The organism is Mesorhizobium sp. B2-7-3 (assembly GCF_006440715.1).
Classification (GTDB): Bacteria; Pseudomonadota; Alphaproteobacteria; order Rhizobiales; family Rhizobiaceae; genus Mesorhizobium; species Mesorhizobium australicum.
Map to the genome: position 1 here is coordinate 56557 of NZ_VFTY01000003.1, position 229224 is coordinate 285780.

At 63.6% G+C, this 229224-nt stretch carries 205 protein-coding genes and 2 tRNA genes (2 of these 207 cut by a window edge); 84 read left to right on the forward strand and 123 right to left on the reverse strand.

The features are described from left to right. The 14 genes from FJW04_RS07740 to FJW04_RS07810 form a co-directional block, all read right to left on the reverse strand. On the reverse strand, positions 1 to 222 hold the 5' end (the start) of the coding sequence (locus FJW04_RS07740) for an MFS transporter (protein WP_181172899.1). 996 nt of this gene lie to the left of the window's left edge; 222 of the gene's 1218 nt are visible here — the first part of the coding sequence; it begins with the start codon at positions 220 to 222; the stop codon falls past the left edge of the window. 90 nt (positions 223 to 312) lie between these two features. Further along, positions 313 to 630 (reverse strand): Dabb family protein, encoded by a 318-nt coding sequence (locus tag FJW04_RS07745; RefSeq protein WP_015315817.1) that lies wholly within the window; start codon positions 628 to 630, stop codon positions 313 to 315. An 11-nt stretch (positions 631 to 641) separates the two neighbouring features. Continuing rightward, positions 642 to 2270: a choline dehydrogenase gene (locus tag FJW04_RS07750; RefSeq protein ID WP_140713371.1), complete on the reverse strand. Its 1629-nt coding sequence runs from the start codon at positions 2268 to 2270 to the stop codon at positions 642 to 644. Positions 2271 to 2282: 12 nt separating this feature from the next. Continuing rightward, the gene (locus FJW04_RS07755) at positions 2283 to 3044 is read right to left on the reverse strand and encodes a 3-ketoacyl-ACP reductase (protein WP_140713373.1); all 762 of its coding nucleotides are present in this window, start codon (positions 3042 to 3044) and stop codon (positions 2283 to 2285) included. Positions 3045 to 3249: 205 nt separating this feature from the next. Then, a complete protein-coding gene (locus FJW04_RS07765) occupies positions 3250 to 4767 on the reverse strand; it encodes a GMC family oxidoreductase (RefSeq protein WP_140713377.1) in 1518 nt (505 codons plus the stop codon). A gap of 107 nt (positions 4768 to 4874) precedes the next feature. Next, entirely contained in the window at positions 4875 to 5990 is a 1116-nt protein-coding gene (locus tag FJW04_RS07770; RefSeq protein ID WP_140713379.1) for an ABC transporter ATP-binding protein, read from the reverse strand. Positions 5991 to 5994: 4 nt separating this feature from the next. Then, positions 5995 to 6939, reverse strand: coding sequence for a carbohydrate ABC transporter permease (locus FJW04_RS07775; protein ID WP_140713381.1), 945 nt, complete (start codon positions 6937 to 6939; stop codon positions 5995 to 5997). Beyond that, on the reverse strand, positions 6936 to 7886 hold the full coding sequence (locus FJW04_RS07780) for a sugar ABC transporter permease (protein WP_015315823.1): 951 nt from the start codon (positions 7884 to 7886) through the stop codon (positions 6936 to 6938). Before FJW04_RS07780 ends, FJW04_RS07775 begins: the two co-directional genes overlap by 4 nt. An 88-nt stretch (positions 7887 to 7974) precedes the next feature. After that, a complete protein-coding gene (locus tag FJW04_RS07785) occupies positions 7975 to 9228 on the reverse strand; it encodes an ABC transporter substrate-binding protein (protein WP_140619348.1) in 1254 nt (417 codons plus the stop codon). A 58-nt stretch (positions 9229 to 9286) separates the two neighbouring features. Beyond that, positions 9287 to 10798, reverse strand: a complete 1512-nt coding sequence (locus FJW04_RS07790; protein WP_140713383.1) for an aldehyde dehydrogenase family protein — start codon at positions 10796 to 10798, stop codon at positions 9287 to 9289. 17 nt (positions 10799 to 10815) lie between these two features. Then, positions 10816 to 11592, reverse strand: a complete 777-nt coding sequence (locus FJW04_RS07795; protein WP_140713385.1) for an enoyl-CoA hydratase/isomerase family protein — start codon at positions 11590 to 11592, stop codon at positions 10816 to 10818. After that, the gene (locus tag FJW04_RS07800) at positions 11585 to 13186 is read right to left on the reverse strand and encodes an acyl CoA:acetate/3-ketoacid CoA transferase (RefSeq protein WP_140713387.1); all 1602 of its coding nucleotides are present in this window, start codon (positions 13184 to 13186) and stop codon (positions 11585 to 11587) included. Before FJW04_RS07800 ends, FJW04_RS07795 begins: the two co-directional genes overlap by 8 nt. After that, the gene (locus FJW04_RS07805) at positions 13183 to 14199 is read right to left on the reverse strand and encodes a Gfo/Idh/MocA family oxidoreductase (RefSeq protein WP_140713389.1); all 1017 of its coding nucleotides are present in this window, start codon (positions 14197 to 14199) and stop codon (positions 13183 to 13185) included. Before FJW04_RS07805 ends, FJW04_RS07800 begins: the two co-directional genes overlap by 4 nt. Further along, a complete protein-coding gene (locus tag FJW04_RS07810; protein WP_140713391.1) occupies positions 14196 to 15254 on the reverse strand; it encodes a LacI family DNA-binding transcriptional regulator in 1059 nt (352 codons plus the stop codon). Before FJW04_RS07810 ends, FJW04_RS07805 begins: the two co-directional genes overlap by 4 nt. A 240-nt stretch (positions 15255 to 15494) precedes the next feature. On the opposite strand from FJW04_RS07810, the gene FJW04_RS07815 reads away from it, so the two are divergent. Next, on the forward strand, positions 15495 to 16649 hold the full coding sequence (locus FJW04_RS07815) for a dihydrodipicolinate synthase family protein (RefSeq protein WP_140713393.1): 1155 nt from the start codon (positions 15495 to 15497) through the stop codon (positions 16647 to 16649). A gap of 87 nt (positions 16650 to 16736) precedes the next feature. Here the strand turns inward: FJW04_RS07815 and FJW04_RS07820 are convergent. Together FJW04_RS07820 and FJW04_RS07825 are read right to left on the reverse strand one after the other, a co-directional pair. Next, positions 16737 to 16811, reverse strand: a tRNA-Val gene (locus tag FJW04_RS07820). Between the two features lie 117 nt (positions 16812 to 16928). Further along, complete coding sequence (locus FJW04_RS07825) at positions 16929 to 17291, reverse strand: response regulator (RefSeq protein ID WP_006199474.1); 363 nt, start codon at positions 17289 to 17291, stop codon at positions 16929 to 16931. Positions 17292 to 17453: 162 nt separating this feature from the next. Between FJW04_RS07825 and FJW04_RS07830 the strand changes: the two genes are divergently transcribed. Continuing rightward, positions 17454 to 18395, forward strand: a complete 942-nt coding sequence (locus tag FJW04_RS07830) for an N-formylglutamate amidohydrolase (protein WP_140713395.1) — start codon at positions 17454 to 17456, stop codon at positions 18393 to 18395. 372 nt (positions 18396 to 18767) lie between these two features. Next, on the forward strand, positions 18768 to 19541 hold the full coding sequence (hisN, locus tag FJW04_RS07835) for a histidinol-phosphatase (protein ID WP_140713397.1): 774 nt from the start codon (positions 18768 to 18770) through the stop codon (positions 19539 to 19541). A gap of 137 nt (positions 19542 to 19678) precedes the next feature. Here the strand turns inward: hisN and FJW04_RS07840 are convergent, their stop codons facing one another. Then, positions 19679 to 20656, reverse strand: coding sequence for an alpha/beta hydrolase (locus FJW04_RS07840; RefSeq protein WP_140661780.1), 978 nt, complete (start codon positions 20654 to 20656; stop codon positions 19679 to 19681). A gap of 479 nt (positions 20657 to 21135) precedes the next feature. On the opposite strand from FJW04_RS07840, the gene FJW04_RS07845 reads away from it, so the two are divergent. Next, complete coding sequence (locus FJW04_RS07845) at positions 21136 to 21603, forward strand: Hsp20 family protein (protein WP_013893124.1); 468 nt, start codon at positions 21136 to 21138, stop codon at positions 21601 to 21603. An 80-nt stretch (positions 21604 to 21683) separates the two neighbouring features. Here the strand turns inward: FJW04_RS07845 and FJW04_RS07850 are convergent, their stop codons facing one another. Beyond that, a complete protein-coding gene (locus tag FJW04_RS07850; protein ID WP_140713399.1) occupies positions 21684 to 22736 on the reverse strand; it encodes a low specificity L-threonine aldolase in 1053 nt (350 codons plus the stop codon). A 473-nt stretch (positions 22737 to 23209) separates the two neighbouring features. On the opposite strand from FJW04_RS07850, the gene gltB reads away from it, so the two are divergent. Both gltB and FJW04_RS07860 read left to right on the forward strand, forming a co-directional pair. After that, entirely contained in the window at positions 23210 to 27943 is a 4734-nt protein-coding gene (gltB, locus tag FJW04_RS07855) for a glutamate synthase large subunit (protein ID WP_015315835.1), read from the forward strand. Positions 27944 to 28082: 139 nt separating this feature from the next. Further along, positions 28083 to 29537: a glutamate synthase subunit beta gene (locus tag FJW04_RS07860; protein WP_015315836.1), complete on the forward strand. Its 1455-nt coding sequence runs from the start codon at positions 28083 to 28085 to the stop codon at positions 29535 to 29537. Here FJW04_RS07860 and FJW04_RS07865 read toward each other — a convergent pair. Continuing rightward, positions 29534 to 30724 (reverse strand): DUF459 domain-containing protein, encoded by a 1191-nt coding sequence (locus FJW04_RS07865; RefSeq protein WP_140713886.1) that lies wholly within the window; start codon positions 30722 to 30724, stop codon positions 29534 to 29536. The two genes, FJW04_RS07860 and FJW04_RS07865, sit on opposite strands and share 4 nt — an antisense overlap. Positions 30725 to 30794: 70 nt before the next feature. Continuing rightward, positions 30795 to 32018, reverse strand: coding sequence for a lytic murein transglycosylase (locus FJW04_RS07870; RefSeq protein WP_015315838.1), 1224 nt, complete (start codon positions 32016 to 32018; stop codon positions 30795 to 30797). A 211-nt stretch (positions 32019 to 32229) separates the two neighbouring features. On the opposite strand from FJW04_RS07870, the gene galU reads away from it, so the two are divergent. Beyond that, on the forward strand, positions 32230 to 33135 hold the full coding sequence (gene galU, locus FJW04_RS07875) for a UTP--glucose-1-phosphate uridylyltransferase GalU (RefSeq protein WP_015315839.1): 906 nt from the start codon (positions 32230 to 32232) through the stop codon (positions 33133 to 33135). A gap of 181 nt (positions 33136 to 33316) precedes the next feature. On the opposite strand, the gene FJW04_RS07880 is transcribed toward galU, so the two are convergent. Beyond that, complete coding sequence (locus FJW04_RS07880; RefSeq protein ID WP_181172900.1) at positions 33317 to 35092, reverse strand: outer membrane beta-barrel protein; 1776 nt, start codon at positions 35090 to 35092, stop codon at positions 33317 to 33319. 249 nt (positions 35093 to 35341) lie between these two features. Here FJW04_RS07880 and FJW04_RS07885 point away from each other — a divergent pair, with 249 nt between their 5' ends. After that, positions 35342 to 36343, forward strand: a complete 1002-nt coding sequence (locus FJW04_RS07885) for a KpsF/GutQ family sugar-phosphate isomerase (RefSeq protein WP_140619376.1) — start codon at positions 35342 to 35344, stop codon at positions 36341 to 36343. 180 nt (positions 36344 to 36523) lie between these two features. Here the strand turns inward: FJW04_RS07885 and FJW04_RS07890 are convergent, their stop codons facing one another. From FJW04_RS07890 to FJW04_RS07945, 12 genes are all read right to left on the reverse strand, one after another. After that, complete coding sequence (locus FJW04_RS07890; protein ID WP_015315842.1) at positions 36524 to 36988, reverse strand: NfeD family protein; 465 nt, start codon at positions 36986 to 36988, stop codon at positions 36524 to 36526. A gap of 14 nt (positions 36989 to 37002) precedes the next feature. Further along, positions 37003 to 37953 (reverse strand): SPFH domain-containing protein, encoded by a 951-nt coding sequence (locus tag FJW04_RS07895; RefSeq protein WP_015315843.1) that lies wholly within the window; start codon positions 37951 to 37953, stop codon positions 37003 to 37005. A gap of 121 nt (positions 37954 to 38074) precedes the next feature. Further along, positions 38075 to 39286 carry an FAD-binding oxidoreductase gene (locus tag FJW04_RS07900; protein ID WP_140713401.1) on the reverse strand — a complete coding sequence of 404 codons (1212 nt, stop codon included), beginning with the start codon at positions 39284 to 39286 and terminating at the stop codon, positions 38075 to 38077. A gap of 52 nt (positions 39287 to 39338) precedes the next feature. Then, the gene (gene hemH, locus FJW04_RS07905; RefSeq protein WP_140713403.1) at positions 39339 to 40403 is read right to left on the reverse strand and encodes a ferrochelatase; all 1065 of its coding nucleotides are present in this window, start codon (positions 40401 to 40403) and stop codon (positions 39339 to 39341) included. Between the two features lie 211 nt (positions 40404 to 40614). Then, a complete protein-coding gene (locus FJW04_RS07910; protein ID WP_140713405.1) occupies positions 40615 to 42684 on the reverse strand; it encodes a bifunctional metallophosphatase/5'-nucleotidase in 2070 nt (689 codons plus the stop codon). Between the two features lie 214 nt (positions 42685 to 42898). Continuing rightward, positions 42899 to 43276, reverse strand: coding sequence for a hypothetical protein (locus FJW04_RS07915; protein WP_023770500.1), 378 nt, complete (start codon positions 43274 to 43276; stop codon positions 42899 to 42901). A gap of 185 nt (positions 43277 to 43461) precedes the next feature. Beyond that, complete coding sequence (locus FJW04_RS07920; RefSeq protein WP_140713407.1) at positions 43462 to 44907, reverse strand: homospermidine synthase; 1446 nt, start codon at positions 44905 to 44907, stop codon at positions 43462 to 43464. A 151-nt stretch (positions 44908 to 45058) separates the two neighbouring features. Beyond that, positions 45059 to 45988 carry a DUF3445 domain-containing protein gene (locus tag FJW04_RS07925; protein ID WP_140713409.1) on the reverse strand — a complete coding sequence of 310 codons (930 nt, stop codon included), beginning with the start codon at positions 45986 to 45988 and terminating at the stop codon, positions 45059 to 45061. An 18-nt stretch (positions 45989 to 46006) separates the two neighbouring features. Then, a complete protein-coding gene (locus FJW04_RS07930) occupies positions 46007 to 46669 on the reverse strand; it encodes an aminotransferase class IV family protein (RefSeq protein ID WP_015315850.1) in 663 nt (220 codons plus the stop codon). Continuing rightward, positions 46618 to 47760 (reverse strand): aminodeoxychorismate synthase component I, encoded by a 1143-nt coding sequence (locus FJW04_RS07935; protein WP_140713411.1) that lies wholly within the window; start codon positions 47758 to 47760, stop codon positions 46618 to 46620. The genes FJW04_RS07930 and FJW04_RS07935 overlap by 52 nt, the downstream gene beginning before the upstream one ends. A gap of 174 nt (positions 47761 to 47934) precedes the next feature. Further along, positions 47935 to 48714: a proton-conducting membrane transporter gene (locus tag FJW04_RS07940; protein ID WP_140713413.1), complete on the reverse strand. Its 780-nt coding sequence runs from the start codon at positions 48712 to 48714 to the stop codon at positions 47935 to 47937. Positions 48715 to 49071: 357 nt separating this feature from the next. After that, positions 49072 to 50910, reverse strand: coding sequence for a M3 family oligoendopeptidase (locus tag FJW04_RS07945; protein ID WP_181172901.1), 1839 nt, complete (start codon positions 50908 to 50910; stop codon positions 49072 to 49074). Between the two features lie 191 nt (positions 50911 to 51101). On the opposite strand from FJW04_RS07945, the gene FJW04_RS07950 reads away from it, so the two are divergent. The 3 genes from FJW04_RS07950 (at position 51102) to FJW04_RS07960 (ending at position 55228) form a co-directional block, all read left to right on the forward strand. After that, positions 51102 to 52643, forward strand: coding sequence for a sigma-54 dependent transcriptional regulator (locus FJW04_RS07950; RefSeq protein ID WP_140713415.1), 1542 nt, complete (start codon positions 51102 to 51104; stop codon positions 52641 to 52643). A gap of 398 nt (positions 52644 to 53041) precedes the next feature. Next, positions 53042 to 54856 carry a DUF882 domain-containing protein gene (locus FJW04_RS07955; protein ID WP_246673762.1) on the forward strand — a complete coding sequence of 605 codons (1815 nt, stop codon included), beginning with the start codon at positions 53042 to 53044 and terminating at the stop codon, positions 54854 to 54856. A 177-nt stretch (positions 54857 to 55033) separates the two neighbouring features. Beyond that, entirely contained in the window at positions 55034 to 55228 is a 195-nt protein-coding gene (locus FJW04_RS07960; protein WP_140713419.1) for a hypothetical protein, read from the forward strand. 77 nt (positions 55229 to 55305) lie between these two features. On the opposite strand, the gene FJW04_RS07965 is transcribed toward FJW04_RS07960, so the two are convergent. After that, entirely contained in the window at positions 55306 to 55944 is a 639-nt protein-coding gene (locus FJW04_RS07965) for a 2-dehydro-3-deoxy-phosphogluconate aldolase (RefSeq protein WP_140619401.1), read from the reverse strand. 201 nt (positions 55945 to 56145) lie between these two features. Here FJW04_RS07965 and FJW04_RS07970 point away from each other — a divergent pair, with 201 nt between their 5' ends. The 3 genes from FJW04_RS07970 (at position 56146) to FJW04_RS07980 (ending at position 58988) form a co-directional block, all read left to right on the forward strand. Continuing rightward, on the forward strand, positions 56146 to 57078 hold the full coding sequence (locus tag FJW04_RS07970; RefSeq protein WP_015315859.1) for a rhodanese-related sulfurtransferase: 933 nt from the start codon (positions 56146 to 56148) through the stop codon (positions 57076 to 57078). A gap of 117 nt (positions 57079 to 57195) precedes the next feature. Further along, positions 57196 to 57933 (forward strand): tellurite resistance TerB family protein, encoded by a 738-nt coding sequence (locus FJW04_RS07975; protein WP_140619403.1) that lies wholly within the window; start codon positions 57196 to 57198, stop codon positions 57931 to 57933. 299 nt (positions 57934 to 58232) lie between these two features. Beyond that, positions 58233 to 58988, forward strand: coding sequence for an SDR family oxidoreductase (locus tag FJW04_RS07980; protein ID WP_135881316.1), 756 nt, complete (start codon positions 58233 to 58235; stop codon positions 58986 to 58988). Positions 58989 to 59021: 33 nt separating this feature from the next. Here FJW04_RS07980 and FJW04_RS07985 read toward each other — a convergent pair whose 3' ends face one another. Together FJW04_RS07985 and FJW04_RS07990 are read right to left on the reverse strand one after the other, a co-directional pair. Continuing rightward, a complete protein-coding gene (locus tag FJW04_RS07985; RefSeq protein ID WP_015315862.1) occupies positions 59022 to 59396 on the reverse strand; it encodes a YciI family protein in 375 nt (124 codons plus the stop codon). 147 nt (positions 59397 to 59543) lie between these two features. Further along, positions 59544 to 60728 carry a pyridoxal phosphate-dependent aminotransferase gene (locus tag FJW04_RS07990; RefSeq protein WP_140713421.1) on the reverse strand — a complete coding sequence of 395 codons (1185 nt, stop codon included), beginning with the start codon at positions 60726 to 60728 and terminating at the stop codon, positions 59544 to 59546. A gap of 83 nt (positions 60729 to 60811) precedes the next feature. On the opposite strand from FJW04_RS07990, the gene FJW04_RS07995 reads away from it, so the two are divergent. From FJW04_RS07995 to denD, 4 genes are all read left to right on the forward strand, one after another. Further along, positions 60812 to 61498, forward strand: coding sequence for a GNAT family protein (locus FJW04_RS07995; protein WP_140713423.1), 687 nt, complete (start codon positions 60812 to 60814; stop codon positions 61496 to 61498). A gap of 14 nt (positions 61499 to 61512) precedes the next feature. Continuing rightward, entirely contained in the window at positions 61513 to 62481 is a 969-nt protein-coding gene (locus FJW04_RS08000; RefSeq protein ID WP_140713425.1) for a cation diffusion facilitator family transporter, read from the forward strand. An 89-nt stretch (positions 62482 to 62570) separates the two neighbouring features. Beyond that, positions 62571 to 62780, forward strand: coding sequence for a hypothetical protein (locus FJW04_RS08005; protein WP_015315870.1), 210 nt, complete (start codon positions 62571 to 62573; stop codon positions 62778 to 62780). Positions 62781 to 62792: 12 nt separating this feature from the next. Continuing rightward, complete coding sequence (denD, locus tag FJW04_RS08010; RefSeq protein ID WP_140713427.1) at positions 62793 to 63773, forward strand: D-erythronate dehydrogenase; 981 nt, start codon at positions 62793 to 62795, stop codon at positions 63771 to 63773. A gap of 38 nt (positions 63774 to 63811) precedes the next feature. Here denD and FJW04_RS08015 read toward each other — a convergent pair whose 3' ends face one another. From FJW04_RS08015 to FJW04_RS08030, 4 genes are all read right to left on the reverse strand, one after another. Beyond that, a complete protein-coding gene (locus FJW04_RS08015; protein WP_224622467.1) occupies positions 63812 to 64906 on the reverse strand; it encodes a nickel/cobalt transporter in 1095 nt (364 codons plus the stop codon). Positions 64907 to 64983: 77 nt separating this feature from the next. After that, positions 64984 to 65652, reverse strand: coding sequence for a DUF1007 family protein (locus FJW04_RS08020; RefSeq protein ID WP_140619413.1), 669 nt, complete (start codon positions 65650 to 65652; stop codon positions 64984 to 64986). Positions 65653 to 65819: 167 nt separating this feature from the next. Further along, on the reverse strand, positions 65820 to 66719 hold the full coding sequence (locus FJW04_RS08025) for a LysR family transcriptional regulator (RefSeq protein ID WP_015315874.1): 900 nt from the start codon (positions 66717 to 66719) through the stop codon (positions 65820 to 65822). A gap of 3 nt (positions 66720 to 66722) precedes the next feature. Continuing rightward, complete coding sequence (locus tag FJW04_RS08030) at positions 66723 to 67919, reverse strand: amidase (RefSeq protein ID WP_140713429.1); 1197 nt, start codon at positions 67917 to 67919, stop codon at positions 66723 to 66725. A 541-nt stretch (positions 67920 to 68460) separates the two neighbouring features. On the opposite strand from FJW04_RS08030, the gene odc2 reads away from it, so the two are divergent. Then, positions 68461 to 69594 (forward strand): ornithine/lysine decarboxylase, encoded by a 1134-nt coding sequence (odc2, locus tag FJW04_RS08035; protein WP_015315876.1) that lies wholly within the window; start codon positions 68461 to 68463, stop codon positions 69592 to 69594. A 98-nt stretch (positions 69595 to 69692) separates the two neighbouring features. Beyond that, positions 69693 to 70262: an N-acetyltransferase gene (locus tag FJW04_RS08040; RefSeq protein WP_140713431.1), complete on the forward strand. Its 570-nt coding sequence runs from the start codon at positions 69693 to 69695 to the stop codon at positions 70260 to 70262. A gap of 90 nt (positions 70263 to 70352) precedes the next feature. Here FJW04_RS08040 and FJW04_RS08045 read toward each other — a convergent pair whose 3' ends face one another. The 5 genes from FJW04_RS08045 to FJW04_RS08065 all read right to left on the reverse strand — a co-directional run bounded on the left by FJW04_RS08045 (position 70353) and on the right by FJW04_RS08065 (position 74488). After that, complete coding sequence (locus FJW04_RS08045; protein WP_140661803.1) at positions 70353 to 70637, reverse strand: SCP2 sterol-binding domain-containing protein; 285 nt, start codon at positions 70635 to 70637, stop codon at positions 70353 to 70355. Between the two features lie 186 nt (positions 70638 to 70823). Further along, positions 70824 to 71345 (reverse strand): hypothetical protein, encoded by a 522-nt coding sequence (locus FJW04_RS08050; protein ID WP_015315879.1) that lies wholly within the window; start codon positions 71343 to 71345, stop codon positions 70824 to 70826. Positions 71346 to 71374: 29 nt separating this feature from the next. Further along, positions 71375 to 71800, reverse strand: coding sequence for a hypothetical protein (locus tag FJW04_RS08055; RefSeq protein ID WP_140713433.1), 426 nt, complete (start codon positions 71798 to 71800; stop codon positions 71375 to 71377). A 13-nt stretch (positions 71801 to 71813) separates the two neighbouring features. Then, on the reverse strand, positions 71814 to 72386 hold the full coding sequence (locus FJW04_RS08060; RefSeq protein WP_181172903.1) for a rod-binding protein: 573 nt from the start codon (positions 72384 to 72386) through the stop codon (positions 71814 to 71816). A 122-nt stretch (positions 72387 to 72508) separates the two neighbouring features. Continuing rightward, a complete protein-coding gene (locus FJW04_RS08065; RefSeq protein WP_140713435.1) occupies positions 72509 to 74488 on the reverse strand; it encodes a BTAD domain-containing putative transcriptional regulator in 1980 nt (659 codons plus the stop codon). Between the two features lie 478 nt (positions 74489 to 74966). Between FJW04_RS08065 and FJW04_RS08075 the strand changes: the two genes are divergently transcribed. Continuing rightward, entirely contained in the window at positions 74967 to 75836 is an 870-nt protein-coding gene (locus tag FJW04_RS08075; RefSeq protein ID WP_140619424.1) for a DUF1194 domain-containing protein, read from the forward strand. A gap of 30 nt (positions 75837 to 75866) precedes the next feature. On the opposite strand, the gene FJW04_RS08080 is transcribed toward FJW04_RS08075, so the two are convergent. The 3 genes from FJW04_RS08080 to flhA are packed head-to-tail and all read right to left on the reverse strand — an operon-like array spanning position 75867 to position 79088. Then, on the reverse strand, positions 75867 to 76250 hold the full coding sequence (locus FJW04_RS08080) for a hypothetical protein (RefSeq protein WP_140713437.1): 384 nt from the start codon (positions 76248 to 76250) through the stop codon (positions 75867 to 75869). Between the two features lies 1 nt (position 76251). Beyond that, complete coding sequence (gene fliR / locus FJW04_RS08085; protein ID WP_140713439.1) at positions 76252 to 77004, reverse strand: flagellar biosynthetic protein FliR; 753 nt, start codon at positions 77002 to 77004, stop codon at positions 76252 to 76254. After that, positions 77001 to 79088 carry a flagellar biosynthesis protein FlhA gene (flhA, locus tag FJW04_RS08090; protein WP_015315887.1) on the reverse strand — a complete coding sequence of 696 codons (2088 nt, stop codon included), beginning with the start codon at positions 79086 to 79088 and terminating at the stop codon, positions 77001 to 77003. The genes fliR and flhA overlap by 4 nt, the downstream gene beginning before the upstream one ends. Positions 79089 to 79203: 115 nt before the next feature. Between flhA and FJW04_RS08095 the strand changes: the two genes are divergently transcribed. Continuing rightward, positions 79204 to 79503, forward strand: coding sequence for a putative quinol monooxygenase (locus tag FJW04_RS08095; RefSeq protein WP_140713441.1), 300 nt, complete (start codon positions 79204 to 79206; stop codon positions 79501 to 79503). A 234-nt stretch (positions 79504 to 79737) separates the two neighbouring features. Then, positions 79738 to 81519, forward strand: coding sequence for a chloride channel protein (locus FJW04_RS08100; protein ID WP_140619432.1), 1782 nt, complete (start codon positions 79738 to 79740; stop codon positions 81517 to 81519). A gap of 22 nt (positions 81520 to 81541) precedes the next feature. Here FJW04_RS08100 and FJW04_RS08105 read toward each other — a convergent pair whose 3' ends face one another. The 31 genes from FJW04_RS08105 to FJW04_RS08255 form a co-directional block, all read right to left on the reverse strand. Then, positions 81542 to 83185: an MFS transporter gene (locus FJW04_RS08105; RefSeq protein WP_015315890.1), complete on the reverse strand. Its 1644-nt coding sequence runs from the start codon at positions 83183 to 83185 to the stop codon at positions 81542 to 81544. Positions 83186 to 83561: 376 nt separating this feature from the next. Beyond that, positions 83562 to 83828 (reverse strand): flagellar biosynthesis protein FliQ, encoded by a 267-nt coding sequence (gene fliQ / locus FJW04_RS08110; protein WP_013893193.1) that lies wholly within the window; start codon positions 83826 to 83828, stop codon positions 83562 to 83564. 13 nt (positions 83829 to 83841) lie between these two features. Then, positions 83842 to 84249 (reverse strand): flagellar hook assembly protein FlgD, encoded by a 408-nt coding sequence (gene flgD / locus FJW04_RS08115; RefSeq protein ID WP_015315891.1) that lies wholly within the window; start codon positions 84247 to 84249, stop codon positions 83842 to 83844. After that, positions 84249 to 84692, reverse strand: coding sequence for a flagellar biosynthesis repressor FlbT (flbT, locus tag FJW04_RS08120; RefSeq protein WP_015315892.1), 444 nt, complete (start codon positions 84690 to 84692; stop codon positions 84249 to 84251). The genes flgD and flbT overlap by 1 nt, the downstream gene beginning before the upstream one ends. Further along, positions 84689 to 85036: a flagellar biosynthesis regulator FlaF gene (gene flaF / locus FJW04_RS08125; protein WP_015315893.1), complete on the reverse strand. Its 348-nt coding sequence runs from the start codon at positions 85034 to 85036 to the stop codon at positions 84689 to 84691. The genes flbT and flaF overlap by 4 nt, the downstream gene beginning before the upstream one ends. Positions 85037 to 85064: 28 nt before the next feature. Then, positions 85065 to 86105 carry a flagellar hook-associated family protein gene (locus FJW04_RS08130; protein ID WP_140713443.1) on the reverse strand — a complete coding sequence of 347 codons (1041 nt, stop codon included), beginning with the start codon at positions 86103 to 86105 and terminating at the stop codon, positions 85065 to 85067. A 3-nt stretch (positions 86106 to 86108) separates the two neighbouring features. Continuing rightward, positions 86109 to 87563, reverse strand: a complete 1455-nt coding sequence (gene flgK / locus FJW04_RS08135) for a flagellar hook-associated protein FlgK (RefSeq protein ID WP_140713445.1) — start codon at positions 87561 to 87563, stop codon at positions 86109 to 86111. 27 nt (positions 87564 to 87590) lie between these two features. Then, complete coding sequence (locus FJW04_RS08140; RefSeq protein ID WP_140713447.1) at positions 87591 to 88850, reverse strand: flagellar hook protein FlgE; 1260 nt, start codon at positions 88848 to 88850, stop codon at positions 87591 to 87593. A 79-nt stretch (positions 88851 to 88929) separates the two neighbouring features. Continuing rightward, positions 88930 to 89598, reverse strand: coding sequence for a response regulator transcription factor (locus tag FJW04_RS08145; RefSeq protein ID WP_015315897.1), 669 nt, complete (start codon positions 89596 to 89598; stop codon positions 88930 to 88932). Positions 89599 to 89821: 223 nt separating this feature from the next. Further along, positions 89822 to 90409 carry a transglycosylase SLT domain-containing protein gene (locus tag FJW04_RS08150; RefSeq protein ID WP_181171169.1) on the reverse strand — a complete coding sequence of 196 codons (588 nt, stop codon included), beginning with the start codon at positions 90407 to 90409 and terminating at the stop codon, positions 89822 to 89824. Beyond that, on the reverse strand, positions 90339 to 91718 hold the full coding sequence (locus FJW04_RS08155; protein WP_140713449.1) for a flagellar hook-length control protein FliK: 1380 nt from the start codon (positions 91716 to 91718) through the stop codon (positions 90339 to 90341). Before FJW04_RS08155 ends, FJW04_RS08150 begins: the two co-directional genes overlap by 71 nt. Further along, entirely contained in the window at positions 91715 to 93082 is a 1368-nt protein-coding gene (locus tag FJW04_RS08160; protein ID WP_140713451.1) for a chemotaxis protein MotC, read from the reverse strand. The genes FJW04_RS08155 and FJW04_RS08160 overlap by 4 nt, the downstream gene beginning before the upstream one ends. Beyond that, positions 93079 to 94449 (reverse strand): MotB family protein, encoded by a 1371-nt coding sequence (locus FJW04_RS08165; RefSeq protein ID WP_140713453.1) that lies wholly within the window; start codon positions 94447 to 94449, stop codon positions 93079 to 93081. Before FJW04_RS08165 ends, FJW04_RS08160 begins: the two co-directional genes overlap by 4 nt. Continuing rightward, a complete protein-coding gene (locus FJW04_RS08170) occupies positions 94446 to 95066 on the reverse strand; it encodes a hypothetical protein (RefSeq protein ID WP_140713456.1) in 621 nt (206 codons plus the stop codon). Before FJW04_RS08170 ends, FJW04_RS08165 begins: the two co-directional genes overlap by 4 nt. Before the next feature lie 3 nt (positions 95067 to 95069). Beyond that, entirely contained in the window at positions 95070 to 96719 is a 1650-nt protein-coding gene (fliF, locus tag FJW04_RS08175) for a flagellar basal-body MS-ring/collar protein FliF (RefSeq protein ID WP_140713458.1), read from the reverse strand. A gap of 126 nt (positions 96720 to 96845) precedes the next feature. Then, positions 96846 to 97916, reverse strand: coding sequence for a flagellin (locus tag FJW04_RS08180; RefSeq protein WP_015315904.1), 1071 nt, complete (start codon positions 97914 to 97916; stop codon positions 96846 to 96848). Between the two features lie 275 nt (positions 97917 to 98191). After that, entirely contained in the window at positions 98192 to 99187 is a 996-nt protein-coding gene (locus FJW04_RS08185; RefSeq protein WP_015315905.1) for a flagellin, read from the reverse strand. A 242-nt stretch (positions 99188 to 99429) separates the two neighbouring features. Continuing rightward, positions 99430 to 100161 (reverse strand): flagellar type III secretion system pore protein FliP, encoded by a 732-nt coding sequence (gene fliP, locus FJW04_RS08190; RefSeq protein WP_015315906.1) that lies wholly within the window; start codon positions 100159 to 100161, stop codon positions 99430 to 99432. Further along, complete coding sequence (locus tag FJW04_RS08195) at positions 100158 to 100652, reverse strand: flagellar basal body-associated FliL family protein (protein ID WP_015315907.1); 495 nt, start codon at positions 100650 to 100652, stop codon at positions 100158 to 100160. Before FJW04_RS08195 ends, fliP begins: the two co-directional genes overlap by 4 nt. Before the next feature lie 20 nt (positions 100653 to 100672). Further along, positions 100673 to 101377, reverse strand: coding sequence for a flagellar basal body L-ring protein FlgH (gene flgH, locus FJW04_RS08200; protein WP_140713460.1), 705 nt, complete (start codon positions 101375 to 101377; stop codon positions 100673 to 100675). After that, positions 101374 to 101955 (reverse strand): MotE family protein, encoded by a 582-nt coding sequence (locus FJW04_RS08205; protein ID WP_083883185.1) that lies wholly within the window; start codon positions 101953 to 101955, stop codon positions 101374 to 101376. The genes flgH and FJW04_RS08205 overlap by 4 nt, the downstream gene beginning before the upstream one ends. An 8-nt stretch (positions 101956 to 101963) precedes the next feature. Further along, positions 101964 to 103205, reverse strand: coding sequence for a flagellar basal body P-ring protein FlgI (locus FJW04_RS08210; protein ID WP_140713462.1), 1242 nt, complete (start codon positions 103203 to 103205; stop codon positions 101964 to 101966). Then, the gene (gene flgA / locus FJW04_RS08215; protein WP_181172904.1) at positions 103202 to 103714 is read right to left on the reverse strand and encodes a flagellar basal body P-ring formation chaperone FlgA; all 513 of its coding nucleotides are present in this window, start codon (positions 103712 to 103714) and stop codon (positions 103202 to 103204) included. Before flgA ends, FJW04_RS08210 begins: the two co-directional genes overlap by 4 nt. Before the next feature lie 6 nt (positions 103715 to 103720). Beyond that, a complete protein-coding gene (gene flgG, locus FJW04_RS08220; RefSeq protein ID WP_015315912.1) occupies positions 103721 to 104509 on the reverse strand; it encodes a flagellar basal-body rod protein FlgG in 789 nt (262 codons plus the stop codon). A gap of 10 nt (positions 104510 to 104519) precedes the next feature. Beyond that, on the reverse strand, positions 104520 to 104843 hold the full coding sequence (locus FJW04_RS08225) for a flagellar hook-basal body complex protein FliE (protein ID WP_181171435.1): 324 nt from the start codon (positions 104841 to 104843) through the stop codon (positions 104520 to 104522). After that, positions 104840 to 105256 carry a flagellar basal body rod protein FlgC gene (gene flgC / locus FJW04_RS08230; protein ID WP_015315914.1) on the reverse strand — a complete coding sequence of 139 codons (417 nt, stop codon included), beginning with the start codon at positions 105254 to 105256 and terminating at the stop codon, positions 104840 to 104842. Before flgC ends, FJW04_RS08225 begins: the two co-directional genes overlap by 4 nt. A 2-nt stretch (positions 105257 to 105258) precedes the next feature. Further along, entirely contained in the window at positions 105259 to 105639 is a 381-nt protein-coding gene (gene flgB / locus FJW04_RS08235) for a flagellar basal body rod protein FlgB (protein ID WP_015315915.1), read from the reverse strand. Between the two features lie 192 nt (positions 105640 to 105831). Beyond that, positions 105832 to 106668 (reverse strand): hypothetical protein, encoded by an 837-nt coding sequence (locus FJW04_RS08240; protein ID WP_140713466.1) that lies wholly within the window; start codon positions 106666 to 106668, stop codon positions 105832 to 105834. Further along, positions 106649 to 108064 (reverse strand): flagellar protein export ATPase FliI, encoded by a 1416-nt coding sequence (gene fliI, locus FJW04_RS08245; protein WP_140713468.1) that lies wholly within the window; start codon positions 108062 to 108064, stop codon positions 106649 to 106651. The genes FJW04_RS08240 and fliI overlap by 20 nt, the downstream gene beginning before the upstream one ends. Before the next feature lies 1 nt (position 108065). Further along, positions 108066 to 108791 (reverse strand): flagellar basal-body rod protein FlgF, encoded by a 726-nt coding sequence (flgF, locus tag FJW04_RS08250; protein WP_140713470.1) that lies wholly within the window; start codon positions 108789 to 108791, stop codon positions 108066 to 108068. Between the two features lie 2 nt (positions 108792 to 108793). After that, positions 108794 to 110605 carry a DUF1217 domain-containing protein gene (locus FJW04_RS08255; RefSeq protein ID WP_140713472.1) on the reverse strand — a complete coding sequence of 604 codons (1812 nt, stop codon included), beginning with the start codon at positions 110603 to 110605 and terminating at the stop codon, positions 108794 to 108796. Positions 110606 to 110760: 155 nt separating this feature from the next. Between FJW04_RS08255 and motA the strand changes: the two genes are divergently transcribed. The 6 genes from motA to FJW04_RS08285 are packed head-to-tail and all read left to right on the forward strand — an operon-like array spanning position 110761 to position 115594. Continuing rightward, complete coding sequence (motA, locus tag FJW04_RS08260; RefSeq protein WP_015315920.1) at positions 110761 to 111636, forward strand: flagellar motor stator protein MotA; 876 nt, start codon at positions 110761 to 110763, stop codon at positions 111634 to 111636. Positions 111637 to 111668: 32 nt separating this feature from the next. After that, entirely contained in the window at positions 111669 to 112616 is a 948-nt protein-coding gene (locus FJW04_RS08265) for a FliM/FliN family flagellar motor switch protein (RefSeq protein WP_140713474.1), read from the forward strand. A gap of 17 nt (positions 112617 to 112633) precedes the next feature. Further along, positions 112634 to 113020: a flagellar motor switch protein FliN gene (fliN, locus tag FJW04_RS08270; protein ID WP_015315922.1), complete on the forward strand. Its 387-nt coding sequence runs from the start codon at positions 112634 to 112636 to the stop codon at positions 113018 to 113020. A 43-nt stretch (positions 113021 to 113063) separates the two neighbouring features. Further along, positions 113064 to 114077 (forward strand): flagellar motor switch protein FliG, encoded by a 1014-nt coding sequence (locus FJW04_RS08275; RefSeq protein WP_015315923.1) that lies wholly within the window; start codon positions 113064 to 113066, stop codon positions 114075 to 114077. Positions 114078 to 114080: 3 nt separating this feature from the next. Then, complete coding sequence (gene flhB / locus FJW04_RS08280) at positions 114081 to 115163, forward strand: flagellar biosynthesis protein FlhB (RefSeq protein WP_140713476.1); 1083 nt, start codon at positions 114081 to 114083, stop codon at positions 115161 to 115163. Continuing rightward, positions 115160 to 115594, forward strand: coding sequence for a hypothetical protein (locus FJW04_RS08285; protein WP_015315925.1), 435 nt, complete (start codon positions 115160 to 115162; stop codon positions 115592 to 115594). Before flhB ends, FJW04_RS08285 begins: the two co-directional genes overlap by 4 nt. A 24-nt stretch (positions 115595 to 115618) precedes the next feature. Here FJW04_RS08285 and FJW04_RS08290 read toward each other — a convergent pair whose 3' ends face one another. The 4 genes from FJW04_RS08290 to FJW04_RS08305 all read right to left on the reverse strand — a co-directional run bounded on the left by FJW04_RS08290 (position 115619) and on the right by FJW04_RS08305 (position 119309). Next, entirely contained in the window at positions 115619 to 116389 is a 771-nt protein-coding gene (locus FJW04_RS08290) for a helix-turn-helix transcriptional regulator (RefSeq protein ID WP_140619467.1), read from the reverse strand. Then, positions 116386 to 117096, reverse strand: coding sequence for a helix-turn-helix transcriptional regulator (locus FJW04_RS08295; RefSeq protein ID WP_140713478.1), 711 nt, complete (start codon positions 117094 to 117096; stop codon positions 116386 to 116388). Before FJW04_RS08295 ends, FJW04_RS08290 begins: the two co-directional genes overlap by 4 nt. A gap of 472 nt (positions 117097 to 117568) precedes the next feature. After that, entirely contained in the window at positions 117569 to 118600 is a 1032-nt protein-coding gene (locus FJW04_RS08300; RefSeq protein WP_140713480.1) for a histone deacetylase family protein, read from the reverse strand. 55 nt (positions 118601 to 118655) lie between these two features. Beyond that, positions 118656 to 119309 carry a TetR/AcrR family transcriptional regulator gene (locus tag FJW04_RS08305; protein WP_140713482.1) on the reverse strand — a complete coding sequence of 218 codons (654 nt, stop codon included), beginning with the start codon at positions 119307 to 119309 and terminating at the stop codon, positions 118656 to 118658. Between the two features lie 256 nt (positions 119310 to 119565). On the opposite strand from FJW04_RS08305, the gene FJW04_RS08310 reads away from it, so the two are divergent. From FJW04_RS08310 to FJW04_RS08350, 8 genes are all read left to right on the forward strand, one after another. Next, positions 119566 to 121239 (forward strand): amidohydrolase, encoded by a 1674-nt coding sequence (locus tag FJW04_RS08310; protein WP_140713484.1) that lies wholly within the window; start codon positions 119566 to 119568, stop codon positions 121237 to 121239. 140 nt (positions 121240 to 121379) lie between these two features. Beyond that, positions 121380 to 122474, forward strand: coding sequence for an ABC transporter ATP-binding protein (locus FJW04_RS08315; RefSeq protein ID WP_140713486.1), 1095 nt, complete (start codon positions 121380 to 121382; stop codon positions 122472 to 122474). After that, on the forward strand, positions 122474 to 123403 hold the full coding sequence (locus tag FJW04_RS08320; RefSeq protein WP_246671855.1) for an ABC transporter permease: 930 nt from the start codon (positions 122474 to 122476) through the stop codon (positions 123401 to 123403). The genes FJW04_RS08315 and FJW04_RS08320 overlap by 1 nt, the downstream gene beginning before the upstream one ends. Then, entirely contained in the window at positions 123396 to 124208 is an 813-nt protein-coding gene (locus FJW04_RS08325) for an ABC transporter permease (protein ID WP_140661826.1), read from the forward strand. The genes FJW04_RS08320 and FJW04_RS08325 overlap by 8 nt, the downstream gene beginning before the upstream one ends. Positions 124209 to 124252: 44 nt before the next feature. Next, positions 124253 to 125281 carry an extracellular solute-binding protein gene (locus FJW04_RS08330; protein WP_140661827.1) on the forward strand — a complete coding sequence of 343 codons (1029 nt, stop codon included), beginning with the start codon at positions 124253 to 124255 and terminating at the stop codon, positions 125279 to 125281. A gap of 67 nt (positions 125282 to 125348) precedes the next feature. Continuing rightward, on the forward strand, positions 125349 to 126545 hold the full coding sequence (locus tag FJW04_RS08335; protein ID WP_140713488.1) for a serine hydrolase: 1197 nt from the start codon (positions 125349 to 125351) through the stop codon (positions 126543 to 126545). Positions 126546 to 126577: 32 nt separating this feature from the next. After that, positions 126578 to 127759: a serine hydrolase gene (locus tag FJW04_RS08340; protein ID WP_140713490.1), complete on the forward strand. Its 1182-nt coding sequence runs from the start codon at positions 126578 to 126580 to the stop codon at positions 127757 to 127759. A gap of 365 nt (positions 127760 to 128124) precedes the next feature. Beyond that, on the forward strand, positions 128125 to 130449 hold the full coding sequence (locus FJW04_RS08350; protein WP_140713492.1) for a Tex family protein: 2325 nt from the start codon (positions 128125 to 128127) through the stop codon (positions 130447 to 130449). Here FJW04_RS08350 and FJW04_RS08355 read toward each other — a convergent pair whose 3' ends face one another. Further along, positions 130450 to 131361, reverse strand: a complete 912-nt coding sequence (locus tag FJW04_RS08355) for a LysR family transcriptional regulator (protein WP_015315938.1) — start codon at positions 131359 to 131361, stop codon at positions 130450 to 130452. Positions 131362 to 131464: 103 nt separating this feature from the next. Between FJW04_RS08355 and FJW04_RS08360 the strand changes: the two genes are divergently transcribed. The 11 genes from FJW04_RS08360 (at position 131465) to FJW04_RS08410 (ending at position 148862) form a co-directional block, all read left to right on the forward strand. After that, complete coding sequence (locus FJW04_RS08360; RefSeq protein WP_140661831.1) at positions 131465 to 132658, forward strand: acyl-CoA dehydrogenase; 1194 nt, start codon at positions 131465 to 131467, stop codon at positions 132656 to 132658. A gap of 114 nt (positions 132659 to 132772) precedes the next feature. After that, a complete protein-coding gene (locus tag FJW04_RS08365) occupies positions 132773 to 136132 on the forward strand; it encodes a transglutaminase family protein (RefSeq protein WP_140713494.1) in 3360 nt (1119 codons plus the stop codon). A gap of 6 nt (positions 136133 to 136138) precedes the next feature. Then, the gene (locus FJW04_RS08370; protein WP_140713496.1) at positions 136139 to 138550 is read left to right on the forward strand and encodes a circularly permuted type 2 ATP-grasp protein; all 2412 of its coding nucleotides are present in this window, start codon (positions 136139 to 136141) and stop codon (positions 138548 to 138550) included. Between the two features lie 12 nt (positions 138551 to 138562). Further along, positions 138563 to 139447, forward strand: coding sequence for a transglutaminase family protein (locus tag FJW04_RS08375; protein ID WP_015315942.1), 885 nt, complete (start codon positions 138563 to 138565; stop codon positions 139445 to 139447). 244 nt (positions 139448 to 139691) lie between these two features. Further along, the gene (locus FJW04_RS08380; RefSeq protein ID WP_140713498.1) at positions 139692 to 140630 is read left to right on the forward strand and encodes a glycosyltransferase family A protein; all 939 of its coding nucleotides are present in this window, start codon (positions 139692 to 139694) and stop codon (positions 140628 to 140630) included. A gap of 98 nt (positions 140631 to 140728) precedes the next feature. Next, on the forward strand, positions 140729 to 141844 hold the full coding sequence (locus FJW04_RS08385) for a DNA topoisomerase IB (RefSeq protein ID WP_140713500.1): 1116 nt from the start codon (positions 140729 to 140731) through the stop codon (positions 141842 to 141844). 83 nt (positions 141845 to 141927) lie between these two features. Continuing rightward, positions 141928 to 142302 (forward strand): YciI family protein, encoded by a 375-nt coding sequence (locus tag FJW04_RS08390; RefSeq protein ID WP_015315946.1) that lies wholly within the window; start codon positions 141928 to 141930, stop codon positions 142300 to 142302. Next, a complete protein-coding gene (locus FJW04_RS08395) occupies positions 142299 to 143573 on the forward strand; it encodes an RNA polymerase sigma factor (protein ID WP_015315947.1) in 1275 nt (424 codons plus the stop codon). The genes FJW04_RS08390 and FJW04_RS08395 overlap by 4 nt, the downstream gene beginning before the upstream one ends. 198 nt (positions 143574 to 143771) lie before the next feature. Beyond that, positions 143772 to 145286 carry an aldehyde dehydrogenase family protein gene (locus FJW04_RS08400; RefSeq protein WP_140713502.1) on the forward strand — a complete coding sequence of 505 codons (1515 nt, stop codon included), beginning with the start codon at positions 143772 to 143774 and terminating at the stop codon, positions 145284 to 145286. Between the two features lie 435 nt (positions 145287 to 145721). Next, complete coding sequence (locus FJW04_RS08405; protein ID WP_140713504.1) at positions 145722 to 146711, forward strand: TAXI family TRAP transporter solute-binding subunit; 990 nt, start codon at positions 145722 to 145724, stop codon at positions 146709 to 146711. A gap of 93 nt (positions 146712 to 146804) precedes the next feature. Further along, complete coding sequence (locus FJW04_RS08410) at positions 146805 to 148862, forward strand: TRAP transporter permease (RefSeq protein WP_140713507.1); 2058 nt, start codon at positions 146805 to 146807, stop codon at positions 148860 to 148862. A 49-nt stretch (positions 148863 to 148911) separates the two neighbouring features. Here FJW04_RS08410 and FJW04_RS08415 read toward each other — a convergent pair whose 3' ends face one another. From FJW04_RS08415 to FJW04_RS08470, 12 genes are all read right to left on the reverse strand, one after another. Further along, entirely contained in the window at positions 148912 to 149841 is a 930-nt protein-coding gene (locus FJW04_RS08415; RefSeq protein WP_140713509.1) for a hypothetical protein, read from the reverse strand. Between the two features lie 326 nt (positions 149842 to 150167). Next, complete coding sequence (locus FJW04_RS08420) at positions 150168 to 152939, reverse strand: nitrate reductase (protein ID WP_140713511.1); 2772 nt, start codon at positions 152937 to 152939, stop codon at positions 150168 to 150170. A gap of 3 nt (positions 152940 to 152942) precedes the next feature. After that, entirely contained in the window at positions 152943 to 153272 is a 330-nt protein-coding gene (gene nirD / locus FJW04_RS08425; RefSeq protein WP_140661842.1) for a nitrite reductase small subunit NirD, read from the reverse strand. Positions 153273 to 153564: 292 nt separating this feature from the next. Further along, a complete protein-coding gene (gene nirB, locus FJW04_RS08430) occupies positions 153565 to 156015 on the reverse strand; it encodes a nitrite reductase large subunit NirB (RefSeq protein WP_140661843.1) in 2451 nt (816 codons plus the stop codon). A 4-nt stretch (positions 156016 to 156019) separates the two neighbouring features. Continuing rightward, a complete protein-coding gene (locus FJW04_RS08435; RefSeq protein ID WP_140713513.1) occupies positions 156020 to 156817 on the reverse strand; it encodes an ABC transporter ATP-binding protein in 798 nt (265 codons plus the stop codon). Positions 156818 to 156827: 10 nt separating this feature from the next. Continuing rightward, positions 156828 to 157718, reverse strand: coding sequence for a nitrate ABC transporter permease (gene ntrB / locus FJW04_RS08440; RefSeq protein ID WP_140713515.1), 891 nt, complete (start codon positions 157716 to 157718; stop codon positions 156828 to 156830). 87 nt (positions 157719 to 157805) lie between these two features. Next, positions 157806 to 159122 (reverse strand): CmpA/NrtA family ABC transporter substrate-binding protein, encoded by a 1317-nt coding sequence (locus tag FJW04_RS08445; protein ID WP_140713517.1) that lies wholly within the window; start codon positions 159120 to 159122, stop codon positions 157806 to 157808. Positions 159123 to 159472: 350 nt separating this feature from the next. Next, positions 159473 to 160711 carry a CmpA/NrtA family ABC transporter substrate-binding protein gene (locus FJW04_RS08450; RefSeq protein WP_181172914.1) on the reverse strand — a complete coding sequence of 413 codons (1239 nt, stop codon included), beginning with the start codon at positions 160709 to 160711 and terminating at the stop codon, positions 159473 to 159475. Between the two features lie 2 nt (positions 160712 to 160713). Further along, positions 160714 to 161316 (reverse strand): ANTAR domain-containing response regulator, encoded by a 603-nt coding sequence (locus tag FJW04_RS08455; protein WP_140619514.1) that lies wholly within the window; start codon positions 161314 to 161316, stop codon positions 160714 to 160716. A gap of 122 nt (positions 161317 to 161438) precedes the next feature. Then, positions 161439 to 161753, reverse strand: a complete 315-nt coding sequence (locus FJW04_RS08460; protein ID WP_140661847.1) for a hypothetical protein — start codon at positions 161751 to 161753, stop codon at positions 161439 to 161441. Positions 161754 to 161863: 110 nt separating this feature from the next. Further along, entirely contained in the window at positions 161864 to 162664 is an 801-nt protein-coding gene (locus FJW04_RS08465) for an endonuclease/exonuclease/phosphatase family protein (protein WP_015315961.1), read from the reverse strand. 138 nt (positions 162665 to 162802) lie between these two features. Beyond that, the gene (locus tag FJW04_RS08470; RefSeq protein ID WP_140713521.1) at positions 162803 to 164266 is read right to left on the reverse strand and encodes a phosphatidylserine/phosphatidylglycerophosphate/cardiolipin synthase family protein; all 1464 of its coding nucleotides are present in this window, start codon (positions 164264 to 164266) and stop codon (positions 162803 to 162805) included. Between the two features lie 460 nt (positions 164267 to 164726). Here FJW04_RS08470 and FJW04_RS08480 point away from each other — a divergent pair, with 460 nt between their 5' ends. The 7 genes from FJW04_RS08480 to FJW04_RS08515 all read left to right on the forward strand — a co-directional run bounded on the left by FJW04_RS08480 (position 164727) and on the right by FJW04_RS08515 (position 173147). Further along, positions 164727 to 164921: a hypothetical protein gene (locus tag FJW04_RS08480; protein ID WP_015315963.1), complete on the forward strand. Its 195-nt coding sequence runs from the start codon at positions 164727 to 164729 to the stop codon at positions 164919 to 164921. Between the two features lie 724 nt (positions 164922 to 165645). Then, a complete protein-coding gene (locus FJW04_RS08490; RefSeq protein ID WP_015315964.1) occupies positions 165646 to 166065 on the forward strand; it encodes an AraC family transcriptional regulator in 420 nt (139 codons plus the stop codon). Positions 166066 to 166262: 197 nt separating this feature from the next. Continuing rightward, the gene (locus FJW04_RS08495; protein WP_140713523.1) at positions 166263 to 170681 is read left to right on the forward strand and encodes a YadA-like family protein; all 4419 of its coding nucleotides are present in this window, start codon (positions 166263 to 166265) and stop codon (positions 170679 to 170681) included. Positions 170682 to 170773: 92 nt separating this feature from the next. Beyond that, on the forward strand, positions 170774 to 171322 hold the full coding sequence (locus tag FJW04_RS08500) for an invasion associated locus B family protein (protein ID WP_140617616.1): 549 nt from the start codon (positions 170774 to 170776) through the stop codon (positions 171320 to 171322). Between the two features lie 13 nt (positions 171323 to 171335). Further along, positions 171336 to 172025: a hypothetical protein gene (locus tag FJW04_RS08505; protein WP_181172905.1), complete on the forward strand. Its 690-nt coding sequence runs from the start codon at positions 171336 to 171338 to the stop codon at positions 172023 to 172025. Positions 172026 to 172071: 46 nt separating this feature from the next. Continuing rightward, the gene (locus FJW04_RS08510; RefSeq protein WP_015315968.1) at positions 172072 to 172533 is read left to right on the forward strand and encodes a DUF4189 domain-containing protein; all 462 of its coding nucleotides are present in this window, start codon (positions 172072 to 172074) and stop codon (positions 172531 to 172533) included. 68 nt (positions 172534 to 172601) lie between these two features. Then, the gene (locus tag FJW04_RS08515; protein ID WP_140713525.1) at positions 172602 to 173147 is read left to right on the forward strand and encodes an invasion associated locus B family protein; all 546 of its coding nucleotides are present in this window, start codon (positions 172602 to 172604) and stop codon (positions 173145 to 173147) included. 93 nt (positions 173148 to 173240) lie between these two features. Here the strand turns inward: FJW04_RS08515 and FJW04_RS08520 are convergent, their stop codons facing one another. The 3 genes from FJW04_RS08520 to FJW04_RS08530 form a co-directional block, all read right to left on the reverse strand. Continuing rightward, a complete protein-coding gene (locus FJW04_RS08520; protein ID WP_140665240.1) occupies positions 173241 to 174551 on the reverse strand; it encodes a divalent metal cation transporter in 1311 nt (436 codons plus the stop codon). A gap of 145 nt (positions 174552 to 174696) precedes the next feature. Further along, on the reverse strand, positions 174697 to 176247 hold the full coding sequence (locus tag FJW04_RS08525; protein ID WP_342447697.1) for a GMC family oxidoreductase: 1551 nt from the start codon (positions 176245 to 176247) through the stop codon (positions 174697 to 174699). A gap of 144 nt (positions 176248 to 176391) precedes the next feature. Next, complete coding sequence (locus FJW04_RS08530; protein ID WP_140617621.1) at positions 176392 to 177063, reverse strand: GntR family transcriptional regulator; 672 nt, start codon at positions 177061 to 177063, stop codon at positions 176392 to 176394. Positions 177064 to 177232: 169 nt separating this feature from the next. Here FJW04_RS08530 and FJW04_RS08535 point away from each other — a divergent pair, with 169 nt between their 5' ends. The 10 genes from FJW04_RS08535 (at position 177233) to FJW04_RS08580 (ending at position 186616) form a co-directional block, all read left to right on the forward strand. Beyond that, positions 177233 to 178069 (forward strand): alpha/beta hydrolase, encoded by an 837-nt coding sequence (locus tag FJW04_RS08535; RefSeq protein WP_140713527.1) that lies wholly within the window; start codon positions 177233 to 177235, stop codon positions 178067 to 178069. Positions 178070 to 178113: 44 nt separating this feature from the next. Further along, a complete protein-coding gene (locus tag FJW04_RS08540; RefSeq protein WP_015315974.1) occupies positions 178114 to 179253 on the forward strand; it encodes an NAD(P)/FAD-dependent oxidoreductase in 1140 nt (379 codons plus the stop codon). Between the two features lie 67 nt (positions 179254 to 179320). Next, on the forward strand, positions 179321 to 179911 hold the full coding sequence (locus FJW04_RS08545; protein ID WP_041163678.1) for an amino acid synthesis family protein: 591 nt from the start codon (positions 179321 to 179323) through the stop codon (positions 179909 to 179911). A gap of 30 nt (positions 179912 to 179941) precedes the next feature. Continuing rightward, entirely contained in the window at positions 179942 to 180400 is a 459-nt protein-coding gene (locus FJW04_RS08550) for a YbhB/YbcL family Raf kinase inhibitor-like protein (protein WP_015315976.1), read from the forward strand. Positions 180401 to 180473: 73 nt separating this feature from the next. Continuing rightward, positions 180474 to 181196: a class II aldolase/adducin family protein gene (locus FJW04_RS08555; RefSeq protein ID WP_140617623.1), complete on the forward strand. Its 723-nt coding sequence runs from the start codon at positions 180474 to 180476 to the stop codon at positions 181194 to 181196. 104 nt (positions 181197 to 181300) lie between these two features. After that, positions 181301 to 182938 carry a choline dehydrogenase gene (locus tag FJW04_RS08560; RefSeq protein WP_140713900.1) on the forward strand — a complete coding sequence of 546 codons (1638 nt, stop codon included), beginning with the start codon at positions 181301 to 181303 and terminating at the stop codon, positions 182936 to 182938. Then, entirely contained in the window at positions 182938 to 183867 is a 930-nt protein-coding gene (fhmpcd1, locus tag FJW04_RS08565) for a 5-formyl-3-hydroxy-2-methylpyridine 4-carboxylate 5-dehydrogenase (RefSeq protein WP_140713529.1), read from the forward strand. The genes FJW04_RS08560 and fhmpcd1 overlap by 1 nt, the downstream gene beginning before the upstream one ends. 60 nt (positions 183868 to 183927) lie before the next feature. Beyond that, the gene (locus FJW04_RS08570; protein WP_140713531.1) at positions 183928 to 184758 is read left to right on the forward strand and encodes an ABC transporter ATP-binding protein; all 831 of its coding nucleotides are present in this window, start codon (positions 183928 to 183930) and stop codon (positions 184756 to 184758) included. Next, a complete protein-coding gene (locus tag FJW04_RS08575) occupies positions 184755 to 185570 on the forward strand; it encodes an ABC transporter permease (RefSeq protein WP_140713533.1) in 816 nt (271 codons plus the stop codon). The genes FJW04_RS08570 and FJW04_RS08575 overlap by 4 nt, the downstream gene beginning before the upstream one ends. Before the next feature lie 38 nt (positions 185571 to 185608). Beyond that, a complete protein-coding gene (locus tag FJW04_RS08580; RefSeq protein ID WP_140665222.1) occupies positions 185609 to 186616 on the forward strand; it encodes an ABC transporter substrate-binding protein in 1008 nt (335 codons plus the stop codon). A 35-nt stretch (positions 186617 to 186651) separates the two neighbouring features. Here the strand turns inward: FJW04_RS08580 and FJW04_RS08585 are convergent, their stop codons facing one another. After that, positions 186652 to 187077 (reverse strand): hypothetical protein, encoded by a 426-nt coding sequence (locus FJW04_RS08585; RefSeq protein WP_140617627.1) that lies wholly within the window; start codon positions 187075 to 187077, stop codon positions 186652 to 186654. Between the two features lie 98 nt (positions 187078 to 187175). Between FJW04_RS08585 and FJW04_RS08590 the strand changes: the two genes are divergently transcribed. The 8 genes from FJW04_RS08590 (at position 187176) to fghA (ending at position 195806) form a co-directional block, all read left to right on the forward strand. Beyond that, the gene (locus tag FJW04_RS08590; protein ID WP_140713535.1) at positions 187176 to 188204 is read left to right on the forward strand and encodes a BMP family protein; all 1029 of its coding nucleotides are present in this window, start codon (positions 187176 to 187178) and stop codon (positions 188202 to 188204) included. A gap of 78 nt (positions 188205 to 188282) precedes the next feature. Then, positions 188283 to 189851 carry an ABC transporter ATP-binding protein gene (locus FJW04_RS08595; RefSeq protein WP_140713537.1) on the forward strand — a complete coding sequence of 523 codons (1569 nt, stop codon included), beginning with the start codon at positions 188283 to 188285 and terminating at the stop codon, positions 189849 to 189851. Continuing rightward, complete coding sequence (locus FJW04_RS08600) at positions 189848 to 190945, forward strand: ABC transporter permease (RefSeq protein ID WP_140713539.1); 1098 nt, start codon at positions 189848 to 189850, stop codon at positions 190943 to 190945. The genes FJW04_RS08595 and FJW04_RS08600 overlap by 4 nt, the downstream gene beginning before the upstream one ends. A gap of 3 nt (positions 190946 to 190948) precedes the next feature. Next, positions 190949 to 191884, forward strand: coding sequence for an ABC transporter permease (locus FJW04_RS08605; protein ID WP_140617631.1), 936 nt, complete (start codon positions 190949 to 190951; stop codon positions 191882 to 191884). A gap of 48 nt (positions 191885 to 191932) precedes the next feature. Next, positions 191933 to 192739 carry a 4-pyridoxolactonase gene (locus tag FJW04_RS08610; RefSeq protein ID WP_023770377.1) on the forward strand — a complete coding sequence of 269 codons (807 nt, stop codon included), beginning with the start codon at positions 191933 to 191935 and terminating at the stop codon, positions 192737 to 192739. Between the two features lie 26 nt (positions 192740 to 192765). Next, positions 192766 to 193944: an alanine--glyoxylate aminotransferase family protein gene (locus tag FJW04_RS08615; RefSeq protein ID WP_140713541.1), complete on the forward strand. Its 1179-nt coding sequence runs from the start codon at positions 192766 to 192768 to the stop codon at positions 193942 to 193944. Between the two features lie 38 nt (positions 193945 to 193982). Further along, entirely contained in the window at positions 193983 to 194729 is a 747-nt protein-coding gene (locus tag FJW04_RS08620) for an SDR family NAD(P)-dependent oxidoreductase (RefSeq protein ID WP_140713543.1), read from the forward strand. A 240-nt stretch (positions 194730 to 194969) separates the two neighbouring features. Further along, positions 194970 to 195806 (forward strand): S-formylglutathione hydrolase, encoded by an 837-nt coding sequence (fghA, locus tag FJW04_RS08625; RefSeq protein ID WP_140713545.1) that lies wholly within the window; start codon positions 194970 to 194972, stop codon positions 195804 to 195806. Between the two features lie 270 nt (positions 195807 to 196076). On the opposite strand, the gene FJW04_RS08630 is transcribed toward fghA, so the two are convergent. Continuing rightward, positions 196077 to 196153 (reverse strand) — tRNA-Met (locus FJW04_RS08630). A gap of 238 nt (positions 196154 to 196391) precedes the next feature. Here FJW04_RS08630 and FJW04_RS08635 point away from each other — a divergent pair. Continuing rightward, on the forward strand, positions 196392 to 197357 hold the full coding sequence (locus tag FJW04_RS08635) for a Gfo/Idh/MocA family oxidoreductase (RefSeq protein WP_015315992.1): 966 nt from the start codon (positions 196392 to 196394) through the stop codon (positions 197355 to 197357). Between the two features lie 43 nt (positions 197358 to 197400). Here the strand turns inward: FJW04_RS08635 and mnmA are convergent, their stop codons facing one another. Continuing rightward, on the reverse strand, positions 197401 to 198591 hold the full coding sequence (mnmA, locus tag FJW04_RS08640) for a tRNA 2-thiouridine(34) synthase MnmA (protein ID WP_140713547.1): 1191 nt from the start codon (positions 198589 to 198591) through the stop codon (positions 197401 to 197403). Positions 198592 to 198874: 283 nt separating this feature from the next. On the opposite strand from mnmA, the gene FJW04_RS08645 reads away from it, so the two are divergent. Then, positions 198875 to 199150 (forward strand): DUF1153 domain-containing protein, encoded by a 276-nt coding sequence (locus FJW04_RS08645; RefSeq protein WP_006203587.1) that lies wholly within the window; start codon positions 198875 to 198877, stop codon positions 199148 to 199150. A gap of 177 nt (positions 199151 to 199327) precedes the next feature. On the opposite strand, the gene FJW04_RS30230 is transcribed toward FJW04_RS08645, so the two are convergent. Further along, positions 199328 to 199528 carry a hypothetical protein gene (locus tag FJW04_RS30230; protein WP_246673763.1) on the reverse strand — a complete coding sequence of 67 codons (201 nt, stop codon included), beginning with the start codon at positions 199526 to 199528 and terminating at the stop codon, positions 199328 to 199330. 311 nt (positions 199529 to 199839) lie between these two features. Then, entirely contained in the window at positions 199840 to 200217 is a 378-nt protein-coding gene (locus tag FJW04_RS08660; protein ID WP_140617636.1) for a flagellar export protein FliJ, read from the reverse strand. Positions 200218 to 200668: 451 nt separating this feature from the next. On the opposite strand from FJW04_RS08660, the gene ctrA reads away from it, so the two are divergent. After that, a complete protein-coding gene (ctrA, locus tag FJW04_RS08665; RefSeq protein ID WP_006203583.1) occupies positions 200669 to 201364 on the forward strand; it encodes a cell cycle two-component system response regulator CtrA in 696 nt (231 codons plus the stop codon). 122 nt (positions 201365 to 201486) lie between these two features. On the opposite strand, the gene FJW04_RS08670 is transcribed toward ctrA, so the two are convergent. Beyond that, positions 201487 to 201855 (reverse strand): response regulator, encoded by a 369-nt coding sequence (locus tag FJW04_RS08670; RefSeq protein ID WP_140713550.1) that lies wholly within the window; start codon positions 201853 to 201855, stop codon positions 201487 to 201489. 247 nt (positions 201856 to 202102) lie between these two features. Then, on the reverse strand, positions 202103 to 202732 hold the full coding sequence (locus FJW04_RS08675) for a histidine phosphotransferase family protein (protein WP_015315996.1): 630 nt from the start codon (positions 202730 to 202732) through the stop codon (positions 202103 to 202105). Positions 202733 to 203116: 384 nt separating this feature from the next. Here FJW04_RS08675 and FJW04_RS08680 point away from each other — a divergent pair, with 384 nt between their 5' ends. Next, positions 203117 to 203653, forward strand: coding sequence for an EipA family protein (locus FJW04_RS08680; protein ID WP_224530344.1), 537 nt, complete (start codon positions 203117 to 203119; stop codon positions 203651 to 203653). A 156-nt stretch (positions 203654 to 203809) separates the two neighbouring features. Beyond that, positions 203810 to 204964 carry a hypothetical protein gene (locus tag FJW04_RS08685; protein WP_140713552.1) on the forward strand — a complete coding sequence of 385 codons (1155 nt, stop codon included), beginning with the start codon at positions 203810 to 203812 and terminating at the stop codon, positions 204962 to 204964. A gap of 46 nt (positions 204965 to 205010) precedes the next feature. Here FJW04_RS08685 and FJW04_RS08690 read toward each other — a convergent pair whose 3' ends face one another. The 5 genes from FJW04_RS08690 to FJW04_RS08710 form a co-directional block, all read right to left on the reverse strand. Further along, positions 205011 to 205805 carry an RNA methyltransferase gene (locus tag FJW04_RS08690; protein ID WP_140713554.1) on the reverse strand — a complete coding sequence of 265 codons (795 nt, stop codon included), beginning with the start codon at positions 205803 to 205805 and terminating at the stop codon, positions 205011 to 205013. A gap of 101 nt (positions 205806 to 205906) precedes the next feature. Then, positions 205907 to 206251, reverse strand: a complete 345-nt coding sequence (locus FJW04_RS08695; protein ID WP_015316000.1) for a metalloregulator ArsR/SmtB family transcription factor — start codon at positions 206249 to 206251, stop codon at positions 205907 to 205909. A gap of 171 nt (positions 206252 to 206422) precedes the next feature. Further along, positions 206423 to 207184, reverse strand: a complete 762-nt coding sequence (locus FJW04_RS08700; RefSeq protein ID WP_140713556.1) for a HugZ family protein — start codon at positions 207182 to 207184, stop codon at positions 206423 to 206425. Positions 207185 to 207295: 111 nt separating this feature from the next. Beyond that, the gene (locus FJW04_RS08705) at positions 207296 to 208057 is read right to left on the reverse strand and encodes a 3-hydroxyacyl-CoA dehydrogenase (RefSeq protein ID WP_140713558.1); all 762 of its coding nucleotides are present in this window, start codon (positions 208055 to 208057) and stop codon (positions 207296 to 207298) included. Between the two features lie 84 nt (positions 208058 to 208141). Continuing rightward, positions 208142 to 208666 carry an N-acetyltransferase gene (locus FJW04_RS08710; protein ID WP_015316003.1) on the reverse strand — a complete coding sequence of 175 codons (525 nt, stop codon included), beginning with the start codon at positions 208664 to 208666 and terminating at the stop codon, positions 208142 to 208144. A gap of 267 nt (positions 208667 to 208933) precedes the next feature. Between FJW04_RS08710 and FJW04_RS08715 the strand changes: the two genes are divergently transcribed. Beyond that, entirely contained in the window at positions 208934 to 209926 is a 993-nt protein-coding gene (locus FJW04_RS08715) for a glutathione S-transferase family protein (RefSeq protein WP_140713560.1), read from the forward strand. On the opposite strand, the gene FJW04_RS08720 is transcribed toward FJW04_RS08715, so the two are convergent. Continuing rightward, a complete protein-coding gene (locus tag FJW04_RS08720; protein WP_140617642.1) occupies positions 209927 to 210424 on the reverse strand; it encodes an NUDIX domain-containing protein in 498 nt (165 codons plus the stop codon). Positions 210425 to 210477: 53 nt separating this feature from the next. Between FJW04_RS08720 and FJW04_RS08725 the strand changes: the two genes are divergently transcribed. Beyond that, on the forward strand, positions 210478 to 211407 hold the full coding sequence (locus tag FJW04_RS08725) for a metallophosphoesterase (RefSeq protein WP_140713562.1): 930 nt from the start codon (positions 210478 to 210480) through the stop codon (positions 211405 to 211407). Here FJW04_RS08725 and FJW04_RS08730 read toward each other — a convergent pair. The 4 genes from FJW04_RS08730 to leuA form a co-directional block, all read right to left on the reverse strand. Next, positions 211391 to 212005 (reverse strand): hypothetical protein, encoded by a 615-nt coding sequence (locus tag FJW04_RS08730; RefSeq protein WP_140713564.1) that lies wholly within the window; start codon positions 212003 to 212005, stop codon positions 211391 to 211393. The two genes, FJW04_RS08725 and FJW04_RS08730, sit on opposite strands and share 17 nt — an antisense overlap. A gap of 108 nt (positions 212006 to 212113) precedes the next feature. Further along, a complete protein-coding gene (locus FJW04_RS08735) occupies positions 212114 to 212914 on the reverse strand; it encodes an alpha/beta fold hydrolase (protein WP_140713566.1) in 801 nt (266 codons plus the stop codon). Positions 212915 to 213151: 237 nt separating this feature from the next. After that, positions 213152 to 214927 (reverse strand): hypothetical protein, encoded by a 1776-nt coding sequence (locus tag FJW04_RS08740; RefSeq protein WP_140713568.1) that lies wholly within the window; start codon positions 214925 to 214927, stop codon positions 213152 to 213154. Between the two features lie 251 nt (positions 214928 to 215178). Beyond that, positions 215179 to 216918: a 2-isopropylmalate synthase gene (gene leuA, locus FJW04_RS08745; protein ID WP_140665185.1), complete on the reverse strand. Its 1740-nt coding sequence runs from the start codon at positions 216916 to 216918 to the stop codon at positions 215179 to 215181. Between the two features lie 401 nt (positions 216919 to 217319). Here leuA and FJW04_RS08755 point away from each other — a divergent pair, with 401 nt between their 5' ends. After that, complete coding sequence (locus tag FJW04_RS08755; protein ID WP_140713570.1) at positions 217320 to 218489, forward strand: ATP-grasp domain-containing protein; 1170 nt, start codon at positions 217320 to 217322, stop codon at positions 218487 to 218489. 3 nt (positions 218490 to 218492) lie between these two features. Next, positions 218493 to 219269: an alpha/beta hydrolase-fold protein gene (locus FJW04_RS08760; protein WP_015316013.1), complete on the forward strand. Its 777-nt coding sequence runs from the start codon at positions 218493 to 218495 to the stop codon at positions 219267 to 219269. 39 nt (positions 219270 to 219308) lie between these two features. Here the strand turns inward: FJW04_RS08760 and FJW04_RS08765 are convergent, their stop codons facing one another. Continuing rightward, positions 219309 to 220844, reverse strand: coding sequence for an MFS transporter (locus tag FJW04_RS08765; RefSeq protein ID WP_140713572.1), 1536 nt, complete (start codon positions 220842 to 220844; stop codon positions 219309 to 219311). A 147-nt stretch (positions 220845 to 220991) separates the two neighbouring features. On the opposite strand from FJW04_RS08765, the gene FJW04_RS08770 reads away from it, so the two are divergent. Then, complete coding sequence (locus FJW04_RS08770; protein WP_140665177.1) at positions 220992 to 221879, forward strand: LysR family transcriptional regulator; 888 nt, start codon at positions 220992 to 220994, stop codon at positions 221877 to 221879. 23 nt (positions 221880 to 221902) lie between these two features. Here FJW04_RS08770 and FJW04_RS08775 read toward each other — a convergent pair whose 3' ends face one another. The 4 genes from FJW04_RS08775 to FJW04_RS08790 form a co-directional block, all read right to left on the reverse strand. Continuing rightward, entirely contained in the window at positions 221903 to 223006 is a 1104-nt protein-coding gene (locus FJW04_RS08775) for an AbrB family transcriptional regulator (RefSeq protein WP_140713574.1), read from the reverse strand. A 79-nt stretch (positions 223007 to 223085) separates the two neighbouring features. After that, positions 223086 to 223394, reverse strand: coding sequence for a putative quinol monooxygenase (locus FJW04_RS08780; RefSeq protein WP_023770344.1), 309 nt, complete (start codon positions 223392 to 223394; stop codon positions 223086 to 223088). A gap of 58 nt (positions 223395 to 223452) precedes the next feature. Next, the gene (locus FJW04_RS08785) at positions 223453 to 224238 is read right to left on the reverse strand and encodes an SDR family oxidoreductase (RefSeq protein ID WP_140713576.1); all 786 of its coding nucleotides are present in this window, start codon (positions 224236 to 224238) and stop codon (positions 223453 to 223455) included. Positions 224239 to 224309: 71 nt separating this feature from the next. After that, positions 224310 to 224747 (reverse strand): DsrE family protein, encoded by a 438-nt coding sequence (locus FJW04_RS08790; protein ID WP_140713578.1) that lies wholly within the window; start codon positions 224745 to 224747, stop codon positions 224310 to 224312. 101 nt (positions 224748 to 224848) lie between these two features. Here FJW04_RS08790 and FJW04_RS08795 point away from each other — a divergent pair, with 101 nt between their 5' ends. Then, positions 224849 to 225946 carry a hypothetical protein gene (locus FJW04_RS08795; RefSeq protein WP_140713580.1) on the forward strand — a complete coding sequence of 366 codons (1098 nt, stop codon included), beginning with the start codon at positions 224849 to 224851 and terminating at the stop codon, positions 225944 to 225946. Positions 225947 to 226117: 171 nt separating this feature from the next. Here the strand turns inward: FJW04_RS08795 and FJW04_RS08800 are convergent, their stop codons facing one another. Together FJW04_RS08800 and FJW04_RS08805 are read right to left on the reverse strand one after the other, a co-directional pair. Beyond that, on the reverse strand, positions 226118 to 227065 hold the full coding sequence (locus tag FJW04_RS08800; RefSeq protein WP_140713582.1) for a cation diffusion facilitator family transporter: 948 nt from the start codon (positions 227063 to 227065) through the stop codon (positions 226118 to 226120). Between the two features lie 5 nt (positions 227066 to 227070). After that, positions 227071 to 229224, reverse strand: partial view of an anthranilate synthase gene (locus FJW04_RS08805; RefSeq protein ID WP_015316024.1) — the 3' portion only. The gene runs 36 nt beyond the window's last position; 2154 of the gene's 2190 nt are visible here — the last part of the coding sequence; its start codon lies beyond the right edge, outside the window — the gene reads right to left on this strand; the stop codon is at positions 227071 to 227073.

Below are 229224 nucleotides of genomic sequence, written 5' to 3' on the forward strand. Positions count from 1 at the left end.
CTTGCGCCCGTATTTGTCGGCTAGCATGCCAAAGAAGAACGCGCCGATGAAGCGCGTGGCCAAGGTCAGGAACAGTGCCTTTGACACTGCCGGGACATCCGTCTGGAATTCAGTCGCAATATCGGTGAGCAGGAATGTCAGAAGGAAGAAATCAAAAGCATCGAGCGTCCAGCCCAGGAATGAGGCCAGGACGGTTTTCTTCTGCTCGGTAGTGAGGTTCAAGGCGTCCTCCTTTGCATCCCCCAAAGGAACGATATGTCGCCCTGTCGGCAAAAGAGAACAGCGATCAGCCGGCTTTCGAAAGGCCGGCGGTCACTTTTTCGTAAGATCGAGATCGAAGACCATCAATCCGTCCGCGCCGCCTTCGAGAGCCGCGACCAGGCGAGCGCCGGCACGCTGATGCGCTTCATGCACGAGGTAGGCGTCGCGCGCCGCGGCATCGCGGAAATCGATGGTGAAGCCATAGGTGAACCCGCGCGCGAAAGGCTCTGGGCTGACATTGGTGCTGAACTGGACGGTGTCCATGCCTTCGACCACCTGTCGCAACGCCTCGAGGCCGGCGTGGATGGCCGTGCGCTCGGTCGACGACACATCGCTACGAAATCTGGCGAAAACGCAGTGCCTGATCATTTTACCACTCCCTAAGCAGCACGATTGCCGGAAAACACCGCCGGCGGCAGCGGTTCGCGGCCGAGGATCAGGTCGGCACCCTTTTCGCCGACCATGATCGTCGGCGCATTGGTGTTGGAGGAAGGCACGCGCGGCATCACAGACGCATCGCAGACGCGCAGGCCCTCGATGCCGCGCAGTCTCAGGTCCGGCGTCACCACCGCCATCTCATCATGGCCCATGCGGCAGGTGCCGACAGGATGGTGATCGGTCTTGGAGGTGCGGCAGGCATAGTCGATCAGCTCATCATCGCTGGCGAGCGACGGGCCGGGCAGCACCTCGCGCAGCACGTAAGGGGCAAGCGCCTTCTGCCGCATGATCTCGCGCGCCAGCCGCAGCCCTCTCAGCGACATGTCGCGGTCATAATGATCGGACCAGTAGTTGGGGTCGATCAGCGGGTGGTCGGCGGGATCAGCGCTTTTCAGCCGCACCGTGCCGCGTGAGCGCGGGCGCAGGAAGGCCGAGTTCAAGGTGACGCCCGGGTTTTTCAGCTTCTCGACGCCAGCCTCGATGCCGGAGCCGAGGCCCAGATGGAACTGGATATCGGGCGAGGCGGCGGTCGGGTCGGCGTACCAGAAGCCGCCGGTCTCGAACAGGCTGGACGCCACCGGCCCCTTCTTCAACAGCAGATATTGCAGGCCAGCCCAGGCCGTACGGTGCAGCTTGGCGTAATTGTCATAGGTGTGGTCGCCGGTGCATTCGGCGATGACGAACAGGTCGAGATGGTCCTGCATGTTGGAGCCGACGCCGGGCAGGTCATGCACGGGCGTGACGCCGACCGATTTCAGATGGTCGGCCGGGCCGATGCCCGACTGCATCAAAAGCTTAGGCGAACCGATGGCGCCGGACGAGACGATCACCTCGCGGTCGGCGCGCAGGATTTTTGTCTCGCCGCCCGGCCTGTCGACCACCTCGACGCCGATGGCGCGACCGTTCTCGACGACGATGCGGGTGACCAGTACGTCGGTCCTGACGGTGAGGTTCTTGCGAGCGCGGATCGGCCTGAGATAGGCGACCGAGGCGGAGGAGCGCCGGGCATCCCTCTGGGTCAGCTGGTAATAGCCGACGCCTTCTTGGGCAGCGCCGTTGAAATCCGGATTGAAGGGAATGCCCATCTCCTGGCCGGCGCGGAAATAGGCTTCGCAGATCGGCAGCGGCGCAATCGGGTTCGAGACGCCGAGCGGGCCCTGGTCGCCGTGGAAGTCGTTGGCGTAGCGCTGGTTGTTTTCGGCCCGTTTGAAATAGGGCAGCACGTCGCGGTAGCCCCAGCCGGCCAGCCCTTCCTCCTTCTCCCAGGCGTCGTAGTCGCGCGCATTACCGCGCGTGTAGATCTGGGCGTTGATTGAGGAGCCGCCGCCGACCACCTTGGCCTGCGTGTACCAGAAGACGCGGTCGTTCATGTTTCTCTGCGGCACCGTCGACCAGCCCCAGGACGCAATGCCCTTGGTCATCTTGGCAAAGCCCGCCGGCATGTGGATATAGGGATGCCAATCCTTGCCACCGGCTTCGAGCAGCAGCACGGAGTTGGAGGGATCCTCGCTCAGCCGGTTGGCCAGCACGCAGCCGGCAGGGCCGGCGCCCACGATGATGTAGTCGGTCATTGTCTCATCCGTTCACAGCCGAGGCACGGAAAGCGCGCCGTCGACATTGATGATCGAACCGGTCGAAAAGCCCAGTCTCCCGGCAGCGAGCGCGGCCACCATGGCGCCGATGTCGGACGCTTCGCCCCAGCGTTTCGCCGGCACCAGGCCGCCGTCTATCAAAGCGTCGTATTTGGCGGTCACGCCCGCCGTCATGTCGGTGCGGATAATGCCCGGCCGCAGCTCGAACACGCCGATGTTTTCCGGGGCGAGCCTGAGCGCCAGATTCTTCACCCACATCGAAAGCCCTGCCTTCGATATGCAATATTCGGAGCGTTCCGGCGAGGCCATCTCGGCGCTGACCGAGGTGATAGTGATGATCGATTTCGCTTCATCGCTGGGCTGGCGGAGCATCGCCTTGGCGACCGCCTGGCTGAGAAAGACGGTGCCCCGCAGGTTGACGCCGATCGCGCGGTCGAAATTGTCGGGTTTGAGGTCGAGCAGGTCGCCCCGCACCACGGCGCTGACGCCGGCATTGTTGACCAGGCAATCGATGCGGCCGAAGGCGCGCATGGCGGTTTCGACCAAGGCGGCGTGGCTGGAAAGATCGGCGATGTCGCAGCTGACATAGGCGAATTTGGCGCCGCGTTTGGCGACGTCTTGCGCAAGCTCGTCAGCGGGTTTCGCGGCAACATCGGCGACAAGGATGTCAAAGCCGGCATCAGCGAGTGCCTGAGCGCAGGCAAGACCAATTCCGCGCGCGCCGCCGGTGACGATGGCTGCGGGGCGGGTCATCGGATACTCATCCTTATGTCAGCGCCGCCCCTCATCGCCCTGCCGGGCACTTCTCCCCGTATAGTGACGGGGAGAAGGACGCTGTTATCGCCTGCTTCACCATGCGCCAGCATTGCAGAAAAAGCGCCGAGATTGCGGCCAGCGTGCTTCTCCCTGTTTACGGGGAGAAGGTGCCGGCAGGCGGATGAGGGGCGGCGCTGACCGATCATGCGGCGAGGTCCGTCTTGCGGATGTGCTCGGCGACGCGCAGCGCCTGGGCGGCGATCGACAGCGCCGGGTTGACGGCGGCCGAGTTCGGCAGAAAACCGGCGTCGACGACGAACAGGTTCCGGTGATCGAAGGCACGGCAGAACGGATCGAGCGGCGACGTCGCCGGATCGTCTCCCATTTTCACCGTGCCGCACTGGTGCGAGGGCGTGCGTTTGTCGAAAGGGCGCGACAGCACCAGGGGATAACCGCAGGCGCGAAAATTCTCGCGCATCACCTTGGTCAGCCCGTCGAGCGACTGCATATTGGAGCGCCGCCATTGCATGACGATGTCCTTGCCGTCGGCCATGATGCGGCTTTCGGGATCTGGCAGGTCCTCGCACATCAGGTACCAGTCGACCGCATGGCCGGCCAAGAAATCGAGCGCGAACTTCGGCACTCGTTTCACATTGGCCTTGAGCATGTTGCCGTCGATCTTGCCGAGAAGCTGGACATTGCCGAGCGGTTTGCCGCCCTTGCCGTCGGAGAGGTAATAATCGTTAAGCATCAGCGTCTTCTGGTAGACGGCATCGTTCCGGCGGCGCGGATCGATCGCCAGCATGGCGCTCGAATTGTGGTTCATGAAGTTGCGGCCGACCTGGTCGGAGCGGTTGGCCAGGCCCTTGCCGCCCCCCTTGCCATTGCTGGGTGAGGGCGAGCGCAGCAGGATGACCGCTGAATTGACCGCGCCGGCCGACAGGATAACCAGTTTTGGCGACAGCTTTTTCAGCTCGCCGCTCTGGCGGTAATGAACCGCTGATACGGTTTTACCGTCCGGAGCAGTCTCGAGATATTCGACATGGGCGCCGGTTTCGAGCTTGATGTTAGGATCGTTCAGTGCCGCCGCCAGCGGTGCGGTCTGGGCGTCCATCTTTCCCTGGCCAGTGTTCGGAAAAGCGTCCCAGCCGGTCCTGCCTTCCCTGAGCCAGGTGTCGATATCGACGCCGAGCGGCAGCGAGGCCGGATGCAGGCCCAGCCCCTTGAGCTCGGCGCGGGCACGGGCGATCGGCGCCTCGTCGGGCACGGGCTTATAGGCGTAGGGGATCGAGTGGAACGGCTCGGTCGGGTCCTCGCCAAGCGTGCCGCGGACGCGGAACAGTTGCTCAGCCCTGGAATACCAAGGCTCGAATTCGTCATAGGAAAACGGCCAGGCCGGAGAGACGCCGCCGAAGTGCTCCATGGCGGAGAAATCCTCTTTGCGGTAGCGGATCAGCACCGCGCCGAAGAATTTCGAATTGCCGCCTACATAGTAGTAATTGCCCGGGTTGAATGCAGCGCCACCGGCCTCGCGCCACATCTCCTTCGGCCGGTAGTGGCCGTCAACGAAGATCGAGCGCGTGTCGCGCGCATGAGGCGTTGCCGGCAAAGGCTCGCCGCGTTCCAGCATCAGGATCGAGGCGCCACTGCCGGCTAAGCCGGAGGCGATCGTGGCGCCGCCGATGCCGGAGCCGATGATGACGATATCCGGGTTTGTCATGGCCTAAAGCGCGCCGCTTTTGAATGGACACATGCGACGCGCTTTAGGTCTATTGTCTTGATGCATGTCGTTGCCCCAAAACCGAACCCACTTTTGGGCGACGCGCATCAGCGGATACGGCTCTCGGTCGCCGGATCGAAGAACACCGCCTTGGTCAGGTTGAAGGCGAGCGGCGTGTTGGTGCCGGGCTGGATGTTGGCATCTGCGCGCAGCCGCGCCACCACGCCTTTGCCGCCGAGGTTGGTGACCGCGAAGGTATCGGAACCGGCCGGCTCCACCACCTCGATATGGCAATCGGCGGTGGCGATTTGCGAGGCGTTGCGCTCCGCGCCTTCCGGATCGGTGAGCGCCTCGGGGCGAACGCCGAAGATGACCGGCTTGCCCTTGAACGCCGACAATCCGGCCGGGGCGTTGGCCATCGGCAGAGTGATCGGCTGGCGTGCCTCGCGATCGAGCACGACGGCCAGGTCGCTGCCATTGGCGTCGATGGTCGCCGGGATCAGGTTCATCGCCGGCGAACCCATGAAGTCGGCGACGAAGACATTGCTGGGGTTGTTGTAGATCTCGGCCGGCGTGCCGAATTGCTGCACCTCGCCATCGCGCATGACGGCGATTTTGGTCGCCAGCGTCATCGCCTCGATCTGGTCGTGGGTGACATAGACGATGGTTGTGCCGGTGGCGGCATGCAGGCGCTTGATCTCGATGCGCATGTCGACGCGCAGCTTGGCGTCGAGATTGGACAGCGGCTCGTCGAACAGGAACAGCTTGGGGTCGCGCACCAGCGCCCGGCCCATGGCGACGCGCTGGCGCTGGCCGCCCGAAAGCTGGCTTGGCTTGCGGTTCAGCAGATGGCCAATCTGCAGCACCTTGGCCACCTTGTCGATCGCCTTCTGGCGTTCGTCGGTCGGCACGCCGCGCATCTCCATGCCGAAGGAGATGTTCCCGGCGACCGTCATGTTCGGGTAGAGCGCGTAGCTCTGAAACACCATGGCGATGTCGCGCTTGGACGGGTGCAGATCTGTGATGGTGCGGCCATCGACGCGGATATCGCCGGAGGTGATCGTCTCCAGTCCGGCGATGGTGTTGAGCAAAGTGGACTTGCCGCAGCCGGAAGGACCGACCAGCACCAGGAAGCCGCCCTTCTCCAGTTCGAGATTGATCCCCTTCAGGATCTCGACCTGGCCGAAACGCTTCCTCAGACCATCAATTTCCAGAAAAGCCATTGGGTTATCCTTTGACCGCGCCCGCCATCAGGCCACGCACGAAATAGCGGCCGGCGAGCACGTAGACGAGAAGGGTGGGCAGAGCCGCGATCATCGCGGCCGCCATGTTGACGTTGTATTCGACGACGCCTGTCGAGGTGTTGACGACGTTGTTGAGCGCCACCGTCATCGGCATGGCGTCGCCGGTGCCGGCATAGGCGGAGGCGAACAGGAAGTCGTTCCAGATGTTCGTGAACTGATAGATGACGGTGACGACGAAGATCGGCATCGAATTCGGCAGCATGATGCGCCGAAAGATCTGGAAGAAAGAGGCGCCGTCGACCTGCGCGGCCTTGACCAGTTCGGTCGGGAACGCCTCGTAATAGTTGCGGAAGAACAGCGTGGTGAAGCCGATGCCGTAGACGACGTGGACGAACACCAGGTTCACCGTCGGGTTGCCGAGGCCGAAGCTGGTTCCGACCGTGTTCTGCAGCGACACGCCAAACCGTCCGAGGCTGCCCAGGATCGTCGCCATCGGCAACAGTACCGACTGGAACGGGATGAAGCAGGCAAACAGCATCAGCCCGAACACCAGGGTCGCGCCGCGAAAACGCCATTTGGTCAGCACGTAGCCATTGAGCGCGCCGAGCATGGTCGAGATCAGCACGGCCGGAACCACCATCTTTATGGAGTTCCAGAAATAGCCCTTGATGCCGGCGCAGGTGAGGCCTACGCAGGTCTCACCCCAGGCCTTCAGCCAGGGGTCGAAGGTCGGCGCCTTTGGCAGCGCCAGCATGTTGCCGTTCTGGATCTCGTCCATGGTCTTGAACGAGGTCACCAGCATGACGAACAGCGGCATCAGGTAGAACAGCGCGAACAGCGCCAGAAGCCCGTAGATGACGATGCGGTTGACAATCTTGACGTTGACGCCGCCGCTGGCCCGGCGGGCGGGAGTGGTCACGGCGCTCATCGCGATTTCTCCCTAAGTTCCGAATAGAGATAGGGCACGATGATGGCGACGATGGTCATCAGCATGATCACGGCGCTTGCCGAACCGACCGCCATTTCGTTGCGCTTGAAGGTGTATTCATACATGAAGTTGGACGGCAGCCAGGCCGAGCCGCCGGGGCCGCCGCTGGTCAGTGCCACGACCAGGTCGTAGGATTTGATGGCTAGGTGCGCGAGCACGATGAAGGCCGACAGGAAGATCGGCCGCAAGAGCGGAATGACGATGCGGCGATAGAGCTGGAAGGTGGTGGCGCCGTCGATCTGCGCCGCCTTCATGATCTCGCCGTCAATACCGCGCAGGCCGGCCAGGAACATCGCCATGATGAAGCCGGAGGCCTGCCAGACGCCGGCGATGACCACGGTGTAGATGACGAAATCCTTGTTCTTGATCCAGTCGAAATGGAAGCTCGTCCAGCCCCATTGATGCAGCGTCTGTTCAAGACCGAGGCCGGGGTCGAGGAACCATTTCCAGGCAACGCCGGTGACGATGAAGGAGAGCGCCATCGGATAGAGGTAGATGGGGCGCAAAACGCCTTCGCCGCGAATCTTCTGATCGAGCAGGATGGCCAGGAACAGGCCGAGCGCCAGGCAGATCAAGATGTAGAGAAAGCCGAAAATGCCCATATTGGTGATCGACGTGTACCAGCTCGATGGCGGGTCGGTGTCGAAGGTCCAGCCCCACAATCGCTGATAGGCGCGTGCGCCTGTTATGGCATAGGACGGGAAGGTCTTGGAGTTGGTGAAGGACAGATAGATCGTCCACAGGATGAAGCCGTAGACGAAGACGATGGTGATGGCGAAGCTCGGCGCCAGCACGATCTTGGGCAAGGCATCCTGCAGGCGCGAGCGCACCGAGGTGCGCGACCGCTCCGGCGTCAGCTTGATCTGGGTTGTCGCTACACTGCTCATGGGGTTCCTCCCGTCGGCATCCGGCCGATCGGCCTCACGGACCGGAAACCCTCCCCGCCGGAGCGGGGAAGGTGTTTGTGGCCGGCGCTTACTTGGCGTCGTCGATCGCCTTGACCAGTTCGGTCACGGCTTCGTCCGAGGTCTTGATCTGACCGTGGACAAACTTCGAGATGACGTCCTTGTAGGCATTGGCGACAGCCGGAGGCGCGCCATAGCCCTGGGCCAGCGAGCCGAACAGCGTGCCGCCTTCATTGGCCTTCTTCAGGTCGGCGATACCCTTCTTGCCGCAAGCGTCGAAGTCGGTGTCAGGCACGTCGGTGCGGGCCGGAACCGAACCCTTGACGACGTTGAAGGCCGACTGGAAGCTCTTCGACAAGGTGGCGGTAGCCAGAGCGACCTGGGCAGCCTTGCGGTCGTCCGGAACGTTGAACATGCCGAACATGTCGGAGTTGTAGATCACCGAGCCGTCGGTGCCCGGGAAGCGATAGCAGAGGAAGTCCGTCCCCGGCGTCTTTTTAGCGGCGTGGAACTCGCCCTTGGCCCAGTCGCCCATGACCTGCACCAGCGCATCGCCCTTGATGACCATGGCGGTGGCCAGGTTCCAGTCGCGGCCAGAGAAGTTCGGGTCGACATAGGTGACGAGCTTGGCCAGATTGTCGAACGACTTCTTCATCGTGTCGGACTTGAGCGACGCGTCGTCGAGGTCGTTCATCGCCTTCTTGTAGAACTCAGGTCCGCCGGTCGACAGCACGACGGAATCGAACATGGTCGCTTCCTGCCAGTTCTGGCCACCAAGCGCGAGCGGGGTGACCCCGGCCGCCTTGGCCTTGTCGAGCAGGGCGATGAAATCGTCGAAGGTCTTAGGCTCGGTGCCGCCGATCTTGTCCATCACCGCCTTGTTGATCCACAGCCAGTTGACGGAGTGGACGTTGACCGGAGCGGCAACCCACTTGCCGTCATAGACGGAGAACTTCTGCAGCGCGGCCGGAACCGACTTGTCCCAGCCTTCCTTCTTCGCCGTCTCTGTGAGGTCGCCCATCACGCCGGCAGCGGCATAGTCGAGCACGGTGTAGCCGAGCATCTGCGAGGCGGTCGGATAGTTGCCGGCCGCGACCATCGCCTTCAGCGCGGTCATGGCGGCATCGCCGCCGCCGCCGGCCACGGGAACGTCCTTCCAGGCATAGCCTTCCTTGGCCAGATCGCCCTTGAGCACGTTGAGAGCAGCTGCTTCGCCGCCCGACGTCCACCAATGCAGCATCTGCACTTCCTTGACGTCCTCGGCATGGGCCGCGAAAGCCAGGCCCGAAGCGAGCGCCGTTCCGATAAGCAGTTTGCGCAACATGTACTTCCTCCCTTGTTGCATTACACGACCGGTGGCAGCCCACCGGGTTCTTCCCAACTCAGCCGACCCACCAACCGGTGCGCTGGCCGCGATGAAACTGGATTGTCTTTTCCTCGGTATAGTCCTCGACAGCGCGCTTGCCGAGTTCGCGGCCCAGGCCCGACTGCTTGTAGCCGCCGAACGGCAGTTCTGGATAACCTTCCATGAACGTGTTCACCCAGACAGTCCCCGAACGCACGCCCCGCGCCACCGACATGCAGGTGTCGATGCTGGCGCTCCACACACCCGCCGACAGACCATAGGGCGTGTTGTTGGCGATGCGCAACGCCTTTTCAATCGATTCAAAAGTCAGCACCGAGAGCACCGGCCCGAACACTTCCTCGCGCGCGACCGTCATGTTTTCGGTGACGTTGCGTAAGATCGTCGGATCGAGATATTGGCCGGCATTGGAAGGGCGTTGCGCGCCGCCGCTGTAGATGCTGCCGCCCTCGCTCGCGGCGGCCGCGACGTAATCGGTCACCTTGGCCAAATGGTCTGACGAAATCATCGCGCCGACCTTGGTTAGATCGTCGAGCGGATCGCCCACGGTTACCCTGGCGGTCAATGCCTTCACGGCGGCCAGGAAGTCGTCGGCGATCGCCTCATGCACGATCAGCCGGCTGCCGGCATTGCAGCACTCGCCGGCGTTGAAGAAGCCGCCGAATACCGCGGCATCGGCTGCGGCTTTAAGATCGGCATCGGGGAAGACGATCTGGCCGTTCTTGCCGCCGAGTTCCATCGAAACCTTCTTAAGGGAATTCGAGGCCGCGGCCATGGTCATCTTGCCGACGCGGGTGGAACCGGTGAACGAAACCATCTCGACCAGCGGGTGGCTGACCATCGGCGCGCCGACATCGGCGCCGAGGCCGGCGAGGATGTTGACGACGCCAGCGGGAACGCCGGCTTCCAACAGGATATCGCCGAGCACGAAGGTCGAGGCCGACGTCATTTCGCTTGGCTTGACCACGGCCGTGCAGCCGGCGGCGAGCGCGAAAGGCAGTTTCTGGCTGACGATGAGGAAGGGGAAATTCCACGGCGTGATGATCGAGACGACGCCGATCGGCTCGCGCAGCACGACGCCCAGCATGGCATCGCCAAGATTGGCGTAGCTTTCGCCGTGCAACGTGCGGGCGAGCGAGGCGGCATAGCGCCAGATGTCGACGGCGCCGCCGATCTCGCCGCGCGCCTGGGCGATCGGCTTGCCGGATTCCAGCGCATCGAGCCGGGCGATGTCTTCCAGCCGGATCTCGATCAGGTCGGCGGCCTTAAGCAGGATCGCGGCGCGTTCGGACGCTTGCATGCGCGGCCAGGGGCCGGTCTCGAAGGCCCTGTGCGCCGCCTGCACCGCGGCTTCCACTTCGGCGGCACCCGCCTGAGCATAGTGTGAAACCATGAAGCCGTGGCCGGGGCTCTTGCGTTCCAGCATGCGGCCATCGCGGGCATCGACATGCTTGCCGTCGATCAGAAGCTTGTATGCCTTGGGGGCCACGGAGGCCTCGGCAGGCATGGGAATCTTCAGAGGTGCATTCATGTGATTTCCACTCTGTCCTACGAACGCGAAAACACGGGCTTCTGCTTGGTCTTGAAGGAGCCGACGCCGGCCTTGAGATCGCTGGTGAGCGCCATGAAGCCGCTGGCCAAGGCCTCTGTCGCAGCGGCACTTTCCTCGCCTTCCGCCACCGCAATCATCAGCTTGGCGGCTTCGGTGGCCAGTGGTCCGCGTTCGGCGATTTTTTCAGCCCAGATCCTGGCTTCATCCGACGCCTTGCCGGTTTCGACGACGCGGTCGACGATACCCAGCGCAAGCGCTTCCGGCGCCAGGAAAATCTCGCCACCGACAGCCATTCGACGCACCGTCTGGGCGCCGAAGCGACGCACCGCGCGCTGCGTGCCGGACCAGCCGGGGACAACGCCGATCGAGGTCTCGGGGAAGCCGAGCTTCACCTGCGTTTCCGCGACGCGGAAATCACAAGCCACAGCCAGTTCCAGCCCGCCGCCGAGCGCATGACCGGACAGAACGGCGATGGTCGGTTGCCGCAGCCGCGCCAGCCGGTCGAAGACACGGTGGCCGTAGCGCACCCATTGCACCTGGAAATCGGCGGCGCTCATGCTCCCCCAGGCCTCGACGTCGCCGCCGGCGCAAAACCCCTTGCCTTGGCCGCATATGAGGACGACGCGGACCTCCTGAGCGCTTTCCGCCTCGTCCAGCGCCGCTTCCAGCGCGCGCAGCATCGGGATATCGAGCGCGTTGAATTTTTCCGGACGGCGCAAGGTGACAATGCCGATCGCGCCATCCTGCTCGAAGGTGACGAGACGCTCAGCCATGCGCGCCTCCGAGCAAGGCGCCGCCATTCAGCGACAGGCCGATCGGCCGATCCTGGTAGAGCGCCGCCGGCGTCAGCTTGAGGTCGTTGGCTACGTTGAGCGGGATCTCGGCCTGCGCCAGCACATCGCGATCGAGGTCGATGCCCGGCGCCAGTTCCGTCACCATCAGCCCATCGGGCGTCAGCTTCATGACGCAGCGCTCGGTGACATAGGTGATGTCTTGTCCCTGCGCGACGGCGCGCTTGCCGGAGAAGGAGATGTGCTCAACCTCCTCGACGACTTTCTTGACCTTGCCTTCCGCGTCGATGCGGATGCCGCCATCGGCGAGCGACAGCTTGGCCCCGGCATTGAAGAAGCCGGAAAAGACGATCTTCTTCGCCCGCGAGGTGATGTCGACGAAGCCGCCGGCACCGGCGGTGACATGCGGCCGCGCCGAAAGCCTGGACACGTTGACCGAGCCGTGGCGGTCGATCTGCAGGAAGGAAAGCAGCGAAGCGTCGAAGCCGCCGGCCTGGAAATAGATGAACTGGTGCGGCGACGGCATGATCGCCTCGGCGTTGGAGGCGCAGCCGAACTTGAAGTCGAGCAACGGCACGCCGCCGACCGCGCCCTGTTCGATCAGCCAGGTGACCTTGCCGTGCTGGCCTTCTTCCAGAAGAATACGCGGCACGTTGGCCGAAATGCCGAAGCCGATGTTGACGGCCATGCCGTCGCGAAGCTCCATGGCGACCCGGCGCGCGATCACCTTTTGGACATTCATCTCGGCATTGCGGAAGCTCGACAGCGGCCGGAAGATCTCGCCGGAGATTGCGGGATCGTAGGGCGTCAGCGTCGTCTGCAACTGATCCGGCGCAATGACGATATGGTCGACCAGCACGCCCGGCACGCGCACATCATGCGGCTTCAACGTGCCGTTCTCGACGACGCGTTTGACCTGCGCGATGACGATGCCGCCATTGTTGCGGGCGGCGAGCGCCTGCTCCAGCCCGCCGAGATAGGCCCCCTCATGCTCGTAGGTAAGGTTGCCGCGCTCGTCAGCCGTGGTGGCACGGATGATCGAGACCTGCGGCACGATGGCGCGGAAGTAGAGCCATTCTTCGCCGTCGAATTGCTGCACCGACACGATCGGCTCGGCGGCGGCGGCGTTCATGGCGCAGCCCTGGTGGCGCGGGTCGGCGAAAGTGTCGAGGCCGACCTTGGTCAGCACGCCCGGTCGCTTGGCGGCGGCCTCTCGGTGCATGTCGAACAGGATGCCGGACGGCACGTTATAGGCGGCAACCGCATTGTCGCCGATCATCTTCCAGATTTGCGGCGGCTCGGCGGAGGAGGGACCTGACGGATAGGAGCCGCACAGCGTACGCTTCAAGAGGCCGGGCTTCGCCAGATGATCGATGCCCTTGATGCCATACATGTCGCCGGCGGCGATCGGGTGCAGCGTGGTGATATCCTTCGGATGGCCCTCGCCATCGAAGCGTTCGCCGATCGCGGCGAGCACGGCGTCTGGACAGCCGAGGCCGCTCGACGAGGACACCGAGACGACCATGCCGTCCTTGATCAGGCTGGCGGCCTGCGCCGATGAGACGACCTTGCTCAATTCATGCTCCCGAGTTTCGGGTCGATCTTGACGGTCTTGCCGGAAGCCGTCGATTGCAATGCCGCCTCGGCCGCGGCGAGCGACCAGATGCCGTCTTCTCCGGTGGCGGAAGGCTGGCCCTCGCCACGGACCGCGGCATGGAACCCGCGTACCGACCTGGCGTAGAGGTCCTCGCGGTCGAAGCTCAACTGTTCTTCGCCGCTGGCTGTGCGCAGGAGGACCGAGCCGGCCGGCTTCTGCGTCATCACATCGCGGGCGATGAGCGAGCCCTGCGAGCCGTGCACCTCGAAGCCGGTGTCGGCAAACCTGGTGGTGAATCCCTCATGCGATTGCGCGATAAGGCCCGATTTGAAGCGCCAGACGCACATGGCGCCATCCTCCAGCCCGCTGCCGGCCATGCCGGCGGATTGCGTGAAAGCGGAAACCTCGACCGGATCGTCGCCAAGCACGAAGCGCAGCGTGTCGGCATCGTGCACGGTGATGTCGAGCACCACCCCGCCGCCCGCCTCGGGCCTGGCGATGCGCCAGCCCTGCAGGTTTTCGGGCAGGTAGACGGAATGGAAGACACGCGCGGCAATGGGGTTGCCGACGCGGCCTGTGGCAACGGCGTCGCGCATGGCACGGTGCGCGCCGGCATTGCGCAGATGATGATTGGTACCGAGCACGACGCCAGCCGCCTTGGCCGCAGCGACCATCTTGCGCGCGTCGTCGCTGGTCAGCGCCAGCGGCTTCTCGCACAGCACATGCTTTCCCGCCTTGGCGGCGGCCAGCGCCTGTTCGAAATGCAGTTCATTGGTGGTCGAGATGTAGACGGCGTCGATGTCGGATCCGAGCAAGGCGTCGAGATTCGACACGGCGGCTGGAATGCCATTTTCCCTTGCATAGGCCGTGGCGCGTTCCGCGCTGGAACTCATGACAGCCGCGATCTCGCCATCGGGTTGAGCGCGAATGGCGTCGATCATGAATTGCCGGGCGATCGTGCTGGCGCCGATCAGCCCCCATTTGACGCTCATGTCGCGGTTCCCGCTGCCACGGGCCTTTTTCGCGTGCGGCGATCCGGGCCGCAGCTTTCCCTGACCACGAGATTGACAGCGCCGATATGATCCTCGGCCCGCGTGGTGCGCGACTGGATCATCTTGATCATGACGTGGGCCGCGCGTTCGCCGAGACCGGCGGAGTCCACCGCTACGCTGGTCAGCGGCGGCATATAATGTTCGGCCTCGACCACATCGTCGAAGCCGACGACAGCGAAATCCGCTCCCGGCTCAAGTCCGCGCTTGCGCAGCGCCAGCATGACGCCAAAGGCAACGGCATCGTTGAAGCAAAGGGCCGCGGTTGGCGGCTCGGCCATTGCGAGCGACGTTTCCAGGCAGGCCATGCCGCCCTTGCGATTGGTCTCGCCCTCTATGATGAGCGCGTCGCGGACGTCGATGCCGAGCGTCTCGCAGGCCTCGCGAAAGCCGCCCAGGCGCTCATGATAGACGACGAGGTCGGACGAGCCGCCGAAGAAGGCCAGGCGGCGATGCCCCTTGCCGACCAGATGCGAGGTCGCGAGATAGGCGCCCCGATGATTGTCGGGAGCAATCACCGGAATGCGGCTTTCAGGCAGCCGGCGCATGGCGAAGGCAATCGGCAGACCGGCTATTTCCAGACGCCGGAACGCCCCTGGCGTCGTGCCGCGCGCCGGGGAAACGATGAGTCCGGCGACGCCCTGTTCCATCATAGACTTCAGCACTTCTTCCTGGCGCACCGGATTTTCGGCCGTGTTGGCGATGAAGGGCACGATGCCGGCTGACTGGAAGACCCGCTCCATGCCGACCGCCAGCTCGGCGAAGAACGGGTTGGTGAGATCGTTGATGACCATGCCGATGACATTGGAGTGGGCCTTGCGCAGATTGGCGGCGCCGCGGTTGTAGACATAGCCGACATCCTCGATCGCCTTGCGCACCTTGACCGCGGTTTCGGGGCGGATCAGGCCGCTGCCCTGGAGCACGAGCGACACCGTCGATTTGGACACGCCCGCTTCGCGGGCGATGTCGAAGATCGTCGCCTTCGCCCGGCTGGCCATCCAAATATCCTCCCCGGTTTTCAATCGAATTCTATTGGAACGTTCTAATCTTTGTTTTATGGATGAGTCAATCGGGATTTTTCCCGATCAAAAAGAAGTCGTCATAGGTGGTCAACTAATAGGACATCCAAGCCTTTTCCATTTGCAGTGCAGCATTGGCCTAGGCTGGCCAGTTCGAATCCTAAAGTTTCTTGATTTATTGGAACGTTCCATTTATATGGGCTGCGAAGGGAGACGTCCATGGACATTGCCTTGCCTGGCGAGGGCGGCCGCAGCACACCCTACGCCCTTGTTGGACAGCCGGTCCAGCCGGTGACCGGCGCGCGGTTTCCGCGCATCGCCTATGCCGCCGCGCATGTCGTCGCCGATCCGCTGGGAATGACAGATCCATGGTCGCGGCCCGTTGTCGATTGGGACAGGACGATGGCGTTTCGTCATCATCTATGGCGGCTCGGCTTCCGCATCGCCGAGGCAATGGACACGTCGCAGCGCGGCATGGGTTTCGATTGGACGAATGCGCAGGAATTGATCCGCCGTTCAATCGCGGAGGCGCGGACCGTCGCTGGCGCCGATCTCGCCTCGGGTGCGGGCACCGACCATCTGGCGCCGTCGAAGGCCCGGACGGTCGACGACGTGGTCGCCGCCTATGAGGAGCAGTTCGCTTTCATCGAAAGCCAGGGCGGCAAGGCGATCATGATGGCCAGCCGCGCGCTGGCGGCCGTGGCGAAGGGGCCGGACGATTACGCCCTGGTTTACGACCGCATACTGGGCCAGGCCTCCGGCAAGGTCATCCTGCACTGGCTGGGCGACATGTTCGATCCGACCTTGAAAGGCTACTGGGGCAGTGACGATTTCGAGACCGCGCTCGATACGGTGATCGCCATCATGGAGCGCAACGCTGGCAAGGTCGAAGGCATCAAGATATCGCTGCTCGACGCCGGCAAGGAAGTGGCGCTCAGGAACCGGCTGCCGGACGGCGTCATGATGTTCACCGGCGACGACTTCAATTATCCCGAGCTGATCGCCGGAGACGGCAAGCGGCACTCGCATGCGCTGCTCGGCATTTTCGACGCGATCGCACCGGCCGCCAATGCCGCGCTGGCGAAGCTGGCTGCCGGCGATCGTGCCGGCTACGACGCGCTGATGGCGCCGACCGTGCCGCTGTCACGAAAAATCTTCGAGGCGCCGACTGAATATTACAAGGCCGGCATTGTCTTCATGGCCTGGCTCAACGGCCACCAGGACCATTTCTCGATGATCGGCGGCATGCAGTCGGCGCGCGGCATCCGCCATTATGCCGAAGTCTTTCGCCTCGCGGACCAGGCAGGATTGCTCGCCGACCCCGACCTTGCCATTTCGCGGATGAAAAGCCTGTGTGCTGTCGCGGGGGTCTAAACGCGTTTCGCGATCGGATCACCCGTCGTCCACTCCGGTGAGCGACAAGACGCGCGCCATGATGCAAGGTCCGAATGTCTGGGTGGATGGTGGGCGTGACAGGGATTGAACCTGTGACCCCTGCAATGTCAATGCAGTGCTCTCCCGCTGAGCTACACGCCCATCCGAAGCCGCGCATACACCATTTTTGGTCAGGCGCGTCAATAGCAGGAAAACAGGAAAAACACGTCGTCCCGCCGCGGCTGTGGACCGACGTCCGGCGGCTTGCGGAAGGGCGGCTCAGGCTGCTTGCAGCATCTTCTCGACCTCGTTGACCAGATCGCGCAGGTGGAAGGGCTTGGACAGCACCTTGGCGTCTTTCGGCGCCTTGGAATCCGGGTTCAGCGCGACGGCGGCAAAACCGGTGATGAACATGACCTTGAGATCGGGATCGATCTCGGTGGCGCGACGCGCCAGTTCGATGCCGTCCATCTCCGGCATGACGATGTCGGTCAGAAGCAGCGAGAACGGTTCCTCACGCAGCCGCTCATAGGCGCTGGCGCCGTTGTCGAAATCGCTGACCTGATAGCCGGCGCGCTCCAGCGCCTTGACGAGGAACCGACGCATATCGTCGTCGTCTTCCGCCAGAAGAATGCGTGCCATGTTATCCCGTCCGAATCACCCGCCGGAGACTGCCGTGGGGCAGGCCCGTTAACCATCCTGTATATGAGGAGGTGAGAGTAAACATCAAGTGAACGCGGACGCGCCTGACCCACATTTGCCCAGCGGCACGACCGCCGAAATGCTGGACATGCGGCCAGCAAGGTGGCAGTTTCATGCCATGATGCACTGGTGTTTTCGGGTTCGTTCAAATTGAAGACGGCAGCCGAGGATTTTTCGGTCTTTCCACCCTTCGAAATCCGGTCGGGCGCCGAGCAGCGCGTCCCCTTCCTTTTCAACTCGCCGCATAGCGGCCGCTACTATCCCGAACGCTTCCTTGCCATGGCAAGGCTCGATCGCAATGCCATCCGCCGCTCGGAGGATTCCTATGTCGACGAGTTGTTCGGCGGCGCCGTGGCGCTCGGCGCGCCGCTGCTGGCGGCGAATTTCCCGCGCGCCTATCTCGACGTCAACCGCGAGCCCTGGGAACTCGACCCGCGCATGTTCGCCGAGCCGGTGCCGTCCTTCTGCAACATCCGCTCCGCGCGCGTGGCCGGCGGACTCGGCACCGTGCCGAAGCTGGTGGGCGAGGGGCTCGACATCTATTCGGGCCGCTTGCCGCTCGCCGAGGCGGTTGCCCGCATCGAGGCCGTCTACAAGCCCTATCACGAAACGCTGAAGCGGCTTTTGACCAGGACCCACGCCCGGTTCGGCTTTGCCGTGCTGATCGATTGCCATTCGATGCCGGCGAGCATCCGTGTCGGCGACAGCGGGCTGCGGCCGGATTTCATCATCGGCGATCGTTTCGGCATCTCGGCCACCGCGGCCCTGACCGAAACCGCGATCGGCCTATTGACCGCGATGGGCTATACGGTTGCCCACAACAAGCCTTATGCCGGCGGGTTCATCACCGAGCATTACGGCCGTCCGGCGCGTCATTTGCACGCGCTGCAGATCGAGGTCAATCGCGGGCTCTACATGAATGAGCGGACATTCGAGAAAGCCGCCGGCTTCGACGCGCTGGCCGACGACCTGACGCGGTTTTCAGCCGACCTGATGGCGATGCCGGACCATCATTTCATCGATCTGCCGCTGGCTGCGGAGTGAAGACCACGCCTTGTCTCATGCGTGCCACCGCCCAAGATTTTTTGTGTGCTTCTTTGGACGGCCCGCTCCAGGAGCGGCCGTGAAAAAAAGACCGCATCGTTTGCACGATACGGTCGAAGTCTAGGGAGGAAACGCCCAAGGAGGGCATGGACAGGAAACCCTGTCCGAGGTTGAGGGTATTGTGCAGCGCACAAATGTCAAGCGACGTTTAGGCTTTTTTAATTCAGAGTGATGTGGAAATTGCGTTTCGATGACGTTGGAGTGACATTCCGGCAACAATTGTCGCGGCGGATAAATCGATAAACAAGCTTGTCTTGGCGGGGAAGTCGCGGCAAGCCCCGGCTCGGGCGCGCTGCAAAGCGGGAGAATCAGTTGGACATCAGCATCGACTTCATGCGCCGTATCGCGCAAGCGGCAGCGGCGGAGACCTTGCCGCGCTTCCGCGCCCAGGGCGCGGTCGCCAACAAGGAAAAAGGCAGTTTCGATCCGGTCACGGAGGCCGACCGCGAGGCCGAGCGCGCTATCCGGGCGCTTATATCGGCTGAGTATCCCGACCACGGCATCCTGGGCGAAGAGCACGGCAGCGAGAACATCTTCAGCCGGCATGTCTGGGTGATCGATCCGATCGACGGCACCCGTGCCTTCATCTCCGGCCTGCCGGTGTGGGGGACGCTGGTCGGGCTGACGGTCGATGGTGACGCGGTCGCCGGCATGATGGCGCAGCCCTTCACCGGCGAGCTGTTCTACGCCAACGCCTCCGGGTCACATTATGAGGGGCCGGGAGGGCCCCGCAAGCTGACGACCCGCAAGACGACGAAGCTGGCCGAGGCCACGTTGTTCACCACAACGCCGGCCCTGTTCAAGGGCGAGGCACGCAATCGCTATGACGCGTTCGAGCGGCAAATCCAGCTCGCCCGTTATGGCGCCGATTGCTATGCCTTCGCCATGATCGCCTCGGGGAGCGTCGACATCGTCGCCGATCCTGGATTGAAGCCCTACGACATCGTGGCGCTGATCCCGATCATCGAGAAGGCAGGCGGGGTCGTCACCACCTTCGACGGCGGGCCCGCGGAGAATGGCGGCGATGTTCTAGCGGCCGCGACACCGGAGCTTCATGCCGCCGCCATGGCTGCCCTGCGCGGCTGACATCGCCTCCGGTCGGCGGCTCTCGACCGCTGGAATGCCGCCAGCGTACGCCCATAGGTCTGCCTGAACGCCGCCAGCGCCTCCTTCCTGAAAAAGGGAGTGTCAGCTACACCCTCTCGCGGAAGAGCCGCGGCCCGTCAGGCTGTCGGGTCATCTGAGCCGGGGACGAAGGCGTCGAAGGCAGCGAGGAATTGTTCGCGGTAGAGATCGGCTTCCTGCAGGATTTCGTGCTTGGCACCGTCGATCATCAACAGCGAACCCAGCCGTAGATTTCTCGCATATGCCTCCACCGCCCTGGTCGAGACGACCTGGTCGGCGCCGGCGGCGATGATCAGCAGCGGCACCTGAATGCGGGCCATGAAGTCGGGGTCGCTGATGGCTGCCGACGCCTTCGCCGCCGCCTGCAGCCAGCGGATCGTCGGGCCGCCGAGCGCCATTTGCGGATATTCTTCATAAATGCGCGTGTTACGGCGATAGCGTTGCGGATCCGATGTCACCTTGTTGGCTTCGAAGGGCAGCGTGTGTCTCGGCCTTGGACCCCAGGCGGCATAGAGCCAGCCGAGCCCCAGGGCGCAGAAAAACGAACAGATCCGGCGCACCGTCCCTATCGAGACCGGCAGGTCGGGCAATGTCAGGAACGGCGCGATCAGCACCATGCGCCGCACGCGGTTTACCATCGACGGCGCGGCAAGCAGCGCGATCACAGCGCCGGCCGAATGGGCGAGGATATAGTACGGTCCGCGGCAGTCCGGCAGCACGATCTCTTCGAAGAACTGCTCCAGGTCAGCCGTATAGTCGCGGAACGACCTGACATAGCCACGCTGGCGATCGCGGATCAGCCTGTCCGAACCGCCCTGACCGCGCCAGTCCAGGATGGCGACACCAAAGCCACGCGCGGCAAGGTCACGGATGGTCTCGAAATATTTCTCAATGCACTCGTTGCGGCCGCCAAGCAGCACCACGGTGCCCCGCATCGGCCGCGCCACCGCGGCGAACAGGCCATAACGTATTTTCTTGCCGTCACGCGTGGTGAAAAAGCCGCCGGTGGCGTTTTCCGGTCGCGGATTGCCCTCGGTTTCGTGGAAGAGCGGAGTGTCGTGGAAAAGATCCGTCATTCGGCGCTTTGTGCTCGGCGTCCTTGCGCGCCAGCCGGTCGCGGCTGGCCTCGTCACGGTGATAGACGCCAACACATCAAAAGCAAAGCAAATCCGGGTTATGGAGGACTGCGACGGGTAAGGCCGGAAGCGGCTTTGAGCGCGCTTCCGGCCCCTGTCGATCCGGGAGGAAGGGACGTTAACACCCGGTTCGGCCTCGTTGCGGCACCTTCGCAGATCCGGCGCCGCCAATCCTTGATCTTGAAAGCCACTTTAGCGCTGGCTGTCTGAACGGGCGCCGAAGCACCGGTTCATCTGCCGTTCATTAAAGGTTGGCTGCCTCGTTCTTTTTTGCCGTCAAACGAAACTTGAAATGCTTTCGAGCGCTCCCCAGATGTGGGTTGCGGTCGCCAATCGGGGCCGCTGGTCCTCCCGAAACGCCGCTCGCGGGTTTCGCACCGACCATACGCAAACCATGTTGCTCAACAGGAGAACACCTCATGCGTCACGTTGATTTTTCCCCGCTTTACCGTTCGACCGTCGGCTTCGACCGTCTCTTCACCATGTTGGATTCGCTTGCGCAGCCCGACGGCGCGCAGACCTACCCGCCCTATAACATCGAGCGCACCGGCGAGGATTCCTACCGGATTTCGATGGCCGTCGCCGGCTTCTCGGACGAGGAAATCTCGATCGAAGCTCACCGTAACGTGCTGACCGTGAAGGGCGAGCGCAAGGACGAGGGCACCGGCGAGGGTTCCGAACTGCTCTATCGCGGCATTGCCTCCAGGGCGTTCGAGCGCCGCTTCCAGCTTGCCGATCACGTTGAAGTCGTCGGCGCCGCGCTGAAGAACGGCCTGCTCTTCGTCGACCTCAAGCGCAACATTCCCGAAGAGCTGAAGCCGCGCAAGATCGCGATCACCTCGGCTCCGGCCAAGGCCAAGCAGATCGAGGCCAAGACGGCAGCCTGACGACCGCATAAAATCTAAAGTCTCCTCCCGAGACGGAAGCGGCGCCGCGAGGCGCCGCTTTTTTGTCCGAAGATTGACTGTTATCCGGCGATCAGCTGGCCAAAGCGGTCGACTTCCTCAGTCGTCGTGGCAAAGCTGGTGACGAAGCGATAGAGCAGTTCGTCCTCGCCGATATGGCCGTCAAAACCATGCGGCCTGTGCCAGTCATAGAAGGCCGCGCCTGCAGCCTGCAGCCTGTCTGCTTCGGTTTTCTCGATCACCGCGAACACCTCATTAGCCTGCGGCAGCCAAGCGAGCTTTGCCCTGGCCGAATCCTCGATCGCCGCCGCCAGGCGCGCGGCCATGGCGTTGGCATGCCTGGCGGTGTCGAGCCACAGCCCGTCCTTGAAATAGGCTTCGAACTGCGCCGCGACGAAACGCGACTTCGAAAGCAGCTGTGCGGCACGCTTGCGCAGGAAGGCCAATTCCTTGGCACGGTCGAGGTCGAACAGCACGATCGCCTCGGCACACCAGCAACCGTTCTTGGTACCGCCGAAGGACAGGACATCGACCCCGCGTTTCCAGGTCATTTCGGCCGGCGTGGTGTCGAGCGCGGCCAGCGCATTGGCAAAGCGGGCGCCATCCATGTGCAGTGGCACGGAATGCTGTTTGGCGATGGCCGAGATCGCATCGATGTCGTCCAGACCATAGACGGTGCCGACCTCGGTCGACTGGGTGATCGAGGCCGCCATCGGCCGGCCCCAATGGACGACCTCGCTTGCGAAACGGCCGATCGCCCTGTCCAGATTGGGCGGGTCGATCTTGCCCAGCGGACCGTCGACGGCGTGCAGCCGCGAGCCGCCGGAAAAATACTCCGGCGCGCCACATTCATCCTCGATGACATGCGATTCTCGGTGAGCGAAGGAAATGCCGCCCGGCTTGTTGAAAGCGGTCAACGACAGCGAATTGGCGGCGGTGCCGGTTGCCACGAAGAACACCGCGACCTCGCGTTCGAAAATTTCACTGAAGCGCCGATAAACCGCCTCGTCGAGGGCGCTGTCACCATAAGCGGTGGCAAAGCCGCCGGCTGCGGCCGACAGGCCGGCAACGATATTGGGATGGGCGCCTGCCCAATTGTCGGAAGCGAAGAACATGCATCTGCCTGTGTTGGGGAAATCAGCCGGAGTTGACCGGTTTAACGCGCCGACCGCAAGGGCCAGGCGCCGGAAAACCGTTAAAGCCAGCCAACGTGGCGGCAAGCGTCGACGACTTAAGCTTACGTTTTTCCTCGACCCCGCGTAATTTTATGTCGCGGAAGCTCCAAGTTTTTTGTGAATCGGTCTTGTGCGCGTTTAGGAATTCTGCCATAAAAATTTAGGACAGTAGTGCTGTCTTATTTTGTCGCACAAAACAGGCCGGATTGGCGTAACATATTGGCCTCTCCGGCTGTTGCCGCGAGCGACAGGTGGACGGCCGGACGCTGGCCTGTACGATACCAGATGCGAAGCATGCGAAAAGCCGCATGGTTCGAAAAAGGATTTCGCAAGACGTGCCGCAAGGATCAGGGTGAGCCAAGCGCTTGCCGAGGCAAACCAGCGCCTGAAGGGCTGGAATGGAGGACAGGACAATGACGGAATTGACGCTCTCTGCGACGAACGGCCAGGCCGCGCAGACGAAAGCGGCCGCCGTCAAAAATACCTCCACCAAAAATCGCGCGTCTGCCGGCGGCTTGACCGCCCAGGGCCTCTACGATCCGCGCAACGAGCATGACGCCTGCGGCGTCGGCTTCATCGTCAACATGAAGGGCGTGAAGTCGCATCAGATCGTCAAGGACGGGCTTGCCGTGCTCGAGAACCTGACGCATCGCGGCGCCGTCGGCGCCGATCCGCTGGTCGGCGATGGCGCCGGCGTGCTGGTACAGCTTCCGGATCTTTTCTTCCGTGAGGAGATGGCGGCCCAAGGTATCGAACTGCCACCGGTAGGCCAGTACGGCGTCGGACACTGGTTCATGCCGCAGGATGCTGCCCTTCGTGCACATATCGAAGAGATCATCGCCGAATCGGCGCAGTCCGAGGGGCTGCCACTGCTCGGTTTCCGTGACGTGCCGGTCGACAATTCGTCGCTATCGAAGGCGCCTGACATCGTCGCGTCCGAGCCGTTCCACCGCCAGGTCTTCATCGGCCGCACGGCCGACATTACCGACGACGAGGAATACGAGGCCAGGCTCTACCTGCTGCGCAAGGTCATATCGGGCCGCATCTACGCCGAGAACGACAACAAGGACATCGGTGCCTACTGCGTGTCGCTGTCGGCGCGCACCATCGTCTACAAGGGCATGTTCCTGGCTTATCAGGTCGGGGCCTACTACAAGGACCTCAAGGACCCGCGTTTTGAGACCGCGCTGATCCTCGTCCACCAGCGCTTCTCGACCAACACCTTCCCGTCGTGGAAGCTGGCGCATCCCTACCGCATGGTCGCGCATAATGGCGAGATCAACACGGTGCGCGGCAACAACAACTGGATGGCGGCGCGCCAGGCGTCGGTCGATTCCGAACTGTTCGGCAACAACATCTCGAAGCTCTGGCCGATCTCCTATGACGGCCAGTCCGATACCGCCTGCTTCGACAATGCGCTCGAGTTTCTGTTCCAGGGCGGCTACAGCCTCAGCCACGCCATGATGATGCTGATCCCGGAAGCCTGGGCCGGCAACAAGCTCATGGATGCCGATCGCAAGGCCTTCTACGAATACCACGCCGCGTTGATGGAGCCTTGGGACGGGCCGGCGGCGGTCGCCTTCACCGACGGACGCCAGATCGGCGCCACGCTGGACCGCAACGGCTTGCGCCCGGCACGCTACATCGTCACCGATGACGACCGCGTCATCATGGCTTCCGAGGCCGGCGTGCTGCCGGTGCCGGAGGAGAAGATCGTCCAGAAGTGGCGGCTGCAGCCCGGCCGCATGCTCTTAATCGACCTTGCCAAGGGCCGCATCGTCCCCGACGAGGAAATCAAGTCGGAGATCGCGACCAAACACCCCTACAAGACCTGGCTTGCCAATACGCAGCTCATCCTGGAAGATTTAAAGCCGGTCGAGCCACGCGCGCTGCGCAAGGATGTCAGCCTGCTCGATCGCCAGCAGGCGTTCGGCTACACCCAGGAAGACACCAAACTATTGATGTCGCCGATGGCGACCACCGGCCAGGAAGCCGTGGGCTCGATGGGCACCGACACGCCGATCTCGGCGATGTCGGACAAGTCGAAGCTGCTCTACACCTACTTCAAGCAGAATTTTGCCCAGGTCACCAACCCGCCGATCGACCCGATCCGCGAGGAACTGGTGATGAGCCTGGTGTCGTTCATCGGACCGCGGCCGAACATCTTCGACCTGGTCGGCAATTCGCGCCGCAAGCGGCTCGAAGTGCGCCAGCCGATCCTGACCAATGGCGATCTCGAGAAGATCCGCTCGATTGGCCACACCGAGGACCGTTTCGACACCAAGACGATCGACATCACCTATGGGTCGAGCGAGGGTGCTGCCGGCATGCAGGGGGCCATCGACCGGCTGTGCGAGCGGGCGGAGGCGGCAGTCGCCGGCGGCTACAACATCATCATCCTGTCCGATCGCCAGCTCGGACCGGACCGCATCGCCATTCCGGCGTTGCTGGCCACGGCCGCCGTGCACCACCATCTGATCCGCAAGGGGCTGCGCACCGCGGTCGGCCTGGTCGTCGAATCGGGCGAGCCGCGCGAGGTGCATCATTTCTGCTGCCTTGCCGGCTACGGCGCGGAAGCGATCAATCCCTATCTCGCCTTCGACACCTTGCTCGACATGCACAAGCGCGGCGAACTGCCCGAGGAGGTCGACGCCTACGAAGTGGTGTCGCGCTACATCAAGTCGATCGGCAAGGGCATCCTCAAGGTGATGTCCAAAATGGGCATCTCGACCTATCAGTCCTATTGCGGCGCGCAGATCTTCGATGCCATCGGGCTGAAGACCGATTTCGTGCAGCAATACTTCACCGGCACCGCGACACTGATCGAAGGCGTCGGACTGGATGAGGTCGCAGGCGAAACCGTCAGCCGTCACACGGACGGTTTCGGCAGCGATCCGGTGCTGCGCAACAGCCTGGAGGTCGGTGGCGAATACCTGTTCCGCATGCGCGGCGAGGCGCATATGTGGTCGCCCGACGCGGTCGCCACCTTGCAGCACGCCGTGCGCCAGGGATCGTGGGAGACGTTCAAGGACTATTCGGCGCAGATCGACAGCGAGACGGCCCGCGCCCAGACCATACGCGGCTTGTTCAAGATCAAGCTGGCGGATGAGACCGGCCGCACGAAGGTCGCCCTCGACGATGTCATGCCGGCGGCCGACATCGTCAAGCGCTTCTCGACCGGGGCGATGTCGTTCGGCTCGATTTCCAGGGAAGCGCACACCACGCTGGCGCGTGCCATGAACCAGATCGGCGGCAAGTCGAACACCGGCGAGGGTGGCGAAGAGGCCGATCGCTATCTGCCGCTGCCAGGTGGCGGCAAGAACCCCGAACGTTCGGCGATCAAGCAGGTCGCGTCGGGGCGTTTCGGCGTGACGGCGGAATATCTCGTCAACTCCGACATGATGCAGATCAAGGTGGCGCAGGGCGCCAAGCCCGGCGAGGGCGGCCAGTTGCCCGGCCACAAGGTCGACGCAACCATCGCCAAGGTTCGGCATTCGACGCCGGGCGTCGGCCTGATCTCGCCGCCGCCGCACCACGACATCTATTCGATCGAGGATCTGGCGCAGCTGATCTACGATCTGAAGAACGTCAATCCGGCGGCCGACGTCTCGGTCAAGCTGGTGTCGGAGGTTGGTGTAGGCACGGTCGCGGCCGGCGTTGCAAAGGCGCGCGCCGACCACATCACCATCTCTGGCTATGATGGCGGCACCGGTGCGTCGCCGCTGACCTCGCTCAAGCATGCCGGCAGCCCGTGGGAAATGGGTCTTGCCGAAACGCACCAGACGCTGGTGCTGAACGGCCTGCGCTCGCGCGTGGCGCTGCAGGTCGACGGCGGCCTGCGCACCGGGCGCGACGTCATCATCGGCGCGCTGCTCGGCGCCGACGAGTTCGGCTTCTCGACCGCGCCTTTGATCGCGGCCGGCTGCATCATGATGCGCAAATGCCATCTCAACACCTGCCCGGTCGGCGTCGCGACGCAGGATCCGGTGCTGCGCAAGCGCTTCAAGGGTACGCCCGAGCATGTCATCAACTTCTTCTTCTACGTGGCGGAGGAGGTGCGGGCGCTGCTCGCCGAAATGGGCTTCACCCATATCGACCAGATCATCGGTGACGCCGACCTTCTGGAAAAGCGTGACGTGATCCAGCACTGGAAGGCGCGCGGGCTCGATTTCTCGAAGATGTTCTACAAGCCCGATGCGCCGCATGAAGCGGTGCACTGGACCGAGCGGCAGAAGCATCCGATCGACGATGTGCTCGACCGCAAGCTGATCGAACTGGCCAAACCCGCGCTGGAGGCCAAGCAACCGGTCAAGATCGAGGTCGACATCCGCAATGTCGACCGTTCGACGGGCGCCATGCTGTCGGGCGAGGTCGCCAAGCGCTTCAAGCACAAGGGCCTGCGCGAGGACACGATCCAGGTAAAACTCACCGGCACGGCCGGCCAGTCCTTCGCCGCCTTCCTGGCACGTGGCATCTCGTTCGAGCTCGTCGGCGCCGCCAATGACTATGTCGGCAAGGGCCTGTCGGGCGGGCGCATCGTCATCCGGCCACCGGAAGAGGCAAGGATCGTCGCGGCCGACTCCATCATCGTCGGCAATACGGTGCTCTATGGCGCGACCGAGGGCGAGGCCTATTTCGCCGGGGTCGCTGGCGAGCGCTTCGCGGTGCGCAATTCGGGCGTCGCCGCGGTCGTCGAGGGCGTCGGCGACCATGGCTGCGAATACATGACCGGCGGCGTCGTCGTCGTCATCGGCAAAACCGGCCGCAACTTTGCCGCCGGCATGTCGGGCGGTGTCGCCTATGTGCTGGACGAGGCAGGTGATTTCGCCGAGCGCTGCAACATGGCCATGGTCGAGCTCGAGCCGGTGCCGGAAGAAGATGATCTGATGGAAAAGCTGCTGCACCATGGCGGCGATCTCGACCACAAGGGCCGCGTCGACGTGTCTGGCGACATGACCAGTCATGACGAAGAACGGCTTTACCAGCTGATCTCGAACCACGTGCACTATACGGGTTCGGTGCGCGGCCGCGAGATACTCGACGACTGGGCTATTTTCCGGCCGAAATTCCGCAAGATCATGCCGGTCGAATACCGCCGCGCGCTGATCGAGATGGAACGCATGCGCATGGGCGTCGCGGCCGAATAGATTTGAGAATTGCCGGGGGGCCCAGGCTTCCCGGCCCCTTCATCGACAGTTTGACCTCGGGCTCAAGGTTGCCACGGCTGCCTCAAGAGGTTAACGGGTGCGGCGAAAACCGCACCATCTGGACAGCAGGAACTGGACTATGGGCAAGGTAACAGGCTTTCTCGAAATCGACCGGCAGGTGCACAAGTACCAGCCGGCCTCCGACCGCATCCGGCATTTCCGCGAATTCACGCTGCCGATGTCGGACAAGGAAGTCGAGAAACAGGCCGCGCGCTGCATGGATTGCGGCATTCCGTTCTGCCATGGGCCAACGGGCTGTCCGATCCACAACCAGATCCCCGACTGGAACGACCTCGTCTACAACAGGGACTGGGACAACGCGATCCGCAACTTGCACTCGACCAACAATTTCCCGGAGTTCACCGGCCGCATCTGCCCCGCGCCTTGCGAGGAAGCCTGCACGCTGAACCTCGAGGACATTCCGGTCGCCATCAAGACGGTGGAGCAGGCGATCGCGGACAAGGCTTACGAGACCGGCCACATCAGACCCTATCCGCCGGAGAAGAAGACCGGCAAGCGGGTCGCCATCATCGGCTCCGGCCCAGCCGGCATGGCGGCCGCCCAGCAGCTTGGCCGCGCCGGTCACGACGTGCATGTCTATGAGCGCGAGAGCCGCCCCGGCGGGCTGATGCGCTACGGCATCCCCGACTTCAAGATTGAGAAGCATTATATCGACCGGCGCATCGAACAGATGCAGGGCGAGGGCGTCACCTTCCATTGCGGCGTCAATGTCGGCATCGACAAGCCGGTGGCTGAACTCCTCGCCGAACATGACGCCGTGCTCTATTGCGGTGGTTCGGAAACGCCGCGCGCTGCCGGCATTCCCGGCGACGATCTCGGCGGCGTGCATGACGCGATGCCCTATCTGGTGCAGCAGAACCGCCGCGTCGGCGGCGAACCGATCCAGTCGGTGGCATGGCCGTCGCATCCAATCATCGCCGGTGGCCAGCACGTCGTCGTCGTCGGCGGCGGCGATACCGCGTCCGACTGCGTCGGCACCGCCTTCCGCCAGGGTGCGGTGCGCGTCACCCAGCTCGACATCCGTCCGCAGCCGCCCGAGAAGGAAGACAAGCTCTCCGTCTGGCCCTACTGGGCGACCAAGATGCGCACCTCGTCCTCGCAGGCCGAGGGCGCCGAACGCGAATTCCAGGTGGCGACGCTCGAATTCATCGGCGAGGAAGGCCAGCTTACAGGCGTGAAGTGCTGCGAGGTCGACGACAAGCGCAAGCCGATCGCCGGCACTGAATTCGTCATCCGCGCCGATCTCGCCTTCATCGCCATCGGCTTTGCTGGCCCGGCGATGGCGGGCGTTGCGGCGGAACTCGAGGGGGAGATGAAGATCACCACCGACAGCCGCCGTTCCAGGAATGTCGAGGCCAATGACCGCGATTACAGGACGAGCGTCGACCGACTCTACGCGGCGGGCGACGTACGCCGTGGCCAGTCGCTGGTCGTCTGGGCGATCCGCGAAGGCCGCCAGGCGGCACGCTCGATCGACGAGGCGCTGATGGGGACGACCGTCCTGCCGCGTTAAGGGCTGATCGCCGTGGTGGTGTCGGACGCTGCCGCTGTCGCCGGACTTGCCTTCGGCGGCCGGGAAAAGTCGTCGGCGCGGCCTGGGGAAGCCTCCGGCGCCTTGCCCTCGATCACCAGCCTTTCGCCAGGGAGAGCCGGATTGGCCTTCGGCGGTGGGGCAGCGCCGAGCAATTCTGTGCCGCCGTCGAGCGCGGGATCGCTGAGCAGCATAGGTTGGGTGCGATCGATGACGATAGGCGCGGCCGCTGGAGCGGGGGTCTCGACCGGTGCGCCCGCCGGCGCCGTCGTCGGTGCCACGCTTCCCGGCGCGGCCAGTCCAAGGATCTTAAGCAGCGGCTTTTCGGTGTAGAAGGCGAGCTTGCGCTTGCCGGCTTTGGACACGTTGATGCCGTCATCGGCGCGCAGTCGCACCGGCTGACCGTTCATGTCGGGGCCAGAGGTGACGAAGGCGCCGTTCTCGTCGACGAAGCCGTCCCAGACATCGACGAATTCGCCGCCGTGGCTTTCGGCGGCCTTGTGGTAGATGTCGTTGAAGGCCAGCATGTCGGAGGTCATCTTCGGCACCCGGAAGGCTGGCATGCCGACCCACAGGAAAGGCACCTTGGCGGTGGCGATTGCCTTGCCGAGCTCATCGGTGCGGCGCTCGTATTCCTTCGTCCAGTTTTCGGAGCGGGGCTGTTCGCGTACGTCGCCGACCTTCATCTGCTGGCGGTCGTTCGACCCAAGCATGACGACCACCGCGGCGGGTTTTTCGGTGTCGATCAGCGATTTGATCTGTTCGGGCCAGTTGTAGAAATCATCGCGCACGAAGCCTGACGAGCCATTGCTGCGGACCAGGATCCTGACGCCGGTATTCTCGGCGAAGGCTTCGTCCAGACCCTCGGCGAGGCCGGCCGCCATGAAGTCGCCGACCACCAGGACGGTGCGGGCGTCCGGCGCTTTTTCGACCACGGGCGTTGCCGGCTCCTCTGGTGGGCGAGGCGCACGCCGTTTCTTCTTCGGCTTAGGTCTCGCCTTCTGGATGTCCTGTGGCGGCTCGACCCGCTCGCTGCGGCGCGGAAACAGAAGGTCGCGCAATGACCAGCCCCGGCTTTGCTGCGGCTGTTCCTGCGCCATGGCTGGGGCATGGACGGCTCCGGCCACGGCAATGGCGAGCACGGCGAAGGCCAGGATCAGCACCGGCATGCGACGGACGAACGTCCCGATGCGCGTAGGCCAAACCAATCGCTCCCTCCCTACTCAACTTCGTCAGGCTCTATTTCTGCCTGAGCCATTTCAGCACTTCCAAGCTCGGATAGCCATCCTGGGTCAAGCCAACCTTGGCCTGATAAGCCATGATGGCCGTCTTCGAGCCGTCGCCGATCTTGCCGTCGAATTTGCCGTCGTAAAGGCCGTGCTGGGAAAGTCGCTTCTGCAACTCCTGCCGTTCCTCGAAGCTGAGCTTGGTAAAAGGCCGGTTCCAATCCTGGACCAGGCCGCTGCCACCCGCGATCTCATCGGCAAGCAGACCGACGGCGAGCGCGTATTTGTCGGCATTGTTGTAGGCCTTGATGACCGAAAAATTCCTGACCATCAGGAAGGCCGGCCCGCCACGGCCGTCCGGCACTTTCAGCGTTGCCTTGTCGGTGAGGTTCTTGAACGGCTTGCCGCTGGCGCGGCCCACGCCGAGCGCCTGCCATTGCGCCAGGGTCTTCGACCCGGCGGGAAGTTTGCCGGCCGGCAACGCGACCTCGTAGCCCCAGGTCTTGCCGGCCTGCCAGCCATTCTTCTTGAGCAAATTGGCTGATGTCGCCAGCGCATCGGGAATGGAATTCCAGATGTCGCGCTTGCCATTGCCGTCCATGTCGACGGCATAGTGCTGGTAACTGGTCGGGATGAACTGGGTCTGGCCCATGGCGCCCGCCCAGGAGCCCATCAGGTGGCTTTCGTCGATATCGCCGGTCTGCAGGATCTTCAGCGCCGCGACCAGCTGGGTGCGGGCGTATTTCGACCGTTTCGCGTCGCCATAACCCAAAGTCGCCAGCGAACGGATGACGTTGCGCATGATGTCGTCGCGCTTGAGAATTTCGCCATAGTTCGATTCCATCGACCAGATGGCCAGGAGAACGTAGCGGTCGACGCCGAATCTCGCCTCGATCCTGTCCAGCCAAGGCTTCCATTTCTTCGCCATCTGCTGCCCGACGGCGACGGACTGGTCATGGACGCGGTTGTCGAAATAATCCCAGGCGGGCGCGGTGAATTCGGGCTGGGTGCGGGCCTTTTCCAGCACCACCGGATCGGGCTCGTTGATGCCCCGGAAAGCCTGGTCGTAAACGGCGCCGGAAACGCCACCCGCCACGGCGGTGGCGCGGAAGCCGGCGACCCATTGCCGGAAACCGGCGTCGGCGAAGGCCGGCCCGGTGGGGACAAGCAAAGCGAGCGAGAGGCTGGCCGCCGTCATGACGCTGGCGAAACGTTTTGCGGCATTGCGAACGGACATTTTTTCCTCCTTCTCTGTCCCAGGAAAGACCATTCTTCGCCGAACCGGGTTAGGAATTAGTTTACCATAGGCGTCGCCTGGAACGAAAAGACACCTCGATGCTTTAACCGGCGGGAGTTTCCCTCAGCCGCCCCACTAATCTTCAATTCCGGCGCGAAAATGTCGGGGGACGGGGATTGCGGAGCTGGCCAGCAAACGGATAATTTAAACTATGAAGAGAGTTCGCAAGGCAGTTTTCCCGGTCGCCGGTCTCGGCACGCGGTTTCTCCCGGCCACCAAGGCTGTTCCCAAGGAGATGCTGACCGTCGTCGACAGGCCAGTCATCCAGTATGTCGTCGACGAGGCGCGCGAGGCGGGCATCGAGCATTTCATCTTCGTCACAGGCCGCAACAAGGCGGTCATCGAGGACCATTTCGATATCCAGTTCGAACTCTATGATACGCTGGCACAACGCGGCAAGGACGAGCAGCTTGCCCGCCTGCAGCGGCTGCAGCCGGCACCGGGGCAGACCAGCTTCACCCGCCAGCAGGTGCCGATGGGTCTTGGCCATGCCGTCTGGTGCGCGCGCGAACTGGTCGGCGATGAGCCGTTCGCCCTGTTGTTGCCCGACATGATCATGCAGTCGGAAAAGAGCTGCACGAAGGCGATGGTCGAGCTCTACGAGGAGACCGGCAACAACATCATCGCGGTGCAGGAATGCGACCCGGCGGAGGCTCATAAATACGGCATCGTCGGGCGCGGCGAAGACACGCATCACGGCTTCCGCATCACCGAGATGGTCGAGAAGCCGAAGTCGGGCACCGCGCCGTCCAACCTCTACATCAACGGCCGCTACATCCTGCAGCCCGAGATCTTTAGGATTCTGGAAGGCCAGGAAAAGGGCGCCGGGAACGAGATCCAGCTGACCGACGCGATGCTGAAGCTGGAGAAGCAGCAGGCCTTCTACGGCTACCATTATAAGGGCCGCACCTTCGATTGCGGCTCGCCGGAAGGTTTCGTCGAGGCCAATGTCGCTTTCGCGCTGTGGCGCAACGACATGAACCAGAGCATGGCCGGCGTCATCCGCACGCTGCTCGACGAGATGAAGCCATCAGAACGGCGCGGGGCAGCCTTCTAGGGTATGCCTGATATTCAGGTGATGCCGGCCTGCGAATGGCCGCTCCTACGCTTCCCAGTTCTACTGCGTCGCAGTAGAACTGTGCTCACGTACATAAAGTACGCTCCGCTGCGGTTCTCGGTATCAGCCATTCTCGACTCGGCCCGACCCTGACTCTCGCCATACCTTGGCGCACACGCCTTCAGCGCTGCACCTTCACGCCGACGAAGATGCTGTTGGCGGTGTAGTCGCGGCCGGGCAGGTTACTGGTCAGCTTTTCGGTCCTTACCCTGCTGGTGAGGCCCGCATAGCGGTTCAGCCACCAGGTCAGCCCGGCCTCGGCGCTCAAGATCCTGTCATGGCCGTCAATGCCGACATAATCGCGCCAATCCAGGCCCAAGGCCGCATTCGCGGTAAGATTGGATCGGATCACGCGCTCGCCCGTCAGGCGTCCGGAATAGAGGATATCGCCGCTTTCGCCCGATGTGGTCGTGGTCTCGACGGTGGTCTTGCCGGTCAAGCCGATGGTGGTGCCGCGCTGCGGCGACCATTTGAGGTCGGCATTGAGGGTGGCCCCCGAAATCGCTTCCAGGCTGTTGTCGTCGATCGCCTCCCTGAGCCAACCGGCCGAGAATTCGCCCGACAGCTTCTCGCCCATGTCGAGTTGCAAGCCGGCGCGGGCGCCAAGCCGCGTCGAGGAGCGCTCGAAGCCTTCATTGTCGATGCGCTGGTCGTAGGCCCGGCGGCCGACCTCGATCTCGGTGAAGGGCGTGAGCGCCGGCGAAATCTCGTAGCCGGTGCGCAAGGTTGCAGTGTAGAGCGTGTTGTCTTGATCTTTCTGCGACAGCGAGGTGCCGTCCGAGAGCTTGGCGTCACCATAGAAATCGTGCGAGACCGCCCCGGTCAACGTGTACTGCATCTTGCCGACGGTCTTCTCGACGCCGATGCTGCCGTCGATGGTCTGCCGCAGCGGCTGGGTGCTGACGCCGGCGATGGCATCGGGCGAGGACGCGGATTCCGGCACGGCTTCGTAGCCGAGCTTGGCGATGGCGCGCAATTCATTGTCGAGGTCGACATTGAGCTGGCCTTCGATGCGCCCCTGCGCATCGTGAACCGGGTAGCCCGACACGGTTTCACGGAAAATTCCGTAGCCGTCGATGGTCGCGGCGTTTTCACGCCAGTCGGAAGCGGCGGTAAAGCGCAGCGCCGTCTCGGACAGCAGCGCGGATGTGCCGGCACTGCTCGAATCGCCGTTCGTCGTCGCCGTCAGCCCCTGTTCGATGGTCGGCCGGATGATGAAGGAGCCCCATTTGACGCCGGTGGCGGCGAACGGATCGTCCTCGGCTTTCTTGTTCTGGCCCTCGATTGCAGCGGTGCGCTCGGCGCCAGGGTCGAGTTTCTGCCTGTCCACACTGTCGATGGTGAGTGCACGGCGATTGGCCGCTTCCTGATCCGCCGCGATATCGGCGGTGTCGTCGGTCGCGGCCGTCGTGGCGGTGGTGGTTGGATCCGTAGCCGCCATGGTGTTCTTTTTCTTCTTCTTTTTGTCGGCGACCTTGTCCTTTGCCTTATCGGCCGCATTCTGCCTGGCGGTCGAAGCGCGGCGTGGCTTGGGGGGCGTGGGCGCGTCGGCGGAGGCATCGTCGCCGGCCTGGGGCGGGTCGAAGACGCTGGTGGTCGAGTTCGCGGCGTCCGCGTCGTCAGGCACGGCGCCGGCGCTGGCCGGCAGATAGGTTCGCGCCGGCGCATTGTCCTGCGCGGCCGCATTGGCCGCCGCTTGCTGTGCAAGAACCAGGTTTCTCGCCTTGCGCTGCTGGTCGGACAGAATCGCCGATTCCGACACTTCTCCGCGCAGTTCCGTTTCCTGGGCATGGAGTGGCGTGGAACGCAGCAAGGCAAGGATGCTGGTCGCCAGCAGCAAGGCGCAGATCGCCTTGCCCTGTCGTCCTCTCAATTTTTCTGGCTGGACCCCGGACATCGCCACCACTGCTTGCGCGGCGCACGCGCGCCATACTTACCGAACCGTAAATGGGGATGGTTAACGGAGGGTTGAGGGCGCGCGCAGGACTGGCTCCAAACGCGGATTTCCGCGGGCGCCAATGCGGGTCCGCCTCGTGCCTTCTATTTTGATCCTTGTCGTCGTCCCCAACGACCGCACACATCCGGCCGTCATGCAGAGGCCATTTCTGTTGGACAGGCGGGCGGCAAAGCGCTAATCGCATCACCCATGCATGCGAGATCTCTCGATAAGAAGCCTCTGGACAGGCAAGCGTCGATCGAATCGGCGCTGAGAACGGTAACAACCGAACAGGCGGGAATCGCGGCCCTTGCCGAGGCGCTTGAGAACGGACTGGCGGCACCCTTTGCCCAGGCCGTCGAGACGATCTCGAAGATCGAGGGCCGGCTCATCGTCACCGGTGTCGGCAAAAGCGGCCATATCGGTTCGAAGATCGCCGCGACGCTGGCCTCGACCGGCACGCCGGCCTTCTTCGTCCATCCCGTCGAGGCCAATCATGGCGATCTAGGCATGATCGCCAGGGACGACGCCATCATCGCGATCTCATGGTCTGGCGAGAGCAAGGAGATGATGGGCATCGTCGCCTATTCCAGGCGCTTCTCCATTCCACTCATCGCCATCACCTCCGGAGAAACCTCGGCGCTGGCGCGCGCGGCCGACGTCGTGCTGCTTTTGCCGCGCACCCCGGAAGCCTGCCCGCACGGCCTGGCGCCGACGACGTCGACGCTGCTGCAACTGGTCATCGGCGATGCACTTGCGATCGCGCTGCTCGAGGCGCGCGGCTTCACGCCGGACCATTTCCGCACCTTCCATCCCGGCGGCCAGCTCGGCGCCAACCTGACCATGGTCTCCGAGATCATGCGGGTCGGCGAGCAGATGCCGCTGGCTTCGCTCGGCACCAAGATGCCGGAAGCGGTGATGACGCTGTCGCAGAAGAAGGTCGGCTGCGTGCTGATCGTCGACGCCAATGGCGAGTTGGCCGGGATCATCACCGATGGCGATGTCGCGCGCAACCTGCACCGCAACCTGGCCGACGTCATCGTCGACGAGGTGATGACCCGCACACCCAAGACGGTCGACCCGCAGACGCTTGCAGGCACTGCGATCGCGCTGCTCAACGAGCACAATGTCGGTGCGCTGGTGGTGACCAGGAACAACATGCCGCTGGGCGTGGTGCATTTCCACGACCTGCTGCGCATCGGCGCCGCCTAAGATATTGATCTTTCAGGTGAGGCCGGCCTGCGAGCGAAGGCTTCCTGCGCTTCCGGCGTAGGCCGGAGCGCACGGACTTAATGTCCGCCCTGCTCGTCGCAAGAGCGACCCGAAACCCATCGTTCACGACTTGGCCTGACCTGAATCTCAATACTTTAGCGCGTTGGCACTCGCTGGAATTCAGACCCGCTCCACCGTCAGTTCCAGATCCGTGTCCGCGGCGCTTGTCACACGAACCTGAGTGCCGGCGGGCAGATCGGGGCCGGAGACACGCCACAGCGTGTCGCCGAGCTTGATGCGGCCACGGCCGTCGCGGATCGGTTCGGCGAGCGTCGCCATCCTGCCGACCATCTGGGCGCCACGGCGATTGAGCAGCGGCTGATCGGTTGGCTGGTCGTGTCCGCCCATGAGTTTCTTGCCGACAAAGGCTGAAACCAGCGACAGCACGAGGAATAGCAGCACCTGGACCTGCCATGTCCAGATGGCGACATCCCAGATCAGCAGCGACACCGCGCCGACGATCAGAGCGGCGATGCCGATCCAAAGCATGAAGAAACCCGGTGCGATGACCTCTACCACCAGCAGCACGAAGCCCAGAACCATCCAGTTCCACGGCCCGAGTTCAGAAACGATGCGGTCGATCATGAGAGTGGCCTATCTCAGTTGTCGGAGGGCCTGACGACAGGCGGACGTGCCGCCTGCCTTTGCGCGCCGGTCGTGCCTTCGCTGCGAAAGACTTCCTTGGCGATTTCGCCGATACCCCCGAGCGAGCCGATCAGCGACGATGCCTCGAAAGGCATCAGCACGATCTTGCTGTTGGTGGCGGTGCCGATCTTGCCCAGCGCCTCGGTGTATTTCTGGGCGACGAAGTAGTTCAGTGCCTGGACGTCGCCCTTGGAGATCGCTTCCGACACCACCTGGGTGGCGCGGGCTTCCGCTTCGGCGGAGCGTTCGCGCGCCTCGGCGTCGCGGAAGGCGGCTTCCTTGCGGCCCTCCGCTTCGAGGATCTGCGACTGCTTGAGGCCCTCGGCGGCCAGGATCTGCGCGCGCTTGTTGCGCTCGGCGGTCATCTGGCGGCCCATCGATTCGATCAGGTTGGCGGGCGGGTTGATATCCTTGATCTCGACGCGGGTGATCTTGATGCCCCAAGGATGCGCGGCCTCGTCGACGACGCGCAGCAGGCGCTCGTTGATGGCGTCGCGGTTCGACAACAGCTCATCGAGGTCCATCGAACCCATAACGGTACGGATGTTGGTCATCGTCAGGTTGAGGATGGCGTTCTGCAGGCCGGCAACCTGATAGGCGGCCTGTGCCGCATTGAGGATCTGGTAGAAAGCGATGCCGTCGACACCGACAATGGCATTGTCGCGGGTGATGATCTCCTGGCTCGGAACGTCGAGCACCTGTTCCATCATATTCATCTTGGCGCCGATGCGATCGACGAACGGAAAGATGAGGTTCAGGCCGGGGCTCAGTGTCTTGGTGTAACGACCAAAGCGTTCGACGGTATAGTTGTATCCTTGTGGGATTGTCTTGATGCCCTTGAACAGCACCAGTACGACAAGCGCCACCAGAACAACGACCGCAATATCGAAACCACTGAAATCCATTTGGCCCTCCCTCATGGGCAGGCCGCGCGAGCCATTCCCGCGCAACCGGCTTCACCAAAGACTTAAGTGTGTTTCAGGAACGTTACAATCAGGTGATGAGGGATTGTTTGTGGGTATGCACTCAGCGGTTGAAGGCAAACAGGTTTGCATCCGTGTCTTCAAGCCCGCCGATCGAAGCAGAGATGATCTCGGCGGCGATGCGCGAGAAGGTAATGCCGTTGCCGCCATAACCCATCACGGCATGGATGCGCGGGTGCCTGGGAATGGCGCCGATGTAGGGGAGGCCAGTGGTCGTGGTGCCGAAGGAGCCGGTCCAGGCAAAGTCGGGCCGGGTGTCGAGGTGCGGAAACATCAGGTCGAGTTTTGCGGCAATGCGGGCGCTTTTGTCGGCTATCAGCTTATCGCGCCGCGTCTCGTCAAGGAATTCCTCGTCCTCGCCGCCGCAGATGACCCGGCCATCGGCGGTTGCCCTGACATAGAGGTAGGGATCCGACGCCTCCCAGATGAACGCCGCGCCCGGCCAGAGCTTCCGTGGTTGCGGACATGTCGCAATCGCCCATGTCGAGATGACCCGGTGAGCGGCCGCCGGCACGATGTCGATCAGCTCGTAACCGGTGGCCAGGACAACATGCCGTGCCGTGATGGTGGGGCCGTCCGTGGTTGCCACCACCACCTCATAGGCGCTGTCCTCGATCGCCGTCGCTTCGACGGGAGCGTATAAACGTGCCTTGCGCTCCAGCGCCTTGAGCAGCAGCCCTGCCGTCAGCTTGCGAGGGTCGAGCGCGATGTTGCCATGGCTCAGGATGGCGCCACCCCGATCGATGCCGAATGCTCCGGCCAATGGCGCCGATGTAAGATAGGTCGCGCCGATGCCGGCCATCTGCCGCGCCTCGGCTTCGTCCCGGAGTTCCGATGGGCCGAGCACGGGGCCAGCCAGATAAAGCGATTGGGTGCGGCTTATGCCGCAGTTGATGCCGAGTTCGGCGATGCGGGCGGCAAGGTTGGAAACGGCTAGCCGGGAGCGTCGCCAGGCCTGCCGTGCCTGGCCCTTGCCGATCATCCTCGAGAGCGTTGAAAGCGGCTGGTCGATCTCGAATTGCACAAGCGCGGTTGTTGCCGCCGTCGATCCTTTCAGCGGCCCACGCCGGTCGATGCAGATCACGGCGTGAGCGCCGGCTGTCAGCGCCTCGGCCATCATGGCGCCGCTGATGCCCATGCCGACGATAAGCACATCGGTCTTGACGTCCCGGGTCAGACTGCCAGTCGGTACCGCGGGCGCCCGATAGGCGGACCAGACGGGCCGGCCAGTGCTGAGGTCAAGTTTGCGGAGCATTGAGTTCTCCGGAGGCGCTGCTCAACGCTCCGGAGCTGGTGTTGTTCCGGCATCAAGCCCAGCCTGACAGCTCGCGCCGTACCATCGCTTCGATCACCGCCATGCCTTCAGGGCTGTCATTCAGGCATGGTATGTGGGCGAAGTTCTTGCCGCCGGCATGGTGGAAGGTCTCGGCCGCTTCGCGGCCAATCTCATCCAGCGTCTCGATGCAGTCGACTGAAAACCCCGGATTGACGATGGCGATCGACTTGACGCCGTCCTTGGCCAGTTTCTCCACAGTCTTGTCGGTGTAGGGCTGCAGCCATTCTTGCGCCCCGAAGCGTGATTGGAAGGTGGTGATCAGTTTTCTTTCGTCCCAGCCGAGCCTGTCGCGCAGCAGCCGCGTCGTCTTCAGGCAATGGCAATGATAGGGATCGCCCTTCTCAAAATAGGGTTTTGGAATGCCGTGATAGGAGGCGATGACCACCTCGGGCTGGAAATCCAGGGTCGCCAGGTGCCGTTCGATCGAACTGGCTAGGGCCTCGATGTAGACTGGCTCATCATAATAGGGCGGCACGCTGCGGACGGCAGGTGCTGCCCGCATCTTCATCAAGGCGCGAAACAGCTGGTCGTTGGCGGTGGCGGTCGTCGTCGCCGAATATTGCGGATAGAGTGGAAAGCTCAGGATGCGATCGCAGCCTTGTGCGACCAGCCTTTCGGCGACGCTCGACGTCGAAGGGTTGCCGTAGCGCATCGCCCAGTCGACGACCACGTTGGGCAGATCGCGTAGCGCCTCGGCCAGTTTTTCACCTTGTGCGCGGGTATAGGTTCGCAAAGGCGACTCGTTCTTCTCCCGGTTCCAGATCCTGGCGTAGTTGGCGCCCGACTTCTTCGGTCGCGTGGTCAGCACCAGTCCATAGAGGATGGGATACCAGATCGCCTTGTTGAGTTCGATAACGCGTGGATCAGACAGGAACTCCCTGAGATAACGCCACATCGGCCTGAACTCGGTGCCGTCGGGTGTTCCAAGGTTGACCAGCATGACCCCTATCTTGCCGGTCTTGACGGGGGGATGCTCGACCGGTCGTGGGCCAGGGGCTTTCGCGGCTTTGGGATCGACAATAGTGGAAAGCGGCATATGGGTCTCCGAGACGTGAACCTAACCATCCTGCAGGAGCTTTCAATGCCGCGTCTGGCCGCACCTTGCAGCATGTCGCGGCGGATAGGATTAGCCCGACCTGCCGTAAGCTTCTGATAACCGAGGACACCTCCGGGCGACATGCATCAGGCCATGGAGATATAAACCCGCCCGGTTCCCCGGGCGGGCGATGTGGCGGAGCTGGACGAAATTACTTCGCCGGGATGGTCAGTGTCGCGCCCGGCATAAGCCGATGCGGCCTTTGGCCCTTGTTCGCCTCATAGATGAGCTTCCACTTGGTCGCATCGCCATAGGCCTTCTTCGCCAGATCCCAGTAGGTATCGCCGGTCACGACGACATGATTGCCGGTGGCTGGTGTGGCTTCAGCGGGCTTTGCCGGCTCGGCGGGCGCGGGCGTCGCAGGCGCAGGAGTGGCCGGCGCGGGAGTGGTCTCGGCAGGCTTCGCCGGTTCGGCAGGTGCCGGCGGGGCCGGTGGTGCAGGCGCGTTTTCCGTCGATATGGCTGGCGGCGTGTTGGCGATATCGCCTGAGTTGGCAGGCAATTCCGGCATTGCCGGTGCAGCCGGTTTGGCAGCCTCGGCCGGTGCCGGCGCTGCCGGTGCGGTCTCCGCCGGCTTTGCTGGTTCGGCGGCGGGAGCTGCCGCTGTCGTCGCTGCGATCTCGGTGATGCGGCCGTCGAGCTTCGGCGTATAGGGCCGGTGCGCGCCGAGATAGTCGGCCATGACCTGTTCGAGGCCAGGGCCGTAATCATAGGCGTTCTTGGCCTTTTCGGCGAAGACCTTGTAGCCATCGCCGCCCTGGCGGACATAGTTGTTGGTGGCGACCAAATAGTCCTTGGTCGGACTTATCGGCGTCCAGGCGCCGTTTTCCATCACCTCCACCGACTTGACGCGGCCGGCATTGGGCGCGACCGATCTGTCGAAGGAATATTTGAGGCCCGCCACCTGCGGGAAGCGGCCGGCGCCGTCCTCGATCTGGCTGAGCCCGCCTTCGAGGCCGGCGACCAGGTCCTTGCCGGAAATCTGGAAGGTCGCCAGCGTGTTCTGAAACGGCAGCACGGTCAGCACCTCGCCCATGGTGACGGTGCCCTTGTCGATGGAGGCGCGCAGGCCGCCGCCATTTGAGATGACGATCTCGACGCCCTGTCCCTTGACGCGGTCGAGGATGGCGTCGGAGACGAGATTGCCCATCGCACATTCCTTGGCGCGGCAGCTTTCGCGGCTGCCGTCGATGACGTCGGTGGTCTCGGCCACTTCCTTGTTCTTCAAGGCCTCGATCGGCGCGCCAAGCTCCTTGATGCGGACGAGCACGGCCGGGTCCGGTGTGATCGACTTGTCGAGATAGATCGGGTCGCCGCTTGCCGATTTGACGACGCCATTGTCGTCGAAAACCACCTTGAACTCGCCGAGATATTTCGAATAGGACGCCGCCTGCACCACCGGCACCTTGTAGCCGCCGGGGTTGTCGACCATGGTCGGGTAGGGACCAGCCGCCTTCGGATCGGTATTGGACAGAAGCGTGTGGCTGTGGCCGCCGACCACGATGTCGATGCCAGGGATCTTGGCAATGACGTCGCGCTCCCTGTTGTAGCCGATATGGGTCACGGCGATGATCTTGTTGACGCCTTCTCCCTTGAGTTTCTCGACCTCGGCCGTGATCGACTTGACATCGTCCTCGATTTTGATGTTGGGGCCGGGGGAGGCGAGTTCGGGCGTGTCGTTGGTGACGGCGCCGATGATGCCGATCTTCTGGCCGCCGACCTCGACGACAACAGACGGCTTGACGCGGTCGCCGAGCTTGGACTGCGCGTTGGCCTTGACGTTGGCGCCGAGCACAGGGAACTTGATCATGTCGAGGAACGGCGCCAGCGCCGCCTCGCCGTCGTCGAATTCATGGTTGCCGAGTGCCATGGCGTCGAACTTCATGTCATTGAGGAACTCGCCTTCGACCTTGCCCTTGTAAGTCGTGTAGAACAGCGAACCCTGGAAATTGTCGCCGGCACTGAGCAGCAACACGTTCTGGCCTTCCAGCTTCTTGCGTTCCTGGGCAATGGCGGTGATCAGTCGGCCGGCGCCGCCGATGCATTCGCCCTTGGTCTCCTCCTCGGCCGAGCAGGTCGATTCGTATTTGTTGTTGCCTTCGATGCGGCTGTGCCAGTCATTGATGTGCAGGATGTTCAGTGTGTAGTCGGCAAAGGTTGCGCCGGCCGACAGGCCAAGCGTCGACGCGGAAAGGGCGGCAATGGCGGCAAGCTTCTTCATCTTCGTCTCCCGGTAGGCTGATCAGAGGCGTCTGGCGCCCTTGCTTGACTGGGTATTACAGCCAGCGTTTCGATCATGTTCCCATCGCGTCCGGGCCGACGCAAGGGGAAATGCGGCGGTATCTCCAGGCGCGAAACCCGGGGTATTTGCCGGCACAAAAAAAGAACGGCGGCCGAGGGGCCGCCGTCTTATGTGACTGGAATGTTCGCCGAGTTCAGGTGCGCCGCGTCAGCACGAAATTCTGGCCGGCGGAGCTGGTGCAGTTGAGCTGGCTGGTCGACACCATCAGGCAATTGAAGCTTACCGGGGTTTGGCGGATCAGCGAGGTGCCGTTGATCTGCACCGACGTGGCGCCGGTCATCGTGTAGCTGCCATCGGCAAGCTTCTGTCCCGTGTCGGTGGCGACGGTCGTGAAGGTGCCGCCGGTGAAGGTCGACAGGCCGGTGCCCTTGGCATCGATCCAGGAACCTTCGACCCCTTTCGGGGCGGCGGCCATGGGCGGCGTATCTGGGCCGCTGGTGGCACAGGCAGCAAGCATCGAGGCAAGGGCGCCCGCCAGGCCTGTCGAAAGAACTTTGCGCGCAATCGTCATATGAAATCCTCTCCAAACGCGTCGTCCCAGAAATCGGGCCGATTTCTGGGAATTGACGCGAACGTCCAAAGTGCCGGGGTATGCTTTAAGCGTTCAACGGACGCACATCGCCACCCCAGGCCGCCTCCCTTCAATCGCCCGATTTCCGGGCGATTGCAAGGCAATGGAGCATGGTCCGGGTGGTGCTATCGGACGAGGATGTTGCGGAATTGCCACGGGTCGCTGCGGTCGAGGTCCTCCGGGAAGAGACCCGGGCGTCTGTCGAGCGGCGTCCAGTCGGTATAATAGCCCTTGACCGGTCCGAGATAGGGCGACTGCACGTCCAGGCAGCGTTTGTAATCCATCTCGTCGGCCTCGACGATGCCGGCGGCGGGATTCTCCAGTGCCCAGACCATGCCGGCCAGGACAGCCGAGGTGACCTGCATGCCAGTGGCGTTCTGGTAGGGGGCCAGCTTGCGCGCTTCGGCGAGTGACAGCTGCGAACCATACCAGTAGGCATTCTTGTCATGGCCGTAGAGCAGGACGCCGAGTTCGTCGACACCGTCGACCAGTTCGTTCTCGTCGAGCACGTGGTGCACCGGCTGCGGCTTGCCGGCGGCCCCGAACATCTCGTCCAGCGACAGCATCGCATCGTTGCAGGGATGGTAGGCGTAGTGGCAGGTCGGGCGGTATTGCACCTTGCCCTTCTTGGAGCGCACTGTGAAGAAATCGGCGATCGAGATCGCCTCGTTGTGCGTCACCAGCAGGCCATATTGCGGTCCCGGCGTCGGGCACCAGGAGCGCACGCGGGTGTTGGCGCCGGGCTGCTCCAGGTAGATCGCGGCCTTGGAGCCATGCTTGTGCTTCTTGCCGTTCTTGGGCATCCAGGTCTCATGCGTGCCCCAGCCGAGCTCGGCCGGCTGCAACCCCTCGGAGATGAAGCCCTCGACCGACCAGGTGTTCCAGAACACATCCATCGGCTTGGGCTTCTTGGTGCGTTGCGTGTCGCGCTCGGCAATGTGGATGCCCTTGACGCCGGCCTTCTTCATCAGCTTGGCCCAGCCCTCGCGGTCGTCCTGCGATGGCTCGGAGAATTCCATGCCAAGATCGGTGGCGAGGTTGACCAGCGCCTGCTTGACGAACCACGACACCATGCCGGGATTGGCACCGCAGGTGGATATCGCAGTGGCGCCGCCCGGCTTGTCGTGCTTTTCCTTGATCAGCGCCTCGCGCAACGCATAGTTGGTGCGGCTGGCGTTGTCGGCCTTGGCGTCGAAATAGAAGCCAAGCCAAGGCTCGACGACGGTGTCGATATAGAGCACGCCGAGCTTGCGGCAGAGCCGCATCAGGTCCACCGAGCCGGTATCGACCGACAGGTTGACGCAGAAGCCCTGGCCACCGCGATTGGTCAGAAGCGGCGTCAAAAGCTTCTTGTAGTTCTTCTCGGTCACCGCTTCCTGGACGAAGGCGATGCCGCGCTCGTCGAGCAGCTTGCGATCGGTATCGCGCGGGTCGAGGACTGTCATGCGCGACTTGTCGAACTTGAAATGGCGCTCGATGAGCGGCAACGTTCCGCGTCCGATCGAGCCGAAGCCGATCATCACCACGGGGCCGGTGATCTCACCGTAAACGGGCCAGTTTTCGTTCGCCATTTTATCGAGCACTCCTTCAACTACGTCCAAAAGCGGGCAACTGCGTTCAAAAGCTGGGCAACTGCGTGCAAAAGCCCGGCATTTTCGCCCAACGGCCATGCGCTACATCACAGATCATTGTCACAAACCAGCGAAAAGCGCCAACCAGCGACTACGCGTCCTTGGCCATTTGGTTAAGGACAGCGATCAGCCGATCGCGATCCGATGTCAGGCCCTTGTAGTCGAGCTGGGCGACATCGAGTGCTTCGAGCTGCGCGGCAAAGGACGCTGCCAGCGTCGCCCGGTCCGGGTGCCGCGCCAGCACGGCGAGCGAGTCGAGATGGATGCGGATGGTGAACAGGATGTCGCGTGAGGCGGGCAGTTTGCGCAGCGTCTGGCGCTCGACCCGGATGAAGGCGTGCGTCTTCACGTCACCGTCGGGGAAACGCGTCGGCCGGCTGGTGGCGCGGTCGATGCGCTCGATATTGGACAGCGGATGGTAGAGTGCATCGCCTGATTGGATTGACCAATTGTAACGTTCGACGGCCTGGCCCTGCAGGCCATCGAACATCCGGTTGATCAGATCGGCCGGCCTTGTGCCTGGGCCGAAGCCCGGCACCGGCTCGTGGATCTGCTGCAGCGGCTTGCCGAATTTTTCGACAAGCGACCAGGACGAGGGAAAGCACAGCGAACCCGCGGCGAGCCGCCAGCCGTCTTCGCCCCGCCGCATGAGGATCAGGTCCTCCTGGACCAGCAGCGAGGCCGCGACGAGGGGGGCGCCGGCGAGGCTGGAGGGGATCGTGGGACGGCTCGTCGCACCCACGACCGCAACGCCCGCATCGCTGCGCCGGTGGGTGTCGGGAAATCTTTCCGGCAGGTAAGCGCCGAGCAGTTCGAGCACTTCCTGCTGGGCGTCAAGCGTACCGTCCTGCTCGACGAAGACGCGTTCAGGGATTTCGGCATAGAGCCGGCGCTTTTTAGCGAGGTAGGGCAGCAAATGGCCGTCTACCTCGATCCAGTCCGCAGGGTCGAGCGGCTTCAGCCCGATGGTGAAGAGTTTCGACGAGCCGTCATACGGCGTGTGGGCGGGTAGGGACGTCATGCCTCAGATCAGTTGACTTCAGATTAGTTTGGCCGGGATCAGCCCGCGCAGCGAATTGCCGACGAACAGCGCCTTGGCGGATTTCAGGTCATTCAAGCTGTAGATCGCTTCACCGGCGCGGCCTTCATCCAGAAGCGCGCCGCGCAGTACGCCAGGCAGCAGGCCGCAATCGAGCCGGGGCGTTGCCAGCACGCCGTCGCCGAAATCGGCGAAGACATTGGTGATCGTGCCTTCGCAGATCTCGCCGCGCTCATTGGCCAGCAGCACCTCATCGGCCTGGGTGACGAGGTATTCGGAGCGGGCCTGGGTATAGAGCTGCCGCCGGCTGGTCTTGTGGCGCAGCAGCATGTTGCTCGAATCGAGCCTCGTCCGCGCCAGCCGCAGTGCCCACACCTTGTCGGCGGCAAGCGGTTCATAGGGCTGCGCCGAGGCGTTGGCCTGGCCATTGCGCGACAGGGCGAGCCGCGTGCGCATGGCGACGGGCGATCGATCGACCGCGTCGCTCAGGGCCTCGCCAACCCTTTGCGGATCATAGCTGAAGCCCAGTTCCGCCGCCGAGCCATAAAGGCGCGCAAGATGGCGATCGAGGCGCAGGAAGCCCGAGGCGGGCTCCCAGCGCATGGTCTCGATCAGCTCGAAACCGGCGGTGTCCCCGTCGCGAAACGGGCTTTGAGCAAACACTCCTGATACTCCTCTTCCGCGACCGAATCGAAGACGATGCCGCCGCCGACATTGTAGACGGCCTCGCCGCTGGCAAAGAGCGAGATGGTGCGGATCGCCACGGAAAAGCGCATCGTGCCGCCGGGCGCGATCCAGCCAATGGCGCCGCAATAGACATCGCGCGGCGTGGCCTCCAGATCGTGCAGGATCTCCATGGCGCGAATCTTCGGCGCGCCGGTGATCGAGCCGCAGGGAAACAGCGCCGCGAATACCTGTCGTATCGAGAGGCCGGGCAGCAGCTTGGCCCTGACGTCGCTCACCATCTGGTGCACGGTCGGGTAGGTCTCGATGCGGAACAGTTCCGGCACCTCCAGCGTGCCGACCTCGCTGATCAGCGATATGTCGTTGCGCAGGAGGTCGACGATCATCCGGTTCTCGGCCTGGTTCTTCTCGTCATTGCGCAGGAAATTCTTCTGCCGCTCGTCCTCGTCCCCGGTTGCGCCGCGCGGTGCGGTACCCTTCATCGGATGCGTCTCGATCATCCCCGCCGCATCGATCTCGAAGAACAGTTCGGGCGAGCGCGACAGGACGATCGGGTCGCCCAGCGCGATCAGGGCGCCATATTTCACGGGCTGGCGTTCGGTCAGCGCGTCGAAGGCGGCGAGCGGATCGCCGGACCATTGCGCGTGCACCGGAAAGGTCAGGTTGCCCTGGTAGCAATCGCCTTGCCTGATGTGCCGATGCAACCGCGAGAACCGCTTCTCGTAGTCCTCGAACGACCACGTTGCCCTTGCGTCGAAGATCGGGCCGTTGGTCGGCGTGCCTAGCGGCGGCACCGCTTCTTCATCAGGAGCATCGAAGACCCCGAGGCAGACCAGCGGGGCCCGGCGCCGGCCCGGCAGCAAGGGAACGAGTTTCGGTTCGAGCAGGTAACCGGCCTCGTAGGAGAAATAGCCGGCCAGCCATTTGCCGGCATCGTGCGCGGCCTGCGCCGCTTGCAACGCCGCCGGGAAGTCTTTGGGCTCATGCGCAACGATGACATCGGCCGGCCGCTTGAAAACGAGCTGGCGCGCGCTTTCGTCGTTGCGGAAAATTGCTGCGGGCAGGGACATGGGAACCGGGATCGATGGAGCTGACGATCGCTCTATATAGGGGGCCGGGCGCGCGCAATCGAGGGAACGGCACCCTGTCCCTCAAAGCCGACCTTTGCCGGATCGAACCTTGCCGACAAAAGAAAGCGGCGGCGCCCTTGGCGCCGCCGGTCGCATGGCCTCTGTATCCGTCGTTCAGGTATTGCTGGCGGTTCCGGCCGTCGGAAACTGCTTGGCGAATTCGGCCTCGTTGCCAGCGGCGAGCAGCTTGGCCTGCTCGATCCAGCGTTCGCGCGCGATGCGGCCGTCGAAGTTCATCACCTCCTCGATCCGCTTGATGTCGGCTGGTGTCCAGCCGGCGATCTGGACGTATGTGGTCACGCCTTGCGCCTTGAGCAGCTTTTCGTTGACTGGGCCGATGCCGATCAACCGGCGCAGATTGTCGGGCTTGCCCGACGCCGGCTTGGCCGCTGCCGGTGCGGTCTTCTTTGCAGCGGGTGCTGCCTTGGGCACGGTCGAAGTCTTCGCCGGAGCCTTGGTCGCCGGAGCCTTGCTCTGCGAAGCCATGGCTGCCGGTGCCGAAGCAGTTGCGAGTTTGGCGGCCGCGGGCTTCGGTGCTGCCTTTGCCGGGGCCGCCTTCGCGGCGGCTGGCTTGGCTGCCGCCGCGCCGGATTTTGCAACGGCTGGCGTCGACATCAGGGCTGCCGGTGGCTGACTTGACGCCTTTGCTCCGCCGGTGCCCGACGAGGCCTGGGCCTCGCGCAGCTGACGCTCGAGGTCGGAGCGGCTCTTGCCGCATGCACTGAGTTCGCCGGTCAGGCGGTCGCTGTCGGCGCGCAGCTTGTCGCGCTCGCTGCGGGTGCGATCGAGGTCGCCGCGAAGACTGTCGAGCTCACCGCGCAGGCGCCCCCAGATGAACCAGCCGACCAACACGCCTACCAACAACGCCAGGACCACGTAGAAAAAAGTGCCCATTGTCTCTCTCCAGTCAGATCCGTCTGCCGTGGGTCATGGCCTTCGGCGCAGGACTACTCGGTGATGGTTCCGCGGTTCGCGGAACAGCCGGCTTCGGTCAAGCTGTCGGCGATCGGCTTTGCCTGCCCATGGCCAACGGCCGTTGTCGCGTTCGCCTGATCGCCACGGCCGGCTGAGATTTCCCTCGCCGATCCGCATGCGCTCCGGCTGAGCTTAAACGGAAAGCTACCATAGAGCTTGCGGAAAGCTATGGGAAAACGTCGATGTAGAGTTCTTCAAGAACAAATATTTAGGGCAAGAAAAGTGCGGCCCGAACATGCATTCCGGCTAAACTGTTCTTGCCGGGCGAGAGGCGTCTCAATCGTCGAGCGTTTCCAGTTCGTCAATCAGACCGCCGATGACGCCGAGCCCGATCTGCCAGAAGGCCGGATCGGTGGCGTCGAGGCCGAAGGGCGCCAGAAGCTGCGAATGATGCTTGGTGCCGCCGGCACGCAGCATCTCGAAATATTTGTCCTGAAAGCCGCGTTCGGCATTCTGGTAGACGGCATAGAGCGAGTTCACCAGGCAGTCGCCGAACGCATAGGCATAGACGTAGAAGGGCGAGTGGATGAAGTGCGGAATGTAGGTCCAGAACACCTCGTAGCCCTCGCGCAACTTGATCGCCGGTCCGAGGCTTTCGGCCTGCACCTCCAGCCAGAACTCGCCCAGCCTGTCGGATGTCAATTCGCCGTTGCGACGCTCGGCATGCACCTTGCGCTCGAATTCATAGAAGGCGACCTGGCGCACCACGGTGTTGATCATGTCCTCGACCTTCTGGGCGAGCATGGCCTTGCGCTCGCGCCGGTCGGTGGTCCGCTCGAGCAGCGAGCGGAAGGTCAGCATCTCGCCGAAGACGGATGCCGTCTCGGCCAGCGTCAGCGGCGTCGAGGCCATCAGCGCGCCCTGGCCGGCGGCCAGCACCTGATGCACGCCGTGCCCAAGTTCATGCGCCAGCGTCATCACGTCGCGCGGCTTGCCCATGTAGTTGAGCAGCACATAGGGGTGAGCCGAGGGTACGGTCGGATGTGCGAAGGCGCCCGGCGACTTGCCCGGACGCACCGGCGCGTCGATCCAGTTGCGGTCGAAGAAGGTGCGCGCGATCTCGGCCATCTCGGGCGAGAAGCGGTGATAGGCCGACAGGACCGTGTTCCTGGCCTCATCCCAGCCGATCACCGCCTGCGGCGTCTCCGGCAAGGGCGCGTTGCGGTCCCAGTGGTTCATCACCTCCATGCCGAGCCAGCGCGCCTTCATCGCATAATAGCGGTGCGACAGGCGCGGATAGGCCTCGCGCACGGCGGTGGCGAGCGCATCGACCACGCCGCGTTCGACGCGGTTGGCGAGGTGGCGTGAATCGGCAATGTCCTCGAAGCCGCGCCAGCGGTCCGAAATTTCCTTGTCCTTGGCAAGCGTGTTGGTGATCAGCGTGAAGGTGCGCAGGTTCTTGCGGAAGGTCGTGGCCAACGCCTCCGAGGCGCGGCGGCGGACCTCGCCGTCGGCATCCTGCAAGCGATTGAGGGCCGGCTCCAGGGTCAGTTCCTCGCCGTCGATATCGAAGCGAAGATCGGTCATCGTCTCGTCGAACAGGCGGTTCCAGGCGCCGCGCCCGGTTATCGATTTCTCGTGGAAAAGCTGCTCGACACGGTCCTCGAGCTGATAGGGCTTGTCCATTCTGAGATCGAGCACCCACGGGCGGTAATGCCCGAAGGCGGGATCGGCGGCCAGCGCGCCCTCGATCGCCGCATCGTCGATCAGGTTCAGCTCGAGCGCGAAGAACAACAGATGCGCGCTGGCGTCGGTCATCTTCTCCTGGATGTCGCCATAGAGCTTGGCGCGCTGCGGATCGGCGGTATTGCCGGCGTAGACGAGGCCGGCATAGGAGACGATACGGCCGATCAGTTCCTCGAGCGCCTCGTATGCGGCCAGTGCCTCGCCCAGCCTGCCGGTACTGCCGCGCCCGGCCTCGGCGGCGAGCGTGCCTTTCCAGCGGGCCTCGAATGCGACGGCGTCGGCGGCCGCCTTGGCAATGTCACGCTTCAGTTCCGGCGCCTCCATGCCGGCATAAAGGTCGGCGAGGTTCCATTCCGGCAGATCGCCAAGCCCGGCAGCGCCCTGACCGGACGCTGGCGCTGCAATCCGCCGATCAAACATCATGCGCATCGAGATACCTTCTTTGAATCAAATGGCCTGGGTTGAATCACGTGGCCGCAATCACGGAGCCGGACTCAACGGGAATGGAGAAGCCGGTCAAATCCTAAGGAATTCGTTCACCGGGTTTTTTGAAACCTTATTTAGAACCCTGTGCCAAGATGATCCATGGGGTTTTCGGGCGCGGGCGAAGCAAGACAGTCATGACAGGTTCCATACTCATAGTCGATGACGATCCCGTGCAGCGCCGGCTGCTCGAGGCCGCGGTGACGCGGTTCGGCCATACCGCGATCGTTGTGGATGGCGGTACCGCCGGCCTCGAAGTTCTCGACGGGCCTGGCGCCCGCGATGTCTCGGTCGTGATCCTCGACCTGGTCATGCCCGGTCTCGACGGCATCGGCGTGCTGAAGGCGATGCGCGAGCGCGACATCAGCGTGCCGGTCATCGTGCAGACCGCGCAGGGCGGCATCGAAACCGTGGTTTCGGCGATGCGCCACGGCGCTTTCGATTTCGTCGTCAAGCCGGCTTCGCCCGACAGGCTGCAGGCCTCGATCTCCAATGCGCTCAAGGTCGAGGCGGTAGAGGGCGAGGTCAAGCGCACGTCGCGCAAACGCGGCGGGCTGCTGACCTTCAGGGACATGATCACCCATAGTCCGGCCATGGACCGGGTGATACGTCTCGGCCAGAAAGCGGCGGCCTCTCACATCCCGATCCTGATCGAGGGCGAGTCGGGCGTCGGCAAGGAACTGGTGGCGCGTGCCATCCAGGGCAGCGGCGACCGCCGCTCGAAACCCTTCGTCACCGTCAATTGCGGCGCCATTCCCGACAATCTGGTGGAATCCATCCTGTTCGGCCATGAGAAAGGCTCATTCACCGGCGCCACCGACAGGCACACCGGCAAATTCGTCGAGGCGCATTCCGGCACGCTGTTCCTCGACGAGATCGGCGACCTGCCGCTCGACGTCCAGGTCAAGCTGCTGCGCGCCGTCCAGGAAGGCGAGGTCGATCCGGTCGGCGGCCGCTCGACCGTCAAGGTCGACATCCGGCTGATTTCGGCGACGCACCGCAACCTCCTGCAACAGGTCAAGGACGGCAAATTCCGCGAGGATCTGTTCTACCGGCTGAACGTCTACCCGATCTTCGTGCCGCCTTTGCGCGACCGCCGCGACGACATTCCTCATCTGGTCACGCATTTCATGGAGAAGGTGGCGCCGGCCGACCCGCGCCACCGGCTGAAAGGCATTTCGGCGGCAGCACTTGCGGTGCTGCAGGCTTATGACTGGCCCGGCAACATCCGGCAGCTCGAAAACGCCGTCTTCCGCGCCTCGGTGCTGTGCGAAGGCGATGTGTTGACCGCCGATGACTTCCCGCAGATCCGCGCGCAGGTGGAAGGCACCGTCAATCTCGACGCGGACGACACGTTGGAAGCAAGCAACGTTGCGCCGCCGCCGTCGCTGGAGCCGCGCGACGAGGACGTTGTGCCCGACGAGACCGCTCCGGCGGCTGTGCTGCCGGCCGGGGTCCAGGCCCGCTTCGGCACGCTGCGGGCGCTCGACGAGCGCGGCAATGTGCGTGCGCTGGCCGATGTCGAGCTCGAAATGATCAAGCTCGCCATCGATCACTACAATGGCCAGATGAGCGAGGTCGCCCGCCGGCTCGGCATCGGTCGCTCGACGCTTTACCGCAAGCTCAAGGAATACGGCATCGACCCGGAAACCGGCCGCGTCGACAGGCTTGCTTCCTGAGCCGCAAGGCAGGCACCAGTTTCCCTCGTTATTATATGGTTCGACAGAGCGCCGTCGCCGGACAATGGCGGCGCTCGACGGGGTATTGTTCACGCATTGAGGCCGGCGGTAACAGATCGTGTTCGGCCCAAGCTGGAATCCTGATCTAAATCAGCGGTTTACCAAGAAACCTTGCGGACAATTTTTGACGGGATATCGCCATGGTCTTACCGCATTTTGGCTTCAATAAGCGATGATTAACCATTAGGATCGATATTCGGATGTGAAAACGACACGTCCGTTTGGGCAAATCCGGGGACAAACGGCAGCCTGCAAGGCCTTTTGATTTGAACAGAATCGAACGACTCACAAACGGGCGGCACTATCATTTGAGCGTCTGGCCGAGATGGTTGGCGGCGGTGATTGTCGCATTTGGTTTTGTTGCCGCGGCCGCCACGGGCGCCCAGGCCGAAGTTCGTTCGCTGAAGCTCTACCATCTTCACACGCATGAGAAGGCGGAGATCGTCTACAAGCGCAATGGCCGCTACGTTCCCGAAGGCCTGAGGAAGATCAACATCATTTTGCGCGACTGGCGTCGCAACGAGCCGACCAAGATGGACCCGCGTCTGCTGGATCTGGTCTGGGAGGCGTATCGGGAAAGTGGCGCCACCGATTATATCCAGGTCGTCTGCGGCTACCGTTCGCCGTCCACCAATTCGATGCTGCGCAGCCGCAGCCGCGGTGTCGCAGAGAAGAGCCAGCATATGCTTGGCAAGGCGATGGATTTCTACATTCCCGGCGTACCGCTAAAGAAGCTGCGCAACATCGGCCTCAAGATGCAGGGCGGTGGCGTCGGCTATTACCCGACCTCCGGTTCGCCATTCGTCCACATGGATGTTGGCAATGTGCGCCACTGGCCCGGCATCAGCCGCCAGGAACTGGTCAGCCTGTTCCCCAATGGCAAGACGCTGCATGTGCCGAGCGATGGCCGGCCGCTGCCCGGCTATGAACAGGCGCTGGCCTCCTACAAGTCGCGCAAGGGTTCGGGCACACCGAATATCGAAGTGGCCAGCGCCGGCGGCAGCGGCAAGAAATCCGGCGGGTTCCTCGCTGCCTTCTTCGGCGGCGGTGGCGATGACGAGGCCGACGACAGCGCAGACGTCGAGACCGCTTCGGCCGCACCCGCGCCCAAGGCTAGAAATCTGAAGCCGGCCGCGACAGCCAAGAGCGGCAACCTGCCTGGCATCGCCATCGTGGCCCCCGAGAATGCCCAGCGCGCCGACATTCCGCAGATTGCCGACGAGCAGGCTCCGGAACCGGAGAAGGACACGCCGGAGACAATCATCGCGGCGCTGCCGGCCAAGGAAATCCCGCTGCCCGATTTCGCGCCTCGGCCGAAGGCCGATGTCGGCGCACAGACGCCTGAAAACGTTCCCTTCGCCACGGCGGATGCGACGACCACCACGGAACAGGCCGTGGCGACCGCGCAGGCGCCGGCGAACATGCCTTTCGGCAAGGCCGATCCGGCGGCGCTGGCCGCGGCCGCGGCCGCCGATCCGGCGCAGGTCGCCGTCAACAACATCCCCTTGCCGACATGGCGTCCCGAACGCACGTTGCCGGCGGATCTTGCGCCGCCGCCCAACAAAGACGTGCTGATGGCGCTGGCCGAAACGGCTGACCTGGGCAAGACCGCGACGGATGCGTTCTCCGTGCTGCCGACGGCGCGTCCCGAGCCGGCCAAGCCGGATGCCGTCAAGGCCGTGCTCGACGAGGCCAATGCCAAGGCCGGCACGGCCGACGAATATCAGCTCGCCTCGCTGGCCGTGGAACCGCGTTCAGCCTTCAACGATCCGTCTGGCGTCGATGCGGCGTCGCCGCGCCAGGCTGTTGCCGGCCGGCCGGCCGGTTCGGATCCGGCCGCCGCGATCGGCGCCGGTGTGAAGACGACCCGCAAGGAGGCCAGGGCCACCGTCCGCGATCAGAAGCCTGGCCCCAGGGCCGTAGTGGTTGCCGCAGCGCCGCAGGCCGCCCGCTGGGCACTGACCAGCGGCGAGAACGTCGCCACCGTTTCGAGTGCGACGACCGCGCCGGGTTACGCCTACAACATCGTGCATACGCCGCCGAGCGAGGTCTATACGGCCGGCTTCCAGCAGGACAATCAGGTGGCCGACGCCAATCGCTTTACCGGCAACGCCGTCAAGTTCCTGTCTGTCGCCCGCTTCCAGACGAAGTAACGAACAGGCCGCAGTATGAGGCCGCGCCGGGCGACCCGCGCGGCTTTTTGCTGTCCCAGCGTGCGATGCATGCGGCCTCCGACCCCTGAGGATCACGCGCGGCTGAACTTCTCGTGAAGCGGGAACGGCCCGCTCATTTCCGGTTTAGTGTGGGTACGCTCCAACCCGAGGATACTCATGAAAAAGATTCTATTGGCATCAGTTATGGCGGTGGCGGCAGCATCGGCCGCCATCGCGCCATCACAGGCGGAGACCGTTGTCGTCAAGACCGACAATCATATGCACATGATCAAGAAGCACTGCCGCACCAGGGTGGTGACGCACTGGCGGCACCATCGCAAAGTGACGGAGACGGTCAAGGTCTGCAACTGATCGCAGTCTGGATTAGCCAGTCAGAAAGGCCCGGTCGACGCTCGTCGGCAGGGTTTTTCATGCCGTGCGGAAAGACGCTATTTCCCGAGTTCGCTGGCAGCGCGTGCGAGCGCTTCGATCTGGTCCCACTTGCCGGCCTTGACCATGTCGTCGGGCGCCACCCATGAGCCGCCGACGCAGATGACATTGGACAGGCTGAGATAATCGGCCGCGTTCTTGCCGGTGATGCCGCCAGTCGGGCAGAACTTGACGTCCGCCAGCGGCGAGGCAAAAGCCTTGAGCGAAGCGATGCCGCCGGACTGTTCGGCCGGGAAGAATTTCAGGAAGCGAAGGCCGGCTTCGCGCGCGGCCATGATCTCGCCGGGCGTGATGGCGCCGGGCAGCAGCGGAACCTCGCTGTCGGAGGCGGCAGCCAGAAGCTCGCGGGTGATGCCGGGGCTGACGATGAAGCGCGAACCGGCCGCGGCCGCTTCGTCGAACTGGCTGGCATCCAGAACGGTGCCGGCGCCGACGATGGCTTCCTCAACTTCGCCCGCCACTCGACGGATCGCTTCGAGCGCATCCGCGGTCCTCAGCGTGATCTCGATCGCCGGCAAACCGCCACGCGCCAGGGCACGGGCCAGCGGCACCGCATCGGCAACGTTGGCGATCTTCAACACCGGAATGACCGGCTGGCCATTGAGGAGCGACAGGAGGTTCTCGGTCTTGCTGGACATTCGGTCTCTCCTTGTCGGGGGCGTATCGAAGGGAATTTCAACCGATTAGCAGACAGGTATTGCCCTGTCCACGGAACCCATCGCGGCGCGATGTCACGCGTTGCCGCTCAGCTTAAAGGTTCTTTCCCGACAGGGCCATGACAGACGGATCGAACCCGTTTCACTTGAATCGGCTTCTACTAGCGTCTAGTTGCTCTGGCAATGACAACACTGCCCGCGCCATCCCAGCCAGCCCGCGTCGCCGCGCTCTACCGTTTTGCCCGGCTCGATGCTTTCGAGGCGTTGCGCGCGCCGCTTGCTGCCTTCTGCTGCGGGCGCGGCATCAAGGGCACGCTGCTCCTGGCGCATGAGGGCATCAACGGCACCGTCGCCGGCAGCGACGAAGCGATCGCCGCGCTGATCGAACACATCGAAGCGATCGACGGCCTATCGGGTCTCGAGGTCAAGTACAGCAGTGCCGCGGCCATGCCTTTCCACCGCATGAAGGTGCGGCTGAAGCGCGAGATCGTCACCATGGGCGTCGAGACCATCGACCCGGCGGCAAGTGCGGGCACCTATGTGGAGGCGGGCGACTGGAATGCGCTGATCTCGCAAGCCGACACGATCGTCATCGATACGCGCAACGCCTATGAGGTCTCGATCGGCAGCTTCAAGGGCGCCGTCGACCCGGCGACGGCGAGCTTTCGCGAATTCCCGGCCTGGGTGGAAGCGCATCGGGCGGATCTCGAAGGACGCAAGGTGGCGATGTTCTGCACCGGCGGCATTCGCTGCGAAAAGGCGACCGCCTATGTGAAGTCACTCGGCTTCGAGGACGTGTTCCACCTCAAGGGGGGCATCCTCAAATACCTTGAGGAGGTTCCAGCGGAGCAGAGCCTGTGGCAAGGCGAGTGCTTCGTCTTCGACGAGCGGGTTTCGGTGTCGCACGGCCTCACCGAGGGTGATGCGGAGCTTTGCCGTGCCTGCCGTCATCCGCTGACGGCAAGCGAGCTGGCTTCGCCTCGATATGCCGCCGGCGTTTCTTGCCCGCATTGTTTTGACGCCCGCTCGGACGAAGACCGGAAGCGCTACGCGGAGCGGCAGCGACAGGTCGAACTCGCGCAAGCGCGGGGCAGGGGACCGCACATCGGGTCCTGATCGAGGGCGCCGGGGCCGGGCAAACCGGGGCACTGTCATTGCAATGTCAAACTTCGGGACCTACGTCTTCGGCGTTCGAAACCTGCCCGTTCGGCTGGGCAAATCCTGGAGGCATCGATGTTCGATCCCAAGAAGCTTCTCGACGATCTGCTCGGCTCGCAAGTTCCCGGTGCTAGCGGCACGGTCCGCGACAAGGCCGGCCAGGCGGTGCAGATGGCCAAGGACAATCCGCTGGCCGCCGGTGCGCTGGCCGCCGTGCTGCTTGGGACCGGCGCCGGCCGGCAGGTGACGGGTGCCGCGGTGAAGCTCGGCGGACTGGCCGCCATCGGTGGTCTCGCCTACAAGGCCTACCAGAACTACAAGGCCGGCAACGCACCGGAACAGGCGCCCGCGGCTGGCGAGCCGGAATTGCTGCCGCCGCCCAAGGACACCGCCTTCCACCCGTCGCAGGCGCCGCAAGGCGAGGATGAGTTCACGCTGACCCTGGTGCGGGCGATGATCTCGGCGGCCAAGGCCGACGGCCATGTCGACGACGAAGAACGGCGGAAGATCGCCGGCAAGCTCAGCCTCGCCGGGATCGGCACCGATGCGGAAAAATTCCTGATGGCGGAGCTGGAGAGGCCGCTCGACCTCGACACGCTGGTGGCCGGCGCCAAGACCGACGCGCAGAAGCTCGAACTCTATACGGCGTCGCGCCTTACCATCGATCCCAACACGCGCGCCGAGCGCGGTTACCTCGACCTGCTTGCGGGGCGGCTCGGCCTGCCGGACTCGCTGATCGACCATGTCGAGGCGACGGTTTCGGCGGCGAAAGTGCCCACGGCCGAGGGTACGCCACCCAATCCGCAGTGGTAACCCGGATTGGCACAAGGCCGTGGAGGCGTTAACCTTTCGTTAACTCAGGAAGCGCATGATTCTACACAGTCGGATCGGCTTTTCCTCCTCCCAAGCCCGGTTCAGATCAGGGCGGTCGCCAATGACCGCCCTTTTTGTCCGTCCTCGCCGGCTGCCCTCCAAGTAAATGGGTTCACTTTTCGAGGCCATGTCCCAGTGGCCGCGCTTGCCATCGCTGCCATCATTTGCGATGCCTTCTCCACCCGAACCAAATTTGTAGATCAGGCGAGCACGCACATCGCTGCCGGAGGACATCAGCCATGACCGAGCAAAAGACCGCCATCGTCACCGGGGCCGGCACCGGGATCGGCAAGAGCGTAGCCACGGCATTGCTCAAGGCCGGCTGGAATACGGTGTTCTGCGGGCGCCGCAAGCCGGTGCTGGATGCCGCGATCGCCGAGATCGGGCCGACCGAGGCCAGAGCGTTGGCGGTTGCCTGCGACATCAGCAAGGCCGGTGAGGTCGACGATCTGTTCGAGACCGTGGCGGAGGCTTTCGGGCGGGTCGATCTGCTCTTCAACAATGCAGGCATGGGCTACAAGTCGACGCCGATCGACGAGATCCCGGTCGAGGTCTGGAACGATATCGTCGGCGTCAACCTCACCGGATCTTTCTTGTGCGCGCGCGCGGCCTTCGGCGCCATGCGCAAGCAGAAGCCGATGGGCGGCCGCATCATCAACAATGGTTCGGTGTCGGCCTATGCGCCGCGCCCGGGCTCGGTGCCCTATACGGCGACCAAGCACGCCATCACCGGGCTGACCAAGACGCTGGCGCTCGATGGCCGCCCCTATGACATCGCCTGCGGACAGATCGACATCGGCAATGCATTGACCGACATGGCGCAGCCGATGACCGTCGGCGTGCCGCAGGCCAATGGCTCGATATCAGCCGAAGCGGTGATGGATGTCCAACGCGTCGCCGACGCGGTCGTGCACATGGCCAGCCTGCCGCTCGACGCCAACGTGCTGTTCATGACCGTGATGGCGACCAAGATGCCGTTCGTGGGGCGTGGGTGAGCAGCGGGCGCTGGCGGCGCTTTTGCCCGTGCCTCATTTTTCCGCCAGCGGCACGCCGGGCTTGAAGAGTAGAATGGGCCTGATCTCGTAAACGGCGGTCGGATTGACACGACGAAGATCGCGCGCGATCGCGATGGCGTCGTCCCTGGTGACGCAGTCGACGACATAGAGGCCGAGCAACTGTTCCTTGGTCTCGGCGAAGGGCCCATCGATGATCATACCGTCGCCCGGGCCGCGCAAGGTGCAGGCATCCCGTGTCGTTCCCAGACGCGCTGACGGCCCAAGCGTGCCTTCCGCATGAAGCCTGCCGTTGATCTTGAGCAACTCGGCCATCAGCGCCGCATCTTCCTGCGGCGTCAGCGCCTCGATCGCATCTTCCACGTGATAGGCAAGGATTGCATAGAACATGCGAGATTCCCCCATTGGTCCTGATACGGGAATTCGTAGCCGTTTTCGGTATGCCCGCACAGCCTTGGCTACGCGCCTCCGGACGGCTCATGACACCATCATGGAATGCGGTGGCAAGCTATCCGGCTCGCGCGGCGACGCTGATGCTCACTTGGCCAGAAACGCCCCGATCCGCTCCAGCGCGCGCAGGATGTTCTCCTCGGAATTGGCGTAGGAGAGCCTGATGTAGCCTTCGCCGAGAATGCCGAAATCGGGGCCGCCGATCAGCGCCACACCGGCCTCGTCGAGCAGGGCCGAGGCGAGCTTCTTGGCCTTCCAGCCGGTCTTCGAGACATTGGGGAAGGCATAGAACGCGCCCTTGGGCGTGATGCAGGAGATGTTTGGCAGGGCATTCAGGCCCTCGACCACGATTTTCCTGCGGCGGTCGAAGGCGCGCATCATGGTGTCGACGTCGTCCTGCGGGCCGTCGATCGCCGCGATGCCGGCGAACTGGCTTGGCGCGTTGACGCAGGACCAGCAATTGACCGCCAGCTTGCGCACCTTGTCGTAGAGGTGGGCGCCCTTGTCGCCGTTCGGCCAGATCGACCAGCCCATGCGCCAGCCGGTCATCGCCCAGGTCTTGGACCAGCCGTTGAGCACGATCAGCCGGTCACGGATCTCGGGAAAGCCAAGCAGCGAGCAATGCGTCTCGCCGTCATAAGTCATGACATCGTAGATTTCGTCGGAGAGAATGGCGACGTCTGGATGCTTCTCAAGCCCCTTGACCAGCTTCTCGATCTCGGCGCGCGGGGTGACGCCGCCGGTCGGGTTGGCCGGCGAGTTGAGGATCAAGAGCCTGGTCTTCGGCGTGATCAGCCCCAGCGTCTCTTCGGCCGAGAAGGCGAAGCCGTTCTCCTCGCGCATCGGCACGGGAATGGGGGTTGCACCGGTGAACTCGATCATCGAGCGGTAGATGGGAAAGCCGGGGTCGGGATAGAGGATCTCGGCGCCGGGCTCGCCGAACATCAGGATGGCGGCGAACATGGTCGGCTTGCCGCCGGGCAGGATCATCACCGCCTCCGGCGAGACCTCGACGCCGGTGGTCGTCAGCGTGCGCCGCACCACCGCCTCGCGGGTCGCCAGCAAGCCATTGGCCGGCGTGTAGCCATGGTGGCCGTCACGCAGCGCCTTGATCGCCGCCTCGACGATGTGTTGCGGCGTCTTGAAGTCGGGCTGGCCGATGCCGAGATTGACGATGTCGCGGCCCTGGCTCGCCAGCGCCGTCGCCCGGGCCAGCACGGCAAAAGCGTTTTCCTCGCCGAGACGGTCGAAGGCCGAAATCGTGTGGAGCATTTTTCCCGTCCCTGTGGTTCTTACTGTTGGCGAGCGTTTTTGTGAGCGTCCGCCCGCAAAAGTCAAACGGATTGGAGTTTTCGGTGTCGGAAAATCTCAAAGACTGGCAGCCGCGTCCGCGCCCGGAGCGCAAGGTTCTGGAGGGCCGCTATGTCAGGCTCGAGCCATTGAGGGCCGCAACACATGGCGACGGCCTCTATGAAGCATCGTCCGTGGCCGACGTCGACGGCCGCTTCGCGTGGCTGCCCGACTATCCGCCGGAAACCCGCGCCGCCTTCCAGCCCTGGCTGGACAAGGTGGAGGCGAGCGAGGATCCGCTGTTCTTCGCTATTGTCGACAAGGCAAGCGGCAAGGTCGCCGGCCGCCAGACGCTGATGCGCATCGATCCGACCCATGGCGTCATCGAGATCGGCAACATCTACTGGGGACCCCTCATCTCGCGCAAGCCGGCGGCGACGGAAGCACAGTTCCTGTTCATGAAATACATCTTCGACGAACTCGGCTATCGCCGCTACGAATGGAAGTGCAACAACCGCAACGGGCCGTCGAAGCGCGCGGCGGAACGGTTCGGCTTCAAGTTCGAGGGTATTTTCCGCCAGCATCTCATCGTCAAGGGTGAAAACCGCGACACCGCGTGGTATTCGATCATCGACAAGGAATGGCCGGCTCTGCGCAAGGCTTATGAAGCCTGGCTCGATCCGGCCAACTTCGACGCCAATGGCCAGCAGAACCGCCGGCTCGAGGATTTTCGCGCGGAATTCGGCGCCTAACGGGAGTTTGCCATTTGGCGCATATCCACGATCACAGCGGGCACGATCACGGCGGCGGCCATGTGCATGGGTCGACGGACCAGAAGCGCGTCCTGATCGCGGCCTGCCTGACCGCCGGCTTCATGATGGCCGAGGCGCTCGGCGGCCTGTTTACCGGGTCGCTGGCGCTGCTGGCCGATGCCGGCCACATGCTCGCCGACGCCATTGCGCTCGGCCTGGCCTGGTATGCCTTCCATCTGGCGGGCCGGCCGGCAACCGGCCAGCTCACCTACGGCTTCGGCCGCGTCAAGACGCTGGTGGCCTACACCAATGGCATCGCCATTTTCGTCATCGCTCTGTGGATCGTCTACGAAGCGTGGGATCGCCTGCTGACACCGGCGCCGGTGCTGGGCGGGCCGATGCTGGTGGTGGCGATCCTCGGCCTGCTGGTCAATATCGGCTCCTTCCTGGTGCTGCATGGCGGCGATCGAGACAACCTCAACATGCGCGGCGCCATCCTGCATGTGCTCGGCGATCTGCTCGGCTCGGCAGCCGCGATCGTCGCGGCACTGGTCATCCTGGCGACTGGCTGGACGCCGATCGACCCGATCCTGTCCGTGCTGGTCTCGCTGCTGATCCTGTCCACCGCGTGGTCGCTGATGCGCGCCGCCGCCCACGTCCTGCTCGAAGGCGTGCCGCCAAGCCTCGATCGCGACCTGATCGCCGGGGACATTCAGGCAACGGTCCAGGGCGTGCGCGAGGTGCACCATATGCACATCTGGTCGCTCGACGGGTCGAGCAGCATGGCGACGCTGCATGCCTGCCTCAACGAGGGCGTCGATGCCCATCAGGCGGTCAGCGCCATCAAGAAGCGGCTTGCCAGCGAGCACGGCATCAGCCATGCCACCGTGGAACCGGAATTCGGCCGGTGCGCCGACGATGGCGACGACCATCATCACGAGCATGAGCACGATGCGGCCGCGCATCACGGCCACTATCACTAGGATCGATCGATGACCATTGATCGGACCTGCCTCAGGAGTCCTCCAGCTTTGCAACTCAGCTCGATGAACGACCGCCGTTCCGGTGCGGCATGATGGACCGTGACACGCGCAATGCGGCCATTGCGGCGGTCTGGATCATGCTTCTGTTCGGCATTGCCGCCTTCTACCTGCCGACCGTGATGTTGGCACTCGGCAGTTATTCGACCGTGCTGGCGGGTATCTTCGGCACCGTCTTCGTGCTGGCGTTTTTCCTGGTGTTCTGGTTGCGCGCGCGCACCCAGCGCAAAAATCGGAAGTAAGGGATATCGGACATGCGCATTCTGATCACTGGCGCCGCGGGCATGGTCGGCCGCAAACTCATCGCCCGGCTGGCCAAGGACGGCACGCTGCGCGGCGAGAAGATCACGGCGCTCGACCTCCACGACATCGTGCCGCCGCAGGCGCCAGCCATGGACGGCGTCAGCGTCGCGCTGCACACGGGGGACCTTGCCGTAGCAGGCGCCGCGGAAAGCCTGGTTGTGTCGCGCCCCGATGTCGTCTTCCACCTCGCCGGCATCGTGTCGGGTGAGGCGGAAGCGAATTTCGACCTCGGCTACCGCGTCAACCTCGACGGCACGCGTGCGCTGTTCGACGCCATCCGCCTGGCAGGGTTTGCGCCGCGCGTCGTCTTCACGTCGTCAATCGCCGTTTTCGGCGCGCCGTTCCCGGATGTCATACCGGACGAATTCCACCCGACGCCGCTGACCTCCTACGGCACGCAGAAGCAAATGAGCGAAGCGCTGCTGGCAGATTATTCCAGGCGCGGCTTCTTCGACGGCATCGGCATCCGGCTGCCGACGATCTGCGTGCGGCCCGGCAAGCCCAACAAGGCGGCGTCCGGCTTCTTCTCCGGTATCATTCGTGAACCCTTGAGCGGGCAGGAGGCGATCCTGCCGGTGCCGCGCTCGGTCGTGCACACCCATGCCAGCCCGCGCTCGGCGGTGAGTTTCCTGATCCATGGCGCGGAGATCGAGGGCGCAGCCGCGGGGCCGCGCCGCAACCTGACGATGCCGGGTGTCGCCGTCACCATTGGCGAGCAGATCGAGGCGCTGGAACGGGTGGCTGGATCGCAGGCGACAAGCCTGATCCGCGAGGTGCCCGACGAGACGATCTGGGCAATCGTCAAGGGCTGGCCGACCCGCTTCGAGGCGCGGCGGTCAAGGGAACTTGGCTTCAGTGCCGAAAAGAGTTTTGACGAGATCATCCGCGCGCATATCGAGGATGAGCTGGGCGGCAAGATTCCCGGTCAGTAGCGCACGGTGCCTATCCCATTCCAACGGAATGGTAGGGTCTAAACGCTGCCCGTCAGGCTCGCGGACAGCAGCAGCAGTCCGAACAGGAAGACGAAGGCCGCGCCGCCGATCTCGACGATCGAGTGGATGCGGTTGCCCATGCGGCCGTCGCCGGCGAAATACACCGCCCAGTTCTTGGCGGTCACCGCGAGTGTGGCCAGGGCCGAGACGGTGATCGCGGTTCCGATCGACATTGCCAGCACCGACAGCAGGCCGCCGAGCCAGAGCCCGTTGAGCAGCGCGAAGCTGAGAACGATCAACGCACCGGAGCAAGGGCGGATGCCGACGGCGGCCACCGCCGACCAGGCGGTGCGCCAATCGAAGCGGTCACCCGACAGCAGCGCCGGATCAGGTGCATGCGAGTGGCCACAGGTGTCGCAGACCTCGCCGCTGGCGTGGTCGTGATGCGCATGATCATGCGCGCCGTGGCCGTAATGATCGTGCGAATGGCCATGCCCATGGTCGTGATCGCCATGCCCGTGCAGTGCGTGGGAATGAGCGTGCGCCGCATGGTCGTGAGCGCCATGCGAATGGCCGGCATGGGAATGACCGGCGTGAGCCGCCGACAGGCTGTAGGCCGGGCCCTTGCCAAACAGGCGCAGGACGGCTGGGCCGAGCTTGCGCCACAAAAGCCAGGCGCCAAAGAGGGTGACCAGGGCAAAGCTCATGATCTCCATGAACCAGGCCGCATCGGTCATCGAGATGGTGGTGCCGCGCAGGACGAAATAGGCCAGCAGCATCACCAGGATCGCCGTCAGGCCCTGCAGCAGCGCCGAGACGAAGGACAACAGGATGCCGCGCTTCAGCGCCACTTCGTTGGCCACCATATAAGACGAGATCACCGCCTTGCCGTGGCCGGGGCCGGCGGCGTGGAAAATGCCATAGGCGAAGGACAGGCCGATGAGTATCCAGATCTTGCTGTTGTCCTGGCGCATTGCCTTCATGGCCGTCGCCAGCGCGCGGTAGAATTCCTGCTGCCTCAGATTGATCCACATCAGGATATGGGCGAACGGACCGGTGGTGGGTGCCATGCCGTCATTGACGCCGATGCCGAGCGAACTCTGGGCGTGCGCGGCATTGGCGAAATGCATCATGGCAAAGGCAAGGGCCAACAGGCCGACTGCCAAACGCAGGGACGGTTTCGAACGGTTGCCGATCAGGTTCACCGGATCTATCCTTCTGGCTGACAGGTCAGTTCGAGTTTGGTGGCAAAGATCTTGCTCATGTCGGTGCCTGTCGGATCGTTGAAGAAGGCATCCGTCAGGGTCTTCTGGTTTTCCTTGATCGCTTCGTCCGGGTCCGGCCGGACGACCTTGCTCGTGCAGTTCGACGGCAGGCCCTCGACGGTGATGTTGGAATCCTCGGTGAAGTCGATCGCCGTGTAGAAGGTCGGATCGTAGACGCCGATGTCGATCGTGCCGGACAGCTTGATCGGCGCCTTCGGTTCGGATTCAAACAGGATGATCAACTGGTCGTTGTCGAAATTGGCCATCAGATGCGGCGGCGGCGTCATCGCCACGTCCTTGCCGTCCTGCGTGACGAGCTGGAAATAATTGAACTCGGCCAGCGAGGCATGGACGGTGTCGGCGACCTCCTTCAGCTCCTTGTCGTCAAGCTTCAGGTCGGAGTTCTTGTCGAACTCCATCATCACCGTGCTCGAAAACAGATCGTCGAAGCGCCACAGATGACGCAACGCTTTCACACTTTGGTGATCCGGGGACAGGACCACGTCGAGGCGCGCCTCGGCGAAGACGTGCGGATGCACCTCGGCCGGTCCTGTCGCGGCAAAGATCGCCGCCAAGGCCGAGGCCAGCATGATTGCGTGCCGTTTCAGATGCATTCGCGGTCGCGATTCCCTTGGCTTTCGAGAGCGTGGTCGAAGGTTACCAGAAAGGGGGCGAAATTGGGACTGCGGGCGCATGTCACCCAAAAGTGCGCGAGGCTTTGGATAGCGCCACGCATGCAGGAGAGCTCAAAAGCGTGCGGTATCCGGGCTGCTGGGGCAGGTCAGGCGCTCTCGCGCGTCCTGAACCACTGCACCAGGAAATCGACAAAAACGCGCACCTTCGCCGGAAGGTAACGGCGATGCGGATAGACGGCGAAGATGCCGCCGCCCGACAGGATGCGGTCGTCGAGCACCGCCACCAATTGGCCGCTCTTGAGGTCTGGGGCGGCGATGAAATCCGGCAGGATGCAAAATCCAAGCCCCGACAAGGCCGCGGCGCGCGCCGCCATCGGGCTGTTGACCTCGATCGGGCCGGAGACGGCGATGCTTACCGGATCGCCATTGTCGCCCTTGAAGGGCCAGTTGTTCAGTCCGCGGCCATTGGTGTCGACGATGCAGGGCATGTGGCCGAGATCCTGCGGTCGTGTCGGCATGCCATGCTTGGCGATCAGTTCCGGAGAGCCGCAGAGCTTGATCGAAAACGGCGCCAGCCGCCTGGCGATCAGCGACGAGTTCTCCAGCCGCGAGATGCGCACGGCAAGGTCGAAGCCTTCCTCGACCAGATCGACGAAGCGGTCGTCGAGCTGGATGTCGAGCACGATGTCGGGATACTGCTTGGCGAAATCGATCAGCGACTGGCCGATCGGCGCGTCGGCGAAGGTGCGCGGCGCCGACAGCTTGATGCGGCCGCGCACGTCGCCGGAGGACTCGCGCACGGCGTCGGCCAGGCTATCGACCTCGCGCACGATTTCCGAGGCGCGGCGGTAGTAGGTGTGGCCGGCCTCGGTCATCGAGAACTGGCGCGTGGTGCGGTTCAGCAGCAGAGCGCCGAGCTCGTCCTCCAGCTCGCGCACATATTTCGACAGCAGCGCCTTGGAGCGGCCGATCTTGCGCGCCGCCGCCGAAAAGCCTTCGGCCTCGACGACGTCGATGAAGGCGCGCATGCGGGTCAGTGTGTCCATTGTTCAGGCTCTTTGTGCTGCGTCGAGAAGTTTTCGGCCGAGCCGTATCAGGGCAATGTCGCTGCCGGAAGGGCCAAGCAGCGACAGACCGAACGGAGCGCCGGCGACCGAGCCGATCGGCAAGGTGATCTGCGGAAAGCCGGAGAGCCCGGCCAGGCATAGAAGATGGAGCGCGCGTTCGCGGTAGGCCTGGAATTGCTCCGGTGTGCTGTCGACATAGGGTGCCGGACCCGGCACCGTCGGCAGAACAAGGAAGCCGTCCTTGCCAAGCAAGGCGCTGAGTTCGCCGCGAAAGGTCAGCCGGCGCACCTTCTCGGCCTGTGCTGTCCGGTCGTCGACCGCACGGCCAAAGCCGAACCGTTCCTCGACGCCGGGCCCGAGCTCGCGCTCGCCGCTGGTGATCCATTCGCCATGCACTGTCCAGGCTTCCTTGGCCTGCAGGCGGCGAAAGCACCAGTAGAGTTCGTCCGGGGACGAGCTGAAGCTCGTCGCTGGCGTCGCCGGCGTGCCGAACACCGTGCCCACCAGCGCCTTCATTCCGGCATATTCGGCGGCCGCCGGCCGGGCGACCATCTCGTCCAGCCAGCCGAGCGCCAGCGGGCGGTCCAGGGAATGCTGGTGCGGATCGCGGCCAAGCAGCAGCTTGCCGACAGTCTCATAGGTTTCGATGTCGTCGGCGAACCAGCCGAACGTGTCGAAACTCGGCGCCAGTTGCATGGTGCCGTCGAGGGAAATGCGGCCATGCGTGGTGCGCAGCCCGATCAGCCCGCAGAAACTCGCCGGCGCGCGGATCGAACCGCCGGTGTCGGACCCCGTGGCGATGTCGGCCAACCTGCCCGCCACCGCCGCCGCCGACCCCGACGACGAGCCTCCGGTGACACGGTCGGGAGCCGCGGGGTTCACCGGAAACGGAAAGTGCGCGTTCCGGCCGAACAGAGCGAAGGCGAGTTCGTCGGTCTGCGTCTTGCCGATGAAGCGCGCACCGGCGTCGAGAATTGCCTGCACGGCCGGCGCCGTGCGCGAAGCGGCGTGGCCATTGGCGAATTTCTGCAAATTGCCGCAACCGGTGCGGTAGCCGGCAACGTCGTAAATATCCTTGACCGCCAGCCGCAGGCCGGCCAGGGGTCCAAGTTCGGCATGCGCCACCGGCATCTGGCGAAGGTCGAGAAAGGCGTTGAAAGGGCCGTGCGTGCCTGTCATCGTTCGATATCCGTATACGGTTGGCCAACATTGTTCGATGCCAGAAATTTTACAACCTGCGATACGATTTTTATTGATTGTGAAATGCTTCGCTCTTATATCGCGCTTGCCCAAAGTCGCACGTGCCTGTGGGTGTCCGCCGATCCTCGAATGGTGAGGGAAATCGGTAAGGTAACTGGAGCTAACCCCTCCAGTCGGTTTAGCGGCCAACCGCCAGACCGAGGACACCTTGAAGCAACGACGGTGCGGGCCTTTCTGGTTCTCTGCCGGTTGTCCAAAGACCGGGGTTACTGAAGAGGCACACCTTCATTGCCGGCAGTGCGGAACGGGGTTCTCCCAATCCAAGCCAAGGCAGACAAAGCGAACCGAAGCCGGGCAAGGCTAAGGTTCATCGCCGCGAGACGGCGTTTCATGGTTCCGGGGTCTCCACCGGCTGGTTCCATGGATTTTCCGTCCCGCCTTTGTTTGACCGCGTGTTCGCGAGGCCGACAGCCCGCGCCCGCACCCTTGTGCGCGCCGAAAGGCGCGATGGAGAAACCCGATGGCCACACAGCGCATCCTCGACTTCCTCGCCACCCGACGTCCGTCCGGCCCCTGCCTCGTCGTCGACCTCGACGTCGTCCGCGACAATTTCCGCGCCTTCGAGAAGGCTCTGCCCGATTCCAAGATCTACTATGCGGTGAAAGCAAACCCGGCGCCGGAAATCCTGCGCCTGCTTGCTGCGATGGGCTCGTCTTTCGACACCGCTTCCGTTGCCGAAGTCGAGATGGCGATGGACGCCGGTGCGCCGGCGGACCGCATCTCCTTCGGCAACACCATCAAGAAGGAGCGTGACATTGCACGCGCCTACCAGCTCGGCATCCGGCTGTTCGCGGTCGATTGCGTCGAGGAAGTCGAGAAGATCGCGCGCGCCGCTCCAGGCTCCCGCGTGTTCTGCCGCGTGCTGACCGATGGCGAGGGCGCCGAGTGGCCGCTGTCGCGCAAGTTCGGCTGCGTGCCCGACATGGCCGTCGACGTGCTGCGCCATGCCAGGGGCCTCGGCCTCGACGCCCATGGCGTGTCGTTCCATGTCGGCTCGCAGCAGACCGACCTGACCGCGTGGGACCGTGCTCTGGCCGACGCCAAGAAGGTGTTCGCGACGCTCGCGGAAGAAGGCATCGTGCTCAAGATGGTCAATATGGGCGGCGGTTTCCCTACGCGCTATTTGCGTGACGTGCCGGCGGCTCAGGCCTATGGCCAGGCGATCTTCTCGGCGCTGCGCAAGCACTTCGGCAACGCCATTCCCGAGACGATCATCGAGCCGGGTCGCGGCATGGTCGGCAATGCCGGCGTCATCAAGTCGGAAGTCGTGCTGATCTCGAAGAAGGCCGACAACGACAATGTGCGCTGGGTGTTCCTCGACATCGGCAAGTTCGGCGGTCTGGCCGAGACCATGGACGAGGCGATCCGCTATCCCCTCGTCACCCGCCATGACGGCAGCGAGACCGCGCCTTGCGTGCTTGCCGGCCCGACCTGCGATTCGGCCGACGTGATGTACGAAAAGACGCCCTATCCGCTGCCCTTGTCACTGACCATCGGCGACGAGGTGCTGATTGAAGGCACCGGCGCCTACACGACCACCTACTCGGCGGTCGCCTTCAACGGCTTCGAGCCTCTCCGATCCTACGTGATCTGACGGCTCATTAGAGCTGTTCAGATCATCCCAGGTGGGCGCCCGTCGCCCACTTGGGCTCGCCTGTGGAACATATCTCCGCTCGTGAAGGGATCGCGGAAATGGAAATGTCAGTCGAATTCGTAGCTCATGCGCCGGCCTTCGCCATGGTCGCCGAAACCGCTGCCGACATGGCGGCGCGCGAAGCCTTGCTCGATCGCGCCATGGGGCCGAAGCGCAAGACCAAATCATCGGAGAAGCTGCGCCGCGGCCGCCGGCCCTCGGAGGGGCTTGCCTTCGTCGCACGCGATGCCTCGGGCGGGGTGGCCGGCACCGTGCGGCTATGGGATGTCACGCTGGGCGAGGGCGGTCCGCCAGCGCTGCTGCTTGGCCCGCTCGCCGTCGACCCATCGCTCAAGAGTGCCGGCATCGGCTCGGCGCTGATGCGGCATGCCATCGCGGAAGCCGCGCGCCTCGGCCACGCTGCGATCCTGCTGGTTGGGGACGAGCCTTACTATGGCCGCTTCGGCTTTTCGGCCGCCAGGACCGGGGCGCTCGCCATGCCGGGGCCTTACGAACGGCACCGTCTGCTGGCCATGGAACTGGTGGAGGGCGTGCTTGACGGCGCCAGGGGCACGCTGAAGGCGTCCGGCCGCAAGCTCAAGGCACAGGCGCCGACCTTGGCCGCATGAGGCCTTAAGCGCGACTGCCCTTCAAACGAAACGCCGCCTGAAAAGGCGGCGTTTCGTTTACCTCGAAATCGCTTCTGGCGGCCGCGCCTGTCAACCGATCAACTGGCTCAGCGCCATGGCGACGGTCATGTCGCCTTCGACCTTTATCTTGCCGGTCATGAACGCCATGGTCGGGTTCAGGTCGCCCGCGATCAGCGAATCCAGATCGTCGAGCGACAGCTTGATGGTGCAGTCGGCGGGAGCGTCCGTGGTCGAGACGGCCGCGCCGTCGATGACGATGACGCCGTCGCTGCCGGTGTCGAACTTCACGGAACGGTCGAAGCCGCTGCTGGCCACGCGCGACTTGATCTTCTCGGCTATATCCTGAACGCTCACGCTGTTCTCCCTGTCTGGTTGCATCTGTCACGCTACGCACTTCGGTCCAGCCGAAGTTCATGCGGCATCACTGGCGATCATGATCGCTGCCGCATATAGCTTCGGATTGACGTTTACGTCAACGCGAATTGCAGGGATTGGCCCCAACGCCGACTGCTCTAGGGCCACCGGCACCGGGCCGATGGCTTAGTGCGCGCTGACCGGCTTGGGAGTCTCGGTCGCCTGGGTGCTGGCATCCTGCCGCCGACGCAGCCAGTTGTCGCGGATCTCATCCTTGCTCAGGAAATTGACCTGGTCGATCAGGACCTCATGGACCAGGGTTGCGCCGACCCGGGTGTTGATCGTGTCGCGGATCGCGGCGCGAAAGGCATCGAGGTCGAGCGTCGCCTTCTTGGTGAAGTCGATCTGGGGGTTGGCGTAGAGGTAGGTGTAGACCTGGTCGGTGATGAGCGCCTCGGCCGGGATCGACAGCTTCTTTATCTGCTCCGGCTCGACGGTGTAGACGAGCTTGGCCAGAAAATAGCCGTCGATCTTGGAGTCGTGGATCAGCGGCACCGAAATGATGTCGGTCTTGACGTAGTCCAGCCCGCCCAGCATCGGCTTGGGTTTCTCACCGACGCCCTGTTCACCGGCGGCCTGGAACGAATAGAACACCGCGCCGAGCGTGGCGGCGCAGATCCAGACCGCTATGGCGATGACCTTGATCATTTTGAACGCGAGCTCGGCATTGCCGCGCTCTAACCTTTCATCCTGCCGAACTCGCCGGCGGAGTAGGTGCCGTCGGTCTCGGCGCGCTGGATGGCACTGCGCAGCAGGCTGGCGACCTCGTTGACGGCGCTCAGATGCGCCAGGATAGCGGCTTCGTTCTTCGCCAGCTTCTGGCGCAGCCGGGTCAGGCCCTCGCGGTGCTGCTCGAGGAATTCGGCTTCGCTGCCGCCCTTCATGGCCCGGGTCAGCTCGTAGAGATAGCGGCTCTTGCGGGCGTTCGACGCCTTGAGGTCATAGCTTGTATCGCTGCGGATGCCGGCGGTCTCTTCCTCGACCACCTCCTCGATGCGGCCGATGATGGCGGCAAGGTTTCCAGGCCGCGCGAAAGGAGTCGGTGCCTCCGACGCGGTGGTGCGCGCGGGCAGCTTGGCGGTGAATTCCGAAGAGTCGGCCATGTGTTTCCCAGTCCTAGATCTTGATGTCTGTTTTTTTGGTTGTCTCGTCGCCGGTCATCGACTTGGCGGCTTTGCGCTGCAGCTCCTGGACGAGCGACGCGGACAGGCGGGTCTGCTGATCGATCTCGGTTTTTTCCGGCCCATTCGAGATCGGGCCGATCGGAATCTTGCGCTTGCCGTCCATGTAGTGGTCGGCGAGCAGCGACTTGGCGATGCCGATGCCGCCGCGGTCAGCCATGACGTCGGCGACACGCTCGGCGAGCTGCGATTTCCACATGTCGCCTGCGAGACCCGTGCCATAGACGCCCTCGGTGTCCTTGGGCAGCATGTTCTGGATGAAGGTCTGCAGGACCATCGCCTCGAACTTCTTGAACTTCTTGGCCGGGTCGGCTGTTGCGGCGGCCTTGTCCGCCGTCGCGCGCGACAGGATCGAGCCGGCATCGACCGAAGCCGCAGTGTCGACCGAAAACGTGCCGGCGACGCTGCCGGCGCGCTTGGTCAGCGCGGCGCGGGCAGCCTCGATATCCATCGGATCGGCAGCTCGGACGACATCCATCACGATGTCGCTGGGTGGAGAAATCGCCAAGAAGGTCCGCCTTTTGCCGGGTTTCCTTAGCCAGGACCATGCCTCAACAAGCTTGTGGCAGGCTTGCGGGGAGGCGGGCTTGATCTGGTTTCTCCGGGTCCAAGCCGCCTAGCCACCTTCCGTCAGGAAGCAGGAAGGCCAGCTCTCGACAGCATTTCGAGGAATCTCGCGTGATGATGATCCTTCACATAGCGAGGCACAAAGCCGGGGCAGACATTGCCCAGGTTGAGATGAGGAAGTTGTGACAGGCAATGGTGTATGGCCCTAGAGGCTTCTTCGTTGTTTCCGGTCGCCGACGCGGACGCGGCCCAGTAAAGGGCGCCGCGAACAAATCCCGGCTTTGTCCTGACCACCCTGCGGGCGACTTCGAGCGCCCGCCGATCGTCGCCGCCCGCAAACAGTGCGACAACCAAGCCATGATGACGCCAGAAATCGATGACGTCATGCGTTCCGAGCCGGATTGCCTCGTTCGCCTCACGCACTGCTTCGTTTACCTCTCCGCGCAATGCCAACAGCATCGAAATGTCGCCGTGGCCGGTCGGATAGCTTGGATTGAGACTGATCGCGTGCTGGCATTCGGCGATCGCTTCGTCAATGCGGCCACAGCTTTCGAGCGCGAATGACAGGATGCAGCGGGCAATTTCGTCGTCAGGCACCGCCCGTACCGACGCCGCCGCAAGCTCGACCGCCCGCTCGATCTGGCCCGGCTCCCTGGGTAACGAGCCGAACGCCACGCCCATTGAAATTATGATCGAGAGCGTCCGCTTCGCACGCGCGTTGTCGGCGCCTATGGAGACAGCTTTCTCGGCAAGTTCTAGCCCGATCAAAAGCGAGTCCCGGGTCATCTCAAAATACTTCATCAAAGCTTCGTTCACCAACCTGCGCACTTCGGGGGGACCAGGCGGGCTCTTGTCGCGGACTTTCCAGTTGGTCAGTTGAAGGTCGAGGATCACGGCCAAGACAACAGACTGTGCGATCCTGTCCTGGAATTCGAGCGCATTCTCGGACTGCCCGTCGAACTTCTGGGCCCACACGTTGTGGCCGCCAGCGGCATCGACAAGCTGGATGTTCACCCTCAGCCCATTGCCCGATCTTTGGACGCTGCCGCTAAGCACGTATCGCGCACGGAGCGTTCCCGGGATCTTGGTTCCTTCGGCACCACTTTTCTCCGCAGGCGGCTGTGCGGAGAGCACGACATAATCGGCCACCTCGGAAAGAGCCGTGGTGATGTCCTGCATGAGCCCCTTGGAGAAAAAGTCGTCGCCTTGCTTTCCGGTCAGATTGATGAAGTCGGCAACGCTGATCGATGGGCGCCCGTGGCGCTGGTTGGCTGGAACAGTATTTGCCGACTGTGTATTCGACGCCGTATCGGTAGACAGCATGGATTGCCAAAGCGCTCGCGTTTCCGGGCCGACCTCGACCCCGAACTCTTTCTTCAACATGCTTCTGCAAACTTCGTATGTCCTGATCGCCCTGTCGCGTTGACCCGACGCGAGCAGTAATTCCATCTTGAGCCGATAGGACTCTTCCCGCGTCGGTTCCATGACGAGAACGCGATCGACCAGTATGATTCCGGTTTCCGTGTCAACGAGACGGGCCAATTTTTCGAAAGCTTCAAGTGCGCGGCTCAGCAATCTGTCGCGTTCGGATGTGACCCAGCCATCGAACCCATCGCTTCCCAGATAAAACCCGTCGAGGAACGGCCCGTTGTAGTTCGCCAGAGCCTTTTCGAGTTCCGGCACAGAACGGGCCGTGAGGCCTTCTTCGAACTCGTCCACGTCAACCCGAACCGCGTCTGGCGTGAGGCCAATCGATTCCCCGCGGGAATGGATAAGATTCACGCCTGCCCGCGATAAATCCCGGCGCAGAATACTGAGGGTTTGCCTCAGACTGTTGCGGGAGTGTTCGCTATCGCTGTCACTCCAGAATAGATCAGCCAGCCTCTCCCGTGTCGCTGCCATGCCTGGAGACCGGGACAGATAAGCGATGATCGCAGGCCCTCGTTTTCCTGTCAGCCGGAGCGAATCCGCCATGGCATTTTCGATCCTGAAACCACCGAAGAGTGAGATTCTATTTGTCTCGTCCTTATCTTCATTTTGCATTTGCTCTCCCCGCCTGACGAAATTCTAACTCAAAACTAACGCTTCGCAAACAGTAGCGGCCCACCCTCAAGCGCTGCCGTGATGCAGGATTGTCTAGGTCCGGCGAGTTAGGGGGCCGAGTCATCAAGAACTTGGCTTGAGGGGTGCCGGGTGTCTGAGATCAGAGCCAATTTGCTGCTGCTGTTGGCGGCCGCTATATGGGGCCTCGCCTGGCCCGATTCCTTCCGTAGTGCAGTGCTCGCCAGCCGGTTGCCGGCAATGCTAGCGACAACCGTAGCCCTCGGGGGGACCTTCCCGCGGGTCTGGTTGGGCGAGTCCTTCGCGGCGCTCGCCATGCAACTGAGTTTGCTGGGCTGTTACCTTCTATGGACCAAGGCGGATCTGCTGCTGCTCGGCGCGCGGAGCAAGGTTCTTCGCGAGACTTCCACATGTTGAAAAGTAACTGTTTGAGAATGCCCGTCTTGAGGTGGAGAATGACATGTTGGGTAGTATGCATCGGGGCGTAGGTGCCCTGTCCGTAGCGGCCTCTTTTCGCGAGCAGGCGTGCGCGATATGCAGGGGTACCCTGATATCGGGGACAGAGCGGTCAGCCGAAGGGCCAGCAAAGCGTGCCGGCCTATTTTTGGCGCTGGTAGGGACACTTGGAGCTTCGGTGGTTTGGGCGCCGCAGGCCTGGGCGGCCAACGTCGATGTTGCCGTAGTATTCGCTGTCGATTTCTCATCCTCGGTCGATCCAAAGGTCGCCGATCTACAGCGCGAAGGTCATGCTGCGGCACTTACTTCTCCAGAGATCATCGCCGCCATCGCGCGCAATTACGTCGGCTGCATCAGCGTTGCCTACTTTGAGTGGTCAAGTCCCGGACACTCACGCGTCGTGCTGCCGTGGACAAACATCTGCGGGCTGGAAGACGCCAGAGCGGCCGCATCGGTGATCAGCAAGAAAGGAGATACCGGCTTCGCCCGTCGGGGGCGGAGCGGAACGTCCGTATCGTCGGCTATTGATGTCGGTGCCCTTCTGCTCGACCAGTTTCCGGGAACGGCAGCAAAGAAAGTAATCGACATCTCAGCCAACGGCGAGAATAATGATGGGCTTCCTGTTCAGCCGAGCAGGCTGAACGCCGTTGCCAAGGGGTATACAATCAACGCGATTGCCATTCCAACGCAGGATGAGGATCCCGATCAACCGTTGGCATCCTATTTTGCCAAATCGGTCATTGGCGGCTCCCAAGCCTTCGTTATAACGCCGAAGGGACCGAGTGACTATGTGATGGCCCTTCGCCGCAAGCTGGTTACGGAAGTAAGCATGGACGTTAGCCGGCAGGCGGATGGACTCTCTACGCAACATTGATGAGTTCGGGCAACGTTCCGGCTCCGCCAATTACTCCTGTCCCCGCTTCTGCGCGATCAGGTCCAGCCGCTCGCGGTCTGATCTCTCGCGCTCGTCGCGGTTGCGCAGGTCCCTGTAGGCGCGCTCGACCATGTTCGTGCGGGCGCTTGCCGCGGCGATGAGGCCGGCTTCTTGTCTCGCGCCTTCCAGGCTCTCCTCCTGGCGCACGACGGCTTGGGCGATGCGGCGATGATAGAGATCGGGGAACAGGCTGGAGAGGGAATTTTCCTGGTCGAAATGGCCGATCAATTCGCGGGCTTCGGCCTCGGCGGCGCTTGCCGCGGCGACGAAGGTGGCGTGGCGGGTTTCGTGCAGGGCTTTCAGCTGTCCCTGCACCTTGACCAGTTTCCTCAGACGATCCTTGCGCGTGCTCATGTCACCTCGCCAGCGTGAGGTCGACGAAGCCGTCGACGAACAGCGACAGCATGGTGCCGGCGGCGAAATAGAAGATCAGCATGCCGCCGGCCATGACGAAGGGCTGCGAGATGAAATAAATCGGGATCTGCGGCGTCAGCTTGTTGACGAAGCCGATCGTCAGATTGACGAGAATGGCGTAGGCGACGAACGGGCTGCCGAGGCGGATGACCAGGAAGAAAGTGTCCGACACGGTGTCGGTGATGTCGACCAGCGCCGCCTGCGGGTTGAAGAAGACGTTGACCGGCGCGACCGTGTAGGACGCCACCAGGGCGCGGACGATCTCGTGATCGAAGTCGAAGACGAACAGCATCAGCAGCGCCGAAAACGAAATGATGGCAGCAAGGGCCGCCTGCGGCTCCGGTTCCTCGATCGCTGGTCCGCCGGAACCGCCGTAGCCGATCAGCATGGCGATGGCCGAGCCCATGAAGCGAAGCGCCTCCATGTAGAGCCTGGTCATGGCGCCGATCAGCCCGCCGACCAGCAACTCCGAGATGATCATCGGCACCAGGATCTGCGGACGCGGATCGACGAAGGGAAAGATCTTGTCCCACAGGAAGGCAAGCAGGCCGCCGGTGGCGGCGATCGCGACGAACAGCCTGACCTGGACCGGGACGCGGGCGCTGGACAGGCCAGGCATCAGCATGAAACAGGCGCCGATGCGGCAGAAGGCGAGGAACGCCGCGATGACGACGGCCTCCGAGAGAACGCTCACGATATGGTCCCGAGCACCCTGATCTCGACGCCCTTGGCGATTTCGACATGGGAGAGCACCGGCAGCGTGGTGAACAGGCGCTCGATGATCATGCGCACATAGGGGCGGGCGTCGGGCGCGGTGACGAGGACAAAACGCTCGCCGGCTTCGAGGTGTTTCTTGATCGCCTTGGTGGCGTCCTGGCCGAATTCCTCCAACTGGCGCGGATCGATGTCGAATTCGCGCACCTCGCCCTTGGCGTCGCGCTTGAGGCTCTGGTGGAAGGCAAGGTCCCAGCGGTTGCCGAGGCGCAGCACCTTGAGCACGCCGCCTTCGGAGAGGTCGCCGCAGATCTGCTGGGCCATGCGGATGCGCACATGCTCGACGATCTGCTCGGTGCGGCGCACATGCGGCGCGATCTCGGCGATGGCCTCGATGATGAGATGCAGGTTGCGGATCGAGACGCGTTCGGCAAGCAGCAGCTTGAGCACCGCCTGCAGGCCAGGATAGGATATGTGGGTGGTGCAGATCTCGTCGGCGAGCTTGCGGTATTCCTGGTCCTGGCGTTCGAGTAGCGCCTTCATGTCCTTGTAGGACAGGAGCTGCGGCAGGTTGTTGCGGATGACTTCCGAGAGATGGGTGAGCAGCACCGACATGTTGTCGGCGAAGGTGAAGTTCTCGCGCTTCAGATCCTCGGCGAAGGTTTCCATGACGGAGTAGGCGCGCATGCCGAAGGCGGGCTCGCGAATTTCCTCGCCGGGGATTTCGGGTATGTCGCGGTTGCCGAGCAGCACCATGATCTCGCCGACGCGCATCGAATATTCGGCGACCACGGTGCCGTGCACCTTGATCTGGTAACTTTTCGGCGGGATGGCGAAGTCGTCGGCGACACGGACTTCCGGTACGACGAAGCCGTACTGCTGGGCGAATTTCTTGCGCATCTTGGACATGCGGAAGACCAGTTCCTGATGCGAGACCAGAAGCCGGGTGGAAAGCTGCTTGCCGATCAGGAGTTCGATCTCGGCGGTGGCGAGCGAGGCCTTGACCGAGTTCTTCTCTTCCTCGGCCTTGCTCGCTTTCTCCTGGCTCTTCAGCGCCTCGGCCTCGGCGACGGCCCGGTTGTGGCGCATTGGAATGACATAGCCGAGGCCAGCCATGCCGGCGGCGAGCGCGAAGAACGGGAACAGTGGCAGGCCGGGCATCAGGCCGAGCAACACCAGCAGTGCGGCCGCCACGTAGAGCGCGCGCGGATGGGCGCCGAGCTGGCCGAACACGGCCTGGTTGGTCGAGCCGCGCGTGCCGCCCTTGGAGACCAGCAGGCCGGCGGCGAGCGAGACGATGAGCGCCGGGATCTGGGTGACGAGACCGTCGCCGACCGACAGCTTGATGAACACGTCGGCGGCCTCGCCCATGCCCATGCCGTGCCTGATGTAGCCGATGGCGATGCCGCCGACGATGTTGATGGCGGTGATGATGAGGCCGGCGATGGCGTCGCCGCGGACGAATTTCGAGGCGCCGTCCATCGAGCCGAAGAAGGAGGATTCCTCTTCCAATTCGCGGCGGCGCAGTTGCGCGGTCTTGTCGTCGATCATGCCGGCGGAGAGGTCGGCGTCGATCGACATCTGCTTGCCGGGGATGGCGTCGAGGGTGAAGCGCGCGCCGACCTCGGCGATACGGGTGGCGCCTTTGGTGATGACGATGAAGTTCACCACGATCAGGATCATGAAGACGATCAGGCCGATGACGAAATCGCTGGCCATCACCAGCTTGGAGAAGCCGGCGATGACATAGCCGGCGGCGTGCGTGCCCTCATTGCCATGCGACAGGATCATGCGCGTGGTGGCGATGTTGAGCGACAGGCGCAGCATGGTGGCAATGAGCAGCACGGTCGGGAAGGACGAGAAATCGAGTGGCCGCTGGATCCACAGCGCCACCATCAGGATCAGCACCGAAAGCGCGATCGAGAAGGCAAGCCCGATGTCGATGAGAAAGGCCGGGATCGGCAGGAACAGCACGGCCAGGATGACGACGATGCCGAGCGCGAAGAAGACGTCGCGGCCGTTCTTGGCCACCGCGCCGGGCTGGATGCTTTCGCTGATCGCCATTCTCGTCCTCGAAACCCTGGGCTGCCGAGCATGCGACAGCCCGGCGAGGGTAGCTGGCCAAGCTTGCGCGAGGGTGGGAGAGTGACGGAATCGACTCTCTCGCGAAGGACACCTCATGCTGCTGATCTTCGGTACGATTCGCCTGCCGCCCGACAGGCTCGAGGAGGCAAGGCCGGTGATGGAGCGCATGGTTCGCGCCAGCCGCGCCGAGGACGGCTGCCTTGAATATTCCTATGCGCAGGATGTGCTTGATCCCGGCTTGATCCGGATCACCGAGATGTGGCGCGCCAGACCGGCACTGGATGCGCATTTCCGCTCGCCGCATCTTGCCGACTGGCGCGCGAGCTGGCCGGGGCTCGGCATCGGCGAGCGCAATCTCGTGCTCTACGAGGCCGGCGAAGCCATACCGACCTGAGCGGTCCGGCGGCTAGATCCTCGCCGGCTCCGGCTCGGTGTACGCATTGTGCTGAAAGGGCATGGTGAATGCGCAACTGGCGGGCAGCCCCCCTCGGCCCCAAGGCGGGAAGGCCGGATCGGGCGGTTTCGCGGCCATAATGGCGCCTTTGATGTCGGCATTGTGGTTGTCACGACGTGCCGCCCGGCGTATCAGGCGGGTCTTCCTTTGCCTTGATATCGGCGAGCCGCCCCGGTGCTTTCCAGAAACCAACCCCAAGTCTACGCCCGCCGGCTGCGCGCGGTTCTTTTGAGGTCAGTCCCTCTGCTGGAGGCACGCGGCATCGCCGTGGTCATGCTGGCGGGCGTTGTCGGCGTCATGGGCGGCATACTGGTCACCGCGATGAGCCAGATCGTACAGGACCTGCACGGGCTGCTGTTCGGCGTCCAGCCCGGCGGGCGCCTATCTGGCATGTTCTCGCTCGCCAATCCGATACAGGCGCTGATCCCGGCGATCGGCGGTATCCTGCTCGGGATATCGGTGGTCTGGCTGAGGCTCCGGAAATTCCGCACGCCGGTCGATCCGATCGAGGCCAACGCGCTCTATGGCGGGCGCATGTCTCTGACCGATACCTTCATCATCGTCGTGCAGACGATGATTTCCAGCGGCTTCGGCGCTTCGGTCGGTCTGGAGGCGGGCTACACGCAGGTCGGCTCAGGCGTCGCCTCACGGCTGGCGCGCGCTTTCCGGTTGCGCCGCAACGACGTCCGCATCCTGGTTGGCTGTGGTGCCGCCGGCGCCATATCGGCCGCCTTCGACGCGCCGCTGACGGGCGCCTTCTACGGTTTCGAACTGGTCATCGGCATCTACTCGGTCGCCAATGTCGCCCCTGTCATGACGGCCGCGATCTCGGCGTCGCTGACGGCGGAAGTGTTCGGCGGCGTGCCCTTTCCGCTCGAGCTTTCAGGGTTGCCGCAACTCACCGCCAGCCAATATGTGCCTTTCCTGTTGCTCGGCCTGCTTGGCGGTGCTGCCTCGATCGCCATCATGCAACTCGTGACGTTGATCGAGCGTGGGTTCAACCGCCTGTCGGTCGACGCCTCGCTGCGCCCCGTCATCGGTGGTGTGCTGGTCGGCCTCCTCGGCCTGATCACGCCGCAGGTCCTGTCCAGCGGCCACGGCGCGCTGCATCGCGAGTTCGCCATGAATTACGGGCTGGCGGTGGTGGCCAGCGTCTTCGTGCTGAAGCTGGCGGCGTCGGCGATCTCACTGGGTTCGGGCTTTCGCGGCGGATTGTTCTTCGCCTCGCTGTTCCTTGGTGCGCTGCTCGGCAAGTCGTTCGCCGGTGTCATGGCGCTCGTGTCGCCGGCGACCGGTATCGACCCCTCCGTCGCCGCCGTTGTCGGCATGACGTCGCTTGCCGTCGGCGTCGTCGGCGGGCCTCTGACCATGACCTTCCTGGCGCTGGAATCGACCCGCGACCTGACGCTCACCGGCGTGGTGCTGGCCGCCTCGATCATGGCGGCGATCCTGGTGCGCGAGACCTTCGGTTATTCGTTCTCGACCTGGCGCTTCCACCTGCGCGGCGAGACGATCCGCAGCGCCCACGATGTCGGCTGGATGCGCAGCCTGACCGTCGGCTCGATGATGCGCGAGGACATCAAGACCGTCGATGCGTCGACGACGCTGGCCGCCTTCCGCAAGGAATTCCCGCTGGGTTCGGCCCAGCGCGTGATCGCCGTCGACCCGGGGGATGAGTATGTCGGCGTGCTGATCGTGGCCGAACTGCATAGCGATCCCTCCGGGGGCGAGGTGTCGGTGCGCGACCTTGCCCAGTACAAGGATGCCGTCCTGGTGCCCAGCATGAACGTGCAGGCCGCCGCCGAGACCTTCCAGCGCGCCGGCGCCGAGGAACTGGCCGTGGTCGAGGACTTCGCCGACCACATCGTGCTCGGGCTGCTGACCGAGGGCCATTTGATGCGGCGCTATGCCGAGGAACTCGAAAAGGCCCGCCGGGACCTGTCGGGAGAGGGGTAGGCGCCGCGAACCTTTGAATTCGTCAGTGCTCGATCGGCCCCTTGGCCATGACCAACGCGGTGCCGGCGGTCGTCGGGCGCTCGATGACGCGGCGCACGCGCGGCGGCTCGTTGCCCGAGTGCAGCGCCCGCAAGCGCTCGCCGACCATGGCGTCGGCTTGGGTGATGCGACCGTTATGCCTGACATATTCGAGCCAGGTCGGCGTGTGGTAGTGCTCGATCCAGATCGACGGATTTTCGAGATCGCGCGCCAGTGTCCAGTTGCGGGCGCCGTCGCGACGGCGGATGCGGCCGCGCTCGGCCATGGTGGCGAGGAATTCCGCCTCGTCCTCGTGCCGGATGATGTATTCGATCATAATGGCGATCGGACCGCTGCGCGGCTTCAGGTCAAGTGCCAGGTGCGGCTCCTTGAAGCGGTTGAGCGGGTCGAGGTTGAGCACCTGCTGTTGCGGCAGCGGCAGCACGAGGCCGATGGCGCCCCCGGCCAGCATGGCGATGGCCGCGGCGATCAGCGCCGTCTCGGCGCCATGCGCGTCGGCGACGACACCCCAGATCCAGCTGCCCAGTGCTATGCCGCCGAAGGTTGCGGTCTGGTAGACCGACAGAACCCGGCCGACCACCCAGCGCGGTGTCGCCATCTGCACGGTGACGTTGAAATGCGAGAGCGCGATCACCCAGCAGGCACCGCCGACCAGCAGGCCGAGCGAGGTCTGCCAGGCATGCTGGCTGACGGCGGCGTTGAAGGCGCAGGCCGCAAAGCCGGCGAAGGCACAGCGCACCATCGTCTCGCTGGAGAGCAGCTGCCGCAGCCGCACGCTGATCAGCGCCCCGCCGACGGCGCCGATGCCGAAGGCGCCCAGCATGATGCCGTAGGTCAGCGCATCGCCCTTGACCACATCGCGCGCCACCAGCGGCAGCAGCGCCAGCACCGCGCCGGCGCTGAAGCCAAAGGCGGCGCCCCTGACCAGCACCTTGCCGATATTCGGCGACATGGCGACGTAGCGCAGGCCGGCGCCCATGGCGGCCCCCAATGACTCGCGCGGCAAGGTCGAGGCCGGTAGATCCGGCTTCCAGCGTGCCAGCACGACGATAAGCCCGACATAGCTCACCGCGTTCGCCGCGAAGGCCGCGGCCGCGCCGGCGGCCGCGACGATGATGCCACCGATTGCCGGGCCGACGCTGCGTGTCAGGTTGAAGCCCATGGAATTCAGCGCCACGGCGGCAGGCACCTTGTTGCGCGGAACGATGTCGCCGACGGAGGCCTGCCATGACGGGCTGTTGAGTGCCGTGCCGCTGTCGATCAGGAAGGTAAAGGCCAGCAGCGTCCACGGCGTGATCAGGTCCAAATAGGTGAACGCGGTCAAAAGCACCGAAACGACCAGCATGAAGGTCTGGGCGACCAGCATCACCTTGCGGCGGTCGAAGCTATCGGCGATGGCGCCGGCGACAAGCGCGAACAGCATGATCGGCAAGGTGGTCGAGGCCTGGACCAGGGCGACCTGATAGGGCGAGGTGGCGATGGTGGTCATCATCCAGGCGGCGCCGACGCCCTGGATCAAGCCGCCGAAATTGGAGACGAGGCTCGCGCCCCATACGGCCCGGAAGATGCCATGCCGGAATGGCGCCAGCGCCGAGACGCTTTCGCTATCCGGCTTCTCGTCAATCATGGATGGGTTCCTGCCACGGCGCGCTGATCCTTGCGGGAATCCGTTTCCCCGCATGATTTGCCGAAACTATGGCATCGCGGCGCAAAGGGCGAATGCCTTGCAGGGAAGATCATGGTCCAACAAGGGGATAGCGAAGGGCCACACGCTGGCGCCGCCACCGCAAACCGTCGCGCCCTGAATGGCACTCCACAGCATGTCGCGGCGAACCGGATTCGCCCGACCTGCTGTAAGCTTCTGATTCTATGCACGTCGTTGTTCCGGAACCGGGAACCACTTCCGGGCGACATGCATTAGCCGCAACCCGGACGCCTGCTAGCTGCGTTCCATCCCGGCGCAAATCTGGGCGGAAGCGTCGAGCACCCTTGCTGGAAATCGCTCAGAAACCGTTCTGGATGCGCTCGAAGATGACATTGGTGAAGGCCGATATCTGGCCGCCGATGAAGGGACCCGTAAGCGCCACCACCAGCATGATGGCGACGATCTTGGGCACGAAGGTCAAGGTGATTTCCTGGACCTGTGTCAACGCCTGGATCAAGGCGATGCCAATGCCGACCGCCATGGCGACCAGGACCACCGGAGCGGATGCGGTCAGCACCGTCCACACCGCATACTGGACGATGTCGAGTGCGTCGGCCTCATTCATGTCGGCGGTTGGCCTAGCTCGCCGGCTTGATCGACACGCCCGCGCCGACAGGGACCGTGGTGCCATCCTGCAACACCGCGATCAGTCCGTTGCTGCCAAGCGTCACCGACGCCACCGTGCCCGTTGTCTTGCCATCGGCCGAGGTGATGTTGCGGCCTATGAGAGCGTCGGCCTGCGACAGCGCCGAGGACTGCATGATCTGGTCGAGCTTGGTGTTGGTCTGCACCGATTGCTCGACCTGGGAGAAGGTGGCGAGCTGGGCGACATACGCCGTCGAATCCATCGGCTTGGTCGGATCCTGGTTCTTCATCTCCGCGATCAGAAGCTTCAGGAAGGACTGATAGTCGACCGCCGTCTTCGAGGTCGGCGTGGTGGTCTGGTTGGCGCCAACCGGCACCGTCGTCGTCATGTCCACGGTCATCAGTATCGTGCTCCCACGGCCAGCGGGCGCGCGGCGCCCGGAACATCGTCATTGCCGCCAAGCGCGCGGCGTTCGAGAGGATAAAGCGAACGGATCGCCTTCAAGGCCTCGTAGATGTGATCCTCGCCGACCATGCGGTCGACCTGTTTCAGCGCGCTGCCGATCTCGGCGTCTTCGAAACTTGCAATGAGCAGTGGCAGCGAGCGGCGGAACATCTCGCGCGCTTCGTCGGCGCCAGCGGGGTTTATCAGCATGACCTGCACGATGAAATAGAGCTGCCGCAATGGCGTCGACGCGTCGTCTGCTTGGATCACATGGCTCTCGAGCAGGAACTGCACGTCGTTCATCAGCTCGATCGTGACCTTGCGGTCGACGCGGATGACCGCGCCGTTGATGTAGATCTTCTCATTGGGCTTCAGCGATAACTTCAACGTGTTGGTCATTGAATGCCGTCGCGGATGATCTGGGATACTTCGATCAGCCCCTCGAAATTGTCGGTGCGGCCCTGGCGGATGTCCTCGGCCTCGCGCAGCAGCCACAGGCCGATGGAGATCAGGTTGGCGCGCAACTCCTTGGGGAGCGCATTGTCGCTGGAACCGAGATCCTCGACGAAGGTTGTCCAGACGCGATTGGTGAAATGCAGCGCCTCCACCGCCTCCATCGAATGCTGGCCTGCCGCGGCGGCGGCCGACAGCATGTCGATCGAGCGGGTCAGGAGGTCCCGCTCGCGGTCCTTGGCGTCCGCGACGGAGGTGCTCTGAACGTCGGCGTAGGAGAATTGGTACATCGGTGGCTCTACCGTTCCGCTGGAGGTGTCAGGTCAGGTAATTCAACAGGCTGAGCTGCTGCAGGCGCGCCGTCAGGGCGAAAGACGTCTCGATATGCTGCGTCAGATTGGCGACGCGGGTCGCCGCTTCCGCCGGATCGACTGCCTCGAGATCCAGAATGTGCCGTTCGAACAGGTCGATCTGCGTCTTCATGCGGTCGCTGGCATCGGAGACGCGCTTCTGCACGATGCCGGTCTGGGATTGGACCTGCGCGATGCCGCTCAGCGCCTCGCCGACCAATTTCTGCGAGTGGTCGATGATGGTGTCCTTCGCCGCCTGGCTGATGTTGGTGGACATCAGGCTGGAGACCAAGGCCGCCGCCATGGCGAGCTTCCTGATGCCGTCGCTGTTGGCCCCGGTCGAGGTCTCGGTGGTTTCGTTGAGCGCGATGCGGCTGACGATCTGCTGGTCGGTCGCATTCGACATGTTGGTCTGCCAGCCCGCGCCGAGGAACTGCGGCGTGACATCGTTGGTGATGAAATCGTCCATCTGGGCCGCGGTGATGTTGGCCGCGGCCGGGTCACTGGGCGGGAAGCCGAACTTGGCGACGAAGGAGGCGTCAAAGGCAGCCTTGGCGGGAGAGCCGGCAGTGAAATCGTTGATCGGCTTGACGTCGGTGTTGGTGCCAGCGAACAGATATTCGCCGTTGACGCTGGTGTTGAGGATCGACGTAAGCTGCTGGATCGTTGTCTGGCCGGTCGATTGGGTCAGGCTGTCGGAGTTGTCGCCCGACGACGCGGTGGTCAGGCTGGACAGGAAAGTCTGCGCGACGCTGGAGAGCTGGCCGAGCGAGGTCTGGGTGGATGAGAGCCGGGCGGCCACCAGTCCGTTGGAATCGACAACGACGTTGAGCCGGTCGAGGTCGCGCGAAAAGGTGACGGACTGGGCGGTACGCCCACCAAGTGCCAGACCGACATCGGCGACCTTGCCGGTCGAGGACTCTTTCGTGGCTTTGACGAGATCGGCCTGCATGCGCATCTGCTGATAGCGCATGGCATTCGTTAGGGCAGCAGAGGAGACAAAGGTCATGGCTTATCCCACCGCGCTCAACAGCGCCGTCATCATGTCGTCGATGGTCTTCATCATCCGGGCGGATGCCTGGTAGGTGTGCTCGAGATCGAGCATCAGCGACATTTCCTGATCGACATTGACGCCCGTTGCGTTGGACAAGGCATCGGCACTGCGCTGTGCCAGGGCTTCCTTGGCGTCGGCGGCGGTCGAAGCCTGCTGACGAACGCCCTGCAACCAGCCGATCGAATTGGCGGCGTAGTCGGCAACGCTGGAGGTTGCCGAAATCCCGGCCGAGGGATCGAACGTCATCGGCTTGTCGAGCTGGTCGCCATAGGCGACCAGAAGGTTGGAGTATGAAGCCCCGCCAGTGGTGTTGGCGACGTAGGCGACGCCATTGGCCCCCCCATCGCGCAGCAATGTCGGGTTGCCGCCGGTGCTGGGATCCATCGCGGCATTGATCTTGATCGTTCCAGCAAGGCCGTCGACGAGCGTGCCCGCGGCTGGCACCGCCGGTGCGCCCGACCAGGTGAACAGGCCCGCCGCATTGGGCATCGACGGTGCCGTTTCGGCAAAGGCGGTGATCAGGCCGCGCGCGGTTTCGTCGAGCTGGCTCTGCATGGTCGAGGCGACGCCGTCGCGCAATTGCAGCAGGCCGGCAATGGTGCCGCTGGCGGTGGTGTTGCCGCCGCTGCCCGCCGAGACCGGTACGTTGTCGATATAGACCGTGTTGCCGGCCGCACCCGCGACGTACCCCGAAGACGGGGCGAAGCTGACGGTGCGTGGGATCGTCTCGAACAATGTCGTGCCGTCACCCGTGGTGATGACCATGTCGTTGTCGCCACGCGTGAAGGTCGACACCGGAATGTAATTGGCGATCTTCTTCAACAATGCGTCGCGTTGGTCGAGCGCATCGGAAACGTCGGTGCCTGAACGGGTTCCGGACATGACCGCGGTGTTGGCATCCTGGAACTGGTTGAGCAGCGAGTTGAGATCCTTGACGGCGGTATCGATCTGGCCGTCGGTTTGGGTACGAAAATCCTGAATGGCCTTGGAGCCTTCATTGAGGGACCGCACCACCTGTTTGGCCGCGTCGATGACGCTCGAGCCAAGATTCTGGTTGGACGGCGAGGTGGCGTACAGCTGCAGCGCCTGCTGCAGATTGCCGATCGCTGTCGAAGGCGAGGAGGCGTTGTCGACGCCATTCACCGATACGTCGAGCTGATCCATGCCGTTGTAGAGCGCGCTCTGGCCGGCATAGGCGGACAGAGCGCCGAGGTTCTGGCGAAACAGCAGGTCGTTGGCCGCACGCTGGACATCAACCGAACGCGCGCCGGGCGTCGTGCTGGTGACCAGCGCGATGCGGCGCGAATAGTTCGGATTGTCGGCGTCTGCCACGTTGCGCGTGACGACGCTTGTCTGCCGCGAGGTGGCCAGAAGCGCCGATTGGGCGATGCTCAGTGCGGAGGAAAGCGACATGCTGGTCTTTCACGGGCGAAGCCCGGTTTATCTCTTCAGGTTGACAAGGACGTCCATCAGGTCGGAACCGGTCTGGAAGACTTTGGAATTGGCGGTGTAGCTGCGCTGGGCCGCGATCATGTCGGTCAATTCCTCCGCGATATCGACGTTGGAATTTTCGAGCGCGCCCGAGATGATCGAACCGGCCTTGCCTTCGTTGGCAAAGCCGACACGGACCGCACCGGAGTCGGTGCCTTGCGCGTAGACATTGCCAGGCAGCGCCTTGAGCTGGTCAGGGCTCTGCACGTCGGCCAGCGGAATTTTGTAGAGCGGCTTGGAGGTGCCATCCTTGTACTGGGCGTAGATGGTGCCGTCCTTGCTGATCTGCACCTTGTCGATGGTGCTCGGCGCGTTGCCGTTCACCTGGGCGTCGGTGACGGTGAAGCCGGTGCCGAGCTGGGTCAGCTTCGACAGGTCGAGGGCAAGGCTGGCGCCGCCCGGTACGGTGAATGAAATGCCGGTCGGGGTGCCGGTGAGCTTGCCGGTGGTGGTATCGAAGGTCAGGTTGGCCGTGCCCAGGGCGCCGCCGGCAGCGTAGGGGAAGCCAGTTCCGGCTGTCGCCTTCGACTGGTCGAAGACCGCCACCTCCCAGGTGCCTGCGCCGGTGTTGGTGAAATAGACGTCGAGCAACTTCTTGTTGCCGAGATTGTCATAGGCGACCATCGACGACTTCGAAGTATACTGCGCTCCCGCCGAGTTCGTGCTGGGCAGGTTGATGGCAGCGACCGGTGTCGCACCTGCCGGCAGATTGCCGCTGAAATTGCCTTGGGTGCTCGGCGTCGCGGTCAGTCCCTGGTCGGAGATGACAACCGGCTCGAGACCTTCGAAGCCGTTCACCGTGGCCGCCGGCGTGCCATTGGCGTAGCTGTAGGCCATCAGCTGGAAACCGGCGGCATTGACCAGCCGGCCCTGTGCGTCGGGGACGAAGGCGCCGGCGCGGGTCAGGAAAGGCGTGCCGCTTGGATCCTGGACGACGAAGAAACCATCGCCGCTGACGGCAAGGTCGGAGACCGAGGTCGTGTATTGAAGCACGCCCGGATCGCTGACCGCCTGGCGGATTGTGGTGGTGACGCCGCCGGAATTATAGGCGCCACCGGTCGACGGCATGATCAATGTCGAAAATTCGGCCGAGGACCGCTTGTAGCCGGTGGTATCGGAGTTGGCGATGTTGTCGGCTGTCGTCGACAGGCGGTTCGCCTGGGCGTTCATGCCCGAAACGCCGGTCCGCATCATTCCGTAGAGGCTCATCGAGATGTCTCCGCAATATCCATGCCACTGGCTTCGAGGCTACGCGTCCTGTCTTGCGCGAGGCTGGCGCGGTGCCGCATCAGAACACGAGCCGGTAGCCGAGGAAGCGCTTGGAATCGATCGGGTCGGTGCCCAGCTTCTCGCGCAGTTTCTTGCGCAACTTGCTGATGTGGCTTTCAACCACGTTCTCTTCGACCTCTTCGTCGAAGATGCCGTAAATGGCATTGAACACCTGGGTCTTGGTGACGCGGCGGCCACGGTTGCTCGCCAGATATTCCAGGATACGGCGCTCGCGGCGCGGCAAGGGCAGCGGCTGCCCGTCGATCTCGGGATCGCGGCCGTCCATGAAGATGCGCATGGCACCGATCTCGGTATAGGCGACGTCCTCGCTGGCGCGGCGGCGGATGGCGGTGATGCGGGCCAGGATTTCGCGGATGTGCACCGGCTTGCGGATGACGTCATCGACGCCGCTCTCGAACAACCGCAGCGTGTTTTCCAGCGAATGCTGCTCGCTGAGCGCAATGACCGGAGCTCCGGTGCGGTCGCGGATCTGGCGCGGCGAGATCGCGCCGTCGCGACAGTCGCCGATCAGGAAGGCCCGCACCGATCGCAGATCGGTGTCGGCGGCCGAGTTGACCCACTCGCCGAACTCGCCCGGCGCGAAACCGGCGCAGGCGATCCCCTCGCGGTCGAAAAGTGAATTGTAGCCCTCTGTCACGAGCTCTCGCTCGTCAACGATAACGATCATCGGCCCCGCCTCCGAATCAGCACATTTGCCCCGTGGGGAAAGGCGTATCCGCTGGCGGGAATCCTGAACAACCGTCATTTCTTGTAACTAGTTTCTTGGGAGTCCGGAATCGTATCGGTTGCATTAGCGTGCAGCCAGATATGCTTGCGGGTCCAAGTCTCGGCCAAGTCGAATCGACCGCTTCGCAGCCACGGGACTGATGTATTAGAAGTGGAAAATGCGCTTACGGGTTGCAGAAGGCGCGTGCGTTCGTGGTCCATTTGCCGAAGCCGGTGGCCACCATGTTGGCGATCACCCTGCAGACATAGACCTTCTGCGCCGGGTCGTTGTCGGGTCCGGCATGATAGCGGGCGACGGCCATGGACCAGGTCTCATGGCGGGCATGGAGGCTGGCCAGGAAGCGTGCCGCGTAGTCGACGTTCTGGCGCGGGTCGAGCATGTCCTCGACGCTGCGGAAATGCGAGGCATGGTAGTGATGGTTGATCTGCATGCAGCCGAGATCGATCAGCGTCTTGCCCTCGCGCTGGGCGTTGGCGAAGGCGGCAAGCGCTTCGTCCCGGCTTCTCGGGAAGACTGCTTTTCCCTCTATATTCAAGGCATTGGGTTGAAGGCTGCCCTTGTTTCCGGTTTCCGTCAACCCGACGGCATAGAGGATGCCGGCAGGCACGCCATAGCGGTCGGCGGCACGCAGGATCTCGGGTTCGCAAGGATTGGTGGCGGCGCCTGCGCTGCTCGCGAGGCTAGATAAAAACACCGCCGCCAGCGCGCTCGCGAGAAGGCGAAGCGGCGCGGCCATGTGCTTGCGCTTCATCATGATTACCCCTTGCGGATTGCTGACCTGACTGCTGGCCGCCGGTTCCACTGTTGCCGCCGCCGGAATTTCCGGGCTGGAAGGATGACGGATCGCGGCCGGGTGCAGCGCTCATCGAGGCGGTTGCATCCGTGCGGGTTGTAGAGGGAATTGCTACCGAAGGTTGCAGAATGGTGACCTTGTCAACCTCGAAGCCCAGCCCGCGCAGCGACTTGACGATCGCCTCGCTGTCACTGGAAAGCCGGCGATAGGCATCGTGTGTGTCGGGCTTCAATTCAATCGACAGTTGTTCTCCGGAGAGCCGAAGATGGGCCGTGACCATGCCCAGTTCGGCCGGGTGAAGTTCGATCTTCAACACATGTGTCGGAACGGCAACAGAGCCTGTCAGCTGAGCGGTCGCGGAGGCCGTGGAAAGCGCCTGGTTCGGACCGCCATCGGCTGAAATGGCGCCGATCACGTTGAGGGCTGCCTGGCTTATCGGTGCCTGCGGCGGGGCGGGGAAGCTGCGCTCGGAAACGACGTCGATGCGTGCCGCCGCCGACTGCTGTTTTCCCGGCTCGGACCGCAACGCGGACTGGAGATCGGCGATCGATTTCAACTGCGGCGCCGCCTGCTTCGTCTCCACGCCCGGAACGTCCGCAGGCGCCTCGGGCAAGGGGCCGGCCGTGACCATACTGTCATGTTTAGGGGCGCCGGCGGCATCGCGAATGAGCCGGCCGTCGAGTTTCGTCAACGGTCCGTCGACCAGCGATACCCGCTCGGGCTTGGCCATGGGTTCGAGACCGTCACGCCCGGCGGCGGATTTCTGCCGGTGGGCCTTCGGCGGAAGCTGTCCAACGACCGCGGCGTCCTGTCCCGTTCCGGCCGCGCTCTGGTCGGCCGTTTTGGTCGATGTCGAGAAATGGCGCAGGTCATGAAACGCCATCAGCAGCGCTAGATGCTCGTCGAGTGGCGTCGCGCCCGATTCGGCGGCCGGCGCGTCGGCATCGGCATCCTTGTCCGTCCCGGCGTCCTTGCCGTCCTTCATGGATTTCGCGGCAGACGATCCGCTCGGCGTGGTCCTTGCCTTGCCGGCGGGCCTAGGCTCGTCCTCGCCTGCCTTTGCCGCGAGCTCCGCGGCAAGCTTGCTCCACCGCGGATCGCGGGAGCCTGGCTCGGCCGGTGGCTGCTTCTCCGAATGGGCAGGGCTTGCGCCGCCGTGCACCATCCCTCCGAACCCGGTGTCGTCCTTCTTTCCGGACGCGGCCGGCTGCTCGGCCGTGCGCGCGGCGGTAAATCCGGGCAGGGCCGGGCCGAGGCTGGGGGTCATTTCGGGGCGGCTCCAAGCATCTGGTCGATCAGGTCTAGCTGTCGACGGGTTTTCGTCATGGCGGCGTCGGTCGGGTCTGTCGTGTCGGCGCTGGCCGCGACCGCCGGGGCCGATGCCGGCAGGACGGTTGCCGCGTCGGTTGCCGGCGCGGATGTGTTCGGCGCAGCGGGCGCAGCGGCCAGGGGCGCCAAGGCCGGCTTCTCGGACACGGCACCCTCGACGGGTGGCAATCCGGCGGCATCCGTGGTCGATGCGGCCGCAATTTCGGGTTCGGGCGATGGTACGACCGGCGCGGGCGCCGGATTTGCGACCGGAAGGGAAGCAGGCGGCGCCACCACTTCGCCGGCGATGGCCTGGGCCGCGTCGAGCAAGGCCCGGTCGCCGTCCGATAATTTGCTGCGGTCGATCTTGCCAAGTTTGGTGCGCACGTCCTCGATCGTATCGGAGGTCACCGTGGACAGGCTGGAATAGAGCAGGGCGCGCGGATCGCCCTGATTGGTGTTGCTGTCGCGACCCTGTTCGGCCCGCGCCGAGGCGAAGGCCGACAAGTCACTCATGCCGTCAATCGCGGCGCGGCGTGCGATACGCAGATAGATCACCTTCTCGCGCTCGGGGTCCATCATCGAGGTGATGTCGGCCAGCTTGTCCTGGCTGATCGACATATGCAGTGCAATGACGCCGGAGACGAAGGAGTCGGCGAACTGGCTGGCGTAAGGCGAATAGAGGTAGCGCTCGACATATTGGGTGGAGGCAAGCGCGAACCGCGCCGCGTCGCCCTGCGTCACGGCAATGCCGACCGAGCGCCGCAAGGCCGCTTCCTCGACCAGAGTGCCGGGGCTGAGCAGCTTGGCTTCATCGAGCAGCGTGAGTGCGGCCGCCGGCTGATCCGTGGCAAGCAATGAGCCTTTGACCAAAGCGAGGAACGCGCCGAGGTCGCCTGGCAGGGTCATCGGGTCGATCGGCCTCAGGGCTTCGATCGCCTCGCCTGGCCGGCCGTTCAGATAGTCGATCACCCCTTTGGCGATGGCAAGGTTCCGCGGATCGGAGGCGGCGCGCGACACGGCCGCCTCGACGGTCACCGGATTGCCGCCGCTCATGCCGTAGACCAGCAACGCCCGAAAATTCTTGGGATCCTTGAAATCCTCGGCGTCCGCCGCACGCAACCGCGCATCGGTCATCTCGAGCAGCTTGGCCTGCATCGGCATCGCGGCATGATCGCCGGCCGCGATGCGGTCCTGAACGAGCTGCAACGAGCGGACCAGCTGATAAGGCTGCAGCGTGTCCTGGGCGAGGCCCGCAGACGGACAAGCCGTGGCCAGCAGCAACAGGCCTATCATGCGGCTGGTGAGCGCCGCCCGTTTCATCCGCCGGTCGCCATCAGGATCTCGATGCGGCGGTTGGCCGCCGACAGCGGATCAGCGGCATCCTTGGGCTGGCGATCGGCGAAGCCGGCAACCTCGGTGATGCGGCGTTCATCGACGCCGCCACGCACGAGCATGTAATAGGCCGAGTGCGCGCGCGCCGTCGACAGCCGCCAATTGTCGTAGCTGACACCGCGGAAGGGACGCGCATCGGTGTGACCGTTGATGCTGATGGTGCCTTTCTGGCCGTTGACGATGCGGCCGATCTTTTCCATCGCCAGTACCAGTTCGCGGCTCGGCACCGCCGAGCCGACCTCGAACATGCCGAAGTCGAGCTGATCGGTGATGGAGATGACGACACCCTTGTCGGTGGCTTCCACCGAGACGCCGTCATGCAGCTTGTCGCCGGGCTTGAAGGCATCGGCCAGCTGTTGCTTGACGTCGGCGGCGGCCTTCAGCGCGGCGGCGGTCGGAGCCTTGTCCGCCGCCTCGGATTGTGTGGCCTCCTGCTTCGCAGCGGCCGTGCCCGCCTTCGCCATGTCCGCGGCCTTGCTGTCTCCAGCCTCGGCCTTGGTACCGCCGGCCTTGGCATCAGCAGTCTTGACCATTGTCGCCGCGACGTCCTTGCCGTCCCCGGCCAGGGGCTCCAGTGGTGCATCCTTGATCGGCGGCGCCGGCAGCACGGCCTTGACCTTGGCGATCTGCGTCTCGGCAGCCTTGTCGCCGGGCTTGAGCGGATCGCCCTCGACCCTGGGGCGCTGGGCACTCGCCTCGGCGCCGGGCGCGGCGACCTGCTGCGACCAAAAGTCCGGCTCGAAAGGATCGCGGTAGGACGCGCCCCCCGAGGCGCCCGTCGCCGGGCCGGAACTCTGCGCGCCGCCATCGCCCTTCTGGCTGACATTCTGCATGACGCCGGTATCCGTGGCGATCTCCGAAAGCACCGCATAGGGGTCGGCGAAAAGATGCTCGTCGGACTGTTGCGACTGCTGCGGCTCCTGCTTGTCCTGTTTGCGATTGGACGAGCCCGCGGCGCCGGTGCCGTCCTGTCCAGCCTTGGTGGTCGCTTCCTGCGGGTCTTCGGCCGTCGGCCCGGCCGTGCGCGGTCCATTGCCGAGATCCTTAAGGCCCTTGCGGCTCGACTCGCGGTCGACCAGCTTGACGGGGTTGAAATAGCTGGCGACGGCCGTCTTGGTCTGTTCGTTGGCGGCATTGATCAGCCACATGACCAGGAAGAAGCACATCATCGCGGTCATGAAATCGGCGAAGGCGATCTTCCAGACGCCGCCATGATGACCTTCGTCGTGGTCGTCATGGCCGCGCCGCACGATGATGATCTCGTGCCTGCCATGATCGGCTTCGGCGACGCTCATGACAGGACCTCGGACAGGGTTGCCGACCATTCGGCCATTCGCGTTTCGAACACGGCCTCGTCGATGGTGACCATCAGGTCGAAGCCGGGCGCCTCGATGAAGTCGAGGTTTGCGGCGCGGGATCCAAGCGACGCCTTCAGCGTTTCGAACAGCGAGAGCGGCCCGCGAACGGCGATGCGCACCGCTTCGCCATCGCCAACGGCTTCGCGGATCGCGCCGGCGAGCGCTTCGAGCGAGCGCTTCCGCAGATCGTCGCTGACAACGCCGCCGATGATGCGGGCGACCGTTGCGGCGACAAGATCCGTCACGCGCGCCTCCATGGCGTCGATGCGCGACGAGATCGCCTTGCCGACATCGCCGCCGAAGCTGTCGAGAAAGGCCTTTGCTTCCTCGGCATTTGCCTGGCGTTCCGCTTGCAGCGTTGCTTCATGGGCCGCGGCAAGCCGTTCGCCGAGCGCCGCCTCCGCCTGGGCAACGGCTTCGGCGATCAGCGTGCCGATATCGGCCGTCGGTGCTGCCGCCTCGGGCTTGTGCTCGGCGGTGGCCTGCGGCTGGCTGGCGCGTTGCGCGCGCGTGCCGAAATCCGGGAGAAGATCAAAGAGGGCTGCGGAGGGCATGGTCTACGCCGCGACTTCCTGGGCCGCCCACTTGCGCAGGATCTGCGCGGTGCGTTCCTCGTTGATGTCGACCATGCGGGCAAGCCGCTCCTGCGGGGCCGGCCTGATCTTCTGGCGCAGATCGTCGAGCGGGGTGGCGCCGGCACGCGTGCCGGGCAGAGCGCCAATGGCGGCACCCGCATCGGCGGAAGCGGCTGCCTCGGGGGTGGGCAGGGAGCGCTGGACCTCATCGAAATTGGGGCCTGCTATAGCGGGCGTCGCCTTTGCCGTCAGCGCGGCCGCCATCGGCCGCAGGCCGAAGAAGGCGACCAGGAACACCACCACGATGAAGGCGCCGGCATTGATCAGCGTGCCGGCATGCTGGCCGATGGAATCGAGCATTCCCGCCTGTGGCACCGCCTCGCCGTCCAGCCCGTCGATGAACTCGACGGCCGAGACGTCGATGACGTCGCCGCGCTTGTCATCGAAGCCGGTGGCGGAGCTTACCATCTTCTGGATTTCGGCGACGCGCTTGGCGATCTGGTCCGGTGTGGCGTCCTTGCCCAGGATCGTCTTCAGCCGGTCCTGGTTGACGACGACGGCGATCGACATCTTGGTGACGCTGTAGCCATTGGAGACGGTGGCGATCTTCTTGGAGTTGATCTCGTAGTTGGTGATCTCCTCCTTGCGGTCGTTGGCCGAGGAGGTCTGCGGACCCTCGGTGCTGGTCGCCTGGGTCTCCGGCAGGTTCTGCTCGACGCTGGCCGGGGTCGAGGCCTGTTTCTGGTTGCTGTTCTCGTTGGCGCGCACCGATTGCACCGAGCGCTCGACACGGGACTCCGGATCGAAGATCGTCTCTTCGGTCTGGCGGGTGTCGGTGTTGACATCAGCTTTGACGCTGGCGCGGAAATTGTCGGGCCCGAGATAGGGCGTGAGCGCGCGGCGAATGTTGTCGCCGATCTGCGCCTCCACGGTTTGCTCGACGCTGAGCGTGCGAGCGGCACTGGTGTTGGATGGATCATCGCCCGCGGCCAGCAGATTGCCGTTGGAATCGAGCACCGTCACCTTGTCGGCCGACAGGCCAGGGACGGCGGCGGCGACGAGATGGCGGATCGACATGGCGCTCTTCTCCGCGTCGATGCCGGCGTAGCGGATGACGACCGACGCGGAGGGTTGCTGTTCGTCGCGACGAAAATTGGCACGCTCGGACATGACGATGTGGACGCGCGCCGCCTTGATACCCGATATCGACTGGATGGTGCGGGCGATCTCGCCTTCAAGCGCGCGCACCCGGGTGATCTGCTGCATGAAGGAGGTGAGGCCCATCGCGCCGACATTGTCGAACAATTCGTAGCCGGCATTGGCGCTGGTCGGCAGGCCCTTTTCGGCAAGCAGCATGCGCGCCTGCGCCGTGGTGCCGGCCGGAACCAGCACGGAGGTTCCGTCGGCGCCGACGTCGAAGCCGATGCCGGCCTCGCCCAGCACCAGGCCGATCTGGTTCACGTCGGAGCGGTCGAGCCCGACATAGAGCGTGTCGTAGGCCGGGCGGTTGAGGTAGACCGAGGCAATGCCGATGACGCCCATCACCAGGACGGCGATGCCCGCCAGCATGGCCAGGCGCCTGACGCCAAAGCCGCGGAGATTCGAGATGATGCTCTGGATCTGTTCCGGCACGATTGAGCGACTCCCAGCATGACTGTCCGCCGGAACACTAGCTCCCGAAGCTTGTGCGAAAATGAAATCGGGCCGCGCTTGCGGCGCGGCCCGTGAATTTCGAAGTATCCGTCAGCTAGGCCAAGGTTAGCCGTTCTTGAACAGCGACAGGATCGACTGCGAGGAGCTGTTGGCGATCGACAGCGACTGGATGCCGAGCTGCTGCTGAACCTGGAGCGCCTGGAGGCGGGTCGATTCCTTGTTCATGTCGGCATCGACGAGCTGGCCGACGCCGCGATCGATCGAGTCCATCAGGCTCTGCGTGAAGGTCTTCTGCAGGTCGATGGAGCTCTTGGCCGCACCGAGAATGGTGGCGGAGTCGGTCAACTGGCTCATGACCTTGTCGATCTTGCCGACCATCTGGGTGATGATGTCGTCGGTCACGCCGGCCGCGGTGATATCGAGGTTGTATGCGGAAACATTGTCGATCCTGGGAACCACCGCCCCGGCCGCGGTCTGGCCGGCGGTGTTGGCGGCAATATCCGTGCCGCCGCCGGCGATTGCGGCCGCATAAGCGGTATCATACAGGTCCTGGGCGGCCGCCGTGGAATAGACCGAGGTCTGGCGGTCAAGCGTGCCCTGGTTCTTGACGGCGGTGGAGAGACCGGAATCGAACAGCTTGGTGCTCTCGACATCGATGTCGATCGTCCCGAGCGAGATGGCGCCCGACGATGAGCGATTGAAGGACGACACGATCTTGGCGTCGGCCTGGACGCCATCATTGGCGGCGGCGACCTGCGTCGACGTTACCGAAAGATAATTCGAGCCCGAAAAGGTGGCGGCATCGGCAAAGGACTTCATCTGCGCCTGGAGCGCGGTGATTTCAGTCTGCGTCTTTGCCTTGGCGGCACCCGTCTGGCCAATGGTCGAAAGCAACTTGGTCTTGATCTTGCCGATCGTATCCAGCGCATTGTTCATGCCGGTATAGGCAGTGTCGACTTTCGAAGCGCCCAGGCCGAGCGCGTCCTGGACTGTCGACAGCGCCTGGTTGTCGGAGCGCATCGTCGTGGCGATCGACCAGTAGGCGGCGTTGTCGGAGGCCTCGGAGACCCTGTAGCCCGTGGAGATTCGGGACTGCGTTTGCTCGAGCGATTTGTTGGTGGCGTTAAGGCTTTGAAGTGCGGTCAACGCCGCGGCGTTCGTCATGATGCTCGCCAAGAAACTCGCTCCTTTTTCCAGACCGGTCTTTCTCAAACCGGCGTTGCCCTCGCGAGCCGCTCGACCCGCTCGTGGATTACCGTCACCCGATCGGGCCGATTCGGCAATCCGTTGTAAGTCATTGGTTAACCATGACTAGCGCGTTATGGTTAACGGCCTGTTAAAAGCCAGCTTTCGAGGGTTAAGAAACGAGGGTTGCGCGGGGCTGGAGCAAACGCAAAACGGGCCGCGCTTTTGGCGCGGCCCGTTTGCCTGGTTTGATCCGTCGAGAGGGATCAGCCGCGGAAGAGCGACAGGATCGACTGCGACGAGCCGTTGGCGATCGACAGCGCCTGGACGCCGAGCTGCTGCTGAACCTGCAGGGCCTGGAGGCGGGTCGATTCCTTGTTCATGTCGGCATCGACGAGCTGGCCGACGCCGCGATCGATGGAGTCCATCAGGCTCGAGGTGAAGGTCTTCTGCAGGTCGATGGAGCTCTTGGCGGCGCCGAGCTTAGTGGCAGCGTTGGTCATGCCCTTCAGCGCGGCATCGACGACGTTCATCATAGCCTGGATCTGGGTGTCGCTCGCAGCGGTGGTGCCCGAGAAGATCTTCAGGCTGGCGACCGAATAAGTGTCGGTGGCCGCTGCGGCAGCGCCCAGGGTCGGGTTCGAGGCCGCGGCCGCGACGCTGCCATCGGTACCGAGGCGGTCGGCGTCGAGGATACCCTTCGTCACGCCGGCAGCAGTGCCGGCTTCATACAGCTTGATGCTTTCCACGTTGACGTCGATCGTCGAGATCGAAACCGCGCCGGTGGCGCTGCGGTTGAAGGCCGAAACGATCTTGACGTCGGCCGCGGTCGTGGCGGTGGCGCCGCTGTTGACCGAGAGCATGTTGGTGCCGGAGAAGGTGGCGCCATCGGCATAGGCTTTCAGCTGCTTCTGAAGAGCGGCGATTTCGACCTGGGTCTTTTCCTTGGAAGCGTCCGTCTGGCCGTAGGATGCGGTCAGCTTCTGCTGGATCTGGTTGATGGTCGTGATCGCGCTGTCCATGCCGGTGTAGGCGGTGTCGACCTTCGAGGCGCCGAGGCCGAGCGCGTCCGAAACGGTGGACATCGCCGAGTTGTCCGAGCGCATCGTGGTGGCGATCGACCAGTAGGCGGCGTTGTCCGACGCCTGGGAGACGCGATAACCCGTCGAGATGCGGGCCTGGGTGGTGTCGAGGTTCTTCTGGGTGGCGTTCAAGCTCTGCAGAGCGGTCAACGCCGAGGCGTTGGTCATGATACTGGCCATGGCTACTCGTACCTTGTTTTACAGGGTGTTTTTTGCATACCGGTTTGTCCGGTATGACGGAGCGGCATCATGCCAATGACCGTTGCGTTTGGGTCACCCGCCATCTGCGAGCGACTATGGCGGCGAGTCCCTACCAAACGACTAAACTGGACGGTTAATCGAAAATAATTCGGAGGAATTCGATGACGCGGCGCGCTGCCTCATTCCGCAGGCAGGCCATACCCGATGTCGAGCGCGCACGGTCAGGTGAAAGAGCGCACCAGGCTGCCGACGAGCAGGTTCCAGCCGTCGATCAGGACAAAGAACAGGATCTTGAACGGCAACGACACGACCGTGGGCGGCAGCATCATCATGCCCATCGCCATGGTGATGGTGGCCACGATCAAGTCGATGACCAGGAATGGCAGCACGATCAGGAAGCCGATCTCGAAGCCGCGCCGGATCTCGGAGATCATGAAGGCAGGCACCAGAATGCGCAGATCGACCGTCTCCTTCGCAACGACCTGGCCGCGTTCGCGGGCAAGGTCGGCGAAAAGGTCGAAATCCTTGTCGCGCACATTGTGCAGCATGAAGGTGCGGAACGGATCGGAAATCTTCTCGAAGGCCTCTGTCTGGCTGATCTGATTGTCCATCAACGGCTTGACGCCGGTATTCCACGCCTGATCGAAGGTCGGCGCCATGACATAAAAGGTCATGAACAGCGACAGCGAAATGAGGATGAGATTCGCCGGCGTCGATTGCAGGCCAATGCCGGCACGCAGGATGGAGAAGGCGATGACGAAGCGGGTGAAGCTGGTCACCATGATCAGCAGCCCCGGCGCCACCGACAGCACGGTGAGCAGGCCGAACATCTGGATGATGTAGCCGACGGTGGCGCCATCGGCCTTGCCGATGCCGCCAAGGTCCAGTTGCTGGGCCGCCGCGACGGAGGTGGCGGCGCCAATCAGTGCCGCGGCAAGAAGGAATTTTCTCATTCGAGCAGCAATGTCCTGACGAGAACCTGTTTGACGTGCCCCTGACTGCGGATCGAGGCGCGTTCGTCGAGATCGGCCTTCAGATGCTGGTAGCCGCTGGCGCCTTCGATCTGGTGCATCTTGAGGGTACGCACGAAGGCCAGAAGATCCTGCTGGACGTCCTCCGCCATCGCCGGCGGCTGCGGAGCGTCGTAGACCACGGACACTTCCATCCTGATCCAAGTGTCCGCGGGCGAGGCGATGTTGGTGGTGATCGGCGCCAGCGCGACGAGCGTCGGCCCCGCGCCAGCTTGTTGAGCGGCTTCGGGCTGGGGTACCTTGCCCTCGTTTTCAGGCGCGACTGGCACCGACGATGGTGCGCCGACGCCCTTGAGATAACCGCCCGACATCCAGCCCATGCCGATGGCGGCGGCCGTCACCACGAGCAGCATGGCGCCCTGCACGGCAAGGGAAGGACCCTTGCGAGGCTGAATCTGATCGACATTGGCCATGGTGCCGCGCTCTCCAATGCCTAGAACGGAAGAACCTGGTCGAGGACCTGCTGGCCATAAGCCGGCTGCTGGACCTCGCTGACGCGGCCACGGCCGCCATAGGAGATGCGCGCCTCGGCGATGCGTTCATAGGAGATGGTGTTTTCCGCGCCGATGTCCGACGGGCGCACCATGCCGGCGATGGTGAGCACCCTGAGCTCGTAGTTGACGCGCACTTCCTGGGAACCCCTGATCATCAAATTGCCGTTGGGCAGGACCTCGGTGACGACGGCGGCGACGTTGAGCTCCAGGTTTTCAGAGCGCTTGATTTCGCCGTCGGCATTGGTTTCGGTGCTGGAACTCAAGCCGGCGTCACCCTTGCCGCTGGTGCTGTTGCCTTCCCATCCGAGCGTGACGTCATAGCCCAGCTTGCGTGCGGCGGTGCGGCTCCGGTCGTTCTGGTTCTTGAAGTTGGCCTTGTCGTTGAGCTTGATCCTGACGGTCAGGATGTCGCCTTCGCGCAGCGCCCTGGGATCGGTGAACAGCCGGCTCTGGCGGTCGTCCCACAAAGAGAACTTCTTGACCGGAGCGGCGGGCGGCTGAGGATAGCTGTAGGGTGCTGCCCCGTCGCCGCCGATGCCCGAACCGACCGGCGACAGCGATGGTTCCCTACCGATTTCCTTGAAATTGGTTGCGCAGCCGGACAAGGCTGCCGCCGCGGACAGGATGAGCATTCTGCGGATCATGACGGATCTACCCTTCGGGCTGCGCTGGCCATGATGCCGGTGAGCGTCGCCGCCGCCTTCTGGTCCATTTCGTTGAGGATGACACCCGCCTTGCGCGAATCGAGCTTCATCAGGATGGCCGCGGCGAGGTCCGCGTTGACGATCGCCAGGCGTTCGGCCGCGGCATCGGGCTTCATGCCGGCATAAATCTTGACGACACCGTCCTCGGCCCGGGCCAGAAACACCTCGCGCCGCTTCAACCAGGTTTCGTATTCGGCTTTTTTTGCGTCCAGCGCCTTCATGCGCTCGTCGATGCCTGCCTGCAGCTGTTTTAACTCCTCCGCCTGCAAGGCATAGCGGCGGTCGCGCGCGGCGTCGGCGATGTTGGAGCAGAAGCGCTCGATCTCGCTCTGGTCCGGCGCCTTTTCTCGTGTCAGTTGCTGCGGTGCGACCGCGGGCTGCGCTCCGGGCAGAATCTGACGAACGACATCCTCGCCGCGTGCGCCGCAGCTCGAAACGGACATGGCCGCGAGGACCGTGGCCGCGAACAAGATTGCGCTGGGAGGGCGTCCTTGATGGGATGAGAGGGAGGTGATCATCGGCATCGCTATTGGAGAACCAGATCGGCTTGCAAGGCGCCGGCCGACTTGATGCCTTGCAGGATGGCAATGATGCCGTCCGGCTTGACGCCGAGACGGTTGAGGCCGGAAACGAGAGTTTGCAGGTCGGGCCCGTCGAGCACGGCGACGCGGGCGTTGGGCCGGGTGGCATCGATGGCTGTGAACGGTTCGACGGCGGTTTCGCCCTTGGAGAAGGGTTCGGGCTGCACGACGCGCGGCGCTTCCGTAATGCGCACCGTCAGCGTGCCGTGGCTGATGGCGACACGTGAGATCTTGACGTCGTTGCCGATGACGATGGTACCGGTGCGCTCGTCGATGACGACGCGGGCCGGCGTGTCGGACTCGACCACCAGGTTTTCGATCTCGGCATAGAAGCGGGCCGCCGAAACGCTCTTCGGTCGCCTGATCTGCACGGTGCGGGAATCGCGCTCCGCCGCCACGCGCATGCCGAAGCGCTGGGCGGTGTAGTCGTTGATCGCGTCCGCGATGCGGATGGCGGTGGAGAAATCGGGATTGCGCAATTGCAGCGTCAGCGTCGACTGGTCATCGAACTCGGCCTTCACCTGCCGCTCGATTATGGCCCCGTTCGGCACGCGGCCGGCGGTCGGTACGCCTTGCGTCAACTGCTCGGCCTGGCCTTGAGCGGTGAAACCGGAAACGATGACCGCGCCCTGGCCGACGGCGTAGATCTCCCCGTCCGCCGCCTTCAGCGGCGTCATGATCAGCGTGCCGCCGGCAAGCGAGGTGGCGTCGCCCATCGAGGAGACGTCGATGTCGATGCGGGCGCCGGACTGCACATAGGGCGGCATGTTGGCGGTGACGATGACGGCGGCGACGTTCTTGGCGCGTGCGCTGCCGCCTTCGGTGGCGATGCCGAGATTTTCGAGCATGGCGCGGATCGACTGTTCGGTGAACGGCGAGTTGCGCAGGCTGTCGCCGGATCCGGCGAGCCCGATGACGAGGCCGTAGCCGACGAGCTGGTTGTCGCGCGAACTCTGCAGCTGCGCGATATCCTTGATGCGCGAGGCGACCTGGCCAGGCGGCAGCGAGCTTGGTCCGGGCGAAACGCGGAACATGCGCGTGGTGGTGGCGGGATCATATTCGGGATCGTCGTAGACACCGCCATTCCTGGCGGCGAGTTCGCGCTTGGCCTTGGGCGTCAGGCCATCGGCTAGTGCCGGCTGCAGACCGAGCGTGGCCGCAATCAGAAGGGCAAGCAGGCGCATCATGAAGCGCCGACCTGGATGGTGCCGTCGGCCATCACCGTGCCGGAGAGAATCTTGCCGCTGTCGCTGTTGCGGACCTTGATGAAGTCGCCCGCCGAACCCGCCTGCAACGTCACGGCGGTGGCCGTTATCGTCAGCCCGCCGGCGACGAAGAAGACCTGCACGGCGGCACCCTGCTCGACCAGCCAGGCCTCACGGACGGCGGCTGAAGGAATGTAGCGGCCGGGCAGCAGCGTGCGCTTGGCGATCTTGCCCTGCAGTTCCTCGGAACGGGTGGCAACAGCATCTGGCTTGTGCTTGCCGGGGATGAGGGTGACCTGCTTGAGAGCGGCAAGCTCGATGGTCTCGCCGGGATAGATGACCCGGTTGGGGATCAGCACGACCTCGCCAGCAGGTTGGTTGCTGGCGATCTGGTTGGCCGAGTCCTGGGCGAAAGCCGGCATGCCGCAGGCCACCAGCGCAAGGGCGAGCGCGGCGCGACGGAATGCGGAGCAGGAGATCGGCATGGCCATCATCCGTTACCTGATGTTCTTGGAGACGACGGAGGCCATGTCGTCGGCGGCCTGGATGACCTTGGAGTTCATTTCATAGGCGCGCTGCGCCGAGATCAGTTCCGTGATTTCCTTGACCGGGTCGACATTGGAGGCCTCGAGATAGCCTTGCTGGATGGTGGCGAAGCCGGGATCGCCGGGCACGCCGACATTGGCCGGGCCGGAAGCCGTTGTCTCTTGGAAGAGATTGTCGCCGAGCGGCGCGAGGCCCGCCTCGTTGGCGAAGTTGACGATCTGGAGCTGGCCGAGGTTCTGCAGGTCGGTCTGGCCGTCGATGCGGGCGAAGACCTGGCCGGTCTTGTTGACGATGACTTCGACCGCATCAGTCGGCACGGTGATGGCCGGAATGACACTGGCGCCGTCCACCGTCACCAGCTGGCCGGTGGCGTTGGTGTTGAAGGCGCCGGCGCGGGTATAGAGCGTACCGCCATCGGCGCCTTCGATCTGGAACCAGCCCCTGCCGGTGAGCGCCATGTCGAAGCTGTTGCCGGTGCTGGTCAGTTCACCCTGGGTGTGGACGTTGCGTACGGCGGTCGTCTTTACGCCGAGACCGATCGAAACGCCTTCCGGCACCAGCGAGGCATTGGAGCGGTTGGGGACGCCTTGCGTGCGATCGACCTGGTAGAGCAGGTCGGAGAATTCGGCGCGCGCGCGCTTGTAGCCGGTGGTGTTGATGTTGGCGATGTTGTTGGCGATGACTTCCAGATTGGTCTGCTGGGCATTCATGCCGGTGGCGGCGATGGCGAGTGCTTTCATGGCCTGCTCCTCAGATGCCCATGCGACTGACTTCGAGATAGGCCGAGACCACCTTGTCGCGGATGGCGACGGCGGTCTGCAGCGCCTGCTGGGCGCTCATCACGGCATCGACCACCTGGCGGGTGTCGGCGTCGCCCTTGAGCGCCTGCATCGACACCTGCTCGGCATTCTGCATGGTGCTGACGGTCTTGGAGGCAGCCTGGCTCACCGCTTCGGCGAAGGAGGTGCCAAGGTTGCCCGTTGCCGCCGGCGCAACGCCACCCTGCAGCAGATCGGTGGCTGTATCGCCCAGCCCAGGCTTCAGGTTAAGCGCGCCGATGCCGTTGACGATCATTGGTTCCTCATCAGGTCGATGGTCATTGAAATGAGATCACGCGCCTGCTTCACGACTTGCAGGTTGGCCTCGTAGGAGCGGTTGGCCTCGGTCATGTCGGCCATCTCGATCAGCACGTTCACATTGGGCATCTTGACGTAGCCCTTGTCGTCGGCGGCCTCGTTGCCGGGCTGGAATTCGACGGGAAAATTGCTCGGGTCGCGGTCGATCGAATTCACCTCCACCGTCGAGCTGCCGGAGGCCCGGTCGAGTTCGGAGACGAAGCTGATGGTCTTGCGGCGATACGGGTCGGCGCCCGGCGTGGTGCCTGTCGACTGGGCGTTGGCGAGGTTTTCCGAAACCACGCGCAGGCGCTCGGACTGAGCGCCAAGGCCTGATGCTGCGACTTTGAGGGCTGCGGTCAGTGCGTCCATGGTCAGCTCTTCACCGCCATCATCATCATTGAGTGGAATGCCTTGACGATGGCCGTGTTGAGTTCGAAGGAGCGGCGCACCTCGCCGGCCTTGAGAAGCTGGTCTTCAAGCACGACCGTGTTCTTGGAGGGCATGACCACGCCGTCGTCTTCCTGCGGCTTGATGGAGAAGCCGGCATTGGTCGCCGCAGTGCCGAGGTGACCGGGCTCGGTGATCTGGAGCGACACCGCGGTGCGGTCGAGCACCTTCTCGAACGGCTCGACATCGTTTGCCGTGTAGCCCGGCGTGTTGGCATTGGCGATGTTGCCGGCGACCGCCGACTGACGTACCGACAGCCACTGCGCTTGCTTGGCGGCGAGATCGAAAAGGGAAACAGGCTCCATGGGAATCTCCGGGCATGTGCCCAAAGACTAGGACGCCAGTCTTGCGCGGACCTTGCGATCGGTCGCTAGAACGTGAAGGCGAAAACGGTGAAGCGGTTTTCGGACGACATCATGCTCCATCCCTTGAAATGGAGACGCATGATTTCAGGACGATCCGACCTGAAATCATCCTCGGCACAAAACCGTGACGGCTTATCTGGAAAGCTCGATCACCTGGTTGGCGCTGGTGAGCATGACCCATTTGCCGTTGCGCTGCTCGATCGCCGATACCTTGCTGGAATCCGGCAGCGTCGAACCGCGCTGGACCATCCACAGGCCGGTGTCGTCCTCGATCATGGCGCGGCCATTGGCGACATGGACCATGCGGAACTTCGCGATGTCGGCGGGGAAGGGTTGCTCGCCGGGCGGCTGCGTTTTGGAATCGTCCTGCACCGTGCCGGTGGCAAGCAGATCTACATCGGCGTTGGGAACGTCCCTGGCGGTCAGCGGCGCGCTGCGCTCGGCGACCACGCCACCTCCCGCACGTCCCGAATTGGTACCGGTGCCGCCGAACTTGATCGCCTGCACGCCGAACTGGTCCTGGTTGAAGAAGATGTACCAGGGAAACAGGGCGCAGGTCAGGCCGAGCGTGATGCCGAGCGCGGCGATGACGACGTCGCTGCGACGGTCCGCCTTCTTCTTGCCCAGTCTGGGGAATTGCGGCTTTGGCGGCTGCGGCCATTCGCTGGCGGCAAACAGGCCATCGATCAGCGATTCGCGACTGGCTTGAGCCATATCGGCAGCCTCGACGCGGGGAAGGGAATTCACAGGGGGCTCGGCAGTCCGGGCCGGCAAAGGCTCGGATCTGGGGAGAGCCGATTTGACGGCCTTGGCCAGAACAACCGCGGTCCGGGCAGCCATGGCGCCGGCGGCGTTTGCCCTGGCGACCCTGGCCTCCTCCGCTCGAGCCTGCTCCGCGGCGTTCGCTTCGGCGATCATCTCGTTCAGGAGGCGCTCGGTGTACTGGCGTTCAGTCTCCTGGTTCGGCATTCTGCTTTCCCTTGAGATGGCGGGCAAGATCGGAGAACGGATCGGCGGACGGACGGTCCCTGGGCGATTGCGTCAGCGCCTCATAGATGACGGGCACCTGGCGTACGGCCATATCGAGTTCAGCGTCGACGCCGCCCTGATAGGCGCCGAGCAGCCGGATGTCGCGCGTGTCCTCGAAGCGGGAGATCATCGACTTCAGCCGCGTCACCAGGGCTCGCTGTTCGACACTCCAGGCCTTGCCGGCCAGTCGCGAGATGGACGACAGCGGATTGACGGGCGGATAGCGGCCCTGTTCGGCGATCGCGCGGTCGAGCACGACATGGCCGTCGAGGATGCCGCGCACCGAATCGGCGACCGGGTCGTTGTGATCATCGCCGTCGACCAGCACGGAAATGATGGCCGTGATCGATCCCTTGCCTTCCAATCCTGGGCCTTCGGTTCCAGGCCCGGCGCGCTCGAGCAGCTTGGGCAGTTCGGTGAAGACCGAGGCGGGATAGCCGCGGGCAACCGGCGGCTCGCCGGTTCCCGTCGCCACCTCGCGCAGGGCGTGAGCGAAGCGGGTGATCGAATCCAGCACCAGCAGCACACGGTGGCCCTGGTCGCGAAAATGCTCGGCGACGCGCATGGCGGTGTCTGGCGCGCGCCGGCGCATCATGGCGCTCTCGTCGCTGGTGGCGACTACGGCTACGGTCTTGGCCATGCTGTCGCCGATCGTATCCTCGAGGAATTCGCGGACCTCGCGGCCGCGTTCGCCGATCAGCGCCACGACGACGGTGTCGAACGCGTCGGCGCCGGCGAGCATGGCAAGCAGCGTCGACTTGCCGACGCCCGATCCGGCGAAGACGCCCATGCGCTGGCCGAAGCAGAGTGGCGTGAAGATGTCGATGACCTTGACCCCGGTCATGAAGGCGGTACCGACGCGCTGCCGCGCCATGGCGCCGGGTGTCGCGGCGGCCGCCGACATGTCGTCGCCCCTGACCAAGGGCGGACCACCGTCGATTGCCCGGGTGAGCGCATCGATGGCGCGGCCGCGCCACGAGGCATGCGGCGCCACCGCGAGCGGACCCCTGCGGAACACGGCATCGCCTATGCCGGCGTCGGCGCTGCGTTCGAAGGGGGCTATCACAACCTCGTCACGGCTGATCTTGACGATCTCGCCGCGGCGCGAGCCGGACTGGCCGCGCTGCTCGACAATATCACCCAGCCTGGTGAAATCGGAAAGGCCGCGCACCTTGTAGTGCGTTGATGTGACTTCGGTGACGAGCCCGCCGCGCTTGACCAGCCCGTCGCTGTCGCCAAAGCGCCTGATAATCCGCTCCAAAGCGGCAAGCCGATCCAGCGGCGCCGGCTGGAGCTGTCTTTCGGGTGCGCGGAGGGCTGGCTGCTTTGACGACATGCTACGACTTCGAGCCGAGCGTCTTTATCGCCTCCTCGGCGGAGGAATCGGTCTGCCGCATCAGCGCGGCAGTGTTCTCGAAGGCGCGCTGGACCATGATCAGGCGGGTCATTTCCAGCACGGGATTGACGTTGGATTCCTCGAGGAAACCCTGGGCGACGCCGATGTCGGAGCGGTCGGTGACCGGTTCGGGCGTGCGTGCGGGCACAATGCCGGAATTGCCGTAGCGCACGAAATTCTCGCCCGGGTCGAAATTGTAGAGGCCGATGGAGCCGACGAGCTGTTCGTTCTGGCGCAGCGAGCCGTCGGCGCCGGCCTTGGGCGGACCGTTGCGGGGATCGAGCTGGATCGGCGCCCCGCCGGCGTCGAGCACCGGATGGCCCTCGACCGACATCAGCTCGCCATTCTCGTTCATCGAGAAGCGGCCGTCGCGGGTCATGACGGTGCCAACTGGCGTGTCGATGGCGAACCAGGCGTTGCCCTGGATGGCGAAATCGAACGGGTTGCCGGTCTCCGTCATGGCGCCGTGTGCCCCCGACAGAAAGGTCTTGCCGGAGGAGGCGAACGAAACCGACTTCTGCCCTGCGCCAGACACCACGTCCTCGAACTTCACGCCGGTGGCGCGAAAGCCGACGGTGCTGGCGTTGGCGACGTTGTCGGCGATCGTGTCGAGCCGGCGCTCGAGGGCTATCTGCGCGGAGAGGGCAACGTAGAGACTGTCTCGCATGATCAGAACTTCAGTTTCTGCATGGCCATCATCAGGTCGGTGGAGATGCCCGATGTGACCGGTTTGGCAAAGAGCACGCTGACCGACGTCACCGCCGTCGAGGTCGGATTGTTGATCTCGTACATGCTGGTGAAGCGGGTCAGGAACTTGTTCAGTTTCACGGGGTCCGTGAAATCCGAGATGTCGAGCTTCTGCCCGAACAATTGCGCCTGCTTGTCGATGTCGGCGGTGGCGAAAGAATCGGGCAGCCCCAGCGAGGTGCGCACCACGCTGGCAAGCGCCGTGTCGGCCAGCACGTCGTACCAGCTGGTGATGGTTGATGCTTTGCGGTCGAAATAGAGCGCCAGCCGCACGCCCTCATTGGTCTTGCCGGCGTCCTCCTCGAGAGTCTGGCGCATGTAGTTGTCGACGGTCGGCTGCTGCGCCGGATTGATGGTGGTGGCTGCTTCGCCGTACTGCTCGAAGTTGAAAGCGGCGGCGAGCCCGGCATAAGCCTTGTTCGTCATCTTGTTGGCGACGCTGTCGGCGTCGCGAATGCCCCCGGTCAGCACGCTGCGGATGAGATCCTTGCTTTCCGTCGCCGGATCGAGTCCGTAAGCCGAGAGCGCATAGTTGTACAACCGGCTGTTGGCCATCAGGTCGTCGATGGATTTCACGTTCGTGACGTTGGCAAGGTAGTATGCGGTCTCCGATTTTATGGAGTCCGCGTTCGGCGGGATCAGGCCAAGCGCCGACCCCGTGGTGTAGATCTTCGGCGTGTCTTTCAGCACCTCGTCGCGCGACGTTGTCTGATCGCCATATTGGGCAAAGTTGAACGCCGTGACGAAGTTGGCGTAGCGTTTGTCTGTCAGCTTGTTTGCCGGGCTGTTGGGATCGCTGACGCCGCCCGCCAGCATCGTGCTGATCTGCAGCGGCTTTTCGGTCGACGCATCCAATCCGTAGGAAGCCATGGCGAAGGTGAGCAGGCGCTTGTCCGCCATGAGATCGTCGATCGACTTCACCTTGGAGATGTTTGCCGCGTAATAGTCCGCCTCGCCCTTGATATACTGGGCGCTCGGTTCGACCAATTTCAGTCCGGTTCCGGCCACATAGCCTTTCGGCACCGCCTGCTGGGCAGCATCGCGCGTGGTTGTCTGATCGCCATACTGGGCGAAGTCGAAGGCCGAGACAAAGTTGGCGTAGCTCTTGTCGGTCAGTTTGTTGGCTGGGGTGTTGGGATCGCTGACGCCACCTTCGAGCATGGCCCTCACGGTTGCCGCCGGTTCGGTCTCGGCGTCGAGGCCGAACGCGGCCATCGCGTATGTCAGCAGGCGGCTGTTGCCCATCAGGTCGTCGATCGACTTCACCTTGGAGATGTTGGTGACGTAGTAGGCGGTTTCACTCTGGTAGTAGGAGAGTCCTGCCTGCGAGGCGCCGATCTGGACTTGCAGCGCATAGTTGCTGGTCACCAGCTGCTGCGCCTTGTTGTAGATCGTCGCATTGGGGCCGTTGGCGGCGAAATTGAAGGCGCTGACGAACGCGGCGTAGCGCTTGTCGGTCAGTTTGTTGGCAAAACTGTTGGGATCGGAGACGCCTTCCTTGAGCGCCTTCACCATGAACGCCTTGGCGTAGTCCATGTTCTCAAGGCCGTAGGCCTTCATGGCGTATTTGAACAGCCGGTCATTTTTGACGAAATCGTCGATCGATTTCACCTTGGTGATGTTGGCGAGATAATATTGGGTATCGCGGTCGACCGTCGGCTGTTGCTCGATGCGGTCAATCGATTTGTTTATGTCTTTGGTGATCAACTGGTAGCTGGTATAGGTACTGAGCAAGGACGCGCCTCCGGCCGAAGCTATGCCAGCACAATAAGCTCACTTCCTTGCGCGAAACTGAATCGCTAAGTTTCGTGCCATGGCGGCTCGGATTCAAGCCTCACACAAGGCACGGGGACTATCCTTGTCCGACGTGAAATGCGGAAGGACCGGTCGTGGGCATTCTGATTGGACTTGTGGTGACGCTTGGCTGCGTCCTTGGCGGCTTCATGGCCATGGGCGGGCATCTGCACGTGCTGGTGCAGCCATGGGAAGCCGTGGTCATCTGCGGCGCCGCACTCGGCACCTTCCTGGTCGCCAATCCGATGAAGACGGTCAAGGATACCGGCAAGGGCATTCTGGAGGCCTTCAAACAGGCGGTGCCGAAGGAGCAGGACTATCTGGAAACGCTCGGCGTGCTGCACAGCCTGATGCGCGAGTTGCGCTCCAAGTCGCGCAGCGAGGTCGAGGCGCATATCGACAATCCGGAGGAATCGGCGATCTTCCAGGCCTTTCCAACCGTGCTCAAGAATCACGATTTGATGAATTTCATCTGCGACTACTGCCGCATCATCATCATCGGCAATGCCCGCTCACACGAGATCGAGGCGCTGATGGACGAGGAAATCCAGACCATCAAATCCGACAAGATGAAGGCCTATCACGCGCTGGTCGCGGTCGGCGACGGCCTGCCGGCGCTCGGCATCGTCGCCGCCGTGCTCGGCGTGGTCAAGGCGATGGGCGCGCTTGACCAGTCGCCGGAAATCCTCGGCGGCCTGATCGGCGCGGCGCTGGTCGGCACCTTTCTCGGCATCTTCCTGTCCTATGCGGTGGTCGGACCTGTCGCCACCAAGATCAAGACGGTGCGCGAGAAGAAGAACCGCCTCTACATCATCGTCAAGCAGACGCTGCTCGCCTACATGAACGGTGCGCTGCCGCAGGTGGCGATCGAGTTCGGCCGCAAGACCATCTCCTCCTATGAACGGCCGACCATCGACGCGGTCGAGCAGAGCACCATGAACACCGGCAGCGCCGAGAAGAAGGCTGCCTGAGCGATGCGCGACAGATCGGTGCCAAAACTGTCATGACGAGTCCGGGCAGCCCCTCGCAGGCGCGTTCGTTGATCATCGAGCGTCTGGTCGGCGACAGCGGTGAGACCGATCAGGTCATCGACGCCGGCCGTGCCATGGCCGAACGCGCCGTGCCGCTGCTGCAGAAGGGACTCTCGGGCGAGCTCGGCATTCCCGTAATTGTCGACCTCAAGGCCGTCGAGGTCAGCCGCGTCCCGGAGGCGCGCTCGCGCGCCGGCGACAATTTCGCGATGACCGTCGTCGGCTCGCCGGCGTCCTCGGACGCGATGACACTCGTCATGGATGCTCCCGCAATCGCGATCATGGTCTCCACCCTGTTCGGCGGCGACCCGGATATGCCGGTGTCGCCGATCGAGCGCGAGCTGTCGTCGATCGAGGCCGATGTCTCGACCATGGTGCTCCAGGAAGTGGCGCAGGCGCTGAACGGATCGGGGCGGCGCTCGCTCGAACTGCGGCTGCCCGCACCCCGCGCCATGTCGGGGATCGAGGCCAGGCGGCACGTGTTGCGCGACGGTGCCGCGATCCGCATCGTCCTTGGCATCTCGACGCCGGTCGACAGCGGCTCGATTACCGTGACGATGCCGCAGCGCATCGTGCTGGCGGGCCGCGATGCCACGGCCAGCATCAGCGAGGACGATCATGGAACCAGTTGGCGGGCACGCTTTTCGGAAGAGGTGATGCGCTCGACCGTAGCGCTCGAGGCCACCATGCCGCTGGCGCGGCTGACGCTGGGCGGCCTCGCCAACCTCGAAGTGGGCCAGGTCATCGACTTCGAAGAAACGGCGCAATCGCGGGCTCGCCTCGGCGCGCGCGGCCAGACGCTGTTCGTATGCGAGTTCGGCAAACTGGGTCAGAATTACACCGTCCGAATCAGGCATCCTTTCGATGCCGGGCAGGATTTCATCGATGGGCTCATGCCGGCTGGTGCCGGGCGCGCCTGAGCTTTTGGAGACGACGCATGGCCAAGACCAAGGTAGAAGCAGAGCTCGACCAGCCGGACGAGCAGCTCGATCGCGCCATCGAGGAATTGCGGGGGGTCTTGCACGAAGAAGAGCAGCGCCCCGATGCGGCGTTCCGGGCTGCGGCGGGGGCCAATTCAAGCGTTATCATGAACATCCCCGTCGATGTCCAGATCATCCTCGGCAGCACCGAGATGGCGGTTGCCGATCTGATGGCGCTGCAGAAGGGGTCGACGGTCGCGCTCAATCGCCGCATCGGCGAGCCGGTCGATGTCGTGGTGAACGGCCGCAAGATCGCGCGCGGCGAGATCACCGTGCTCGAAAGCGACCCTTCGCGCTTTGGCATCAGGCTGACCGAAATCATCGCCGGCACGAAGGGCGCCTAGACATGGATCGCGGAGCTCGCCGGTGGCGGCGGAGGCGAAAGGCATGACGACGCCGCTGACGACCCTGACGCGCGCGCAGAAGGCGGCCGCCATATTGGTGGCGATGGGCAAACCGTCCGCCAGCCGCCTGTTGAAATTCTTCAAGCAGGAAGAGCTGAAGGCGCTGATCGAGGGCGCGCGGCTGCTCAGGACCATTCCGCAGAGCGATCTCGAGCGCATCGTCGCCGAATTCGAGGCCGAGTTCACCGAGGGCGCCGGCCTGCTCGATTCCGCCGACAGGATGGACACCATTCTCAACGAGTCTCTCTCGCCCGAAGAGATGAGCGCCATCATGGGCGACAAGAAATTCGAGGTCGCGCCTGAAGGGCCGCCGCCGATCTGGCCCGATCTCGAAAAGCTCGAACCCTCGCGGCTGGGCGCCTTCCTGGCGGGCGAACACCCGCAGACGGCGGCCATGGTGCTGTCGAAACTGGCGCCGCAGGCGGCGGCGAGTGTGCTTTTGACACTGACGAAGCCGATGCGCGGCGAGATCATCAAGCGCATGGTGACGATGGCCAACGTTCCGGCCGCCGCCACCAGGATCGTCGAGAACCGGCTGCGCTCCAGCGTGCTGTCGGATACCTCCACCAAGGACACTTCGGCCGGGCAGGCGCGCGTCGCCAGCGTGCTCAACGAGCTGGAAAAACCCCTGCTTGAGGAAGTCATGCAGGATCTCGAAGCCGCCGGCACGCCCGACCTCGACGGTGTCCGTGCCCGGCTGTTCGCTTTCGACGACCTGCCGCTGCTCACCCAGAAGGCGCGCGTGCTTTTGTTCGACGGGCTGTCGACCGAGCTTGTCACGCTGGCGCTGCGCGGCACGTCGGCCGCACTGGCCGAGGCGGTGCTGTCGGCGATCGGCGCGCGCTCGCGACGCATGATCGAGGCCGAACTCGGGCAAGGCTCGGAGGGTGTCCCGGCCGCCGATATCATGGCCGCGCGCAAGACGATCGTGACGACCACCATCCGCCTGTCGCGCGAAGGGGCCTTCGAACTTCCCTCGACGCAGAACGCCGCCTAAGGCATGTCCGACGCCACCGACAAGGACTCGAAAACCGAAGAGGCGACGGAAAAGAAGATCCGCGATACCATCGAACAGGGCAAGCTGCCCCATTCGAGGGAAACGGCGCTCCTCGCCTCGTTCGTCGCCATACTGGTGTTCACAGTCTTCTATGCCAAGGACGCCGTCGTCGACCTCAGCACGTTCCTGTCGATGTTCCTGGAGAAGCCCGAGGCTTGGCCGATGGACACCGAGACCGATGTCATCGCGCTTTACAAGCAGGTCTTGTTCGAAGTGGGTCGCGCCGTCGTGAGCCTGCTGGTGCTGCTGACGGTTGCCGGCATCGGCGCCTCCGTGCTGCAGAACATGCCGCAATTCGTCGGCGAGCGGATCAGGCCGCAGATGTCGCGCATATCGATCGCCAAGGGCTGGAACCGGATGTTCGGCGCCCAGGGCTGGGTCGAGTTTTTGAAATCGCTCGCAAAGGTCGGTTTCGCCATCACCGTGCTCACCTTCACGCTGTCGGAGGACCACCGCAAGCTGCTTGCCGGGATGATCACCAATCCCGTCGCTTTCGGCCTCGTCATCCGTGGCATCGCCGTCGACATACTGGTGGCGATCGTGTTCGTCATGGGACTGATCGCGGCGATCGATATCGTCTGGTCGCGCTTTCACTGGAAGCAGGACCTGCGCATGAGCAAGCAGGAGGTCAAGGACGAGTTCAAGCAGTCCGAGGGCGACCCGATCGTCAAGTCGCGGCTGCGTTCGTTGGCGCGCGACCGGGCGCGCAAGCGGATGATGACGGCGGTGCCGCGCGCGACGCTCGTTATCGCCAACCCGACCCATTTCTCGATCGCGCTGAAATATGTGCGCGACGAAGATTCGGCGCCGCTGGTCGTAGCGAAAGGGCAGGATCTGGTGGCGCTGAAAATCCGTGAAATCGCCAAGGAGCATAACATCCCGATCTTCGAGGACGTGGCGCTCGCCCGCTCCATGTACAAGCAAGTTTCGGTCGATAATGTGATCCCATCACAATTCTACCAGGCCGTCGCCGAACTGGTGCGGATCGTCTACTCGAAAAAGGCTGAGCGCAGACAGATTTCATGAACCGGCAACCGCACGCAAAATCCCGCGAGATCATCGTCGCCAGCGCCATCGAACAGGTGGTGGTGGAGCTCAGGCTGATCGACGTCGCCGACTATATCGCCTTCATCCGGCTGGAGCATTTCGCCTGCCTGTCGGATCTGGTCGATTCAGCGGCGGAGCTGTTCTTCATGCCGGGTACGCTTAGGCTCGGTCATGGCGGCGAGGCGCATGTCGACTGGAGCGGCAGCCCGCGCATCGTGCTCGATCTGGAACTCAGGCCGCCAGGCGTGACCGTCTATTTCCAGCTGACGCTGAGCGAGACCGGCAGCACGGTCCTGGTCAATTACGTGTCGTTTGAAAAGCCGGGCGAAGACCCCGGGCACAACACGGCGCTGCTGGAGGCGGTGATCGAACAGGCCCGCATTCGCAAGGTCGAACCGCTGGCGTTCTAAATCGCTTCCTTTAGCCGAGAGCGGCTACTCGATAAGCCCCAGCCGCAACGCCTTGGCGACCGCTTGGTTGCGGTTAACCGCATTGAGCTTTTGGGTCGACTGGGTGAGGTACTGGTTGGCGGTGTGCACCGACAGTTTCAGGAGCCGCGCGATCTCCTCGCTGGTGTTGCCGTTGGCGGTCAGTTTCAGGCATTCAAGCTCGCGCTTGGAGATCGAGCGCATTCTGCCGACGTCTCCCGGACGCATCCGCGCGACGGCGGCGAACAGCGAGAAGCAGCGAGCGTGAATTTCGTAGAGCGCATCCTGCGGCAGCGCGATCTCCGATCCCAGGAAGACGACAAGACCGCATTGACCGCGATCGGCATGGACGGGGAAGGCAATGCCGCTCGACCCGGGCGTCAGCGGCGCCATCTGTCCGGTCCAGGCGAGATTGCCGAACATGTCGGCCATGGCCGCCACGCCATCATCCGTCCACCAGCGCGGCTCGGTCGAAATCCGGCTATGGCGAACGATGTCCTCGCCATTGGCGCCTGAAATGAACTTGGTCGCCACCGCGACGCCGGGATAATCTGAATCAAAGCACGGGACCAGCCGAGCGCGCTCCGGCGACGGGCTGACGAAGTACAGGCCGAAGGCCGAGGCATTGATGTCGACTGAGATCCAGCGGCAGCGGCGCACCGCATCGGGAATGGTGACGGCGTGATGTGTTTCGGATCCCAGCGAGAAGGCACCGAACGGGCTGCGCTGCTCGTTGAAAAGGGCCTCCGCGGCCTCCTTGATGTCGGCGTGTTTCAAATGATGCCACTCCTGATCGCCGTGGCGATGGCCATCGCACGGTTCGAGGCCGCGAATTTCTGGATGGCGTGGGTGATGTAGCTGTTGACGGTGTTGGAGGAGACGCCAAGGATCACCGCCACCTCGTCGGTGGTCTTGCCTTCCGAGACCCAGAACAAGCATTCGCGCTCGCGGTCCGACAGCGGATCCTGCATCGCCGCGGCGGCGATCAACTGCGGGATGTGCGAAAGCGCGTAGCAGCATTTCAGCTGCGCCTTCATCAGCGCCGGCTGGTCGATCCGGCCGGCGGCGGCCGCCGAGAACAAGGCGAACAGGCGCTGACGGCCGACATTCAGCCGCAGTGAATAGACCTCGGCATGGCCGAGCACGTCGAGGAGCCGAGCCTCTTCGCCCGAGACCAGCCCGCCGGCATCCGGCGCCTGGGCCGCCACCAGCGGCGTCGGACGGATACCGGGTGCGGCGGTGAGCGGGCCTTGTGCAAGGCCGGCGATCAGCCGCTTGCCGATCAACTCGATGGCGTCGAAGATCCAGTTCGAAGACACGATACGTGCATCGTTGCGGTCCTGGTCATGGACGATGGCGACCAGCATGTAGCTGTCGGCGCCCATCTCGGCGGTCAGCTCCATGAAGAAGGAGGTGAGATCACCGCGCGACGTCAGGCGCGAGCCCAATGTGTCGGATTGAAGAGACGCGGCGGGACTGCTCATCTGCTGCTTTTTGGTCGGAATCAATTCTGATGCCCGGCTGCTGGAGTACCAGCTGCCGAACCCGAAAACGCGTTACTTTTACGAGACACACACGAGGCGCGGGGCCGCGCCCAACCAGACGGAATCCATTCAGGGAACGCGAGACATCCGCGTCTGGCGCCGGAAAAATTCCGGAACGTGAGACTTTGGGTGGTCGCCGCGCCCCCCGAGGACCGGCTGATTCGGGTCTAATCTACCCGCAGATGAATCCGACATCAAACGCGATTTGACAAAATCGAATCCGGTGGACTCGGCCTGCGACTCAGCGGCCAATTTCTTTGCATTTCCTGGGCACGGAAATCGAGCCGCGCAGGCCGGCCATGATTTTTGCGATGGGCTTACGCGGCGCCTCTGGGTGCAAAGAAGGAGCGGCTGCCGCCACCCTTCCTTTGTCCGTCCTCCCCGCAGACGCTGCGCTTGCTGGACGACCGCTCTACCGATCCTCGAACCCAGTCAGCACGCCGACGGCATTGATGCCGATCTCCTCGACGGCATAGCCGCCCTCCTGGACGAACAGCGTCGGCAGGCCGAGCTTGGCGATGCGCTGGCCGATCTTCGGATAATCCAGGCTTTTCAGCTTGAATTGGCTGATCGGGTCCTTTTCGAAAGTGTCGACGCCGAGCGAGACGACGACGATGTCGGGAGCGTAGGCGGCGAGCCTGGCGCAGGCATCCTCCAGCGACACGTTCCAGGCATCCCAACCGGTGCCGAAGGGCATGGGATAGTTGATGTTGAAGCCTTCGCCAGCGCCCGCGCCACGCTCATCGGCATGGCCGAGGAAGAACGGGTACTCGACCATCGGATCACCGTGCAGGTTGAGAACCTGTACGTCGGCGCGGTCATAGAAGATCTCCTGCGTGCCGTTGCCGTGGTGATAGTCGACATCGAGGATCGAGATACGCTTGGCACCCTGGTCGCGGAACCATTGCGCGGCGACGGCCGCGTTGTTGATGTAGCAATAGCCGCCCATGAAGCCGGCCCCGGCATGGTGGCCGGGCGGACGGCAGAGCGCGAAGGCCGACCTATCGCCGTCCTTGACCAGGCCGGCGGCGGTCAGCGCGACGTCAAAGGACGATTTGATCGCGGCCCAGGTGCCCTCGACGAAGGTGGCGCCGCCGTCGAAGGAATAATAGCCGAGCAGGGCGTCGATGCGCTTGGGCGGCACGTCGCCGCGCAGTCCGCGCGTCGGCCAGGTGAAGGGCATCGCCGTGCCCGCATGGCCCTCGGCGATCCATTGTGGCCAGACGGTCGGCAGGAAGTCGATGTAGTCGGCCCTGTGGACGCGCTTGGCGGCGGCGAGGTCGTGCTCGACCGGGGCAATGATCGGTCCGAGCTTCTCGCTTTCGACCCGCGCCTTGATGAACTCCGCCCGCGAGGGCTTTTCGAAGCCGGGCACGATGGCTGACGTGACCAGTTCCATCTGCCCGGCATGACCGGCGTGAAGTGGCGAATAGACAGTCTTCATGAATTTCCTCTCGAAGTGCGAAGCGGTTTTCCGTCCGGAATTGCATTGAAATCGGTCAGTCAAGGTTGAGGTAGGGGCTCACCAAGGCGAGCCACATGGTTTCCACATCGTCCTCGATGAGGTCGAACGTCCTGCGGTCCTTCTTCAGCCCAACGAGCCGACAGACGTGCCCGACCTCCATCATCAGCACGCCGAGCCGGCTGGCGATCTTGCCTTCGAGTGCGGGGTTCACATGCTGCAGCCATGCAGCATAGAGGGCGATGATCTGGTCATCATATTCGTTCTGGATCGGCCGCAGGTCGGCATTGCCTGAAATGGCCTCGATCACCGGCATCAGGGTGGCGTTTTCGAGGTAGAGCTTCGACGTGTCGATGAACAGCTTGCGCACTTCCCGCCGAAATTCTTCGCGGTTGGTGGGCGGGGCGACCTTGATGCGCCTCGCGATCACCTCGGGAAAGGATGACAGCCAGCGCCGGGCGAGATCCAGAAGAATGGCTTCCTTGTTGGGAAAGTACTGGTAGACCGAACCGACCGACAGGCCCGCGCGCTGCGCGATGGCGAGCGTCGTCGGTGTCCTGGTTCCTTGCTCCCGCGTCAGGATCAGCGCAGCGTCGAGGATCCTGTCGACCACCTTGCTGGACCGTTGTTGCCGCGGCTGCTTGCGCGGCTCGAGCGTTATCTTGGTTTTGCGGTCGAGACTGCGCTTCACTGCTTGATGCCCTCGTTCCCCGCCTGGTCCCAACACAAGCGGGGCGTGCTGTCCACAATACATTCTAAATCCGGCATGTTGACAAACGCGAATAATCAGTCGCATTCTTTATCCACACTGTCTCTTGGGATAACAAGGGAAATTTCGAAGACAGCGTACTGGCATCATTGTCCGATAGCGCCGCTCCGTGGTGTGGCGGGTCGTTGGACGCGGAGTTTTGCCCGTCTCATTCAGTCGTCAAAAGCGCGGAGTTGCGATGTCGGTCACGGATGCGGGTGATGGTGCGGATCTGATTGTCATCAACGGTCGTGTGCTGACCATGGACGGTGACAATCCCGCCGCCGAGGCCGTTGCCGTCAAGGACGGCGCCATCATCGCCATTGGCAGCCGTGCTGCAATCGAAGAGTTCAGGGGAACGGGTACAAAGGTCATCGACGCCGAGGGCGGTTCGGTGATCCCGGGTTTCATCGAGGCCCATATGCATCTGTTCGGCGGCGCGGCTGAACTCGACAATCTGCACCTGGCTGCCGTGCATGGCTTCGATGCCTTGCGCGATGCTATCCAGCTCTTTGCCGCGACGCGGCCCAATGCCAAGCTTCTGATCGGCGCCGGCGTCGACTATGCGGTCCTTCCCGAGCCGGTTACGCGGCATCATCTCGACCGCATCATTCCCGACCGCCCCTTCGCCATGTCGGCTTCCGACCATCACACGATGTGGGCGAACACCAAGGCGCTGGAGCAGGCAGGGCTTCTGCATGGCCGCCAATTGGGGCCGGGCAACGAAATCGTCATGGGCGCCGACGGACTGGCCTCGGGCGAATTGCGCGAAGGTGAGGCATTTGGTCCGATTATGGAATTCTTTGGCCAGAACCGCACGCGGCTTGGCCTGACTGGCACGGAGCCGGAGCCTTATCCTTCGGCCGAGGAATTGGCTGCCGACCGCGATCTGATGCATCGCGGTCTCGAATGGTGCGCCAGGCATGGCATCACGTCGATCCAGAACATGGATGGCAACCTCTACCAGCTTGAATTGCTTGCCGGCCTGGAGGCGGAAGGGCGGCTTATATGCCGTACAAAAATCCCGTTCCATTTCAAGAACTTCATGACACTGGGCATGCTTGAAAAAGCGTCGGGTATGGCCGCGACCTATAACTCCGAATGGCTCTCCTCGGGCATGGTCAAGGTGTTTTACGACGGTGTGCTCGATTCTTGGACTGCCGTGATGGTCGACGACTACGCCGACCGTCCCGGCTGGCGCGGCGAGCCATTGTTCACGCCCGAGCACTTCGCCGAGGTGGCAGTGGAGGCCGACCGCAGAGGCCTGCAGATCGCCGTTCATTCGATCGGTGACGGCGCAGTCCGCGCGGTGCTGGACGGCTATCAGGCGGCGCGGGAGAACAACGGCAAGCGGGACAGCCGTCACCGCGTCGAGCATATCGAAGTCATCACCCCGACGGATGTACCGCGGTTCGCCGAACTTGGCGTCATCGCTTCGATGCAACCGCCGCATCCGCCCGGCGCCATGAACTTTCCGCTGGAGCCGACGATTTCGCGCATCGGTCGCGAAAGGTGGCCGCTGAGCTATGCCTGGCGCACGCTGAAGGATGCTGGCGCCCGCGTCGTGTTCGCTTCCGACTGGCCGGTCTCGCCGGTTGATCCGATCCTGGGCATCCAAGCGGCGGTGATGCGAAAGCCTTGGGCAGAGGGCTTGGCGGACCAGAGTTTCTCGCTGCATGAAGCGCTTGCCGGCTATACGGTCGAGGGCGCCTACAGCGAATTCATGGAACACCGCAAAGGCGTGCTGAAGCCGGGTTATCTGGCGGATCTGGTCGTTTTGTCGGCCGATATCGAGAGGACTGCCCCGGAAGCGTTGCATACGGTGCGGCCGGTGACGACCATCTGTGGCGGCAAAATCACCTACCAAGCCTGACTGTGGCATGGGGCTTGCTACCCCAAGAGTACACTGAACTGTGAGTCAATGCCGGGCTTGCCAACATACCGGGCGTGTGGTCACATCCAACAGGGGAACAGCTCCGCCAGCAAGAGCGGGGTCAACAGTGAGGCGTAATCGTGCCGGACAAACCGGATCGGAATGCGATTGAAGTAGTAAACGTCAGCAAAATTTTCGGATCGGGTGAGGGGCAGGTCGCTGCCCTCGACAAGGTCTCGGTCTCCATTCGCGAGAACGAGTTTTTCACGCTGCTTGGGCCGTCCGGCTGCGGCAAGACCACTCTTTTGCGGCTGATCGCCGGATTCGATTTTCCAACAGCCGGCGAAATCCTGCTCTATGGCCAGGACATCGCGCCCTTGCCGCCGTTCAAGCGCCCGGTCAACACCGTCTTCCAGTCCTATGCGCTGTTCCCGCACATGACGGTGGCCGAGAACATCGGCTTCGGCCTGGAAATGCTGGGCAAGCCAAAGGATCAGATCAAGGCGCGCGTCGCCCAGATGCTGAAGCTGGTCAAGATGGAAGCGCTGAGCAATCGCCGCACCAGCCAGATCTCCGGCGGCCAGCAGCAGCGCGTAGCGCTGGCGCGGGCGCTCGCACCGCAGCCGAAGGTGCTGCTGCTCGACGAGCCGCTCTCCGCGCTCGACTACAAGCTGCGCAAGGAGATGCAGATCGAACTGAAGCGGCTGCAGCACGAGACCGGGATCACCTTCATCTTCGTCACCCACGACCAGGAGGAAGCGCTGACCATGTCGGACCGTATCGCCGTGATGTCGTCGGGCAAGATCCTTCAGGTCGGTTCGCCCTGGGACATCTACGACAAGCCGGCCGAACGTTTCGTTGCCGACTTCATTGGCGAGACCAACTTCTTGACCGCCGCCATCTCTGGCGTCAGCGATGGAAAGGCCCGCGCGACGCTCAAATCCGGGGCGATGATAAATGCCACGGTGGCGGAAGGCTTCCAGCCCAAGGACAACGCCACCGTGGTGGTGCGGCCCGAACATGCCAAGCTGACAACGACCAAGGGTGATCTTTCCGGAACGGTCGAAAACATCGTCTATTTCGGCACCGATACGCACATTCAGGTCCGCCTCGACAGTGGCGAGGCCTTCACGGTCCGCCAGCAGAACACCCGTAGCGCAGGCTGCGGTTTCGAGCAGGGCGACAAGGTCGGCATTGCCATTGGCAACGACGCCGCACAGGTGTTGAGGGACTGATGGCAGCCGCACTCTCAAAAGCCGCCTTGTTCGAAGCAGGTGCCGCCAAGGCCTCGGCACGGCGCAACCGATTGCTCTCCGTGCCGGCGCTGATCATCATCGGCATTTTCGGCGTGCTGCCGCTCATCATCATATGCGTTTATTCGTTTCTCCAGGCAGCGCCCTATGGCGGCGTGCAATGGCAGTTCTCGACCGACGCCTATCTGAACTTCCTGTTCCAGCGCGATATTTTCGATGACACGCTGCAGTTCACGCCGGACTTCCTGATCATCTACCTGCGCTCGTTCCTGTTCGCCGTGGTGACGACGGTCATCTGCCTGCTGCTTGGCTTTCCAACCGCCTACTTCATGGCGACACGGCCGCCGGCGCAGCGCAACTGGTGGGTGCTTTTGATCACTATTCCGTTCTGGTCGAACCTTTTGGTGCGTACGCTGGCGATCATGTTCATCATCCGCGACGAAGGACTGGTCAACAATGCGCTGATGGCGTTGGGTGTGATCGATAAGCCGATCACGATGCTCTATACTAATTTCGCTATCCAACTCGGCCTGCTCTATTCCTTTCTGCCGTTCATGATCCTGCCGCTTTATTCAAGCCTGGAAAAAATGGATTTCCGGCTGGTTGAGGCCGGCTATGACCTTTACGCCACCCGTCGCAAAGTGTTGTGGCGCGTGATCATCCCGCTGTCGTTGCCCGGCATCATCGCCGGCTGCCTGCTCGTCTTCATCCCGGCACTCGGCGCCTACGTCACGCCGCTGATCCTTGGTGGCGGCATCCATCTGATGATAGGGGATCTCATCGCCCAGCAATTCGGCTCGGGACGCAACTGGCCGCTCGGCTGCGCGCAAGCGCTGATCCTGATGGCCGCGGTGCTCGTGGCGCTGTACTTCTACGTTCGCAACACGTCGGGGAAGGTGCAGCATGGCTGATCCCCGCAACGTAGATATCAAGGATCAGCCGGGGTTCCGCACGATCGCCATCATATGCGTTGGCGTGCTTTACGTGCCGATCCTGATCCTGATGATCTTTTCGTTCAACACGGGTTCGCTTGTCACCCATTGGGAGGGCGTCGGCCTGACTTGGTACGGCACCGCACTGCTCAATGAGGAATTTCACAACGCCGCCGAGAACACGCTGATCATCTCGGTGAGCGCGACGATCGTTTCGACGATCTGCGCCACGCTGGCGGCGATCGGCATGACCCGGGTGAAGCCGTGGCGTGGCCTTCCGGCCGCCTTCATGGTCATAAACCTGCCGCTGATGGTTCCCGAGATCATAACCGCGGTGGCGACATTGTCCTTCTTCGCCCTGATCGCCGGGGCCTTCGGCCTGAATTTCGGCATCGGCAATCTGATCCTCGCCCATACCGTGTTCTGCATCCCCTTCGCCTACATGCCGATCCGGGCACGTCTCGAGGACATGGACCTGACGCTCGAATCCGCCGCGGCCGATCTCTACGCCACGCCCTGGCATGCGTTCCGGCGCATAACACTTCCCTTGCTTGTTCCCGGTATAATGTCGGGTGCGGCGCTCGCCTTTATCGTCTCCTTCGACGATTTCACCATCACGCAGCTCGTCGCCGGCCCCGGCCAGACGACCTTACCTCTCTACATCTGGAACCAGATCAGGCGGCCGATGACGCCGGAGATCAATGCCATCTCCACCATCCTGCTGTTGGTCTCGATCCTCTTCGTCTCGGTATCATTCCTGATCGCGCGCAGACGCGCCAAGTGACCAAAAGCTCCACGACAAACAATGGGAAGGCAAGGAGAACAAAAATGTCTAGAAAGTTGATGGCGGCCGTTTCGACGGCCGTGCTTATGTGGGCAGTGCCGGCACTCGCCGATGGCGAGCTGCACATCTACAATTGGGGTGACTATACCAATCCCAAGCTGGTCGAAAAGTTCGAGAAACAGTACAACGTCAAGGTTACGCTGGACGATTATGATTCCAACGAAACCATGCTGTCGAAGGTGCGCGCCGGCAATTCCGGTTACGACATCGTCGTGCCGTCCGACTACACGGTGAAGATTATGGTCGACGAAGGGCTGCTCGAAAAGACAGAGCCCAACGCGATGCCGAACGGCAAGAACATCGATCCGCGTTTCGTCGACGTCTATTGGGACAGCGGCCGTCACTACACCGCGCCGTGGCAGTTTGGCACCACGGCATTCGCGGTCAACACAGACAAGTTCAAGGGCAATATCGACACGCTGGCCATCCTCTTCGACCCGCCGGCGGAGCTGAAGGGCCAGATCAATATGCTCGACGATGTCAACACTGTCATGCATGCGGCCGAGCGTTATGCCGGCGTGCCGCGCTGCGGTGCCGACAAGGCCAATCTGAAGAAGGTCAACGACATCCTGATGGCCGCCAAGCCGTCATGGAAGACCTTCAGCTACGACACCATCACCAAGATCACCTCCGGCGACGTGATCGTGACGGAGCAGTGGAATGGCGCGACCTATCGCTCGCGGCAGAAAATCCCGGCCATCAAATACGCCTACCCCAAGGAGGGCATCGAGGGCTGGATGGACAATGTCGCGGTGCTGAAGGGCGCCAAGAACCTCGACAATGCCAAGCTGTTCCAGGACTTTATCATGGCTCCGGAAAACGCTGCGCTGATCTCGGAATTCGCCGGTTACGACAACGGCATTGCGGGCAGCCACAAGTTCCTGCAGCCGGATTTCGCCAATTCGCCGGAACTCAATCCGCCGGCAGGCGCGCCGGTAGCGGAATTCGTTCCGCCCTGTCCGCCAGATGTGGTGGAGATTTACAACAAGATCTGGACCAATTTGCGCAAATAGGTTCGGTCTAAAGTCCAGCGGGAGGGAGGCTTCGGCCTCCCTTCTTTGCGCTTACGGGGAGGGTTCCATGACATCTTACCGCAACAGCGATCCGCGGCCGCCGATCATGCAAGGCTCGCCGCCCGCCATGCTGCCGCCGAGGCTCGACTGGGACAGGCCGCCCTGGAACCGCTGGGCTTTCCAGCACATACGGGAAATTCTGCCGACCGTGGAAGTCTGGCGCGGCGCTGGCCATCGCCACCGTCTCGAACGCGCCGAGGTTGATCTCGACGGGCTAGCGGTCGAGGACAGCGAGGGCAGGCCTTCGACACTCGCCGGTCTGCTCGACGAGACCTATACGGACGGCTTCCTGGTGCTCAAGGACGGCAGGATAGCCTATGAGCGCTATTTCAACGGCATGGACGAGCGCACGCTGCACCTGTCGCAGTCGATGGCCAAGTCGGTCACCGGCTCGGTGTTCGGCATATTGGCCGGGCGCGGCCTGATCGATCCGGCGAAGCCAGTGACGGACTACCTGCCGGAACTGAGCGCGACCGGGTGGGCCGGCGCCAGCGTCCAGCATGTGCTTGATATGACCACCGGCGTGCGGTTCTCGGAGGAATACACCGACCGCTATTCCGACATCGGCCAGGTCGATGTCGCCACCGGCTGGAAGCCGGTGCCACCGGGCAGCGATCCGGATTTCCGCTGGCCATCGCACATGTTCGAACTGATCCTGGGCTTGAAGGACACGGTTCGCCCGCATGGAGCCACGTTCGAATATCGCTCGATCGAGACGGACGTGCTCGCCTTCATCATGGAACGGGTGACGGGCAAGCGGCTGGCGCAACTCGTCTCGGAAGAACTTTGGCAAAAGCTCGGGGCTGACGAAAGCGCCTGCTTCACCGTCGACAGCGCCGGCTATGCGCTGGCCGATGGCGGCTTCAACGCGACGCTGCGCGACTACGCCCGCTTTGGCCAGCTGATCCTCGACAATGGCGGCGGCATCGTGCCGGCGGACTGGATCGAGGCGACGCGTACCGGCAGGCATGGTCCGGATTTCTCGGCCAGCCTGCCCGAGGGCAGCTATCGCAACCAGTTCTGGATCGAGAATCCCAGCTCGCGGGCACTGATGTGCCGTGGCGTGTTCGGACAGTTGATCCATATCGACTGGAACACAGGAATAGTCGTGGTGAAGCTGTCGACCTGGCCGGATTTCAGCAACATGGCCTATTCCAGGGCAACGCTGAAGGCCGTGCACGCCATCGCCGCGGCGCTTGCCTGAGCTTCATGACCAATGGACTGGGAGGAAACGCCATGACCGGCAAGACCGCGTTCGAGACTCGATACGGATTCCGCCGCAACGAGGTGCTGCTCGGCAACTGGCGTGTGAGCCCGTTCAATCGGTGGTCGTTCCAGAATCTCGGCGAACTGGTGCCGACCGCCCGGGTGGCGGCAGCGCCCGGCGCCGCAGAAGCCCCTCGGCGAGACATGGACGGCTTGCTCGGGGAAAAGGTCACGGTCGCGACTGCACCGGAGACGGTGGCTGAATTCCTCCTGCGCTCCAGCACCGACGCCCTGACGGTGATGAAAGGCGGCAAGATCATTGGCGACTGGTTCGCGCCGCATATGGAGTTCGGCGCGCGCCACATCATCTTCTCGATCAGCAAATCGGTGACCGCGATCATCGCCGGCATACTGGAAGGCGAGGGGGCGTTCGATCCGGAAGCGCCGGTGACGGACTATATCCCTGAAGCAGCCGGCTCGGCCTATGGCGATGCAAGCGTTCGGCATGTGCTCGACATGAGCGTCAGCCTCGATTTCGAGGAGGCCTATCTCGATCCGGAAAGCGCCTTCGCCCGCTATCGCCGAGCGACGCTGTGGAATCCGGGCGGCGGCACCGAAAGCCTGCGTGAATTCATCCTTACCCTGCAGCGGCTTGCCGAGCCGCATGGCCAGACCTTCCGCTACCGCTCGCCCAATTCCGACCTGCTCGGCCTGCTGCTCGAGCGCGCCTCGGGCCAGCGCTTCACCGACCTGATGCGCGAGAAACTGTGGCTGCCGCTTGGCGCCCTCGGCGAGGCCTCTGTCGGCGTCGACATGGAAGGCACGGCACGCACCGCCGGCGGCATTTCGGTGACGCCGCGTGACCTGGCGCGCCTCGGCGAGATGATGCGGCAGGGCGGCACCGCCAATGGCCGCCGCATCGTGCCCGAGGCCTGGGTGCGCGACACCACCAGCACCGGCGGCAGCTCGGAAGCTTGGCGGCGCGGTGCCATGCTGCCGCTGTTCCCGAAAGGCCGCTACCGCAACAAATGGTACCAGACAGGACACGAGAACGGCGCCTATTGCGGCATCGGCATCCATGGCCAGTGGCTTTATGTCGATCCCAGCACCGAAGTGGTGATCGCCAAGATGTCGTCGCAGCCGGAGCCGGTCGACGATGCGCTGGATATCGAGATCGTTGCGTTTTTCGAGGCGCTGAGCCGGATGGTCTAAGTGGGCAGTCGCGTGCGATTGGTGATGTCGGCGCTGCCCCTCATCCGCCTGCCGGCACCTTCTCCCCGTATAGTGACGGGGAGAAGGGATCTGGTCGCTACGCCGCGGCGCCCCTTTGCACCGTTGGCGATTGGCGAAATCGGCGATGACAGCGCCCTCTCCCCGTCACTATACGGGGAGAGGATGCCGGCAGGCAGGTGAGGGGCAGCGCAGACATCTCAGTATGGGCAAATTCCTGCGGTACCCAGATCCGGTGAACGCATCGCGCTTTCCTGTGGACCTCCGCCGCGTGTGAGGACGCGGTGGTTGGCGGGCCGCACGCCAACCCTTACGGTCGCCGCTCTTTTCGACGAGAGTGGGAAGACATGGCATCCGACATCAAGCGCATCGCAGCCATCATCGCGGCCGAAATCAAGGCGCGGCCGGAACAGGCGGCCGCGGCGATCGGACTGCTCGATGAGGGGGCGACGGTGCCGTTCGTGGCACGCTACCGCAAGGAAGTGACCGGCGGGCTGGATGACACGCAATTGCGCGACCTTGCCGAGCGTCTTGTGTATCTGCGCGAACTCGACGCGCGCCGCGACACCATCCTGGGCTCGATCCGCGAGCAGGGCAAGCTGACGCAAGAGCTTGAAACCAAGATCGCGGGCGCCGCGACCAAGGCGGAGCTAGAGGACATATACCTGCCCTACAAGCCGAAGCGCCGCACCAAGGCCGAGATCGCCCGCGAGCGTGGATTGGGGCCGCTGGCCGAAGCCATTCTCGCCGACCGCTCGCTGGTGCCCGCGGACGTCGCGCTCGCCTATGTCACCGGCGAGGTGGCCGATGCGAAGGCGGCGCTCGAGGGCGCGCGCGACATCCTGTCGGAGCAATTCGCCGAAAATGCCAATCTGGTCGGCAAGCTGCGCAGCTACATGAAGGAACGCGCCTTCCTGCGCGCCAGGGTGGTCGACGGCAAACAGGAAGCCGGCGCGAAATTCTCCGACTATTTCGACCATGTCGAACGTTGGGCGACCGTGCCAAGCCACCGCGCGCTCGCCATGCTGCGCGGCCGCAACGAGGAGGTGCTGTCGCTCGACATTGAGGTGGATGCCGATGACAGCTCGCCGGTGAAGCCGGTCGAGCGGATGATCGCCAACGCCTACGCCATCGGTGCCAGCCTGCCAGGCGACCGCTGGCTGATGGAGGTGGCAGGCTGGACCTGGCGCATCAAACTGTCGCTGCACCTGACGCTCGACCTGATGCGCGACCTGCGCGAGCGGGCCGAGGAAGAAGCGATCCATGTCTTTGCCCGTAACCTCAAGGATTTGCTGCTGGCGGCACCCGCCGGCTCGAGGCCGACGATGGGGCTCGATCCCGGCATCCGCACCGGCGTCAAGGTGGCGGTGGTCGATGGCACCGGCAAGCTGCTGGCGACGACGACGGTCTATCCGTTTCAGCCGAGGAACGATGTGCGTGGCACGCAGGCCGAACTTGCGGCGCTTATCCGCCAGCACAAGGTCGAGCTGATCTCGATCGGCAACGGCACTGGCAGCCGCGAGACGGAGAAGCTGGTCGCCGACATGCTGTCCGACATGCCTTCGGACGGCGGCCCGAAGCCGCTCAAGGTGATCGTCAGCGAGGCGGGAGCGTCGGTCTATTCGGCCTCGGCGACGGCTGCCGCCGAGTTCCCCGGCCTCGACGTGTCGCTGCGCGGCGCGGTGTCGATCGCGCGACGGCTGCAGGATCCGCTGGCCGAACTGGTCAAGATCGAGCCGAAATCCATCGGCGTCGGTCAGTATCAGCACGATGTCGACCAGTACCGGCTCGGCCGCTCGCTGGAAGCGGTGGTGGAGGACGCCGTCAACGCGGTCGGCGTCGACCTCAACACCGCCTCGGCGCCGTTGCTGGCGCGGGTTTCAGGCCTCGGCGCGTCGCTCGCCGATGCAATCGTCGCGCATCGCGATGCGACCGGCCCGTTCGCCAGCCGCAAGGATCTGCTGAAGGTGGCACGGCTTGGACCGCGCGCGTTCGAGCAGTCCGCCGGCTTCTTGCGCATCGCCAATGGCAGCGAACCGCTCGATGCCTCGTCGGTGCACCCGGAGGCCTATGGCGTGGCCAAGAAGATCGTCGCCGCCTGCGGCCGCGACGTGCGTTCGCTTTTGGGCGACAGTGCCGCGCTCAAGGCGCTCGACCCGCGCGTCTTCGTCGACGAGCGGTTCGGCTTGCCGACGGTGCGCGACATTCTGGCGGAGCTGGAGAAGCCCGGCCGCGATCCGCGTCCCGGCTTCAAGACGGCGACCTTCGCCGATGGCATCGACGAGATCAAGGATTTGAAGCCCGGCATGCTGCTGGAAGGCACCGTAACCAATGTCGCCGCTTTCGGCGCCTTCGTCGATATCGGCGTGCACCAGGACGGGCTGGTGCATGTCTCGCAGCTCGCCGACCGCTTCATCAAGGACGCGCATGAGGTGGTCAAGGCCGGCGACGTGGTCAAGGTGCGCGTCGTCGAAGTCGACATCAAGCGCAAGCGCATCGCGCTCTCCATGCGTAAGGATGCCGGCGAGGGTGGTGCCTCGAGGAGCGGGCCGCGCGACAATGGCGGCGGCAGGCCGGCGCCACGCGGGCCTACGCCGCAACGCCAGCCGGAGCGGCCGGCACAGCAAGGTGCGTTCGGCGCCGCGCTGGCGGACGCGCTGAAGCGAAAGTAGCTACCACGCCAGAACAGCCGGCTCCTTCTCAAGCTGGCCGAGCAGCCAGTCCCGGAAACTGGCAACCGGCGGATAGCCGCGCTTGTCGTGGGGGACGACGAGGTAATAGGCATTGCGGCTTTGCATCGGCTGGCCTGGCGCGGGCACAAGCTGGCCGCGCTGCAGTTCGCCCTCGATGAGAATCTGCGGCAAGAGCGCCACGCCGAGGCCCGCCATGCAAGCCTGGGCGGCGGTGGCGAACTGCTCGAACTGCATGCCAGGCCCAGTCGGCGCGCTCAGGCCCTGATGCTCGAACCATTCGCTCCAGGCGCCGGGGCGCGTCGTCATGTGCAGCAGCGGCAAACGGCCAATGTCGGCCGGCGTGGCGATGGCGCGGCCGGCGAGGAAGTCGGGCGACACCACCGGCGCCACCGTCTCGCGCACCAGAAGCGTCGAGTCGGCGTCCGGCCAGTCCGGGAGGCCATAGTGGATGGCGGCATCCAACCGTTCGCGTGCGAAGTCGAAGCGCCCGACGCGGGTGACGAAGTTGATGGTGATGTCGGGATTGTTCTCGACGAAATCGGGGATCATCGGCATCAGCCAACGCGTACCGAAAGTCGGCAGAATGGCAAGATTCAAGATCCCACTATGCCGATTGCTCATCAATCCAAGGGCTGCGTCACGCAACTGGCCAAGCGCCGAGCGTACCGCTTCGGCGTAGATTTCACCTGCCGTGGAGAGCCTTACATTGCGGCTGTCGCGTTCAAACAGCTGCCGGCCGAACTGATCTTCCAGAAGCCTGACCTGGCGGCTGACCGCGCCTTGGGTCAGGTCCAATTCCTGGGCGGCGGCGGTGAAGGAGCCAAGCCGCGCCACGGCCTCGAAGGCGGCAAGGGCGCTGATATTGGGCAAAAGGCGGCGCTGGACACTCATGATTCATTCCTAACGCTCATTGATCCGCGAAGCAATTTCGTTTGATTTTTTCAGGCCACGAGCCGATAAGCCGGGCTTCACCTGTTTCAAGGATCGAGAAGCCATGGCCGACAAGAATGCATTCGTGTGGGAAGACCCGTTCCTGATCGAGGACCAGCTTTCGGAAGACGAGCGCATGGTGCGCGATGGCGCTGCCGCCTTTGCCGCCGACAAGCTCGCGCCGCGTATCGAGGAAGCCTATCTCAACGAGACCTTCGACACGGCGATCTTCCGCGAGATGGGCGAGGCCGGCCTGCTCGGCATCAACATTCCGGAAGAGTTCGGTGGCCTCGCCGCCAGCTATGTCACCTACGGTCTGGTGGCGCGGGAAGTCGAACGCGTCGATTCCGGCTATCGCTCGATGATGTCGGTGCAGTCGTCGCTGGTGATGTACCCGATCCATGCCTATGGCTCGGACGAACAGCGCAGGAAATATCTGCCCAAGCTCGCTAGCGGCGAATGGATCGGCTGCTTTGGTCTGACCGAGCCGGATGCCGGTTCCGATCCTGGCGGCATGAAGACCCGCGCCGAAAAGACCGCCAGCGGCTACACGCTCTCCGGCTCCAAGATGTGGATTTCCAACGCGCCGGTCGCCGACGTGTTCGTCGTATGGGCCAAGTTGAAGGGCGAGAACGGCAAGGACGAGATCCGCGGTTTCGTGCTGGAGAAAGGCATGAAAGGGCTATCGGCGCCGAAGATCGGCGGCAAGCTGTCGCTGCGCGCTTCGATCACCGGCGAAGTGGTGATGGAAGGCGTCGAGGTCGGCGAGGACGCGCTGCTACCCAACGCCAAGGGCCTCGGTGGACCCTTCGGCTGCCTCAACCGGGCCCGCTACGGCATCTCCTGGGGTTCCATGGGAGCGGCGGAAGATTGCTGGCATCGCGCTCGCCAATATGGGCTTGACCGCAAGCAGTTCGGCAAGCCGCTGGCCGGCACCCAGCTCTACCAGAAGAAGCTCGCCGACATGCAGACCGAGATCGCTCTGGGGTTACAGGCCTCCTTGCGCGTCGGGCGCCTGCTCGATGAAGGCAAGATGGCGCCGGAAATGATCTCGATCGTCAAGCGCAACAATTGCGGCAAGGCGCTCGACATCGCCCGCCAGGCCCGCGACATGCATGGCGGCAACGGCATCCAGATCGGCTATCACGTCATGCGCCACGCGCAGAACCTGGAAACCGTCAACACCTACGAAGGCACGCATGACGTGCACGCGCTGATCCTGGGACGGGCGCAGACGGGGATACAGGCGTTCTTTTGAGCGACTTAAGCCGGCAAGCGGTTCTTTAATTTAGGTGCACCGCAACATCCGCTTGGAGAATGGCGGCCAGATGTGTCAGGGTTCGGCTGATGAAACGCCGATCTCCGGGGCCCCATGGCAATTCTGGCAGCCGTCTACCACCTGACCCACTATAAATACGACCGGCCGGTGGTTCTCGGGCCCCAAATCATCAGGCTGCAGCCGGCACCGCATTCCCGCACCAAGGTGTTGAGCCATTCGCTCAAGGTCGAGCCGGCGAACCACTTCGTCAATCTGCAGCAGGATCCTTACGGCAACTTCCTTGCCCGTTTCGTCTTTCCGGAGCCGGTGACGGAGCTGAAGATCGAGGTCGACCTCGTCGCCGACATGACCGTCTACAATCCGTTCGACTTCTTCGTCGAACCGTCGGCCGAGGCGTTCCCGTTCGACTATCCCGAGGAGATCCGTGACGACCTCGCCATCTACCGCACGCCGGAGCCGGCCGGGCCGCTGCTCCAGGCGTTTCTGAAAACCGTCGACCGCGGCGCGCCCAACACGGTCAATTTCCTCGTCGATCTCAATGCCCGCCTGCAGCGCGAGATCGCCTATATCGTGCGCATGGAAACCGGTGTCTTCTCGCCGGAGGAAACGCTGGCAGCGGCCAAGGGCTCCTGCCGCGATTCAAGCTGGCTCCTGGTGCAGATCCTGCGCAATCTTGGCATCGCCGCGCGCTTCGTCTCGGGCTACCTGATCCAGCTCAAGCCCGATCTTGTCGCGCTGGATGGGCCGGCCGGCACAGCGGTCGATTTCACAGACCTGCACGCCTGGTGCGAGGTCTATCTTCCTGGCGCCGGCTGGATCGGCTTCGATCCGACCTCGGGCCTGCTCACCGGCGAGAGCCATGTTCCGCTGGCCGCCACACCGCATTTCCGCAATGCGGCGCCTATTTCCGGCATGGCGAGCTTTGCCAATGTCGAGTTCGGCTTCGAGATGCGGGTCGACCGTATCGCCGAGCATCCGCGCATCACCAAGCCGTTCTCGGATGAGAGCTGGCAGGCGCTCGATGCGCTCGGCAACAAGGTCGATGCCGCGCTCGCGGCCGGCGATGTGCGGCTGACCATGGGCGGCGAGCCGACCTTCGTGTCGATCGACGATTTCGAGGCCGCCGAATGGAACACCGCCGCCGTTGGGCCAACCAAGCGCGAAAAAGCCGATGCGTTGATCCGCAGGCTGCGCGAGCGTTTCGCGCCCGGCGGTTTTCTCCACTACGGCCAAGGCAAGTGGTATCCCGGTGAAAGCCTGCCACGCTGGACGTTTTCGCTCTTTTGGCGCGCCGACGGCGAGCCGGTGTGGAGCGACCCGTCGCTGATCGCGCGGGAAGATAGTTCGGCTGATATCGGCCCGAAACAAGCCGAAAGCCTGCTGACGGCGATCGCCGGCGAACTCGGCATCGACACGTCCATGGTCAGCGAAGCCTATGAGGATCCGGCCGAATGGCTGCTCAAGGAAGGCAAGCTGCCCGACAATGTCGACCCGTCGAATTCGAAACTCGAAGATCCGGAGGAACGCAGCCGCATGGCGCGTGTCTTCGAACGCGGGCTGACCAAGCCGTCCGGATATGTGCTGCCGGTGCAACGCTGGAACAGCCAGGCCTCCGATCCGCGCTGGCGCTCGGAGAAATGGAAGACGCGGCGCGGCCGGCTGTTCCTGGTCCCGGGCGATTCCCCGGTCGGCTATCGTCTCCCACTGGGCACGCTGCCCTATGTGCCGCCGGCGCAATTCCCCTACATCGTGCCCGTCGATCCGTCGCTGCCGCGTGGCCCTTTGCCCGTGCGCGAAGCGATCTTGCCAGCGGCCGCTCCTGCGGAACTCGAAGGCGCCGACGAAATGGCCCGTCGCCAGCAGGCAGCCTCGTTCACGGCGACGACCGGCCAGCAGGAGCGCGTCGAGCAGGAGATCACCGAGATCGGCGGCGCGGTGCGCACGGCACTGTCGGTCGAACCGCGTGACGGCAGGCTGTGCGTGTTCATGCCGCCGGTCGAGGCGCTCGAGGATTATCTCGAACTCGTCGCCGCCGCCGAGAACGCGGCAAAGGCAATTGGCCTTCCCGTGCACATCGAGGGCTACGGTCCGCCGCATGACCCGCGCCTCAACGTCATCCGCGTGGCACCCGATCCCGGCGTCATCGAGGTCAACATCCACCCTGCCTCGAACTGGCAGGACTGCGTGGCGACAACGACGGCGATCTACGACGAGGCGCGGCAGACGCGGCTTGGCGCCGACAAGTTCATGATCGACGGCCGCCACACTGGCACCGGAGGCGGCAACCATGTCGTGGTCGGCGGCGCCACGCCCAATGACAGCCCATTCCTGCGCCGGCCCGACCTGCTGAAGAGCCTGGTGCTGCAATGGCAGCGGCATCCCTCGCTGTCCTATCTGTTCTCCGGCCTGTTCATCGGCCCGACCAGCCAGGCGCCGCGCTTCGACGAGGCGCGGCACGACTCTCTTTACGAGCTTGAAATCGCGATGGCGCAGGTGCCGCATCCCGACCAGGGTGCCGCACCCTTGCCATGGCTGGTCGACCGGTTGTTCCGCAACCTGTTGACCGACGTCACCGGCAATACGCATCGCTCGGAGATATGCATCGACAAGCTGTTTTCCCCGGATGGTCCGACTGGCCGGCTTGGCCTTGTCGAATTCCGCGGATTCGAGATGCCGCCCAATGCGCGCATGTCTCTGGCGCAGCAATTGCTGGTGCGGGCCATCATCGCCCGCGCGTGGAAGAACCCGCTCGACGGGCGCTTCGCGCGCTGGGGCACCTCGCTGCATGATCGCTTCATGCTGCCGCACCATGTCTGGGCGGACTTTCTCGACGTGCTCGACGACCTCAAGCTCAATGGTTTCGACTTCCGGCCCGAATGGTTCGATGCCCAGCTCGAATTCCGCTTTCCCTTCTGCGGCGAGGTGCAGCATGCCGGCATCAAGCTGGAGCTCAGGCAAGCGCTGGAACCATGGCATGTGATGGGCGAGCAGGGCGCGATCGGCGGCACCGTGCGCTTCGTCGATTCATCGGTCGAACGGCTGCAGGTCAGGACCGAAGGCCTCAACCCGGAGCGTCATGCGATCGTCTGCAACGGCCGCATCGTGCCGATGAGGATTACCGACAACAGAGAGGTCGCGGTGGCCGGCGTGCGCTTCAAGGCCTGGCAGCCGGCCTCGGGCCTGCATCCGGCGCTGCCGGTCAACACGCCGCTGGTGTTCGACATCTATGACCGCTGGTCCGGCCGGGCAATCGGCGGCTGCGTCTACCATGTCGCGCATCCCGGCGGGCGCAGCTACGACACTTTCCCCGTCAACGGCAACGAGGCGGAGGCACGACGGCTCGCTCGCTTCGAACCGCGCGGCCACACACCCTCGGGCTATGTGTTGCGCGAGGAACAGCCGGCGGAAGATTTCCCGATGACCCTTGACCTCAGGCGTCCACCAAGACTGTGATCTGACATGGCAAAGGGGAATCACAAAAGGGTGCGCGGCAAGCCGCAGGCCCATAGCCTGCTGGAGCACTACCAGCCGATCGACGGCGTCGTCGACGAGATGGTCGACGCGTCAGGCAATCCCCGTCCGGTCTGGAAGCATTTTGTCGAAGCGCTCGACGACCTCGGGGCCGAAAAGCTCGGCCAGCGCTTCGCCCGCGCCGATCAGTATCTGCGCGATGCCGGTGTCTATTACCGCGTCTACGACAAGGCGGGCGCCAACGAGCGCGAATGGCCGCTGGCGCATATTCCCTTGCTCATCGAGGACAGCGAGTGGCAGGCGGTCAGCGCCGGCCTGGTGCAGCGCGCCGAACTGTTCGAGGAAATTGTTGCCGATATCCATGGGCCGAACCGGCTGATCGAAAAAGGCATCCTGCCGGCAGGACTGATCGCGGCGAGCCCTGAATATTTGCGGCCCGTGGTCGGCAGCAGGCCGGCCGGAGGGCATTTCCTGCACTTCTGCGCCTTCGAACTCGGCCGCGGTCCGGACGGCCGCTGGTGGGTGCTGGGCGACCGCACCCAGGCGCCTTCGGGCGCCGGCTTCGCGCTGGAAAACCGGGTCGCCACCACGCGCGCTTTGTCCGACATCTATGGCGAGATGCATGTGCACCGGCTCGCCGGCTTCTTCCGCCGCTTTCGCGATGCGCTGATCGGCATGGCAAAGGAGAGCGACGGCCGCGTCGCCATCCTGACGCCGGGGCCACTCAACGAGACCTATTACGAACACGCCTATATCGCCCGCTACCTCGGCATCATGCTGCTCGAAGGCGAGGACCTGACCGTTTCCGGCGGCAGGCTGATGGTGCGGACCGTGTCCGGCCTGATGCCCATCAGCGTGCTGTGGCGGCGGCTCGATGCCGCCTTCGCCGATCCGCTCGAGCTGCGCCCGGATTCGCAGATCGGTACGCCGGGGCTGGTCGAGGCGATCCGGCAAGGCACGGTGTCCACCGTCAATGCGCTGGGCTCGGGCCTGATGGAGACGCGCGCGCTGCTCGCCTTTCTGCCCAAGATCGCGCGCGAATTGTGGGGCGAGGAGCTGCTTTTGCCCAGTGTGGCGACATGGTGGTGCGGGCAGGAGACGGAGCGCGCCCATGTGCTCGCCAATATCGACCGCATGGTGGTCGGCCCGGCGCTGTCGACAAGACTTGCCTTCGAAGATGACGGACAGACGAAGCTCGGCTCGGCGCTGTCGGTCGGGGAGCGGGCGGAACTGGTGGCGCGCATCGAACGCGACGGCGAGGCCTTCGTCGGCCAGGAGGCGGTGACGCTTTCGACGACGCCGGTCTATGTCGGCGGCTGGCTGGAACCGCGGCCGGCGAGCCTGCGCGTCTATCTGGCGCGTACGCCCGAGGGCTGGACGGTGATGCCGGGCGGGTTTGCGCGCGTCGGCCTATCGCTCGACCCGACGGCGATCGCCATGCAGCGCGGCGGCCAGGCGGCTGATGTCTGGGTGGTGAGCGACAGACCCGTGGAGCGCGAGACGCTGCTGCCGCAGGAGAGCGACAGCTTCAACCGTACCAGGCCCGGCAGCCTGCCCAGCCGCGCGGCGGAAAACCTGACCTGGCTCGGCCGCTACATCGAACGCTCGGAAGACACGGTGCGTATCCTGCGCGCCTATCACGTGCGGCTCGCCGAAACGTCCGATCCGGACATGCCGCTGCTGGCCGATATCAGGGATTATCTCGAACCGTTCGGCATCGATGTCGAAACGGCGATCCCGCCAGGGCTGATCGGCACGCTCGACAGCGCGGTGTACAGCGCCGGCCAGATCCGCGATCGTTTCTCGCCGGATGGCTGGCTGGCGCTCAAGGATTTGTCAAAAACGATCCATCAGTTCGCCACCACCGTGGCGCCCGGCGACGATGCGACGCGGGCCATGACCGTGATCCTGCGCAAGCTTGCCGGATTCTCGGGCCTTTTGCATGAGAACATGTACCGCTTCGCTGGCTGGCGTTTCCTCGAGATCGGCCGGCGGCTGGAGCGCGGCATCCAGATCGCCAGCACGCTGGCCCGACTGACCAGCAGCAAGGCGCCGGACGGGGCGCTGGACATGATGCTGGAGATCGGCGACAGCGTGATGACCCATCGACGGCAATATCCGGTGCAGGCCGGCCGGCGCACGGTGATCGATCTCCTGGCGCTCGATCCGCTCAATCCACGCTCCATCCTGTTCCAGCTCGAGAGGCTGAAAGCAGAGATAGGGCTGTTGCCGGCGACCGGCGGCGAGGGGCACATGTCGACGGCGGCCAAGGAGATCCTGCAGCTCAACACGTCCATCGCCATCAAGGAACCGGCAGACATGACGGTGAAGGCGTTGAACGATCTCGCGGGCGAAATAGGCGGGCTCTACAGCAGCCTCGCCAAAGCCTATTTCGGCTAGAAAGAGATGGCCATGCTGTACGACATCAGGCTTCTGCTCCACTACGACTATGCTGCCGCTGCTGGCGGCGGACGCCATCAGGTGCGCGTGCTGCCGTCGACCATTGACGGTGTGCAGCGTGTCATCGCCGCTTCGCTTTCTTTTTCACCGGCACCCAACGAACGGTCGGATTTTTCCGATTTCTTCGGCAACAATGTCACTTCGATCGCGTTTCGCGACGCCCATGACACGCTCGACATCAGGATGAGCGCGCGTGTGTCGGTGGCGCGGCCCGAGCCGGGGCTCGACGTGTCGCCCGATCTCGGCCGCCTTCGACAGGAGCTGGCCGCCGTGCGGTCGCTTGCGCCTGCCTCGCCGCACCATTTCCTGGCCGCCAGCAGCCATGCGGGCATTGATGCCGCGATCACCGCATTCGCGCGAGACAGCATCGGAAACTCGGCCGCAGGGACGGCGATGAACCTGTGCAATCGCATCCATCGCGATTTCACATACGATGACGAGGCGACCACGGTGCGGACCCAGGCCAGCGACGCCTTCCAGCTGAAGCGGGGCGTCTGTCAGGATTTCTCCCACATCATGATCGCCGGCTTACGCGGGCTTGGCATTCCGGCCGGCTATGTCAGTGGCTTCCTGCGCACCATTCCGCCCAAAGGCAAGCCCCGGCTGGAAGGCGCGGATGCCATGCATGCCTGGGTCAAGGTCTGGTGCGGGCGTGATGCCGGCTGGCAGGAGTTCGATCCGACCAATGGCATGCGGGCCTCCAACGACCATATCACCGTTGGTTACGGGCGCGACTATTCGGATGTGGCGCCCATCGTCGGCGTGCTGAAGACGACTGGCGGACAGGTCGGCGACCAGGCGGTCGACGTCATCCCGGTCGTGCTCGAAAAGGCGTGAAACGGGGCGCACTAACTTGCCCGGCGCCGCGAGTTCTCACAAGGATGGGGCAGACTTCTCAGACATCGATGCGGTCACTAGAGCAGCTCACCGGTTCACGGAAAAGGCGAGCCGATCCAAGTCTTTGATTTCGCGCAATTCCGGACGGAAAAGCCGTTTCACACTTTTCCTGTAAGTGCTTAGTCTGTATTCGCCTTAAGGGAGAATAGTCTTAGGCTGCCGCGCACAGGCATGAGGTTTGTCATTGAAAGCTGTCAGCGTCGTCATACCCGCCTACAATGCGGCGGCAACGATCGCTAAAACGCTGGCCTCGCTTGGCGGAGAGGCCGGGTTTATCGGCGAGGTCCTGCTGGTCGACGATCAATCGACCGATGGCACGGCCGATGCAGCCCGGCAGGCCGCGGCGCAATCATCCCTGCCTTTGCGTGTGCTGCCCGCCAGTTGCCGCGACGCCGGCGGCGCCCGTAACCTGGCGCTTGATGAGGCAGCCCATCCGTGGGTCTACCTGATCGACGCCGACGACCTGCACCTTCAGGGCGGCTTAAGCTCCTTGCTGTCGCAGGCGGAAAACCAGCCCAAGGCCGACATGATCGTCGGTGCCTTCCGGCGCAGGGTGAACGGCCAGGATCGGCAGATCAAGGTGCCAAACGGCTACACCGCTGCCTGCCTCACCAACGCCTCCGCCTACGTGAAGGGGGATATACGCTCGGTGGCGGTGGGCAGCGTGCTGGCTTCCCGGCGTCTCATCGGCGAGACCCGGTTCCCCGTCGGGCTCGCCTTCGACGAGGACACGCTGTTCTGGGCGCGGCTGATGAGCAAGGCGTCGCTGGTCATGATTCAGCGCCCCGTCATGATCTACGAAGTTTCAGCGGAGCGTTCGGACGATCGCTTCACGGTCAACCCGGTGCGGCGCTTCCTGGACTGGCGCCGGGAGCTGCGTACGCTCACCGATTGCGGCATCCCGATTTCGGCACTGAAAGCAAGGGAGGGCCTCGTCGCGCTCAAGATCGCCCGTGTCCATTATGCGCGAGGCGACCTGGACATGGCCGCGCGCTTTCTCGCAATAGCCTCAGTGGCGCCGAAGCGGCGCTCGGAAGCCTGGCGCTGCCTGCGCTACAAATTCAAACTCGCGGCGCGCCGCCGGCTGTCCCTTCCGCCGACACAGATGCAGCGCGCATTGTAGGCCCGACCGACGCCACCGGGATTGCCTTGTTTCCAGGCGGGGTGTGGAACCAGCGGTCAGCCCGCAGCTTATCTACGCATATTTCGTGTGGAGCTTACATGCTGCAGAGAACCGGATCGTCGCGGAGCCGATTGGCCGACGGTGATAGCGTACCCAAGAATGGAGCACAGATTTCCGCCAGGGATGCCGCGCTGACCTATGTCAGCGATGCCGAGCCCGGCATCCGCCGGCTGAAGGCAGGCAAGGGATTCGCTTACAAGGCACCGGACGGGAAAGCGGTCTCCGATGCCGACAGAGTGCGCATCGCGGCGATCGTCATACCGCCGGCTTGGACCGATGTCTGGATTTCGCCCGATCCGAACGGGCATATCCAGGCGACCGGGAGGGATCAGCGGGGGCGCAAGCAGTATCGCTATCATCCGCAATGGGCCGAGGAGCGCGACGGCGCCAAATATTCGAGCCTCGTGGCTTTCGCCGAAAGCCTGCCGGACCTTCGGCGCAGGATCGACAGCGACCTGCGCCGTCACGGCCTGCCGCTCGAACGCGTCGCCGCCGCGGTGGTCTGGCTGCTCGACAACACGATGATCCGCGTCGGCAATGCTGCCTATGCTCGCGACAACAAGAGCTTCGGCCTGACGACATTGCGGGACCGGCATGTCGATATCAAGGGATCGAGCCTGCGCTTCGCCTTCAAGGGCAAGTCCGGCAAGGAATGGAAATTGAAGCTGGTTGACCGCCGGATCGCGGGGATCGTTCGGGGCGCGCAGGACCTGCCGGGCCAGAAACTGTTCCAGTATCTCGACGAGGACGGCAACAGACGCCCTGTCCGCTCCGACGACGTGAACCACTATATCCGCGAAGCGGTTGGCGACGCGTTCAGTTCGAAGCACTTCCGCACATGGGGTGGCACCATCCACGCCGCGTCGCTGTTTGCACAAACGGAACTGCCTGAGAGCCAGGCACAGCAAAAACGGGTGATGAACAACGTCATCGACAAGGTGGCCGAACGGCTGGGCAATACGCGCGCAGTCTGCCGCCAATGCTATATCCATCCGCAGGTCTTCAAGGCTTGGAGCGAAGGACGACTGCTTGCCGAAATGGCGGAAGCCAACAAGCGCAAGCGATCCATCGAAGGCCTCGATGAGGAGGAAGCGCTCGTGTTGAGATGGTTGAAGACGCAGGAGGACCGATCGGCGGCAATCGGCGGCCGCTGAATCCGCGGCGTCTCGATTTTTTTATCGACGCCATGTCGGCATCGGCCCTACTGTTTCGTCCTTTGCTACAGAAAGGACCGTCCATGCTCTACGCCATCCTCTGCTACGCCTCCGAAGATGTCGTCTGTTCCTGGAGCAAGGAACAGGACGACAAGGTCATGGCCGACCTGCTCGGCGTTCAGGAGAAGTATGCCAACGCCGGCCGGCTTGGGCCCGTGGCGCGGCTTTTGCCGACGACGGCGGCAACGACGCTGCGGAAAGTGAAAGGTGAATCGCTGGTCATCGACGGGCCGTTCGCCGAGACCAAGGAACAGTTCCTCGGTTTCTACACGCTCGATTGCGCCGACCTCGACGAGGCCGTCGAATTCGCTCGCGAGCTCTCCGAGGTCAACCCAAGCGGCGGTTCCTACGAAATCCGCCCGGTATCGGTGTTCCATCCGACGAGGGTTCCGGCATGACCGAACTCGCCTGGATAAGCTCCGCGATCAGCGCTGCCCGTCCACAAGCGATGGGCGCGCTGCTGCGCTATTTCCGCGATCTCGACACGGCGGAGGAAGCTTTCCAGGACGCCTGCCTCAAGGCGCTGAAGAACTGGCCGCAAAACGGGCCGCCTCGCGATCCGGCGGCCTGGTTGATCTTCGTCGGCCGCAACAGCGGCATCGACGCTGTGCGCAAGCGTGCCAAGCAGGCGCCGATGCCGGAAGAGGACCAGGTTTCCGATCTGGAGGACGCCGAAAGCGACATCGCCGAGCGGCTGGACGGAGCGCATTACCGCGACGACATATTGCGGCTGCTGTTCATTTGCTGTCACCCTGATTTGCCCGCAACGCAGCAGATCGCGGTGGCGCTGCGCGTCGTCTCCGGCCTCACCGTCAAGCAGATCGCGCGCGCCTTCCTGGTCGGCGAGAGCGCGATGGAGCAGCGCATCACCCGCGCCAAGGCGCGCATCGCGGACGCTGGCGTGCCGTTCGAGACGCCGGGCGCGGTCGAGCGCTCCGAGCGGCTCGCGGCGGTCGCGTCCATGGTCTACCTGATCTTCAACGAGGGCTATTCGACCAACAGCGGCGAGGCGCCGGCTCGCGCGCCCTTGTGCGAGGAAGCGATCCGGCTTGCCCGGCTGCTGCTGCGGCTGTTCCAGACCGAGCCGGAGATCATGGGGCTGACGGCGCTGCTTCTGCTGCAGCACGCACGCGCACCGGCACGTTTTGACGATGATGGCGAGATCGTGCTGCTCGAGGACCAGGATCGAAGCCTGTGGAGCCGCAAGATGATCGACGAAGGGCTGGCGCTCGTCGACAAGGCGCTGCGCCATCGCAAGCCAGGTCCCTATCAAGTCCAGGCGGCGATCGCAGCGCTCCACGCGCGGGCTGAGAAAGCCGAGGACACCGACTGGGTGGAGATCGACCTGCTCTACGGCCTGCTCGAGCAGATGCAGCCGTCGCCGGTAATCACGCTCAACCGTGCGGTCGCGGTCGCCAAGGTGCGCGGACCGGAAGCGGCGCTGGCGATGATCGAGCCGCTCGAGCCGAGGCTTTCGGGCTATTTCCATTTCTTCGGCCTCAAGGGCGGGCTGTTGATGCAACTCGACCGGGGCGAGGAGGCACGCATTGCCTTCGACCGCGCCATCGCGCTCGCCAATACGGCGGCGGAAGCTGCCCATATCCGCATGCATATCGACCGTCTGATCAAGGACGGCGCCGTACGCACGCCGGCGAAAAAGGCAAACTAGGCCCCTACGCGGTCGGCCCGAGCATCGCCTGGCTCAATCGTGCAGCCCGGGCTTGGACCATGCCGGGGTGGCGATTCTCCCCTGAAACAGGTAATGGCACGCCATGACAGCCCCTTCCAGCCGCGACGGCGCCGGGAAGGCATGGCGCAAGGCGTTGACCCGCGCCCTATGAGCGGCGGGATTCTGAAAGGGACAGAAATGACGATAGCGAAGGAAACGGCCGAGCTTCTGGCGAAACTGGGCGTGGCCAAGGAGGCGCTTGACGGCGGCGACCTGATCGTGCGAAGTCCGGTGACGGGTGAGCGGATCGCGGCGCTGAAGACGATCTCGCCGGCCGACGCGGCAAAGACCATCGATGCGGCCCACAAGGCGTTCCAGTCCTGGCGGCTGGTGCCGGGTCCCAAGCGCGGCGAACTGGTGCGGCTGCTGGGCGAGGAACTGCGCACGCACAAGGCCGAGCTTGGCCGGCTGGTGTCGATCGAGGTCGGCAAGATCCCGTCCGAAGGGCTCGGCGAAGTGCAGGAGATGATCGACATCTGCGATTTCGCCGTTGGTCTGTCCCGGCAATTGTACGGCCTGACCATCGCCACCGAGCGTCCGGGCCACCGCATGATGGAAACCTGGCATCCGCTTGGCGTCGTCGGTGTCATCTCCGCATTCAACTTCCCGGTCGCGGTGTGGTCGTGGAATGCCGCACTGGCGCTGGTTTGCGGCGATGCAGTGGTATGGAAGCCGTCGGAGAAGACGCCGCTGACCGCGCTTGCCTGCGAGGCGATCTTCAAGCGTGCGGTCAAGCGCTTCGGCACCGACGCACCGCAAGGACTGGCACCGGTTCTGATCGGCGACCGAGCGGTCGGCGAGATCCTGGTCGACCATCCCAGGGTGCCGCTGGTTTCGGCCACCGGTTCGACTCGCATGGGCCGGGTTGTCGGTCCGCGCCTGGCCAAGCGTTTCGCCCGCGCCGTGCTGGAACTGGGCGGCAACAATGCCGGCATCGTCTGCCCGACGGCCGATCTCGACATGGCGCTGCGCGCCATCGCCTTCGGCGCCATGGGCACCGCCGGCCAGCGCTGCACGACGCTGCGCCGCCTGTTCGTCCATGACAGCGTCTATGACGCCTTGGTGCCGCGGCTGAAGAAGGCTTATCAGAGCGTCTCGGTCGGCAATCCGCTGGAGACCTCGTCACTGGTCGGTCCGCTGATCGACAAGGCCGCCTTCGACGCCATGCAGAAGGCGCTGACGGAGGCGGCCGCGCATGGCGGCAAGGTGACTGGCGGCAGCCGGGTCGAGAACGGCCATCCCGATGCCTATTATGTGCACCCGGCGCTGGTCGAAATGCCGAAGCAGGTTGCACCGGTGACGGAAGAAACCTTCGCGCCGATCCTCTATGTGATGAAGTATTCCGATTTCGACGCCGTGCTCGACGAGCACAACGCGGTCGGCGCTGGCCTGTCGTCGTCGATCTTCACCCGCGACCTGCAGGAATCCGAGCGCTTCCTCGGTGTCGACGGTTCGGATTGCGGCATCGCCAACGTCAATATCGGTACTTCCGGCGCCGAGATCGGGGGCGCTTTCGGTGGCGAAAAGGAAACCGGCGGCGGCCGCGAGAGCGGTTCAGATGCGTGGAAAGCGTATATGCGGCGCGCCACCAACACCGTGAATTATTCCAAGGCGCTGCCGCTCGCCCAGGGCGTCTCGTTCGACATCGATTGAGAACGCCGGCCCGGTTCGGGTGTCGTTGCACACCCGAACCGTTTGCGACCGGAGGTTGATTGCTGAGTGCAGTTATGCTACCATTTTCCGCATGGTGCCGGCATGCGCCGATGACCCGCCGCAAGGCGGTTTTTTTGTTTCACGGTTCTTGTGTTTGGCTGGTTGTAGCCAACAGGCAGGTGACGCCGGCGACGCGGTTAAACCGCTCTACGGCATGTCGCGGCGAATAGGATTCGCCCGACCTGCTGTAAGCCTCTGATTATGCAGGTCGTTGTCCCGGAGCCGGGTGCCATCCATTAAGTCCCTGTTTTTACGCGATTCCGGGCGGAAACACACCCTTCCTGGAAGCGCTTTGGAAACGGCCAAAAAGCACGCGCAGGTTGACAACCTTCCGGTTGCTGCAACATCCTGCCGATCTTTGACTCGGAGGTAGTTATGACTGTTTCGATCAACCGCCGCACCTTTTCCATGGGCACAGGAGCTTTGGCTTTGGCCGCCGCCGGCCTTTCGCCAGCGCACGCGCAGCAGGCTTTTTTCCGCATCGGCACGGGTGGAACGTCCGGCACTTACTATCCGGTGGGTGGCCTGATCGCCAACGCCATCTCGGCAACGGGCCCGGCCGGCGTCGAAGGCCTGGTCGCCACCGCCACGTCCTCCAATGGGTCGGTCGCCAACATCAGCGCCATCCAGTCGGGCGCATCCGAATCAGGCTTTACGCAATCCGATGTCGCCTACTGGGCATATTCGGGCACTGGCCTCTATGAGGGCAAGCCCAAGGCCGATGACCTGCGCCTCATCGCGACGCTCTATCCCGAAACGATCCATCTGGTCGCCCGAGCGGATGCTGGCATCAAGACGGTGGCGGACCTGAAGGGCAAGCGCGTTTCCCTCGACGAGCCGGGCTCAGGGACCATTGTCGACGCGCGCCTCGTGCTCGGCGCATACGGGCTGACGGAGAAAGATGTGCAGCCCGAATACCTCAAGCCCGGTCCGGCCGGCGAGCGGCTCCAGGATGGCGCCATGGACGCCTATTTCTTCGTCGGCGGCTATCCGACCGGCGCCATCGTCGAACTTGCCAGCACCAACAACATCACCCTGGTTCCAATCACCGGCCCCGAAGCCGACAAGCTCCTGTCCGAGCAGAAGTTCTTCTCCGCCGACACTGTGCCGGAAGGCACCTACAAGAATGTCGGCGAGACCAAGACCATATCCGTCGCCGCGCAATGGGTGACCAGCGCCAAGCAGACCGACGACCTCGTCTACAAGATCGTCAAATCGCTTTACAGCGACGCGACCCTGAAGGCGCTGCAGGCCGGCCATGCCAAGGGCAAGCTGATCACGCTCCAGAACGCGGTCACCAGCGCTGGCATCCCGTTTCATCCCGGTGCGGAAAAATTCTACAAGGAAGTCGGCGCCCTGAAGTAGGAGCTACCAGCGCGTAGGACCGATGGACGACAGCGAGGCGGGAGGCGTGCTTTCCGGCTCTTTTGCCTGGAAACTCAGGACACGGAACCGGCCATGAGCGACGATGACAAAATCACGCTTTCCGCGATGGAGTTCGATGAGGAGAAAGCTCGCGAACTGGAGGAGAAATTCGACTCCGAAATCCGATTCCGGCCATTGACCCAGGCCGCGGGCTGGCTGGTCGGCTTCCTCCTGGTGGCGCTGTCGCTGTTTCACTACTACACCGCCGGCTTCGGATTGCTGCAGGAGATGCTGCACCGAGGCATCCATCTGTCGATGGTGCTGGCGCTGATCTTCCTCGTCTTCCCGCTGGTGAAGAAGGGTTACGACCAGCCCGCGCAATCCAGCTTCCTGCGGCCGCTTGGCATACCGCTTTTCGACTGGCTGCTGGCGCTCGCCGCCGTGGTGGCCGTCCTGCACGTGCCGATGATCCCGCTCGACGATCTTGCCTTCCGCGTCGGCAACCCCACGACGCTCGATGTGGTGTTGGGCGTTATCCTGATCCTGCTCCTCCTGGAAGCGACGCGCCGCTCCGTCGGCATCCCGCTGCCGATCATCGCGTGCATCTTCATGGCCTACGCACTGTTTGGGCGGTACATGCCGAGCATTCTGGTGCACCCCGGCGCGTCCGTTTCCCAGCTTGTCGATCACCTCTATCTGACGACGCAGGGAATCTACGGCGTCGCGCTCGGCGTCGTCGCCACCTACGTCTTCCATTTCGTGCTGTTCGGCGTCTTCGCAACCCGCATAGGCCTCGGCCAGCTCTTCCTCGACTGTGCCGCCTGGGTCGCCGGCCGCTACGCCGGCGGTCCCGCCAAGGTATCGATCTTCGGCTCGGCATTGTTCGGCATGATCTCCGGCTCGTCGGTCGCCAACACCGTCACCGTCGGCTCGCTGACCATCCCGGCGATGATCAAGCTCGGCTACAAGAAACATTTCGCCGCGGCGGTGGAGGCGGCGTCCTCGACCGGCGGTCAGGTCACGCCGCCGATCATGGGCGCGGCCGCCTTCCTGATGATCGAATTCCTCGAACTGCCCTACACGACCATCATTCTGGCCGCCATCGTGCCTGCCTTCATGCATTTCTTCGGCGTGTTCATGCAGGTGCATTTCGAGGCCAAGCGCACCGGCCTCAGGGGGCTCAGGCCGGACGAGATGCCCGACGTCGTCGAGGCGCTGAAGCGGGACTGGCCGACGATCATCCCGCTTGTCGTGCTCATCGGCGTCCTGCTCTCGGGCTACACGCCCTACATGGCCGCCTTCTGGGGCATTACGCTCTGCATCGCCGTCGGCTTGCTCAATCCGCGCCGTCGCATGTCGGTTGCCGACATCGCAGTATGCCTGCGCGACGGCGCCAAATATGCGCTCGCCGTCGGTGCCGCGGCCGCCACCGTCGGCATCGTCGTCGGTGTCGTCACCCTGACCGGCGTCGGCTTCAAGCTATCCTACATCGTCACCTCGACGGCGGGCCAGTTGTCGCTCCTGTTCGGCACCTTCATCCCCGAGTCGATCTTCTCGGCTCAGGGCCTGACGCTGCTGTTCACCCTGCTCATGACCGGCGTGGTCTGCATCCTGATGGGCTGCGGCATCCCGACGACGGCCAACTACATCATCATGGTGACCATCGCGGCACCCGCGCTGGTCATGCTGGGCACCGAACCGATCGTCGCCCACTTCTTCGTCTTCTATTACGGCCTGCTGGCCGACATCACGCCACCGGTAGCGTTGGCCGCCTATGCGGCGGCCGGCATGGCGGGGGCGGACCCGTTCAAGACAGGCAACACCGCCTTCCGGTTAGGGTTGGGCAAGGCGCTGGTTCCTTTCGTGTTCGTCTTCTCGCCGTCCCTGCTGCTGGTGACAAAGGACTTCACCTGGCCGAATTTCTTCCTGGCCTTTGGCGGCTGCGTGCTTGGTATCACCTGCCTCGGGGCCGCCCTGTCGCGCTATCTGCTGGTGCGAACGCGCCCATGGGAGAACGTGCTCCTGGTATTTGCCGCCCTGCTACTGGTGGCGCCCGAGCTCTATTCCTCGCTGCTCGGCCTGGCGCTCGTCGTTCCCGTCGTGCTGCGCCATTGGAGCGCACGCCATACCGAAGAGGCGCAACCAGTCTGACCGGCGCCGCGCCCGCGCGATCGACGCTTTAAATAAGCCTGCATCACCTTCACAAGCTGGGAGGTGACGGGACTCGGCGGTCGGTGGAAAAACACGCTGCAAAGGCGCTGTCGACGACGGCCAGCTTGGCGGCCTGGACGATCATGTATTCCTCGTAGAATCCGTGCGACACCCACATCACCGAATTGCCGCGCTGACCAAGCCAGCCAATGCTGCCGAGTTCCTCCGCCGTGCGCAGTTTACGGCTGAGATGGGTCCGCGACAGCTTGAGCCATTTGGCGAAGTCGCCGATCGAAACCACGCCGGTCGGAATTCGCTCCAGCCCGGCATGGTCGGGGTTGATGCCCGACATCAGCCAGTCCATGACGATGCCGCCATTGTTGAGCCAGATGAAAAGGGAAAAGGTCTGGTTGGGTTCGCGCACCGGCTTTGAGGCTAGCAAGCCGTCAGCCACCAGCGGCTGCAGCGTGGCAAGCATGTCGGGCCGCTCCAGGAACCTGGCCAGCCGGTTGCCGCCATCGATATGGTCGAGCGTGCGCAGATGGGCTGTTACCCAGCCGGTGAATCGCTCAATCGTCGCCGCCGTCGGTTGCAGGGGATGCGTGCGGCCGTCCCCACCCGCCACATACTCGGCGATGTTGTAGTGCAGCATCTCCTTGATGAAGGCGTCCGCCGTGTTGCGGCTGGCAACCGCGTTCTTGTGCACGACCTCGATGAAACGCGATACGGTCAGGTCCTTGCGGCGGTCGTTCGGGTCGCGCCTGAAGTGCATGGCAAGGCCGACATGGCCCAACAGCCAGCGCTGCTGCGTGGCAAAGATCGAAGCCAGCCGCGGGCTTTCCTCATAGATGCGGATCAGGGACTGCGACTGTTCCTGAACGTAGCGGTGCAAGGCTGGATGGCCGGCTATGTCTTGCAGATTCAGCGATGATCTCCCGATGCCTTGAATCAACTCGCATGGCGAGATTGCGTTCCCCATTTTCCAGTCTTCGACATCTGTGTCCAGACGTACCAACTACGAAGAACAGGGCCAGCCGAGACACAGATCCACGGCAACGGTTATCGTCTCGTTTGCTATGCTTGAGAACCCCTTCCGTAATCGTTAGCCGAACGGCGAGATCCAGCCGCAGCGTGGCGCAACGGTCGTCAAGGCGTTTCCAGTTGCTGGTCCATGGCGGCATCTTTCACCTCCATCAACCAAATGAGTCCCAGCCAAGTCGAATTAACCGTTGGACAGGTTGAAGCTCTTGCGGGTTCCGCCGATTTCGCAAGGCCGTGCCACTTTGCCAGGTGGGACGGACACCTTCACTCGGCCGCCTGAACCCGACGGGCCTGGATGATCGTGCGGATTTCCGACCGGCAGGAACCGCAATTGGTACCTGCCTTCAGCGTGGCGCCGATGGCTTCGACACTGTTGCAGCCGGCCGCCACGGCCGCGGTAATCTGGTTCACCCCGATGTTGAAACAGGAACAGACGGTCGCGCCGGCATCGGGCCGCTCGGCACCGGCACGGCCGGCGACGATCCTGAAGCGTTCGCGCTGGCTGGCATGGACCTCGCCGAGCTGCTCGGCGGCCCAGCCGCGCGACACCGCGACCGGACCGGGTGCGATGAACAAGGCACCCGCCAGATGCTCGCCTTGGAAGGCGGCGATGCGGTGCTGGCCGGCCTCGCGGTCGTGATAGGCGAGCATTTCGGCATCCGCGGCATCGAAGAGAGAGCCGGCGAAGGCCGTCCAGTCGATATCGTCATTGGCAAAGGCCAGTTCGACCCGCCAGCCGCCCCGGCATCTGGCGGTCGCCCAGTAGTCGGCGGCCATCGTCACGGGCCTTTTGCGTGTCACGGCAAAGCCAAAGGCCCCAGCGGTGAATTTCTCGATGCGAGCGGCGACATGCTTTAGCGCCGGCTGCCCCGACACGGGATCGGTAAGCGATGCCGTGAGCGTGTCGAGCCGGCCCCTGGCGGCGAACTGGTCGGTCCAGTGCATCGGCGCGAACAGGCTGCCCGGGCGCTGGCGCGTGGTCACCAGCACGCGGACCAGCACATCGCCGCGCGGAGTAGAGACGCGCGCGATGTCAGCGTCGCCAATGCCGTAAAGCTGTGCATCCTCGGGGTGGATTTCGACGAAGGGCTCGGCGATGTGCTGGGACAGGCGCGGGCTTTTGCCGGTGCGCGTCATGGTGTGCCAGTGGTCGCGGATCCGGCCGGTGTTGAGGACGAGCGGGAAGGCGGCGGTGATGCGGGTTTCGACGGTTGGACGCAGAGCGATGAAGCGGGCCTTGCGGTCGGGCGTGTAGAAGTTGCCGTCGGCGAAGAAACGGGTTGGTTGGCGTTCGATCGAACTGGCCCCCTCTGGGCGAGTTCCAGCCTGAGCACCCCCCTCTGATTGAAGCCGAGCTTGAGCACCCCCCTCTGGCCTGCCGGCAGGCCAGAGGGGGGTGCCTGGGCTCGGCGCCGGCCAATGGAACGGAGCCAATCCTTCGTAATCCTCAACATCGATCGCAGCATAAGCGCTGATGTCGAAATCCCGCTCGCCATCATTTTCGAACCCCGACAGCGCGGCGTGCTCGGCAAAGATCTCCACTGGGCTCTCATGCGCGAACGCCTCGCCAAAGCCCATCCGCCTTGCCACTTCCGCAATGATCCACCAGTCGGGCCGCGCCTCGCCGGGGGCGGCCAAAAACGGCCGCTGGCGCGAGATGCGGCGCTCGGAATTGGTGACGGTGCCGTCCTTCTCGCCCCAGGCCGTGGCCGGCAGCCGGACATGGGCGTGGCGGACCGTGTCGGTCTCGGCCAGCACGTCCGACACCACGACGAACGGGCAGGCCTTGATCGCCGCCTCGACTGCCCCTGCATCCGGCATGGAATCGACCGGGTTGGTGGCCATGATCCACAACGCCTTGATGCGCCCATCGGCCACCGCCTTGAACATCTCGACCGCCTTGAGACCGGGCTCCCCGGCAATCGCCGGCGCCTTCCAGAAGCGCTGCACGCGTTCGCGATGCCCGGGGTTTTCGATATCCATGTGGGCGGCGAGCATGTTGGCCATGCCGCCGACCTCGCGGCCGCCCATGGCGTTGGGCTGGCCGGTGACCGAGAAAGGGCCGGCGCCCGCTTTTCCGATGCGGCCGGTGGCGAGATGGCAGTTGATGATGGCGTTGACCTTGTCGGTGCCCTGGGACGACTGGTTGACGCCCTGGCTGTAGACGGTGACGGTCTTTTCCGTCCTGGCGAACAGGCTGTAGAAACGGCTAAGTTGGTCTTCGCTGAGGCCCGTGGCGGCAGCGACGCCGGCAAGGTCGAGCGTCGAGGCGGCGAACAGGGCTTGTCCGAATCCGGCCGTATGCGCCGTGATATAGGCACGCTCGAGCGCATTGTGCTGGCCGAGCCAGGCGAGCAGGCCGGTGAACAGGGCGACGTCGCCATCCGGCGCGATCGCCAGATGCATGTCTGCGATGTCAGATGTCATGGTACGGCGCGGATCGACGAGCACTACCTTCATCTCGGGCCGCTTTTCCCGGGCAGCCGCGATGCGCTGATAGAGCACGGGATGGCACCAGGCGAGATTGGAGCCTACCAGCACGATCAGGTCGGCCAGTTCCAGATCCTCGTAGGTTCCCGGCACGGTGTCCGAACCAAACGCGCGGCGGTGGCCGGCAACCGACGAAGCCATGCAGAGCCGCGAATTGGTGTCGATGTTGGCCGAACCGACGAACCCCTTCATCAGCTTGTTGGCGAGATAGTAATCCTCGGTCAGCAACTGGCCGGAGACGTAGAAGGCGACCGCGTCGGGGCCATGTTCGGCGATGGTGTGCCGGAAGGTCGAGGCGACGATGTCGAGCGCCTCGTTCCAGCCGGCCGGGCGGTCGTGGATTTGTGGATGGAGCAGCCGGCCGTCGAGGTCGATCGTCTCGGCCAGTGCGGAGCCCTTGGAACAGAGCCGGCCGAAATTCGCGGGATGATCGGGATCGCCGCGGACAGACACCTGCCCGTCCGCGGCGATCTTCGCCAGCACGCCGCAGCCGACCCCGCAATAGGGGCAGGTGGTCCTCACCTCGCGCGCTGCGTCAATCTCCATGGTTCAGGCCGCCCGGCTGGCCAGCGCTTCCAGCGCGACGAACAGGTGCTCGCCCTCCCGCTTCACGGGAATCGTGCGCACGGCGCCTTCGTCGGCGCCAAGCGCCTTGCCTGTCTCAAGCGAGATGACCCAATTGTGCAGAGGGCACGTCACGGCCGCGCCATGGACAATGCCCTGGCTCAGCGGTCCGCCCCTGTGCGGGCAATGGTCGTCAATAGCGAAAACCTGATCCTCGGCGGTGCGAAAGACAGCGATCTTGCCTTGCGGGGTGGCGACACAGCGCGCGCCACGGCGGGGAATGTCGGAGAGGGTGCCGATCGATGTCCAGGTCATAGGTGTGCCTTTGCTTGATAGGATTGCGCCAAGGCGCCCCCCTCTGTCCTGCCGGACCCGGCCCTTCGCTGTCGCTCCTGGCGTTCGTCGTTCGAAAAGCCAAGCAATTGGCTTTCCGTCCGCTTCGCGGACCACGCCTCACCCCCCGCAAGGGGGGAGATTGGCAGCTTGAGCGCAGGCGCATTTTCTTCAGCGCTGGAGATTGGCGAAAGCAGATATGACATCCGATCTCCCCCCTTGCGGGGGAGATGGCCGGTAGGCCAGAGGGGGGTGCCTCGCGCTGACATCGCCATCACTCCGCCGCCTGCGCAAACCCGACCGACGCCATCGGCCGGAATTCGTGCTTGTCCTTGCCGGACACGCGCTCGGACCATGGATCGACCTGGGCGAACTTCTGCGAAAAGATGAAGCGGTCGTAATAGGCCTTGCGCTTCTCGCCATCGTCCATGATCTGGCGCTTGATCTCGGCGATGCCGATGCGCTTGGCCCATTTGTAGATGCGTTCGAGATAGCGGCCCTGCTCGCGATACATCTGCGTCAGCGCCACGATATGCTCCAACGCCTCGTCCTCGGTCCTGACCAGGCCGAGCACTTCCGTGCCCTTGATGTCGAGCCCGGCGGCGCCGGCGAAATGGATCTCGTAACCGCTATCGACGCAGATGACGCCGACGTCCTTGCAGGTCGCCTCGGCGCAATTCCTCGGGCAGCCCGACACCGCCATCTTGACCTTGGCCGGCGTCCACGAGCCCCACATGAACTTCTCGATGCGGATGCCGAGACCTGTCGAATCCTGCGTGCCGAAGCGGCACCAGTCCGAGCCGACGCAGGTCTTCACCGTGCGCAGCCCCTTGGCATAGGCATGGCCCGAGACGAAGCCGGCCTGGCCGAGATCGGCCCACACCGCCGGCAGGTCCTCCTTGCGGATGCCCAGCATGTCGATGCGCTGGCCGCCGGTGACCTTGACCATCGGAATTTCGAATTTGTCGACGACGTCGGCGATGGCGCGCAGTTCTGCCGCATTGGTGACGCCGCCCCACATGCGCGGCACCACCGAATAGGTGCCGTCCTTCTGGATGTTGGCGTGGACGCGCTCGTTGATGAAGCGCGACTGGTAGTCGTCGGCATACTCGTCCGGCCAGTCGCAGACGAGATAGTAGTTAAGGGCCGGCCGGCATTTGGCGCAGCCGCAGGAGGTCTTCCACTCCAGCTCCTGCATGACCGCCGGAATGGTCTTCAGTCCCTTGGCCTTGATCAGCCTGCGCACGTCGTCATGGCCGAAAACGGTGCAGGAGCACATGGGCTGCACGGCGGCCGGGTTGTAGGTGTCGCCAAGGGTCAGCACCATCAGCTTTTCGACCAGCCCGGTGCAGGAGCCGCAAGACGCCGACGCCTTGGTGTGGGCGCGCACGTCGTCGAGCGAAGTCAGGCCCTTGCCCGTGATCGCGCCCGTGATCTTGCCCTTGCAGACGCCGTTGCAGCCGCAGATTTCCGCATCATCCGGCAAGGCTGCAACGGCCGCCATAGGGTCCAGCGGGGCACCCCCCTGGTAGGACTGGCCGAAGATCAACGTATCGCGCATCTGCGATATGTCGGTCTGTTTCTTCTTCAGGTCGTTGAACCAGGCGCCGTCCGATGTCTCGCCATAGAGCACGGTGCCGATGATGCGGTCATCCCTGAGCACCAGCCGCTTGTAGACGCCGGCCGAGGCGTCGCGCAGCACGATCTCCTGGCGGTCGTCGCCATCGGCGAAGTCGCCGAGCGAGAAGAGGTCGATGCCGGTGACTTTCAGCTTGGTCGGCGTGTCCATGTGGACGAAGGCGGCGGTCTCGTCGCCGGCAAGCTGATGAGCGGCGACACGCGCCATCTCATAGAGCGGCGCCACCAGCCCGTAGACCATGCCGCCCACCTCGGCGCATTCGCCGAGTGCGTAGATATCCGGGTCGTTGCTGCGCATCCCGGCATCGACGACGATGCCTCTGTTGACGGCAATGCCTGCATCCTTGGCCAGTGCCGCGTTCGGCCGGATGCCTACCGCCATGACCACCAGCGTCGCCGGGATGATTGTGCCGTCGGCGAGTTCCACCCGCTCGACCTTGCCATTGCCGGTGATTGCCTGCGTGTTGGCCTTGGTGACGACCTTGATGCCGCGCTGCTCCACCGCGCGCTGCAGGAGGTAGCCGGCGGCCGGATCGAGCTGGCGCTCCATCAGCGTCGGCATGACGTGCAGCACGGTGACATCCATGCCTTGCGCGTTGAGGCCGGCCGCCGCCTCCAATCCGAGCAGGCCGCCGCCGATGACGACGGCCTTGGCGCGCGACTGGGCGGCGAGCATCATCGCCTGAACGTCGTCGAGATCGCGATAGGTCAGCACGCCCGGCAGATTGTGGCCGGGCACCGGGATGATGAACGGCACCGAGCCGGTGGCGATGACAAGCTTGTCGTAAGGCTCGGTGACGCCGTGGTCGGAGGTGACGGTCTTCGCTTGCCGGTCGATGGCCATGATCTTGTGGCCCTTGTAGAGGGTGATGTCATTGGCGATGTACCAGCCGTCCCCATGGATGATGATTTCCTCATAGGCCTTCTCGCCGGAGAGCACCGGCGACAGCATGATGCGGTCGTAATTGACCCTGGGCTCGGCGTTGAAGATGGTGACGGCGTAGCGGCCCGGCGCCTGTTCCAGCAGATGCTCCAGCATGCGCCCGGGCGCCATGCCGTTGCCGATGATGACGAGTTTTTCGGTCATGGCGTTACTCCGCGGCTTCGACGAAGCGGTGGCGTTCGTAGAGGAACTTCAGCACCGCCTCGCGGCAACGCAGGAAGGTCCGGTCGGAGGCAAGTTCGATGCGTCGGCGCGGCCGCGCCAGCGGCACGGGCAGCACCTCGCCGACGGTCGCCGCCGGGCCGTTGGTCATCATGACGATGCGGTTGGACAGCAGCACCGCCTCGTCGACGTCATGGGTGATCATGATCGTCGTCGAACCCAGCCTGGAATGGATGTCCATCACAGCGTCCTGCAGATGGGCGCGGGTCAAGGCGTCGAGCGCGCCAAACGGCTCGTCGAGCAGCAGGATCTTGGGTTCCATGGCGAGCGCGCGAGCAATGCCGACGCGCTGTTTCATGCCGCCGGAGATTTCGGCCGGCCGCCTGTCGCTCGCATGCGCCATCTGCACGAGGTCGAGATTGCGCATGATCCAGTCATGCCGCTCGGCCTTGCTCTTCGAGCGGCCGAAGACTTTCGACACCGCCAGATTGATGTTCTCGTAGACGGTCAGCCACGGCAGCAGCGAGTGGTTCTGGAACACAACGGCGCGCTCGGGGCCGGGGCTGTCGACCTCCTTGTCCTCCAGCAACACCGCGCCGGCGGAAACCTTGGTCAAGCCGGCGATCAGGTTGAGCAAGGTCGACTTGCCGCAACCGGAATGGCCGATGATGGAGACGAATTCGCCCTTGTCGATGGTCAGCCTGATGTCCCTCAGCACATCGCTGACCTGGCTGCCACGAGCGAAGGATTTGTCGATATGGTCGAGCTTGAGATAGGCGGTCATGGCGCTCTCCTCACTTTGCCGTCGTACCGCGGGTGACAAAGGCGCCGACCGCCGCGACCAGGCGGTCGAGGCAGAAGCCGGTGACGCCGATATAGGCGAGCGCGACGATGATGTCGGGCAGCCGTGACGAATTCCACGCGTCCCAGATGAAGAAGCCGATGCCGACGCCGCCGGTCAGCATTTCGGCCGCGACGATGGCGAGCCAGGACAGGCCGATGCCGATGCGCAGGCCGGTGAAGATGTAAGGCGCAGCGGCCGGCACCATGATCTTGATGAAGAATTCGAGTTGGTTCAGCCGCAGGATGCGGGCGACATTGCGATAGTCCTGCGGGATGTTGCGCACGCCGACGGCGGTGTTGATGATGACCGGCCAGATAGAAGTGATGAAGATCACGAACAGAGCCGACGGGTTGGAGTCGCGGAAGGCGGCGAGCGACAGCGGCAGCCAGGCGAGCGGCGGCACGGTGCGCAGGATCTGGAACACTGGATCGAGGCCGCGCATCGCCCAGATCGACTGGCCGACCAGCGCGCCGAGCGCCACACCGACGACCGCCGCCATGCCGAAGCCGATGGCGACGCGCTGGAGCGAGATCAGCACCCGCCAGGCAAGACCGATATCCTGCGGGCCGTTGTCGAAGAATGGATGCGCGATCAGGTCATAGGCCTCGTTCCACACCTGGCTCGGCGGCGGCAGGCTTGCCGTCGGCGACGAGCAGGCGACCTGCCAGACGACAAGCAGGAGGGCGATGACGATGGCGGGCGGGACGAGAGCGCTGGCCACCCTGGTGGCGACCGCCACCGGATCGATACGGCGCCGCGCTTTGGCGGTGAAGGCGACCACCTCGGCTGGCTTGGCCGGGAATGCTTTCACCTTGGTGTCCTCGACGGCTTGGATGGACATGTCCTAGGGATACTCCGTGGCGTGCTGGTGCGGTACTGAGCGCCAAACGGCGATGGCGCCGTTTGCGTTGGGGCACAAACGGCCTGACTAAGCCGATGCCTTGATGGTCAGGCTGTCGAGATAGGCCGAGGGGTTGGCCGGATCGAAAGTCTTGCCGTCGAAGAAGGTCTCGACGCCGCGCGAGGACGAGGCCGGGATGTCGCTCGCGGCGACACCGAGTTCCTTGGCCGCCTCCCGCCAGATATCCTCGCGGTTGACCTGGTCGACCAGCGCCTTGATGTCGGTGGTCGGCGCGAACTTGCCCCAGCGGATGTTTTCGGCGAGGAACCAGCTGTCGTGGCTCTTGAACGGGTAGGAGACGCCGCCCTTCCAGAATTTCATGTAGAGGTCGGTGGCGCTGGCGACCCGGCCATTGCCGTAGTTGATGTCGCCCTTGAGGCGGCCGATAATGTCGGCGACGGGCACATTCATCCATTGCCGCTTGCCGATGATGGCGGCCATCTCGTCCTTGTTTTCCTTGGCGTCGCACCATTGCTGTGCCGCCATCACCGCCATGGCGATCGCCTTGGTGGCGTTGGGATATTTTTCTATGAAGGCGGCGCGCAGGCCGAGCGCCTTTTCCGGATGGCCCTTCCAGAGTTCGCCGGTCGTGGCGGCGGTGAAGCCGACGCCCTGGTGGACAAGCTGTTCGTTCCACGGCTCGCCGACGCAGAACACGTCCATATTGCCGACCTTCATGTTGGCCACCATCTGCGGCGGTGGCACGACGATGGTCGAGACGTCCTTGTCCGGGTTGATGCCGCCGGCCGCCAGCCAGTAGCGCAGCCACAGATCATGGGTGCCGCCCGGGAAGGTCATGGCGGCCTTGACCTCCTTGCCCTCGGCCTTCTTGGCGGCGAAGGCGTCCTTCAGCTTGGCGGCATCGAGGCCGACGCCGGTCGCGGCATATTCCTGTGCGACCGAAATGCCCTGGCAGTCGTAGTTGAGGCGGGCGACGATCGCCATCGGCAGCGGCTGGTTGTTCTGCGTCACCTTGCCGGTGTGCATGAGGTAAGGCATCGGCGTCAGGATGTGGGCGCCGTCGATGCCGTTGGCTTCGCCGCCGAGCATCAGATTGTCCCGCGTCGCGCCCCAGGAGGCCTGCTTGAGCACCTCGACATCAGGCATGCCGAATTTCGCGAACAGGCCCTTCTCCTTGGCGATGATCAGGGGCGCGGCATCGGTCAGCGCAATGAAGCCGAGCTTGGCGCCGGTTACTTCGGGACCTTTGCCTTCGGCATGAGCGCCGGCGGGAAACAATGTCTTTGCGGCGAGGAACAGTCCTGCCGTCAGCGCGCTGCTGGCCAGAAAATCGCGGCGGGTGAAATCCTTGAGGGACGTGCCAGTTCCGATCCGTTTTGTCATCGTCGTCTCCGGTTGGGCGCGTTGGAAGCGCCGTCGATTGCGTGTTCGGCCAAAAACAAAAAAGCCACCGGCCAGGCTTCGCGCATCCCTGGGGGATTGCGCAGTGACCTGAGCGGCAGCTTTGCCTATGGCGCCCGCCATTGGACGCCTGTTCCATTGCCCGTGAAGGGCTCATTTATTTCAAAGCAGGAACCGTGCCAGTTTACCTCTGGCCGAAAAATTCAAATGGATTCAAGATGATGGGAGCATTATGCGGCGACCCGATCCGTCGCGACTGAGGTCAAACATTGGTCAGCTCACCTTTCGAGCGCATAATTTTTGTGCAATGCACAAGCATGGCGCTAAAATGATCAGGCTTCCCCGATGGCTGATTTTTCCCTCTCGATATAGGCGTCGATCTCGTCTGGATCGAAGATCTGGCCATCGAAGAAACCGTCCGGTCCGAGCATGAGACCGGCTCCCGTCGCGCCTACCGCGGTCGCGGCCTTGAGTGCGCCTTCGACCTTGGCATTGGCGCCGGGCAGCGCCACCCCGAGTGGCTTCAGCGCCGAGCGGTAGAGATCTGGGCGGTAGCAGTCGCGGGCGACGGCGAGATTGTCGGGCGTGTGCGCGACGTGGCCCCAGCGGACCATCTGCGTGTAGAACCACAGCGAATGGCTTTTCCAGGGAAAGTTGGCGGCCTTGTCGAACGGCACGAAGAAGTCGTCGATGTCCAGCTCCGCCCCGCCGCCCAGCCGGAGATGGCCGGTCAGGATCGGCATCTGGACGGCCGGCGGCAGCCCAAGAAAGCCACGCTGCGCCATCACCGCGGCCAATTCGTCGCGGTTCGCCGGATCCTGGCACCAGCGCGCCGAGTGATGCAATGCGCGCAAGAGGGCCGCCAGCGCCTCTGGGACCTGTTCGGCCCAGGCCTTGCGCACGCCAATCACCTTCTCCGGGCTGTTGCGCCATATCTGCGCCTTGACGGTGACGATATGGCCGGTGCCGGCCGCCACCGCGGCGCTGTTCCAGGGCTCGCCGACGCAATAGCCGTCGATGCGGCCGGCGGCCAGCGCGTCGGCCATGAAGGGCGGCGGCACGATGACGATCTCGATCTCGCGCGATGGATCGACGCCGCAGGCGGCAAGCCAGTAGCGCAGTTCGTAATTGTGCCCGGAATGCGGATGCACGACGGCGAAACGCAGTGGGTCGCGGCCGGCGTCGGCCCGCTCGCGGATGAAGGCGCCAAGTGCCGCGCCGGCACGGGCCGGATCGAGATCGGGTACGGCACCGTGCGCCGCCATGCCGGCCCAGACGGCGTTGGAGATGGTAACGCAGTTGCCGCCGAGCCCCAGCGAAAAGGGCACGATGGTCTCGGAGGCGAGCGGAGTGAGGCCCAGATTGCAGGCGAGCGGCATCGGTCCGAGCATGTGCGCGAGGTCGAAATGGCCGATGGCGATGCGGTCGCGGATGTTGGCCCAGGAGGTCTCGCGGTGCAGGGTGAGATCGATGCCTTCGCGCGCGGCAAAGCCCAGTTCGCCGGCCGCGACCAGCACGGCGCTATCGAAAAGCGGCATGAAGCCGGCGGTGATCTGGTGCTCGGCGCCCATGCTCATTCGTCCTCCGCCGGTCCGAGAAGCCCGGCGGCAGTCACCAGGCTTTGGGCGATGTCGCCGATCTTGCGGTTCTGGTTCATCGCGGTCTTGCGCAGCAGCGTGTAGGCGGCCTCTTCGGTCAGGCCGCGCGACTTCATCAAGATGCCCTTGGCGCGGTCGATCACCTTGCGGCTCTCGAGTTCGCTGCGCGCCTCTTCCAGTTCACGTGCCATGCGCGAGAAAGCGTTGAAGCGGCTCACCGCCATGTCGAGGATCGGCTTGACGCGCTCCTGCCTCAACCCGTCGACGACATAGGCCGAAACGCCGGCATCGACCGCGGCCTCGATCGAGGCCTGATCCGAGCGATCGACGAACATGGCGATCGGGCGCTTTACGGCCCGCGACAGCTGGAACATGTTTTCCAGCATGTCGCGGTTGGGATTTCCAAGGTCGATGACGATGACGTCGGGTTCGATCTCGGCAATGCGGCGCGCAATGCCCGAGACGTCATGGATGACGGTGACCCGCTGATGACCCGCCTCGCGCAATCCGGCTTCGATTATCGAAGCGCGGATGCGGTTTTCGTCGATCACCAGGACGGCGAGGGAAGTTCGGACCATGCCCGCATTATGAGCAAGGCCGCAAATTTGTGCAATGCAGCATAGCCACCGACCTTGGAAGGTCGGTGGCTATGCCCAGAATGCCTGGTGGCGAAAAGTATCGGCTTGGCAGGAGACGTTGATCAGCCGCAGACGCGAACGTCTTCGACCACCCTGTGGTGGTGGCGCCAATGCACGACCGTCTCGATGTGGCAGCGGTGATGGCGGTGGTGACGCCAGCGGTAGCCGTCATTGTCATACTGGACGCTCTGGTCGCCATCATACTCGTTGTCGTAGCGGCGCTCATGATGACGGCGCACTACGATTCCGGAATCTTCGTCCGAGGAATACTGGTTGCCGTCGTCGGACTGGATAGTCACGCTGGCAGCCTGCGTGGGCGCAATCGCCGCAGCTGTCGCGGCAAACGCCAGCACCGAAGCCAAAATCAACTTTTTCATTCTGTCCTCCTGCATGTTCAACACACATAAACTCGCGGAACAACCGGGTGTTCCGCTCAAATCCACACGCTTTGCGACGCTGGCGATATCAAGCCGTTATCGGCCGCATATTACAAGTGGACGAAGGCGGTCAGCGGCAGATGGTCGGAGGCCACGCGCGACAACGGTGTGTCATGCGCTTCGATGGTCCCGATCATGCCGTGCCGGTTGGCCATGATCCGGTCGAGCGCCAGCAGCGGCAGATTGGACGGGAAGGTGGGAACGGCAGGGGGCTGCGGGCCGAAGCTCGCGTGCAGCGTGTTCAGCGCGGAGCGGTTGCCGAGCCGCCATTCGTTCAGGTCGCCGAGCAGGAGCGTCGGCTTCTCGTCGGGACTGTTCATGATATCCAGCACGACCTGGGCCTGCTGCGAGCGGGAGCGGCGCAGCAGGCCCAGATGGGCCGCGATGATGCGCAAGGACCGATTTCCGTCGAGATCGATTTCCGCGACCACCGCGCCGCGCGGTTCGAGACCCGGGAGCCTGATCTGATGCACGTCGCGAACGACGCCCCTTTTGAACAGCAGGACATTGCCGTGCCAGCCATGGCCTTTGCCCGTTGCTGAAATGGGCACCGGCACGAGGCCGGTTTCGAGTTCTAGACGGTGCAGGTCGAGAAGCCCGTCACGGTCGCCGAAACGATTGTCGGCCTCCTGCAGGGCGATCACGTCGGGGGCGATCTCCCGGATGACGCGGCTGGTGCGGTCGGGATCGAACTTGCGGTCGACGCCGATGCATTTGTGGACGTTGTAGGAGGCGACCAGCGTCCCGGTGACGCCGTCCTTCTTCGCCGAGAAGGCGTTGGCCTTGCGCATCCGCCGGTCGCGAATGGACAGGAGCATATTGGCCGGCAGGCTGCGCCCGTTCATTCGCATCGCGCGCCGATCGTCCTTGCTGTTCTCACCATGCACCTAGAAATAGAGTCTTTCAGCCGATGTTCCATGGTTGGCGACACCCTATCCGGTAAACACGTCGTTTTCTTAAAGACAGGTTTTTCCCGGAGATAGTTTCTCCTAGAGATAGGGCGATCCCAGCCAGAGCATGCGATCGAACAGCCGGATGATGAACGGACGCGCCCGCAAGGCGGCCAGCGTGACTGGGACGGCCGTTTCGATCGCCGATCCGATCCGGGTCTCGATCTCGGTTGCAAAAGCCGCATCGAGGACCTCAAGGTCGATCTCGAAGTTGAGCCGCAGCGAGCGGGCATCGAGGTTGGAGGACCCGACATAGGCCCACACGCCGTCGATCGAAAGCAGCTTGGAATGGTCGAAGGGCCCTTCCGTGCGCCATATGCGGCAATAATTCTTCAGGATCTGGTCGAATTGCGCGGTCATGGCGCGATCGACAAGGAAGAGGTTGTTCACCGCCGGCACCACGACATCGATCTCGACGCCGCGCCTGGCCGCGGTGATCAGGGCACTGATCAATTCCCGGTCCGGCAGGAAATAGGGCGACATCAGCCGTATCGACTTGCGCGCGACCGAGAAGGCGCCGATCAGCAGTTTGTGGTTGGTTTCGTTGCTCGCATCCGGTCCGGACGCGACCGCACGCACCAGCATCGGCTGGCCGGCGGGTGGCGAAACCGGTGTAATCCGCCAGGCATCGCCCTTCAGCGCCTCCTTGGTGGCAAATCGCCAGTCCTCGGCGGCGACGGAGAAGAGATCGGCAACAACGGGGCCGGTGACCTGGAAATGCGTATCCCTGGCGCTTTTCGACCCGGCGAACTCCGCCGAAAAACCCTTGCGGATGTTCATGCCGCCGGTAAAGGCAACCGTGCCGTCGACCACCAGGATCTTGCGGTGGGTCCGCAGGTTGGCATAGGGCAGGCGCAGGCCCATGACGATGTTGCCGTTGAAGACATCCGCCGTGATGTTGGCGCGGCGCAGATGCCCCAGGATGCTGGGGACGGAGTATCGTGCGCCGACGGCATCGATCAGCACACGGACAGTGACGCCGCGCTGGACGGCGCCGGCCAGCGCTTCGACGAAAAGCAGGCCGACGGCGTCGTTGTCGAAAATATAGGTCTCGAGCAGGACGCTGCGCTCGGCCCCGTCGATCGCCGCGCACATGGCCGGGTAGGCCTCGTCGCCGCTTTCCAGCACCTCGATTGCATTTCCCGGGTTGAGCGTTCGCCGCGCCACCCTGTCGCCCAACGTCCTGAGGCCAGTGAACCGCTGTCCATAGCGCTCGATGATCAACGCCTCTTCGAGGGCGACGTCGCGTTCATGCTTGGCCGACACCAGGCCATCGGCGAGCGGGCGCTGGGCGCTGATCGTGGCGCGGCGGATGCGGTTGATGCCGGCCACGGCATAGATCAGCACGCCGAGGATCGGCGACAGCACCATGATGCCGACCCAGCCGGTGGCGGCGCGGACGTCCTCCTTGGTCATGACAGCATGGGCAATGCCGATGGTTGCCATCACCACCGAGATGATCGCCAGTATTTGGGGCCAGTGAATCGCCAGGGTCTCGAACATTGCCGGGACTATCCAGCGAGCGCCCGCATAAGGCAATGCAGCCGGCCGTATCCACGTCTCTGCATGTGCGAGAACGGCGGCGCACGGTTATTTGAGCAGGCCAACCAGGACGCTGAAAGCGGCGTCGATATCGGCGCGGACCGCGGCGTTGACGGTCTCGCCGTCGCGAGCACGGCAGGCCGCCGCTGGTCGCGAGAGCCTCGGCCGCCAAGCGTGGCTCTCCAGCTGGTGGGAACGTTCGTTTGAGGATTGAGCCGTTGGCTCGGTCAACCTGCGATAAATTCCACCTGAGAGAGCCCAGCCTCACCGCGTGGGAAAGCATAGAGCCGGTGCGATCCGGCGTCGTCCCGCGCTGCTTTGGTCATCGAGGCTTCCTGTACTTTGGTACCGCATCCATTGTATATCAGAGGGAATGAAATTAGCGATGTAACACTTCGGTTGATGGCGAGGGGGGCGCCGAATGATGACGTTCAACTTCGAGGGGCCACCAGTGGGCGACGGCGATGCGCCGGCCGATTGCCAGGACCAGTTGCTGCCTCTCGTCAATGAGATCGTGCAGGCCGCGGTGGCGGCCGGCTGGAAGCGGGACGATGTTCTTCTGGCTTTCGTGGAACTCGCCTGGGATCTGTACGAGAACCGGCGCGGTGATCTGTAGCAGCGGACTACCAATCACCGGCTCCGAACGGCGGCTCCCATGCTCGACCTCGCGGGCAAGCCATCAATCAGCGCAGGCTGCGCCAGGCACCTGCCGTCAGCGGTTGACGAGAACACAGAATCGCGCGACCGGGCGTGTCAGCACCGATTGGCGAACTCCTGGATGGCGAAGACCTCGCGCCGAGCGAAAATGAAACGCTCGGCAACTCCCATTCGCCGCCATTCCTTGTTTCTTTTCTCGAATAAAGATTTTTCTTTGCACGTGGGAGTTCTTCCCAAGCGAAGATGGCTGCGTTACGCTGTCTTCGGGGCCGGGAAGGGGATGTGAGGCGTCGTCGAGACGGCTGAGGCAGTGCCAATGAAAAATGCGGACGAGGCACGGGAAAGCGGCATTTCCCGAGGCATCGACCGGGAGCGAGCAGCTCGATACGTCCTGGACATCATTCCTGAAAGCGCAGGTCCCCACGGGGCCACAGCGCAAGGAAGCGTAATTTATTCCGTTCGCGGGCCCGGCTCGCAGACATTCCTGGCCAAGGAGTACTCCGCAGGGATCGTGCTTGCGCCCATGCAGCCTGCGCATCGTTCGCCGTCCGGACGGATCGCTCACATGAACGGGCCTCACGACGACGCCGGCCCGCGTCGAGCAATCACGAATTGTTTTTCGCGGGAACGGCCAGGGAGGCCTCGGGTTGAACTTTATCTGGAACTTATCAGGAGGCCGAAGAATGCCGGGCGATGATGGTTTCCCCGGGTCAGTTTCTCGAATCAATTCGGCGCGGCAGCCGGCGCTCACTGCAAAAGGCGGGCTTTCTCCCCGCGCCGCACGCAAGGTGCAAGACTTCCTGCACGAGAACTTCACCCGCAAGCTGGCGCTTGCCGAGATGGCTGCGGTGTGCGGGTTGTCGCCTTCTCATTTCGTGCGGGCGTTTGCCAGGACGTTCGGCGTGCCGCCGCATCAATATGTTCTCGACCTGCGGCTGGACCTCGCCGAAAGGCTGCTTGCCGACAGCCGCATGACGATCGCCGACATCGCTCATTCCAGTGGATTTTCAAGCCAGAGCCATTTTACCACCGTGATGAAGAAATACCGGCAGGTGACCCCATTGCAGGCGCGGGTAGGGAAGCTTAACGCCAAGATTAGATGAAGTGCCGCCCACACCGTTTCTTGGTTACTTTGTTTTAAAGCAGTTGCTAAGGTAACGAGCTGTTAACCTCCGCCTATATGCTCGGGTCTTTTCTCACAAGACAGCAATTTCGTGAAATACGGCAAGCAGGAATCATGTCTTCCTGCCGTGGACTGGAATTGTCAGACGATTCCATGCCGGCCAGCGGAGAGGGCACCATGACCGACAATCAGATTTCGAGCGGCTCGCCTGTTGTGCAGCGTCGCGCGGCGCATCTCGCCGGCAACTGGATCGCGAATGCCGATCCTCGCTCTCGCTCGGTTCGCCGTCGTTTGATGGCGGTCTTGCGCATGGCTCATCGCGCGCTGGGTATGGGGCGCAAGCGCCTGGGGCTGGGAACGCTGGGCGTCGGCGGGGCGCCGGCCGCGATGCTGGGCGCCTTCGCGATCGGCATGGCTGCAACGCCGGCCCTGGCGCAATATCAGGCGGGCGGCGGGTCCGCGACAGGCGGCAACGCCGTCGCCATCGGTAACGGCGCCACGGCGAATGGCAATAACAGCACGGCGTTGGGCACCTCAAACAGTGCAACGGGCGACGCTACGATCGCCATCGGCTATGCGATGAGTGTCAATGGCCTCAATTCCATAGGCATAGGCGTGTTCGCGGGCGCGACCGGCGTCAACGCCCTCGCTTTGGGCGGGAACGCCCATGCCAACGGGGACGGAGCAAGCTCGATTGGCGTCAACTCGGTTGCAGCCGCAGGCGCGGCCGCCTTTGGCCTGAACGCGCGTGCCGACGGATTGAACTCGACGGCGATCGGCTACGTTACCCGGGCGACCGGGCTGCGCGCCACCGCGCTCGGGTTTGGGGCAACAGCGTCCGGGCTGGATTCGCTTGCCCAAGGTAATAGCGCCGTCGCAAGCAATCAGAACGCCATCGCCATCGGCTTCCAGGCGACCGCGACCGCGATCAATGCCGTCAATCTTGGCAACCGAACTGTTGCGGGAGGGGGCGCCCTTCAGGAAAGCGCCATCGCCATTGGCACGGACGTACTGGCGTCTCAGGTTGACTCCACTGCGATCGGGCGTCAAAGCAAGGCAACGGGCACGTCCGCCATAGCGATGGGCGTCACAGCCGCGGCATCGGCAACTAACTCGGTCGCCGTCGGCGCCAGCACGGTTGCATCGGGAGCCTTCGGGGTCGCCATGGGTAACCAAGCGCAGGCGCTTGCAGCCGGTGGTGCTGTTGCGATAGGCTCGGGCGCAATCGTTGCCAGCACCGCGACCTCGGGCCTTGCGCTCGGCAACAATGCAAATTCCGGTGGTATTTTATCGGTTGCCGTAGGCGCCGGTACCAACGCCAGCGGCGACAATTCCACAGCCACCGGACGCCAGGCTGTTGCGAGTGGCACAAACGCCTCCTCGTACGGAACAGGATCCAAGGCGACGGGAGACAATTCCCTCGCTGCCGGCGTCAGCGCCAACGCCAGCGGGGTCGCCAGCACCGCGCTCGGCATCGGCGCCGCAGCGTCGGCCACAAGCGCCATCGCCATCGGCAACAATGCCGCGGCCAGTTCCACCAACGCGGTTGCCATGGGCACCAACGCGGTGGCGACCGGCGGCCAAGCCGTCTCGATCGGTGCGAACAACACCGCCTTTGGCGATGGCGCGGTCGCCATCGGCGATCCGAGCTACGCCAGCGGCACCGGCGCCTTCACCGGCGGCGCCAACAGCATCGCCAACAGCGACGGCACGGCGACCGCCACCGCGGCCAATATGGCCAATGGCGCCGTCGCCATCGGCAACAACAACAAGGCGATCGGGCAGGGCTCCGTCGCGCTGGGCAACGGCTCCACCGCGGGCGCCGCCGGTCTCGCCGGCAATGTCGCGCTGGGCAATGGCGCGACAGCGGCGGCAAGCTCGGGCGACGTGGCGCTCGGCTCGGGCTCGGTGACCGCCGTGGCGGTCGGCACCGCCAGTGGGGTGGTCAACGGCACGACCTATGCCTTCCAAGGCACCAACCCGACCTCGACGGTCAGCATCGGCGCGCCGGGCGCGGAACGCACCATCACCAACCTGGCGGCGGGGCGGATCAGCGCGCTCTCGACCGACGCGATCAATGGCTCGCAGCTCTTCGCCACCAATCAGGCGGTCGACGCCATCGGTGCCGTCGTCAACAACATCAATGTCGGCGGCGGCATCAAGTATTTCCACGCCAACTCGACGCTAGCGGATTCGCAGGCGCTGGGAGCCGATTCCGTCGCTGTCGGCCCGAACGCGGTGGCCAACAATGCCGGCGACGTCGCGATCGGCCTGAATTCGACGTCGGGCGCCACGACCAATGTCGGCGGCACGACGATCGGCGGCGTCAACTACACCTTCGCCGGCGGCACGCCGGCGGGCGCCTTCTCGGTCGGCTCGGCCGGCGCCGAGCGCCAGATCCAGAACGTCGCGGCCGGACAGTTGAACGGCGGTTCGACCGATGCCGTCAACGGCTCGCAGCTCTTCGCCACCAACCAGCAGGTGACGCAGAACACGACCGACATCGCCAATATCGGCGGCAACATCACCAATCTCGGCAACACGATCAACAACATCGCCGGCGACACCTCGGCGATCTACACCAACGCCAATGGCGAGGGCATCCGCTATGCACGCACCAACGAGACCGGCCTGGCGCAGACCGATTCCTTCGCGCAAGGCGTCGGTTCCACCGCAGTCGGCTACCAGGCGACCGCGACCGGCGTCAGCGCGCTTGCGCTCGGCCGCGACAGCGCGGCCAGCATCGACGGCAGCGTGGCGCTCGGTCAAGGTTCGGTCTCTGACCGCGCGATCGCTCCGGCTTCCGGGCAGATCGCGGCCGGCCCGTCCAACTTCATCCAGTACAACACCACCGACAAGACGCTGCTCGGCGCCGTGTCGGTTGGTACCGCCACGGCCTACCGGCAGATCACCAACGTGGCCGACGGCACGCAGGACCAGGACGCCGTGACTGTGCGCCAGCTGGCGGGAGCGATCGCGGCGGTCTCCGCCACCTCGACGAAATATTTCCATGCCAATTCGACAGCCGGCGACTCGCTGGCGGTCGGAGCGGAATCGGTCGCGGTTGGCCCGACCACGGTCGTCAATGGCGACAATGGCGTCGGCATCGGCAATGGAGCCGTCGTCGACCAGACGGCACCCGGCGGCACCGCCATCGGGCAGAACGCCCATGTGATGCTGGCCGACGGCATCGCGCTCGGCACCGACTCCACCGCCGCCGGCGTGCAATCCATCGCACTGGGCGCCGGCGCCCAAAGCACCTTCGCCAACAGCGTGGCGCTGGGCGCGTCATCCATCACCACGGTCGGCGCGCAGGCCGGCTACACAGCCTTTGCCCTCGGCGCCGCGCAGACATCGGCCGGCGAAGTGTCCTTCGGTGCCGCCGGGGCGGAGCGCAAGCTCACCAATGTCGCGGCGGGTTCGGCCGATACGGACGGCGTCAACGTCTCGCAGTTGCGCGGTGTCTCTCAAAACGTTTCCAACCTGTTCGGCGGCGGCACCACGGTCAATCCCGACGGCTCGATCACCGGCCCGACCTACAACATCCAGGGCAACAACTACTCGACCGTCTATGACGGCTTCACCGCCGTCAACAATGCGCTCACCACCATCAACAATGGCGGCGGCATCAAATATTTCCACGCCAATTCGACGCTGGCCGACAGCCTTGCCGGCGGCACCGACGCGGTGGCGATCGGGCCGGAGAGCGTGGCGAGCGGCACCGACAGCCTGGCCGCGGGCCATGGTTCGACGGCCACCGGGCAGGGCGCCGTGGCGCTCGGCCAGGGCGCGCAGGCCAACAATGCCAGCGATGTGGCGCTCGGCTCCGGCTCGGTGTCGCAGACCGCCGTCGGCACGTCCAACACGGTCATCAACGGCAAGACCTACGCCTTTGCCGGCACGACCCCGGACGGCACCGTCAGCGTCGGCGATGCCGGCGCGGAGAGGACGATCACCAATGTCGCCGCCGGACGCGTTTCTTCCGACAGCACCGATGCGATCAACGGCTCGCAGCTCTACGCCACCAACACAGCGATCGAAGACCTTACCAAAACGATCGGCGGCATCGGCGGCACCGTCCAAAACACCGTGCAGTACGACACCGTCACCAATCCGGACGGATCGACGACCAAAATCAACAAGATCACGCTGCAGGGCGGCGATCCGAATGCGCCTGTCGTCATCTCCAATGTCGGCCCCGGCGTTGCCGGCACCGACGCGGTCAACGTCAACCAACTGAACCTGAACCTGGCTCAGAGCAAGACCTATACCGACCAGGTGGCTGTCACGACGTTGCAACAAGCCAACACTTATACCGACCAGAAGTTCAGCCAGCTCAATTCCGACATCAGCGGCATCCGGGACGAAGCACGGCAGGCGGCGGCAATCGGTCTGGCGGCAGCCTCGCTCCGCTACGACGACCGTCCCGGCAAGCTGAGCGTGGCGGCGGGCGGTGGCTTCTGGCGGGACTCGAGCGCCCTTGCCTTCGGCGCGGGCTACACCAGCGAGGACGGCCGCATCCGTGGCAATGTGTCCGGCACGGCGGCGGGTGGAAATGTCGGTGTCGGCGCCGGGCTGAGCTTCACCTTGAACTGAGGCGGGGACCTGGGGCGGGAATGAACAGGCGAACCGGCCATGTCAGGCCAGGCTCGAATCCGGGAAACCCGTTTGGTTTTCCCGGACTAGCCATGGCATTCCTGACCTGCCTGGCGCTTGCCGGCGGGCTGGCGCCGGCTGCCGCGCAGACGGCTTCGCCCTATAGGGTCAAGCCCTCCGACGTGGTCGTGCCGCCGGACGTGAAGCTCGGACAATACCAGCGCACCATCCGCCCCTTCGAGAACTGGACGCTGATCTGCGACGAGAACCTCAAGGCGCGCAAGAAGGTCTGCAACGTCTCGCAGGTGATCGAGGACGGGGCGGGCAAGATGGCGTTCAGCTGGTCGCTCGCCGCCACCCAGGACGGCAAACCCTACATGATCCTGCGCACCGCGCCGAACGCCAGGAGCGATGGGCTGGTATCGCTGAAGTTCGAGGGGCGCGCCGAATCCATCGACGTGCATTTGAACGGCTGCAACGAAATGGTCTGTGTCGGCATGCTGCCGGTGGGACCTCTGATGCGCCAAGAGATAGCGCAGAAGGCGACGCCGGCGATTTCCTACCCGACCGTCGATGGCCAGACCGTCACCGTCACCGCAACGCTCAAGGGGCTGTCCGAGGCCCTTGCGCCAGTCAAATAACCGAGGCAGCACCGTGAGCCACCAAGACCCGTTCATCTCCGCGACGCGCAGCAACCCGACCGTCGAGCCGGATCGCAAAAGGACCGTCGAGCCGGACCGCAAGAGGACCGTCGAGCCGCCGCGGCGTTGGCCGCGCGTCATCGGTTTGTGTGCGCTGGGGCTGGCCATGATGGGCATCGGCTTCGCCGCAGCGAACTATGCCGCGATCGCCGGTCTCGTCGGCACGCCGACGGCCGCTCAGGCCGGCACGGCGCCGCCCGCGCTGCCGGACTCGCCCTTCCTCCAACACGTCAAGCAATCCGGCGTGCAGGCCTGCTCGACCGTCTATCCAGTGCTCGGACAGCTCTTGACGACCGGCTCGAAATACAGCGTCAAGTCGCTGTGGAGCGACCAGGCCGCCGACAAGCACGCCGTGCAGGCGCTTGTCGGCCTGGACTATGCGACCGAGCACTACAGCGGGCCGGCCGCCGGCATCGTTTTTGCTTCGCCCACCGCCACGGGTTGCGAAGGCACCATGGTGCGGGTGGCGCCGTTCGCCAGCCCCTGCGCCGATGTCACGTCCGCGCTTCCACAAGGCAGCAAGATCACGGATCATCTCGGACAGGTCGAAGTCTACGAGCTTGGCGGCAACACGGGCGAAGCCCTTCTGCTGCCGACGGGCAACACATGCGTGGTGATTTCCATCGCATCGGCGGCCAAGTGAGAATGTAAGGCGAATGGGCGAGGCGCCCTGGAAAGGATTGCGGACCATGAAATCGCGACGTTTGACAGTCTTGTGCATGGCCTTGCTGTGGAGCGGGCAGGTCGTCTCGGCCGATCTGGTGGAGCCGTCCGAGCCACCGCAGGAGGAGAAAGGCATCTGGGCGGCAATCGCTTACTCCCAGACCGATACCAAATACGGCTTCTTCTGGGGCGCCGACAAGCGGCAGGAAGCGAAGGACATAGCGCAGAAATATTGCGAGAATGCCGGTGGAAAGGCCTGCAACGTCGTTACCGTGTTCCGCAATCACCGTCATTGGACGGACGATGATAAGACCGGATTTCCCTACAAGCATTGCGGCGCGCTCGCCGTGGCAGACAAAGTGGAGCACCGGTTCACCCCGTGGGGCGTGAACTCCGCCGAGACCCGCCGGGAAGCGGAGGATCTCGCCCTGCAAGCCTGCGAGGCAGGGGGGACCCAATGCAAGATCCGTGAATGGGTCTGTACGTGACGATAAACACGGGTCCTCGAGCCGCTACTTCGGGCATTTGCCCGGCACCCAAGAGAAGGCAGCATTCATTGGTTCGTAGACAGCTTTTCCCGAAGGCAGCCGTCATCTGCGCGGCTGCCTTCGCCGCTTCGGTGCCGGCCGTTTTCGCGCAACAGCAGCAGGCTTCGCTTCCCAATGGCGCATCGTCGCTCCAGGAAACCTATCAGGACTGGCAGCTGGCCTGCGGCATGCAGGACAATTCCCGGGTCTGCACGGTCACGCAGGACCAGACGCAGAAAAACGGCCAGAGGCTTCTGGCCGTGGAACTGCGCGTGGGGCAGAAGGGCGGGCTGATCGGAACCTTGCTGCTGCCCTTCGGCATCCTGTTCGAGCCCGGCGTGACGCCCCAGATCGACGACCAGCCGCCCGTCGGGCCGTTGAAGTTCAGGACCTGCCTGCCGAACGGCTGCGTGGCGCTGTTTCCGATCGACCGGGCGCTGATGCAGAAGCTCAAGGCGGGGACCGAGCTGAAACTCGACGTCACCACCGCGGCCGACACCAAGCTGAGTTTTCCGGTGTCGCTGAAAGGCCTTGGCGCCGCCCTCGATCGCATGGTCGCGCTGAGCGCACGTTGACGAGGGTGCCGTACGCGACTGCCGGCGGATGCCAAGGTCCTCGTCCCCTGCGGGCGCTCAGCGTCATACCGGAGCCTGACCCGGTCGGTCATTTCAAAAGGCCCATTGCAGCGCGAGGCCGATAACCGACAATCCCATCGCGGTCGTCGCGAGCCAGCCGAGAAAGCGCAGCCAGCCCTCGACGGGGAATTCGCCCATGATTTCGGAACGCCCGGTCATCAGCATCATGACGGCCATTACGGGAACCGCGCATATGCCGTTGATGACGGCGCTCCAGTAAAGCGCCTTGATGGGATCGATCGGCGTCAGCATGATCCCCATTCCCAGCACCACGGCGGCGGCCAAGGTCGCATAGAATGCCATCGCTTGCTTCGGCTTGCGCTCCAGCCCCACTGGCCAGCGGCGCGCCTCGCCCACGGCGAAAGCGGCCGAGCCGGCGAGAACCGGCACGGCGAGAAGGCCAGTGCCGATAATCCCCATCGCAAAAATCACAAAGGCGAATTTGCCCGCGACCGGCTCCAGTGCCTTGGCTGCGTCGGTGGAGGAATTGATGTCGGTCACCCCCGCCTTGTGCAGGGTGGCGGCCGTGGTGACAATGATCGCAATGGCGATCAGGTTCGAAAAAGCCATGCCCACCAAGGTGTCGGCGCGAATGCGCTGGAACGCGCGCGGCGCCTGCCACGGTGCCCATTTCAGCGGCTTGGCCTTCGGGTCGATCTTCTCCTCTTCGACCTCTTGCGATGCTTGCCAGAAGAACAGGTAGGGAGAAATCGTGGTGCCGAGTATGGCCAGAAGCGTCGTGAAGAACGCCCGGCTCCATTCGACATGCGGAACAACGATTCCCTTGAGCGCCTCGCCCCATGGGATATCAGTCAGAAACGCGGCCACCACGTAGGCAAAGAGGCTCAGCGTTGTCCATTTCAGGACCGTGACGTAGCGGCTGTAGTCGAGGAAGACGATCGCCAAAACGCATGCCACGCCGAACGCAACGACGTAAAGCGAGCTTGGGCCGCCCACCAGCAACCACAATGCATCAGCCATCGCGCTCAGGTCCGCCCCGATGTTGATCACGTTGGCGGCGAACAAAAGCAAGGCTACAAAATACATCAGCGGAGACGGGTAGTGCCGTGCGAGGTTGCCGGAAATACCTCGACCTGTCGTCCGGCCTATTCGCGCTGCTATCTCCTGGATCGCGACCATGAGCGGAAAGGTGAAGACCATCGTCCAGCCGACATTGAACCCCAACTGGGCGCCCGCCTGGCTGTAGGTGCCGATGCCCGAAGGATCGTCGTCCGAAGCGCCTGTGATGAAACCAGGCCCGATTGTGCGCAGCAGCCGCTGGAATGGCCCTTTTGCCCGAAGATTGCTCTGTTTCTCAGAGACTTCGGCGCTTATGTTGCTCATGCAGGTGCTCCAAATACGGGGTCCCTTCCGTAATCCGCCTGAAGCAAAATTCGGCGATAGCCATTCGGTTCCGTTAGCTATCGCTGAAACGCCGTTGGTGCCGTGTCGCCAGGTCGTGCTTGCTTTGCCGGCGATATGCTATTTCTCAGGCGCGAGATCGAGCGAAGGTCTCGGCGATCGCGAGAACCGCGGCGTGTATAGGTCCCGCGGTTAGACTGGGCATGATCGACGCGTCGACGACAAAAAGATTGTCGAGCGCCTTCAGCCGCAGATCCGCATCGACGACGGCGTCCGGATCCTTGCCCATCCTGCAAGTGCCACAGGGATGATGATGCGTGATGACCGACTGCGCGATGAAGTCGTCCATGTCAGCCGCGCTGTTCAGGCTGCCTGGCAGGAGTTCGCGCTCGCGCCAGCCGGCGAGTTCATCCCGATGTCCGATCGTCCGGGCTGCCTCGAGCGCCTGGCGAAACAGCGCACGGTCCCGGCCGCTTTGCAAATATGCGGGGTCGATGATCAACCGATCATCGAGCTCCGGCCCGCTTATGCGCACGCTGCCGCGGCTCGCTGGATGGGTGATCCCGAACAGCAGCGAATATGCCGTGCCGGCGGCAGGCGCCTGAAAGCGTTCCGACACGATGGGCGCGATGCCGCAACCAACGACGATTTCGGGCTGACCGGTACCGGTGAACCCGTCGGCGCGCATATACGCCATCGATTCCGAGTGCTGGAGGCGCGATGGAGGAACGTGCCTGCGAGCCGCATAAAGGTTGCCGGCGCCAAGCAGGTGATCCTGAAGGTTTCGACCGACTTCCGGCATATCGATCAGGCAGCCAACGCCGGCGGTATCGAGCATGTCGTGCGGACCGATGCCCGAGCGCATCAGCAAAGCCGGACTTTCCAGCGCGCCGGCGCAAAGGACAATTTGATCCGCGAGGATTTCGACCGGACCCTGTCGCCCTGCGATTTCGAGGCCGCGGACCCGATTGCTCGCCAGGTTAAGCCGCCGCACTCGCGATCCCGTGAGGATGGTCAGGTTCTCGCGGCCTCGAACAGCCGGCGTGAGCCAGGCGTCCGCCACCGTAACCCGCCGCCCATCGCGAATGTTCAAGGAGTTCGGGGTGACGCCGATCATCTCCCCGCTGTTGTGCCCTTCAAGACGCGGCAGGCCGAGCGAAGCGCCGGCTTCGATAAACGCGCGCGCGACCGGACTGACCTCGTCGGCCGGCAAATGGACGGGCATCGGCCCGCCCTTGCCGTAAAGGCCGTTGCCGCCGAGCGGGTGATCCTCGATAGCCCGAAACGCGGGCAGCAATTCATCCCAGCTCCATCTGTTATCGCCGGTCGCGTCGACCCATGCCTGGAAGTCCCGGGGATGACCACGCATGTAACCCATCGCGTGCAGGCAACTCGAGCCGCCGACCACCCGCCCGCGCGCCCAGCGATGCACCCGGCCAGCGGTCCCGGCTTGCGGCTCCGTGCGATAGTCCCAATCGTAGCCACGGCCCTGAAGTGCCGGCCATGCGGCGGGGTTCCAGATGTCGGGATCCACCGCTTCTTCGCCTGCCTCGATCAGCAGAACGCGGCTGTCCGGCTTTTCACTCAGTCGCGCCGCAAGCAATGCGCCAGCCGACCCGCCGCCGACGATGACGATATCGGCATCCCGTTCGCGCTCAAAATTCGCCCAGCTCATCATCACTCCATCTGACGCTTGCGTATTTGGTCGGCAAGTTTGGCGCCGGCACGAGGTGGCCTACGCATCGAGCTGTGCGCGGACAGTCGATCCGCGACATCCTCAAAGGCTTCGGGTTTCAGGCGGAGCAACTGTCTTTCGAAAAACTCAAATCGCGCTGTCCATGGACATCTTCGCTGCCGCTTTGGCCTTCAACAGGTGATTTTTGGAGGCCTTGCGGGCGGCCTTCTCGTCGCCGGCGGCGATGGATTCGTATATCTCCTTCATCTCCGCCAGGCTGCTCTGTGCCCTGCCATCCAATGACATCGATCGTCCGCGAAAGAAGCTGATCCTGGCCACAAGGCCACGATGGACCTCCTCAAGGATCGGGTTGCCGCAATTGGCCAGTATGATCGAATAGAAGTCCGCGGCGGTCATGACCTGTGCCAGGCTGTCATTGCTGGACGCCGCCGCTTCGAACGCGGAAAGAGATTTCTCGAGTTCAAGCAACTGCTCCGGGGAAATTCTCGACGCGCAGCGTCCCGCGGCCTCGACTTCAAGCAGCTCTCGAACCTCGTAGATGGCGGTTGCCACTTCCCACGTAAGCGACGGTATCGACGGCCCGCGGTTGGGGACGATCTCGATCAGGCGCTCGGCCTCGAGACTGCGCAAAGCCTCCCTTAGCGAAGGGCGGCTGATGCCGAGTTGTGTGCACAGCTGACTTTCGATGAGGCGGCTTCCCGGCTGGAACAATCCGGAGAAGATGGCGAGCCGTAACTTGTCGACGGTCTCGCGTTGAACTGTTCGTGGGGAAATTCGCAAATTCAAATCTGGAGGCATCTCTAACGTCTCATCGGTTTGAGTCGCAATCTCCTAACCAGCATACGTCACGCCGTGGAAAATAGCCAGATTGTCAAATCTGAAGATTGCAAGAATGTCAGACAATCTGCTTGACGTCCTTCTGGCTGTATGATCCTTTTGACCGAGACGGGCAGTGACGGTGAGGATCATGAACATTGCGGCAGGGATGGCTTCCGACCAATTTGGCTCGCGACGCATCGACACCGGCCGCATCACCTTGAATGTGCGCGAGGCGGGCAACGGCCCGTTGATGCTGTTTTTCCATGGCATTACCTCCAATTCCGCGGTCTTCACGCCGTTGATGGCTCGGCTCTCGGATCGCTTCACCGCCGTGGCCGTCGACCAGAGAGGGCACGGCCACAGCGACAAGCCGGGAGGCGGTTACGAGGCGCATGACTATGCCGACGACATTGCCGGCTTGATCCGTACCCTCGACCGGGGTCCTGCCATCCTCGTCGGACATTCGCTTGGCGCGAGAAACTCCGTCACGGCAGCCGTGCGACATCCAGATCTGGTGCGGTCGGTCATCGCAATCGACTTCACGCCCTATATCGAGACCGAAGCGTTGGATGCGCTGGAAGCCCGGGTGAACGCGGGAAGCCAGCTTTTCGAGGATATCAAGGCCGTCGAAGCCTATCTTGCTGGCCGCTATCCGAACATTCCCGCCGACGCCATCAGGATCCGGGCCGAGAGCGGCTATCAGCGGGTCGACGGCGGGCTGCGACCATTGGCGTCGCCCGCGGCCATGGCCCAGACGGCCAAGGGCCTGCGATCGGACCTGGTGCCCGCCTATCGGGATGTGGCGAAGCCCGTCCTTATCGTTCGGGGCGAGGCGAGCAAATTGGTTTCGGCGGCGGCGCTGGCAAAAACAAGCCGGCTGCGGCCCGATCTGCCCGTGGTCGTCGTTCCGGGCGCCGACCACTACGTCAACGAGGTATCTCCCGAGATCACGCTGAAAGCGATCACGAATTTCATCGACGCCTGACGGCCCAGCACGCCGTCTTCTTGTACGCAGCATCAGGATAGAAAATGGCCAATGTAAACAAAACCCAAGGTAAGGCGCGCCGTGCCGAGGTCGCTGGCGGCGGCTTTGCCGGTCTGACCGCCGCCATCGCTCTGAGGCAGAACGGTTGGGATGTCAGGCTGCACGAAAAGAGCTCGGAGCTGCGGGCATTCGGCGCGGGCATCTATCTCTGGCACAATGGCCTTCGCGTGCTCGAAGGACTGGGCGCCCTGGATGATGTTCTCCAAGGTTCGCATACGCCCCCGACCTACGAGACCTGGATGCATAACAAGTCGGTTTCCAAGGAGACGTTCAACGGCCTCCCGTGGCGCATCATGACCCGGAGCCACCTGCATGACGCCCTGGTCAACCGCGCCCGCGCGCTGGGTGTCGACGTATCGGTCAACTCCGAAGCGGTTGCCGCCGATCCGGAAGGTCGCCTGACGCTTCAGACGGGAGAGGTTCTCGAAGCCGACCTGATCGTCGGCGCCGACGGCGTTGGCTCCAAGGTCAGGGACTCCATTGGCTTCAAGCAGGACCGATGGGTCTCCAAGGACGGTCTCATCCGGCTGATCGTGCCTCGCAAGAAGAAGGAACTCGGTCACGGCGAGTGGGACAACACCATAGACATGTGGAACTTCTGGCCGCGCGTTCAGCGGATCCTCTATTCGCCCTGCAACGAGAATGAGCTTTATCTCGGCCTCATGGCTCCAGCCGCCGATCCGCGGGGGTCGCAGGTCCCGATCGACCTTGAGGTCTGGGTCGAGATGTTCCCTTTCCTGGAGCCGTGCCTGATCGAGGCGGCGAAGCTGAAAACGGCCAGGTACGACAAGTACGAAACGACCAAGCTTGACAGCTGGACAAGAGGCAAGGTCGCCCTGGTGGGAGATGCCGCGCATGCGATGTGTCCGGCTCTTGCCCAGGGCGCCGGTTGCGCGATGGTCAATGCCTTCAGCCTGTCGCAAGATTTGCAGACTGGCTCTTCGGTCGAGGACGCGCTCGTCGCGTGGGAAAAGCGCATTCGCCCGATCACCGATCGCTGCCAGGCCCTGTCCGGCGACTATGCGGCGAACCGCTCGCTCTCGAAGGGAAACATGTTCACGCCGGCGGCATTGGAAGCAGCCCGCTACGACCCGCTGCGCGGCGTCTTCTCATGGCCGCAGTAGCATCGGACGAGCCGCTCAACGCATTAATCGGCGCGCGCGCAAGCTGCGCTCCCTTCAGGAGATAAAGATGAACTATTCCAGTGAAGTCGAACGGGATTACGATGTCAGGGGGTGGTACGCCTCGGTCCAGGAAAGCCGGCATGATGGCGGCCAGCCTGGCGAGACCCTCGTCAAAGTCGCGACTGGCGTGGTCATCCGCAATCCGTTCGCCGGAAAGTTCGTCGCCGAACTGTCCGACCTGACCAATCCCAGTTCAGCCATCGGTCATGCGCTCGGCGAGCGGGCCGTGGCGCTGCTCGGCAACAGGCCGGTCGAAAGCTATGGCAAGGGCGGTATCGCGGGCACATCCGGCGAGCAGGAACATGTCGTCGCCTGCATCACCACGGTGTTCGGAGATCCGCTGCGCCAGCAAGTGGGCGGCGGCAAGGCCTGGATCTCGTCGGTCAGCAAGGTCGCCGCAGCCGGCACATCCATCGATATCCCGCTTGCCCACAAGGACGAGCTCTACATCCGTTCCCACTATGATGCCGTCACATTTTCGGTGCCGGATGGCCCGCGCCCCGATGAGCTTTTGATCTGCGTGGCCGTCGCATCGGGTCCGCGCGTTCATCAGCGCGTCGGGGGCAAATCCGTCGCCGACCTCAAGGCCGGTGTCTAGTTCGATCGAAATTGGCGAAGGACGAATTCCATGCCCCTGAACATCAAGGACCTCAAGATTACGTCAGCGGATTTCAAGCCGCTCGGGAAGTTGCGCGACGAGCATGCCGGCGACAAAGGCAATGTGTTGCCCAGGCTTACGGTCAGCGGCGTCCCCGCGGGCACGAAGGAACTCGCGGTCATCTGCCATGATCCCGACGCGCCCTTGCCCAACGGCTTCACGCATTGGGTCGTCTACGGCATCGATCCGTCGACCACCGACCTTTCGGATGCGCAGGAGAAGTTTCGCGTCGGCCCAAACGGCGCCGGCGGCAAGCAGTATTACGGGCCCCAGCCGCCCGCAGGCCATGGAGAACATCACTATTACTTCTGGGTCTATGCCCTGGACACCAAGGTCGAAGGGACGCCTACCAGGGAGGAGTTCCTGCAGAAATATGCCGGGAACATCATCGAGCAAAACCGGATCGTTGGCCTCTACGAAAACAAGTGAAATCCGCGACGCCGGCGACCGATAACTAAGAATAAAAATGGTCGCCAGCGCCGCGCAATGGGAGAATTTGGAAATGAAAGACAACAGCCCAGCACACCAGACCGTCTTCGAAGAGCTGGTCACGGCGACGAAGATCCTTCTGAACGAAGGCATCATGGATACGTTCGGGCACATCAGTGCCCGTGACCCCCAGGATCCCCAAAGCTTCTTCCTGGCCCAGAAGCTTGCTCCGAGCTTGATAACCGTCGACGACATCCAGCGTTTCAATCTCGACGGCGAGACGTCGGACAATCGCCCGTCCTATCTTGAGCGCTACATCCACAGCGAGATCTACAAGGCGCGGCCCGACGTCCAATGTGTGCTCCACACCCATTCTCCGGCTGTCCTGCCGTACTGCTTCGTCGACACGCCGCTTCGGCCGGTCACCCACATGGGAGCTTTCATCGGCGAGAAAGTCCCGGTCTACGAGATTCGCGACAAGAATGGCGACGAGACGGATCTCTTCGGCGGCAGCCCCGGGATCTGCGCTGATATCGCCGAAAGTCTCGGCAACCAGACAGTGGTGCTCATGGCGCGGCATGGCGTCGTCAATGTCGGCAACTCCGTGCGTGAGGTCGTCTTCCGGGCCTTCTATCTCGAGCAGGAAGCGGCAGCGCTCACGGCCGGCCTGCGGATCGGCAACATCAAATATCTGTCGCCGGGCGAGATAAAGACGGCAGGAAAACTCGTCGGCGCCCAGATCGATCGAGGATGGAATCACTGGTCGCAGCGTCTGAGAGAGGCCGGCCTGGCCTAGTGCCGGCCGCCTAGAGGAATATCTAGTCCTGGCCGGGACGGTCCAGGCTCGGTTTCAATAGTTCCCTGGCGCAGGAGCGCCGGACCAAGGCAATGAAACGCACCATGCCGCACGCGGAAAGTTACGACTACATCATCGTTGGAGCCGGATCGGCCGGTTGCGTGCTCGCCAACCGGCTGAGCGCCGACCCCGGATGTTCGGTGCTGCTGCTCGAGGCCGGCGGCTGGGATCGCGACCCCATGATCCACATCCCGCTTGGCTGGGGCAAGATCCTGACCGAGCGACGTCACGACTGGATGTATTTCTGCGAACCGGAAGACAATGTCGGCGGACGCAGGGTCGAGTGCGCCCGCGGCAAGGTGATCGGCGGGTCTTCGTCGACCAACGCCATGGCCTATGTGCGGGGAAATCGCGGCGATTACGACCGTTGGGCGGCCAGCGGGCTCCATGACTGGTCGTACGACAAGGTGCTGCCCTATTTCCGCAAGCAGGAGAGCTGGGAAGGAGGCGCGAACCACTTTCGCGGCGGCAATGGTCCGGTCAGCACCCAGTTCTGCCGTTACAAGGACCCGCTGATCGACGCGTTTGCGCAAGCCAGCGTGGAGGCGGGATATCCACAGACGGACGACTACAATGGTGAGCGGCAGGAAGGTTTCGGCCGGCTCCAGATGACGATCTCGAACGGTCGGCGCAGTTCGACCGCGTCCGCCTATCTGCGGCCGGCCCTGAAGCGACCCAATTTGACCGTGCTGACCGGAGCGACGGCGACGAAGATCACGCTGGAGGGCACGCGCGCCACCGGCGTGGTTGTGAACCATGGCGGCGGCCAACGGTCGGTCGTCGCCCGCAAGGAAGTCCTGCTCTCGGGCGGCGTCATCAACACGCCGCAACTTCTGATGCTGTCCGGCATAGGGGCGCCAGAGGAGCTCGCGACGCACGGTATCCAGACGCGGGTCAACCTGCCGGCGGTCGGCAAGAACCTGCAGGATCACGTCTCGGTCATTCTCATGTACCGGCGCCGGGCTCCGGGCGGCCCTTTCCTTCGCAACATGCGTGCCGATCGGATCGGGTTCGATTTCGCCAAGACCTACTTCACGGGACGAGGTTTCTCGGGAGATGTGCCCGGCGGGGTCGTCGCGTTCCTGAAAAGCGGCCCGGAGCGTCCGTTGCCAGATGTGCAACTGCTGTTCACGGCCGCCCCGCTCGCCGCGTGGCCGTATTTGGAGCCATTCAAGGCGCCGTTTCCGGACGGGTTCGCCACACGGATCGTGGCGACGCAGCCTGAAAGCCGGGGCGCGGTGAAATTGGCCTCGGCCGATCCTCTCGCGGCGCCATTGATCCACCAGAATTTCCTCGCCTCGCCGAAGGACTGGGGCTCGCTTCGGGCCGGCTTCCGAGTGGCGAGGGACCTCGCGTCGCAGCCCTCCATGCAGCCCTTCATCGAGGCGGAGTTTTTCCCTGGCCCGAAGTGCCAGAGCGACGACGAAATCGATGAGCATATCCGCAAGACCTCCATCACCGTGCATCACCCGGCAGGAACCTGCCGGATGGGCGCCGACGCGGCCTCGGTCGTCGACCCGCAATTGCGGCTTCGTGGCGTCGACGGCCTGAGGGTGGTGGACGCTTCCGTCATGCCCGACCTGGTCTGCGGAAACATCAACGCGGCGGTGATCATGATTGCCGAGAAAGCCGCCGATCTCGTCGCGGCATCAAAAGCGGCAACGCAAAGCAGGGCAGCATAATGATCCAGCGTATCGCCATCATCGGTCTGGGTACGATGGGGCCTGGCATGGCCGCCCGGCTCGCCAGAGGCGGCCTGCAGGTCGTCGCCTACGATGTTGCCCCGGCCGCGATCGAGCGCGCGGGGTCCATGCTGGGCGTGGCCGAGGGCGTTCTCGACGCCCTGGGTATCGCGGCGCCACCGGCCGGCGCCGGAACGGTCCGCTTCACGGATGACATGGCAGACGCGGTATCGGGCGCCGACCTCGTCATCGAGAACGTTCCTGAAAACATTTCGATCAAGGCCGATGTCTATCGCACGATCGACAGCCTGATCGCATCGGACACGATCGTCGCGTCCGACACGTCGGGCATCCCGATCACCAAGCTGCAGGCGCACATCTCCCATCCCGAGCGGATGGTGGGCATGCACTGGTCGAACCCGCCGCATATCATCCCGATGATCGAGGTGATCGCAGGCGAAAAGACCGCGCCGCGTATCGTGACGACGATTCGCGACCTGATCCGCTCGATCGGCCTCTTGCCGGTGGTGGTGAAGAAGGATGTTCCGGGCTTCGTCGAAAACCGCGTGCTCTATGCGTTGCTGCGCGAGGCGGTCGACCTTGTCGAGCGCGGTGTCATCGAGCCGGAAGATCTCGACACCTGCGTCTCGTGGGGCATCGGCTACAAGATCGCGGTCATCGGGCCGATGGCGCTGCTCGATATGGCGGGCCTCGATATCTACAAGTCCGTCTCGTCCTTCCTCAACGCCGATCTCTCCAATCGCGACGATGTCGCGCCGATGGTGCTGGAAAAGACGAACGCGTCGAAGCTCGGCATCAAGTCGGGGGAGGGCATGTTCTGCTACACGCCCGAGCAGACAAAGGCGCTGCAAGGCGAACGGGCGCGCAAGCTCGTCGCGGTGCGTCGCATCCTGGAGGGCCGGGAGTAGCCATGACACATCGTGCTCACAAGGCCGGTCGGGTTGGGGTACCGCATGGAGGGCCAAGCCATGCGTGTTGAAACCATCCGGGCAGCCGGTGGCCGGCCGGCCCATATACGTCACGACGACCTGATCTCCGCCAAGGGCGTTTCGGTGGTCATGGCCAGGCAATTGGTTCTGCAGAACATCGATCTTTCGGTACCGAAGGGCTCGTTTGTTTCTCTCATTGGTCCTTCCGGTTGCGGCAAGAGCACCTTGCTGAAGGTTCTGGCCGGACTTGTAAATCCGACAAGCGGCAGCGTTTCGATCGCCGGGCTTTCGCCGGTCGAGGCGGCGCGCAAGCGCATGATCGGCCTCGTCTTCCAGGACGCCAACCTTTTGCCGTGGAAGAACGCCGTCGACAACGCTTCCATGCTGCTAGGTATCGCCGACAAGTCGCTTTCGCGCGCGCAACTACGGACGCGCGGACAGGAGATGCTTGAGCTGGTGGGCCTGGGCGACAGCGCCCACAAGCGTCCGAACGAATTGTCAGGCGGCATGCGCCAGCGCGTCGCTATCGCGCGGGCGCTGGCGCTCGATCCGGCGGTGCTGCTGATGGACGAGCCGTTCGGCGCGCTCGACGCCATTACCCGCGACCAGATGGGTCAGTCGCTGCTGGAGATCTGGCAGCGCACCGGCAAGACCATCGTTCTTGTCACCCACTCCATCGACGAGGCCATTCACCTGTCTCGCCATGTTCATGTGCTGGGGATCAAGCCCGGCCGGATCACCGAGAGCCTCGATATTGGCCTGCCCTATCCGCGCGATCTGTCGGTGACGGAAGATCCGGAGTTCGTCAGGCTGGTGGTTCAACTGCGCACGATGCTGCGCGCCAGCCACCAACCGGGAGGCGCGTCATGAGCGATCAACCCATCACCAATCCCCTCGACGCGCGGCTTGCGTCCGGCTGGGTGGCCGCGACCGGCAGCTGGCTGCCGGCGGTCATACTTTTGCTGGCGACGATCGTCGTATGGGAAGCCGTGGTGCGAATTTTCGCCATCTCCGCCTTCATCATTCCCGCCCCGTCCGAAATCGCGCAATCGCTGGTCGCGCAATGGGCTACGCTGATGCAGGCGACACTGGTGACGGCAGGCGAGATCCTGTTCGGGTTCCTTGTCTCCGTCGTTGTCGGCGTCGCCATTGCGCTGATCATCGTGCGCTTCGACTGGCTGGGCCGGGCGCTTTATCCGCTGGTGGTGCTGTTCCAGAACGTGCCGAAGGTGGCGCTGGCGCCGATCTTCATTCTCTGGTTCGGCTATGGGCTCGCGCCCAAGATCGGCCTGATCCTGGTTATCGCCTTCTTTCCGGTGACATTGTCGATGCTGGCCGGCATGCAGTCGGTCGACCGCTCGCTGCTGTCGCTGATGAATTCGGTCGGCGCCAGCCCGACGCAGATCCTGTTCAGGATCCGCGTTCCGCATTCGCTGCCGAACCTGATGGCGGGAACCAAGATCGCGGCCACGCTGAGCGTGATCGGCGCCATCGTCGGCGAATTCGCCGGTGCCTCGGACGGCTTAGGCTACGTCATCCAGTTCGCCTCGACCCAGCTCGACACCGCGCTGGTCTTCGCGGCGCTGCTGCTCGTCTCCGTGCTCGGCATCGCCTTCTACTACGCCGCCGAAATCCTCGAACGCATCGTGGTGCCATGGGCACCGAAATTCAGCCAGGCCTAGGCCTCTCGATCAACCACCGTCAATAAAAGGGAACAAAAATGCTGAGACGCTCACTTATCAAGGTAGCCACGCTTGCGGCCTTTGCCGGCGCGCTTGGCTTCTCGAACGCGACGCTGGCCGCTGACAAGATCACCGTCCAACTCGATTGGGTGGTGCGCGGCAACCACGCCATGTTCTTCGTCGGCAAGGAAAAAGGCTTCTTCGCCAAGAACGACATCGATGTCGCCGAAATCCGCAAGGGTTCGGGTTCGCCGGATGCCATGCGGCTGGTGGGCAACGGGAACGCGGATTTCGGTTTCGGCGATCTTCCCACGCTCGCCGTGGCCCGCTCGCAGAGCGTTCCGGTGGTGGCGGTGGCAGCCGTCAACCAGCACTCGCCGCTGGCAATCATGTCGCTCGCCAAGACGGTGAAGCTCACCAAGCCGGCCGATCTCAAGGGCCTGACCATCGGCATTCATCCAGCGGGCTCGACCTACATCTTCTTCAAGGGCTTCCTGGCGGCCAACGGCCTGACCGAAAAGGACATGACGCTGAACAGCGTCTCGCCGCCCTATGAAAGCTATCTGCTTCTCGGCCGGGTCCAAACGGTGGTCGGCTATGTCGACGCCGAGGTTCCCGAACTGGAAGCCAAGGCGGGCGGTCCCGGTTCGCTCAGCATCATGATGGGCGCCGACCATGGCTGGAAGGCTTATGGCTCCGGCCTGTTCACCTCGGAGACAATGATCAAGGACAAGCCGGACGTCGTCGCCCGTTTCGTCAAGGCCTACAGGGAAGCCTTCGATTATGTCGTCGCCCATCCGGAAGAAGCCGCCGAGATCACCGCCAAGGCCGCACCCGGTTACGCGGACAAGAAGGATGTGCTGCTGGCCCAGATCAACGCCGACGTCGCCTCAACCTTCACCAGCCCCGACACCAAGGACCACGGCCTCGGCTGGATGACGAAGACGCAGTGGGAGGAAACGCTGAAGACGCTCACCGACCAGGGCGTGCTCAAAGCTGCGCTGTCGGCCGACGACGTCTTCACCGACAAGTTCCTGGAGGAATAGGGCACGATGGCCCGGACGGACCGATCAATGAGCGCCTACCGGCATGCCAGGCTGTCCTGCTCCATGCCGCAGGACACCTCGCGCTCGCCTTTGGCGGCATCGGTTCGGTCGAGCGCGATCTGCCCGCGCGTGGCATATGCGCGACCCGCGAGGCCACACCACAGGCGCTCGACCGGCAGGTTTTCGCGCTTGTCGTTGAGGATGGTGAAGGTGCCGGTCTTGGGATCGAACCAGAGTTCGACACGAGCGCTCATGCCCGGCTCTATCGTGGCGATCCCTTCTGAATACCAGTGGGCGAAGTCGGCGTTGCAGGACACACCTTCCTTGCCGGCATTCGAAATCGTCAACGGCACCATATCGAGCCCGTCGGTTCCCTTGCGGACGATCACATGGTGCAACTCAACCGCGTTGGCAAGCGATGTGAACGCCAACATCACGGGGAGGACATAACGGATTTTCACTTTGCCTGAGCTCCATGGGTAGCTTTCTCAGGCAGTCTATCTCGCTTGTGCGCAATAACAATAAAAATATTGATTGGAAATCAAACAGAGAGGGTAACATGTTAAAGATCCTGAAGGGTAGCGTAAGTGCATTAATACTGTCTGGTATCTTGACGGGCGGCGCGCTTGCCGGCGAAGTCAAGTCGATCGCCATCCTCACGCCTGAAGAAGGCACGGACTATGGCTGGAACCAGCAAGGCATCGACGCCGCCAAGGCAGCCGGCAAGGCAGCCGGCGTCGAGGTGGTCGTGGCGCAGGGCCTCGGCTATGGCGATGTCCGTCCGACGCTGCGCGAGCTCGCGTCCGACGGCGCCAGCCTGCTGATCGCGCATGCCAGCGGCTACAACACCTCGGCGCCCGAGATCGCCAAGGAATTGAAGGTTCCGGTAGCGATCGTCGATACGCCGAACGGGCTGGAGAAAGGCCTCGTCGCCGACTACACGCTGAGCGGCCACCAGGGCGCCTATCTGGCCGGCCGTCTCGCCGCCAAGATGTCGCGCTCGAAGTCGGTCGGCATCGTCGTCTCCGGTGAACCGCCATCGTGGAACTCGCAATCGGCGGCGTTCGCGCAAGGGGTGAAGGCGGAGAACCCGGACGTCAAGATCACTTATGCGGTGATCGGGCCGGCCGCCTACAGTGACGCTGCCGGCGGCAAGCGCGTCACCGAAAGCGTTATCGCCTCGGGCGCCGACATCATTTTCGGCCAGGGCAACGGCTCCAGCTTCGGCATGCTGCAGGCAGTCGAGACGACAAAGGCCGCCGATGGCGGCAAGGTCTATTTCATCGACGTCATCGGCGACAAGTCGCCAATCGACAAGGGCTTCCTGCTGTCGTCGGTGGTGTGGAACATCGAACCGGTCTACGCGGCGATGATCGCCGACCTGAAAGCCGACACGTTCGGTACCAAGCGTTACTCGATCGGCCTCAAGGACGATTCCGTGCAGTTGCTGAAGACCGCCGCCATCCCCGACAACGTCTGGAGCGAAATCCAGGCGCTGCGCGAGGACGTCATTTCCGGCAAGATCAAGGTCGAGCCGGTCTATGACGCCGCCGCCGTCAGGGCGCTGATGACAAGCGTCGCCCAGTAAGGCGACCAGAAGTCGGCTGCCGGAGGGGCGATCGGTTCGCCCCTCCGGATATTTCCCGTTTTCCAGTGCTGGGCTTTCATGAGCAGTCTTTCTTCATCGCCCGTCGACAGCCGCGACATCGTCGCGCTCGAAGGCGTGACCAAACGCTTTCCCGGCATCGTCGCCAACGACAGCGTCGACCTGTCGATCCATCCTGGCGAGGTGCATGTACTGCTCGGCGAGAACGGCGCGGGAAAATCCACCTTGATCGGCATGCTGTCGGGCCTGCAGCAGCCGGACGAGGGGCGCATACTTGTCGACGGCAAGCCGACGCCGATCACGTCGCCGCGCCATGCGCTGGCGCTTGGCATCGGAACGGTGTTCCAACACATGATGCTGGTGCCCACCCTGACAGTCGCCGAGAACCTGCTTCTTGGCGGGCCCTGGTGGCAGCGTCCGAGGACCGAAGAGCTTGCGGCCCGCGTGGCCGAGATCACTGGCAGCCTCGGCATCACAGTAAAACTGCATGCCAAGGTTTCGGAACTCTCGCTCGGTGAGCAGCAGCAAGTCGAAATCCTGCGCGCCATGGTGCGCAACAGCCGGGTGCTGATCCTCGACGAATCCACCTCGATGCTGACGCCGAAGGGCATCGAGGAACTTGGCGCGCTGATGCGGCGCCTCGTCGAACAGGGATTGGCGATCGTCTTCATCACCCACAAGCTCAAGGAGGCGGCCGCCTTCGGCGACCGCATCTCGGTTCTCAAGCTCGGCCGCAAGGTGGGCGAGATCCCGCCCGAGCGGTTTCGCGCACTCGGCGAGCAGGAGATTATTTCCGAGATCGTGGAGTTGATGTTCGGCAAGCAGAAGGACGATCCCGAAGCGGTCGAACGTCCGGCCCGCGCGGTCGATGCCAGTGCCGCGCCTCTGCTTCAGGTCGCGGATCTGACGGTCGCGCCGACCGACAATGCACCCGGCCTGTCGTCGATCTCCTTCGACATCCGCCCGGGCGAGATACTCGGCATCGCTGGTATCGATGGCAACGGCCAGAAACAGCTGGCGGAGGCCTTGGCCGGTCAACGGGCGGCGACCAGCGGCTCGGTTCGGCTGGAGGGCACCGCCATCGAGGCGCTGAGCGTCGGCGAACGCCGCCACCGCGGTCTTCGCTACCTGACCGACGACCGGCTGGGCGAGGGCACCGTCGGCACGTTCCCGGTCTCCATCAACTTCTTCCTTAAGCAAGTCGGGGCGGCGCCCTTCTGGCGCAGCGGCGTCGAGCAGCGCGCCGAGATCGACAGGCGTGCCGCCGAGCTGGTGCGCGAATACGATGTGCGTACGCCAAGCTTGAAGACGCCCGTTGCCCGGCTCTCCGGCGGCAACATCCAGAAGGTGCTGCTGGCGCGGGAATTGGCCGAAGGCGCCAAGGTGGTGATCTTCAACAAGCCGACCTATGGGCTCGATCTCGCCAACACGCTGGCCTCGCGCCAGCGCATCCGCGACACGGCGGCACGCGGCCTCGCCGTGCTCCTGATCTCCACCGACCTCGAGGAACTGCTCAGCATGTGCGACCGTATCGCCGTCATTGCCAATGGTGCGCTGGTCGGCACCGTCGCCAATGTCGACGACGCCCGTACCAGGGTTGGTCGCCTGATGATCGGACTTGCCGCATGAGCATCGACACCGCACCCGCCGCTGGCGCTACCGCACTCGATGCCACGAGCGCCGCCGCCACGCGGCGCGACATAGTGCACCGGCTGCTGATGACGCTTGGGCCGATTCTTGCTGCTCTCGTCATCGCCGGCTGCATCCTGCTTGCCGTCGGCGTCGACCCGCTCGCTTACTATGGCTACGTGCTGGAGAAGGGCCTCTTCTCGCCACTGGGCATCCAGCAGACGCTGACGCGCATGGCGCCACTGCTGTTTCTCGCCGCCGGCCTGATCGTTGCCTTTCGCGCCGGCATGTGGAATCTGGGCGGCGACGGCCAGTTCCTGCTCGGCGCCGTCACGGCGGCGGCCAGCGCTCCCGTGCTGGTGCAGGTCATGCCAGCCTGGCTGGCGTTGTTCTGCGCGTTCCTGATTGCCATGCTGGTGGCCATGATCTGGTCGCTGGTGCCGGCGCTGCTGCGCGCCTATCAGGGTGTCAACGAGATCATCACCACGCTGATGATGACGTTCCTCGGCACGTCGCTCGCCAATGTGCTGGTCAAGCTGGTGTTTCGCGATCCCGGCACGACCGTGCCGCAGACCCGCACGCTGCCGGTGGAGGACCGGCTACCGCGCCTGTTCGAAACCACCATCACCAGTGGCCTGCTGCTCGGCCTGGCGGCAATCATCATCGTGCATCTTGTGATGACGCGTACGGCATTCGGGCTGAAATTGCGGATCGTCGGCGCCAATCCGCGTGCGGCGGTTCATGCGGGGCTGGGCGTGCCCGGCCTGACGATTGCCGTCTTTGCCATTTCCGCCGGGCTCGCCGGCCTTGCCGGCGCTGTCGACATCATCGGCGTGCAAGGCAATGTTCGCGCCGACTGGAATCCAGCCTATGGGCTGGCGGTCATTCCGGCCGTGTTTCTCGCCCGCATGAACGGCTTTGCCGCGATCGGCTTCGTGTTCCTGCTCTCCGTATTGTCGATCGGCGGCGAGAGCGCGGCGCGGCGGCTTGGCGTGCCCAATCACTTCACGCTGGTGCTGGTCTCCATCGTGCTGATCGTGCTCGCCTTGGCCGAATATGTCGACCACCGTTATCATCAGTCGAGAAAGGCGTAGGGTATGACCGGGCTCTTCAGCGAAGTCTTTCTCAGCGCATTGCTGTTTGGCGCCGTCACCGCCGCCATTCCGCTGCTGCTTGCCGGGCTCGGCGAGCAGATGTCGGAAAAGGCCGGCGTGCTCAACATCGGCATCGAGGGCATGATGCTGGCCGGCGCTTATCTCGGCTTCGTCGGCGCGTTCTATTCGGGATCGCTGTGGCTAGGCTTTCTCACCGGCGCTGCGGGCGGCGTCGCGGTGGCGCTGATCATGGCGCTGCTTTGCGTGCGCATCGGGCTGAACCAGATCGTCATCGGCATCGCGCTGACGCTTGGTCTCGAAGGCCTGACGGCGCTGCTCCATCATTTCCAGTTTTCGCGCAGCTATCCCCGCCTGCCGGCGGCGGACGCAACCGTCATTCCGCTGCTGTCGGACATTCCGGTGATCGGCCCGGCCTTCTTCAGGCATCACTTGATCGTCTATCTGGCGGTCGCCCTGGTGTTCGCCATGAGCCACCTCTACCGCCGCACGCAGCTCGGCCTCAACCTGCAGGCAGCGGGCGACAAGCCGGCCGCGCTCGATGTCGCCGGCATCGACGTCATCAGGACCCGTACCATCGCGGTGCTGACGACCGGCGCGCTGGCAGGGCTTGGCGGCGCCTACCTCGCTAATGTCGGAGCGGGCCTGTTCATTCCGTTCATCACCAATGGCGCCGGCTTTCTCGGCATCGTGCTGGCCATGCTGGCGCGGGGACGGCCGATCTGGGTGCTGTTTGGGGCTCTTTTGTTCGGCGTGTGCCTGTCGCTGACGACGGCCATGCAGGTGGCGGGCATCAACATACCGACCGATGTCATCCAGATGCTGCCGTTCCTGGCGGTGATGATCATGCTGGTGCTGTTCGGGCGGCGGGCCAGCCTGCCGGCGGCACTGGGCATTCCATACGAGCGCGGGGCGCGCTGAGAAAAACCAGACGCGCGGATGGAACCCGCGCCGGAAAAGGAGGCAACAATGTCGGATACCAAGGTCTACCTGCTCGACGGCGGCTCACTTGTCCTCGACGGCTATCATGTGTTCTGGAACCGTGGCCCAGGCGGCGAAGTGCGCTTCCCCGTCTATTCGATCCTGATCGAGCATGCCGAGGGCCGCTTCCTCATAGATACCGGCTATGACTACGACCACGTCATGAAGGTGCTGCCCTTCGAGAAGCCGATCCAGGAAAAGCACCAGACCATTCCCGGCGCGCTGGCGCTGCTCGGGCTGGAGCCGAAGGACATCGACGTGGTCGTCAACTCGCACTTCCATTTCGACCATTGCGGCGGCAACAAGTACTTTCCGCATGCCAAGAAGATCTGCCACCGTTCGGAGGTGCCGCAGGCCTGCAATCCGCAGCCTTTCGAACATCTCGGTTATTCCGATCTGAGCTTCTCGGCCGAGGCCGCCGAAGCGCGCGGCGCGACCGCCCAGCTGCTGGAAGGCACGACGCGCGCCAACTCGACTTTCGAGGGGATAGATGGCGACGTCGAGCTTGCCAAAGGGGTCAGGCTGATCTCGACCCCCGGCCACTCGATCGGCCATTACAGCCTTCTGGTCGAGTTTCCCAAGCGCAAGCCGATCATGTTCACGATCGACGCCGCCTACACGCAGAAGAGCCTGGAAACGCTTTGCCAGGCCGCCTTCCATATCGACCCGGTCGCGGGCGTCAATTCGATGCGCAGGGTGAAGAAACTTGCCGAGGATCACGGCGCCGAGCTGATGTACTCGCACGACATGGACAACTTCAAGACCTACAAAACCGGCACACAGTTCTACGGCTGATCGCCGCCAATCCGGAGACCAAGACCATGCGCTATCCCGATCACGCGGATCCGGTCCTCACGCTGACGGCGGGGCCAGTCAATGCCTATGCCGAGGTGCTGCGAGGCCTCGGCCGCACGGTGCTCTACGACTATGACCCGGCCTTCCAGCTCTTCTACGAGAAGGTCGTCGACAAGGCTCAAAAAGCGATGCGGCTTTCCAACAAGCCAGTCATCCTGCACGGAGAGCCGGTGCTGGGTCTCGAGGCGGCGGCGGCGTCGTTGATCACATCGGACGACGTCGTGCTCAACCTTGCCTCGGGCGTCTACGGCAAGGGGTTCGGCTATTGGGCGAAGCGCTATACACCGCATCTCCTCGAAATCGAAGTGCCCTACAATGAGGCGATCGACCCGCAGGCGGTTGCCGCCATGCTGAAGGCGCATCCGGAAATCACTGTCGTCTCCGTCTGCCATCACGACACGCCGTCGGGCACGATCAACCCGATCGATGCCATCGGCGCGCTGGTGTCGGCGCATGGCGGTTACCTGATCGTCGATGCCGTCTCGTCTTTCGGTGGCATGAAGACGCATCCGGAGGACTGCAAGGCCGACATCTATGTGACCGGCCCGGGCAAATGTCTTGGCGCGCCGCCAGCGCTGACGATCATGGGGGTCAGCGACCGCGCCTGGGCCAAGATGAAGGCCAACAAGGCGGCGCCCCGGGCCTCGATGCTGAGCATCGTCGACTGGGAGAACGCCTGGTCTCGCGACAAGCCATTCCCCTTCACGCCCTCGGTGGCCGAAGTGAACGGCCTCGATGTGGCACTCGATCTCTATCTCAACGAGGGGCCGGAAGCGGTTTGGGCGCGCCATGCACTGACGGCCAAGGCCATGCGGGCAGGCGTCGTCGCCATGGGCCTGTCGATCTGGGCCGCCAGCGATGCAATCGCCTCGCCGAGCACCACGGCCGTTCGCACACCCGACGGTGTCGACGAGAAAGCACTTCGCCAGGCAGCGCGCGCCCGCTACGGCGTGGTGTTTTCGTCGGGTCGCGGCGAAACTTTGGGGAAGCTTACACGCATCGGCCATATGGGCCCGACGGCACAGCCGATCTATGCGATCGCGGCGCTGACGGCGCTTGGCGGCGCCATGAACGCGGCTGGCCAGAAGCTTGCGGTCGGCAAGGGCATCGACGCGGCGCTGGCGGTGATCGACGCCGACGCCTGAACAGACATCAACAGACTGCGCATCGAGGGAGAAATTTCATGACTGAACGGCTTGCGGGAAAGACGGCGCTGGTGACGGGGGCGGCACAAGGCATCGGCAAGGCGATCGCGGTGCGGCTGGCGGCCGACGGCGCGACCGTCATCGTCAGCGACATCAATGCCGAGGGCGCCAAGGCCGCGGCCGCCGAAATCGGCGGCAAGGCGAAGGCGATTGCAGCCGATATTGCCGATCCGGCCTCGGTCAAGGCGCTGTTTGACGAAATACAGGCGCTCGCCGGCGGTGTCGACGTCCTGGTCAACAATGCCAGCATCGTGCCGTTCGTCGCCTGGGACGATGTCGACCTCGACCATTGGCGCAAGATCATCGACGTCAACCTGACGGGGACCTTCATCGTCACCCGCGCGGCGACCGACCAGATGCGGGCGGCGGGCAAGGCCGGACGCGTGATCAGCATCGCCTCCAACACCTTCTTCGCCGGAACGCCGAACATGGCGGCCTATGTCGCGGCCAAGGGCGGCGTCATTGGTTTCACCCGGGCGCTGGCCACCGAGCTTGGCAAGTATAACATCACGGCCAATGCGGTGACGCCCGGCCTGATCGAGAGCGATGGTGTCAAGGCGAGCCCGCACAACGAGGCGTTCGGCTTCGTCGAGATGCTCCAGGCGATGAAGGGCAAGGGCCAGCCCGAACATATCGCCGATGTCGTGTCGTTCCTGGCCAGCGAGGACGCCCGCTGGATCACCGGCCAGACGCTGAATGTCGACGCCGGAATGATCAGGCACTAAGGGCAATCGTCAAGTCCGGCGCCTTGCCGGCCTGATGGCCGGCCATCGAAACGTCTGGCTTTTCGCTGGCCTCCAGCCTCCCGGCTAGGCCAGCGTGTTCCCAAAGCCTGGCGTCTACCGGCGGCGTTATCGGGGTGCACCTCGATAACGCCGCCGGGACTGATTATGCGGCGCGCGGTTGCGAGCGACGCATCCGGCCGCTATGCCGGGCCGGGATTTCTTGACGAGAAGGCAGAGCTGATGAAAGTCGTTTCCACGTCCAAGTCGCATGGCGGCGTGCAAGGTGTTTATTCACACGCTTCCGAAGCCTGCGCCTGCGACATGACCTTTGCCGTCTTCGTGCCGCCGCAGGCCAAGGATGGGCCACTGCCGGTGCTCTGGTATCTGTCGGGCCTCACCTGCACTCATGCCAATGTCATGGACAAGGGCGAATACCGGCGTCTGGCGGCCGAGCTCGGCCTGATCGTGGTCTGCCCCGACACAAGCCCACGCGGCGAGGGTGTGGCCGACGAAAAGGATAATTGGCAGTTCGGCTCGGGCGCCGGCTTCTATCTCGACGCGACGCAGCAGCCCTTCGCCAGGAACTACCGGATGCACTCCTATATCGTCGACGAGCTGCCGGCCGTGATCGCCAGCCAGTTCCCCGCCGACATGGAGCGCCAGTCGATTTTTGGCCACTCCATGGGCGGGCATGGCGCGCTGACCATCGCGCTGAAGAACTCCGAGCACTTCAGAAGTTGCTCGGCGTTCGCACCGATCGTTCAGCCGATGACGGCAGACTGGTCGCGGCCGGCTCTGGAAAAATATCTCGGCAAGGACGAGAAATCCTGGCGCGCCTACGACGCAACAGCGCTGATCGAAGACGGGCACCGCTTCGGCGAATTCCTGGTCGATCAGGGCACCGCCGATGGCTTCCTCAAGGATGGCCTGCGGCCATGGCTTCTCGAAGATGCCTGCAAGAAGTCCGGCATCGCGCTCACCTTGCGCATGCAGGAAGGCTACGATCATTCCTATAATTTCATCTCGACCTTCATGGACGACCATTTGAAGTGGCACGCCGCGCGCCTGGCCAAGTAGGAGCACGCCAGGGGCTACTCACTCCGTGAGGATCGGGTTCGGGTCCGGCAAGGCCATCCCATAGGCGGTGTCGGCCGCGCCTTCGGCTATGTCACTGGCGCAGGATCCGCAGGGCAAGAGCCTGAGCACGCTGATGCTGACGCGGCGGCGCGGAAATCGGCCGCGAACTCGATCGTTACGCGCTCAAACGGGTATGGCTGCGTGGATAGCAAACCGAGCCAAGGTTCTCGGGCGCCGGAGCCCATTAGTATCTGAAATTATTCTAGAAATTGGTAGCGGGAGAGGGACTTGAACCCCCGACCCCAGGATTATGATTCCCGTGCTCTAACCAACTGAGCTACCCCGCCAGGGCGGCGACAGGCCCGAAATCCGCCTTAAATCGAAAGGCATTTCGAGGCGTTCGCCAAGGTCGCGCGGATATAAGGTTGGGAGGGCGAGCCTGTCAAGCTTCGATGCATTCGATATCAAGGCTATTCTCGATGGGGAAAAGCTTTGCCGCACGAACAGCTGGTTGGTGCCGCCGGGGTTGAGTTCGACGGGGCACGTCGCTATGTCTCGGCCACGATTTTTTAGAGTTTGAAACAGATGAAGCCGCGCATTGCAGTCCTCGGTTGCGGATACTGGGGCTCCAACCACATCCGCACCCTCAAGGCGCTCGGCGCATTGCACGCGGTTTCCGACACCAATCGGGCTCGCGCCGAAGGTTTCGCCAGCGAACAGGACTGCCTGGCGATCGAGCCGGACCAACTGTTCGTCCGCGATGACATCGACGCCATCATCATGGCCTTGCCGCCGCAGTTCCATGCCGATCTTGCCGTGCGCGCCGTCGAGAACGGCAAGGACGTGCTGGTGGAAAAGCCGATCGCGCTGACGGTGGCCGATGCCGAGCGCTCGGTGCAGGCGGCCAAGGACAATAGCCGCGTGTTCATGGTCGGCCATGTCCTGCGTTTCCATCCCGCCTTCGAGACGTTGAAAGGGCTGATCGACAAGGGCGAGCTCGGCGAGGTCCGCTACATCCATTCGCACCGGCTGGGGCTTGGCAAGTTCCATACCGAGAACGATGCGCTATGGGACCTGGCGCCGCACGATCTGTCGATGATCCTGGCCATCACCGGCACCGAGCCGATCGAGGTGCGCGGCGAGGGAGCGGCACTCCTCGACAATCTCAGCGATTTCGCGCATCTGCACATGCGCTTTCCCAACGGACTGCGCAGCCATCTTTTCACGTCGCGGCTCAACCCCTATCGCGAGCGGCGGCTGACCGTGGTCGGCACCAAGGCGATGGCGGTGTTCGACGATGTCGAGCCATGGGAGCGCAAGCTTGCGGTCTACCGCCACGCCGTGTGGCAGGACAGCGGCCAGTGGGCATTCACCACCAATGAGCCGTCCTATGTCGCGGTTGCCCAGGGCATGCCGCTGACGCGCGAACTGGAGCACTTCATCCACTGCATCGAAACGCGCGCCGAACCGCGCACCAGCGGCGAGGAAGCGATCAGGGTGCTGCGCATCCTGACGGCCGGCACCGTCACCCACACCAAATCCACGGCCTGAGGGAAGGCTACGCCGCACTCCTGGTACGATTGGCAGGGGAGAGCTACTCGGCGGGAACTTGCGCCGGCTTCGCGGCCAGCCGGCTCAGCATCGCTTCGGCTTCGGCGCCGCGCTCGGAGCGCACGATGAAGCCGCCGCCGAAGACACGGGCCTCGTTGCCGTCGTCGGAATAGAGCACGCAGGCCTGTCCAGGCGCGATGCCGGATTCACCGTCGGCCAGTTCGACCGAGGCCACACCTGCCTCGTGACGCAGCACGGCCGGCCGTGGCGGCCTGGTCGAGCGCACCTTGGCGAACAGCTCGATGCCGCCGGCGGGCACATCGGCGAGGCCTCCGTCTCCCAGCCAGTTCATGTTGCGCAGATAGATCTTGTGCGTCTCCAGCGCCTCGCGCGGGCCGACCACGACACGGGCGCGCTCGGCGTCGAGATGGACGACATAGAGCGGCTCGCCGGACGCGATGCCGATGCCACGGCGCTGGCCGATCGTGTAGCGCAGAATGCCCTCGTGGCGACCGAGCACACGGCCGTCGATATGAACGATGTCGCCTGGGTTGGCGGCAGTCGGCTTCAGCTTGGCGATGATGTCGGAATATTTGCCTTGCGGCACGAAGCAGATGTCCTGGCTGTCCTGCTTGGCGGCCACCGTCAGCCCCATCTCCTCGGCGATGGCGCGAACCTGGGGCTTCGATAGGCCGCCGAGCGGAAAGCGCAGGTAGTCGATCTGCGCCTGCGTGGTGGCGAACAGGAAGTAGCTCTGGTCGCGGTCGGCATCGACCGGCCGGTAAAGCGCCCGGTGAGCGCCATTGGCGCCGGAGCGGATGTAGTGGCCGGTGGCCAGCGCGTCGGCGCCGAGATCCTTGGCCGTGGCCAGGAGATCGGCGAACTTGACCGTCTGGTTGCAGGAAACGCAAGGAATGGGGGTTTCGCCGGCGACGTAGCTCTCGGCGAACGGATCGATAACCGCCTTGCGGAACCGCTCCTCGTAATCGAGCACATAATGGGGAATACCCAGCGTCTCGGAAACGCGACGGGCATCGTCGATGTCCTGGCCGGCGCAGCATGAGCCGGCCCGATGCGTTGCCGCACCATGATCATAGAGTTGCAAGGTGACGCCGACGACATCGTAGCCCTCGCGCTTCAACAAGCCGGCGACCACTGATGAATCGACGCCGCCCGACATGGCGACGACGACGCGGGTCTCTTCGGGACGTCTGGGAAGGTCGAGACTGTTCATGGTGCTTTCATTTCGCGGCAGCTCAATGCCAATGTCGAGAATATAGGTCAAGCTTTCATGCGGCGCCAGCTTGCAGGACGACCTCGGCGTGGCGGACGCTGCGAACGGGCACATTTCTCCCGGCTAAAACGGGGCTTCCGACCGTATATTTCAAATGCCCGCTAAAAGACTAACGCGGCGTTCACGATCCTTACCTAGTCATTAGGGTCTGCTTAGGCAATTTTTAAAGCTGTGGCGGTAACGTGGCGGGGATTGGGTCTTTGAGTTTTTTGTAGAGAGTACGATGACCGATCTGGTTAGACCTAGAGTCAAGTATGTTATCGGGCCTGACGGCAGCCCTCTCACGATTGCCGATCTGCCGCCGACGAACACGCGTCGCTGGGTTATCCGGCGCAAGGCGGAGGTGGTTGCAGCAGTGCGCGGCGGGCTTTTGAGCCTTGAAGAGGCATGCCAGCGCTACAAGCTGACCACGGAGGAATTCCTGTCCTGGCAAGCGTCGATCGACGAATATGGCCTTGCCGGGCTGCGCACCACGCGTATCCAGCAGTACCGGCACTAGGCCGGTCTCACCACAAGCAAAGGGCGCGGCATGCCGCGCCCTTTGCTTTCAGTGTCGCCGCTCAGACCGTCAGCGCTACCTTGCCGATCGGCTTGGTTGCGAGAAAGGCGTGGACGACTCCCGCCTGGTCGAGCGGAAAAGTCCTGGCCACATGGACGGCAGGCTTTTGCGCGTCGATCAAGCCGGCGAGCGCGGGCGGTCGGGCACCACCGACATGCGCTCGACCCTGATATCGCGCGAACTGGCGTCGGCGCGCGCGGCGTCGTTGACGTTCAGCAGTGACGCCAGCACGCCGCCGGCCTGCGGCGTGGGATCGGGCAATTCAGCGGTGACAAGAACGTCGGGTCCGCCAACTGAATTCTGGGTAATGGCACCCATTAAATCTCTCCTGCTTGGAGAGTAACGGTCTATTGGCCAGCAAATGGCTCGGTCTGGTGGTCTGCGCGCTGCGCAAAGGCCGGCTGCACAATGGCGCGCTTGCCACGCGTCGAATATGAACTGACCGAACTCGCCCACGACCTGGCCTGATATTAGGGATGCCCGGGCGAGGGCCAGCGCCAAAAAGGAGGATTGGGCGGCGTAGGTCTTGCGTGCCAGCAGCGCTTCCGCGGCGGCTTGCTGTTGCCGGTTCGAGCTGTCGCCTGACAGGGCGCGCGCTTGTGCGCCAAATAGCGCCGATGTCGGCCGACTCAGCCGATCATGGCGCTGCGGCCGCCAGTTTCGGTCTCGCGAACCTTGGTATCGCGCGATTCCAGCATCTCAGCCTTGGAAAGCTCCGCTTCAGCTTCGCCGAGTAATGATTCGGCGGCGCTTCGCTGCTGGGCGAGGTCGCCTTGCGAGTTCCTGAGATTGTCGCGGCGCAGGCGCGCCGCCTTGGCGAAGGTCGGATAGGCGAAATGATTGATATCTGTGATGCCGGCTTTCTTTTCCTCGGCGGTGATCTGAAGCTCCAATTCGACGGCCATGCGCTCGAACTCGGCGATCATCATGTCGAGCTGCAGCAGCTGGCGCCGCTTCTCATTCACCTGAAATTGCTTCAGCCGAACGAGGTTTTCACGTGACTTCATGATTCGGTACTCCCGGAAACGCACACCCGCACATATCGTCCAAACCACCTGGAAAGGTCCAAGCGCTGCCCGTATCCACCGGCTTTCCCCACACTATGGGAAACAAAACCCTAAAGTTTTTTGCCGACGGTAACCATTCGTTTACGGGCATTGTTAATCATACGGGTCAGGGCTTAAGGCCGGGTAAAAATTCCGGCCGCCGAAGCGAAGCCGCGTCGATGAGTCCCTGGAGTCACTTAGTCCGGGTTATTAATGTGCTGCATTAGGAATTTTGGTCTGTGATTCGTTATTAGATTCAAGAGGGTGTAGAAAGGGGTTAAAAAATCTGATACCGTATTGGACGGGAAATTAGGTTTTGTTAACCATTCGATGGCAGCCTCTGCACAAGGCAACCACTGCTCCGGGACAGGACGGGTCGTGAAATGGTCCGGCGGCAGAAAAGGGGAATGAAATGCGTGTTCTGCTGATAGAAGATGACAGTGCAACCGCACAAAGCATCGAGCTGATGCTGAAATCGGAAAGTTTCAACGTCTATACGACAGACCTCGGCGAAGAGGGTGTCGATCTGGGCAAGCTCTACGACTACGACATCATCCTTCTCGATCTCAACCTGCCGGACATGTCCGGCTACGAGGTCTTGAGAACGCTTCGCCTCTCCAAGGTAAAGACGCCCATCCTCATCCTCTCCGGCATGGCCGGCATCGAGGACAAGGTACGCGGCCTCGGCTTCGGCGCCGACGACTACATGACCAAGCCGTTCCACAAGGACGAGCTGGTGGCGCGCATCCACGCCATCGTGCGCCGCTCGAAGGGACACGCCCAGTCGGTCATCACCACCGGTGACCTGGTGGTCAACCTCGACGCCAAGACCGTCGAAGTCGGCGGCCAGCGCGTGCACCTCACCGGCAAGGAATACCAGATGCTGGAGCTGCTCTCGCTGCGCAAGGGCACCACGCTCACCAAGGAAATGTTCCTCAACCACCTCTATGGCGGCATGGACGAGCCGGAATTGAAGATCATCGACGTCTTCATCTGCAAGCTGCGCAAGAAGCTCGACGCCGCGTCCGGGGGCCAGAACTACATCGAGACTGTCTGGGGCCGCGGCTATGTGCTGCGCGAACCGGAAGATATCCGCGTCAGCGCCTGAGCGCAGCCGGCAAGGCACTTCTAAAAAACCCGGCTTGGCCGGGTTTTTTGCATTGTGGAGCAATTATTTGTTTTTGTGCGACACGACAGACCACCGCGCGGTTTGCCTGGAACAGCTTCCGTTCAGGCAGCGATTTTCAAGGCGCGAAAACGTTCGAGCAGTTGCGGGCGATTGAAGGGCTTCAACAGATAGCCCTGGGCGCCGGCGCGCTTGGCTCGCATGATCGACGCGATATCGAGTTCGACCAGCGAGATCAGGATCTGCGGCCGGATCGGGCTTTCCATGGCGCGCACGCGCCGGATGAGGTCGACCGCCTGCATATCCGGCAAGGCGCCGTCGATGACGATGATGTCGGGCATGTCGGCGGCGCACATCTCCAGTGCGTCAAGCCCGCTGGCCACCTCGATGACCATCATGTCGGAACCGCCCAGGATGCGTTTTGCAACCTTCCTGATGACGCTTGAATCGTCGACGAACATGCAGCGTTTCATTTCCGCGTCCTCTTTGCCCTTGGGCGATCCGGTCGTGCGGGGCATCTACGGTGCAGCCTAGACTGATCTGGTAAAGAAGCCGAAAAGCCGTTAGGTAAAATTTTTGCAAAGAAACCGTTCGGCGGGTTTTTCCTTGCGGATGCTTCGGTGTCGACGAGCGGGCAAAGATCATCGCGCCGCGATTGTGGCGTCAATGAAATATTTCAGACTGAAATACTTCGTTTGGTCGCGCTGCCGGCGCCGACTTTCAGGCCACTGAGAGGACGATTTCTTCAGGCGTCGCGTGAATCGAAATCGTCATGTTGGCCTCGCGGGCCAACAGCAGCGTGTAATAAGGTTGCACCGAATGCGCGTCGATCGGCTCTTCCGGCTTGTGGCCGGAGTGCAGTTCGAGGAATTTCGGCGGCACACGCAGCATCGGCCCGCTTGCCGAAAGCGAAAAACGCGGCTCGGTTTCGAGATTCTCGAGCGTCACGACCAGCTTGCCGCCGCGCGGAATGGCGGCGTTGGCGACCAGCAGCAGGTTGAGCAGCAGCTTGACCTTGTTCTTGGGCAGCAGCGCGCGAGTTCCATTCCAGACCAATTCCGGCTTTTCGTTCTTGAGGAAGGCGATGGCGACGGCCTCGGCATCTCCGGTGTCGATCATCATGCCCGCCGAGCCGGCCGCGCCAAAGGCGATGCGGGCGAACTGCAAACGCGCCGAAGCGTTTTTTGCACTCTGACGGATGAGCCGCATGGCGTCTTCGTCGGCGCCGCCCTCGTCGAGCAGTTCAAGCCCGTTGTTGATCGCGCCGACCGGCGAGATGATGTCGTGGCAGACGCGGCTGCATAAAAGTGCCGCCAGGTCGGGAGCGGTAAGGGTGAACAGATCGGCCATCGGCGAAATCCCTGCAAAATCTTCCATTTGACGGCCGAGCGATCGATCTTCGCGCCTGCCCACACGAATCACGCTTCAACCCAAGGCTTTCTGAATACACAGCGCCCGTGCGTGCAGCAACAAATCCAAAATTGCCGTCATGGCATATGGCGCGTTCACGCAGGCTGCGTGTCCCCTCGAGCGGCCAAGAGCCTTCGAACCGCCATCTTCATGTGGGAGTTTAATGGTTGAAAAAGGATTACGGCATAGTTTGCCCCTAACGTCATCCTTAACGGCCGCCTAAAGAGCTGTACGGATGCGAGGCGTCGGCGAAAGTGCTTCATGACGGAGATTGGAAGCATGTTTTCCCGAATCTATGACCGGAGTTTTCTCCGTGTCCTCTCAATGGCGATCGCGCTCATGGGCGTTCTCGTCTTCTCGACATCGCCTCTGCGGGCGCAGGAGTACACCGCTCAGGAGATTGTCGATTCCGGCCACAAGTTCTTCGGCGCGACGTCGGGCGGGTTGGCCACCGTCGTGGAGAAGATTTTCGCCTCCTACGGTCTGCCCAATGGCTACCTGCTTGGGGAGGAGGGATCCGGTGCGCTGATCGGCGGCCTGACCTATGGCGAAGGCACGCTCTACACCAAGAATGCCGGCGATCACAAAGTGTTCTGGCAAGGCCCGTCGCTGGGCTGGGATTTCGGCGGCGAGGGGTCACGCGTGATGATGCTGGTCTACAATCTCGACGATGTCGGCAACCTCTACAATCGCTATGGCGGCGTCGCCGGTTCGGCCTATGTGGTGGCGGGTGTCGGCTTCAACGTGCTGAAGAACAACAATGTGCTGCTGGTGCCGATCCGTACCGGCGTCGGCGCCCGGCTCGGCGTCAATCTGGGCTACCTGAAACTGACCGAGCGGGCGACCTGGAATCCGTTCTGATCCGGCCGATATGAGCGAATCACGGACGGTTCGACCGGATTCCTCAACCGACGACCCGAATGGGCCGCGGCAAGCCCTTGCCGCGGTGCCGGATTTCCGCCATGCCAAGATGGCACGGTCCAGCCTTCCAAGTTGTCGTCGATAACGGGTAGTCCTTTGGTTCAGTCGGTCCTGTTCTTTGCCCTCGGCTTTCTCTGTGCCGGCTTTCTGGCGCTGATGGTGGCTCCCGCCGTCTGGCGGCGTGCCGTCGCACTGACCCGCAGGCGCATCGAGGCCTCCATTCCGCTGACGCAAGCCGAGATCCAGGCCGACAAGGACCGGATCCGGGCCGAATACGCCATGACGACGCGGCGCCTCGAAATCAACGTCAAGACGCTGCGCGAGAAGGCGGCCGAACAACTCGTCGAGATCAATCGCGGCCGCGAGGCGCTGAAGGCGCTGGCGGTCGAGCGCACGGACAAGGACCACGCGCTCGCCGAACTCGGCGCCAAGAACGAAGCGCTTCGACAGCGCGAAGAGGAACTGCATCAGCTTTCGGAGCGGCTCAAGGAAACCAAACGAAAGCTGGAAAGGCGGGCGCTCGATCTCGAGAAGCTGGAGCACATGTATGACGACGCCAGTTTTGCCTCCAGCAGCCGCCAGATCGAACTCGTGGCCCGCGAATCCGAATTGCAGAAGCTTGCCAGCGATATCTTGCTGCTGCGCGGCCAGCGCAAGGAAGCGGATCGGCGCAGCCAGGAGATCATGGCCGAAAGCAAGGCCGCGCGCGATGCCCTGAAGGCCGAGAAGAAAAGGGCCGCTGAACTCGAGAAGAAGGTCCAGCGGCTGCTCGCAACGCTCGCCGACCGTGAGGACAAGCTTGATCGGCGGGAAAAGGAATTGGCGCGGTTGCGGGAAAAATCGAAAACCGAGGACGGCGCACCGGCCCTGCGGCTGGTCGGCAAGCCAGATGAGCCGGCCCGGCACGAGGAGGCCGGCAAGCGCGACGATTTGGACCGGGCGATTGCCAAGCTTGACGGCGACCGCGAACGGCTGGAGGCCAGGCTGACGGCGCTGGCGCGCGAGAACAAGCGCCTCAAGGCGGATCTCGGCGCCGCGGCATCGTCGGGTTTGACGAACGGCAATGGTGCCGCTCTGCGCGAGCAGATGAATGAGCTGGCGGCGGAGGTGGTCCACCTGACGGCCAAGCTCGAAGGCCCCGATTCACCAATCGCCAAGGCGCTCGCCGCGCCGCAGGACAATCGCTCTGCCGGCAACGACCGCAGCCTCGCCGATCGCGTGCGCGCCTTGCAGAAAGCAGAAGCCAACTGACGCCGTGCAGGCTGACGCTTTCGCCGTGTCCTGGCTCACATGATCGTCAGCGCGAGAAATGATGCAGGGCAATGGCCGAGGCGGCAGCGACGTTCAAGCTGTCGAAGCCCTTCGACATGGTGATCCGCACGGTTTGCAGGCGGGCAAGCAGGCTTTCGGGCAGGCCTTCGCCCTCGGTGCCGAGATAGAGTGCCAGCCGCTCGCCGCGCCGTGCATCGCGTATGTCGATCCGGCCGCGCGGTGACAATGCGAACTGGTCATAGCCCCGGCGGTCGGGCTCCGCGGTGAAGCCCGCGGTGTCGGTGAAGGACGCAAAAGGGATCTTGAGCGCGGCGCCGACCGAAACCCGGATCGCCTTGCGGTACAGCGGATCACAGCATGTCCCGTCCATCAGCACCGCATTGGCGCCGAAAGCGGCGGCGTTGCGGAAGATCGAACCCATATTGTCGTGGTTGGCGATGCCGACAGGCACGACGATCAGGGCTTGAGCGGGCAAGGCATCCAGCAATGACCCGGCCGGCTGCGGCGTCTCCTTGCGGCCGATGGCCAGGATGCCGCGGTGCATGTGGAATCCGGCAATCGCGTCCATCACCCCGCTGGCGACGACGTAGACCGGCAGGTCCGCTTGCGCCTTGCGCAGCACCTCCTCCAGGCCGCCAAGCCGGTTTTCCAGGATCAGGATGGATTCGGCGGTGAAGCGGCTCGACGACAAAAGCAGGTCGAGCACCACTTTGCCCTCGGCGACGAAGCGGCCTTGCCGGCCCGCCAGATCGCGCTCGCGAATATCGAGATAGGCTGCGACGCGCGGATCGCGTGGATCGTCGATGCGAATTGGGTCCATGTCCCGCTCAACAATGGAAAGCGCGGTCCGTGCGCCGGGAAAGACACACCAACCACGCTCCGGAAATCGTCAGCGAGGTAAACGACCGCGGCAGCGTCCGGTCAAGTCCCGGCGCGGCGCAACCTCTGCGCCATTTGGGACAGATCCTCCTTGCCGCCGCCGAAAATGCCTTCCAGCATGGCGAGCAGTTCGCGCACGGCATCGGATTTGCAGGAATAGTAGATCATCTGGCGATCGCGGCGGGTGTCCACGAGGTCCAGCGCCCGCAACTTGGCCAAATGCTGCGAGAGGGCGGATTGGCTAAGCATCACCTTTTCGGCGATGGCGCCGACCGACATTTCGCCGTCGATCAGATAGCTCATGATCAACAGCCGTTTTTCGTTGCCCATCAGCATCAGAAATTCGGCAGCTGATTCGGCGTTGGCGATTAGCTTTGTCGAGACCATTGATGCCCCATGCTGTTTGCTCATCGAGGCGCCATGGGGGCAATGGCGCCTGAATCCATAAATTCACGTGTGAAGGTGCCGACGAGTCAGCACCACACCTAAAGCCTAGAACATTTCTTTCAAATCTCAAGCGTTGCTTTTGATCAAATGCAATTTAATCTCGCTTTGCGCCTAGGATGCCGCCTTGGCGGCCCTCGCCATTTCAACCAGAACGGGACGCAATTCCTGCGCAGTCGCCAGTGGTTGTGGGAAGAATACCCGGCAAACATCGTCCCCGGACACCAGATCCATGCCATCGGCGTCCAGCCCGGCGATGCTCCAGCCAGCACCTGGCGCCTTGGCAAAATGATGGGCGTAGTTGGCGATCGCGTCGAGATGGTCCGCATTCATTTGCTCGACGGCTGACTGTTCGCTCGCCGCGAGCTCTTCGACAATCGGCCCGGCGGTGACCAGATCGGCCCGGTCGAGCAGATAAGCCTTGCCGAAGCCGCCGTTGAGACTGGCGCGCTGCGGCTCGAGGCGAAAGATTGAGAAGTCGCCGAGCCCGGCATAGAGGCTCGCCTTGGGATTGCGGTTGAGATAGCGGCGCGCGGCGCGAGCTTGGGCCTGCGAGCCGCGCTCCAGCCGCGAGGCCTGGCAGGCCAGCGTCAGCCGCGGATGCGCCAGCGGATCGCCTTTGCCGGGCTCCCCGAGCAGAAGGGAACAGCGCGGATCGGCAAGCAGGGCCGACGTGTGCGCCGCGAGCATCGACACCAGGATGAGCGGTGCGCCGTCAATGTCGGTGGCGACGCCGACCCGGCTCGCCAGCGGCGCCCCGGTCCCCGGTTCCAGCACCGCCAGGGCGCCGAAACGGGCACTGCGCAGAAGCGTTTTCGCCAGGCGGATCGCCTCGGCGTCGGTCTCGCGGATGACATCCTTCTTTCGATCGTCCAAGGTTTCTCGCCCTGCCAAGTTGATTTCCTATTCCACTTGTCAGCCGATGATGCCGGACTTGGCAAGGGGAGGTGCCCGCGCAAACCGCTTCGCAGCTTGGGGCGACACGCCTTACTTCGGCGCCATGCGGATGGCGCCGTCGAGGCGGATGGTCTCGCCGTTCAGCATCTGGTTTTCGACGATGTGCAAGGCAAGCGCGGCATATTCGGATGGTTCGCCGAGGCGCGACGGGAAAGGCACGGCGGCGCCCAGCGAATCCTGCACCTCCTGCGGCATGCCGGCCATCATCGGCGTCTTGAAGATGCCGGGCGCGATGGTGCAGACCCGAATGCCGGATCGGGCGAGATCGCGCGCCACCGGCAGCGTCATGCCGACGACACCGCCCTTCGAAGCCGAATAGGCCGCCTGGCCGATCTGGCCGTCATAGGCGGCGACCGAAGCGGTGTTGACGATGACGCCGCGCTCGCCGCCCCGCAGTGGCTCGAGTTTCGCGGCGCGGTCGGCGACCAGGCGGATCATGTTGAACGTGCCGATCAGATTGACCTCGATCACCCTGCGGTACTGGTCGAGCGGATGCGGTCCATCCTTGCCGATCGTCTTCACGCCGATGGCGATGCCGGCGCAATTGACCAGGATGCGCGGCTCGCCCAGCTTGGTGGCAGCCTCGGCCAGGGCGGCGACGCCACTGTCGGCACTCGCGACGTCGCACTGGACGGCGATGCCGCCGATCTCGGCCGCGACCTTGGCCGCGCGCTCGATGCCGACATCGAAGATGGCAACGTTGGCTCCCTTGGCGGCAAGCGCACGAGCGGTTGCCTCGCCAAGGCCGGAGCCGCCGCCGGTCACGATTGCTATCTGGCCGCTGGGATTCATGGCGTCATCCTTCCCGTGAGAATGGGCTTGCTATCAAACAGGGACGGATCAGGCCCGGATTGGAGGGCCGGGTCAAGCCATCGCCTAGACGTGCTCGGCGGCCCTGGCCTGGCTGGCGTGACCGACCTCGCCGGAAAGCCTGGCAACCGCGCCGGGCGTGATCTCGTGCGACAAAAGGCGGTCGAGGTCGACAGGCCTTGGCATGGAAATCTGACCACGGGGGATGCGCTTGAAGCCGAGCGGCCCGTAGTAAGGTTCGTCGCCAACCAGGATGACGGCCGGCGCGCCAGCCTTGGCGGCCGCCTCCAGCGCGATCGCTACCAGCCGGCGGCCGATGCCGAGGTTCTTGAAGGCCGGCCGCACCGCGAGTGGCCCAAGCATCAGCGCCCGGCCGGCCCCCGCCGCTATGCGGGTCATGCGCACAGAGGCGACGACGAGGTCGCCGTCGACCGCGACAAAGGACAGGGCGCGCTCGTGGCCGCCGGCCTCGCGGATCTTGTAGGCGGCCAGCACGAAACGGCCGGGGCCGAAGGCCTCGTCGTTAATGGCTTCGATTTGAGGGTCATGCGCCGGAGTTTCCGGCAGGTATTTCACGTCGGCAAGGCTCATGGTCTTTGCGTTCCGGTAGAGGAGGAAAGGTTGCTGCAAACGGCAGCATTCGCCAGTCAGCGCTTCATCAAGCGCGGGCGCCCTTTCGTCGTCGGTCAAACCGGATCAAAGCAAAGTCGAACATGCGGAGTGTCCGCTAGCATCAATTTTGCGCCGCCGCAATCGACCCGTTCGCTCGCACTACCGATTGACGATCTGTTCAGCCCAGGATGATTTCCGCTTTACCGCATCGCGCCCTACATGACGGGAAACGCGAAAGGACAATTCATGGGATTGCTCGTCGACGGCAAATGGCAGGACCGCTGGTACGACACGAAGAACAGTGGCGGCAAGTTCGTGCGGGCGCAGTCGCAATGGCGCGACTGGATCACGCACGACGGCAAACCCGCCGAAGGCCGCAGCCGCGGCTTCAAGGCGGAGCCCGGCCGCTATCACCTTTACATCTCACTCGCCTGTCCCTGGGCGCACCGGACGCTGATTTTTCGCACGCTGAAGAGGCTGGAAGGCATCATCTCCGTCTCGGTGGTTCACCATTTCATGGGCGCGGACGGTTGGACGTTTCTCGCCGAGGACGGCGCCACCGGCGACACGCTCTATGGTCTCGACTTCCTGCACCAGATCTACACCAAGGCCGATCCTGCCTATTCAGGCCGGGTGACGGTGCCGGTGCTGTGGGACAAGAAGGAACAGACGATCGTCTCCAACGAATCCTCCGAGATCATCCGGATGCTCAATTCGGCCTTCGACGAATGGGGCGACGCCAGCTTCGACTTCTACCCCGAGGCCTTGCGCGGCGAGATCGACGCGATCAACGGGCTGGTCTATCCCGCCGTCAACAATGGCGTCTATCGAGCCGGTTTCGCCACCACGCAAGCGGCCTATGAGGAGGCGTTCGGCGCGCTGTTTTCGGCGCTCGATACTCTGGAACATCGCCTTTCCAGGCAGCGCTACCTGGTGGGTGATCGCATCACGGAGGCCGACTGGCGGCTGTTCACCACCCTGGTGCGCTTTGACCCGGTCTATGTCGGACACTTCAAGTGCAACCTGCGCCGCATCGCCGATTATCCGAACCTGTCGAACTATCTGCGCGACCTCTATAGCGTGCCTGGCGTCGCCGGGACCGTGAACCTGCGCCACATCAAGGCGCATTATTACGGCAGCCACGAGACCATTAACCCGACCCGGATCGTGCCGGTCGGGCCGGCGCTCGACTATGGCGCGCCGCATGATCGGGCGCGGTTTGGAAGGGCTGCTGCCTGACTACCAATAGGGCGATGCAGGCACGTTGGCGAAAATTTCGGCGATCCGCCGCAGCGTTGCCGGCGTCGTGCCCTCCGGCAGGCGACCGAGCGGGAAAAAGCCGGCCTCGGCGATTTCATGGTCTGGCAGTTTCGGTGCGGTGTGGCTGAAGTGCTCGACGAGGTAGAAGCCGACATGGTCGCGCCGGCTGGCACGGCGGTTGAAATGCATCGATTTGAGAATCGGCGCGTCCGTGATCTGGATGTTGCCTTCCTCGTAAAGTTCGCGCGCCAGCGCTTCGGCCATCGTCTCGCCGACCTCGACGCCGCCGCCGGGAAGCTGCCAACCGGGCACATAGGTATGGCGGATGAGGAAGACGGAATTGGTGGCGGCATCGTGGATCAGGCCGCGCACACCGAGCGTCATCGGCCGCCGCAGCACGAAATAGAGATGGAACAGCCGGGCCCTCAAACCCGCCCAGCCGGTCTGGCGGAACGGAGCCTCCTCGTCGCTCGCCATCAGTAGCGAAACCGTGGGTGGAAAGGGGCGCGCACGTCGCCTATGAAGGAGGGATGTTCAGGCTCGCGCATATTTCCGATGTCCATCTGGGGCCGCTGCCCGATGTATCCTATCGCGATCTCGCCTCCAAGCGCGTGCTCGGTTATGTCAACTGGCAGCGCAACCGCCGCCGCCACATGCACGACGCCGTCATCGACGCCATCGTCGCCGATATCAAGGCGCAAAATCCGGACCATCTCGCCGTCACCGGCGACCTCGTCAACCTGGCCCTCGACGGTGAGATCGAGATGGCCAAACACTGGCTGGAGACGTTGGGGCCACCGCATGACGTTTCGGTGGTGCCGGGAAACCATGATGCCTATGTGCCCGGCGCCTTCGACAAGGTCTGCCGGTCGTGGGCGGCGTGGATGAGCGGAGACGGTGTCAACACGCCGGTCGACCGCAATGCCTTCCCCTATCTGCGCGTGCGCGGCAATGTCGCGCTGATCGGGGTTTCGACGGCGCGCGCCACGGCGCCCTTCATGGCCAATGGTTTTTTCATGGAGGGGCAGGCGGCTCGGCTCGGCAAGATACTCGAGAGCACGGCGAAGCAAGGGCTGTTCCGTGCGATCATGATCCATCATCCGCCCCTGCGGGGCGCTGTCTCCCAGCACAAGCGGCTGTTCGGCATCGCCCGCTTCCACAAAATCGTCCGCCGCCATGGCGCGGAGCTTGTGCTGCACGGCCATTCGCATCTGCCGTCGCTGTTCCAGATTGGGCTTCGCGGTGCAAAGATCCCGGTCGTCGGCGTCGCCGCCGCCGGCCAGGCGCCGGGCGGCAATCACCCGGCAGCACAGTACAATCTGTTCGACATCGACGGCGAAAAGGGTAACTGGCGTATCCACCTGACGCGGCGCGGTCTGACCGGACCGTCAATACCGCCTTCCGATCTGCAGAGCCTGGAACTCGGGGTCGAGCCCGGCGAGGCTATGGCCGCCAGTTGAGAACCATGGCCGAGATGCGGTCCCACAGCAGCGCGGCCGACACCGCCAGACCAACCAGCGCGCCGGCGGCGACCAGCCCAAGCCCGGACAGGAAGGCCGACCAGCCCTTGCCTTGCGTCGATGCTCGCAGCGGTGGCTCGGCTTCCGCGACCTGGGCGCGTTTCATGCCGGCGACCGCCGGCTCGACGCCACCTTCCATCATCCTCTGGCGCTCGACGATGCGCTCGGCCACATAACGCGTCACGGAATCGGCGACCGGCTTCATCTCGGTCGACTCGGCAAGCACGACCCGGCCAATGCGTGTATCCTTGAGGAAGCGGTAGGTGCGACGGTCGCGTCCCATCGCGACATGGCTGACGGCGTCGATCCACAGGCGCGGCTGCAGCCCCGAGGAGACGACAAAGTCGAAATTGTCCATGTCGGCTGGAACGTCGGCAAAGACGGGCGCGAGGTCCGCGGCCAGCAGGTCCAGGCGCATGCGGTGCGCCTCGCGCATGTCGACGACGACATCGTCGCGGTCAGCGAAGGCATTCTTCACATCACGGATGGCATCGGACAGTTTCTTTGACGGATCGATCTTCTCGCCTGCGTCCTTCATCGGCGTGGCCTCGCGGGTTTGGTTAACAGGCAGTTAACACAGCCGAAGGCAAAATGCACTCGCGAGATCAAGACGGCAAGGCGCCCGCTTGGTGCCGCGCGGGACGTCTCAGCCGGTCGCAGCGAGTTTCGGGCGCAAGGGCCTGGCGCGGCGGTTCGTGTTGCGCTGGATGATCGCGGCGACCAGATCGGGCGCCTCCTCGATCAGCATATGGCCAGCCTCCAGCACGTGGTGCACGTGAAATCGCGCGGGCAGACCATCCATTTGGGTAACGGGTAGCATCGGGTCATTGCTCCCCCATACCACCATCACCGGCATGGTCAGTGTGTCCAACCGGTCGTGCGGGATGACGCCCTGCCGGTCGTCGCTGGTCATGGCGGCAGCAATCTCGATGAGTTTCTCCACCTGGCCGGGTCGCTCGCGCATGTCGCGAAGGGTATCCACGGTGCGGTCGACGGCGCGCGTCAGCGGTCCCGACATCGCGCTTAGGCACGCCCGGATGTCGGAGGGATCCCATGAGGCGGCAAAGCGGCGCAACAGCGGGCCGTTGATCTCGGGGCCGAAGCCGCCCGGCGCCAGAAGTGTCAGCGAGGCCACCCTTTCGGGTTCGGCCAGTGCCATCAGCGTCGCCACCGCGCCGCCCATCGAGTGGCCCACCAGATGAACGCGCTTCACCGATCGCGCGGCGAGATCGGTCAGGACGGCCCTTGCCGCCACCTTGGCCGGGTCGGCGCCGGGGAAATCGAGCGACAGCCCGTGCCCCGGCAAGTCATAAGCGAGTGTGCGCACCGCAGGCGACAGCGACGGGATCACTTCGTGCCAGACACCGTGGCAGCCGCCAAAACCATGCAGCAGGGCGATGGCCTTCGAGCCAGCACCCTGTTCGGTGGCGTGAAGCGATGCGATCATTGAAATGTGAAAGCTTATTACGGGACGGGAAGATTACGGGACGGGAAGATGGGAATGCGGCTGGATTGCTCCTTGTCCAGCACGATGGCCAGTAAAATTTTCGCGACGACTGGCGTTTGCGCTCTCTCGACCTTGCGAAGTCGCCTGACAAAGCCGACAAATCCGTCGTATCGGGGGTTTGCCACCTACTTTCGGCGACAACAATTCGGTTGGTCCAAACAACCCGTTGGTGGGACGTCAGCTCGCGTTGCCGAGGCCCGCCGCGCGCAGGGCTCCAACCAGCCGCTCGGTCAGATCGGGCGGATATTTCCGGTCGATGAAGGTCGCGCGCGGATCGGCGGTGAATTTCGGAAATTTGGCGGTCAGCTCGTCGAGCAGCTTGCGCGCCAGATTGTCCTGGCCGGCGATCTTGGCACCGATCAGCCGGGCTGCAAGATAGTGCGATTTGGTTGCGGTTGTTCTCAAAGAGGAACTGGCGATGGCGGCCTTGTTCGTGTCGCCAAGCATGAGTTCGCCGGCGAAAAGTCCGAAATCCCACCATGTCGGATGACCGCTGGAGGCGTCCACCGCCTGGGCCAGGATCGGCGTCCCCTCGGCATACCTGCCAGCGAAAATCAACCCATAGCCGTAAGCTGCGGCCATGGCGAGATCGTAGGGATTGAGGTCATAGGCCTTGCGCATCCAGCGCAGCGCCTCGTCAGCGTTGCCAAGACGCGAATTGATGTAGCCGTAGGAGCGATGCGCATAAGGACTGGTCGGTCCCATCTGCACGGCGCGATGGGCAAATGTCATCGCCTTCTCGATCGTGGCATCCGGCGGATAGGCGTAGTGGTCGTTCACGGCCTCCAGGTGCAGCGAGGCGAGTTCCGAATAGACCAGTGATGACTTGGTGCCGCGTTCGGCGAGGGTTTCGAGGCAGCGATAGGCGGCCTCGTGGGTCCTGGCGTTCTGGTCGAGATAATATTTGTCGTTGAGCGTCAGGCATTGCGTGAGGACGGTCTGAATACCGCTCTGTTCGAGATAGCTGTAGATCGTGCCGGAAGCGGGAAGAGCGGACGTCAAGATGCCGGCTATACGGTTCTCGACAGCGGTCGGTGCGCTGTCGGCGGCGGTCAGGTTGCGCGACAAAAGCACCCGTCCGGTCGCCACGCTCTGCAGTTCAATCGTGATTTCGCCCGTATCCGGCCCAGGCAGAATATCGAAGATGAAGCTTGTGGCATTGGTGGCCGGATCGGTCGTGGCGACCGCGTCGCGACCGATGAAGTCGATCGTATCGAAACCGCTCAGGCCGGCGCGCAGCGATGCGGCGACACGGCTGGCATCCGTGCCACTGGCCTTGACGGCGATGTAGACGAGCGGCAAGGCCTCGCTGGCGGGAGACGGCTCGATGCTGCCGGTGAGGCCTGCGGTCTCAAGCGTGGCCGCAAGGTCGCCGCCTGCCAGCAGCGCACCGCTGCCCTGACGCAGGATCAGAACACCAAGCATGGCGATGACGACGGCGATCGCCATCCAGAAGAATCTGAGGTGACGTGCCACCGACGGCGCCGGCGCAACCATCGGTGCCAGTAAGGCGGGGGCCGCAATGGCACTCTCGGCAGTGCCGCGCTGCGCCGATGGAGCCGCCGCCGCTCCCGTCTGGATGGCGAGTTCGGCCGTCTCAGGCAAGCGGATCGCATTGAGCTCGTAGGCCGGGACATAGCCGCCGCGCGGAATGGCTATGCGGACAGGCTCGGCAACACCTTCATTGGCGAAATATTGCTGCAGCAAGTCGCGCAGCCGGCCGGCCTGAACCCGCACCACCGCATCGGTCGAAGGATCGAAATCGCCGTCCTTGCCGAAGACATCCATGGCGATGGAAAAGCCCTTGAGCCTGTCGGCTTCGCCTGCCTGTTCGCGCTCGACAAGATAACGCAACAGCTTGCGTGCCCGTTCGGATCTTCCGAACGTTTCGCTGGCAAGCAGTCGCTCCAATGTTTCGCGCACTGCGGGGGCGGCAGGCGTGGCATGCTGCAAGTGTCGATCCTCTCGAAGTCGGCACAGGTTAAGGCACGGATCATATAATGCCCGCACCGCCATACAAGTATACACCCATTATGCGATCGCGTACCCCACCGGATATTTTCCCGGTGGTTAATGAGCCGCGCGCGACAGGATAGCCAGGATGCCGGAGCAATCCTTATTGAATCCCATGGATGCCAAGACCTTGTTCAGGCCCGAAGGATGGCGGCGCGAGAGCCAATCCCGGCTCTCGCGCCGACGGTAAACTATCGCGCGTTGCGGCCGACGATACGATTGGCCGCTGACGTTACCGCTTCCAGTGAGGCAGCGACGATGTTGGTGTTGATGCCGGCGCCGAACAGCTTGCCGCCGGGATATTCCATCTCGACATAGGAGATAGCCGACGCATTCGAGCCGCGCTGCATCGAATGCTCGGAATAATCGAGCACCGACATCTCGACGCCGACATGGCGTGACAGCGCATCGACGAAGCCGTCGATCGGGCCGGTGCCGGTGCCTGATATCGTCACTTCCTTGCCGTTGTCGAGGATGACCGCCTCGACCACGCGCCGGCCCTTCACCTCGGTGGCCGGGTAAGTGTGATGATCGAGGAATTTCAGGCGGGCGCCAGGCTGGTCGACATAGGTTTCGAGGAAGCGGTCATGAATACGCTTGGCCGGCACTTCCTTGCCTTCGGCGTCGGTGATCGCCTGGATAGCCTGACTGAATTCGATCTGCAGGTTGCGCGGCAAATTGAGGCCGTAATCGGCCTGCAGCACATAGGCAATGCCGCCCTTGCCCGACTGCGAGTTGATGCGGATGATGGCCTCATAGCTGCGGCCGACATCGGCCGGATCGATTGGCAGGTATGGCACTTCCCAGTGCGGTGTGTTGGCCTTCTTCAAGGCCTTCATGCCCTTGTTGATGGCGTCCTGGTGCGAGCCGGAAAAAGCAGTGTAGACGAGTTCGCCGACATAGGGGTGGCGCTCGGGAATCTTCAGCTGGTTCGAATATTCGTAGACATCCTTCATCCGGTTGATGTCGGAGCAGTCGATGCCCGGATCGACGCCTTGCGTGTACATGTTGAGCGCCAAGGTGACGATGTCGACATTGCCGGTGCGCTCGCCATTGCCGAACAGCGTGCCCTCGACGCGGTCGGCGCCAGCCATCAAGCCGAGTTCGGTGGTGGCGATGCCGGTGCCACGATCATTGTGCGGATGCAGCGAGATGATCAGGTTTTCGCGGTTGTCGAGATTGCGGCACATCCACTCGATGCGGTCGGCATAGATGTTGGGCGTCGACATCTCGACCGTCGACGGCAGGTTGATGATCAGCTTGTTGTCGGGTGTTGGCCTGACGATCTCGGTGACGGCGTTGCAGATCTCCAGAGCGACCTCGAGTTCGGTGCCGGTGAAGCTCTCCGGCGAATATTCGAAGCGATAGCCGCCGCCGGCCTTGGCAGCCATGTCGGTGATCATCTTGGCCGCGTCGGTCGCGATACGCTTGATGCCGCCGACATCTTTCTCGAAGACGACGCGACGCTGCAACTCGCTGGTCGAGTTGTAGAAATGCACGATCGGGTTGGTGGCGCCCTTCAGCGCCTCGAAGGTGCGGCTGATCAGTTCAGGCCGGCACTGCACCAGCACCTGCAACGACACATCGGCCGGCACGTTGCCTTGCTCGATGCACCAGCGCGCGAAGTCGAAATCGGTCTGCGAAGCCGAGGGGAAGCCGATCTCGATTTCCTTGAAGCCCATGTCGAGCAGCAGGCCGAACATGCGCGCCTTGCGCTCGTGGCCCATCGGATCGATCAGCGCCTGGTTGCCGTCGCGCAGGTCGACCGAGCACCAGATCGGCGCCTTGTCGATCACCTTCGAGGGCCAGGTCCGGTCGGTGAGGCCGACGGTCGGGTAGGGTTGATATTTGCGGGCTGCGTCCGGCATGCCCCGGCCAACTTGCTTGCCGGTCGCGGCCTCGCTGGCGCGGATGTCTTCTCGTGCGTTCATCGTTGTTTCTCCCGGCGGCTGGCGGGTCCACCTTTCAGGCGGATGTGGAGCCAAGCGGCGCCTTTACCAGAATTTCGTTCGCTTGATATGATTTGCCAAGGAGCATGCGCTTGCGCGGCGGTTCGACCGCCGGGCGCTCCTTCAGCGAACCCGGCGATCGCCGATAAGGCCGAGAAGAAGCAGGGTCGAGGCAAGCGCGCGCACGGTCTCGCCGGCAAAGCCGGTCTGACGGGAAGCGGTGGTGGCGCGCGTATTCATGGCCGCTCTCATACAGGAGCGGCCTGTTGGAGGCAAGCGGGCCGGCCCCCGTCGAATTTTATCTTAACGCGGATGCTCTTCCCCGCGCGCCGCAAATGCGCCAGACTTGGCTTCCGGCGGGGTGCCGTCGGCAGGGGGCGTTCATGAATTTCGTGTTCTTCTCGCCGCATTTTCCCGCCAATGGCGCCGATTTCTGCGACCGGCTGAAGAAGGCCGGTGCAACCGTGCTCGGCATTGGCGATGCGCCCTACGATGCGCTCGACGGCAAGCTGAAGCACGCGCTTTCGGAATACTATCGCGTCGCCGACATGGAGGATTACGAGCCGGTGTTCCGGGCGATAGGCCATTTCATCCACAAATGGGGCCGCATCGACCGGTTCGAATCGCTCAACGAGCACTGGCTGGAGCTGGAAGCCAACATCCGCACCGACTTCAACATCTACGGCACCAAGCTCGATTTCGTGAAGAATCTGAAGCGCAAGAGCCGCATGCGCGCCTTCTTCCGCAAGAGCGGTGTCGAGACGATCGCGCAGCGCAAATGCTCCGACCGGGCCGGCGCCATGACCTTCATTCGCCGCGTCGGCTACCCCGTGGTGGTGAAGCCGGATTCGGGCTCCGGCGCTTCGAACACGTTCAAGATCTCCAATGCGAAAGAGCTCGACCAGTTCTTCCGGGACAAGCCGGAGGACGTGACCTTCGTCATGGAGCAGTTCATCGAAGGGCTGGTGGTGACCTATGACGGATTGATCAACCGCGACGGCGAGGTGGTGCTGGCGGCCAGCCATCGCTACGACCAGAGCGTCATGGACGTGGTCAACAAGGACCGCCACATGAGCTACACCTGCTTTCCCCGGATCAGGCCTGCCGTCGAGGAGGCCGGCCGCAAGATCCTGAAAGCATTCGACGTGCGCGAGCGCTTTTTCCACATCGAACTGTTCGAGACCAGGGACGACCGCATCATCGCGCTGGAGGTCAACATGCGGCCGCCCGGCGCCTGGATGACCGACGCGATCAACTACACGTTCGACATCGATGTCTACGCGGCATGGGCGGACATGGTGGTCAAGGATGCCGTCGGCGGCCCCTATGAGGGCAAGTATTTCACCGCCTATGCCAGCCGCAAGCGCCACCTCGACTATTTGCACAGCCATGCGGACGTGCTAGCCGCCCACCGCGACAAGATCGTCCATCATCAGCCGATAGAAGAGGTTTTCAGCCGGGCCATGGGAAATTACGCCTACCAGATGCGCTCGAAGGATCAGGCTGATCTGCGCGAGGCGGTGGCCTATATCCACGCCGAAAAGGCTTGTTGAGGCATGGACATTTCCTATCACAAGGTCTTCGCCCGCAATCTCGGCCGCGACATGGAGTACAAGCGCTACGGGCATGCCGGCCGGCCGGTGGTGGTGTTCCCGACCTCGCAGGGCCGGTTCTACCAGTTCGAAGATTCCGGCGGAGCGGGGGCGCTCGCCGAGTTCATCGATACCGGCCGCATCCAGCTGTTCACCGTCGACGGCATCGATACAGAATCCTTCTTCGCCAGGGATGTCGATGCCGTGCATCGCATCGACCGGCACGAGGCCTATTTCCGCTATCTGCGCGAGGAGGCGCTGCCGGAATTCCTGGAAACCGCCGCGCAAGCCAATGGCGGACGGCGGTTGAAGCCGCTGTTCTCGGGCTGTTCGATGGGCGGCTACCATTCCTCGAACTTCGTCTTCCGGTTTCCCGAGCTCGCCAGCGGCGTCATCTCGCTGTCGGGTGTCTATTCGGCCCGCGATTTCTTCGGCAAGGCGCTCGACGGCGACATCTTCTACAATTCGCCGCTCGATTATCTGCCAGGGATCGTCGACCCGAAACTGCTGGCGCGGCTGAAGGCGCTCAGGCTGATCTTCTGCTGCGGGCAGGGCGCATGGGAAGAGCGCATGCTGGTCGAGACCCGCCAGCTGGAACAGATACTGCGCGACAAATCCATTCCGGCCTGGGTCGACTATTGGGGCGGCGACGTCAGCCATGACTGGCCGTGGTGGCACAAGCAGCTGGCTTATTTCTTCGGCCGCTGGCTGGATGACGATCTGATGCACAGGCTGGACTAAGGTGCATTGATATTCAGCTGGCCTGCGAATGGCTGACGCCTACCCCTCCTGGCAGGCCGGCAGGGGTGCGGTCTGGTGCTCCGCCGCGGATCCGCGGCGCAGACCGAGAAAGACGACGAGGGCGGTGACGATGGTGATTGCCGCCAGCACGATCAGCAGCCTGTCGAACGCCGTTTCGTAGGCCTCGACCAGCACGGCGGCGCCAGCCGCCGGCAAATGGTGCGCGGTTCCACCGACATTGCCGGTCACCAGCAATTGCGCCGCGGCGGCCGCGTCGCTGGAAGGCGCAGCGCCCCGAGCGGCGAGTTGCGCGGCGGTAAAGCCTGACAGGGTCGCCATGACGATGGCCAGCGCCACACCTTCGCAAGCGACACGGGTGGTGTTGAAGATGCCGACCGCCATCCCGGCCCGCTCCGTCGGCACGACGCTGACGGCGAGCCCGTCCATCAACCCCCAAGGCAAGGCGATGCCGACGCCGATCAGGATCAGTGGCGCGACCAGCGCAACCTCAACCGGGGGCGTCAGGCTCAGCCAGACCAGGCCGGCCGCCGCGACGAGCAGGCCGACGCCGCAGATCGTGGCCGGAGCGATCCAGCGCGCCAGCTGGCCGGCGAGCAAGGGCAGGAACAACAACGGTCCGGAGAGGCAGATCATCAATTGCCCGGCCTTGATCTCGCTCATCCCCTCGATGCCGATGAAGCGGATCGGTAAAAGTACGAGCAGGACGACGAAGCCATAGGCGGGCGCCGCCGCAAGAAACTGGACGCCGACGAAGCGAGGAAAGCGAAACAGGGTGAGATCGAGCATCGGCCGGCGCACGCGCCGCTCGGCGACGACAAACAGCACAAAGCAAAGGACGGCGACGCCGAGAAGCGTTGCCACCAGCGGGTCGGTCCAGTCGCTCTGGGGTGCCTGGAGCACGCCATAGGTCAGCGAGGCCAGCGCGAAGGTGAACGTGGTGGCGCCCGCCCAGTCGAGGCCGGTCGCATCCGGATCACGCGATTCCCTGATGGTGCGCAGGCCGAGGGTTGCCGAGGCAGCCGCGAGCGCCATCACCAGAACAAAGATCGACCGCCAGCCGAAGGCGGCGATGAGCAGGCCGGAGGCGATCGGGCCGAAGGCCAGCCCGATGCCGAAACTGGTGCCGAGAAAGGAGAAGGCGCGCAGCCGCGATGGTCCCTCGAATTCCTGGGCAAGTGCGGAGGCGCCGCCAGCGAAGGCCAAGGCACTGCCGAGCCCTTGCGCGGCCCTGAAGACGTCGAACCTGGTGATGTCGGACGCCAGCATCGCGCCGAGCGAGGCGATAATGTAGAGGGCGAGACCGACGAGGAAGATCCGCTTGCGGCCATGATTATCGGCCAGCGCTCCGGCCGCCATCAGGCTGGCGGCGAAGGTCAGCATAAAGGCGTTGGTCACCCAGTTGAGCGCGATCGGGCTGCCGCCGAGATCGGCCGCGATGCGGGAGAGCGCGACGGCCGGGCCGGTGAAGGTCAGAGGCATCGTCATAGCGGCGAGGCATACCGACAGGAGCACGAGCCATCGCTCGGCCGGGCCGGTGGTGGTCTTCAAGGTCATGGGTTTTTCCTATCTGAGCGGTCTGCGCTGGCATGCGCGCAACCGCGGCGCCGATCATGCGGACCAAGATAGGTCAGAGACAGATCAGGAATAATAGTATTAAATATCCTGATATAACGGACGGAAACGCTCGAATGGAGCAGCATGATGGATCGCCTCAGCGGCCTTCTGGCTTTCGCCCGCACCGCCGAGTTCGGCAGCTTCGTCGCCGCCGGCCGGGCGCTCGGCATCTCCGCTTCAGCGGTCGGCAAAAGCGTCGCGCGGCTCGAACAGGAACTCGGCGTGCGGCTGCTGCAGCGCTCCACGCGGCGGATCGGCCTGACGGAGGAGGGCAAGCTGTTCAACGAGCGCGTGCGGCGCATCCTCGACGACATCGACGATGCCGAGGCGATGCTGTCGCGGACAAGGGAGACGCCGCGTGGGCGGTTGCGCGTCTCCACCCCGATCGTCACCTACCATCTTTTGCTGCCGGTGCTGTCGGAGTTCATGGCCCGCTATCCCGAGATCGAGCTCGATATCGATTTCAACGACCGGATCGTCGACGTCATCGAGGAAGGCATCGACGTCGCCATCCGCAGCGGCGAGCTGCCTGATTCACGATTGGTGTCCAGACCCATTGCGCCCTTCCGCATGCTGCTGTGCGCGGCTCCCTCCTACCTCGATCGCCATGGCACTCCCGGTGTGCCGGCGGATCTCATCAGGCATTTCGGTATAAACTTCCGCTATCTCAACAGCGGCAGGCTGCTGGACTGGCCGTTCATTACCGGGAGCGCCCAACCGCTGATCCGTTCAATGTTGACCTGCAACAACATGGAAGCTTTGAAAGGCGCCACGATCGCCGGACTCGGCATCGCCTGCATGCCCGATTTCCTGGTGCGGGACGCGTTGCGCGAGGACCGGCTGCGCACCGTGCTCGACGATCATGTCGACGGCCGTGGCCAGTTCCGGATGCTATGGCCCTCCAATCGCCATCTGTCGCCAAAGGTGCGGGTTTTCGTCGATTTCCTGCCCGAACGCCTGGCAGCCGCGCGATAGCGGTGCCCTGGTGGCAGCCCTCATCATTCCCGGATGCTTCTGGCTACCAGCCGGGCAATGCTGGGGCCGACAAGCAGCACGATCAGGAAGCGCGCCGACTGCAGGGCCATGACAAAGGAGATGTCGACGTTCTGCGCGGCGGCGGCGATGATGGCGACGCTGTCCATGCCGCCAGGGCTGGTCGCCAGATAGGCGGTCAGCGGGTCGACGCCGGCGAGCCGGCTGATGAGGAAGGCAAGGCCGCCGCAAAACGCGATCAGCGCGATGATCGAAGCGATGATCTGCGGCAAAGCGCGTGCCGCGTGGCGCAGGATCGGCCTGGTGAAGTTCAGGCCGATCGCCCAGCCGACCATCGCGTAACTGACCGCCAGCAGCCATTGCGGCAATTGCATCGGCACCCCGAGGCCGAGATGGATGACTGTGCCGAAGATGAAGCTGCCGAGGAAGAAGGGCGAAGGCAGCCGGCAAAGCCTGCCCGCGAGGCCGCCGATGAGCGCCATGCCGATGGTGGCGGCGAAGGGTTGCGGATCGATCTCGGGGAACCAGATAACGGGCGGGACCTCGATGCCCGAGGTGTCGACCCACATCTTGGCGACGAGGGCTGCCGTCATCGAGACGAAGATGACGCGCAGATACTGCATGAAGGCGACAAGGCGCTGGTCGGCGCCGAAGGCGCCGGCCATCAGCACCATGGCGGTGGCGGCCCCCGGCGAAGAACCCCAGACGGCGGTGGTGCCCGGCAGGATGCGCCAGCGGCTGATCAGCCAGCCAAGCAGGCTCGAGGCCGCGACGGTGGCGATCACCACGCCGAGGAACAGCGGCCATTCCTTGTAGAAGACCGGGAAGATATCGGCCGAGATCGAAGCCGCGACGAGGCAGCCGACGACAGCCTGGGCGGCGCCGAACAGAAGCCGCGGCACACGCACCGCGGCACCATTGGTGCCGGCGACGATGGCCGCCAGCATCGGTCCGATCAGCAGCGCCGCCGGCAATGCGGCGAGCTCCAGCGCGCCGGCGAAGAGCGCGGAGATGACCAGCAGGATGAGCCACTGCCAAGGCTTGCTCAGCCGCGTCATGCGCTCGATGGCGGGTTGGTCGGAAGCTGGCTGCTCGGCCTCGGAATCCATGTTCTGGTCTTAACCCCAGACGCGAAAAATGCGAACGCAAGTGCGCGTGAAAAACATGTTTCCGCCTCGGGCGCCCGCCTTAGCCCGTTTTGGCTTCAGCCAAGCCGAAGCCGCCCACCGGATGCGTTTCCACCTGGAATTCGAAGCCGCCGATGAAGGGGCGCGCCTTGGCGATCGCCGCCTGGACTTCGGGAAGCTGCAGCGAGGCCTTGTGGCTTGCCTGATCGGTCCACACCTCGGTCACCCAGATCGCGTCGGCATCGGCCGGATCGGTGGCGATGATATAGCTCAGGCAGCCGGGCAGGGCACCGGTGCTCTCACGCAGCACGGTCATGACAGCGTCGCGTTGGCCACGCGCCGCCCGCATCTTGCCGATCAGTCCATACATGTCCTCGTCTCCCCCTGGGTTGGCGCGAAAGGAGTGTGTCCAGTATGCCGGTCGCCGGTCAAGGCATCAACTGGCCGCCATTGACCTCGATCACCTGGCCGGTGACGTAGCCGCTCAACAGGTCCGATGAGAGGAACAGATAGGCGCCGACGCAATCTTGCGCCGTGCCGGCACGGCCCTGCGGGATGGTGGCGACCATGCCCTTCATCTGCTCGTCGGTCGAATAGCGTTCGTGGAAGGGGGTGAGGATGGTGCCCGGCGCCACGGCGTTGACGCGGATGCCGAAGCCGATCAGTTCCTTGGCCATGCCGCGCGTCACGTTGGAGACGAAGGCCTTGGCCGAGCCGTAAAGGCCGGCGCCGCCGCCCGCCCCGTTGCGCGCGGCGATCGACGAGGTGTTGACGATGAAGCCGCCCTGTTTTTTCAGCCACGGGATCGCCTTGCGCGAGGCGGTCAGCACCGAGCGTGCGTTGAGGTCCATCACCGCGTCGTAATGCGCCTCGGTCTGCTCGGCGTAGGGCACGCGGCCAAGCATGCCGCCGGCATTGTTGACCAGCCCGTCGAGCCGGCCGAAATGCCGCGCGCTGTCCTCGACGACGCGTTCGACATCGGCAGGGAGAGAAAAGTCGCCTTGGACGAGGAACACCTCACCGCCGCCGTCGCGGATGGCCTGGCCGAGTTTCTCGGCGGCGTCGCGGCTGGAATTGTAGTGCAGCGCCACCTTGCATTCCTGCCCGGCATAAGCGAGCGCGAGCGCCGCGCCGATGCCGGTCGAGGCGCCGGTGACCAGCACCGCCTTGCCGGCGAGATCGGGGATGACAAGACCAAGGGCTGTCTCTGGCACTGCTGTTCCTCCGGGGGATTTCCAAGTTTCTTGGCGGGTGTTGCCACCCTTGCATTCAAGTCAGTGCCGCTTCAAGGCCTGAGATAGACATAGCCCTGGCTTTGCAGTTCGGCGAGCTTGACGACGCCACCCCTGTCGGCGGCATGGAAGCCGTCGAGCAAATCGGCGAGCGTAATATCCATGCCGTGCATGGTATTGCCGCAGGCATGCGGGTCGAGCCCTTGCTGGACAAGACCGGTAAAGCGCCCCGAAACCGCCGCCGATATGCCCTTCGACTTGAAGCCGGCAAGCGCCGGACCATGCACGACCAGCGCGATATCGACGTTGCCGCCCGTGCCCTCATAGTGGTTCTTGATGTTGCCGAGCACGAAATTGACCTTGTCGAGGTCGCTGAGGTGATAGGCGACCTTCAGCCTGGCAGGCTCGGTGCTTGCCGCCTGCACCGCCCGCAGGCCGAGAAGCGTCCCGGCTCCGGCGAGAGCCGCGTGGAACATGTCACGTCGGCGCATGGCGTGCCTCCCTGGCTTGCCGGCCCAGCGCGATTTGCGTGGCCGCGGCCGCAATACTAGCATAAATTGACGTTACGTCCTGTCGATGCGGAGAGGGGCACATGGCGTTCAGGGAATGGAAGACGTTTGCCAGCGCCGGATTTGGCGCCGCACTGCTTGGCGGACTTGTGGGTTCTGCTTTTGCCGACAATGCGCTCAAACTCACCGAACTCAGCCCCAACGGGGCGGACGCCTGTTTCGGCCGGGTCTATGACGCGGCGCACCTCAAGGCGCGTCCGAAGCAGAAGGTGACGCGGATTTTCTTCTACTACGGCCGTGATCCGGTCAGCCGTCCGAATGAGGAACCGAACGCGAATTCCGATACTTCCTACAATGGGTTCCTCACCACCACGGTGCGTGGCGCCAAGGCGCCGGAATGGGCCGGAGGCTGGTGCAATCACGAGTCCGAGGATGGCAAATCGGGCCCGATCCGTTGCGGCATGGACTGCGACCGTACCCTGGCGTCGCTGAAGGTCGACGGCAAGGGCCGGCTGATCCTGTCGGACCTGTCGTCCGACATCTACCTCGACGCCGGTTCGGAAGAAGAACTCGGCGCGGCTGAATACGACAGGCAGGCGCTTGGCAAGGAAGACGACAATTTCCGCCTCGATCCGATGCCGGCGGCGACCTGCAAGGCTGAATTCGCCCGCATCGATCCGATCGACCCGGCGCTCGGGCCGCCGCTTCGCGAGCGGGTCAAACCCGACCAGGCCTTCTGCTACGGGCGCGACTATGACGCTGCGCATATGAGTTCGCATCCCGAGCAACTGACGCAGTCGATCCGGGTGTTTCGAGGACCGGTGGAACTGGCGTCCTTCGCCTCGGGAGGCGACGCCGCGAACTGGCCCGACGGCGCCGACATCGCGGTCTCGGTCACGACGCGGTGGAAGGGGGCCAAGGTCACGCAGACTTATTCATGCCAGGGCGAGGCCGATCAATGGCGTTGTGCCGCGAGTTCGAAGACGAGCAATTTCTCCTGCGACATCGCGCAAAAGGAAATCTTCCTCAAGCGCGGCGCCAACGGCGCCATCACGCTTGCCAACCCCAACAGCAGCCTGGCGGTCGTCGACCTGTGCTCGAAGGCGGCCGACGGCAAGACGATGTCCGACGACAAGGTCTATCGGCTGGAGCCAATGCCACAATCCGCCTGCGCGCCGTAGCCCGCGTTTCGTCATCCTTGGGTCGCCGCTACGGAGCTGCGCTCCTGCTTCGCCCAAGGATGACGAAGTCGAGAAACTCCGGTTAGCTCTTTGTTTTTACGCAATTCCGGACGGAAAGCCGCTCACGGTTTCTTGGAATTGCTCTTCCAAGGTCAGCGACAGTGACCCGCCTCAGGCGAACGGCACCGCGGTCGTGCCCTTGGGCAGCTTGGCTTCGTCGTCGGGCTCGACATGGATGGTCACCCGCACCGAGGGGAGTTCGGCCTTCAGCGCGTCTTCGATGCGATCGCAGATGACATGGCTGGCGCCGACCGACATGTCGGCGTCTACGACCAGATGGAACTCGATGAAGGTGGCGCGGCCGGCGATGCGGGTCTTGAGGTCGTGCACCTCCATGGCGCCCTTGCAATTGGCCGAGATGATGTCGCGGATGCGCATGTGCTCCGCCGTGCCGACGGCCCGGTCCATCAGGCCGTTCATCGACGAGCCGATGACATGCCAGCCCTGCCACAGGATGTTGAGCGCGACGATGACGGCCAATGCCGGGTCGAGGATCTGCCAGCCGGTCAGGATCGCTCCGACCAGGCCGCCGAAGACGCCGACCGACGTCACCACATCGGTCATGATGTGATTGCCGTCAGCGACCAGCGCCGGCGATTTCTCCGCCCGGCCCGTTCGGATCAGCATCCAGGCCCAGAAGGCGTTGATGGCGGTGGCGACGCCGTTGACGGCAAGGCCCTTCCAAGGCTGTTCGAGCGGCGCCGGGGCCTGCCACGAGCGCCAGACTTCGTTCAGAATCAAAAGCGCGGCGAGTACGATCAGCACGCCTTCCAGCACGGCGGAGAAATACTCGGCCTTGTGATGGCCGAAGGGGTGATCCTGGTCGGCCGGCTTGTGGCTGACCTGGATCGCCCAGAAAGCGGCAATCGACGCGATGACGTTGACGATCGATTCCAGCGCGTCCGAATAGAGCGCGACGGAGCCGGTCACGTACCAGGCGGCGGCTTTCAGCGCGAGCACGACAAAAGCGACCACGATCGACCAGAAGGCAAGGTTGGCGACCTTGCGCTTCGCGGCCGCCCTGGCTGCGATCGCCATCGTGTTCTCGGCTTCGGCCATTGGCGTCAGGCTGCCTTTTCCTTGGCCTTTCGCGGCAAATGCGCGACGATGTTCTCGATGATGCGCATGCCGGCATTGTGGCCGAGCGTCATGATCGATTCCGGGTGGAACTGGACCGCGGCGATCGGCTCCTTGCGGTGCTCGAAGGCCATGATGACGCCGTCTTCCGTCTCGGCCGTAACCATGAAATCGTCGGGCAGGCGTACCGGATCGGCGAAGATCGAGTGGTAGCGGCCGACGGTGACTTCCTTGGGCAGGCCGGAGAAGATGATGCCCGGCTTCGAGACGCGGATACGCGACGGCTTGCCGTGCATGGGAATGTGCAACTGCCTGAGTTCTCCGCCATAGGCTTCCGCCAGTGCCTGCAGGCCGAGGCACACGCCGAAGATGGGCAGGTCGCGCGCGCGCGCCTTTTTGATGGTCGCGGCGCAGTCGAAGTCCTTCGGCGTGCCGGGTCCGGGTGACAGCACGACGAGGTCGGGCTTCAGCCGGTCGAAGACTTCCTCCGGCACCGGCGAGCGCACGGTCGAGACATTGGCGCCGGTCTGGCGGAAGTAGTTGGCCAGCGTATGGACGAAGGAATCCTCGTGGTCGACCAAAAGGATGTTGACGCCGTCGCCGACGCGCGCCGTGGTGCGCTCGGTGCTGGTCGAATTGCCCGTCTTGGCGTCGCGGATCGCGGAGAGCATGGCGGATGCCTTCAGTTCGGTTTCAGCTTCTTCTTCCTCTGGAATGCTGTCGAAGAGCAATGTAGCGCCGGCACGAACCTCGGCGATGCCGTCCTTGATGCGGATGGTGCGCAAGGTAAGGCCGGTATTCATGTCGCCGTTGAAGTTGACCATGCCGATCGCGCCGCCATACCAGGCGCGCGGGCTTTTCTCGTTCTGCTCGATGAAGCGCATGGCCCACAGTTTCGGTGCGCCGGTGACGGTCACCGCCCAGGCGTGCGAGAGAAACGCGTCGAAAGCGTCCATGCCTTCACGCAAGCGGCCCTCGATGTGGTCGACCGTGTGGATCAGGCGCGAATACATCTCTATCTGGCGGCGGCCGATGACGCGTACAGAACCCGGCTCGCAGACCCTGGACTTGTCGTTGCGATCGACGTCCGAGCACATTGTGAGCTCGGATTCGTCCTTCTTCGAATTGAGCAGCTTCAGGATCTGCTCGCTATCGGAAATGGCGTCGTCGCCGCGTTTGATGGTGCCGGAGATCGGACAGGTCTCGACGCGGCGGCCGTTGACGCGCACGAACATCTCCGGCGACGCACCGATCAGGTATTCGTTCTCGCCCAGGTTGATGAAGAAGGAATAGGGCGACGGGTTGATGGACTTCAGCTTGCGCGAAATCTCGGAGGGCTGGGTCTCGCAGCGCTCGTAGAACATCTGACCGGGGACGACCTCGAACAGGTCGCCACGCTTGAACGAGTCCATCGCGCGGCGCACCAGATTGGCGTATTCGCCGGGCTCATGGTCGCCGCGTGGCGGGATACGGTCGGCGGTCCTGAACGGCTCGGCGATTTGGTCGCGTGGCAGGCCTTCGGTCGAAAAACCTTCGCCCGCATAGTCGTAACGGTCGGTCCAGGCCTTGGCCGAGTAGTGGTCGACGACCAGGATCTCGTCGGGCAGGAACAACACCAGGTCGCGCTGGCTTTGCTTGCGCACGAGCGTGTGGTCGACCGGGTCGAACTGGAAGGCAAGGTCGTAGCCGAAGGCGCCGTAGAGACCAAGATTGGCGTCTTCCGCCGTCTTGAACAGCGCGGTGATGGCGCGCAGCACAGTGAAGACCGAGGGAACGCGGCTGCGTTCCTCCTCGGTGAAGACACGGCCGGGTTTGGCGACATCGAGGCGGATCAGCTTTTTCGAGGTCTCGGCGATCGTGACCTCGGCGAGGCCGCCCAGTGTCCTGCCGATGACCGGCAACAGCGCCTCGCCACGGCCGTTCAGCGCCTCGATACGCATGGCGCGGCCGCGTGCCGAGATGACCAGCGGCGGATCGATGATGGCCGTATCCCAGCGCGTGTAGCGGCCGGGATATTCGTAGTTCGAGGAAAATACCGCGCCCCGGCGCGAGTTCAGTCCCTCGACATAAGTGTCGATCGCGCCTTCATAGGGGCGGTCGTGGCGCTCGCGGGTGATGGTGATGCCACCCGCCGTCGCGAA

What these genes read in the sequence shown, in the direction of transcription:
- FJW04_RS07745 (WP_015315817.1), bottom strand. Translation starts at nt 630, where the DNA reads ATGATCAGGCACTGCGTTTTCGCCAGATTTCGTAGCGATGTGTCGTCG.
- FJW04_RS07750 (WP_140713371.1), bottom strand. Translation starts at nt 2,270, where the DNA reads ATGACCGACTACATCATCGTGGGCGCCGGCCCTGCCGGCTGCGTGCTG.
- FJW04_RS07755 (WP_140713373.1), bottom strand. Translation starts at nt 3,044, where the DNA reads ATGACCCGCCCCGCAGCCATCGTCACCGGCGGCGCGCGCGGAATTGGT.
- FJW04_RS07765 (WP_140713377.1), bottom strand. Translation starts at nt 4,767, where the DNA reads ATGACAAACCCGGATATCGTCATCATCGGCTCCGGCATCGGCGGCGCC.
- FJW04_RS07770 (WP_140713379.1), bottom strand. Translation starts at nt 5,990, where the DNA reads ATGGCTTTTCTGGAAATTGATGGTCTGAGGAAGCGTTTCGGCCAGGTC.
- FJW04_RS07775 (WP_140713381.1), bottom strand. Translation starts at nt 6,939, where the DNA reads ATGAGCGCCGTGACCACTCCCGCCCGCCGGGCCAGCGGCGGCGTCAAC.
- FJW04_RS07780 (WP_015315823.1), bottom strand. Translation starts at nt 7,886, where the DNA reads ATGAGCAGTGTAGCGACAACCCAGATCAAGCTGACGCCGGAGCGGTCG.
- FJW04_RS07785 (WP_140619348.1), bottom strand. Translation starts at nt 9,228, where the DNA reads ATGTTGCGCAAACTGCTTATCGGAACGGCGCTCGCTTCGGGCCTGGCT.
- FJW04_RS07790 (WP_140713383.1), bottom strand. Translation starts at nt 10,798, where the DNA reads ATGAATGCACCTCTGAAGATTCCCATGCCTGCCGAGGCCTCCGTGGCC.
- FJW04_RS07795 (WP_140713385.1), bottom strand. Translation starts at nt 11,592, where the DNA reads ATGGCTGAGCGTCTCGTCACCTTCGAGCAGGATGGCGCGATCGGCATT.
- FJW04_RS07805 (WP_140713389.1), bottom strand. Translation starts at nt 14,199, where the DNA reads ATGAGCGTCAAATGGGGGCTGATCGGCGCCAGCACGATCGCCCGGCAA.
- FJW04_RS07810 (WP_140713391.1), bottom strand. Translation starts at nt 15,254, where the DNA reads ATGGCCAGCCGGGCGAAGGCGACGATCTTCGACATCGCCCGCGAAGCG.
- FJW04_RS07815 (WP_140713393.1), top strand. Translation starts at nt 15,495, where the DNA reads ATGGACATTGCCTTGCCTGGCGAGGGCGGCCGCAGCACACCCTACGCC.
- FJW04_RS07825 (WP_006199474.1), bottom strand. Translation starts at nt 17,291, where the DNA reads ATGGCACGCATTCTTCTGGCGGAAGACGACGACGATATGCGTCGGTTC.
- FJW04_RS07840 (WP_140661780.1), bottom strand. Translation starts at nt 20,656, where the DNA reads ATGACGGATCTTTTCCACGACACTCCGCTCTTCCACGAAACCGAGGGC.
- FJW04_RS07845 (WP_013893124.1), top strand. Translation starts at nt 21,136, where the DNA reads ATGCGTCACGTTGATTTTTCCCCGCTTTACCGTTCGACCGTCGGCTTC.
- FJW04_RS07850 (WP_140713399.1), bottom strand. Translation starts at nt 22,736, where the DNA reads ATGTTCTTCGCTTCCGACAATTGGGCAGGCGCCCATCCCAATATCGTT.
- gltB (WP_015315835.1), top strand. Translation starts at nt 23,210, where the DNA reads ATGACGGAATTGACGCTCTCTGCGACGAACGGCCAGGCCGCGCAGACG.
- FJW04_RS07860 (WP_015315836.1), top strand. Translation starts at nt 28,083, where the DNA reads ATGGGCAAGGTAACAGGCTTTCTCGAAATCGACCGGCAGGTGCACAAG.
- FJW04_RS07865 (WP_140713886.1), bottom strand. Translation starts at nt 30,724, where the DNA reads ATGCCGGTGCTGATCCTGGCCTTCGCCGTGCTCGCCATTGCCGTGGCC.
- FJW04_RS07870 (WP_015315838.1), bottom strand. Translation starts at nt 32,018, where the DNA reads ATGTCCGTTCGCAATGCCGCAAAACGTTTCGCCAGCGTCATGACGGCG.
- galU (WP_015315839.1), top strand. Translation starts at nt 32,230, where the DNA reads ATGAAGAGAGTTCGCAAGGCAGTTTTCCCGGTCGCCGGTCTCGGCACG.
- FJW04_RS07880 (WP_181172900.1), bottom strand. Translation starts at nt 35,092, where the DNA reads ATGTCCGGGGTCCAGCCAGAAAAATTGAGAGGACGACAGGGCAAGGCG.
- FJW04_RS07885 (WP_140619376.1), top strand. Translation starts at nt 35,342, where the DNA reads ATGCATGCGAGATCTCTCGATAAGAAGCCTCTGGACAGGCAAGCGTCG.
- FJW04_RS07890 (WP_015315842.1), bottom strand. Translation starts at nt 36,988, where the DNA reads ATGATCGACCGCATCGTTTCTGAACTCGGGCCGTGGAACTGGATGGTT.
- FJW04_RS07895 (WP_015315843.1), bottom strand. Translation starts at nt 37,953, where the DNA reads ATGGATTTCAGTGGTTTCGATATTGCGGTCGTTGTTCTGGTGGCGCTT.
- FJW04_RS07900 (WP_140713401.1), bottom strand. Translation starts at nt 39,286, where the DNA reads ATGCTCCGCAAACTTGACCTCAGCACTGGCCGGCCCGTCTGGTCCGCC.
- hemH (WP_140713403.1), bottom strand. Translation starts at nt 40,403, where the DNA reads ATGCCGCTTTCCACTATTGTCGATCCCAAAGCCGCGAAAGCCCCTGGC.
- FJW04_RS07910 (WP_140713405.1), bottom strand. Translation starts at nt 42,684, where the DNA reads ATGAAGAAGCTTGCCGCCATTGCCGCCCTTTCCGCGTCGACGCTTGGC.
- FJW04_RS07915 (WP_023770500.1), bottom strand. Translation starts at nt 43,276, where the DNA reads ATGACGATTGCGCGCAAAGTTCTTTCGACAGGCCTGGCGGGCGCCCTT.
- FJW04_RS07920 (WP_140713407.1), bottom strand. Translation starts at nt 44,907, where the DNA reads ATGGCGAACGAAAACTGGCCCGTTTACGGTGAGATCACCGGCCCCGTG.
- FJW04_RS07925 (WP_140713409.1), bottom strand. Translation starts at nt 45,988, where the DNA reads ATGACGTCCCTACCCGCCCACACGCCGTATGACGGCTCGTCGAAACTC.
- FJW04_RS07935 (WP_140713411.1), bottom strand. Translation starts at nt 47,760, where the DNA reads ATGTCCCTGCCCGCAGCAATTTTCCGCAACGACGAAAGCGCGCGCCAG.
- FJW04_RS07940 (WP_140713413.1), bottom strand. Translation starts at nt 48,714, where the DNA reads ATGGGCACTTTTTTCTACGTGGTCCTGGCGTTGTTGGTAGGCGTGTTG.
- FJW04_RS07945 (WP_181172901.1), bottom strand. Translation starts at nt 50,910, where the DNA reads ATGCGCATGATGTTTGATCGGCGGATTGCAGCGCCAGCGTCCGGTCAG.
- FJW04_RS07950 (WP_140713415.1), top strand. Translation starts at nt 51,102, where the DNA reads ATGACAGGTTCCATACTCATAGTCGATGACGATCCCGTGCAGCGCCGG.
- FJW04_RS07960 (WP_140713419.1), top strand. Translation starts at nt 55,034, where the DNA reads ATGAAAAAGATTCTATTGGCATCAGTTATGGCGGTGGCGGCAGCATCG.
- FJW04_RS07965 (WP_140619401.1), bottom strand. Translation starts at nt 55,944, where the DNA reads ATGTCCAGCAAGACCGAGAACCTCCTGTCGCTCCTCAATGGCCAGCCG.
- FJW04_RS07970 (WP_015315859.1), top strand. Translation starts at nt 56,146, where the DNA reads ATGACAACACTGCCCGCGCCATCCCAGCCAGCCCGCGTCGCCGCGCTC.
- FJW04_RS07975 (WP_140619403.1), top strand. Translation starts at nt 57,196, where the DNA reads ATGTTCGATCCCAAGAAGCTTCTCGACGATCTGCTCGGCTCGCAAGTT.
- FJW04_RS07980 (WP_135881316.1), top strand. Translation starts at nt 58,233, where the DNA reads ATGACCGAGCAAAAGACCGCCATCGTCACCGGGGCCGGCACCGGGATC.
- FJW04_RS07985 (WP_015315862.1), bottom strand. Translation starts at nt 59,396, where the DNA reads ATGTTCTATGCAATCCTTGCCTATCACGTGGAAGATGCGATCGAGGCG.
- FJW04_RS07990 (WP_140713421.1), bottom strand. Translation starts at nt 60,728, where the DNA reads ATGCTCCACACGATTTCGGCCTTCGACCGTCTCGGCGAGGAAAACGCT.
- FJW04_RS08005 (WP_015315870.1), top strand. Translation starts at nt 62,571, where the DNA reads ATGATGGACCGTGACACGCGCAATGCGGCCATTGCGGCGGTCTGGATC.
- denD (WP_140713427.1), top strand. Translation starts at nt 62,793, where the DNA reads ATGCGCATTCTGATCACTGGCGCCGCGGGCATGGTCGGCCGCAAACTC.
- FJW04_RS08015 (WP_224622467.1), bottom strand. Translation starts at nt 64,906, where the DNA reads ATGATGCATTTCGCCAATGCCGCGCACGCCCAGAGTTCGCTCGGCATC.
- FJW04_RS08020 (WP_140619413.1), bottom strand. Translation starts at nt 65,652, where the DNA reads ATGCATCTGAAACGGCACGCAATCATGCTGGCCTCGGCCTTGGCGGCG.
- FJW04_RS08025 (WP_015315874.1), bottom strand. Translation starts at nt 66,719, where the DNA reads ATGGACACACTGACCCGCATGCGCGCCTTCATCGACGTCGTCGAGGCC.
- FJW04_RS08030 (WP_140713429.1), bottom strand. Translation starts at nt 67,919, where the DNA reads ATGACAGGCACGCACGGCCCTTTCAACGCCTTTCTCGACCTTCGCCAG.
- odc2 (WP_015315876.1), top strand. Translation starts at nt 68,461, where the DNA reads ATGGCCACACAGCGCATCCTCGACTTCCTCGCCACCCGACGTCCGTCC.
- FJW04_RS08040 (WP_140713431.1), top strand. Translation starts at nt 69,693, where the DNA reads ATGGAAATGTCAGTCGAATTCGTAGCTCATGCGCCGGCCTTCGCCATG.
- FJW04_RS08050 (WP_015315879.1), bottom strand. Translation starts at nt 71,345, where the DNA reads ATGATCAAGGTCATCGCCATAGCGGTCTGGATCTGCGCCGCCACGCTC.
- FJW04_RS08055 (WP_140713433.1), bottom strand. Translation starts at nt 71,800, where the DNA reads ATGGCCGACTCTTCGGAATTCACCGCCAAGCTGCCCGCGCGCACCACC.
- FJW04_RS08065 (WP_140713435.1), bottom strand. Translation starts at nt 74,488, where the DNA reads ATGCAAAATGAAGATAAGGACGAGACAAATAGAATCTCACTCTTCGGT.
- FJW04_RS08075 (WP_140619424.1), top strand. Translation starts at nt 74,967, where the DNA reads ATGTTGGGTAGTATGCATCGGGGCGTAGGTGCCCTGTCCGTAGCGGCC.
- FJW04_RS08080 (WP_140713437.1), bottom strand. Translation starts at nt 76,250, where the DNA reads ATGAGCACGCGCAAGGATCGTCTGAGGAAACTGGTCAAGGTGCAGGGA.
- flhA (WP_015315887.1), bottom strand. Translation starts at nt 79,088, where the DNA reads ATGGCGATCAGCGAAAGCATCCAGCCCGGCGCGGTGGCCAAGAACGGC.
- FJW04_RS08095 (WP_140713441.1), top strand. Translation starts at nt 79,204, where the DNA reads ATGCTGCTGATCTTCGGTACGATTCGCCTGCCGCCCGACAGGCTCGAG.
- FJW04_RS08105 (WP_015315890.1), bottom strand. Translation starts at nt 83,185, where the DNA reads ATGATTGACGAGAAGCCGGATAGCGAAAGCGTCTCGGCGCTGGCGCCA.
- fliQ (WP_013893193.1), bottom strand. Translation starts at nt 83,828, where the DNA reads ATGAATGAGGCCGACGCACTCGACATCGTCCAGTATGCGGTGTGGACG.
- flgD (WP_015315891.1), bottom strand. Translation starts at nt 84,249, where the DNA reads ATGACCGTGGACATGACGACGACGGTGCCGGTTGGCGCCAACCAGACC.
- flbT (WP_015315892.1), bottom strand. Translation starts at nt 84,692, where the DNA reads ATGACCAACACGTTGAAGTTATCGCTGAAGCCCAATGAGAAGATCTAC.
- flaF (WP_015315893.1), bottom strand. Translation starts at nt 85,036, where the DNA reads ATGTACCAATTCTCCTACGCCGACGTTCAGAGCACCTCCGTCGCGGAC.
- FJW04_RS08130 (WP_140713443.1), bottom strand. Translation starts at nt 86,105, where the DNA reads ATGACCTTTGTCTCCTCTGCTGCCCTAACGAATGCCATGCGCTATCAG.
- flgK (WP_140713445.1), bottom strand. Translation starts at nt 87,563, where the DNA reads ATGTCGCTTTCCTCCGCACTGAGCATCGCCCAATCGGCGCTTCTGGCC.
- FJW04_RS08140 (WP_140713447.1), bottom strand. Translation starts at nt 88,850, where the DNA reads ATGAGCCTCTACGGAATGATGCGGACCGGCGTTTCGGGCATGAACGCC.
- FJW04_RS08145 (WP_015315897.1), bottom strand. Translation starts at nt 89,598, where the DNA reads ATGATCGTTATCGTTGACGAGCGAGAGCTCGTGACAGAGGGCTACAAT.
- FJW04_RS08150 (WP_181171169.1), bottom strand. Translation starts at nt 90,409, where the DNA reads ATGAAGCGCAAGCACATGGCCGCGCCGCTTCGCCTTCTCGCGAGCGCG.
- FJW04_RS08155 (WP_140713449.1), bottom strand. Translation starts at nt 91,718, where the DNA reads ATGACCCCCAGCCTCGGCCCGGCCCTGCCCGGATTTACCGCCGCGCGC.
- FJW04_RS08160 (WP_140713451.1), bottom strand. Translation starts at nt 93,082, where the DNA reads ATGAAACGGGCGGCGCTCACCAGCCGCATGATAGGCCTGTTGCTGCTG.
- FJW04_RS08165 (WP_140713453.1), bottom strand. Translation starts at nt 94,449, where the DNA reads ATGAGCGTCGCCGAAGCCGATCATGGCAGGCACGAGATCATCATCGTG.
- FJW04_RS08170 (WP_140713456.1), bottom strand. Translation starts at nt 95,066, where the DNA reads ATGCCCTCCGCAGCCCTCTTTGATCTTCTCCCGGATTTCGGCACGCGC.
- FJW04_RS08185 (WP_015315905.1), bottom strand. Translation starts at nt 99,187, where the DNA reads ATGGCCAGTATCATGACCAACGCCTCGGCGTTGACCGCTCTGCAGAGC.
- fliP (WP_015315906.1), bottom strand. Translation starts at nt 100,161, where the DNA reads ATGAGAAAATTCCTTCTTGCCGCGGCACTGATTGGCGCCGCCACCTCC.
- FJW04_RS08195 (WP_015315907.1), bottom strand. Translation starts at nt 100,652, where the DNA reads ATGGCCAATGTCGATCAGATTCAGCCTCGCAAGGGTCCTTCCCTTGCC.
- flgH (WP_140713460.1), bottom strand. Translation starts at nt 101,377, where the DNA reads ATGATCCGCAGAATGCTCATCCTGTCCGCGGCGGCAGCCTTGTCCGGC.
- FJW04_RS08205 (WP_083883185.1), bottom strand. Translation starts at nt 101,955, where the DNA reads ATGATCACCTCCCTCTCATCCCATCAAGGACGCCCTCCCAGCGCAATC.
- FJW04_RS08210 (WP_140713462.1), bottom strand. Translation starts at nt 103,205, where the DNA reads ATGATGCGCCTGCTTGCCCTTCTGATTGCGGCCACGCTCGGTCTGCAG.
- flgA (WP_181172904.1), bottom strand. Translation starts at nt 103,714, where the DNA reads ATGGCCATGCCGATCTCCTGCTCCGCATTCCGTCGCGCCGCGCTCGCC.
- flgG (WP_015315912.1), bottom strand. Translation starts at nt 104,509, where the DNA reads ATGAAAGCACTCGCCATCGCCGCCACCGGCATGAATGCCCAGCAGACC.
- FJW04_RS08225 (WP_181171435.1), bottom strand. Translation starts at nt 104,843, where the DNA reads ATGATCGTCAACGGCATCGGCGCGCTTAACCTGAAGCCTGGGCTGGGC.
- flgC (WP_015315914.1), bottom strand. Translation starts at nt 105,256, where the DNA reads ATGGACGCACTGACCGCAGCCCTCAAAGTCGCAGCATCAGGCCTTGGC.
- flgB (WP_015315915.1), bottom strand. Translation starts at nt 105,639, where the DNA reads ATGGAGCCTGTTTCCCTTTTCGATCTCGCCGCCAAGCAAGCGCAGTGG.
- FJW04_RS08240 (WP_140713466.1), bottom strand. Translation starts at nt 106,668, where the DNA reads ATGCCGAACCAGGAGACTGAACGCCAGTACACCGAGCGCCTCCTGAAC.
- fliI (WP_140713468.1), bottom strand. Translation starts at nt 108,064, where the DNA reads ATGTCGTCAAAGCAGCCAGCCCTCCGCGCACCCGAAAGACAGCTCCAG.
- flgF (WP_140713470.1), bottom strand. Translation starts at nt 108,791, where the DNA reads ATGCGAGACAGTCTCTACGTTGCCCTCTCCGCGCAGATAGCCCTCGAG.
- FJW04_RS08265 (WP_140713474.1), top strand. Translation starts at nt 111,669, where the DNA reads ATGACGAGTCCGGGCAGCCCCTCGCAGGCGCGTTCGTTGATCATCGAG.
- fliN (WP_015315922.1), top strand. Translation starts at nt 112,634, where the DNA reads ATGGCCAAGACCAAGGTAGAAGCAGAGCTCGACCAGCCGGACGAGCAG.
- FJW04_RS08275 (WP_015315923.1), top strand. Translation starts at nt 113,064, where the DNA reads ATGACGACGCCGCTGACGACCCTGACGCGCGCGCAGAAGGCGGCCGCC.
- flhB (WP_140713476.1), top strand. Translation starts at nt 114,081, where the DNA reads ATGTCCGACGCCACCGACAAGGACTCGAAAACCGAAGAGGCGACGGAA.
- FJW04_RS08285 (WP_015315925.1), top strand. Translation starts at nt 115,160, where the DNA reads ATGAACCGGCAACCGCACGCAAAATCCCGCGAGATCATCGTCGCCAGC.
- FJW04_RS08295 (WP_140713478.1), bottom strand. Translation starts at nt 117,096, where the DNA reads ATGAGCAGTCCCGCCGCGTCTCTTCAATCCGACACATTGGGCTCGCGC.
- FJW04_RS08300 (WP_140713480.1), bottom strand. Translation starts at nt 118,600, where the DNA reads ATGAAGACTGTCTATTCGCCACTTCACGCCGGTCATGCCGGGCAGATG.
- FJW04_RS08310 (WP_140713484.1), top strand. Translation starts at nt 119,566, where the DNA reads ATGTCGGTCACGGATGCGGGTGATGGTGCGGATCTGATTGTCATCAAC.
- FJW04_RS08320 (WP_246671855.1), top strand. Translation starts at nt 122,474, where the DNA reads ATGGCAGCCGCACTCTCAAAAGCCGCCTTGTTCGAAGCAGGTGCCGCC.
- FJW04_RS08325 (WP_140661826.1), top strand. Translation starts at nt 123,396, where the DNA reads ATGGCTGATCCCCGCAACGTAGATATCAAGGATCAGCCGGGGTTCCGC.
- FJW04_RS08330 (WP_140661827.1), top strand. Translation starts at nt 124,253, where the DNA reads ATGTCTAGAAAGTTGATGGCGGCCGTTTCGACGGCCGTGCTTATGTGG.
- FJW04_RS08335 (WP_140713488.1), top strand. Translation starts at nt 125,349, where the DNA reads ATGACATCTTACCGCAACAGCGATCCGCGGCCGCCGATCATGCAAGGC.
- FJW04_RS08340 (WP_140713490.1), top strand. Translation starts at nt 126,578, where the DNA reads ATGACCGGCAAGACCGCGTTCGAGACTCGATACGGATTCCGCCGCAAC.
- FJW04_RS08350 (WP_140713492.1), top strand. Translation starts at nt 128,125, where the DNA reads ATGGCATCCGACATCAAGCGCATCGCAGCCATCATCGCGGCCGAAATC.
- FJW04_RS08355 (WP_015315938.1), bottom strand. Translation starts at nt 131,361, where the DNA reads ATGAGTGTCCAGCGCCGCCTTTTGCCCAATATCAGCGCCCTTGCCGCC.
- FJW04_RS08360 (WP_140661831.1), top strand. Translation starts at nt 131,465, where the DNA reads ATGGCCGACAAGAATGCATTCGTGTGGGAAGACCCGTTCCTGATCGAG.
- FJW04_RS08365 (WP_140713494.1), top strand. Translation starts at nt 132,773, where the DNA reads ATGGCAATTCTGGCAGCCGTCTACCACCTGACCCACTATAAATACGAC.
- FJW04_RS08370 (WP_140713496.1), top strand. Translation starts at nt 136,139, where the DNA reads ATGGCAAAGGGGAATCACAAAAGGGTGCGCGGCAAGCCGCAGGCCCAT.
- FJW04_RS08375 (WP_015315942.1), top strand. Translation starts at nt 138,563, where the DNA reads ATGCTGTACGACATCAGGCTTCTGCTCCACTACGACTATGCTGCCGCT.
- FJW04_RS08385 (WP_140713500.1), top strand. Translation starts at nt 140,729, where the DNA reads ATGCTGCAGAGAACCGGATCGTCGCGGAGCCGATTGGCCGACGGTGAT.
- FJW04_RS08390 (WP_015315946.1), top strand. Translation starts at nt 141,928, where the DNA reads ATGCTCTACGCCATCCTCTGCTACGCCTCCGAAGATGTCGTCTGTTCC.
- FJW04_RS08395 (WP_015315947.1), top strand. Translation starts at nt 142,299, where the DNA reads ATGACCGAACTCGCCTGGATAAGCTCCGCGATCAGCGCTGCCCGTCCA.
- FJW04_RS08400 (WP_140713502.1), top strand. Translation starts at nt 143,772, where the DNA reads ATGACGATAGCGAAGGAAACGGCCGAGCTTCTGGCGAAACTGGGCGTG.
- FJW04_RS08405 (WP_140713504.1), top strand. Translation starts at nt 145,722, where the DNA reads ATGACTGTTTCGATCAACCGCCGCACCTTTTCCATGGGCACAGGAGCT.
- FJW04_RS08410 (WP_140713507.1), top strand. Translation starts at nt 146,805, where the DNA reads ATGAGCGACGATGACAAAATCACGCTTTCCGCGATGGAGTTCGATGAG.
- FJW04_RS08415 (WP_140713509.1), bottom strand. Translation starts at nt 149,841, where the DNA reads ATGGGGAACGCAATCTCGCCATGCGAGTTGATTCAAGGCATCGGGAGA.
- FJW04_RS08420 (WP_140713511.1), bottom strand. Translation starts at nt 152,939, where the DNA reads ATGGAGATTGACGCAGCGCGCGAGGTGAGGACCACCTGCCCCTATTGC.
- nirD (WP_140661842.1), bottom strand. Translation starts at nt 153,272, where the DNA reads ATGACCTGGACATCGATCGGCACCCTCTCCGACATTCCCCGCCGTGGC.
- nirB (WP_140661843.1), bottom strand. Translation starts at nt 156,015, where the DNA reads ATGACCGAAAAACTCGTCATCATCGGCAACGGCATGGCGCCCGGGCGC.
- FJW04_RS08435 (WP_140713513.1), bottom strand. Translation starts at nt 156,817, where the DNA reads ATGACCGCCTATCTCAAGCTCGACCATATCGACAAATCCTTCGCTCGT.
- ntrB (WP_140713515.1), bottom strand. Translation starts at nt 157,718, where the DNA reads ATGTCCATCCAAGCCGTCGAGGACACCAAGGTGAAAGCATTCCCGGCC.
- FJW04_RS08445 (WP_140713517.1), bottom strand. Translation starts at nt 159,122, where the DNA reads ATGACAAAACGGATCGGAACTGGCACGTCCCTCAAGGATTTCACCCGC.
- FJW04_RS08450 (WP_181172914.1), bottom strand. Translation starts at nt 160,711, where the DNA reads ATGGGCGCCGAGCACCAGATCACCGCCGGCTTCATGCCGCTTTTCGAT.
- FJW04_RS08455 (WP_140619514.1), bottom strand. Translation starts at nt 161,316, where the DNA reads ATGGTCCGAACTTCCCTCGCCGTCCTGGTGATCGACGAAAACCGCATC.
- FJW04_RS08460 (WP_140661847.1), bottom strand. Translation starts at nt 161,753, where the DNA reads ATGAAAAAGTTGATTTTGGCTTCGGTGCTGGCGTTTGCCGCGACAGCT.
- FJW04_RS08465 (WP_015315961.1), bottom strand. Translation starts at nt 162,664, where the DNA reads ATGCGAATGAACGGGCGCAGCCTGCCGGCCAATATGCTCCTGTCCATT.
- FJW04_RS08470 (WP_140713521.1), bottom strand. Translation starts at nt 164,266, where the DNA reads ATGTTCGAGACCCTGGCGATTCACTGGCCCCAAATACTGGCGATCATC.
- FJW04_RS08480 (WP_015315963.1), top strand. Translation starts at nt 164,727, where the DNA reads ATGATGACGTTCAACTTCGAGGGGCCACCAGTGGGCGACGGCGATGCG.
- FJW04_RS08490 (WP_015315964.1), top strand. Translation starts at nt 165,646, where the DNA reads ATGCCGGGCGATGATGGTTTCCCCGGGTCAGTTTCTCGAATCAATTCG.
- FJW04_RS08495 (WP_140713523.1), top strand. Translation starts at nt 166,263, where the DNA reads ATGACCGACAATCAGATTTCGAGCGGCTCGCCTGTTGTGCAGCGTCGC.
- FJW04_RS08500 (WP_140617616.1), top strand. Translation starts at nt 170,774, where the DNA reads ATGGCATTCCTGACCTGCCTGGCGCTTGCCGGCGGGCTGGCGCCGGCT.
- FJW04_RS08510 (WP_015315968.1), top strand. Translation starts at nt 172,072, where the DNA reads ATGAAATCGCGACGTTTGACAGTCTTGTGCATGGCCTTGCTGTGGAGC.
- FJW04_RS08520 (WP_140665240.1), bottom strand. Translation starts at nt 174,551, where the DNA reads ATGAGCAACATAAGCGCCGAAGTCTCTGAGAAACAGAGCAATCTTCGG.
- FJW04_RS08525 (WP_342447697.1), bottom strand. Translation starts at nt 176,247, where the DNA reads ATGATGAGCTGGGCGAATTTTGAGCGCGAACGGGATGCCGATATCGTC.
- FJW04_RS08530 (WP_140617621.1), bottom strand. Translation starts at nt 177,063, where the DNA reads ATGCCTCCAGATTTGAATTTGCGAATTTCCCCACGAACAGTTCAACGC.
- FJW04_RS08535 (WP_140713527.1), top strand. Translation starts at nt 177,233, where the DNA reads ATGAACATTGCGGCAGGGATGGCTTCCGACCAATTTGGCTCGCGACGC.
- FJW04_RS08540 (WP_015315974.1), top strand. Translation starts at nt 178,114, where the DNA reads ATGGCCAATGTAAACAAAACCCAAGGTAAGGCGCGCCGTGCCGAGGTC.
- FJW04_RS08545 (WP_041163678.1), top strand. Translation starts at nt 179,321, where the DNA reads ATGAACTATTCCAGTGAAGTCGAACGGGATTACGATGTCAGGGGGTGG.
- FJW04_RS08550 (WP_015315976.1), top strand. Translation starts at nt 179,942, where the DNA reads ATGCCCCTGAACATCAAGGACCTCAAGATTACGTCAGCGGATTTCAAG.
- FJW04_RS08555 (WP_140617623.1), top strand. Translation starts at nt 180,474, where the DNA reads ATGAAAGACAACAGCCCAGCACACCAGACCGTCTTCGAAGAGCTGGTC.
- FJW04_RS08560 (WP_140713900.1), top strand. Translation starts at nt 181,301, where the DNA reads ATGCCGCACGCGGAAAGTTACGACTACATCATCGTTGGAGCCGGATCG.
- fhmpcd1 (WP_140713529.1), top strand. Translation starts at nt 182,938, where the DNA reads ATGATCCAGCGTATCGCCATCATCGGTCTGGGTACGATGGGGCCTGGC.
- FJW04_RS08570 (WP_140713531.1), top strand. Translation starts at nt 183,928, where the DNA reads ATGCGTGTTGAAACCATCCGGGCAGCCGGTGGCCGGCCGGCCCATATA.
- FJW04_RS08575 (WP_140713533.1), top strand. Translation starts at nt 184,755, where the DNA reads ATGAGCGATCAACCCATCACCAATCCCCTCGACGCGCGGCTTGCGTCC.
- FJW04_RS08580 (WP_140665222.1), top strand. Translation starts at nt 185,609, where the DNA reads ATGCTGAGACGCTCACTTATCAAGGTAGCCACGCTTGCGGCCTTTGCC.
- FJW04_RS08590 (WP_140713535.1), top strand. Translation starts at nt 187,176, where the DNA reads ATGTTAAAGATCCTGAAGGGTAGCGTAAGTGCATTAATACTGTCTGGT.
- FJW04_RS08595 (WP_140713537.1), top strand. Translation starts at nt 188,283, where the DNA reads ATGAGCAGTCTTTCTTCATCGCCCGTCGACAGCCGCGACATCGTCGCG.
- FJW04_RS08600 (WP_140713539.1), top strand. Translation starts at nt 189,848, where the DNA reads ATGAGCATCGACACCGCACCCGCCGCTGGCGCTACCGCACTCGATGCC.
- FJW04_RS08605 (WP_140617631.1), top strand. Translation starts at nt 190,949, where the DNA reads ATGACCGGGCTCTTCAGCGAAGTCTTTCTCAGCGCATTGCTGTTTGGC.
- FJW04_RS08610 (WP_023770377.1), top strand. Translation starts at nt 191,933, where the DNA reads ATGTCGGATACCAAGGTCTACCTGCTCGACGGCGGCTCACTTGTCCTC.
- FJW04_RS08615 (WP_140713541.1), top strand. Translation starts at nt 192,766, where the DNA reads ATGCGCTATCCCGATCACGCGGATCCGGTCCTCACGCTGACGGCGGGG.
- FJW04_RS08620 (WP_140713543.1), top strand. Translation starts at nt 193,983, where the DNA reads ATGACTGAACGGCTTGCGGGAAAGACGGCGCTGGTGACGGGGGCGGCA.
- fghA (WP_140713545.1), top strand. Translation starts at nt 194,970, where the DNA reads ATGAAAGTCGTTTCCACGTCCAAGTCGCATGGCGGCGTGCAAGGTGTT.
- FJW04_RS08635 (WP_015315992.1), top strand. Translation starts at nt 196,392, where the DNA reads ATGAAGCCGCGCATTGCAGTCCTCGGTTGCGGATACTGGGGCTCCAAC.
- mnmA (WP_140713547.1), bottom strand. Translation starts at nt 198,591, where the DNA reads ATGAACAGTCTCGACCTTCCCAGACGTCCCGAAGAGACCCGCGTCGTC.
- FJW04_RS08645 (WP_006203587.1), top strand. Translation starts at nt 198,875, where the DNA reads ATGACCGATCTGGTTAGACCTAGAGTCAAGTATGTTATCGGGCCTGAC.
- FJW04_RS30230 (WP_246673763.1), bottom strand. Translation starts at nt 199,528, where the DNA reads ATGGGTGCCATTACCCAGAATTCAGTTGGCGGACCCGACGTTCTTGTC.
- FJW04_RS08660 (WP_140617636.1), bottom strand. Translation starts at nt 200,217, where the DNA reads ATGAAGTCACGTGAAAACCTCGTTCGGCTGAAGCAATTTCAGGTGAAT.
- ctrA (WP_006203583.1), top strand. Translation starts at nt 200,669, where the DNA reads ATGCGTGTTCTGCTGATAGAAGATGACAGTGCAACCGCACAAAGCATC.
- FJW04_RS08670 (WP_140713550.1), bottom strand. Translation starts at nt 201,855, where the DNA reads ATGAAACGCTGCATGTTCGTCGACGATTCAAGCGTCATCAGGAAGGTT.
- FJW04_RS08675 (WP_015315996.1), bottom strand. Translation starts at nt 202,732, where the DNA reads ATGGCCGATCTGTTCACCCTTACCGCTCCCGACCTGGCGGCACTTTTA.
- FJW04_RS08680 (WP_224530344.1), top strand. Translation starts at nt 203,117, where the DNA reads ATGGCGATCGCGCTCATGGGCGTTCTCGTCTTCTCGACATCGCCTCTG.
- FJW04_RS08690 (WP_140713554.1), bottom strand. Translation starts at nt 205,805, where the DNA reads ATGGACCCAATTCGCATCGACGATCCACGCGATCCGCGCGTCGCAGCC.
- FJW04_RS08695 (WP_015316000.1), bottom strand. Translation starts at nt 206,251, where the DNA reads ATGGTCTCGACAAAGCTAATCGCCAACGCCGAATCAGCTGCCGAATTT.
- FJW04_RS08705 (WP_140713558.1), bottom strand. Translation starts at nt 208,057, where the DNA reads ATGAATCCCAGCGGCCAGATAGCAATCGTGACCGGCGGCGGCTCCGGC.
- FJW04_RS08710 (WP_015316003.1), bottom strand. Translation starts at nt 208,666, where the DNA reads ATGAGCCTTGCCGACGTGAAATACCTGCCGGAAACTCCGGCGCATGAC.
- FJW04_RS08715 (WP_140713560.1), top strand. Translation starts at nt 208,934, where the DNA reads ATGGGATTGCTCGTCGACGGCAAATGGCAGGACCGCTGGTACGACACG.
- FJW04_RS08720 (WP_140617642.1), bottom strand. Translation starts at nt 210,424, where the DNA reads ATGGCGAGCGACGAGGAGGCTCCGTTCCGCCAGACCGGCTGGGCGGGT.
- FJW04_RS08725 (WP_140713562.1), top strand. Translation starts at nt 210,478, where the DNA reads ATGTTCAGGCTCGCGCATATTTCCGATGTCCATCTGGGGCCGCTGCCC.
- FJW04_RS08730 (WP_140713564.1), bottom strand. Translation starts at nt 212,005, where the DNA reads ATGAAGGACGCAGGCGAGAAGATCGATCCGTCAAAGAAACTGTCCGAT.
- FJW04_RS08735 (WP_140713566.1), bottom strand. Translation starts at nt 212,914, where the DNA reads ATGATCGCATCGCTTCACGCCACCGAACAGGGTGCTGGCTCGAAGGCC.
- leuA (WP_140665185.1), bottom strand. Translation starts at nt 216,918, where the DNA reads ATGAACGCACGAGAAGACATCCGCGCCAGCGAGGCCGCGACCGGCAAG.
- FJW04_RS08755 (WP_140713570.1), top strand. Translation starts at nt 217,320, where the DNA reads ATGAATTTCGTGTTCTTCTCGCCGCATTTTCCCGCCAATGGCGCCGAT.
- FJW04_RS08760 (WP_015316013.1), top strand. Translation starts at nt 218,493, where the DNA reads ATGGACATTTCCTATCACAAGGTCTTCGCCCGCAATCTCGGCCGCGAC.
- FJW04_RS08765 (WP_140713572.1), bottom strand. Translation starts at nt 220,844, where the DNA reads ATGACCTTGAAGACCACCACCGGCCCGGCCGAGCGATGGCTCGTGCTC.
- FJW04_RS08770 (WP_140665177.1), top strand. Translation starts at nt 220,992, where the DNA reads ATGGATCGCCTCAGCGGCCTTCTGGCTTTCGCCCGCACCGCCGAGTTC.
- FJW04_RS08775 (WP_140713574.1), bottom strand. Translation starts at nt 223,006, where the DNA reads ATGGATTCCGAGGCCGAGCAGCCAGCTTCCGACCAACCCGCCATCGAG.
- FJW04_RS08780 (WP_023770344.1), bottom strand. Translation starts at nt 223,394, where the DNA reads ATGTATGGACTGATCGGCAAGATGCGGGCGGCGCGTGGCCAACGCGAC.
- FJW04_RS08790 (WP_140713578.1), bottom strand. Translation starts at nt 224,747, where the DNA reads ATGCGCCGACGTGACATGTTCCACGCGGCTCTCGCCGGAGCCGGGACG.
- FJW04_RS08795 (WP_140713580.1), top strand. Translation starts at nt 224,849, where the DNA reads ATGGCGTTCAGGGAATGGAAGACGTTTGCCAGCGCCGGATTTGGCGCC.
- FJW04_RS08800 (WP_140713582.1), bottom strand. Translation starts at nt 227,065, where the DNA reads ATGGCCGAAGCCGAGAACACGATGGCGATCGCAGCCAGGGCGGCCGCG.